General features: G+C 71.1%; 205 protein-coding genes, 2 tRNA genes, 3 pseudogenes and 1 riboswitch (2 of these 211 only partly in view). Of the genes and pseudogenes, 126 read left to right on the forward strand and 84 right to left on the reverse strand.

Annotated elements, in window-relative coordinates:
- Positions 1-1017, forward strand: the 3' portion of a protein-coding gene (locus ACIRJP_RS03555) for an aminotransferase class V-fold PLP-dependent enzyme (RefSeq protein WP_404167749.1). 360 nt of this gene lie to the left of the window's left edge; the window shows 1017 of its 1377 coding nt (coding positions 361-1377); its start codon lies beyond the left edge, outside the window; its stop codon occupies positions 1015-1017.
- Positions 1018-1098: 81 nt separating this feature from the next.
- Here ACIRJP_RS03555 and ACIRJP_RS03560 read toward each other — a convergent pair whose 3' ends face one another.
- Together ACIRJP_RS03560 and ACIRJP_RS03565 are read right to left on the reverse strand one after the other, a co-directional pair.
- Positions 1099-1380 carry an Lrp/AsnC family transcriptional regulator gene (locus ACIRJP_RS03560; protein ID WP_124718123.1) on the reverse strand — a complete coding sequence of 94 codons (282 nt, stop codon included), beginning with the start codon at positions 1378-1380 and terminating at the stop codon, positions 1099-1101.
- Positions 1377-2129, reverse strand: a complete 753-nt coding sequence (locus ACIRJP_RS03565) for a rhomboid family intramembrane serine protease (protein WP_404167751.1) — start codon at positions 2127-2129, stop codon at positions 1377-1379. Before ACIRJP_RS03565 ends, ACIRJP_RS03560 begins: the two co-directional genes overlap by 4 nt.
- A gap of 163 nt (positions 2130-2292) precedes the next feature.
- Between ACIRJP_RS03565 and ACIRJP_RS03570 the strand changes: the two genes are divergently transcribed.
- The 5 genes from ACIRJP_RS03570 to ACIRJP_RS03590 all read left to right on the forward strand — a co-directional run bounded on the left by ACIRJP_RS03570 (position 2293) and on the right by ACIRJP_RS03590 (position 7768).
- Entirely contained in the window at positions 2293-2535 is a 243-nt protein-coding gene (locus tag ACIRJP_RS03570) for a hypothetical protein (RefSeq protein WP_014156692.1), read from the forward strand.
- Between the two features lie 36 nt (positions 2536-2571).
- Positions 2572-3933: an NYN domain-containing protein gene (locus tag ACIRJP_RS03575; protein WP_404167753.1), complete on the forward strand. Its 1362-nt coding sequence runs from the start codon at positions 2572-2574 to the stop codon at positions 3931-3933.
- A gap of 283 nt (positions 3934-4216) precedes the next feature.
- Positions 4217-5245, forward strand: a complete 1029-nt coding sequence (locus ACIRJP_RS03580; RefSeq protein ID WP_351257454.1) for an NlpC/P60 family protein — start codon at positions 4217-4219, stop codon at positions 5243-5245.
- Positions 5246-5481: 236 nt separating this feature from the next.
- Complete coding sequence (locus ACIRJP_RS03585) at positions 5482-6513, forward strand: NlpC/P60 family protein (protein WP_404167756.1); 1032 nt, start codon at positions 5482-5484, stop codon at positions 6511-6513.
- Between the two features lie 19 nt (positions 6514-6532).
- The gene (locus ACIRJP_RS03590; protein WP_404168191.1) at positions 6533-7768 is read left to right on the forward strand and encodes a hypothetical protein; all 1236 of its coding nucleotides are present in this window, start codon (positions 6533-6535) and stop codon (positions 7766-7768) included.
- 14 nt (positions 7769-7782) lie between these two features.
- Here ACIRJP_RS03590 and ACIRJP_RS03595 read toward each other — a convergent pair whose 3' ends face one another.
- Positions 7783-9030, reverse strand: coding sequence for a glycosyltransferase 87 family protein (locus ACIRJP_RS03595; protein ID WP_404168193.1), 1248 nt, complete (start codon positions 9028-9030; stop codon positions 7783-7785).
- A 171-nt stretch (positions 9031-9201) separates the two neighbouring features.
- Here ACIRJP_RS03595 and ACIRJP_RS03600 point away from each other — a divergent pair, with 171 nt between their 5' ends.
- On the forward strand, positions 9202-10344 hold the full coding sequence (locus ACIRJP_RS03600; RefSeq protein WP_383709182.1) for a glycosyltransferase family 4 protein: 1143 nt from the start codon (positions 9202-9204) through the stop codon (positions 10342-10344).
- A 66-nt stretch (positions 10345-10410) separates the two neighbouring features.
- Here ACIRJP_RS03600 and ACIRJP_RS03605 read toward each other — a convergent pair whose 3' ends face one another.
- Positions 10411-12207: an AMP-dependent synthetase/ligase gene (locus tag ACIRJP_RS03605; protein WP_404167758.1), complete on the reverse strand. Its 1797-nt coding sequence runs from the start codon at positions 12205-12207 to the stop codon at positions 10411-10413.
- 280 nt (positions 12208-12487) lie between these two features.
- On the opposite strand from ACIRJP_RS03605, the gene ACIRJP_RS03610 reads away from it, so the two are divergent.
- From ACIRJP_RS03610 to ACIRJP_RS03635, 6 genes are all read left to right on the forward strand, one after another.
- Positions 12488-13282 (forward strand): metallophosphoesterase, encoded by a 795-nt coding sequence (locus ACIRJP_RS03610; RefSeq protein ID WP_404167760.1) that lies wholly within the window; start codon positions 12488-12490, stop codon positions 13280-13282.
- Between the two features lie 106 nt (positions 13283-13388).
- Complete coding sequence (locus ACIRJP_RS03615) at positions 13389-13838, forward strand: SRPBCC family protein (RefSeq protein WP_404167762.1); 450 nt, start codon at positions 13389-13391, stop codon at positions 13836-13838.
- 5 nt (positions 13839-13843) lie between these two features.
- Positions 13844-15130 (forward strand): ArsA family ATPase, encoded by a 1287-nt coding sequence (locus ACIRJP_RS03620; protein ID WP_404167764.1) that lies wholly within the window; start codon positions 13844-13846, stop codon positions 15128-15130.
- 83 nt (positions 15131-15213) lie between these two features.
- Complete coding sequence (locus ACIRJP_RS03625) at positions 15214-15672, forward strand: DUF5304 domain-containing protein (RefSeq protein ID WP_404167766.1); 459 nt, start codon at positions 15214-15216, stop codon at positions 15670-15672.
- 74 nt (positions 15673-15746) lie between these two features.
- Complete coding sequence (locus tag ACIRJP_RS03630) at positions 15747-16688, forward strand: ROK family glucokinase (RefSeq protein WP_266736788.1); 942 nt, start codon at positions 15747-15749, stop codon at positions 16686-16688.
- A gap of 80 nt (positions 16689-16768) precedes the next feature.
- Positions 16769-17527: an endonuclease/exonuclease/phosphatase family protein gene (locus ACIRJP_RS03635; RefSeq protein ID WP_404167768.1), complete on the forward strand. Its 759-nt coding sequence runs from the start codon at positions 16769-16771 to the stop codon at positions 17525-17527.
- 33 nt (positions 17528-17560) lie between these two features.
- Here ACIRJP_RS03635 and ACIRJP_RS03640 read toward each other — a convergent pair whose 3' ends face one another.
- Positions 17561-18247 (reverse strand): hypothetical protein, encoded by a 687-nt coding sequence (locus ACIRJP_RS03640; protein WP_404167770.1) that lies wholly within the window; start codon positions 18245-18247, stop codon positions 17561-17563.
- Positions 18240-19019: an alpha/beta hydrolase gene (locus ACIRJP_RS03645; protein ID WP_404167772.1), complete on the reverse strand. Its 780-nt coding sequence runs from the start codon at positions 19017-19019 to the stop codon at positions 18240-18242. Before ACIRJP_RS03645 ends, ACIRJP_RS03640 begins: the two co-directional genes overlap by 8 nt.
- A 375-nt stretch (positions 19020-19394) precedes the next feature.
- Here ACIRJP_RS03645 and ACIRJP_RS03650 point away from each other — a divergent pair, with 375 nt between their 5' ends.
- From ACIRJP_RS03650 to ACIRJP_RS03665, 4 genes and pseudogenes are all read left to right on the forward strand, one after another.
- Positions 19395-20123, forward strand: a complete 729-nt coding sequence (locus ACIRJP_RS03650) for a lysophospholipid acyltransferase family protein (RefSeq protein ID WP_404168195.1) — start codon at positions 19395-19397, stop codon at positions 20121-20123.
- 51 nt (positions 20124-20174) lie between these two features.
- Positions 20175-21398, forward strand: coding sequence for a MacS family sensor histidine kinase (gene macS, locus ACIRJP_RS03655; protein ID WP_404167774.1), 1224 nt, complete (start codon positions 20175-20177; stop codon positions 21396-21398).
- Positions 21395-22087 (forward strand): response regulator transcription factor, encoded by a 693-nt coding sequence (locus ACIRJP_RS03660; protein ID WP_266736780.1) that lies wholly within the window; start codon positions 21395-21397, stop codon positions 22085-22087. Before macS ends, ACIRJP_RS03660 begins: the two co-directional genes overlap by 4 nt.
- Positions 22088-22200: 113 nt before the next feature.
- Positions 22201-22401: pseudogene (locus ACIRJP_RS03665) on the forward strand (2-hydroxyacid dehydrogenase); the annotation flags it as partial.
- A gap of 36 nt (positions 22402-22437) precedes the next feature.
- Here ACIRJP_RS03665 and ACIRJP_RS03670 read toward each other — a convergent pair.
- Together ACIRJP_RS03670 and ACIRJP_RS03675 are read right to left on the reverse strand one after the other, a co-directional pair.
- Positions 22438-24324, reverse strand: a complete 1887-nt coding sequence (locus ACIRJP_RS03670; RefSeq protein ID WP_404167776.1) for an anthranilate synthase family protein — start codon at positions 24322-24324, stop codon at positions 22438-22440.
- Positions 24325-24418: 94 nt separating this feature from the next.
- Positions 24419-24487 carry a trp operon leader peptide gene (locus ACIRJP_RS03675; RefSeq protein WP_351257743.1) on the reverse strand — a complete coding sequence of 23 codons (69 nt, stop codon included), beginning with the start codon at positions 24485-24487 and terminating at the stop codon, positions 24419-24421.
- Positions 24488-24578: 91 nt separating this feature from the next.
- Between ACIRJP_RS03675 and ACIRJP_RS03680 the strand changes: the two genes are divergently transcribed.
- A complete protein-coding gene (locus ACIRJP_RS03680) occupies positions 24579-25925 on the forward strand; it encodes a class II 3-deoxy-7-phosphoheptulonate synthase (protein ID WP_404168197.1) in 1347 nt (448 codons plus the stop codon).
- A gap of 169 nt (positions 25926-26094) precedes the next feature.
- Positions 26095-26397, forward strand: a complete 303-nt coding sequence (locus tag ACIRJP_RS03685) for a bacterioferritin-associated ferredoxin (protein ID WP_404168199.1) — start codon at positions 26095-26097, stop codon at positions 26395-26397.
- Positions 26398-26420: 23 nt separating this feature from the next.
- On the opposite strand, the gene bfr is transcribed toward ACIRJP_RS03685, so the two are convergent.
- Positions 26421-26900: a bacterioferritin gene (bfr, locus tag ACIRJP_RS03690; RefSeq protein WP_404167778.1), complete on the reverse strand. Its 480-nt coding sequence runs from the start codon at positions 26898-26900 to the stop codon at positions 26421-26423.
- Positions 26901-27053: 153 nt separating this feature from the next.
- Here bfr and ACIRJP_RS03695 point away from each other — a divergent pair, with 153 nt between their 5' ends.
- Positions 27054-27686 carry a sulfite oxidase-like oxidoreductase gene (locus tag ACIRJP_RS03695; RefSeq protein WP_266736771.1) on the forward strand — a complete coding sequence of 211 codons (633 nt, stop codon included), beginning with the start codon at positions 27054-27056 and terminating at the stop codon, positions 27684-27686.
- Positions 27687-27730: 44 nt separating this feature from the next.
- Here the strand turns inward: ACIRJP_RS03695 and ACIRJP_RS03700 are convergent, their stop codons facing one another.
- The 6 genes from ACIRJP_RS03700 to thiO all read right to left on the reverse strand — a co-directional run bounded on the left by ACIRJP_RS03700 (position 27731) and on the right by thiO (position 33528).
- Positions 27731-28333 carry a DUF4396 domain-containing protein gene (locus ACIRJP_RS03700; protein ID WP_404167780.1) on the reverse strand — a complete coding sequence of 201 codons (603 nt, stop codon included), beginning with the start codon at positions 28331-28333 and terminating at the stop codon, positions 27731-27733.
- 93 nt (positions 28334-28426) lie between these two features.
- Entirely contained in the window at positions 28427-29278 is an 852-nt protein-coding gene (locus ACIRJP_RS03705) for a deoxyribonuclease IV (RefSeq protein ID WP_404167782.1), read from the reverse strand.
- A gap of 6 nt (positions 29279-29284) precedes the next feature.
- Positions 29285-31201: a Stk1 family PASTA domain-containing Ser/Thr kinase gene (gene pknB / locus ACIRJP_RS03710; protein ID WP_404167784.1), complete on the reverse strand. Its 1917-nt coding sequence runs from the start codon at positions 31199-31201 to the stop codon at positions 29285-29287.
- 112 nt (positions 31202-31313) lie between these two features.
- Positions 31314-32108: a thiazole synthase gene (locus ACIRJP_RS03715; protein WP_404167786.1), complete on the reverse strand. Its 795-nt coding sequence runs from the start codon at positions 32106-32108 to the stop codon at positions 31314-31316.
- Positions 32109-32110: 2 nt separating this feature from the next.
- Positions 32111-32347 carry a sulfur carrier protein ThiS gene (gene thiS, locus ACIRJP_RS03720; RefSeq protein ID WP_404167788.1) on the reverse strand — a complete coding sequence of 79 codons (237 nt, stop codon included), beginning with the start codon at positions 32345-32347 and terminating at the stop codon, positions 32111-32113.
- Positions 32344-33528, reverse strand: a complete 1185-nt coding sequence (thiO, locus tag ACIRJP_RS03725) for a glycine oxidase ThiO (protein ID WP_404167790.1) — start codon at positions 33526-33528, stop codon at positions 32344-32346. The genes thiS and thiO overlap by 4 nt, the downstream gene beginning before the upstream one ends.
- Positions 33526-33638, reverse strand: a riboswitch (TPP riboswitch). (Overlaps the previous gene by 3 nt.)
- A gap of 50 nt (positions 33639-33688) precedes the next feature.
- Here thiO and ACIRJP_RS03730 point away from each other — a divergent pair.
- The 7 genes from ACIRJP_RS03730 to ACIRJP_RS03760 all read left to right on the forward strand — a co-directional run bounded on the left by ACIRJP_RS03730 (position 33689) and on the right by ACIRJP_RS03760 (position 40442).
- Complete coding sequence (locus tag ACIRJP_RS03730) at positions 33689-34033, forward strand: hypothetical protein (protein ID WP_404167792.1); 345 nt, start codon at positions 33689-33691, stop codon at positions 34031-34033.
- A 28-nt stretch (positions 34034-34061) separates the two neighbouring features.
- Positions 34062-35318, forward strand: a complete 1257-nt coding sequence (locus ACIRJP_RS03735; RefSeq protein ID WP_404167794.1) for an NAD(P)/FAD-dependent oxidoreductase — start codon at positions 34062-34064, stop codon at positions 35316-35318.
- 158 nt (positions 35319-35476) lie between these two features.
- Positions 35477-37183 carry a peptide-N4-asparagine amidase gene (locus ACIRJP_RS03740; RefSeq protein ID WP_404167796.1) on the forward strand — a complete coding sequence of 569 codons (1707 nt, stop codon included), beginning with the start codon at positions 35477-35479 and terminating at the stop codon, positions 37181-37183.
- 43 nt (positions 37184-37226) lie between these two features.
- Positions 37227-37592: an Rv2175c family DNA-binding protein gene (locus ACIRJP_RS03745; RefSeq protein ID WP_266736757.1), complete on the forward strand. Its 366-nt coding sequence runs from the start codon at positions 37227-37229 to the stop codon at positions 37590-37592.
- Between the two features lie 105 nt (positions 37593-37697).
- Positions 37698-38351, forward strand: coding sequence for a thiamine phosphate synthase (gene thiE / locus ACIRJP_RS03750; protein WP_404167799.1), 654 nt, complete (start codon positions 37698-37700; stop codon positions 38349-38351).
- A gap of 125 nt (positions 38352-38476) precedes the next feature.
- On the forward strand, positions 38477-39394 hold the full coding sequence (gene metF / locus ACIRJP_RS03755) for a methylenetetrahydrofolate reductase [NAD(P)H] (protein ID WP_404167801.1): 918 nt from the start codon (positions 38477-38479) through the stop codon (positions 39392-39394).
- Between the two features lie 49 nt (positions 39395-39443).
- Positions 39444-40442, forward strand: a complete 999-nt coding sequence (locus ACIRJP_RS03760; protein WP_404167803.1) for a hypothetical protein — start codon at positions 39444-39446, stop codon at positions 40440-40442.
- Between the two features lie 60 nt (positions 40443-40502).
- Here the strand turns inward: ACIRJP_RS03760 and ACIRJP_RS03765 are convergent, their stop codons facing one another.
- The 5 genes from ACIRJP_RS03765 to ACIRJP_RS03785 all read right to left on the reverse strand — a co-directional run bounded on the left by ACIRJP_RS03765 (position 40503) and on the right by ACIRJP_RS03785 (position 46547).
- Positions 40503-42020 (reverse strand): phytoene desaturase family protein, encoded by a 1518-nt coding sequence (locus tag ACIRJP_RS03765; RefSeq protein WP_404167805.1) that lies wholly within the window; start codon positions 42018-42020, stop codon positions 40503-40505.
- 30 nt (positions 42021-42050) lie between these two features.
- Positions 42051-42668 carry a DUF4126 domain-containing protein gene (locus tag ACIRJP_RS03770; RefSeq protein WP_404167807.1) on the reverse strand — a complete coding sequence of 206 codons (618 nt, stop codon included), beginning with the start codon at positions 42666-42668 and terminating at the stop codon, positions 42051-42053.
- 360 nt (positions 42669-43028) lie between these two features.
- On the reverse strand, positions 43029-43640 hold the full coding sequence (locus tag ACIRJP_RS03775; RefSeq protein ID WP_404167809.1) for a TetR/AcrR family transcriptional regulator: 612 nt from the start codon (positions 43638-43640) through the stop codon (positions 43029-43031).
- Between the two features lie 29 nt (positions 43641-43669).
- Positions 43670-45757, reverse strand: coding sequence for a YhgE/Pip family protein (locus tag ACIRJP_RS03780; protein WP_404167811.1), 2088 nt, complete (start codon positions 45755-45757; stop codon positions 43670-43672).
- Positions 45729-46547, reverse strand: a complete 819-nt coding sequence (locus ACIRJP_RS03785) for an ATP-binding cassette domain-containing protein (protein WP_404167813.1) — start codon at positions 46545-46547, stop codon at positions 45729-45731. The genes ACIRJP_RS03780 and ACIRJP_RS03785 overlap by 29 nt, the downstream gene beginning before the upstream one ends.
- Positions 46548-46717: 170 nt before the next feature.
- Here ACIRJP_RS03785 and ACIRJP_RS03790 point away from each other — a divergent pair, with 170 nt between their 5' ends.
- From ACIRJP_RS03790 to ACIRJP_RS03800, 3 genes are all read left to right on the forward strand, one after another.
- Positions 46718-47245, forward strand: a complete 528-nt coding sequence (locus ACIRJP_RS03790) for an SAV_6107 family HEPN domain-containing protein (protein WP_404167815.1) — start codon at positions 46718-46720, stop codon at positions 47243-47245.
- A gap of 102 nt (positions 47246-47347) precedes the next feature.
- Positions 47348-48106 carry a class I SAM-dependent methyltransferase gene (locus ACIRJP_RS03795; protein ID WP_404167817.1) on the forward strand — a complete coding sequence of 253 codons (759 nt, stop codon included), beginning with the start codon at positions 47348-47350 and terminating at the stop codon, positions 48104-48106.
- 301 nt (positions 48107-48407) lie between these two features.
- Positions 48408-48806 carry a DUF3040 domain-containing protein gene (locus ACIRJP_RS03800; RefSeq protein WP_383709106.1) on the forward strand — a complete coding sequence of 133 codons (399 nt, stop codon included), beginning with the start codon at positions 48408-48410 and terminating at the stop codon, positions 48804-48806.
- A gap of 301 nt (positions 48807-49107) precedes the next feature.
- On the opposite strand, the gene ACIRJP_RS03805 is transcribed toward ACIRJP_RS03800, so the two are convergent.
- From ACIRJP_RS03805 to ACIRJP_RS03820, 4 genes are all read right to left on the reverse strand, one after another.
- A complete protein-coding gene (locus ACIRJP_RS03805) occupies positions 49108-51606 on the reverse strand; it encodes a transglutaminaseTgpA domain-containing protein (protein ID WP_404167819.1) in 2499 nt (832 codons plus the stop codon).
- Complete coding sequence (locus tag ACIRJP_RS03810; protein WP_404167821.1) at positions 51603-52979, reverse strand: DUF58 domain-containing protein; 1377 nt, start codon at positions 52977-52979, stop codon at positions 51603-51605. Before ACIRJP_RS03810 ends, ACIRJP_RS03805 begins: the two co-directional genes overlap by 4 nt.
- On the reverse strand, positions 52979-54025 hold the full coding sequence (locus ACIRJP_RS03815; RefSeq protein WP_351257549.1) for a MoxR family ATPase: 1047 nt from the start codon (positions 54023-54025) through the stop codon (positions 52979-52981). Before ACIRJP_RS03815 ends, ACIRJP_RS03810 begins: the two co-directional genes overlap by 1 nt.
- Positions 54026-54269: 244 nt before the next feature.
- Positions 54270-54833: a beta-class carbonic anhydrase gene (locus ACIRJP_RS03820; protein WP_404167823.1), complete on the reverse strand. Its 564-nt coding sequence runs from the start codon at positions 54831-54833 to the stop codon at positions 54270-54272.
- 378 nt (positions 54834-55211) lie between these two features.
- Between ACIRJP_RS03820 and rsmH the strand changes: the two genes are divergently transcribed.
- The 16 genes from rsmH to ACIRJP_RS03900 all read left to right on the forward strand — a co-directional run bounded on the left by rsmH (position 55212) and on the right by ACIRJP_RS03900 (position 73124).
- Complete coding sequence (rsmH, locus tag ACIRJP_RS03825) at positions 55212-56177, forward strand: 16S rRNA (cytosine(1402)-N(4))-methyltransferase RsmH (protein ID WP_404167825.1); 966 nt, start codon at positions 55212-55214, stop codon at positions 56175-56177.
- Between the two features lie 52 nt (positions 56178-56229).
- Positions 56230-56817 carry a septum formation initiator family protein gene (locus tag ACIRJP_RS03830; RefSeq protein ID WP_404168201.1) on the forward strand — a complete coding sequence of 196 codons (588 nt, stop codon included), beginning with the start codon at positions 56230-56232 and terminating at the stop codon, positions 56815-56817.
- A gap of 4 nt (positions 56818-56821) precedes the next feature.
- Positions 56822-58801 (forward strand): penicillin-binding transpeptidase domain-containing protein, encoded by a 1980-nt coding sequence (locus tag ACIRJP_RS03835; RefSeq protein WP_404167827.1) that lies wholly within the window; start codon positions 56822-56824, stop codon positions 58799-58801.
- A gap of 18 nt (positions 58802-58819) precedes the next feature.
- Positions 58820-60547: a UDP-N-acetylmuramoyl-L-alanyl-D-glutamate--2,6-diaminopimelate ligase gene (locus ACIRJP_RS03840; protein WP_404167829.1), complete on the forward strand. Its 1728-nt coding sequence runs from the start codon at positions 58820-58822 to the stop codon at positions 60545-60547.
- A gap of 4 nt (positions 60548-60551) precedes the next feature.
- Positions 60552-61958: a UDP-N-acetylmuramoyl-tripeptide--D-alanyl-D-alanine ligase gene (gene murF / locus ACIRJP_RS03845; protein WP_404167831.1), complete on the forward strand. Its 1407-nt coding sequence runs from the start codon at positions 60552-60554 to the stop codon at positions 61956-61958.
- Positions 61955-63025, forward strand: a complete 1071-nt coding sequence (gene mraY / locus ACIRJP_RS03850; protein ID WP_404167833.1) for a phospho-N-acetylmuramoyl-pentapeptide-transferase — start codon at positions 61955-61957, stop codon at positions 63023-63025. The genes murF and mraY overlap by 4 nt, the downstream gene beginning before the upstream one ends.
- Positions 63007-64440: a UDP-N-acetylmuramoyl-L-alanine--D-glutamate ligase gene (murD, locus tag ACIRJP_RS03855; RefSeq protein ID WP_404167835.1), complete on the forward strand. Its 1434-nt coding sequence runs from the start codon at positions 63007-63009 to the stop codon at positions 64438-64440. The genes mraY and murD overlap by 19 nt, the downstream gene beginning before the upstream one ends.
- Before the next feature lie 43 nt (positions 64441-64483).
- Complete coding sequence (gene ftsW / locus ACIRJP_RS03860; protein WP_404167837.1) at positions 64484-65941, forward strand: putative lipid II flippase FtsW; 1458 nt, start codon at positions 64484-64486, stop codon at positions 65939-65941.
- A 6-nt stretch (positions 65942-65947) separates the two neighbouring features.
- Positions 65948-67042, forward strand: coding sequence for an undecaprenyldiphospho-muramoylpentapeptide beta-N-acetylglucosaminyltransferase (murG, locus tag ACIRJP_RS03865; protein WP_404167839.1), 1095 nt, complete (start codon positions 65948-65950; stop codon positions 67040-67042).
- 50 nt (positions 67043-67092) lie between these two features.
- On the forward strand, positions 67093-67887 hold the full coding sequence (locus ACIRJP_RS03870) for a cell division protein FtsQ/DivIB (RefSeq protein ID WP_404167841.1): 795 nt from the start codon (positions 67093-67095) through the stop codon (positions 67885-67887).
- 277 nt (positions 67888-68164) lie between these two features.
- Positions 68165-69382, forward strand: coding sequence for a cell division protein FtsZ (gene ftsZ, locus ACIRJP_RS03875; RefSeq protein WP_266736724.1), 1218 nt, complete (start codon positions 68165-68167; stop codon positions 69380-69382).
- Complete coding sequence (pgeF, locus tag ACIRJP_RS03880; protein ID WP_404167843.1) at positions 69379-70119, forward strand: peptidoglycan editing factor PgeF; 741 nt, start codon at positions 69379-69381, stop codon at positions 70117-70119. The genes ftsZ and pgeF overlap by 4 nt, the downstream gene beginning before the upstream one ends.
- A 6-nt stretch (positions 70120-70125) precedes the next feature.
- Entirely contained in the window at positions 70126-70845 is a 720-nt protein-coding gene (locus ACIRJP_RS03885; protein ID WP_404167845.1) for a YggS family pyridoxal phosphate-dependent enzyme, read from the forward strand.
- 126 nt (positions 70846-70971) lie between these two features.
- The gene (locus tag ACIRJP_RS03890; RefSeq protein WP_404167847.1) at positions 70972-71589 is read left to right on the forward strand and encodes a cell division protein SepF; all 618 of its coding nucleotides are present in this window, start codon (positions 70972-70974) and stop codon (positions 71587-71589) included.
- Positions 71590-71659: 70 nt separating this feature from the next.
- Positions 71660-71944 (forward strand): YggT family protein, encoded by a 285-nt coding sequence (locus ACIRJP_RS03895; RefSeq protein ID WP_404167849.1) that lies wholly within the window; start codon positions 71660-71662, stop codon positions 71942-71944.
- Positions 71945-71993: 49 nt separating this feature from the next.
- Positions 71994-73124, forward strand: a complete 1131-nt coding sequence (locus tag ACIRJP_RS03900; RefSeq protein ID WP_266736717.1) for a DivIVA domain-containing protein — start codon at positions 71994-71996, stop codon at positions 73122-73124.
- Between the two features lie 334 nt (positions 73125-73458).
- Here ACIRJP_RS03900 and ileS read toward each other — a convergent pair whose 3' ends face one another.
- Entirely contained in the window at positions 73459-76608 is a 3150-nt protein-coding gene (gene ileS / locus ACIRJP_RS03905; RefSeq protein ID WP_404167851.1) for an isoleucine--tRNA ligase, read from the reverse strand.
- 541 nt (positions 76609-77149) lie between these two features.
- Between ileS and ACIRJP_RS03910 the strand changes: the two genes are divergently transcribed.
- The 5 genes from ACIRJP_RS03910 (at position 77150) to ACIRJP_RS03930 (ending at position 82150) form a co-directional block, all read left to right on the forward strand.
- Complete coding sequence (locus tag ACIRJP_RS03910) at positions 77150-77917, forward strand: TraR/DksA family transcriptional regulator (RefSeq protein WP_404167853.1); 768 nt, start codon at positions 77150-77152, stop codon at positions 77915-77917.
- Between the two features lie 58 nt (positions 77918-77975).
- Positions 77976-78578, forward strand: a complete 603-nt coding sequence (gene lspA / locus ACIRJP_RS03915; RefSeq protein WP_404167855.1) for a signal peptidase II — start codon at positions 77976-77978, stop codon at positions 78576-78578.
- A 23-nt stretch (positions 78579-78601) separates the two neighbouring features.
- Positions 78602-79543, forward strand: coding sequence for an RluA family pseudouridine synthase (locus ACIRJP_RS03920; RefSeq protein ID WP_266736710.1), 942 nt, complete (start codon positions 78602-78604; stop codon positions 79541-79543).
- Positions 79540-80022 carry a GNAT family N-acetyltransferase gene (locus tag ACIRJP_RS03925; RefSeq protein ID WP_404167857.1) on the forward strand — a complete coding sequence of 161 codons (483 nt, stop codon included), beginning with the start codon at positions 79540-79542 and terminating at the stop codon, positions 80020-80022. The genes ACIRJP_RS03920 and ACIRJP_RS03925 overlap by 4 nt, the downstream gene beginning before the upstream one ends.
- A gap of 541 nt (positions 80023-80563) precedes the next feature.
- Positions 80564-82150, forward strand: coding sequence for a Na+/H+ antiporter (locus ACIRJP_RS03930; RefSeq protein ID WP_404167859.1), 1587 nt, complete (start codon positions 80564-80566; stop codon positions 82148-82150).
- Between the two features lie 49 nt (positions 82151-82199).
- Here ACIRJP_RS03930 and ACIRJP_RS03935 read toward each other — a convergent pair whose 3' ends face one another.
- Positions 82200-83324 carry a mechanosensitive ion channel family protein gene (locus tag ACIRJP_RS03935; RefSeq protein WP_404167861.1) on the reverse strand — a complete coding sequence of 375 codons (1125 nt, stop codon included), beginning with the start codon at positions 83322-83324 and terminating at the stop codon, positions 82200-82202.
- Positions 83325-83346: 22 nt separating this feature from the next.
- On the opposite strand from ACIRJP_RS03935, the gene ACIRJP_RS03940 reads away from it, so the two are divergent.
- Positions 83347-83925 carry a dienelactone hydrolase family protein gene (locus ACIRJP_RS03940; RefSeq protein WP_383709050.1) on the forward strand — a complete coding sequence of 193 codons (579 nt, stop codon included), beginning with the start codon at positions 83347-83349 and terminating at the stop codon, positions 83923-83925.
- Between the two features lie 41 nt (positions 83926-83966).
- Here ACIRJP_RS03940 and ACIRJP_RS03945 read toward each other — a convergent pair whose 3' ends face one another.
- The 5 genes from ACIRJP_RS03945 to ACIRJP_RS03965 form a co-directional block, all read right to left on the reverse strand.
- Positions 83967-84944, reverse strand: coding sequence for a zinc metalloprotease (locus ACIRJP_RS03945; RefSeq protein WP_404167863.1), 978 nt, complete (start codon positions 84942-84944; stop codon positions 83967-83969).
- Positions 84945-85259: 315 nt separating this feature from the next.
- The gene (locus ACIRJP_RS03950) at positions 85260-86921 is read right to left on the reverse strand and encodes an alkaline phosphatase D family protein (protein WP_404167865.1); all 1662 of its coding nucleotides are present in this window, start codon (positions 86919-86921) and stop codon (positions 85260-85262) included.
- A gap of 97 nt (positions 86922-87018) precedes the next feature.
- Positions 87019-87834, reverse strand: a complete 816-nt coding sequence (locus ACIRJP_RS03955) for a thioredoxin domain-containing protein (protein ID WP_404167867.1) — start codon at positions 87832-87834, stop codon at positions 87019-87021.
- 48 nt (positions 87835-87882) lie between these two features.
- The gene (locus ACIRJP_RS03960) at positions 87883-88602 is read right to left on the reverse strand and encodes a hypothetical protein (RefSeq protein WP_404167869.1); all 720 of its coding nucleotides are present in this window, start codon (positions 88600-88602) and stop codon (positions 87883-87885) included.
- 60 nt (positions 88603-88662) lie between these two features.
- Entirely contained in the window at positions 88663-89988 is a 1326-nt protein-coding gene (locus ACIRJP_RS03965) for a DUF2252 domain-containing protein (protein ID WP_404167871.1), read from the reverse strand.
- A gap of 179 nt (positions 89989-90167) precedes the next feature.
- Between ACIRJP_RS03965 and dnaE the strand changes: the two genes are divergently transcribed.
- Positions 90168-93707 carry a DNA polymerase III subunit alpha gene (gene dnaE, locus ACIRJP_RS03970; RefSeq protein WP_404167873.1) on the forward strand — a complete coding sequence of 1180 codons (3540 nt, stop codon included), beginning with the start codon at positions 90168-90170 and terminating at the stop codon, positions 93705-93707.
- Between the two features lie 99 nt (positions 93708-93806).
- Here the strand turns inward: dnaE and ACIRJP_RS03975 are convergent, their stop codons facing one another.
- The gene (locus ACIRJP_RS03975) at positions 93807-93986 is read right to left on the reverse strand and encodes a hypothetical protein (protein ID WP_266736692.1); all 180 of its coding nucleotides are present in this window, start codon (positions 93984-93986) and stop codon (positions 93807-93809) included.
- A gap of 224 nt (positions 93987-94210) precedes the next feature.
- Here ACIRJP_RS03975 and ACIRJP_RS03980 point away from each other — a divergent pair, with 224 nt between their 5' ends.
- The 4 genes from ACIRJP_RS03980 (at position 94211) to ACIRJP_RS03995 (ending at position 98308) form a co-directional block, all read left to right on the forward strand.
- Positions 94211-95482, forward strand: coding sequence for an NYN domain-containing protein (locus ACIRJP_RS03980; RefSeq protein ID WP_404167875.1), 1272 nt, complete (start codon positions 94211-94213; stop codon positions 95480-95482).
- Between the two features lie 154 nt (positions 95483-95636).
- Positions 95637-96611, forward strand: a complete 975-nt coding sequence (locus ACIRJP_RS03985) for an ABC transporter ATP-binding protein (protein ID WP_404168203.1) — start codon at positions 95637-95639, stop codon at positions 96609-96611.
- Between the two features lie 97 nt (positions 96612-96708).
- Positions 96709-97557, forward strand: coding sequence for an ABC transporter permease (locus ACIRJP_RS03990; protein WP_404167877.1), 849 nt, complete (start codon positions 96709-96711; stop codon positions 97555-97557).
- Positions 97558-97591: 34 nt separating this feature from the next.
- Positions 97592-98308, forward strand: coding sequence for an ABC transporter permease (locus tag ACIRJP_RS03995; RefSeq protein ID WP_404167879.1), 717 nt, complete (start codon positions 97592-97594; stop codon positions 98306-98308).
- A 132-nt stretch (positions 98309-98440) separates the two neighbouring features.
- Here the strand turns inward: ACIRJP_RS03995 and ybaK are convergent, their stop codons facing one another.
- The 4 genes from ybaK to ACIRJP_RS04015 form a co-directional block, all read right to left on the reverse strand.
- Positions 98441-98947 (reverse strand): Cys-tRNA(Pro) deacylase, encoded by a 507-nt coding sequence (gene ybaK / locus ACIRJP_RS04000; protein ID WP_404167881.1) that lies wholly within the window; start codon positions 98945-98947, stop codon positions 98441-98443.
- 32 nt (positions 98948-98979) lie between these two features.
- The gene (locus ACIRJP_RS04005; RefSeq protein ID WP_404167883.1) at positions 98980-99723 is read right to left on the reverse strand and encodes an LON peptidase substrate-binding domain-containing protein; all 744 of its coding nucleotides are present in this window, start codon (positions 99721-99723) and stop codon (positions 98980-98982) included.
- A gap of 5 nt (positions 99724-99728) precedes the next feature.
- Positions 99729-100766 carry a hypothetical protein gene (locus tag ACIRJP_RS04010; RefSeq protein ID WP_404167885.1) on the reverse strand — a complete coding sequence of 346 codons (1038 nt, stop codon included), beginning with the start codon at positions 100764-100766 and terminating at the stop codon, positions 99729-99731.
- Between the two features lie 264 nt (positions 100767-101030).
- A complete protein-coding gene (locus tag ACIRJP_RS04015) occupies positions 101031-102632 on the reverse strand; it encodes an oxidoreductase (protein ID WP_404167887.1) in 1602 nt (533 codons plus the stop codon).
- 138 nt (positions 102633-102770) lie between these two features.
- Between ACIRJP_RS04015 and hisD the strand changes: the two genes are divergently transcribed.
- The 10 genes from hisD to ACIRJP_RS04065 all read left to right on the forward strand — a co-directional run bounded on the left by hisD (position 102771) and on the right by ACIRJP_RS04065 (position 110515).
- Complete coding sequence (gene hisD, locus ACIRJP_RS04020; protein ID WP_404167889.1) at positions 102771-104093, forward strand: histidinol dehydrogenase; 1323 nt, start codon at positions 102771-102773, stop codon at positions 104091-104093.
- Entirely contained in the window at positions 104090-105223 is a 1134-nt protein-coding gene (locus tag ACIRJP_RS04025; RefSeq protein WP_404167891.1) for a histidinol-phosphate transaminase, read from the forward strand. The genes hisD and ACIRJP_RS04025 overlap by 4 nt, the downstream gene beginning before the upstream one ends.
- On the forward strand, positions 105220-105822 hold the full coding sequence (hisB, locus tag ACIRJP_RS04030) for an imidazoleglycerol-phosphate dehydratase HisB (protein WP_389646108.1): 603 nt from the start codon (positions 105220-105222) through the stop codon (positions 105820-105822). Before ACIRJP_RS04025 ends, hisB begins: the two co-directional genes overlap by 4 nt.
- Positions 105819-105986 (forward strand): hypothetical protein, encoded by a 168-nt coding sequence (locus tag ACIRJP_RS04035; RefSeq protein ID WP_164493121.1) that lies wholly within the window; start codon positions 105819-105821, stop codon positions 105984-105986. The genes hisB and ACIRJP_RS04035 overlap by 4 nt, the downstream gene beginning before the upstream one ends.
- Before the next feature lie 11 nt (positions 105987-105997).
- Complete coding sequence (gene hisH, locus ACIRJP_RS04040) at positions 105998-106639, forward strand: imidazole glycerol phosphate synthase subunit HisH (protein WP_404167893.1); 642 nt, start codon at positions 105998-106000, stop codon at positions 106637-106639.
- Entirely contained in the window at positions 106639-107364 is a 726-nt protein-coding gene (gene priA / locus ACIRJP_RS04045) for a bifunctional 1-(5-phosphoribosyl)-5-((5-phosphoribosylamino)methylideneamino)imidazole-4-carboxamide isomerase/phosphoribosylanthranilate isomerase PriA (protein WP_404167895.1), read from the forward strand. Before hisH ends, priA begins: the two co-directional genes overlap by 1 nt.
- Positions 107361-107759, forward strand: a complete 399-nt coding sequence (locus ACIRJP_RS04050) for a RidA family protein (RefSeq protein WP_376632412.1) — start codon at positions 107361-107363, stop codon at positions 107757-107759. The genes priA and ACIRJP_RS04050 overlap by 4 nt, the downstream gene beginning before the upstream one ends.
- Positions 107756-108511, forward strand: a complete 756-nt coding sequence (gene hisF / locus ACIRJP_RS04055; protein ID WP_404167897.1) for an imidazole glycerol phosphate synthase subunit HisF — start codon at positions 107756-107758, stop codon at positions 108509-108511. The genes ACIRJP_RS04050 and hisF overlap by 4 nt, the downstream gene beginning before the upstream one ends.
- Before the next feature lie 146 nt (positions 108512-108657).
- Positions 108658-109245, forward strand: coding sequence for a winged helix-turn-helix domain-containing protein (locus tag ACIRJP_RS04060; RefSeq protein ID WP_404167899.1), 588 nt, complete (start codon positions 108658-108660; stop codon positions 109243-109245).
- A 25-nt stretch (positions 109246-109270) separates the two neighbouring features.
- Complete coding sequence (locus ACIRJP_RS04065; protein ID WP_404167901.1) at positions 109271-110515, forward strand: MFS transporter; 1245 nt, start codon at positions 109271-109273, stop codon at positions 110513-110515.
- A gap of 11 nt (positions 110516-110526) precedes the next feature.
- On the opposite strand, the gene ACIRJP_RS04070 is transcribed toward ACIRJP_RS04065, so the two are convergent.
- Positions 110527-111159: a TIGR03085 family metal-binding protein gene (locus ACIRJP_RS04070; RefSeq protein WP_404167903.1), complete on the reverse strand. Its 633-nt coding sequence runs from the start codon at positions 111157-111159 to the stop codon at positions 110527-110529.
- A gap of 84 nt (positions 111160-111243) precedes the next feature.
- Between ACIRJP_RS04070 and hisI the strand changes: the two genes are divergently transcribed.
- The 11 genes from hisI to lgt all read left to right on the forward strand — a co-directional run bounded on the left by hisI (position 111244) and on the right by lgt (position 120194).
- A complete protein-coding gene (hisI, locus tag ACIRJP_RS04075; protein ID WP_404167905.1) occupies positions 111244-111627 on the forward strand; it encodes a phosphoribosyl-AMP cyclohydrolase in 384 nt (127 codons plus the stop codon).
- Entirely contained in the window at positions 111563-113134 is a 1572-nt protein-coding gene (locus ACIRJP_RS04080; protein WP_404167907.1) for an anthranilate synthase component I, read from the forward strand. Before hisI ends, ACIRJP_RS04080 begins: the two co-directional genes overlap by 65 nt.
- Before the next feature lie 14 nt (positions 113135-113148).
- Entirely contained in the window at positions 113149-113808 is a 660-nt protein-coding gene (locus ACIRJP_RS04085) for a TIGR02234 family membrane protein (RefSeq protein ID WP_404167909.1), read from the forward strand.
- A gap of 118 nt (positions 113809-113926) precedes the next feature.
- On the forward strand, positions 113927-114175 hold the full coding sequence (locus ACIRJP_RS04090) for an HGxxPAAW family protein (RefSeq protein WP_404167911.1): 249 nt from the start codon (positions 113927-113929) through the stop codon (positions 114173-114175).
- Between the two features lie 79 nt (positions 114176-114254).
- A complete protein-coding gene (locus ACIRJP_RS04095) occupies positions 114255-114755 on the forward strand; it encodes a DUF2752 domain-containing protein (protein ID WP_404167913.1) in 501 nt (166 codons plus the stop codon).
- Positions 114756-114879: 124 nt separating this feature from the next.
- Positions 114880-115689, forward strand: a complete 810-nt coding sequence (gene trpC, locus ACIRJP_RS04100) for an indole-3-glycerol phosphate synthase TrpC (RefSeq protein WP_356080202.1) — start codon at positions 114880-114882, stop codon at positions 115687-115689.
- Between the two features lie 8 nt (positions 115690-115697).
- Positions 115698-115913, forward strand: a complete 216-nt coding sequence (gene trpM, locus ACIRJP_RS04105; RefSeq protein WP_373302390.1) for a tryptophan biosynthesis modulator TrpM — start codon at positions 115698-115700, stop codon at positions 115911-115913.
- Between the two features lie 137 nt (positions 115914-116050).
- On the forward strand, positions 116051-117331 hold the full coding sequence (trpB, locus tag ACIRJP_RS04110) for a tryptophan synthase subunit beta (RefSeq protein ID WP_404167916.1): 1281 nt from the start codon (positions 116051-116053) through the stop codon (positions 117329-117331).
- Complete coding sequence (trpA, locus tag ACIRJP_RS04115; RefSeq protein WP_404167918.1) at positions 117328-118140, forward strand: tryptophan synthase subunit alpha; 813 nt, start codon at positions 117328-117330, stop codon at positions 118138-118140. The genes trpB and trpA overlap by 4 nt, the downstream gene beginning before the upstream one ends.
- A gap of 74 nt (positions 118141-118214) precedes the next feature.
- Positions 118215-119036, forward strand: a complete 822-nt coding sequence (locus ACIRJP_RS04120; RefSeq protein WP_404167920.1) for a DsbA family protein — start codon at positions 118215-118217, stop codon at positions 119034-119036.
- A gap of 111 nt (positions 119037-119147) precedes the next feature.
- Entirely contained in the window at positions 119148-120194 is a 1047-nt protein-coding gene (gene lgt, locus ACIRJP_RS04125) for a prolipoprotein diacylglyceryl transferase (RefSeq protein WP_404167922.1), read from the forward strand.
- A 61-nt stretch (positions 120195-120255) separates the two neighbouring features.
- On the opposite strand, the gene ACIRJP_RS04130 is transcribed toward lgt, so the two are convergent.
- From ACIRJP_RS04130 to ACIRJP_RS04160, 7 genes and pseudogenes are all read right to left on the reverse strand, one after another.
- Positions 120256-121062, reverse strand: coding sequence for an HpcH/HpaI aldolase/citrate lyase family protein (locus ACIRJP_RS04130; protein ID WP_404167924.1), 807 nt, complete (start codon positions 121060-121062; stop codon positions 120256-120258).
- A complete protein-coding gene (locus ACIRJP_RS04135) occupies positions 121059-122258 on the reverse strand; it encodes a CaiB/BaiF CoA transferase family protein (RefSeq protein ID WP_404167926.1) in 1200 nt (399 codons plus the stop codon). The genes ACIRJP_RS04130 and ACIRJP_RS04135 overlap by 4 nt, the downstream gene beginning before the upstream one ends.
- A complete protein-coding gene (gene rbsK, locus ACIRJP_RS04140) occupies positions 122255-123139 on the reverse strand; it encodes a ribokinase (RefSeq protein WP_404167928.1) in 885 nt (294 codons plus the stop codon). The genes ACIRJP_RS04135 and rbsK overlap by 4 nt, the downstream gene beginning before the upstream one ends.
- Positions 123136-124509, reverse strand: coding sequence for an ADP-ribosylglycohydrolase family protein (locus ACIRJP_RS04145; protein WP_404167930.1), 1374 nt, complete (start codon positions 124507-124509; stop codon positions 123136-123138). The genes rbsK and ACIRJP_RS04145 overlap by 4 nt, the downstream gene beginning before the upstream one ends.
- Positions 124506-125693 (reverse strand): ADP-ribosylglycohydrolase family protein, encoded by a 1188-nt coding sequence (locus ACIRJP_RS04150; RefSeq protein WP_404167932.1) that lies wholly within the window; start codon positions 125691-125693, stop codon positions 124506-124508. Before ACIRJP_RS04150 ends, ACIRJP_RS04145 begins: the two co-directional genes overlap by 4 nt.
- Positions 125635-126912, reverse strand: a complete 1278-nt coding sequence (locus ACIRJP_RS04155; protein WP_404168205.1) for an ADP-ribosylglycohydrolase family protein — start codon at positions 126910-126912, stop codon at positions 125635-125637. The genes ACIRJP_RS04150 and ACIRJP_RS04155 overlap by 59 nt, the downstream gene beginning before the upstream one ends.
- A 138-nt stretch (positions 126913-127050) precedes the next feature.
- Positions 127051-128139, reverse strand: a pseudogene (locus ACIRJP_RS04160) (ADP-ribosylglycohydrolase family protein); the annotation flags it as partial.
- A gap of 263 nt (positions 128140-128402) precedes the next feature.
- Between ACIRJP_RS04160 and ACIRJP_RS04165 the strand changes: the two are divergent.
- The 3 genes from ACIRJP_RS04165 to ACIRJP_RS04175 all read left to right on the forward strand — a co-directional run bounded on the left by ACIRJP_RS04165 (position 128403) and on the right by ACIRJP_RS04175 (position 135607).
- Positions 128403-129137 (forward strand): VIT1/CCC1 transporter family protein, encoded by a 735-nt coding sequence (locus ACIRJP_RS04165; protein ID WP_404167934.1) that lies wholly within the window; start codon positions 128403-128405, stop codon positions 129135-129137.
- Between the two features lie 433 nt (positions 129138-129570).
- The gene (gene gltB / locus ACIRJP_RS04170; protein WP_404167936.1) at positions 129571-134154 is read left to right on the forward strand and encodes a glutamate synthase large subunit; all 4584 of its coding nucleotides are present in this window, start codon (positions 129571-129573) and stop codon (positions 134152-134154) included.
- The gene (locus ACIRJP_RS04175; RefSeq protein ID WP_404167938.1) at positions 134147-135607 is read left to right on the forward strand and encodes a glutamate synthase subunit beta; all 1461 of its coding nucleotides are present in this window, start codon (positions 134147-134149) and stop codon (positions 135605-135607) included. The genes gltB and ACIRJP_RS04175 overlap by 8 nt, the downstream gene beginning before the upstream one ends.
- 134 nt (positions 135608-135741) lie before the next feature.
- On the opposite strand, the gene ACIRJP_RS04180 is transcribed toward ACIRJP_RS04175, so the two are convergent.
- Positions 135742-136668, reverse strand: a complete 927-nt coding sequence (locus ACIRJP_RS04180) for a rhomboid family intramembrane serine protease (protein WP_404167940.1) — start codon at positions 136666-136668, stop codon at positions 135742-135744.
- Positions 136669-137007: 339 nt separating this feature from the next.
- On the opposite strand from ACIRJP_RS04180, the gene ACIRJP_RS04185 reads away from it, so the two are divergent.
- The 3 genes from ACIRJP_RS04185 to ACIRJP_RS04195 all read left to right on the forward strand — a co-directional run bounded on the left by ACIRJP_RS04185 (position 137008) and on the right by ACIRJP_RS04195 (position 138934).
- Entirely contained in the window at positions 137008-137754 is a 747-nt protein-coding gene (locus tag ACIRJP_RS04185) for a vWA domain-containing protein (protein ID WP_404167942.1), read from the forward strand.
- Positions 137751-138314 (forward strand): HutD family protein, encoded by a 564-nt coding sequence (locus ACIRJP_RS04190; RefSeq protein WP_404167944.1) that lies wholly within the window; start codon positions 137751-137753, stop codon positions 138312-138314. Before ACIRJP_RS04185 ends, ACIRJP_RS04190 begins: the two co-directional genes overlap by 4 nt.
- A gap of 113 nt (positions 138315-138427) precedes the next feature.
- Entirely contained in the window at positions 138428-138934 is a 507-nt protein-coding gene (locus ACIRJP_RS04195; RefSeq protein ID WP_404167946.1) for a pyridoxamine 5'-phosphate oxidase family protein, read from the forward strand.
- On the opposite strand, the gene ACIRJP_RS04200 is transcribed toward ACIRJP_RS04195, so the two are convergent.
- Genes ACIRJP_RS04200 through ACIRJP_RS04210 form a run of 3 tightly spaced genes read right to left on the reverse strand, consistent with a single transcriptional unit; the run spans position 138914 to position 141974 of the window.
- Entirely contained in the window at positions 138914-139954 is a 1041-nt protein-coding gene (locus ACIRJP_RS04200) for an acyl-CoA dehydrogenase family protein (RefSeq protein ID WP_404167948.1), read from the reverse strand. The two genes, ACIRJP_RS04195 and ACIRJP_RS04200, sit on opposite strands and share 21 nt — an antisense overlap.
- Positions 139954-141099, reverse strand: coding sequence for an acyl-CoA dehydrogenase family protein (locus ACIRJP_RS04205; RefSeq protein ID WP_383718236.1), 1146 nt, complete (start codon positions 141097-141099; stop codon positions 139954-139956). Before ACIRJP_RS04205 ends, ACIRJP_RS04200 begins: the two co-directional genes overlap by 1 nt.
- Positions 141099-141974: an enoyl-CoA hydratase gene (locus ACIRJP_RS04210; protein WP_404167950.1), complete on the reverse strand. Its 876-nt coding sequence runs from the start codon at positions 141972-141974 to the stop codon at positions 141099-141101. Before ACIRJP_RS04210 ends, ACIRJP_RS04205 begins: the two co-directional genes overlap by 1 nt.
- A 91-nt stretch (positions 141975-142065) precedes the next feature.
- Here ACIRJP_RS04210 and ACIRJP_RS04215 point away from each other — a divergent pair, with 91 nt between their 5' ends.
- The 5 genes from ACIRJP_RS04215 (at position 142066) to ACIRJP_RS04235 (ending at position 147128) form a co-directional block, all read left to right on the forward strand.
- Positions 142066-142848: an SDR family oxidoreductase gene (locus ACIRJP_RS04215; RefSeq protein ID WP_404167952.1), complete on the forward strand. Its 783-nt coding sequence runs from the start codon at positions 142066-142068 to the stop codon at positions 142846-142848.
- Positions 142849-142923: 75 nt separating this feature from the next.
- On the forward strand, positions 142924-143535 hold the full coding sequence (locus tag ACIRJP_RS04220; protein WP_404167954.1) for a TetR/AcrR family transcriptional regulator: 612 nt from the start codon (positions 142924-142926) through the stop codon (positions 143533-143535).
- 31 nt (positions 143536-143566) lie between these two features.
- Positions 143567-144724, forward strand: coding sequence for an acetyl-CoA C-acetyltransferase (locus ACIRJP_RS04225; protein WP_383708968.1), 1158 nt, complete (start codon positions 143567-143569; stop codon positions 144722-144724).
- Between the two features lie 336 nt (positions 144725-145060).
- A complete protein-coding gene (locus ACIRJP_RS04230) occupies positions 145061-145264 on the forward strand; it encodes a cold-shock protein (RefSeq protein WP_003969786.1) in 204 nt (67 codons plus the stop codon).
- Between the two features lie 199 nt (positions 145265-145463).
- A complete protein-coding gene (locus tag ACIRJP_RS04235; protein WP_404167956.1) occupies positions 145464-147128 on the forward strand; it encodes a DEAD/DEAH box helicase in 1665 nt (554 codons plus the stop codon).
- Between the two features lie 117 nt (positions 147129-147245).
- Here ACIRJP_RS04235 and ACIRJP_RS04240 read toward each other — a convergent pair whose 3' ends face one another.
- The 4 genes from ACIRJP_RS04240 to ACIRJP_RS04255 are packed head-to-tail and all read right to left on the reverse strand — an operon-like array spanning position 147246 to position 150695.
- Positions 147246-148316, reverse strand: a complete 1071-nt coding sequence (locus tag ACIRJP_RS04240; RefSeq protein ID WP_404167958.1) for an NAD(P)H-dependent flavin oxidoreductase — start codon at positions 148314-148316, stop codon at positions 147246-147248.
- Positions 148316-149077 (reverse strand): CoA-transferase subunit beta, encoded by a 762-nt coding sequence (locus ACIRJP_RS04245; RefSeq protein ID WP_404167960.1) that lies wholly within the window; start codon positions 149075-149077, stop codon positions 148316-148318. Before ACIRJP_RS04245 ends, ACIRJP_RS04240 begins: the two co-directional genes overlap by 1 nt.
- Positions 149074-149949 (reverse strand): CoA transferase subunit A, encoded by an 876-nt coding sequence (locus tag ACIRJP_RS04250; protein WP_404167962.1) that lies wholly within the window; start codon positions 149947-149949, stop codon positions 149074-149076. The genes ACIRJP_RS04245 and ACIRJP_RS04250 overlap by 4 nt, the downstream gene beginning before the upstream one ends.
- A gap of 2 nt (positions 149950-149951) precedes the next feature.
- Positions 149952-150695, reverse strand: a complete 744-nt coding sequence (locus ACIRJP_RS04255) for an enoyl-CoA hydratase family protein (protein WP_404167964.1) — start codon at positions 150693-150695, stop codon at positions 149952-149954.
- 86 nt (positions 150696-150781) lie between these two features.
- Here ACIRJP_RS04255 and ACIRJP_RS04260 point away from each other — a divergent pair, with 86 nt between their 5' ends.
- Positions 150782-151693 carry an SDR family oxidoreductase gene (locus ACIRJP_RS04260; RefSeq protein WP_404167966.1) on the forward strand — a complete coding sequence of 304 codons (912 nt, stop codon included), beginning with the start codon at positions 150782-150784 and terminating at the stop codon, positions 151691-151693.
- Between the two features lie 73 nt (positions 151694-151766).
- Here the strand turns inward: ACIRJP_RS04260 and ACIRJP_RS04265 are convergent, their stop codons facing one another.
- Positions 151767-152675: a hypothetical protein gene (locus tag ACIRJP_RS04265; RefSeq protein WP_404167968.1), complete on the reverse strand. Its 909-nt coding sequence runs from the start codon at positions 152673-152675 to the stop codon at positions 151767-151769.
- Between the two features lie 244 nt (positions 152676-152919).
- On the opposite strand from ACIRJP_RS04265, the gene ACIRJP_RS04270 reads away from it, so the two are divergent.
- Positions 152920-153696, forward strand: a complete 777-nt coding sequence (locus ACIRJP_RS04270) for a S1 family peptidase (protein ID WP_404167970.1) — start codon at positions 152920-152922, stop codon at positions 153694-153696.
- A gap of 78 nt (positions 153697-153774) precedes the next feature.
- On the opposite strand, the gene ACIRJP_RS04275 is transcribed toward ACIRJP_RS04270, so the two are convergent.
- Entirely contained in the window at positions 153775-155580 is a 1806-nt protein-coding gene (locus tag ACIRJP_RS04275; RefSeq protein ID WP_404167972.1) for a beta-galactosidase family protein, read from the reverse strand.
- Between the two features lie 241 nt (positions 155581-155821).
- Between ACIRJP_RS04275 and ACIRJP_RS04280 the strand changes: the two genes are divergently transcribed.
- Positions 155822-156715 carry a helix-turn-helix domain-containing protein gene (locus ACIRJP_RS04280; protein WP_404167974.1) on the forward strand — a complete coding sequence of 298 codons (894 nt, stop codon included), beginning with the start codon at positions 155822-155824 and terminating at the stop codon, positions 156713-156715.
- 24 nt (positions 156716-156739) lie between these two features.
- Positions 156740-157087, forward strand: coding sequence for a chorismate mutase (locus ACIRJP_RS04285; protein WP_404167976.1), 348 nt, complete (start codon positions 156740-156742; stop codon positions 157085-157087).
- On the opposite strand, the gene ACIRJP_RS04290 is transcribed toward ACIRJP_RS04285, so the two are convergent.
- Positions 157011-157736 (reverse strand): hypothetical protein, encoded by a 726-nt coding sequence (locus ACIRJP_RS04290; protein ID WP_404167978.1) that lies wholly within the window; start codon positions 157734-157736, stop codon positions 157011-157013. The two genes, ACIRJP_RS04285 and ACIRJP_RS04290, sit on opposite strands and share 77 nt — an antisense overlap.
- 94 nt (positions 157737-157830) lie before the next feature.
- Between ACIRJP_RS04290 and pepN the strand changes: the two genes are divergently transcribed.
- The 3 genes from pepN (at position 157831) to ACIRJP_RS04305 (ending at position 163481) form a co-directional block, all read left to right on the forward strand.
- Positions 157831-160335 carry an aminopeptidase N gene (gene pepN / locus ACIRJP_RS04295; RefSeq protein ID WP_404167980.1) on the forward strand — a complete coding sequence of 835 codons (2505 nt, stop codon included), beginning with the start codon at positions 157831-157833 and terminating at the stop codon, positions 160333-160335.
- Positions 160336-160653: 318 nt separating this feature from the next.
- Entirely contained in the window at positions 160654-162066 is a 1413-nt protein-coding gene (locus ACIRJP_RS04300) for a pyridoxal phosphate-dependent decarboxylase family protein (protein WP_404167982.1), read from the forward strand.
- A complete protein-coding gene (locus ACIRJP_RS04305) occupies positions 162063-163481 on the forward strand; it encodes a lysine N(6)-hydroxylase/L-ornithine N(5)-oxygenase family protein (RefSeq protein ID WP_404167984.1) in 1419 nt (472 codons plus the stop codon). Before ACIRJP_RS04300 ends, ACIRJP_RS04305 begins: the two co-directional genes overlap by 4 nt.
- Before the next feature lie 98 nt (positions 163482-163579).
- Here the strand turns inward: ACIRJP_RS04305 and ACIRJP_RS04310 are convergent, their stop codons facing one another.
- Positions 163580-165385, reverse strand: coding sequence for a bifunctional metallophosphatase/5'-nucleotidase (locus ACIRJP_RS04310; protein WP_404167986.1), 1806 nt, complete (start codon positions 165383-165385; stop codon positions 163580-163582).
- Between the two features lie 192 nt (positions 165386-165577).
- Between ACIRJP_RS04310 and ACIRJP_RS04315 the strand changes: the two genes are divergently transcribed.
- Both ACIRJP_RS04315 and pyk read left to right on the forward strand, forming a co-directional pair.
- Positions 165578-166276 carry an SIMPL domain-containing protein gene (locus ACIRJP_RS04315; RefSeq protein WP_404167988.1) on the forward strand — a complete coding sequence of 233 codons (699 nt, stop codon included), beginning with the start codon at positions 165578-165580 and terminating at the stop codon, positions 166274-166276.
- A 126-nt stretch (positions 166277-166402) separates the two neighbouring features.
- Positions 166403-167836: a pyruvate kinase gene (gene pyk / locus ACIRJP_RS04320; RefSeq protein WP_404167990.1), complete on the forward strand. Its 1434-nt coding sequence runs from the start codon at positions 166403-166405 to the stop codon at positions 167834-167836.
- Positions 167837-167844: 8 nt separating this feature from the next.
- Here the strand turns inward: pyk and ACIRJP_RS04325 are convergent, their stop codons facing one another.
- Entirely contained in the window at positions 167845-168609 is a 765-nt protein-coding gene (locus tag ACIRJP_RS04325; RefSeq protein WP_404168207.1) for a transcriptional regulator, read from the reverse strand.
- A gap of 110 nt (positions 168610-168719) precedes the next feature.
- Positions 168720-168794: transfer RNA gene (locus tag ACIRJP_RS04330), tRNA-Leu, on the reverse strand.
- A gap of 99 nt (positions 168795-168893) precedes the next feature.
- Between ACIRJP_RS04330 and ACIRJP_RS04335 the strand changes: the two genes are divergently transcribed.
- On the forward strand, positions 168894-169541 hold the full coding sequence (locus ACIRJP_RS04335) for an ANTAR domain-containing response regulator (RefSeq protein ID WP_072483131.1): 648 nt from the start codon (positions 168894-168896) through the stop codon (positions 169539-169541).
- A 70-nt stretch (positions 169542-169611) separates the two neighbouring features.
- Here ACIRJP_RS04335 and ACIRJP_RS04340 read toward each other — a convergent pair whose 3' ends face one another.
- From ACIRJP_RS04340 to ACIRJP_RS04370, 7 genes are all read right to left on the reverse strand, one after another.
- The gene (locus ACIRJP_RS04340; RefSeq protein ID WP_404167992.1) at positions 169612-170328 is read right to left on the reverse strand and encodes an ABC transporter ATP-binding protein; all 717 of its coding nucleotides are present in this window, start codon (positions 170326-170328) and stop codon (positions 169612-169614) included.
- A complete protein-coding gene (locus ACIRJP_RS04345; RefSeq protein WP_404167994.1) occupies positions 170325-171248 on the reverse strand; it encodes an ABC transporter ATP-binding protein in 924 nt (307 codons plus the stop codon). Before ACIRJP_RS04345 ends, ACIRJP_RS04340 begins: the two co-directional genes overlap by 4 nt.
- On the reverse strand, positions 171245-173038 hold the full coding sequence (locus tag ACIRJP_RS04350) for a branched-chain amino acid ABC transporter permease (RefSeq protein WP_404167996.1): 1794 nt from the start codon (positions 173036-173038) through the stop codon (positions 171245-171247). The genes ACIRJP_RS04345 and ACIRJP_RS04350 overlap by 4 nt, the downstream gene beginning before the upstream one ends.
- Before the next feature lie 5 nt (positions 173039-173043).
- Positions 173044-173973 carry a branched-chain amino acid ABC transporter permease gene (locus tag ACIRJP_RS04355; RefSeq protein ID WP_329838832.1) on the reverse strand — a complete coding sequence of 310 codons (930 nt, stop codon included), beginning with the start codon at positions 173971-173973 and terminating at the stop codon, positions 173044-173046.
- A 101-nt stretch (positions 173974-174074) separates the two neighbouring features.
- Positions 174075-175292: a branched-chain amino acid ABC transporter substrate-binding protein gene (locus ACIRJP_RS04360; protein ID WP_404168209.1), complete on the reverse strand. Its 1218-nt coding sequence runs from the start codon at positions 175290-175292 to the stop codon at positions 174075-174077.
- Between the two features lie 648 nt (positions 175293-175940).
- Positions 175941-176411 (reverse strand): PaaI family thioesterase, encoded by a 471-nt coding sequence (locus ACIRJP_RS04365; protein ID WP_404167998.1) that lies wholly within the window; start codon positions 176409-176411, stop codon positions 175941-175943.
- A 99-nt stretch (positions 176412-176510) separates the two neighbouring features.
- Positions 176511-178799 (reverse strand): FdhF/YdeP family oxidoreductase, encoded by a 2289-nt coding sequence (locus tag ACIRJP_RS04370; protein WP_404168000.1) that lies wholly within the window; start codon positions 178797-178799, stop codon positions 176511-176513.
- 131 nt (positions 178800-178930) lie between these two features.
- Here ACIRJP_RS04370 and polA point away from each other — a divergent pair, with 131 nt between their 5' ends.
- Positions 178931-181642, forward strand: a complete 2712-nt coding sequence (polA, locus tag ACIRJP_RS04375; protein ID WP_404168002.1) for a DNA polymerase I — start codon at positions 178931-178933, stop codon at positions 181640-181642.
- 59 nt (positions 181643-181701) lie between these two features.
- Here the strand turns inward: polA and ACIRJP_RS04380 are convergent, their stop codons facing one another.
- Positions 181702-182532, reverse strand: coding sequence for a DUF4184 family protein (locus ACIRJP_RS04380; protein WP_404168004.1), 831 nt, complete (start codon positions 182530-182532; stop codon positions 181702-181704).
- A gap of 195 nt (positions 182533-182727) precedes the next feature.
- Here ACIRJP_RS04380 and ACIRJP_RS04385 point away from each other — a divergent pair, with 195 nt between their 5' ends.
- The 3 genes from ACIRJP_RS04385 (at position 182728) to ACIRJP_RS04395 (ending at position 185749) form a co-directional block, all read left to right on the forward strand.
- A complete protein-coding gene (locus ACIRJP_RS04385; protein ID WP_404168006.1) occupies positions 182728-184422 on the forward strand; it encodes a lytic murein transglycosylase in 1695 nt (564 codons plus the stop codon).
- Between the two features lie 143 nt (positions 184423-184565).
- Positions 184566-184703, forward strand: a complete 138-nt coding sequence (locus ACIRJP_RS04390) for an SPW_0924 family protein (protein WP_404168008.1) — start codon at positions 184566-184568, stop codon at positions 184701-184703.
- A 56-nt stretch (positions 184704-184759) separates the two neighbouring features.
- Positions 184760-185749, forward strand: coding sequence for a DUF3068 domain-containing protein (locus ACIRJP_RS04395; protein ID WP_404168010.1), 990 nt, complete (start codon positions 184760-184762; stop codon positions 185747-185749).
- Here ACIRJP_RS04395 and hrpB read toward each other — a convergent pair.
- Complete coding sequence (hrpB, locus tag ACIRJP_RS04400; RefSeq protein ID WP_404168012.1) at positions 185730-188237, reverse strand: ATP-dependent helicase HrpB; 2508 nt, start codon at positions 188235-188237, stop codon at positions 185730-185732. The genes ACIRJP_RS04395 and hrpB overlap by 20 nt on opposite strands.
- Before the next feature lie 55 nt (positions 188238-188292).
- Complete coding sequence (locus ACIRJP_RS04405) at positions 188293-189105, reverse strand: class I SAM-dependent methyltransferase (protein WP_404168014.1); 813 nt, start codon at positions 189103-189105, stop codon at positions 188293-188295.
- 399 nt (positions 189106-189504) lie between these two features.
- Between ACIRJP_RS04405 and rpsA the strand changes: the two genes are divergently transcribed.
- Entirely contained in the window at positions 189505-191016 is a 1512-nt protein-coding gene (rpsA, locus tag ACIRJP_RS04410) for a 30S ribosomal protein S1 (RefSeq protein WP_072483117.1), read from the forward strand.
- A gap of 100 nt (positions 191017-191116) precedes the next feature.
- Here rpsA and ACIRJP_RS04415 read toward each other — a convergent pair whose 3' ends face one another.
- On the reverse strand, positions 191117-192079 hold the full coding sequence (locus tag ACIRJP_RS04415; protein ID WP_404168016.1) for a right-handed parallel beta-helix repeat-containing protein: 963 nt from the start codon (positions 192077-192079) through the stop codon (positions 191117-191119).
- Between the two features lie 451 nt (positions 192080-192530).
- On the opposite strand from ACIRJP_RS04415, the gene ACIRJP_RS04420 reads away from it, so the two are divergent.
- The 3 genes from ACIRJP_RS04420 to ACIRJP_RS04430 all read left to right on the forward strand — a co-directional run bounded on the left by ACIRJP_RS04420 (position 192531) and on the right by ACIRJP_RS04430 (position 194616).
- Positions 192531-193469, forward strand: a complete 939-nt coding sequence (locus tag ACIRJP_RS04420) for a PAC2 family protein (protein ID WP_351255448.1) — start codon at positions 192531-192533, stop codon at positions 193467-193469.
- Between the two features lie 42 nt (positions 193470-193511).
- On the forward strand, positions 193512-194117 hold the full coding sequence (gene coaE, locus ACIRJP_RS04425) for a dephospho-CoA kinase (RefSeq protein ID WP_404168018.1): 606 nt from the start codon (positions 193512-193514) through the stop codon (positions 194115-194117).
- Between the two features lie 130 nt (positions 194118-194247).
- Entirely contained in the window at positions 194248-194616 is a 369-nt protein-coding gene (locus ACIRJP_RS04430; RefSeq protein WP_404168020.1) for a tetratricopeptide repeat protein, read from the forward strand.
- A gap of 41 nt (positions 194617-194657) precedes the next feature.
- Here ACIRJP_RS04430 and ACIRJP_RS04435 read toward each other — a convergent pair whose 3' ends face one another.
- A complete protein-coding gene (locus ACIRJP_RS04435; protein ID WP_404168022.1) occupies positions 194658-194936 on the reverse strand; it encodes a DUF6343 family protein in 279 nt (92 codons plus the stop codon).
- Positions 194937-195013: 77 nt separating this feature from the next.
- On the opposite strand from ACIRJP_RS04435, the gene ACIRJP_RS04440 reads away from it, so the two are divergent.
- A complete protein-coding gene (locus ACIRJP_RS04440; protein WP_404168024.1) occupies positions 195014-196132 on the forward strand; it encodes an ADP-ribosylglycohydrolase family protein in 1119 nt (372 codons plus the stop codon).
- A gap of 33 nt (positions 196133-196165) precedes the next feature.
- Here the strand turns inward: ACIRJP_RS04440 and ACIRJP_RS04445 are convergent, their stop codons facing one another.
- Genes ACIRJP_RS04445 through ACIRJP_RS04455 form a run of 3 tightly spaced genes read right to left on the reverse strand, consistent with a single transcriptional unit; the run spans position 196166 to position 200204 of the window.
- Positions 196166-197263: a tyrosine-protein phosphatase gene (locus ACIRJP_RS04445; protein ID WP_404168026.1), complete on the reverse strand. Its 1098-nt coding sequence runs from the start codon at positions 197261-197263 to the stop codon at positions 196166-196168.
- A gap of 46 nt (positions 197264-197309) precedes the next feature.
- Positions 197310-199301 (reverse strand): hypothetical protein, encoded by a 1992-nt coding sequence (locus ACIRJP_RS04450; RefSeq protein ID WP_404168028.1) that lies wholly within the window; start codon positions 199299-199301, stop codon positions 197310-197312.
- 6 nt (positions 199302-199307) lie between these two features.
- Positions 199308-200204, reverse strand: coding sequence for an SGNH/GDSL hydrolase family protein (locus ACIRJP_RS04455; RefSeq protein ID WP_404168030.1), 897 nt, complete (start codon positions 200202-200204; stop codon positions 199308-199310).
- A gap of 193 nt (positions 200205-200397) precedes the next feature.
- On the opposite strand from ACIRJP_RS04455, the gene ACIRJP_RS04460 reads away from it, so the two are divergent.
- Both ACIRJP_RS04460 and ACIRJP_RS04465 read left to right on the forward strand, forming a co-directional pair.
- Entirely contained in the window at positions 200398-201609 is a 1212-nt protein-coding gene (locus ACIRJP_RS04460; RefSeq protein WP_404168211.1) for a PucR family transcriptional regulator, read from the forward strand.
- Positions 201610-201664: 55 nt separating this feature from the next.
- The gene (locus tag ACIRJP_RS04465; protein WP_404168032.1) at positions 201665-202372 is read left to right on the forward strand and encodes a class I SAM-dependent methyltransferase; all 708 of its coding nucleotides are present in this window, start codon (positions 201665-201667) and stop codon (positions 202370-202372) included.
- Between the two features lie 37 nt (positions 202373-202409).
- Here the strand turns inward: ACIRJP_RS04465 and ACIRJP_RS04470 are convergent, their stop codons facing one another.
- Positions 202410-202757, reverse strand: coding sequence for a hypothetical protein (locus ACIRJP_RS04470; protein WP_404168034.1), 348 nt, complete (start codon positions 202755-202757; stop codon positions 202410-202412).
- A gap of 243 nt (positions 202758-203000) precedes the next feature.
- Here ACIRJP_RS04470 and ACIRJP_RS04475 point away from each other — a divergent pair, with 243 nt between their 5' ends.
- The 3 genes from ACIRJP_RS04475 (at position 203001) to ACIRJP_RS04485 (ending at position 208360) form a co-directional block, all read left to right on the forward strand.
- On the forward strand, positions 203001-204005 hold the full coding sequence (locus ACIRJP_RS04475) for a slipin family protein (RefSeq protein ID WP_404168036.1): 1005 nt from the start codon (positions 203001-203003) through the stop codon (positions 204003-204005).
- Positions 204006-204095: 90 nt separating this feature from the next.
- Positions 204096-207044, forward strand: coding sequence for a DEAD/DEAH box helicase (locus tag ACIRJP_RS04480; RefSeq protein WP_404168038.1), 2949 nt, complete (start codon positions 204096-204098; stop codon positions 207042-207044).
- Between the two features lie 11 nt (positions 207045-207055).
- Entirely contained in the window at positions 207056-208360 is a 1305-nt protein-coding gene (locus ACIRJP_RS04485) for an SWIM zinc finger family protein (RefSeq protein WP_404168213.1), read from the forward strand.
- Between the two features lie 29 nt (positions 208361-208389).
- Here ACIRJP_RS04485 and ACIRJP_RS04490 read toward each other — a convergent pair whose 3' ends face one another.
- Both ACIRJP_RS04490 and ACIRJP_RS04495 read right to left on the reverse strand, forming a co-directional pair.
- Positions 208390-208701: a hypothetical protein gene (locus ACIRJP_RS04490; RefSeq protein WP_404168040.1), complete on the reverse strand. Its 312-nt coding sequence runs from the start codon at positions 208699-208701 to the stop codon at positions 208390-208392.
- Positions 208702-208784: 83 nt separating this feature from the next.
- Positions 208785-209297 (reverse strand): DUF3574 domain-containing protein, encoded by a 513-nt coding sequence (locus ACIRJP_RS04495; RefSeq protein ID WP_404168042.1) that lies wholly within the window; start codon positions 209295-209297, stop codon positions 208785-208787.
- Between the two features lie 290 nt (positions 209298-209587).
- Here ACIRJP_RS04495 and ACIRJP_RS04500 point away from each other — a divergent pair.
- From ACIRJP_RS04500 to ACIRJP_RS04510, 3 genes and pseudogenes are all read left to right on the forward strand, one after another.
- Positions 209588-209997: pseudogene (locus ACIRJP_RS04500) on the forward strand (RidA family protein).
- 70 nt (positions 209998-210067) lie between these two features.
- Positions 210068-210799 carry a hypothetical protein gene (locus ACIRJP_RS04505; RefSeq protein WP_404168043.1) on the forward strand — a complete coding sequence of 244 codons (732 nt, stop codon included), beginning with the start codon at positions 210068-210070 and terminating at the stop codon, positions 210797-210799.
- Positions 210800-210831: 32 nt separating this feature from the next.
- Positions 210832-210917: transfer RNA gene (locus ACIRJP_RS04510), tRNA-OTHER, on the forward strand.
- A gap of 317 nt (positions 210918-211234) precedes the next feature.
- Here the strand turns inward: ACIRJP_RS04510 and ACIRJP_RS04515 are convergent.
- Entirely contained in the window at positions 211235-211852 is a 618-nt protein-coding gene (locus ACIRJP_RS04515; RefSeq protein ID WP_404168045.1) for a peptidase, read from the reverse strand.
- Between the two features lie 13 nt (positions 211853-211865).
- Positions 211866-213077: a pyridoxal phosphate-dependent aminotransferase gene (locus tag ACIRJP_RS04520; RefSeq protein ID WP_404168047.1), complete on the reverse strand. Its 1212-nt coding sequence runs from the start codon at positions 213075-213077 to the stop codon at positions 211866-211868.
- A gap of 85 nt (positions 213078-213162) precedes the next feature.
- Between ACIRJP_RS04520 and ACIRJP_RS04525 the strand changes: the two genes are divergently transcribed.
- Together ACIRJP_RS04525 and ACIRJP_RS04530 are read left to right on the forward strand one after the other, a co-directional pair.
- Positions 213163-213831 carry a winged helix-turn-helix transcriptional regulator gene (locus ACIRJP_RS04525; protein ID WP_404168049.1) on the forward strand — a complete coding sequence of 223 codons (669 nt, stop codon included), beginning with the start codon at positions 213163-213165 and terminating at the stop codon, positions 213829-213831.
- Between the two features lie 114 nt (positions 213832-213945).
- Positions 213946-214458: a cupin domain-containing protein gene (locus ACIRJP_RS04530; protein WP_404168051.1), complete on the forward strand. Its 513-nt coding sequence runs from the start codon at positions 213946-213948 to the stop codon at positions 214456-214458.
- Between the two features lie 87 nt (positions 214459-214545).
- Here the strand turns inward: ACIRJP_RS04530 and ACIRJP_RS04535 are convergent, their stop codons facing one another.
- Positions 214546-214911: a nuclear transport factor 2 family protein gene (locus ACIRJP_RS04535; RefSeq protein WP_404168053.1), complete on the reverse strand. Its 366-nt coding sequence runs from the start codon at positions 214909-214911 to the stop codon at positions 214546-214548.
- 60 nt (positions 214912-214971) lie between these two features.
- Here ACIRJP_RS04535 and ACIRJP_RS04540 point away from each other — a divergent pair, with 60 nt between their 5' ends.
- Together ACIRJP_RS04540 and ACIRJP_RS04545 are read left to right on the forward strand one after the other, a co-directional pair.
- Complete coding sequence (locus tag ACIRJP_RS04540) at positions 214972-216135, forward strand: hypothetical protein (protein WP_404168055.1); 1164 nt, start codon at positions 214972-214974, stop codon at positions 216133-216135.
- Positions 216136-216142: 7 nt separating this feature from the next.
- Positions 216143-216793, forward strand: a complete 651-nt coding sequence (locus ACIRJP_RS04545) for a uridine kinase (protein WP_404168057.1) — start codon at positions 216143-216145, stop codon at positions 216791-216793.
- A 29-nt stretch (positions 216794-216822) separates the two neighbouring features.
- On the opposite strand, the gene ACIRJP_RS04550 is transcribed toward ACIRJP_RS04545, so the two are convergent.
- Both ACIRJP_RS04550 and ACIRJP_RS04555 read right to left on the reverse strand, forming a co-directional pair.
- On the reverse strand, positions 216823-217773 hold the full coding sequence (locus ACIRJP_RS04550; RefSeq protein WP_404168059.1) for a carbohydrate kinase family protein: 951 nt from the start codon (positions 217771-217773) through the stop codon (positions 216823-216825).
- Positions 217770-218735 carry a pseudouridine-5'-phosphate glycosidase gene (locus ACIRJP_RS04555; RefSeq protein ID WP_404168061.1) on the reverse strand — a complete coding sequence of 322 codons (966 nt, stop codon included), beginning with the start codon at positions 218733-218735 and terminating at the stop codon, positions 217770-217772. Before ACIRJP_RS04555 ends, ACIRJP_RS04550 begins: the two co-directional genes overlap by 4 nt.
- Before the next feature lie 175 nt (positions 218736-218910).
- Here ACIRJP_RS04555 and ACIRJP_RS04560 point away from each other — a divergent pair, with 175 nt between their 5' ends.
- Complete coding sequence (locus tag ACIRJP_RS04560; protein ID WP_404168062.1) at positions 218911-219273, forward strand: cupin domain-containing protein; 363 nt, start codon at positions 218911-218913, stop codon at positions 219271-219273.
- A 41-nt stretch (positions 219274-219314) separates the two neighbouring features.
- Here ACIRJP_RS04560 and ACIRJP_RS04565 read toward each other — a convergent pair whose 3' ends face one another.
- The 3 genes from ACIRJP_RS04565 to ACIRJP_RS04575 form a co-directional block, all read right to left on the reverse strand.
- Complete coding sequence (locus tag ACIRJP_RS04565; RefSeq protein ID WP_404168064.1) at positions 219315-220628, reverse strand: MFS transporter; 1314 nt, start codon at positions 220626-220628, stop codon at positions 219315-219317.
- A 117-nt stretch (positions 220629-220745) separates the two neighbouring features.
- The gene (locus ACIRJP_RS04570; protein ID WP_404168066.1) at positions 220746-221288 is read right to left on the reverse strand and encodes a methylated-DNA--[protein]-cysteine S-methyltransferase; all 543 of its coding nucleotides are present in this window, start codon (positions 221286-221288) and stop codon (positions 220746-220748) included.
- A gap of 72 nt (positions 221289-221360) precedes the next feature.
- Complete coding sequence (locus ACIRJP_RS04575) at positions 221361-222317, reverse strand: glycerophosphodiester phosphodiesterase (RefSeq protein WP_404168068.1); 957 nt, start codon at positions 222315-222317, stop codon at positions 221361-221363.
- Between the two features lie 215 nt (positions 222318-222532).
- On the opposite strand from ACIRJP_RS04575, the gene ACIRJP_RS04580 reads away from it, so the two are divergent.
- From ACIRJP_RS04580 to ACIRJP_RS04600, 5 genes are all read left to right on the forward strand, one after another.
- On the forward strand, positions 222533-223408 hold the full coding sequence (locus ACIRJP_RS04580; RefSeq protein WP_404168070.1) for an MHYT domain-containing protein: 876 nt from the start codon (positions 222533-222535) through the stop codon (positions 223406-223408).
- A 62-nt stretch (positions 223409-223470) separates the two neighbouring features.
- A complete protein-coding gene (gene uvrB / locus ACIRJP_RS04585; protein WP_404168072.1) occupies positions 223471-225591 on the forward strand; it encodes an excinuclease ABC subunit UvrB in 2121 nt (706 codons plus the stop codon).
- A gap of 131 nt (positions 225592-225722) precedes the next feature.
- Positions 225723-226301, forward strand: a complete 579-nt coding sequence (locus ACIRJP_RS04590; protein WP_073747806.1) for a TerD family protein — start codon at positions 225723-225725, stop codon at positions 226299-226301.
- Positions 226302-226439: 138 nt separating this feature from the next.
- Entirely contained in the window at positions 226440-228383 is a 1944-nt protein-coding gene (locus ACIRJP_RS04595) for a TerD family protein (protein ID WP_404168074.1), read from the forward strand.
- 296 nt (positions 228384-228679) lie between these two features.
- On the forward strand, positions 228680-229248 hold the 5' portion of the coding sequence (locus ACIRJP_RS04600; protein ID WP_404168076.1) for a TerC family protein. It continues 442 nt past the right edge of the window; 569 of the gene's 1011 nt are visible here — the first part of the coding sequence; it begins with the start codon at positions 228680-228682; the stop codon falls past the right edge of the window.

Here is a 229248-nt window from a genome sequence, read left to right on the forward strand (position 1 = left end):
GTCTTCGTCTACGAGACCGAGCACCACGCCTCGCTGCTGCCGTGGCGTGACGCCCGGGTGACGTACCTGAACGCCCCGCGCACCCCGGCCCAGGCGGTCGAGACGCTGGAGCGGGCGCTCGCCGACCGGGAGCCCTACGGCCCCGCGCTGGTCTGCGTCACCGGCGCCTCCAACGTCACCGGCGAGCTGTGGCCGGTGAAGGAGCTGGCCGCCGCCGCCCACGCGCACGGCGCCCGGATCGTCCTGGACGCCGCCCAGCTCGCCCCGCACCACCCCGTCGACATCGCCGAGCTGGACGTGGACTGGGTCGCCTTCTCCGGGCACAAGCTGTACGCCCCCTTCGGCTCGGGCGTCCTCGCCGGCCGGGCCGACTGGCTGCAGGAGGCCGAGCCCTACCTCGCAGGCGGCGGCGCCTCGCGCAAGGTCGCCCGTCGCACCGACGGCGGGGTGGACGTCGAGTGGCACTCCACCGCCGCCCGCCACGAGGCCGGTTCCCCCAACGTCATCGGCGTGTACTCCATCGCCTCCGCCTGCAAGGCGCTCACCGAGGCGGGCTTCGACAACCTGGTCGCCCGGGAGCAGTACCTCGTCGACGCGGTCCGCACCGGCCTCGCCGAGGTCCCCGAGGTCAAGGTGCTCTCGCTGTTCGGCGACGACGCCCCCCGGGTGGGCGTCATCTCCTTCGTGGTGGAGGGCTGGAACAGCTCGCACTTCGCCGCCGCGCTCTCCGCCGAGTACGGCATCGGTGTCCGCGACGGACTGTTCTGCGCCCACCCGCTGGTCCGCACCCTGCTGGGCAGCGACCCGCAGGAGGTCGGCGAGTGCGGTGCGCCGGAGGCCGAACCGGGCGAGCGCTCGTTGAACGCGATCCGGGTGAGCTTCGGCGCCGGTACGCCGGACGAGCACATCGAGCGGTTCGTCCGCGCGGTCAAGGAGCTGGTGCGCAAGGGCGCCCAGTGGAAGTACCGCACCGAGGACGGCCGCTGCGTCCCGGACCGGGGTGCGGCGCAGCTCTGAGGCACACAGCACTTCGGCGGGGGACGGGCAGCCTGTGGGCCCGTCCCCCGCCGAAGTGCTGCGGGGTGGTGAGGTGCGTGCCTACGCGTCGAGGCCGATGGCGAAGGCGGCCTCCAGGTCGTGCTGCGAGTAGGTACGGAACGCCACATGGGTGTCGGTGGCCTCGACGCCGGGGATCTTGCTGATCCGGCCGGGGATGACATCGGCGAGATCGTCGTGCTTGGGCACCCGGACCATGGCGATCAGGTCGTACGTACCGGTGACCGAGAAGACCTCGCTGACACTGTCCAGCGCGGCGATGGCCTCGGCGATCTCGGGAATCCGGTCCACGCTGGTTTTGATGAGCACGATCGCGGTGATCACGGCTGGCTTTCTCCCTCGGTGGCCGTGGCTGGTCCCTTCACTCTATCCGTACCCCGGTAACGCCCCCAGGCGTAGAGGAAGCCGAGGGCGAAGCCCACCACATGGGCCAGATAGGCCACGCCCGGCCCCCCGCTGCCGGCGCCCTGGACGGCCAGCCACTGGAGGGCGAACCAGAAGACCAGCACGATCCAGGCGGGGAAGCGCAGCGGCAGGAAGAAGAGGAACGGGAACAGGCTGGTGACCCGGGCCCTGGGGAACAGGTACAGGAACGCCCCGAGCACCGCCGAGATCGCCCCCGAGGCGCCCACCAGCGTCTGGTCGGACGTGGCGTGCGCGGCCGCGTAGGCGACCAGGGCGAGGTAGCCGGAGATCACGTAGAAGAAGGTGAACCCGAGCCGCCCCATGCGCTCCTCGGTCATCGCGCCGAACACGTACAGGAAGAGCACGTTGCCGAGCAGATGCAGCCAGCTGCCGTGCACGAAGAGGGCGGTGAGCGGGGTGAGCAGGGCGTGTGCGGAGCCGTCCCACAGCTCGCCGGGGATCACGCCCCAGCGTTCGAAGTACCCGGCCTGGGCGGCGAGCAGGGCGTCGGCGGTGCCGGGGACCGGGTTGAAGCCGGACAGTGGGCTGATCAAGAAGACCAGGACGCAGGCCGCGATCAGGGCATGGGTCACCACTGGCCCGCCCGAGGCGACCGTCCGTAGCAGCCCACCGGTCAGCCTGCCGGTAACAGCTCGCCGATCGATCATGAACAGAGCATGACGCAAGCGGAGGGAACGGGACAGACCGCCTCGCCGTGTCGGGGGGACACGACGAGGCCGTAGGGTTACGGCAGGACATCCGCAGTTCGACGGCGCACCGCGAGATCCTTGAAGCAAGGCAGCAAGAGACTCGACGAAAGAGGACGCAACGATGACGACGGTTCCCCAGCCGACCGACGGGACCCGCTGGCGCTGCACGCTCTGCGGAAATCTCACGCGCTTCGACGTGACGCGCTCCTCGAAGGTCGTCGAATATGTCCATCTCGACCTGGCCGGTGAGTCCAGCGTGGAGGAACGCGAGGTGGTCAGTGAGACCATCGAGTCGGTGCGCTGCCGTTGGTGCAACGCGGTGGACCAGATCGAACTGGTGGACAGGCCGGGTGCCGACTCCTGACGGAGCCGCGCCCACAGACATTTGGGGTGACGGATGGTGGAGCAGCCCGCTAGCGGCGCCGAGTCGGCCGAGGCGGCCGACGGTGCCGTCGAGGCGCTCGACCGCCCGCTGCCCGAAGGCGTTCGGCGGCGGGTCGTCGCGCTGGTCTCGGACGCGTTCGGCGGCCTGACGGTCAGCGAACTCCCGGCCCAGCTGCGGCAGTACGCCCGCTTCACCCCGACCCGGCGGGTCAAGTTCGCCGGGAACGCGATGGCGGCCGCCCTGGAGGGCGACGCGCTGTTCCGGCAGCGGATCGGTGACCGGCTCAAGGAGGGGCAGCCGGAGCTGACCGCTGCCCTGGAGGCCGGGGCGCCGCCGGCCGCCGCTGACCCGGTCGACGTGGCCGCGGCGGCCTATGTGCTGCGCCCGGCGGGCTGGGTCAAGCTGGTCGCCGCCGCCGGTGAGGAGGCCCAGCGCGCGGACGCCGAGCGCGTGGACGAGGAGAGCCGCCGCGAGCTGGAGCGGCTGCGCGAGGAGCTGGCCCAGGCCCGCTCCCAGACGAAGAGCGAGACGGAGCGGCTGCGCGTCGAGCTGGACGCGGCCCGCAAGGAGGCCGAATCCCTCCAGCGCAAGCTGCGCAGCGCCGTCAACGAGGTCAAGCGCGGCGAGGCCGCGCTGCGCCGCAGCCGGGCCGAGACCGACGCCGTAAGGTCCGAGGCGGCCGCCCAGGTCTCCGTGGCCGAGAGCGAGAGCCGGCGGCTCAAGGCGCGGCTCGGTGAGGCCGAGGCGTCCGTGGAGGCGGGGCGCCGGGCCGCCAGAGAGGGCCGCTCGGTCGAGGACATGCGGCTGCGGCTGCTGCTCGACACGGTGCTCGACGCGGCGAGCGGACTCCGCCGTGAACTGGCCCTGCCGCCCTCCTCGATGCGTCCCGCGGACAGCGTGGACGCGGTCGAGCCGGGCCGGCTGTCGCCCAAGGACATTGCCGCCAGGGCGCTTTCGGAGACCGACCCGGCCCTGCTCGACCAGCTGCTCGCGCTGCCGCAGGCGCATCTGATCGTCGACGGCTACAACGTCACCAAGACCGGCTATCCGCAACTGCCGCTGGAGAAGCAGCGGTTGCGGCTGCTGGGCGGGCTCTCGGTGCTCGCCGCGCAGACCGGCGCGGAGATGACCTGTGTCTTCGACGGGGCCGAGCTGGCGGCCCCGGTGCTGCTTGCGCCGCCGCGCGGGGTCAGGGTGCTCTTCAGCAAGCCCGGGGTGACCGCCGACGAGCTCATCCGCCAGCTGGCGCGCGCCGAACCTCCGGGCAGGCCGGTCGTGGTGGTCTCCACCGACCGCGAAGTCGCCGACGGAGTGGCGAAGGCGGGCGCCAGGCCCGTTGCGTCCGCCTTGCTCCTGAAGCGCCTTTCGCGCGTTTAGTGATACTCGCCGGTTCTCGGTGGAAATCGGGGAACGGACCGTCAGTTCCTCGCTACACCCCGTGCGTCGTGGGTAAAGAAGTGCGCTCCGTGACAGATTTTTCGGGTGAGGATTTGAACTGATCACAAGTTGGTCACTAGGGTCAGGCTTCGAACCTTCGCACGGTTGATCACCCATCCGGGGTGACAGCGAGGGCACCGCCGAGTCCGTGACATGCACGGAGCCGGGGATTCAGATCCCCCACAGCCCGGTAGGCGGCTCGAGGAAGAAGGAGCTCGCCTCCGTGGCGTCCCACCGTCGTCCCAAGCAGCCGAGCCGCGCCCGTGTGACCGTGCTCACCGCGACCGCCGCCGCGGCCGTGGCCCTGACCTCCCAGGCGGCCCACGCCGACCCTAAGCCCTCCAAGGGCGAAGTCCGGGAAGAGGTCGAGAAGCTCAGCCACGCGGCCGGCGACGCCAACGAGAAGTACTACGGCGCCAAGGAGAAGCAGCAGAAGCTGGAGAAGGAAGTCGCCGCGCTGCAGGACAAGGTGGCCCGCGGCCAGCAGGAGGTCAACAACCTGCGCAACGGCCTCGGTTCGCTCGCGGCGGCGCAGTACCGCTCCGGTGGCATCGACCCGTCGGTGCAGCTCTTCCTCTCGTCCAACCCGGACACCTTCCTCGACGAGGCCTCGGCCCTCGACCAGTTGACGGCCAAGCAGACCGAGACCCTGGGCAAGATCCAGGAGAAGCAGCGGGTCCTCGCGCAGCAGCGCAAGGAGGCCCAGGATAAGCTCGGTGACCTCGCGGACGTACGCAAGACGCTCGGCGAGAAGAAGAAGGACCTCCAGACCAAGCTGGCCAAGGCGCAGCAGCTGCTCAACTCCATGACCGCCGCCGAGCGCGCGAAGATGCGCGAGGACCAGCAGCGCGCCAGCCGCTCCGCGGGCGACCGGGTCGAACTGGGCAACGAGCTCCCCGCCTCCGCCTGGGGCGCCGCCGCTCTGAACGCCGCCAAGACCCAGGTAGGCAAGCCGTACGGCCGCGGCGGCACCGGCCCCGGCTCCTTCGACTGCTCCGGGCTGACCCAATGGGCCTACGCCCAGGCCAACGTCCAGATCTCCCGGGTCACTTACACCCAGGTCAACGACGGCGTCCACATCGGGCGCAGCGCGCTGAAGCCGGGCGACCTGGTCTTCTTCAACAACACCGCGCACGTGGGCCTCTACGCGGGCAACAACACCGTCCTGCACGCCCCTTATCCGGGCACGTTCGTCCGTTACGAGTCGATGGACACCATCGGCAGCTTCCAGTTCGGCGTGCGCGTCGGCTGACGACGCCCGAACGAGCGAATTCCCGCGCCCGCACGGACAGTCCGCCCCGCCGGAGACCACAGGTCACCGGCGGGGCGCCGTCGTTTCTGGCACTCTTCCTCACGGCGCGGCCGTTCGTCGCTCCGTGATCGTCCGACTACTGTCTGCCTGCTGTGCGGCTCCCGGTCGTCGGTCCGCCCGCCCCGGGCGGCAGGGGCTGCGCGCGTCTGCGTACAGCGGAAGGAGTGCGGCGTCCTGTGGTGTCCCATCGCCGTTCCACACAGTCCGGCCTCAACCTGAGCGTCCGGGCCACCGTTCTGTCCGCCGCGGCGGCGACCGCGGCCGCCACCCTCGGCGCGGCCACCGCGAACGCCGACCCGCAGGACTCCCCCCGGACCGCGAAGGCCCGCATCGACCGGCTGTACACCGAGGCGGAGCGGGCCACCGAGCAGTACAACGAGGCCGGTGAGAACGCCGGCCGGCTGCGCGGCGAGGTCGACCGGGCCCAGGACCGGGCAGCCCGTGGCCAGGAGCAGGTCAACCGGATGCGTACGGTGCTCGGTTCGGCGGCGAGCGCGCAGTACCGCTCCGGTGGCATCGACCCCTCGCTCGCCCTGCTGCTCTCCTCCGACCCGGACAGCTACCTGGACCGGGCGGCCGTGCTGGAGCGCCTGAACGGAGTCCAGGCCGCCGAGCTGCGGGAACTCCACAAGGTCCAGCAGGGGCTGGAGCAGACCCGGGCGGAGGCGGACCGTGCGCTGGCCGAGCTGGAGCTCAACCGGGCGGCCGCCACCCGTCACAAACGGACCGTCGAACGCAAGCTCGCCGAGGCCAGGAAGCTGCTGGCGGCGCTGCCCGGCGCCGACCGGGCGGAGTTCGAGCGGGCCTCGCGCTCCGGCCGCGACCGCCTGCTCCCGGCCATGGCCGGTCTGCCGGCCGGCTCCGCACGCGCGGCGGCCGCCGTCGCGGCGGTCCGGCAGGCGCTGGGCCACCCATACATCTGGGGGGCCAACGGACCGGCCGGATTCGACTGCTCCGGGCTGATGCAGTGGGCGTACGCCCGGGCCGGGGTCAGCCTGCCGCGCACCTCGCAGGCCCAGCGGTACGCGGGACACATGGTGCCGCTCTCCGAGGCCCGCCCCGGCGACCTGGTCGTCTACCGCGCGGACGCGAGCCACGTCGCGATGTACGTCGGCAACGGCCAGGTGATCCACGCCCCGTACCCCGGGGCCCCGGTACGCTACGACCCCGTCGGCATGATGCCCGTCTCGTCGGTCACGCGCGTCTGACCGTACCCTCGATCGGGTGATGACGCGGCGGGGACGGAACGGCGGGCCGAGCGCGGCGGGAGCGCTGCTCGCCGGGCTGCTGCTCGTCTCCGGCTGCGCGGTCCCCGACGACGGCGCCGCCCCCGAGTCCACCACCCGGGCCGTCCGCGCCACGCTGGACCGCCGGGCCGCTGCCGTGCTCGCCCACGACACGGACGCCTACTTGGCCACCACGGACCCCCGGGCCACCGGGCTGCGCGCGGCCCAGCGCCAAGAGCTCGGCAACCTCGCCGACGTACCGCTCGGCTCCTGGACGTACCGGCTGCGCGGCGTGACCGCTCAGGGCACCGACCGGGCCACCGCCGACGTGGAGCTGCGCTACCGGATCAAGGGCTACGACGCGGCGCCGGTCGCCGCGGACCGGGTGCTCGACCTGAGACGGGACCGGGCGGCCGGCCGCTGGTACGTCGTCGGGGACCGGGCCGGCGGGGACGGCGCCCGCCAGCTCTGGCAGCAGGGCGACGTGCGGGTGGTGAGCGGGAAGCACAGCATCGTCCTCGGGGTGGGCCGCACCGGTCAGGAGCTGCGTGCCATAGTCAGGACCGCCGACCGCGCGGTCCCCGCGGTGTCCGACGCCTGGCCGGAGCGCTGGGCGGGCCGTGTGGTGGTGCTCGTGCCGCGCACGGTGGACGACATGGCCGAGCTGCTGGGGTCGGCGGCGGACTACCGGGGGATCGCCGCCGTCACGACAGGGCGGACCGGCGGCGCGGGGCGGAAGCCCGCGGACCGGGTGATCGTCAACCCGCAGGCGTACGGCACGCTGGGCGCCTTCGGGCAGCGGGTCGTCCTCACCCACGAGACCACCCATGTCGCGACCCGCGCCCACACCTCCGCCGCGACCCCGACCTGGCTCTCCGAGGGCTTCGCGGACTGGGCGGCCTACCGCGGCGAGGACCGCACCGCCGCCCGGATCGCGCCCGAACTCGCGGACGCCGTCGCGCGCGGCGAACCGCCGACCGCCCTCCCCACCGACGAGGACTTCGGCTTCGCGGGCGACGCCGCGCGCCTGGCGAGGGCGTACGAGGGCGGCTGGGCGGCCTGCGAGCTGATCGCCGACCGCTGGGGCGAGCAGAAGCTGCTCGCCTTCTACCGGGCCGTCGGAGGGCACTCGGGACGCGACGGGGCGGTGGAGCAGGCCATGCACGAGGTGCTCGACACGACTCCGCAGGACTTCACCGCGCTCTGGCGGGATTACCTGCGCTCCGCACTCGGCTGAGCCCTGCGCACGGCTCAGGAGCCGACCGGCTCCGTCTCACGGCCGAGGCCGGACCGGACGGCGGACCCGCCGTCGCGCCCCGCCCCGGTGACCGTATGCCGCCACAGCCGGCCACAGGCGATCAGCGTCGCCGCGACGAGCAGGCCGTTGCGCACGAACATCAGCGTCACGCCCGTCGCGTCGCTGGTCACCACGTGCGTGAACCCGAGCGGGAACTCCCACTGGGTGACGCCCGTCGCCAGCAGCACCAGACCGGCCGGCAGCACCATCCGGCTGTCGCGGAACACCAGGCAGACCGCCGCCAGACCGACCAGCCAGAGCATGTACTGGGGGCTGATCACCCGGCTCGTCGTCGTGAACAGCAGCACCGCCACGAACGCCGCGTCCGCCGGGGTGCTCGCACCGAACTCACGGGCCCGCAGCCGCCACACCAGCAGCCAGCCGAACGCCAGGACGGACAGACCGAGGGCGAGCGTGCTCACCAGCGGCACGTGCGGCCCAAGGAACTCCATCGAGCCGTAGTGGTACTCCACCCGGCCCTCCCAGCCGAACTGCCGCGCCACATGGAAGACCAGCGCCCCCAGCGACTCGACCTCGGTGCCCCGGTCGCGCTGGAAGCCGAGGAAGGCCAGCGCACCGGGCATCGCCACGGTGCACACCACCAGCAGCCCGGCCGCCGTCACCGCCGCGGCCGTCCACGCCGACCGCGTGTACCGGCCGCGCGCCGTACCGGCCAGGATCAGCGCCGGCCACACCTTCAGCAGCGCACCGACGGCGGCCAGCACACCCATCACCCGCGGATGCCGCACCCCCGCGAGCAGCGCCGCCACCGCGACCGCCGTGACCATCACGTCGTAACGGGCGTACGCGGTCGTGCCGAGCAGCGGCACCCCCGCCACCCACACCCAGGCGCCCGCCACCGACCGTCCGCCGCCCCGGCCCGCGTACAGCAGCAGCCCCAGCACCAGCGCGTCGCACACGAACGCGAGGACGAAGAAGGCCGAGGCGTAGTCCAGGAACGGCAGCAGCGCGGGGGACAGGACGGCGAGCGCGGCCAGCGGCGGGTACTGCCAGGTGACGTCGGACTCCGGATACGTACCGGTCTTCAGGACCTCGGACCAACCGTGGTAGATCACCGAGACGTCGCTGGTCACATCCGGTCCGGGCAGCGTGATCACCTTGGTGACGAAGCACAGCAGCGCGACCCTGGTCAGGGCCCACACCGCCGCGGCGGCGAGCCGTGCGCCGGCCGATCCCCTCATGAACGCCTCATCCGTGTTCGTCATCCGTCATTCGTCGGTCGTCGCCCGGTGGTTGACCGGTGGTTGCCCGGTCGGTGCTCCGCGGGCATTCCGCGCGTACGAGGAGCCATGATGCCCGCCCGGCCGGTGCGGGAGCCATCGGGGCAGGACAGCCCGGTACTGTCGGCCGGGATGGACAAGACCCTGATCGTGACCAACGACTTCCCGCCCCGCCCCGGTGGCATCCAGGCATTCCTGCACAACATGGCGCTGCGCCTGGACCCCGAACAGGTCGTCGTGTACGCCTCCACCTGGAAGCGGACTCCCGAGGGCCGCGCGGCCACCGCCGCCTTCGACGCCGAGCAGCCGTTCACCGTCGTGCGCGACCCGACGACGATGCTGCTGCCGACCCCGCGGGTCACCCGGCGCGCGGTGCGGCTGCTGCGCGAGCACGGCTGCACCTCCGTCTGGTTCGGCGCCGCGGCCCCGCTCGGGCTGATGGCACCGGCGCTGCGCAGGGCGGGCGCCCGCCGCCTGGTCGCCACCACGCACGGGCACGAGGCCGGCTGGGCGCAGCTGCCCGCGGCCCGGCAGTTGCTGCGACGGATCGGCGAGGGCACGGACACGATCACGTACCTGGGGGAGTACACCCGCTCCCGGATCGCCCCCGCGCTCACCTCCCGGGCCGCGGCGCGGATGGTCCAACTGCCGCCCGGCGTCGACGAGAAGACCTTCCACCCCGACTCGGGCGGGGACCGGACGAGGGCCGGGCTCGGGCTCTCGGACCGGCCGGTCGTCGTCTGCGTGTCCCGGCTCGTGCCTCGCAAGGGCCAGGACACGCTGATCCTCGCGATGCCCGCGATCCTGGCGCAGGTCCCGGACGCGGTGCTCCTGATCGTCGGCGGCGGACCGTACGCCAAGGAGCTGGAGCGGCTGGCCGAGGAGACCGGGGTCGGCGACTCCGTGCGGTTCACCGGACCGGTGCCGTGGGAGGAGCTGCCCGCCCACTACGGCGCGGGCGACGTCTTCGCCATGCCGTGCCGCACCCGCCGCGGCGGCCTCGACGTGGAGGGCCTCGGCATCGTCTTCCTGGAGGCGTCCGCGACCGGTCTGCCGGTGGTGGCGGGCGACTCGGGCGGCGCGCCCGACGCGGTGCTCGACGGCGAGACCGGGTGGGTGGTGCGCGGTGGCTCCCCCGAGGAGGCGGCCGACCGGATCGTCACGCTGCTGCGCGACCCGGAGCTGCGGCGGCGGATGGGGGAGCGCGGCCGGGCCTGGGTCGAGGAGAAGTGGCGCTGGGACCTGCTCGCCGAACGGCTGCGGGCGCTGCTCTGAGCCGCGTACGCGCGAGAGGGGCCCGCACATGCCGTGCGGGCCCCTCTCGCGTACGTCCGCGGGGCGTCAGACGCGGTAGATCGACTCGATCTCGTCCGCGAAGTCCTTCGCCACCACGTTCCGCTTCAGCTTCAGCGACGGCGTGATGTGGCCCGCTTCCTCGGTGAACTGCGAGTCCAGGATGCGGAACTTGCGCACCGACTCCGCCTTGGACACGGCCGCGTTCCCGTCGTCCACCGCCCGCTGCACCTCGGCCAGCAGCTCCGGGTCCTCGCGCAGCGACACGGCCGTCGAGCCGGCCGGCCGGCCGTGCTCCTCGGCCCAGCGGCCCAGGAACTCCTCGTCCAGGGTGACCAGCGCGCCCACGAACGGCCGTCCGTCACCGACCACCATGCACTCGGCGACCAGCGCGTGCCCGCGGATCCGGTCCTCGATCACCGCGGGAGCGACGTTCTTGCCGCCCGCCGTGACGATGATCTCCTTCTTGCGGCCGGTGATCGCGAGATAGCCGTCCTCGTCCAGCGTGCCGATGTCGCCCGTGTGGAACCAGCCGTCGGCCAGCGCGTCGGCCGTCGCCGCCTCGTTGTTCCAGTAACCGGTGAACAGGTGCTCGCCGTGCAGCAGCACCTCGCCGTCGTCGGCGATCCGCACCACCGACCCGGGCAGCGGCTGGCCGACCGTACCGATCTTCTGCCGGTCCCACGGGTTGAAGGCGGTGGCCGCGCACGTCTCGGTCAGGCCGTAGCCCTCCAGGACGGTGAAGCCGATCCCGCGGTAGAAGTGGCCGAGCCGCTCGCCCAGCGGCGCGCCGCCGGAGATCGCGTACTCGCCGCGTCCGCCGAGCACCGCCCGCAGCTTGCTGTAGACCAGCCGGTCGAAGAGCTTGTGCTTCAGCTTCAGGCCCAGCGGCGGGCCCTGCGGGGTACCCAGCGCGCGGCTGTAGGCGATCGCCGTGTTCGCGGCCTTGTCGAAGATCTTTCCCTTGCCGTCGGCCTGCGCCTTGGCGCGTGCCCCGTTGTACACCTTCTCGAAGACCCGCGGCACCCCGAGGATCAACGTCGGCCGGAACGAGGCCAGTTCATCGGTGAGGTGCTTGATGTCCGGTACACAGCCGAGCTTGATCGGGGCCATCACCGCGGCCACCTCGACCAGCCGTCCGAAGACGTGCGCGGCGGGCAGGAAGAGCAGTACGGAGCAGTCGCCGGTACGGAAGAGGGGCTTGAGCCGCTCCACCACGTTGCCGCACTCGGCGAAGAAGCTGCGGTGCGTGAGCACACAGCCCTTGGGACGGCCGGTGGTGCCCGAGGTGTAGACGATGGTGGCCGGGTCGTCCGCCTTGGCGCTCGTCATCCGCAGGTCCAGCGTCTCGTCCGAGACGTCCTCGCCGATCGCCGTCAGCCCGCGGATCGCGTCCTCCTCGATCTGCCAGATGCCCTTCAGGGCAGGCAGGTCCGCCTGGACGGAGACCACGGAGGCCTGGTGCGCGGCGGACTCCACCAGGCACAGGGCGGCACCGGAGTCACCGAGGATCCACTGGATCTGCTCGGGCGAGCTGGTCTCGTACACCGGGACGGTGACCGCGCCCGCGCTCCAGATCGCGAAGTCGAGCAGGACCCACTCGTAGCGGGTGCGCGAGAGCAGGGCCACCCGGTCACCGGCCTCGATGCCCGCGGCGATCAGCCCCTTGGCGACGCCCCTGACCTCGGCCAGGAACCGGGCGGCGTCGACATCGGTCCACACGCCCCCCACCTTGCGGCTCATCACCGCGACATCGGGATGCTGAGCGGCATTGCGGCGGATGAGATCCGTCAGGTTGCCGTCCGAGGGGACCTCGTACAGGGCCGGAAGGCTGAACTCGCGCAAGACTGCTGCTCCTCATCGGGCTCCGGTGCCACGGCTCTGTGCGACGCACCGGCTGCGGTCCAAGATTGGCGGGCGCTCAGTGGGGTGAGCGCGACTGGACTGCCCGGACGTTACCCACCAGTACTCGGTTCCCGATAGGGGGTTCCGGCCAGATGTCTTATGCGTCACACATAACGTCGATCCTTGGCCGCACAGTAGTCCACCCGTGTGACCGGGCGACGGTATTCGCAGGTCCGGCGGCCTCTACCCAGGTGACCGGGAGAGACCTAGGGTGATCGTCATGCCAGCCGGACCGGACAGCACCCGACAGCGCACCCGTATCCACGTGGTCAGCGACGTGCACGGCAACGCCGAGGCGCTGGCCCGCGCCGGGGACGGCGCCGACGCGCTGGTCTGCCTCGGTGACCTGGTGCTCTTCCTCGACTACGCCGACCACTCGCGCGGCATCTTCCCCGATCTCTTCGGTGTGGAGAACGCCGACCGGATCGTCGCGCTGCGCACCGCGCGTCGCTTCGAGGAGGCCCGTGAGTTCGGCCGGGGCCTGTGGAAGGGCCGGGACCGCAACACCGCGATCGTCTCGGCGGTGCGCAAGCAGTACGCCGAGCTCTTCGCGGCCTTCCCCGCACCGACGTACGCCACCTACGGCAACGTCGACATCCCCGGCCTGTGGTCGGAGTACGCACACCCCGGCACCACCGTCCTCGACGGCGAGCGGGCCGAGATCGGCGGCCGGGTCTTCGGCTTCGTCGGCGGCGGGCTGAAGACCCCGATGAACACCCCGTACGAGATCGGCGACGAGGAGTACGCCGCGAAGATCGAGGCGATCGGCCCGGTCGACGTGCTCTGCACCCACATCCCGCCCGACGTGCCCGAGCTGACCTACGACACGGTGGCGCGCCGCTTCGAGCGCGGCAGCCGGGCCCTGCTGGACGCCATCCGCCGGACCCGCCCCCGGTACGCCCTGTTCGGCCACGTCCACCAGCCGCTGGTCCGCCGCATGCGGATCGGTGCCACCGAATGTGTGAACGTCGGCCACTTCGCGTCCACCGGCAGGCCCTGGGCCCTGGAGTGGTGACCACACCGGCACCGACCCTGGAACGAGGCGCCGCGCACACGCGATAGCCTTCTGACGGCAGGCATCTGCCGACGCACCGGTACACCGCACTGGAGGAGCCACGGCGATGGCTGAACACACCAGCTCGAGCATCACGATCGAGGCGGCACCGGCCGACGTCATGGGAGTGATCGCCGACTTCGCCCGCTATCCGGAGTGGACCGGAGAGGTCAAGGAGGCCGAGGTCCTCGGCGAGGACGACCGGGGCCGCGCCGAGAAGGTCCGGCTCGTCCTCGACGCCGGAGCGATCAAGGACGACCACACCCTCGCCTACACCTGGATCGGCGACTACGAGGTCAGATGGACCCTCGTCAAGTCCCAGATGCTGCGCGCCATCGACGGCTCCTACACACTGGCCCCGCTCGGTGACGGCGGCCGTACCGAGGTCACCTACCGGCTGACCGTCGACGTCAAGATCCCGATGCTCGGCATGATCAAGCGCAAGGCCGAGAAGGTCATCATTGACCGGGCCCTGGCCGGACTGAAGAAGCGCGTCGAGTCCGTCCCGAAGGCCTGACCCGGATGCGTACGGTCCTCGTCACCGGCCCCGGCGGCGCCGGCCGTACCACCGTCGCGGCGGCGACCGCACTGGCCGCCGCCCGCCGCGGCCGGCGCACCCTGCTGCTGACCGCCGACGGCATACCCGGCTTCCCCGAGGACACCGAACCCACCGAGGTCACCGACGGGCTGTGGTCCGCCCGCATCGACTCCGGCGAGCACTTCCGCGGCGAACTCCTCGCCCTCCAGGACCAGGCCTCCACCGTGCTCGACCTGCTCGGCGGGAACCGGCTGGACGGCGAGGAACTGACCGAACTCCCCGGCAGCAGCCAGCTCGCCCTCCTGCGCACGCTGCGCCGCGCCGCCCGGGGCGACTGGTCGCGAGCCGGCCACGACCTTCTCGTCGTCGACCTGCCACCGCTTCGCGAAGCACTCGCCCTGCTCGCCCTCCCCGAGCAGCTGCGCCGCTATCTGCGCCGGCTGCTCCCCACGGAACGCCAGGCCGCCCGCGCCCTGCGCCCGATGCTCGCCCAGCTCGCCGGGGTGCCCATGCCCGCCCAGTGGCTGTACGAGGCGGCCGCCCGCAGGGACGCCGAGCTGGCCGCCGTCCAGGCCCTGATCGAGGACCGCGACACCACGCTCCGGCTGGTCGCGGAGCCCGGTCCCGCCGCCGAGGACGCCCTGCGCACCGCCCGCACCGGCCTCGCCCTGCACGGACTGCGCGTCGACGCCCTCACGGTGAACCGGGTCCTGCCCCGGCACTCCGGCGACCCCTGGTTCGCCGGGCTCGCCGCGCAGCAGGAGAAGACCGTCGACCACTGGTACGAGGAGTGGGCGCCCGGCACCGCGCTCTGCCAGGTGCCCCACCTCGGCCGCGACCCGCGTGGCCTCGACGACCTCGCCCGCCTCGACACCGCGGCCGACGGTGCCGCCGGGGGCGGCGGACTCGCGGGAGGGCTGGACGGGCGGGGCCCCGGCCGGGCCGACGACCCCTGGTGGATCGAGAGCCCCGACACCCCGGACGGCCTCGAGGGGCTGCTGCCCGGTGCCCGGATCGTGACCACCGGCCCGTCGGCCGGCGACGGCGACCCGGTCCTCGTCTGGTGCCTGCCGCTGCCCGGCGCCGCCAAGAAGGACCTCCAGCTGGTCCGCCGCGGCGACGAACTGCTGCTCACCGTCGGCCCGTTCCACCGGATCGTCCCGCTGGAGTCCGCACTGCGCCGCTGCACCGTCTCCGGCGCCGCCCTCACCGACGGGGTGCTCCGGGTCCGGTTCACGCCGGACCCCGGGCTGTGGCCGAGGACGGGCTGAACGGCGCTTCACGCTTCGGGTAACGTCGGTAGTACGTGCCCCGTATGCCGGGCCGCCGGCACACCACGTCGCAGGAGTCCGCCATGAGCGATGCCACCGATCGTCCCGTCGACGACGACGCGTGGGCGAAGGCCTGCGCCGAGGACCTCGAAGCGGAGAAGGCCCGCCGCCGGGCCCAGCACGGCCCGCCGCCCGGCTCCGCCGCCGAGGAACTGCGCAAGCTGGTCGACGCCGTGGCCGACAAGTTCTCCTCCCTCCAGTCGCCGCTGTTCGGCGCGGCGGCCCAGGGCACGGTGCAGCAGATCATCAAGCAGGCGAAGTCCGCGGTCGAGCCCGTCATCGAGCGCAACCCGGACGTCTTCGACCACATCGCCGCAGCCGGCAGCGAGCTCCTCGCCGCCTACCGCTCCGCCGTCGAGGGCCAGGAACGCCGCTGGACCCAGGGCGCCGGCGATCCGGCCGGCACCGAGAAGAAGGCCGACGCCCCCTCCGACCCCCGCGACGAGGGCCCCGCCGCGGGCGAACACATCGACCTGGACTGACCGGCACCGAAGGGCCGGGCCCCCGGCTCGGGTACGGTTGGCCCCAGCGGGGCTCGACCGGAACTGAGGGATTCATGGGACTCACCATCGGCGTCGATATCGGCGGCACGAAGATCGCGGCTGGAGTGGTCGACGAAGAGGGCCGCATCCTCTCGACGCACAAGGTGCCGACCCCGCCGACGGCCGAAGGCATCGTGGACGCGATCGCCACGGCCGTATCCGGGGCGAGCGAGGGTCACCAGATCGAGGCCGTCGGCATCGGTGCAGCCGGATACGTCGACGACAAGCGCGCCACCGTGCTGTTCGCGCCGAACATCAACTGGCGGCACGAGCCGCTGAAGGACAAGGTCGAACAGCGCGTCGGCCTTCCCGTCGTGGTCGAGAACGACGCCAACGCCGCAGCCTGGGGCGAATACCGCTTCGGCGCCGGCCAGGGCCACGACGACGTCATCTGCATCACGCTCGGCACCGGCCTCGGCGGCGGCATCATCATCGGCAACAAGCTGCGCCGCGGACGCTTCGGCGTGGCCGCCGAGTTCGGCCACATCCGGGTCGTCCCGGACGGGCTGCTCTGCGGCTGCGGCAGCCAGGGCTGCTGGGAGCAGTACGCGTCCGGACGCGCACTCGTCCGGTACGCCAAGCAGCGCGCCAACGCCACCCCGGAGAACGCCACGGTCCTGCTGTCGCTCGGCGACGGCACGGTGGACGGCATCGAGGGCAAGCACATCAGCCAGGCCGCCCGGCAGGGCGACCCGGTGGCGATCGACTCGTTCCGTGAACTGGCCCGCTGGGCCGGCGCCGGACTCGCAGACCTCGCCTCGCTCTTCGACCCGTCCGCGTTCATCGTCGGCGGTGGCGTCTCGGACGAGGGCGAGCTGGTGCTCGACCCGATCCGCAAGTCGTTCCGGCGCTGGCTGATCGGCGGCGAATGGCGCCCCCACGCCCAGGTGCTCGCGGCCCAACTGGGCGGCGAGGCAGGGCTGGTGGGCGCGGCGGACCTCGCCCGCCAAGGCTGAGGCCCGTCCACAACCGGACCGACCCGGACGCCCGTCGCGCCCCTGTGGCAGCGGCGGGCGTCCGTCGTATCGTGAGGCGCATGGTTCTGACGCCACTGCCCGACTCCTGTACCGAGCCGGATGATTCGGCCGTCATCAGAGTGCTCAGCTACAACATCCGGTCGATGCGCGACGACTGCGAGGCACTGGCCCGCGTCATCACCGCCTGCGCCCCCGACCTGGTCCTCATCCAGGAGGCTCCGCGCTTCTTCCGCTGGCGCAAGCGCGCCGCCTGGCTCGCGGCCCGCACCGACCTGGTCGTCCTCAGCGGCGGCGCCACGGCGGCCGGGCCGCTGCTGCTCTGCTCGCTGCGGGCCACCGTGGAGCGGACGCAGGACGTGCTGCTGCCACGCACCCCCGGGCTGCACCGCAGAGGCTTCGCCACATCGGTGGTACGGATCGCGGGCACCCGGATCGGTCTGCTGAGCTTCCATCTCAGCCTGCAACGGGACGAACGCCTGGCCCAGACCGAGATGCTGCTGGAACGGCTGGACGAGATGGGCGTCGAGCACGCCATCGCGGCCGGCGACCTCAACGACGTACCGACCGGGAGCGCGTTCCAGCGGCTGGCCGGGCGGCTCCAGGACTGCTGGGCGGTCCGGCCGTGGGGCGGGGAGCACACCTACTCGCCGGACCACCCGCGACGGCGCATCGACGCGGTCTTCGCGACGGACGGGATCGAGGTGCTCGGCTGCGGCGTCCCCGCCGGGCTGCCCGGGATCACCGACGCGGACCTGCGGGCGGCCACCGACCACCTGCCGGTGCTGGCGGCGCTACGGGTGCCCGCGATGCTGCCCTGAGCACCTCCCGCGACGCCGCCCCGGCAGGCTCTCTCAGACCACCGCCCCGCGCCCGGGGTCGTCGCCGTCATCGTCGTCATCGTTCATCCGCGCCACCAGCGTGACGAAACCGCCCAGGAAACCGCCGACGCAGACCGTCGTCAGCCACCAGGTCATGTCCCACCGCAGCAGCACCGCGATCAGCATCAGCACCGGACCGCCGACGACCGCGAGCCAGGCGAACTTCGCCGTGACATCGGCCTCCGGCAGCGGCGGCGGCTCCGGGGGGACGAAGTGCCCCTCGTCGCTGTCGTCGAGGTCGTCGTCCTTGGGCTCCTCGACCTCGTAGTCGCGCGGGCCCACCACTCCGGGCGCGAACACGACCGAGCTGCCCAGCGGCTTCTGCGGCGGCTTCACGGACTTCTTGCCGAGCCCCTTGTCCGGATCCAGGACGCCGGGCCGGTCGTCGTCGTCCTCCGGCAGCGCGAGATCCTCGATCGACCTGAACGGCCTGGCGCCCGGCGGGTCCGGCGGCTCCTCGCCGTACCCCGCGACGATCGCCTTCCACACCGCGTCCTCGTCGACCGGCGGTTCGGGCCGGCTGCCATCGGCACCCGGTGCCGCCTGCTGGGCAGCGGTTTCCTGCGGGCTCGTGCCGTCGTCGGGCACGGCCGCTCCCTCCGCGGGAAGGGGCTCGCGCTCCTCCTCGCTGCCCGCGCGCTCCGCGTCGTGCTCAGCCACCTGACGTGCTCCCCTTCTTTCCGACGCTCGGGGCGAGGCGGCCGATGAACCGGTAGCTCTCGTCGAAGATCCGCTCCGCATCGTGGTCCAACGTCGCCACGTGGTAGCTCTGTTCCAGCAGGATCTCCTCGACGTCCGTCGACGACACCCGGCTGAGGATGCGGGCCGAGTCGGCGGGCGGCACCACATGGTCCTGCGGGCTGTGCAGCAGCACCATCGGCTGGGTGACCTGGGGCAGCTCGGCGTCGACCAGGCGGAAGAAAATCCGCAGCGAATGCGCCGCGTGCAGCGGCACCCGGTCGTACCCCAACTCGGCGGAGCCCGCCAGGGCGATGTCGCTCGCCAGCCCCTTCGTCGTCCGCACCAGATGGCGGGCGACCGGCAGCGCGTACGCCGACAGGCCGTGCACCTTGTTGGCCGGGTTGACCAGCACCAGACCGCTGATCGCGTCCCCGTGCTTCGCCGCCAGCCGCAGCGTCAGCGCGCCGCCCATGGAAAGCCCGAAGACGAAGACCTGGCTGCACCGCTCCAGCAGGGCGCGCAACTCCCGGTCCACCTCCGCGTACCAGTCCTGCCAGCCGGTGAGCTGCAGGTCCTCCCAGCGGGTGCCGTGCCCCGGCAGCAGGGGCAGCGAGACGGTGAGCCCGCGCTCCGCCAGATGGTCGGCCCAGGGGCGCATCGACTGCGGGGAACCGGTGAATCCGTGACAGAGGAGGACGCCGACCTCTCCGCCCTCGTGGCGGAACGGCTCGGCTCCAGGAAGGACCGGCACCAGGGTCTCCTGTTCGTGAGGCTCACAGGGGAGCGAAACGGGGGAGTGCAGAGGATTTGGAGCGTCCGGCAGCAGGCCTCGCGGCGTCGCGGGGCTGGGGCACGCACCTAGCGGCGTCGTCGTCAATCGCCATGGCTCCGCCATGCCTCAATCCTCCGCCTTGCGATGCACGCGCGCCCCAGCCCCGCTCCTTCACCCGCGCTGCCTGCTGCCGGACGCTCTTACTTCACCGTACGCGACCGGACTGACACCGACCAGGGTCGTCACCGGCTCCGGCCGCCGCGGCCGCTCCGTGCCGGGCGGGAGCGCGGGCGCCCCACGGGTTAAGGTCTCTCCGACAGCACACAGGAGGCACCCGAGTTGATCTACGGCGCAATGAAGTTCTCCATCGGCGGCTCATTGAAGCTCGCCTTCAGGCCATGGGTGGAGGGCCTGGAGAACATCCCCGCGCAGGGACCGGCGATCCTCGCGAGCAACCATCTGTCGTTCTCCGACTCCTTCTTCCTGCCCGCCGTCCTGGACCGCAAGGTCACCTTCATCGCCAAGTCCGAGTACTTCACCGCGCCCGGCGTGAAGGGCAAGCTGACCGCCGCCTTCTTCAAGGGCGTCGGCCAGCTCCCGGTGGACCGCTCGGGCGCCCGCGGCGCCGGTGAGGCGGCCATCAAGGCCGGCATCGAGGTCATCGAGAGCGGCGGCCTCTTCGGTATCTACCCGGAGGGCACCCGCTCGCCCGACGGCCGTCTCTACCGCGGCAAGCCCGGCGGGCTCGCCAGGGTGGCGCTGGCCACCGGGGCGCCCGTCATCCCCGTCGCAATGATCGACACGGAGAAGATCCAGCCGCCCGGCCAGGTGATCCCCAGGCTGATGCGCCCGGGGATCAGGATCGGCAAGCCGCTCGACTTCAGCCGCTACCACGGCATGGACGGCGACCGCTTCATCCTGCGCTCGGTCACCGACGAGGTGATGTACGAGATCATGAAACTCTCCGGCCAGGAGTACGTCGACATCTACGCGACGGCGGCCAAGCGGCAGATCGCGGACGAGGCGAAGCGCCGCGCCGAGGCCGAGAAGCACAAGGACACCGGGTCCGGAACCAAAGCGTGACGCGACGGAACGGCGCGTGAACGCGCCTGTTCTGTCCAGGGGGTGGGGGAAGTGGCCAGGCGCGAGCGCGTCGTACGGATGTCGGTCGAGCAGCCGCTGTGGAGCGCGCTGACGGCGTACCGCATCCTGACAATGCTGTACGCGGTGCTGCTCGCCGTCTTCGGCCGGGAGAAGTACGACCGGCCGTGGGTGGCCATCGCCTTCCTGGCGGTGATGGTGGTCTGGACGCTCGCCACCCTCCCGAAGGTCGCCGGCGCCACCGCCTGTACCAAACGGTTCCTCGGCGCCGATCTGACCATCGCGCTCACCGGCATACTCCTCACCCCGCTCGCCGACTTCGAGGCCCAGCGGGTCGACGGCCCGACGCTGCCGTCCATCTGGACGGCGGGCTCCGTACTGGCCTTCGCGATCAAGGGCGGCTGGCGGTGGGCGGCCTTCGCGTCCAGCTTCGTCGCCGTCGCCAACATCGTCGAGCGTGGCCATCCCAGCCGGGACACCTTCCACAACGTGCTGCTGGTCTGGGTCGCCTCCATCGCCATCGGGTACGTCATCGAGGTCGCCAGGGCCAGTGAGCGGACCCTGGCCCGCGCCCTGGAGATCGAGGCCGCCACCCGCGAGCGGGAACGGCTGGCCCGGGACATCCACGACAGCGTGCTCCAGGTCCTCGCGATGGTGCAGCGCCGTGGCACCGCGCTCGGCGGGGAGGCTGCCGAACTGGGCCGGATGGCCGGGGAACAGGAGGTCGCCCTGCGCACCCTGGTCTCCAGCGGTCTGGTGCCCACCACCCGGGTCTCCGAGGACGCCGCCGAGGGCGCCGTGGTCCGCAGCGTCGAGGTCGACGACGAACCGTCCGACCGGGCCGACTGCGATCTGCGCTCCCTGCTCGCCCCGCACGCCGGCTCCCGGGTCAGCTTCGCGGAGCCGGGGGCTCCGGTGCTGCTCGCCCCCGCGGCGGCGACGGAGCTGGCCGCCGCTGTCAGTGCCGCCCTGGACAATGTCAGGGTCCACGCGGGGGAGAATGCCCAGGCATGGATCCTCGTCGAGGACTGGCCGGACGAGGTGATCGTGACGGTTCGGGACGACGGCCCGGGAATCCCGGAGGGGCGGCTCGCCCAGGCCGAGGGGGAGGGGCGGATGGGGGTGGCCCTGTCGATCCGGGGGAGACTGCGCGACCTGGGCGGCACGGCCGAGCTGATCTCGGTGCCCGGCCAGGGCACCGAGGTCGAGTTGAAGGTTCCGAAGGTTTCACGGGGGAAGGCAGGTTCAGCGAGATGAGCACGGAGAACACCCAGGCAGCCGAGGAGCGTGCCATCAGGGTGATGGTGGTCGACGACCACCCGATGTGGCGCGACGCGGTCGCGCGCGACCTTTCCGAGTCGGGCTTCGACGTGGTGGCGACGGCGGGTGACGGACCGCAGGCCGTCCGCCGGGCGAAGGCCGCCACCCCCGACGTCCTGGTGCTCGACCTCAATCTGCCCGGCATGCCCGGCGTCCAGGTCTGCAAGGAACTCGTCGGTTCCCACCCGGGACTGCGGGTGCTGGTGCTCTCCGCGAGCGGAGAGCACGCCGACGTGCTGGAGGCGGTCAAGTCCGGCGCCACCGGTTATCTGCTCAAGTCGGCCAGTACGCAGGAGCTGACCGAGGCCGTGCGGTCCACCGCCGTCGGCGACCCCGTCTTCACCCCGGGCCTGGCCGGCCTGGTCCTCGGCGAGTACCGCAGGCTCGCCTCCGACCCCGCACCCGCCGCGTCCGACGAGCCCAAGGCCCCGCAGCTCACCGAGCGCGAGACCGAGGTGCTGCGGCTGGTCGCCAAGGGCCTCTCGTACAAGCAGATCGCCGAGCGGCTGGTCATCTCGCACCGCACCGTGCAGAACCACGTGCAGAACACCCTGGGCAAGCTCCAGCTGCACAACCGGGTGGAGCTGGTGCGGTACGCGATCGAGCGCGGTCTCGACGACGTCTGAGCCGACGGCCCCGGCCGGGCGGCGGGGCGGGGGCACGGGCCGGGTCTTCGCGAAGACCGGCCCATGCCGCTGATCTGCCCATGTCCCGGATCGGCAGATCCGCGCGATGAACCGACAAGTCGCCGGAGGGCATCGACGACGACACCCTGGCCCGGCTCGTCACCTTCCCGAACGTCATAGTCACCTCGCGCCAGGCGTACTGCACCGAGGACGCGGTGGGCCAGATCACCGACGCCACCGTGCAGAACGTCGCCGACTACCTGGCCGGCCGCCGCAGCTACAACATCCTCGTCCCCGCACTCCCGGCGAGCTGAGACCCCGGCCGGGCCGGCGTCCCGTCCGCCCCTTCTTCAGCCGGCCACCGGCAGCCCCGCCAGCAGCTCCGCCACGATCGCCGCACCGCGCAGCGTCAGCACCGACTCCGGGTGGAACTGCACCGACGCGAAGCCCGGACCGCGCAGCGCGTGCAGCTCACCGGTGGCCGCGTCCCCGCTCACCTCGACACCGTGCGCCGCGAGCTCGTCGGCCACCGGCCCGTCGCAGCGCGCGGTGAAGCTGTTGTAGAACCCGACCGTCTCCGGCCGCCCGAACAGCTCGATCCGGGTCTGCGCACCCTGGTACGGCACGGCCTTGCGGACGACGTCCAGCCCCAGCTCCGCCGCGATCAGCTCATGGCCGAGGCATACCCCCAACAGGCCGTACCGGTGATCCCGGACCAGCTCCGCGGCCAGCCCGCGCATCAGCCGCATCTTCGGATCGGTGGTGTCGCCCGGATTCCCCGGCCCGGGACCCAGCACGACCGGACCGGTGTGCGCCCGAACCAGCTCGCGCAGCCCCGGCTCGTCGTAGCGGTGCACCGACACATCGAGACCCGAGGAGCGCAGCAGATGCGCCAGCATCGCGGTGAAGGTGTCCTCCCCGTCGATCACCAGCGCCCGGCCCGAGAGCTCGTGGGTACGCTCCTGCATCCGCAGCCAGAACGGCGCGAGACCGTCCCGCCGGGCGTCCAGCGCCGCCCGCACCCGCGGGTCGCCCGCAAGCCGCGGCCGGGCCGCCTCGTCCACCGGCCGGCCGGGCCGCACCCCGAGCGCGGAGAGCACCCCGGCCGCCTTCGCATGGGTCTCGGCGACCTCGCCGTCCGGATCGGAGTGACGTACGAGCGTCGCCCCGACCGGTACCCGCAGCTCGCCGCCGGCCGAGATGTCGGCGGTACGGATCAGGATCGGCGAGTCCAGGGTCTGCGCCCCGCCCGGCTCCTGCCGCAGCAGCGCCAGGGCCCCCGCGTAGTAGCCGCGCCCGCCGGGCTCGTACCGCTCGATGACCCGGCAGGCGTTCTGCACCGGGGAGCCGGTGACCGTCGCCGCGAACATGGTCTCCTTCAGCACCTCCCGCACGTCCAGTGAGGAACGCCCGCGCAGCTCGTACTCCGTATGGGCGAGATGGGCCATCTCCTTGAGCCGCGGCCCGACCACCACCCCACCCATGTCGCCGACGGTGCACATCATCTTGAGCTCCTCGTCGACCACCATGGAGAGCTCCTCGGTCTCCTTGCGGTCGGCGAGGAAGTCCAGCAGGCTTTCGGCGGTCGGGCCCTCGGCGGGGTAGCGGTATGTACCGCTGATCGGGTTCATCACGACCGTCCCGCCCGACATCCGCACATGCACCTCCGGACTGGCGCCGACCAGCGTCCTGGTCCCGGTGTGCACGACGAAGGTCCAGTACGCGCCGCGCTCACCGGCCAGCAGCCGCCGGAAGAGGGCCAGCGCGTCGGCCCGCCCGAAGCCGGGGATCTCGCCCCGGAAGGTCCGCCGGATGACGAAGTTCGCGCCCTCGCCCTGCCCGATCTCGTCCTCGATGACCCGCCGGACGATCCCGGCGTACTCCTCGTCCCCGACGTCGAAGGCGCCGCCCTCGACCCGCACCTCCCGGACCGGCAGCCGGTCCAGCACCTCGGCGAGCGGCAGCTCGTACGACTCCTTTGCGACCAGCACGGACAGGGGGGTCCCGTCGTCGCGCACGTCGAAGCCGCGCTCGGCGATCTGCCGGAACGGCACCAGCGCCAGCGAGGGCAGCTCACCGACGGGGAGGTCGGCGAGCCGGTCCGCCTCGCCGACCCGGCCGATCAGCACCTCGACGGTGTCCTGGTCGCGGCCGGGGGTGCGCCTGCGCAGCAACGCGAACGGCGGACAGTCGTCACTCAGGAGTCTGTCGACGACGGCATCGGTGCGATGAGACATGGGGTTGTTCCTTCCGGACGGAGGAACGGCTCCCGAAAACGCGGAAAAGGCCGCCCCTCGGGCGGCCTTCGCGTGGTCTGTCGCGCGCGATTGTTCAGTGGGCCGCCGGATGAGCGGTCCACCACCAGTTCTGGTTTGTCAGCGCGAACATGTTCCGAACCATAGCGGACGCCGGTCTCGTCCGAGCGCGTGTCTCAACTATTGAGCTTGTGGCGGGGCGCACCGGCGAACCCCGTAATGTTGGGGTTGTGACCGTGAACGCCAATACCTCCGTCGCCGGTGGCAACACCTGGCGAGACCTTCCCGCGGCGCAGCAGCCCGAGTACCCCGATGCCGAGGCTCTGCGCGATGTACTCGCGGACCTCGAGTCGTATCCGCCCCTCGTTTTCGCGGGTGAGTGCGACCAGCTGCGCGCCCGCATGGGAGCCGTCGCCAAGGGCGAGGCGTTCCTGCTGCAGGGCGGTGACTGCGCCGAAGCCTTCGACGGCGTGTCGGCCGACCACATCCGGGCCAAGCTGAAGACGCTGCTCCAGATGAGTGCCGTCCTGACGTACGCGGCCTCCGTGCCCGTCGTCAAGGTGGGCCGGATCGCCGGGCAGTACTCCAAGCCGCGCTCCAAGCCGACCGAGACCCGCGACGGCGTCACCCTGCCGACCTACCGCGGCGACTCCGTCAACGGCTTCGCCTTCACCGAGAAGGACCGCGTCCCGGACCCCGAGCGGCTGAAGCAGATGTACCACGCATCCGCTTCCACGCTGAACCTGGTCCGCGCCTTCACCACCGGCGGTTACGCCGACCTGCGCCAGGTGCACGCCTGGAACCAGGACTTCGTGAAGTCGTCGCCGTCCGGCCAGCGCTACGAGGCGCTCGCCCGCGAGATCGACAACGCGCTGAACTTCATGAAGGCGTGCGGCACGGACCCGGCCGAGTTCAAGGCGGTCGAGTTCTACGCCTCGCACGAGGGCCTGCTGCTGGACTACGAGTCGGCGCTGACCCGCACCGACTCGCGCACCGGCGAGCTGTACGACACCTCCGGCCACATGGTCTGGATCGGTGAGCGCACCCGCCAGATGGACGGTGCGCATATCGAGTTCGCGTCGCGGATCCGTAACCCCATCGGCATCAAGCTAGGCCCGACCACCACGGTCGACGAGGCGCTCGGCTACATCGACCGGCTCGACCCCGAGCGTGAGCCCGGCCGGCTGACCTTCATCGTCCGCATGGGCGCCGACAAGGTCCGTGACAAGCTCCCGGCCCTGGTCGAGAAGGTCACTGCCTCCGGTGCCACCGTGGCGTGGGTGACCGACCCGATGCACGGCAACACCTTCGAGGCCGCCTCCGGTCACAAGACCCGTCGCTTCGACGACGTCCTGGACGAGGTCAAGGGCTTCTTCGAGGTGCACAAGGGCCTCGGTACGCACCCGGGCGGCATCCACGTCGAGCTCACCGGCGACGATGTCACCGAGTGCGTCGGCGGTGGACACGAGATCTTCGTGGACGATCTGCACCAGCGTTACGAGACGGCCTGCGACCCGAGGCTCAACCGCAGCCAGTCGCTGGACCTGGCCTTCCTGGTCGCCGAGATGTACCGGGACCAGTAGGCATCACCGCAGATGGCGCGCGTATGACTGTGGGGCACGGATCGATGTGATCCGTGCCCCACAGGGCGTCCGGAGGCTTTTAACGCCTCTGGGTGCGGGTAAGGTTAGGTTAGCCTCACCGATAAACGGGGTGGCAGTGAACGACCGATCCCGCCGGGAGGTGAACCGCGTGTACGTCTGCTCGTGCTTCGGCATCACGGAGAAGCAGGTCAAGGAGCATGCGGACGCCGGGGCGTGCACGCCGCGTCAGATAGCCTCCGCCTGCAAGGCGGGCACGGACTGCGGCGGTTGCGTCCGGGCCATCCAGGCGATGCTCGGCCGTGGTGCCTGCCCGCGCCGTGAACTGCTCGACCAGAAGCGGATGCCCGGCGCCGCCGACCAGACCGCCACGGGCGCCGGATCCGGACCTGCCGCCGAACCGGGAATCGCCCCCGGTAGCGCGCCAGGAATCCCGCTTCCCGACGCGGCCTGACCTGAGCCGGCCCGGGGCGGCCCTCAGCTGTCCGGCTGCTCGATCAGCTGGGCGATGTAGAGCGGCTCACCGAGCTTCTCGACCAGTTCCAGCTGGGTGTCGAGGTAGTCGATGTGGTGCTCCTCGTCCGCCAGGATCGACTCGAAGATGTTCGCCGACGTGATGTCGCCCTTGCCCCGCATCAGCTCGATCCCGCGCTTGAGGCGGTCGATCGCCTCCACCTCGACCTGGCGGTCCGCCTGGAACATCTCGGTGACGGTCTGGCCCACCCGCACATGGAACAGCCGCTGGTAGTTGGGCAGTCCGTCGAGGAAGAGGATGCGGTCCGTGAGGACCTCGGCGTGCTTCATCTCGTCGAACGACTCGGAGCGGGTGTACTTCGCGAGTTTCGTCCAGCCGAAGTTGTCCTGCATCTTCGCGTGCAGGAAGTACTGGTTGATGGCAGTCAACTCTGCGGTCAGCTGCTCGTTCAGGAACTCAAGGACCTCGGGGTCGCCCTGCATCGCAGAGGCTCCTTCCAACCGGTGAACTGGCAAGTTGGCCGCATCTTCGCATCGCACCCGATGGCCGTCCAGTAAGTGCAGGCTTACTGTGAGTTGTCCGAATCGCCCCTGTCCTGGTCAGGACCACCCCTGCCTGTCTGTCACCATGGAGGCATGGGTCAGCCGGAAAGCCGGGAACACCGCGCGTCAGAGCAGTCCGAGCTTCCGCCGGGCCAGCGACTCCAGCGCGGTTGGCCGGTTACCCACTATGGGCCTGTGCCCAAGTTCAAGCCGGACCGCTGGGAGTTCCGGGTCTTCGGGGCTACCGCGGACGGCGAGAAGCACTGCTGGAACCACCAGGAATTCTCGGTGCTGCCGTTCACCTCGGTCGTCGCCGACCTGCACTGCGTCACCAAATTCAGCATGATCGGTGCCGAATGGGGCGGAGTGCTCGCCCGCACGGTCCTGGAACTCGCGCCGCCCGCACCGAACGTCACGCACGTGATGGTCTGGGCCGAGTACGGATTCAGCTCGAATCTGAGGCTCTCCGACTTCGCCTCGGACCGAACACTTTTCGCCACCCACAAGGGCGGGGAACTGCTCACCGCCGAGCACGGTTTCCCGCTCCGCCTCGTCGTGCCGCATCTCTATGCCTGGAAGGGGCCCAAGTGGGTCCGGGGCGTCGAGTACATGACGGCCGACCGCCGCGGCTTCTGGGAGGAGCGCGGCTACCACAACATCGGTGACCCGTGGAGCGAGCAGCGGTACTCCTACCAGGAAGAGCCCGGGGACGGCCCCGAGCTCTGACCTGACGGCTCCCGGGCCGAGCCGGTGGCCCGCCGCCCGGTTCCTCAGTGGTGGTACCGGTGCACCACCGCGTGCCCCTTGCCCCGGCCGATCATCCACTTGTTGACCGGTGTGGTGGCGACGAAGGCGACGGCGAGCGAGATCGCGAGCGCGCCCCAGAACAGCGTGTCGGCGAGCGTGGCGTCCATGGCGCCCGGCCACAGCGCGATCACACCGTTGTCGATCAGCTCCATCACCGCGATGGACAGGGTGTCGGCGGCGAAGGCGACCCGCAGGGCGGTGCCGAAGTCGACGCCCGCCTTCAGGACGGAGCGCAGGGTCAGCGTGTAGCCGAAGAAGAAGGCCAGGACGATCGCGAGCGCCATCGTCGCCATGTTGCCCCAGCCGAGCGCCGTGCCGATCACCATGCCGAGGATCTCGCCGATGGCGCAGCCGGTGAGGCAGTGCAGCGTGGCCCGTGCGGCCATGGCCCAGCCGACCTTGCCGGCGCTGTGGGTGGAGTGGCGGTTGTGGCCTGCGTGATCTGCGTGATCTGCGTGGTCCGCGTGAGCCGAGTGGGGCGAGTGGTCCACGTGCGCCGCGTGCTCTGCGTGGTCCACGTCGTGGTCGTGCCGGCCGTGCTGGCCGTGGTGTGTGTCGTGCTCCATGGTGATCCCCCAAAGCCGAGTAGCGGTTCCTGCCGCCAGCAGGAACCGTATACCCCTGCGGGGTATTCCTCAATGGGGGAATCGCGTGGGGAATCAGCTGTCGCGCAGCCCCTTCAGCCGTGCCACGTCCGCAGCGTGGCCCTCCTTGCCGCCCGGGGTTTCGATGATCAGGGGTACGCCCTCGGTCGCCGGATGCGAGAAGAGTTCACGGAACGGCTCCTCGCCGATGTGCCCGGAGCCGATGTTCTCGTGCCGGTCCTTGTGGGCTCCGACCACGTCCTTGGAGTCATTGGCGTGGATCAGTTTCAGCCGGCCCTCGCCGACCGTCGCCACCAGCAGGTCCAGGGTCTGCCGCATGCCCTCCGGGCCGGTCAGGTCGTGGCCCGCCGCGTAGACGTGGCAGGTGTCCAGGCAGATGCCGAGCTTGGGGTGGGCGTCCAGCGCGTCGAAGTACGGGCCGAAGTCCCAGGTCCGCGAGCAGAGCGAGAAACCCTGCCCGGCGGTCGACTCCAGCAGTAGATACGGGTCGTCGTGGGTCAGCTCGTCCAGGAGCGGCCGCATGTGCGTGCGGACCTGCGCGAGGGCCTGCTCGCGCGGCCGGCCGCCGGTCGCCGATCCGGTGTGCACCACGACGCCCAGGGCGCCGATCTCACGGGCCCGGCGCAGCGAGTGGCGCAGCGACTCCACGGACTTCTCCACGGTCGCCTCGGTGTGCGACCCGAAGTTGATCAGATACGGGGCGTGGACGTACGCCGGTATGGACGCGTCGGCGCACTCGGCGCGGAACTGCTCGTCCTGGGCCGGGTTGCCGACGGGTGTCGCCCAGCCGCGCGGGTTGGCGACGAAGACCTGGACGGCCTCCGCCCCCATCTCACGGGCGTAGGGGAGGCCGACCTTGGCGAGGCCGCCGGCCACCGGGATGTGGCCGCCGACTGGGTTGCGCATACGGATCTAGAGTCCCTTGGTCTTGATGGTGATGGTGCTGCCCTCGGGGGCCTTCTCGCCGCCGTCGACGGACTGGCTCGCGATGGTGTCGCTGAAGGACAGGAACGGGCGGTCGACCTTCACCTCGAAGCCCGCGTCCTCCAGCTCGCTCGTGGCCTCGTCGACGTCCTTGCCGGTGACGTCCGGGACGTCGATCATCCGCGGCCCTTCGGAGACCGTGAGCGTGATGGTGTCGCCCTCGGCGGCCTCGGAGCCCGCACCCGGCGACTGCCGGGCGATGTCGCCCGCGACCTCGGGGGAATTGACCCGGTCGGGCAGCACCTTGGCCTTCAGCCCCTCGTCCGCCAGCGCGGCGGTGGCGTCCGCGACGGACAGCCCGCTGACGTCGGGGACGTCCACCGGAGCGCCCTTGCTGACCTGGAGGGCGACCGCCGTGTCCGGGTGGCGCTCGGTGCCCGCCACCGGGTCCGTGCGGATCACGTCGCCCCGGGCCGTCTCCTCGCTGAACTCCCTGGTGACCATGCCGGGCACCAGGCCGGCCTTCTTCAGCTCACGCCTGGCGTCGGCGATCGAGAGGTCCTTGACGTCGGGCACCTTCACGATCTCGGGGCCGCGCGAGACGACGAGCTTCACCGCGTCGTTGCCCCTGACGCGGTCGCCGGACCCCGGGTCGCTGCTGATGACCTCGCCGCGCTCCACGGTGTCGCTGTAGGCCCGGTCTACGCCCTTGAGCTCCAGACCGGCCTTCGCGAGCCGCTGCCGGGCGTCCTTCTCGGTCTGGCCGAGCAGAGAGGGGACCCGGGTGAACTGTCCGGAGTTGATGTACCAGACACCGGTACCGATCCCCAGCGCCAGCAGCACGGCGACAACCACGGCGATGACCGAGCGCCTCGGTCCGCGGCGGCGCCGGTCCTCCGGCGTGGCCCCAGGCGGCACCGGCGGGGGCATCTCCAGCCGGCTGGTGTGGTGCGAGACGCCCTGCCCGGCCGGGAGCAGCCGAGGGATCACGCTGGTGCGGTCCTCGGCGGCGTCGTGAACCTCGGCGGTGGCCTGAGGCGGTACGGCGTCCAGCTGGGCGTCGGTGAGGCCGGAGCGGGCCGCACGGGTCTCGGCGAGCAGCGTCACCGCGTCGAACGGGCGGGCCTCGGGGTCGCGGGCGGTGGCGCTCGCCACCAGGCCGTCGAGCTCGGCCGGGAGCCCCGGGACGGCGGCCGACGGCGACGGCATGGCCTCGTTGAGGTGTTGGTAGAGGACCTGGGCGGGGGTGTCGCCGCCGTGCGGCTTGGAGCCGGTCAGCATCTCGTACAGGACGACACCGCAGGCGTACACATCGGTGCGGGTGTCCGCGGTGCCGTTCTCTATCTGCTCGGGGGCGAGATAGGAGACCGTGCCCAGGACGGACCCGGTGGTGTTGGTGACGGCGCCCACCGCGCGTACGAGGCCGAAGTCGGCGACCTTGACCCGGCCGTCGTCCCCTATCAGGACGTTCTCCGGCTTCATGTCGCGGTGCACGAAGCCCGCCCGGTGCGCGGCGCCGAGCGCGGCGAGGACCGGCTCCAGGATGTCCAGGGCGGCCCTCGGCTGGAGCGCGCCGCGATCGCGCAGCACGTCGCGCAGGGTGCAGCCCGCGACGTACTCCATCGCGAGGTACACGTACTGCCCCTGGGCGCCCTGGTCGAAGACGGCGACCACATTGGGGTGCGCGAGCCGGGCCACCGACTTGGCCTCGCGGATGAAGCGCTCGACGAACGAGGCGTCGGTGGCCAGCGCCGGGTGCATCACCTTGAGGGCGAGCACCCGGTCGAGCCGGGTGTCCACGGCCCGGTAGACCGTGGCCATGCCGCCCACGGCGATGCGGGCATCGACGCGGTAGCGGCCGTCGAGCAGCTGCCCGACGAGAGGGTCCTGGAGGGTCGTATCCACGCAGGCGAGTCTACGAGCCGCCACGGACACGGCCCACCGGCCGGGGCGGACCCGGGGCCGTACTGCAGCCGAGCCGTGACAGGGACATGCGATCCGCCCGCGTGCCGGCGGCTCAGAAGGCCGGCCGCTCCGGGTCCAGCACCGCCCGCCCCTCGACCGGCGACGACGCCTCCGCGAAGTGACGGCGGGGAATCCGGCCGGCCCGGTACGCCAGCCGCCCGCCCTCCACCGCGTGACGCATCGCCGCGGCCATCAGCTCGGGCTCCTGGGCCCGGGTCACCGCGGACGCCAGCATCACCGCGGCGCACCCCAGCTCCATCGCGAGCGCCGCGTCGGAGGCGGTCCCGGCGCCCGCGTCGAGGATCACCGGGACCCGGGCCTGCTCGACGATCAGCCGGAAGTTGTGAGGGTTGCGGATGCCGAGCCCGGAGCCGATGGGGGAGCCGAGCGGCATCACCGCCGCGCATCCCACGTCCTGGAGCCGACGCGCCAGCACCGGGTCGTCATTGGTGTACGGCAGCACGGTGAAGCCGTCGTCCACAAGGATCTCCGCGGCGTCCAGCAGCTCGATCGGATCGGGCAGCAGGGTCCGCTCGTCGGCCACCACCTCCAGCTTGATCCAGTCGGTGCCGAGCGCCTCGCGGGCCAGCCGGGCGGTCAGCACGGCCTCGCCCGCGGTGAAGCAGCCCGCCGTGTTGGGCAGCACGCGGATGGAGAGCCGCTCCAGGACGGAGAGCACCGAACCCTGCACGGTCGGATCGAGGCGGCGCATCGCGACGGTGGTCAGCTCGGTGCCGGAGGCGGACAGGGAGCGCTCCAGCACGTCGAGGCTCGGCGCCCCGCCGGTCCCCATGATCAGCCGGGAGCCGAACGTGGTGTCGCCGAGGGTGAAGAGGTCGTCCGACATGATCAGCCTCCCTGGACCGCGGTCAGGACCTCGACGCGGTCACCGTTGAGGAGCGTGGTGGCGGCCCACTGGCCGCGCGGTACGACGGTCTCGTTGACGGCGGCCGCGACACCGGAGTGCGCGGTGGTGAGCATGGCGACGAGCGCCGCCAGGGTGGTGCCCCCGGCGAGGCGTCGGACCTCGCCGTTCACGGAGACGGAGAGGCGGGTCGCCCCGGAGAGCGGTGCGGGCTCGTTCATGCGGGCTGCTCCTGACGTACGGAGGCGGTGGCGCGGGAGAAACGGTGCGGGGTGAAGGGGCGGGCCGGCTCGGGCGGCTCGCCGCCGGTGAGGAACTCCGCCATGACGTCACCGGTGATGGGGGTGAGCAGCACGCCGTTGCGGTGGTGGCCGGTGGCGAGGTGGAGGCCGGGCAGGGCGGTGGGGCCGAGGAGCGGGGCGTTGTCGGGGGAGGCGGGACGAAGGCCGGCCAGGGTCTCGGTGAGCGGCAGCTCGGTGATGCCGGGGACCAGTTCGTGGGCGTCGCGCAGCAGCTCGTAGACGCCGCCCGCGGTGACGGTGGTGTCCCAGCCCATTTCCTCGCTGGTGGCGCCGACGACCAGCTCGCCGTTCTCGCGCGGTACGAGATAGAGGTGGCCGCCCCGGACCACGGCCCGGACCGTGCGGCTCAGGAACGGTGCGTACCCGGCGGGCACGGTCAACCGCACCACCTGGCCCTTCACCGGCCGGACCGGTGGCACCACCTCGTCCGGCAGCCCCGGCAGCCGCCCGCTGAGGCTGCCCGCGGCGAGCACTACCTGGTCGGCCACCGGCTCCGTACCGTCGGCGAGCACCGCCCCGGCGGCCCGGTCGCCCACCACGCTCAGGCGCTCCACCCAGCCGCGGTGGAAGACCACCCCGGCCCGTTCGCAGGCGGTCAGCAGGGCGGCGGCCAGCCGGCGGGGATCGATCTGGTGGTCGCCGTCGACCCGAAGGCCGCCCCGGACGCCCGGCGCGAGCATCGGCTCCAGCCGGCGGCACTCACGGCCGGTGAGCCACTCCGATTCGAGGCCGGAACGCTGCTGGAGGGCGTGCAGCTCCCGCAGATGGGCGCGGTCGTCGGAGTCCAGCGCGACGGCCAGGGTGCCGCAGGCGCGAAAGCCCGTCTCCCGCCCGCTCGCCGCCTCCAGCTCGGCCACGAAGGCCGGATAGCGGGCCGCCGAGGCGACGTTGAGGCCGAGCAGCAGCTGTTCGCCGTAGTGGAGTTCGGTGACGGCGGCCAGCATGCCGGCCGCCACCCGGGCGGCACCGCCACCCGGTTCGGGGTCGGCGAGCGCCGTGCGCAGTCCGCGCTGAGCGGCCCGCCAGGCCGTCACCAGGCCGATGATCCCGCCCCCGATGACCAGGACATCGGATCCGTTTCCGTTCCGAGCAGAACGCATGGGCTTCCAGCCCCTCCCTTCGCCGGCATGACCCGGATCAGGTTCGTACGGTCGGAGGCCGCCCAGCCTCCCTCTCAGCCCGGTGCGTCCGGGCTCCCGCGAGTGCTTTACGTTGGCCACCCTAAACCCAGTCCCATCGGACCAGTAAGGAGTGGTCACCGTGGCCCGTTCGCTCGACGGACTCGTCCTCGCCCCGGTCGCCGACCAGGCGCCCGGCCAGGTCGGCACCCGTACCCGCTTCACGTACCACGAGGACGACGGCCGGATCTGGGCCGAGTACGCGGGCGGCGACGTGGTGCGCGGCCATCTCGTCGGCACCCGGGACGGCGACACCCTGGACTTCCGCTACGTCCAGTTGAAGCAGGACGGAACGACGTCCAGCGGCCACTGCGTCTCCACCGTCGTCGACCTCCCGGACGGCCGGGTCCGGCTGGACGAGCGGTGGGCGTGGGAATCGCAGGAGGGCAGCGGGACGAGCACGGTCGAGGAACTCGCCCTTTCCTGACGATCCGTCAGGTGATTATGGTGTACGGGTGAGCGATCAGCAGCAGTCAGAGCAGCCGGACCGGCGGGCAGGACACCGCGTGGTCGTCGTCGGTGCGGGCATGGCCGGGGTGCAGACCGCGGTGGCCCTGCGGGAACAGGGCTTCACCGGCCCCGTCACCCTGATCGGTGCCGAACCGCACCAGCCCTACGACCGGCCCCCGCTGTCCAAGGCGGTGTTGCTCGGCAAGGCCGAGGACTCCGCCTTCGACATCGACTTCGAGGCGCTGGACATCGATCTGCAACTGGGCCGCGAAGTCACCGGCGTACGGCCGGGCGCGCACGAACTGGACACTCCGTCAGGGCCCGTTCCCTACGACAGCCTGGTCATCGCGACCGGTGCCGAACCCGTCGTCCTGCCCGGCACCGAGGGCGTTCCCGGCGTCCACCTGCTGCGCACCCTCGACGACGCGGCACGGCTGCGGCCGGTCCTCGACCAGCAGCACGGCGTCGTGGTCGTCGGCGCGGGCTGGATCGGCGCCGAGTTCGCCACCGCGGCCCGCGCCGCCGGCTGCGCCGTCACCGTCGTCGAGGCCGCCGACCGGCCCCTGGCGGGCGCGATGCCCGCGGAGGTCGCCGCCCCGATGGCCGCCTGGTACGCGGAGATCGGCGCCGAACTCCTCACCGGGGCCAGGGTCGAGAGCGTCGAGCCGGGCCGGGTGGTCCTTGCGGACGGCCGCACCGTCGCGGCCGGAGCGGTCGTCGTCGGAATCGGCGCCCGGCCCGCCACCGGCTGGCTGGCCGGCTCCGGCATCGCACTCGGCCCCGACGGATCGGTGACCGCCGACGGGGCGCTGCGCACCTCGGCGCCCGATGTGTACGCGGTCGGCGACTGCGCCTCGTTCCCCTCCGCCCGGTACGGCGAACGCCTGCTCGTCCATCACTGGGACAACGCGCTCCAGGGCCCGCGCACCGCCGCCGCCAACATCATCGGCGCGGCGGCCGGCGGCGCCCCGGAGCCGGTGGTGTACGACCCCGTGCCGTACTTCTGGTCCGAGCAGTTCGACCGGTTCGTGCAGTACGCGGGCCACCACGGGAGCGCCGACACCCTGCTGTGGCGCGGCGATCCGGCCGGGCCCGCGTGGTCGGTGTGCTGGCTGCGCGACGGCGTCCTGGTCGCGGTCCTGGCCGTCGGCCGGCCGCGCGATCTGGCACAGGGCCGCAAGCTCATCGAAGCGGGGGCGCGGCTCGATCCGGAGAAGGCCGGTGACCCGGCCGTACCGCTGAAGTCGGCGATCCGTCAGTAGGTGCACGGACAGCGTACGCTGGCGTCTTTTATGTGGACGACCTCTTGGAGGAAGGCAAAAATTAGTGCACTGTGCATCTTTTGGAGTGCTCATTTCATACTCTTCGAAGGACGCACATGTTCCGGCACAGATTGGCCCGCGCGCTGCGTGGAGTCTCCGTGGCTTCGGCGTTGACCGCCCTCGTCGGCGGCGCACTTGCCGCCCCGGCCTACGCGGGCGCCACGCCCAGGCCCGATTCCAACCCGGCCGTCGACTACCAGGACCCGATCGACGCGCTGCCACCGGTCTCCCGTCCGGACACCGAGAGCTGCTCGGTGACGGCTGTCGACCACGACTTCGGCTACACCCTCGGCGGACCGCCGTACACCACCACGCTCACCCCGCCCAAGCAGTGCGAGGGGCCGTGGAACAAGGTCGTCCTCGACTGGTCGGGCAGCGTGAAGGGGCGTCAGTACGACCGCCTCGCAGCGGTCTTCATCGGTGGCGCGGAGGTCTTCCGTACCAGCACCGCCGAGCCCGACGACGACGGCATCAGCTGGCACGTCGCCAAGGACATCACCGACTTCGCGCCGCTCCTCAAGGACCCGCAGAAGCTCCAGCTCGAACTGGGCAACGTTGTCAACGACACCTACACCGGGGTGTACAGGATCAAGCTGAAGATCACGTACTACCAGGCCGACAAGCGTCACCCGGCGGCCACCACGGCCGACCGCGTCGTCCCGCTCGGCGACACCGGCTCCGGCAGTGCCCCCTGGATGAGCGTCGGCAAGGGCGGCTCCACCCGCACCGAGGTCACCTTCCCGCGCAACCTGACCAAGGCGCGCCTGGAGGTCTACGCACGCGGTGGTGGCTGCGACGAGCAGTGGTTCGACGCGGTCCCCAGTGACCTGGCGGAAACAGCCCCCGACTACCTCTGCGGCGGCGGCCCCTACCGTGAGGTGCAGGTCGCGGTGGACGGACAGCCCGCCGGCCTCGCCCAGCCGTACCCCGTGGTGTATTCCGGCGGCATCGTGCCGACCCTGTGGCGCCCGATCCCGGCCATCGACCAGTTCAGGACCGAGGCGTACGACATCGACCTCACCCCCTTCGCGGGTCTGCTGGCCGACGGCAAGCCGCACGTCATCAGCATCACGCCGTACGGTGCGGCCGATGGCTGGATCGTCGACGGTTCGCTCTTCCTCGACACGGACGCGCACGCGTCCCGCACGCGCGGCAGGGTGACCACCAACACCCTCGGTCACACCCCGGTCGTGAAGACCGTCCAGACCCCGGGCGAGGACGGTTCCACGGACGTCTCCGTGTCGACCGGCCGCTCCTGGAAGATCTCGGGCTATGTCGAGACCTCGAAGGGCCGGGTCACCACCACCGTCGAGCAGGACTTCTCGTACAGCAACGAGGGCACGGTCTCCAGGACCGGCCGGCAGCAGACGGTGCACCAGCGCGACCACGGCGCCACCACGGTGACGACGAGGACCGGCGGACGCACCGAGGCCCGGCGGCACGCCTGGTCCTACCCCATCGACGTCGACATGGACATCCCGTTCTACGGCGACTACAACAACTACGACCTGAAGGCCGCCGTCACCCAGCGCCGGGTGCTCCTCGACACGTCCAGGAAGGGCTCCGCCCACGCGTGGCGCACGGACGCGGTCACGGACGACACGGTGGACTCGACCGGCAGTCTCGCCCGTGAGAACGGCGCGGTCCGGGCCGCCGACGGCGCCTCGTCCGAGACGTACCGGGGCACCACGGACACCGGAGCCTGCTACTCGCGCTCCCTGACGACCGCGCACGGCTGGGTCACCGGCGACCGGCAGAGCCACTGCCGCCTCGCCGACGTGGTCCGCGAGGCCCTGAAGGGCTGAGTCCGGGTATCGGCTGTCAGTGCGGGATGGCAGGCTTGTCCTCGTGACCGAGATTGACGCAAAGATCGATGCTCTCGTCCCCGACTGGCTGCACCTGCCCGACATCGCCGAAATGCTCGGTGTCGAGGTGACGCGCGTGCGGCAGCTGGTCAAGGAGGGCCAGCTGATCGCCGTACGACGTGGTGAGAACCGGACGCTCCAGGTGCCTGCCGCCTTCATCGACGGCGACAAGGTGGTCAAGGGCCTTTCCGGCACCCTGACGCTCCTGAAGGACGACGGCTACAACGACGAAGAGATGCTGGAGTGGCTCTTCACCCCCGACCCGACCCTGCCGGGCACCCCCGCCCAGGCACTGAGTGAGAATCGCGGCACGGAGGTGAAGCGCCGCGCCCAGGCGCTCGCCGTCTGACGACCGGCCGTATGCGAGGGGCGGGCCGCGCGACACCGCGCGGCCCGCGCCGCGCACCGTCCGGCAGCAGCCGCTCCACCACGCTCTCCCAGGGGGAACCGCACCATGTCCACGCCTCGCGCGCTGCTGTCCGACGCCCGGCTCTATCTGTGCACGGATGCCCGCAGGCGTCAGGGCGACCTCCCCGAGTTCCTCGACGCCGTCCTCGCCGCGGGAGTGGACATCGTCCAGCTCCGCGACAAGGGCATGGAGGCGGCCGAGGAGCTCGGCCATCTGGCCCTCCTCGCCGACGCGTGCCGGCGCCACGGCAAGCTCCTCGCGGTGAACGACCGGGCCGACGTCGCCCATGCCATCGGCACCGACGTGCTGCACCTCGGCCAGGGGGACCTGCCGGTGCCCGCCGCCCGCGCCATCATCGGCGAGGACGTGGTGATCGGCCGCTCCACACATGCCCGGTCCGAGGTCGACGCAGCCGTCGCCGAGCCCGGCGTGGACTACTTCTGCACCGGCCCGTGCTGGCCCACCCCGACCAAGCCCGGACGCCACGCCCCCGGCCTGGACCTGGTGCGGTACGCCGCCTCGCTCGACCAGCCGCGCCCCTGGTTCGCCATCGGCGGGATCGACGCCGGCAATCTCGACGAGGTGCTGGACGCCGGGGCCCGCCGGGTCGTCGTCGTCCGGGCGATCACCGAGGCCGCCGACCCGGCCGCCGCCACCGCCGACCTGGCCAGAAGGGTCCGGGCGCGCGTCGCGGAGTGATCCGGCGGACCGGGCCGGAGGTGATATCCGGCCGACTGTCCGAGGGATGGACAAACAACCAGTCAATTCGGGCAATTCGCACTGGTCCGGTCCATCGGTCGTCGCGCTCTGGTTAACCTGCCGGTATGGCCCTTGGCACACCATCCACCAGGACAGATCACGCGCGCACGGTGCGTGAGCTTCTCGCGACCGGCAGGACCTCGTACTCGTTCGAGTTCTGGGCGCCCAAGACCGAGAAGGGCGAGCGGAACCTCTGGAACGCGCTGCGCCGGGTCGAGGCGGTGCGGCCGAGCTTCGTCTCCGTGACCTACGGGGCCGGTGGCTCCACCCGGGCCGGGACGGTTAAGGCCACCGAGCAGATCGCGGCCGATTCCACCCTCACCCCGGTCGCCCACCTCACGGCGGTCAACCACTCCGTCGCCGAGCTGCGCAACATGATCGGGCAGTACGCGGACGCCGGGATCCGGAACATCCTAGCCGTGCGCGGAGACCCGCCGGGCGACCCGATGGGCGAATGGGTCGAGCACCCGCAGGGTGTGCGGTACGCGGCCGATCTCGTCCGGCTCATCAAGGAATCCGGCGATTTCTGCGTCGGCGTCGCGGCATTTCCCGAGATGCACCCGCGATCGACCGACTGGGACACCGACATCCGGCATTTCGTGGACAAGTGCCGCGCCGGTGCCGACTATGCGATCACCCAGATGTTCTTCAATCCGGAGGACTATTTGCGTATGCGTGACCGAGTGGTCGCTGCGGGTTGCGAAACCCCGATCATTCCCGAAGTCATGCCGCTGACCAGCGTCAAGCAGTTGGACAGATTCGCGCAGCTCAGCAACGCGTCTTTCCCCTCGTCCCTGAAAGAACGCATCCTCGCCGCCAAGGACGATCCCGCCGCTGTACGCTCCATTGGCATCGACTTCGCAACGCAGTTCTGCGCGAGGCTGCGATCCGAGGGTGTGCCCGGACTGCACTTCATCACGCTCAACAACTCGACTGCGACGCTCGAAATCTACGAGAATCTCGGACTGCACAAGCAGTCGTGACCGGCCGTACCCGCCGCGACCCGGGCGGTGGCCGTAGGAGGGGGCGGGCATGGGCTGGACGGTTCTCTACATCGCGTTCGGAATTGTGGCGCTGTGGCTGCTCGGTGAGGTGCTCCTGCAGTACAAGGCGCGCCTTCGATGGCGGCTGCTCGCCTTCGCGGGCTTCGGAATCGTGGTCGTCGGCGTGCTGATGCCGTCGGTGTTCGTCATCGTCCTCGGCACGATCGCCTTCGCGACCGGCCAGACGTACGTCACGCTCTCCTTCCGGCGCGGCTTCTCCACCGGCTGGGCCATAGGGGGCAGCCCCGGCGAGAGCCGGCGTCGCCGCGGCGGCGGCGACCGGGAGGGCCGCGGGCCCACCCTCCAGGTGTCGGACCTGGAGATGGCGTCCGACGAGGGGGCCCCGAAGCCTTCGGCCCCCGGAAATCCGCCCCCCGGGTCTCAGGCCGCCGCGGTCTACGAGCCCGAGCCGATGCCGGACGACACCGGTCAGTACGGCATCTACTCCGACCACCACCGGTCCCGGCAGGAGCAGGGCCGGCAGGAGCACCCCCAGCCCCAGTACGCCGCCTACGACCCGTACGCCGACTCCGCCGCTCACGGTGCGCCGGGCCAGGACACCTACGCCGGCCAGGACAGCTACGCCGGCCAGGACGCCTACGCCGGGCAGGACTCGCTCGCCGGTCAGTACGACTACGGCACCGACCGGCAGCAGTACGCCGCCTACTCCGACCCGTACATCGGGACCGGCACCACCGGCGGCTCCCCGCAGTACGACGCGTACGACAGCTACGGCAACGGCAGCGGCAACAACTACGACGGCAGCAGCAACAACTACGACAGCTTCGGTGGCCGGCAGGAGTACACCGCCGACCCGTACGCCCAGCAGTACGGTCCCGATACTCCGCCGGGCGGTGTCTGGGTGCCGCAGCAGCGAGAGGGCGAGCAGTACCCGGTCGCACCGCCGGAGCCGCCCGCGCCGCCTGCCCCGTACCCGAACGGCTACAACAACGGCAACGGCTACGACGAGCAGCAGTACCGCTACTGACGGCGGGCCGGGTGCCCGGGGCCGCCGGACCGCGGCGGGCCCGGCCGCCGGCTTTCCGGGTCACTGCGAGCCGCGGAAGCCGTCGCCCTCCACGATCAGCCCGGCGACCAGCGCTCCGGACATGCCCGCGTGCGCGAGCCCGCCACCCGGGTGCGACCAGCCGCCCGCGGCGTAGAGCCCCGGCAGCCGGGTCCGATTGCCCGGGTGCAGATACGCGCCACCCGCCCCGGCCAGCGCGGGCGCGGGCACCGAACCGCCCTCGGCGCCGGTGTCGGCAGCCGTCTCGGCCGGCGTCCGCGCCTCGGCCCGCAGCAGCCGCTCCCGTATCCCGGGCACAGCCGCGGCCGCCGCCTCGATCAGCGAGTCGGCGTACCGCTCGCGCATCGCCGGGTCCGTCCAGTCCACCGCGCCGTGCGGGGCGACCGTCGCCATCAGCGTCACCGCCTCGTGGCCCTCGTCCGGGCGGGTCGACGGGTCGTCAGGGCGCACCACCGTCACCGTGGGACGCTCGGCTAGCCGGCCGCCGAACACCGCCTCGCGCTCCACCGCGCTGTCCGCCGCGTGCACCACCGTCCGGTGCACGGCCTCCGGGGGCCGGGCGCCGCGCAACGAGAGCAGAACCATGAACCGGCCCGGCACCACCCCCTGCTCCGGCCCCGGCCGCACCGTCACGTCACCGTCCTGCCGAAGCTCCTGACCGGGCACCAGCCCCGCCCACGGCCGGGCCCCCAGCACCACATGAGCGGCCTCCGCGACCGTCCCGTCCACGAGTTCCACGCCAGCCGCCCGGCCGTCCTTCTCGACTACCCGGGCTACCTCGGAGCCGAAGGCGAACTCCACCTTCCGGGCCAGGCACCGCTCGTACACGGCCTGCGCCAGGGCCCGCATCCCGCCCGAGACGTACCAGCTGCCGAACGTCTCCTCCATGTACGGCAGCAGGGCGGCCGCCGCCGGTGCCCGCAGCGGGTCGAGCCCGTACGACAGGGCGTACCCGTCGAGGAGCGCGGCCAGCCGGGGGTCCGCCAGCTCCCACGCGCCGATCTCCGCGACCGTGCCCGCCTGCCGGGCGGAGCGCAGCAGGCGGCGCTGCCGGAGCGCCGGATACGGATCGCGGCCGAGCACCTGCCAGTCGGAGCGCAGGGGCTCCTCCAGGAGCGGACGCCGGGACCGGTCCCAGGCATTGCGCGCCCGGTCCAGGAACCCGCCCCAGGCCGCGCCCGCACCGCCGCCGAGCGCGCCGTCCAGCGCGGAGACGACCCCGGCCCGTGAGGCGTTCGGCAGCGAGACCGCGGTGCCGTCGGCGAACAGATGGCGGCTCGCCGGATCGACCTGGGTCATGGTGACGCACCGTTCCAGCGGCTCCTTGCCGGTCTTCACGAACAGGTCGCGGTAGACGGCGGGCAGATGCAGCAGCGCCGGACCGGTGTCGAAGACGAAGCCCTCATGGGCATACCGGCCGACCGAGCCGCCGAAGGTCTCCGACCGCTCGTACACCGTCACCCGGTGGCCTGCCACGGCGAGCCGGGCGGCCGCCGCCATCGCGCCCATCCCGGCGCCGATCACCGCAATACGTGCCATGTCAGTGACCTTAACGGCCACCACCGACAGTCACCCCGGTGGCCGGGGAGAACCCGTTCCGGCCAGGCGTTTCTCCCCCCGCCGCCGGGCCCTGCGGCGCATGAACCGGCGGATTCTGGAGGCCAGGAAGGCGACTACGACGATGCCCAGCAGCAACAGCGTCCCCGCGATGACCGCGGCCGCCACCGGATGGAATATCGCGAAGGTGATGATCCCGGCGACGCCCAGGTCCTCGGCGATGCTCACGGCGATATTGCTGAACGGCTCGGGGGAGGAGTTGACCGCCATCCTGGTGCCGGCCTTCACCAGATGGCTCATCAGCGCCGTGGAACCGCCGATCGCCGCCGCCGCGAGCTCCGGCAGCGAACCGCTCTCACCGGCCAGCAGCGCGGCCACGACGGCACCGGCGAGGGGCCTGACGACGGTGTGCACCGAGTCCCAGACCGAGTCCACGTACGGGATCTTGTCCGCGACCACCTCGCACAGGAAGAGAACACCGGCCACCACCAGGACATCGGTGCGTTGCAGCGACGCGGGCACCTCGTCGCTCAGACCGGTGACGCCGAACAGACCGAGCAGCAGGGCCACCGCATAGGCGTTGATCCCGCTCGCCCAGCCGCTTGTGAATACCAGAGGAAGTACGGACACGGACGCGATCGTAACCAGATGGCGTAACGCCGGGGGAGGGGTTCGGAGCGCAGCCCTGAGTATCCGTACTCAGACGAGGAGATGAGTAGGTGTGCGGATGGGCTCCCACCTGCGCGGACGGGAGAGTGGAGCCCACGGAGAGGGTGCGGCTCCGCACCGCCGGCACGGGGCGGCGGAACGGTCGCGGCGCTTCCTCCGGCACGGGGGAGTACCACGGAGAGCTCGGGGACCACGGGGGAGAACGAGGTCACGGGGGAAGGCTCTCCGGCAGCACGGAAGACGCCGGTCCGGCGCAGGCTCGGGGGGATCGAGCCTCGCCGGACCGGCGTCTTCCGTGCTGTGGACCCTGGCGCCGGACGGTCAGCGCCCGCTGACCCGCCCGTGCAGGAGCAGCGACAGCGCCGAGTGCACATCGTCGATCGAACGCTCCGGCTGGAACGCCTGCCAGTCCAGGGCCGCCACCAGCACCATGCCGACCAGCGCGGCAGCCGTCAGCGGGATGTCGATCTCCTCGCTCAGCTCACCGTTGCCCACACCCTCGCGCAGCACCTGCTCGACCACCGCGACGGCCTCCTGACGCACCACCAGGAGGGTGCCCTGCCAGGCCCGGTTGGTGCGCCACAGCTCCGCGACGTACAGCTGGGTGAAGGCGGGATAGCGGTCGATGAAGACCAGGCCGGCCCGGATCATCGCGTCCAGGGCCTCGACCCGGGTGCCGCCGCGCTCCCCGGTCTCCTCGGCCGCGGAGCGCAGCGAGACCGTCAGCAGCCCAACGCCGTGACGCAGCAGCTCCTCGAAGAGCTCGGTCTTGCTCTTGAAGTTGTAGTAGACCGTGCCCTTGGCGACCCCGGCGCGCTCGGCGATCTCGTCCACCGTGGTCGCCGAGAAGCCCTTCTCGGCGATGAGGGTCACGGCCGCTTCGTAGAGCTTCTGCCGGGTGGCCCGGCGCCGAGTGGTGCTGCTGCTTTCCATGGCCCCGATTCTCACAGGTTCCGGCGTGCTCACAGGCTCAGTTCCGGGTGGAGCCGGTCCAGGGTCCACACCTGCTTGCGGCGCGCGGCCACCGCGGTCAGGGCGAGCGCCCCCGCCGTGAAGGCCAGCAGCACCGCGCTGCCCTGCCAGACCGGGCCCAGGCCGCCACCCGTGATCAGCCGGCGCAGCCCCTCGACGATGTAGCTCATCGGCAGATAGGGGTGGATCGCGTTGAAGAACCCGGGGCTGGTCTGGACGGGATACGTTCCCCCGGCCGAGGTCAGCTGGAGCATCAGCACCGCCAGTACGAGGATCCGTCCCGCGGCTCCGAACCGGGCGTTCAGCCACTGAACGATGGCCGCGAAGCAGCAGGTCACCAGTGCCAGGAAGCCGACCGTTCCGGCGGCGCGGGCCATCTGCAGACCGAGCCCCCAGTGCAGTACCGACATCAGCGCCACCACCTGGAGCAGACCGATGGCGGCCACCGGCAGCCAGCCCGCGAACGCGATCCGCCAGGCGGAGGCCCCGGCGGCGAGCGCGCGCCGGTTGAGCGGCTGGATCAGCATGTAGGCCACCATCGCGCCGACCCAGAGGGAGAGCGGGATGAAGTACGGCGCGAAGCCGGTGCCGTAGTTGGGGGCCGCGTGCAGCGACTGGGAGGCCAGCTGCACCGGGTCGGCCATGACTCCGGTACGGGCGTCGCGGTCCTTCTTGTCGTAGTCGGGGATCCTGCCGACCCCGTCGTTGAGTCCCTCGGCCAGGGTGGTCGAGCCGTCGCCTAGCCGGATCAGCCCGCTGTCCAGGTTCGTCGCGCCCTTCTTGAGGTCGCTCACGCCGGAGTCCAGGTCGGCGGAGCCGGTCCTGGCCGTGGTCAGGCCGGTGTGCAGGTCGTCGGCGCCCTTGGCGACCTTGTGGGCGCCGGAGTTGAGCACGTTGATCTTCTTGACCGCGGACTCCAGGTCCTCGTCCAGGTGCGGCGCGTGCTCGGCCAGGTCGTCGGCCTGCTTCTGGAGCGTGGTCAGCTGGTTGCTCAGCTTCTTCAGGTCCCCGTTCTGGTTCGTGACCAGTACGTTCACGTCGTCGGCGATCTTCGCGACATCGGCCGCCGCGGTCGTGGCGCGCTTCAGCGGCGGGCAGATATCGGGGTCGGCGGGCTGCTGGTCCACGCAACTGGTGCGGTGGATCCCGGCCAGGTCGTCGGAGGCCGTGTGGGCGGCGGTGGCCGCGGTGGGCGCCGCCTCGACGAGCAGATCGAGGTTGTGCCGCACGGTCTTCGAGGTGTCGGAGACCAGCCGGGCGGTGTCGCCGATCGACTTGCCGTTGTCCTTCAGGAACGGGCGGACGTCGGCCGCCACTCCGTTCACCTTGTCGGCGAGCTGCTGGGTGCCGTCGGCCACCTGTCGGGAGCCGGTCTCCAGGTCGCCCGCTCCCTTGTTCAGCTTGACGATCCCGCCGGCCAGCCGGCCGCTGCCGGCCTTGGCGTCCTTCAGCCCGTCCGCGAGGTGCTGCGATCCCTTCTTGGCCTTGCCGATGCCGCCCTTGAGGTCGTCGGCCCCCTTGGCGGCCTTCGCCGTCGCGTCATGGAGGTCGGAGAAGTTGATGAAGATCCGGTCGTAGAAGCCGCGCGAGGCGTTGGTCGACGCGGCGGTGCGCACCTCGGAGAAGACCGTCCGGGAGATCTGCCCGACGATGTAGTTGTTGGCGTCGTTGGTCCGCACCTGGAGGGCACCGGTCTCGGGAGAATCACCCGAACTGGACGCGATCTGCTTGCTGAAGTCCGACGGCATGGTGAGCGAGAGGTAGTACGTCCCGTCCTCGACGCCCTTGCCGGCCTGGGCGGAGCTCACCTCGTGCCAGTCGAAGACCTTGGAGTCGAGGAGCTTGCCGGTGATCTCGTCGCCGGCCGCGATGCGCTTGCCGGCGACGGTGGCGCCCTTGTCGTTGTTGACCAGTGCGACGGGGATCTTGTCGAGGCGGCCGTACGGATCCCAGAAGGACCACAGGTACAGCGCGCCGTAGAGCAGCGGCAGGAGCAGCAGGGCGACGAGCGCGGCGCGCGGCAGCTTCCCCCTGCCGAAACGCCTGAGCTCAAGCGCGGCCAGTCTCGGCGAACGCATCGGCCGTTCCTTCCTCGATCGTGGTTTCCCCGGTGTTGTTCTCTCCGGCCGCGTCTTTCTCGGCCGCCCCTTGCCCGGTCGTCTTTCCTTCGGCAGCGGCGTCCGTGCGCAGGGTGATCGCGTCCTCGGGGGCCTGGCTGCAGACGGCGAGCACGGTCGTGCCGCTGTCCGCGACGGACCGCAGCAGCTCCCAGGCCTCGGTGCGTTCGGCGTCGGAGAGCTTGAGATCGGTGTCGTCCACCGCCAGCAGCCGGGGGCCGCCGATCAGCGCGAGGGCGATGGAGAGCCGCAGCGCCTCCAGCCGCTCCAGATCCCGTACGGAGGTCCGCTCGGCCTTGGGCAGGGTGGCCGGGTCGAGTCCGGCGGCGTCCAGCGCCGCGTCGATCCGTTGCTGGGCCGTGGCGACCCGCTCGGCACGCGGACGCAGCAGGGCGCGCAGCGAACCGTCGAAGCGGCGCTGCAGCAGGGCCCGTTCGCGCAGGTGCTCGGCGACGGTGAAGGCCGGGTCGAGCTCGCTGACCCCGGGGACGGGGCCCAGCGCGGCGATGCGGCGTACGGCGGCCATCTTGCGCGGCAGGCGCAGCCCGCCGATCTTCGCGTGGCCCTCGGTGGGGCGCATCCGGCCGGTGAGAGCGAGCAGCAGGCAGGTGCGGCCCGAGCCGGAGGGGCCCTCGATCGCCACCAGCGAGCCGGGCCCGGCGTCGATCCCGATGCCTCGGAAGGCCCAGCCGCGCGGCCCCCTGAGGCCGAAATCCTCGGCAGTGACGGATGCCCCGTGCGGGCTGTCCACAGACCCTCCCCGTGTTTTTTGAACTGACCAGTCAGTTCAAAAAAATAGCCCGAACTTGCGAACGAAGCAAAAGAGCAGGTCGGAGCGAGGTCGAGGTCGATTGTCAGTGGGGCCCCGCACGATGGATACATACGGCCACGGAGCCGTTACACGAGACAGGAGGTTTCGTCATGGCCCACTCGTCCGCAGCAGCCGCACCCCGGCGCCGCGCAGACGGCCCTGCCCCCTCACTGACCGGCCCGGCAAGCGATGTCCACGCCGTTCTGCGCCGCGCCACGGCGCCGCCCGCCGCCCTCGACCTGCTCGCCAAGGCCCGCACCGGCCTCGACGAGGCCGCCGTTCTCGATGTGCCGAACGAGCGGTATGCCACCGCCCACCTCGCAGCGCTGCGCACCGCGGCCGCGGTGCTCGCCGCGCGGGCCCGCCCGGAGACGTCCGGGCGGCGCCGGGAGCGCATCCGCAGCGCCTGGGAGCTCCTGCCCGAAATAGCCCCCGAGCTGACCGAGTGGAGCGCGCTGTTCGCCTCCGGTGCCCGCCGCCGGGCCCGCGCCGAAGCCGGTATACCCGGCGCCGCGACCCGGCGGGACGCGGACGACCTGCTCCGTGACGCGGCGATGTTCCTGCGTCTGGTCGAACGGCTGCTGGTGCTCCAGCCGGTGCTCCCGCAGGCCAGGAGGGAGCGGCCCGACGCGGGATGACGGCAGCGGCGGCGTGAGGCAATAGGGTGGGCATTGCTCGCACCACCTGCACTGTTCACGCTCCGCCGTCCCAGGCGGCACCGTGCCGAGGAGTCATCTGCCGTGTCGGACCAGCTGCGCCCCCGCGCCTCCCTCCGTACCGCCGTGGTCTGGGAGGTCCTCAAGGACGCCCTCGACCACCGGGTGAAGGCAACCGGCAGGGACGCCCTGGATGTCCTGGACACCGGCGGCGGCACCGGCAACTTCGCGGTGCCGGTCGCCCGGCTCGGCCACCGCGTCACGGTCGTCGACCCCAGCCCCAACGCGCTCTTCGCGCTGGAGCGCCGCGCGGCCGAGGCCGGGGTCGCCGACCGGGTCCGCGGGGTCCAGGGCGACATCCACGGCCTGTTCGAGGTGGTCGAGCGCGGTGGGTACGACGCGGTGCTGTGCCATGGCGTCCTGGAGTACGTGGACGACCCGGCCGAGGGTGTACGCAATGCCGTGGCGGCGCTCCGGCCGTCCGGTGCGCTCAGCCTGCTCGCCGCCGGGCTCGGCGGTGCCGTCCTGGCCCGGGCGCTCGGCGGCCACTTCACCGAGGCCCGGCAGGCGCTCGGCGACCCGGCGGGCCGCTGGGGCGAAGGCGACCCGGTGCCCCGGCGCTACACCGCGGAGCAGCTCACCGAGCTGATCTCCGGCGCCGACGTCGAGGTCGGCGCGGTCCACGGCGTACGGATCTTCGCGGACCTCGTGCCGGGCGTGCTGGTGGACACGGAGCCCGGTGCCGTGGAGGCCCTGCTCAAGCTGGAGTCCGCCGCGGCCGAGCTGCCCGCCTTCCACGCCGTAGCGACGCAGCTGCACGTTCTGGGCACGAAGCGCGCCTGAGCGCGGTCCGGTCCGGCCCGGTCCGGTGGGGGCTCGGCCGTAGCGCGGCTGATCAGCGACGCAGCGGCAGACGGAGTACGCACCGGGTCCCCCGATCGGGGGCTTCGCCCCGTATGATCGGGGGACACCATCCGGCATGACGGATCGGAGGTTGGGGAATCAACGCCTCAGCAGCTGAGCCGTCGTGGCGGCCCGGACTGGCTGATGGGCAAGAAGGCGGGTTTCACGGGGGCGATTCCCTGCCTATCCTGGAAGGGCCGCATACCGGCCGCCCCCCGCGGCCGACGACGAGGAGGACTCCGTGCCGCTCTCGGAGCACGAGCAGCGAATGCTCGAGCAAATGGAGCGAGCGCTGTACGCCGAAGATCCCAAGTTCGCGACAGCGCTCGAGGGAAGCGGGCTGCGTACGTACACCCGGCGACGGGTCTACCAGGCGGTCGCAGGCTTCCTGGTTGGTATCGCGCTCCTCATGGCCGGAATGGTCGCCCAGCTCATCTGGATCAGCGTGGTGGGTTTTCTCGTCATGCTGGGTTGCGCGGTCCTTGCGGTCACTGGTTGGCGCAAGGCACCCAAACCGGGTGAGCACCCGGCAGCCGGAGGCAGTGGCGGTGGCGAGCGCAGCCGGCCCAGGCAACGCCGGACCGTGATGAACCGCATCGAGCAGCGGTGGCAGCGCCGCCGCGACGAGCAGGGCCAGTAGGCCCTCGGACACACTTGGGTGAGGGGCGGCCGCGTCTTCGCGGCCGCCCCTCACGCGTGCCCGGGACCGTCATGTGCGCACCGGGCCGTCACGTATGTCCCGGGCCGGTGACTGCGGACGGACATCGGGCCGGCCGGTCCGCGGGAGGGCTTCGAGCGGGCGTAGCGGGAGCCCCGGGCGTGCCCGGAGCCGGGCGGAGGCCGCCGGACGGTCCGGGCACGGCTGATGGAGCCTTCCCGAGGCGGGGACCGGCGGCAGGCCGCAGACCGTCACGTCGCGGCCACGCCCCCGGTCGCCCCGGTCACCCCTGCTGGCGTGACGGTCGCCGCAGCCACCCGGCCCACCGGTCGCGGCCGAACAGTGCGGCGCACCTGCCGGTGAAAGCCGCCCAGCGCTCCGATGCCGCCCAGATCACCCGAACGGCCGAGCGTGGTGCCACGATTGCCCGGATCCGGGTGAAGCGGTCGGCAGCTGCCCGCAGACCGGCTCGTACCGTCTCCACGTCCTCGGCAAGACCGGTGCTCGCCCGGGGCTCCCGGGCGTACAGCACCTGCTCCACCGCCCCGGCCACCCGGTGCACCGCCTTCGCCGCGTCGGGTTCGAGCCGGCCCAGCCGTACCACCCGGTCCGCCGCCTTGCGCGGGGTCCGGGAGTCGTCCGGCTCGATGCCATGGTCCCAGGCGGTGTCGGTGATCTCCTGCCAGGCCGCGAGCGTTCCGGCCGTCGCGTGCGACGGCGGAGGCGGCTCGATGCCCCGGCCCGTGGCGCCCTGCCTCGTCGGTGACACCGCGGACCTTCCGCTCACCGGCGTACGCCCGGCGGAGAGACCCAGCCTCCGCCTGCGTGCCCGCAGCCGCCAGAACATCGGCAGCAGGGGCAGTGCGAGGATCACCAGGGCGAGCAGGACCACACCGGCGACGGTGCTCGCCGGTGTCCCGGAGTCGGTCGGAGGCTTCACGCCCTGTGCCGCCGGGCTTCCGCACTCGCCCTGCTTGCGCATCTGCGCCGGGCAGCTGTCCGGGACGGACGGCGCGATCGAGGGAGCCGCCGCGGGGCCCTTCTCGGGCTGGGCCGGGGTGTCCGTGTCGCCCGTCGGGGCATCCGCCCGGGTGTACTGCGGCGTGGTGCCCCGCGTCGGCGTCGGCTCGAAACGGGTCCACCCGACGCCCTGGAAGTACAGCTCGGGCCAGGCATGCGCGTCGCGCAGCCCCACCGTGACCGAACCGTCCGACTGCTCGGTGCCGGGGGTGAAACCCACCGCGACCCGGGCCGGAATGCCCAGCGTCCGGGCCATCGCGGCCATCGCGAAGGAGAAGTGGACGCAGAAACCCTGCCTGTCCTTCAGGAACCGGCTGATCGCCGCGCTTCCCGTGCCCGAGTTCACCGAGGTGTTGTAGCTGAAGCCGCCCTCCGAGGCGAAGTAGTTCTGCAGCTTCACCGCCCGCTCGTAGTCGTTGGCGGCGCCCTTGGTCACCCGGTCCGCGGTCTCCTCGACCACCTTCGGCAGCGAGTCGGGAACGCGGGTGTACTCGCGCCGCAGAGCGGCCGGCGCGGGGCCCGCCCCGGCGAGCTGCTCGGCGGTCGGTTCGACCATCAGACTGGAGACCTGGTACTGCGCACCGCGGGTCGTCTCACCGCGGTCGCCCACGAGCGTCCGCCCCACCGGTTCGTACCGCCAGCGCCCGCTGATCGTGACCTCGGTCGCCGGGTAGGGGAGCGGCAGATAGGTCTGCTGGTACGAACGGGACGCGGAGATGTTCGACGTGATCTCGGTGACCGCCACATCGGGGCCGAGGCCCTCCGGCTGCGGGAGCCGCTCGGGGACGTCCTTCAGCCGACGCGTGGAGGGCCGCCACTCGCTCCCGTTGAACTGGTCCAGGGCCAGAATCCGCAGGTAGAAGTCCTGCGGGGCACCGGAATTGGTGCGGTAGGACATCACCTGCCGGTCCTCCGGCTGGTTCAGGTTGTCCTGCAACGAGACCAGCGGGTTCACCGCGGAGATCGTGCCGCCGCCACCCTTGCCGCCCCCGCCGCCGCCCGTGCTGAACAGCATTCCGCCCTCGAGCGCGGGCAGTGCCGCCGGGACGATCAGCGAGACGCCCAGCGCCAGCGCGCCGATGCGCCGTCCGGTACGGACCGGGGCCGTCGGACGGCTGCCCGAGAGCGCCGCACCGACCGCCGGACCTCCCGGGGACCTGCTGGCCGCGCCGGTGAAGACCCGCCCCCACTGGGAGAGCCGGTCCCGGCCCTCGGCCAGCAGGAGCAGCAGATAGCCACCGGCCGCCAGCAGGAACCAGAGCCAGTCGGCCCCGCCCCCGGACAGCCCGGCGGCCACCGAGTACAGCGCGAGGAGCGGCAGGCCGGCCGGGGCAGCGCTGCGGAACGTCACCGCGAGGGCGTCCACCGCCAGGCCGACCAGCAGCACACCGCCGATCAGTATCAGCCGGATGCCGTCCGTCACGGGAGCGGGGGCGGCATACCTGCTGACGTCCTCGGCGCCCGACGTCAGCAGATGCGCGAGCCGCTGGACGGCCTCCGGGCCGGGCAGCAGACCGGCCATCGCCTGCTGCCTGGCGAACACCACCGTCAGCAGGACCAGCGTGACCAGCGCCTGTGCCCCGAGGACCAGCACGCGGGGCACGGGCGCCCGGCGGACCAGCGCCCCCATCCCGCTCTGGACCGCCAGCAGGAACGCCGCCTGCAGGATCCACCCGGCCGGCTCCACCAGCGGCAGCATCGAGGCCGCCACCATCAGCGTCGCCGCAAAGGCGCACAGCGCCAGCCGACCACGACCGCTCATGACCATCCCCCGGAGAAACCCGTCGTGCCGTCGACGGCGGACTGCACCGCCACACCCTGGTGCCCCGCCTGCTGCCAGTACCGGGCGAGCCCGGTCCCGGGCGAAACCGCCACGGCCGTCCACCCCGACTCCCGCAGCAGCCGCAGCCGCCGCTCGGACGCCGCTTCCGCCCCGGCGGGCGGGATGTCGCCCTGTACCCAGTCCGTGCTGTCCAGCACGAACGCGACGGCGCCGCCGCTGCGCTGCCGCATCCGCGCGGCCACCGCGGCCTGCTCCTCGTCCAGATCACCGAAGAACGCGATCAGCAGCCCCTCGTTGCCGCCGCGCATCACGTCGTAAGCGCGCGACAGACCGCTGCCGTCGGAGTGGTCGACCACCGCCAGGGTGTCCATCATCAGACCCGCCGAGTCGGCGGACTCCTGCGTCGATCCGGCGAAACCGCCCATGCCCTCGCCCGGCACCGCGTTCCCGTCGTCGGTCAGCAGCCGGACGGCGAAGCCGCGCTCCAGCATGTGCACCAGCGCGGACGCGGCCCCGGACACCGCCCACTCGAAGGCGGAGTCCGGCCCCGCCCCCTGGTAGGCGATCCGCCGGGTGTCCAGCAGCACCGTGCACCTGGCCCGCTGCGGCTGCTCCTCGCGGCGCACCATCAGCTCGCCGTAGCGCGCCGTCGAGCGCCAGTGGACCCGGCGCAGATCGTCGCCGTGCCGGTAGCCGCGCGGAATCACGTCGTCGTCACCGGCCAGCGCCAGCGACCGCTGCCGCCCCTCGCCGTACCCCGCGGCCTCGCCGGCCAGCCGCACCGGTGGCAGCGGCTCGGTCCGCGGGATGACGACGAGGGTGTCGTACGCGCTGAACGAACGGGTCAGCTCGCACATCCCGAAGGGGTCGCTCAGCCGCAGCTGCAGCGGCCCGAGCGGATAGCGCCCGCGCAGATCCGACCGCACCCGGTAGGACACCTCGCGGCGGCCGCCCGCCTCCACCCGGTCCAGCACGAACCGAGGCCGCGGCCCGAGCACGTAGGGCACCCGGTCCTGAAGCATCAGCAGCCCGGTGGGCATCCGCGACACGTTCTCCATCCGCAGGTGGACCCGAGCCTCCGAGCCCGCCGGGACCCGGGACGGCGAGAGCCGCCGGGTGCCCGCGACCCGGTAGCGGGTGCGGACGAGCACCGCCACACAGACCAGCGGCAGCGCGGCGAGCAGCAGCCCGACCCGCAGCAGATCCGCCTGCCCGAGCACATAGGCGCAGACCGCCGCGGCGATACCGGCCGCCAGGAAGGACCGCCCACGCGTGGTCAGCCCGCTCAGAGCCGCCCGCAGACCGCCCTTCTCGCCGCCGTCGTCCGTCGCGGCCGGCCCCCCGGCGGCCATCACACCCGCCGTGCGCCGGGCTGCTGCCGGCCGTACGCCGCCCGGCCCGGCTGATGCTGCGGCTGCACCTGGGTGGCGCCGCCCGCGGTCGGAACCGGTGTCTGCTGGAGGATCTCCAGCACGACCTGCTCGGCGGTACGGCGGTTGAGCTGGGCCTGTGCCGTCGGCAGCAGCCGGTGTGCGAGCACCGCGACCGCCAGCGCCTGCACGTCGTCCGGCAGGCAGTAGTCCCGGCCGCTCAGCGCCGCGGAGGCCTTCGCCGCGCGCAGCAGGTGCAGGGTGGCCCGCGGCGAGGCGCCGAGGCGGAGATCGGGATGGCTCCGGGTGGCCGCGACGAGCTCCACCGCGTACCGCCGCACGGCGTCGGCCACATGGACCGTCCGCACCGCGTCGATCAGCTTCACGATGTCGTGGGCGTGCGCCACCGGCTGAAGGTCGTCGAGCGGCGGGAGGCCGCCGTGCACGTCGAGCATCCGCAGCTCGGCGTCCGCACTCGGATAGCCGATCGAGACCCGCGCCATGAACCGGTCGCGCTGGGCCTCGGGCAGCGGATAGGTGCCTTCCATCTCCACCGGGTTCTGCGTGGCCACCACCATGAACGGGTCCGGCAGCTCGTAGCTGTGCCCGTCGATGGTGACCTGGCGCTCCTCCATGGATTCCAGCAGCGCCGACTGGGTCTTCGGCGATGCACGGTTGATCTCGTCGCCGATCACGATCTGGGCGAAGATCGCACCCGGCTTGAATTCGAAGTCACGCCGCTGCTGGTCGAAGATGGACACACCGGTGATGTCCGAGGGCAGCAGGTCCGGTGTGAACTGAATGCGCCGCACCGAGCAGTCGATGGACCGTGCCAGCGCCTTGGCCAGCATCGTCTTGCCGACCCCGGGGACATCCTCGATGAGCAGATGCCCCTCCGCCAGCAGTACGGTCAGCGAAAGCCGTACGACCTCAGGCTTGCCCTCGATCACACTCTCCACCGACCTGCGCACCCGCTCCGCGGTCGTGGTCAGATCTGTGAGGCTCGCTCGATCGTCATAGGTCGTCACCCGGCCCTCCTCGGCCCTGCCCCACGCTCACCTGGAGCGGTGGGGTACCCCATTCACGGGCCGAAGCGCACGCAGCGATCCGGCCCACCCCGAAACAGGGACACCCCCTCGGACACGTCCGTCGGGATGTCACACGCGCATTCTTGTTGCCGTTACCGCTTCGTGTCACTCGCCTGTGGACAACTGGGGGCGAAATGCCGGTTTCGGTCGGGTTTTCGGTTCCTGGGAGGTGGCGTCCGGGACGTCAGGAGGCGGGAAGGATCTCCCGCAGCAGGCCGGTGGTCACATCGAAGACGAAGCCGCGGACGTCGTCGGTGTGCAGCAGGAACGGCGAGGTGCGCACGCGCTGCATCGACTGCCGTACGTCCTGGTCGGCGTCCTTGTACGCCTCGACCGCCCAGACCGGACGCTGGCCGACCTCCACCTCCAGCTCCTGGCGGAATTCCTCGGTGATCGATTCCAGGCCGCAGTTGGTGTGGTGGATCAGTATGACGCTGCGCGTGCCGAGGGCCCGCTGGCTGATGGTCAGCGAACGGATCACGTCGTCTGTGACCACGCCGCCCGCGTTGCGGATGGTGTGGCAGTCGCCGAGCGCCAGGCCGAGTGCGTCGTGCAGGTCGAGCCGGGCGTCCATGCAGGCGACCACGGCGACGCGCAGCACCGGCTTGGCGTCCATGCCCGGGTCTTCGAAGCCGGCGGCGTACCGGACGTTCGCCTCGACGAGGCGATCGGTGACGGTGTCCCCGGAACGGGCCTGGTCGGCATCGGTCGCGGAGGACCGGGCGGGGGAGTGCGCGGAAGTCGACATGGCTATGACGTTAGCTCCCGCCCCTGCTCCCGTCGTGCTGTGGGAAGGGACAAAGAACGTCAACGAGGCTTGTTGTGAGGTAACCCACAAGCTTCACAGCCGCTGCGTCGAGCGGGTGAACAGGGGGCCCGGCGACGCGCTGCCGGGTTGATTGATCGGGAATCGATCGAATGGCAGGGTGGACTAAAGTGACGGGAAGTTACCGACACCCTGCACATTCCGTAGATTTCCCCTGTGTGCGGCGTACGTACGGGCCCGGCCCTCTCCCGCTCGCGGTCGGCCGACGCCCCTTCCCCGGCGCCGGCCCGCCTCCCCTTCTGAGCGGGCGGGGACCAGGCCGTACGTGCGGCCATACGGGACCTGAGCCTGAGAGGGCGCATGAGCCAGACCCGACACGTCCCGGTGATGCTCCAGCGATGCCTGGACCTGTTGGCCCCGGCTCTGGAGGCGCCGGGCCCGCAGGCGCCCGTGGTCGTCGACTGCACCCTCGGCCTCGGCGGACACAGCGAGGCGCTGCTCTCCTCCTTCCCCTCCGCACGGCTGATCGGGCTGGACCGGGACAAGGAGGCGCTGCGGCTCTCCGGCGAGCGGCTCGCTTCGTACGGAGACCGGGCCACCCTGGTGCACGCCGTGTACGACGAGCTGCCCGAGGTGCTCGACCGGCTCGGCATCCCCAAGGTCCAGGGCGTCCTGTTCGACCTCGGCGTCTCCTCCATGCAGCTGGACGAGGCCGACCGCGGATTCGCGTACGCCCAGGACGCCCCGCTCGACATGCGGATGGACCAGACGAGCGGCATCAGCGCGGCCGAGGTGCTCAACACCTACCCGCCGGGCGAGCTGGTACGGATCCTGCGGGCGTACGGCGAGGAGAAGCAGGCCAAGCGGATCGTCTCCGCGATCGTGCGCGAGCGCGAGAAGGAGCCGTTCAGCAACAGCGCCCGGCTCGTCGAGCTGATCCGCGACTCGCTGCCCCAGGCGGCCAAGCGCACCGGCGGCAACCCCGCCAAGCGGACCTTCCAGGCGCTGCGCATCGAGGTCAACGGCGAGCTCAGCGTCCTGGAGCGGGCCATTCCGGCGGCCGTCCGGAGCCTCGCCGTCGGCGGCCGGATCGCCGTCCTCTCGTACCACTCGCTGGAGGACCGGCTGGTCAAGCAGGTGTTCGCGGCGGGCGCCGCCACCACGGCGCCGCCCGGCCTGCCGGTCGTCCCCGAGCGCTACCAGCCCCGGCTGAAGCTGCTGACCCGCGGCGCGGAGCTGCCCACCGAGGAGGAGGTCGCCGAGAACCGGCGGGCCGCACCCGCCCGGCTGCGCGGCGCCCAGCGGATCCGCGAGGAGGAACGATGAGAGCCCGGCGTCCGGGAACCCGGAAACCGGTGACATGCGGGGCGGCGGCGCGGTGAGCGGACCGGCCGGGCAGTTGAAAGGGCGTGCCGCGCGGCTCGCCCGGCTGATGCCGTCCGGGCCCAGCAAAGCGGCCCGTACACCCTTCGTGCTGCTGGTCGTGGTGCTGCTCGGCGGTGGCCTGATCACGCTCCTGGTGCTCAACTCGGCCCTCAACGAAGGGTCGTTCCGGCTGAGCGAGCTGAAGAAGCGGACCACGGAGCTCACCGACGAGGAACAGGCCCTCCAGCACGACGTCGACAACTACTCCAAGCCGGACGCCCTGGAGCGGCGCGCCCGCGAGCTGGGCATGGTGCCCGGCGGCGGCCCCGCCTTCCTGAACCCGGACGGCACGGTCCGCGGCGTACCCGCCGAGACCACCGCCGAGCCCGCCCCGCCGCCGGCCCCGAAGAGCAGTGCGCCGGCGGCGCCCCCCGCGACCGCGCCCCCCGCCGCGGGCACCCGGCCCCGGTCCACCGCCCCGGCCCCGCCCGCTGCGTCGGCATCGGCCACGCCTTCGGGCGCCGCCGCACGGCCCAGCACGACCCCGCCCGCCGGGACGCGTACCCCGGCAGACCAGCCCCCGACGAGCCCCGGCAGGTGACGCAGTGCCGCCCAAGGAACCACCGCGCCGCCGGGTGCCCGGCCCCGCACGCCCGCGCAGCGCCGCGGGCGGCCAGGGGCGCTCCCGCCCCGCCGCCCGCCGCTCCTCCCCGGCACCACGCCCCCGCGCGCCCCGCAACCGGAGCACGACCCCGCTGCGGCTCGGCAGCCCGCGCCCCCGGCTGCGCCTGGTCAGCCTCGCGCTGACGCTCGTCATGCTGGCGTTCGTCGTCCGGCTGCTCCAGGTCCAGGCAGTCGACGCCGCCGCGTACTCGGCCAAGGCCAAGGAGAACCGCTACCTCAGCTACACGATCTCCGCCGAGCGCGGCGAGATCACCGACCGCAGCGGGATCGCCCTGGCCACCAGCGTCGACGCGTACAACATCACCGCCGACCCCTCGATGTTCACGCCCGGGTTCAGCAAGGCCCCCGACGCGCCCCAGCAGGCGGCGGCGCTTCTCGCCCCGATCCTCGGCACCGACGCCACCGAGCTGACCCGGAAGCTGTCCCAGAAGGGCCGCTACGTCGTCCTGGCCCGCAGGCAGACCCCGCAGGTCTGGAACCAGATCAAGGACCTCAAGTCCGTCTTCGCGGAGAAGGCGGGCAAGGACCGGGCGAACGGCGGCCCCGGAGCCAATGTGCTGGCCGGCGTCTTCCAGGAGGCGACCACCAAGCGGGTCTACCCCAACGGGGGTCTCGCCGCCGGGATACTGGGTTACGTCAACGCCGACGGCAAGGGCGCGGGCGGCCTCGAATCGCAGCTGGACAAGGAGCTCGCGGGCGAGGACGGAAAGATCAAGTACGCCCAGGCAGGCGGCCGCCGGGTGCCCACCGCGGGCACCGAGGAGGTCCCAGCCGTCCCCGGCGCCGACATCGAGCTGACCATCGACCGGGACATCCAGTGGGCCGCCCAGCAGGCCATCACCGACCAGGTGAAGAAGTCCAGGGCCGACCGCGGCTACGTGGTCGTCCAGAACACCAGGACCGGTGAGGTCCTCGCCATGGCCAACGCCCCCGGCTTCGATCCCAACGACCTCTCGCAGGCCGACGCGGCGACGCTGGGCAACGCGGCCCTCCAGGACGTCTACGAGCCCGGCTCCACCAGCAAGGTCATGTCCATGGCCGCCGTGCTGGAGGAGGGCGTCGCCACCCCTGGCACCCACGTAACCGTCCCCAACCGGCTGCACCGCGGCGACCGGCTCTTCAAGGACGACATCGACCACCCCACCTGGTACCTGACGCTCAACGGCGTACTCGCCAAGTCCAGCAACATCGGCACCATCCTGGCCACCGGCGAACTGGGGAAGACGCAGGCCGAGGCCAACAAGGTCCTCTACTCCTACCTGCGCAAGTTCGGGATCGGCTCACCGACCGGTCTCGACTACCCGGGCGAGACCCCCGGCATCCTCGCCAGGCCCAAGGACTGGTCGACCTCGCAGCAGTACACGATCCCGTTCGGCCAGGGCCTCTCGCTCAACGCCATGCAGGCCGCCTCCATCTACTCGACGATCGCCAACGACGGGGTCCGCGTCGCACCCACCCTGGTGCGCGGCACCAAGGACGCCGACGGCCGCTTCCAGGCCGCCGCCCCGCCCGAGCGGACCAGGGTGGTCAGCGCGAAGACCGCCAAGACGCTCGCCACCATGCTGGAATCGGTGGTCGGCGACGAGGAGGGCACCGGCACGAAGGCCAAGATCCCGGGTTACCGGGTGGCGGGCAAGACCGGTACGGCCAACCGGGTCGATCCGGTGCGCGGCGGCTACCACGGCTACACCGCCTCCTTCGCGGGCTTCGCACCCGCCGACAACCCGCAGATCACCGTCTACTGCGCGATCCAGAACCCGACCAGGGGCAGCTACTTCGGCGGCCAGATCTGCGGACCGATCTACAAGCAGGTCATGGAGTTCGCACTCAAGACCCTCCAGACCCCACCGTCCGGCAGCAAGCCAGCCCGGCTGCCGGTGTCCTTCGATCCCGGCGAGTGAACTCGGGGAAACCATCCAGTGACAACCATCACGCCCGATCCCGGGAACCGGAACGGGAACTACCAGAACCACGGCCCCTCACTTCGCGAGAGGCCGGGTGCGCCCGGTACGCTCACCGCCGTGCCCCACGCTGATCAGTCCCAAACCACCCAGAAGGCCGCCCCTGTGAACTACCCGGGAGCGCCCCGTCCGGACCGGATCGGGCCGACCCCGCTCGGCGAACTGGCAGCCCGCCTGGAAGTCGAGCCGCCGGGACCCGGCGAGGTCACCGGCATCACCCACGACTCCCGGGCGGTACGTCCCGGCGACGTCTACGCGGCTCTGCCGGGCGCCCGCTTCCACGGCGCGGACTTCGCCGCCCAGGCGGCCGGTCTCGGCGCGGCGGCGATCCTCACCGACCCGGCGGGCGCCGAGCGCGCCGCCGCCACCGGACTTCCGGTGTTGGTCACCGAGGACCCACGCGGCCGGATGGGCGAGCTCGCCGCGGAGATCTACGGACGGCCCGGCGCCGGTCTCCTCCAGATCGGCATCACCGGGACGTCCGGCAAGACCACCACCGCCTACCTCGTCGAAGGCGGCTTCCGCGGCGCCGGGCGGGCCACCGGGCTCATCGGCACGGTGGAGATGCGGATCGGCGACGAGCGCATCAAGTCCGAGCGCACCACCCCCGAAGCCACCGATCTGCAGGCCCTGTTCGCCGTCATGCGCGAGCGCGGCGTCGACTCGGTGACCATGGAGGTCTCCAGCCACGCCCTGGTGCTCGGCCGGGTCGACGGCTGCGTCTTCGACGTCGCGGTCTTCAACAACCTCAGCCCGGAACACATGGAGTTCCACTCCGGGATGGAGGACTACTTCCAGGCCAAGGCACAGCTCTTCACCCCCGGCCGCAGCCGGCAGGGCGTCGTCAACTTCGACGACGAGTACGGCCGCAGGCTGATCACCGAGGCGTCCGTCCCGGTCGTCACCTTCTCCGCCGAGGGCCACCCGGACGCCGACTGGCGCGCCGAGGACGTCGAACTCGGGCCGTTCGGCTCCACGTTCACCGTCGTCGGCCCCAAGGACGAGCGGATCGCCGCCCGCGCCCCGCTGCCCGGCCCGTTCAACGTCGCCAACACCCTGGCCGCGATCGTCACGCTCGCCGTCGCGGGCATCGACCCGCAGGCCGCGGCCGACGGTGTCGCGACGGTCCCGGGCGTCCCCGGCCGGCTGGAGCGCGTCGACGCCGGACAGCCGTACCTCGCGGTCGTCGACTACGCGCACAAGACCGACGCCGTCGAATCCGTGCTGCGTTCCCTGCGGACGGTCACCGAGGGCAGGCTGCACATCGTCCTCGGCTGCGGCGGCGACCGCGACACGACCAAACGCGGCCCGATGGGCGCGGCGGCCGCCCGCCTCGCCGACACCGCCGTACTGACCTCAGACAACCCCCGTTCCGAGGACCCCCTCGGAATCCTCGCCGCCATGCTCGCGGGCGCCGCCGAGGTGCCCGTCCACGAGCGGGGCGACGTCCTGGTCGACGCCGACCGGGCCGCCGCCATCGCCGCCGCGGTGGCCCGCGCCCAGCCCGGTGACACCGTGCTGATCGCCGGCAAGGGCCACGAGCAGGGCCAGGACATCCATGGCGTGGTACGCCCCTTCGACGACCGCGTGGTCCTGCGCGCGGCCATCGAACAGTCCCTGGGGCACGAGCGCACCGAGAGCGCCGGCCACCGCGCCCACACCCACGAGAACAACAGTCAGGGATGACCAAGTGATCACCCTTTCCCTCGCCGAGATCGCCGAAATCGTCGGCGGGCAGTCCCACGACATACCCGATCCGGCAGCAACCGTCAGCGGGCCGGTCGTCATCGACTCCCGAGAGGTGGAGCAAGGCAGCCTGTTCGCCGCCTTCGCCGGTGAGCGGGTCGACGGCCACGACTATGCGCAGCGCGCCGTCGAGGCGGGCGCGGCAGCCGTGCTGGCCGCCCGCCCCGTCGGTGTTCCGGCGATCGTCGTCGACGACGTCGTGGCCGCGCTCGGCGCGCTCGCCCGAGCCGTCGTGGGCCGCCTCGGCACCACCGTCGTCGCCCTCACCGGCTCGGCCGGCAAGACCTCCACCAAGGACCTCATCGCCCAGCTGCTCGAACGCAAGGGGCCCACCGTCTACCCGGCGGGCAATCTGAACAACGAGATCGGCCTGCCGCTCACCGCGCTGCGCGCCACCGAGGAAACCCGCCACCTCGTCCTAGAAATGGGCGCACGCTACATCGGCGACATCCGCTACCTCACCGGCCTCGTCCCGCCCCGCGTCGGCCTCGTCCTCAACGTGGGCACCGCCCACATCGGCGAGTTCGGCGGCCGCGAGCAGATCGCCCAGGCCAAGGGCGAGATGGTCGAGTCGCTGCCCGAGGACGGCACCGCCGTACTCAACGCCGACGACCCGCTCGTACGCGCCATGTCCTCCCGCACGAAGGCCCGGGTGCTGCTCTTCGGCGAAGCCGCGGATGCGGACGTACGGGGCGAGAACGTCCGTCTCACCGACGACGGACGCCCCGCTTTCCGGCTCCACACACCCACCGGGTGCAGCGACGTGACCATGCGCCTGTACGGTGAGCACCACGTGTCGAACGCGCTCGCCGCGGCCGCCGTCGCCCATGAGTTGGGCCTGTCCGCAGACGAGATCGCCGAAGGGCTCTCCGAGGCGGGCACCCTCTCCCGCTGGCGCATGGAGGTCACCGAGCGTCCGGACGGCGTGACGTTCGTCAATGACGCCTACAACGCGAACCCCGAATCCATGAAAGCCGCGCTGCGCGCGCTGGCCGCCATGGGGAAGGGCCGGCGTACGTGGGCGGTGCTCGGCCAGATGGCCGAGCTCGGCGACGCCTCGCTCGCCGAGCACGACGCGGTCGGACGGCTCGCCGTCCGGCTCAACGTCAGCAAGCTCGTCGCGGTCGGGGGCAGAGAAGCCTCCTGGCTGCAACTGGGCGCATACAACGAGGGTTCGTGGGGTGAGGAGTCGGTGCACGTGTCCGACGCACAGGCCGCGGTCGACCTGTTGCGCAGTGAACTGCGCCCGGGAGACGTCGTGCTGGTGAAGGCGTCCCGGTCGGTCGGCCTGGAGCAGGTCGCCATGGCACTGCTGGAGAACGCGTCCGAGGGCGAGGTCGCCGGCCGATGAGGCAGATCCTCTTCGCGGGGGCCATCGGGCTCTTCCTGACGCTGGTCGGGACTCCGCTGCTGATCAAGCTGCTCGCCCGCAAGGGATACGGGCAGTTCATCCGGGACGACGGCCCGCGTACCCACGGGTCCAAGAAGGGCACGCCCACCATGGGCGGCATTGCCTTCATCCTGGCGACGATCATCGCGTACATCGCGGCGAAGCTGATCACCGGCGAGGAGATGCGATTCTCCGGCGTGCTGGTGCTCTTCCTGATGACGGGCATGGGCCTCGTCGGCTTCCTCGACGACTACATCAAGATCGTCAAGCAGCGTTCGCTGGGGCTGCGGGCCAAGGCGAAGATGGCGGGCCAGCTGATCGTGGGCATCGCCTTCGCGGTGCTCTCGCTCCAGTTCGCCGACGCCCGCGGCAACACCCCGGCCTCCGACAGGCTGTCGTTCGTCGCGGACTTCGGCTGGTCGATCGGCCCGGTGCTGTTCGTCGTCTGGGCGCTGTTCATGATCCTGGCCATGTCCAACGGCGTGAACCTGACGGACGGTCTGGACGGCCTGGCCACCGGCGCGTCGGTGATGGTCTTCGGCGCGTACACCTTCATCGGGCTGTGGCAGTTCCAGGAGTCCTGCGCCAACGCGGACACCCTGACCAATCCCAACGCCTGTTTCCAGGTACGTGACCCACTGGACCTCGCGGTCGTCGCCTCGGCGTTGATGGGCGCCTGCTTCGGCTTCCTGTGGTGGAACACGTCGCCCGCCAAGATCTTCATGGGCGACACCGGTTCGCTCGCCCTCGGCGGTGCCCTCGCCGGTCTGGCGATCTGCTCCCGCACCGAGTTCCTGATGGCCATCCTCGGCGGCCTCTTCGTGATGATCACCATGTCCGTGGTCATCCAGGTCGGTTCCTTCAAGATGACCGGCAAGCGAGTCTTCCGAATGGCGCCGCTCCAGCACCACTTCGAACTCAAGGGGTGGTCCGAAGTCCTTGTCGTGGTCCGCTTCTGGATCATCCAGGGCATGTGCGTGATCGTCGGACTCGGACTCTTCTACGCGGGATGGGCAGCCGACAAGTGAGCAACCAGGACTGGCAGGGCAAGCACGTCACCGTCGCGGGACTCGGAGTCTCCGGAATCCCGGCGGCCAAGGTGCTGCACGGCCTCGGGGCCGTCGTCACCGTGGTCAACGACGGGGACGACGAGCGTTCCCGCGCGCAGGCCGCGGAGCTGGAGGCGAAGGGCATCACCGTGCGCCTCGGCGACGGGGCCACCCTGCCCGAGTCCACCGAGCTCATCGTCACCACCCCGGGCTGGAAGCCCGACAAGCCGCTCTTCACCGCAGCCGCCGAGGCGGGCGTCCCCGTCTGGGGCGACGTCGAACTCGCCTGGCGGCTGCGGGGCCCCGGCGCGGCCCCCTGGCTCGCGGTCACCGGCACCAACGGCAAGACCACGACCGTGCGGATGCTCGCCTCGATCCTGGAGGCGGCCGGTCTGCGCACCGCGGCCGTCGGCAACATCGGCGTCTCCCTCCTGGACGCCGTCCTCGGCGACGAGGAGTACGACGTACTCGCCGTCGAGCTGTCCAGCTACCAGCTGCACTGGTCGCCCTCGCTGCGCGCCCACTCCGCCGCCGTCCTCAACCTGGCCCCGGACCACCTCGACTGGCACGGCTCCATGGCCGCGTACGTCGCGGACAAGGGCCGGATCTACGAGGGCAACCGCGTCGCCTGCGTCTACAACGCGGCCGACCCGGCGACCGAGGCCCTGGTCCGCGAGGCCGACGTGGAGGAGGGCTGCCGGGCCATCGGCTTCACTCTGAACACCCCGGGCCCATCCCAACTGGGCGTCGTCGACGGCATCCTCGTCGACCGCGCCTTCGTGGCGAACCGGCAGAAGCAGGCCCAGGAGCTCGCCGAGGTCAAGGACATCGACCCGCCCGCCCCGCACAACATCGCCAACGCCCTCGCGGCCGCGGCCCTGGCCCGCGCCTTCGGCGTCGAGCCCGCGGCCGTACGCGACGGACTGCGGGCCTTCCGCTCCGACCCGCACCGCATCGAGCACGTCGCGAACGTCGCGCAGGTCGCGTACGTCGACGACTCCAAGGCCACCAACACCCATGCCGCCGAAGCGTCCCTGGCGGCCTACGACCCGATCGTCTGGATCGCCGGGGGCCTGGCCAAGGGGGCCACCTTCGACGAGCTGGTGACCGGTGCCGCCGGGCGGTTGCGGGGCGTCGTGCTGATCGGCCGGGACCGGGAACTGATCCGGGAAGCCCTCACGCGACACGCCCCCGAAGTCCCGGTGGTCGACCTCGGCCGGACCGACACTGGGGCGATGTCGGAGGCGGTCCGCGAGGCGGCACGGCTCGCCCGGCCGGGAGACACCGTACTGATGGCCCCGGCCTGCGCTTCGATGGACATGTTCGTCAATTACAACAAGCGGGGCGAGGCGTTCGCGGACGCGGTCCGCGCACTCGCTGCCGAGAGCGCCTGACGGGCCCGGCCTCCGCGCACGAGCAGTGGAGGGGACAGCGACGATGCCGGCCGAAGAGAGCTCCGCGCGGCCCCGTAAGGGCCGCTCACGGGCCACCGCGGCGATCAGCCGGGCAATCGCCCCACCACTGCTCGCGGGAGCGGGTGCGGGCGTCACGGCGCCGTTCGGCCCCGTCCTCAGGGTCCGGTCGGCAGTCGGCTCCAGGCGCCCCTCGGCGCCCCGCTCCAGGGGGCGCACCGGCGGTTCCCGTGCGCCGCGTTCCCCCCGCGGGAGCCTGCGGGGGATGTACGAGCGGGTGCGCAGGGCCTGGGACCGCCCGCTGACCGCGTACTACCTGATCCTGGGCGCCGGCCTGCTGATCACCGTGCTCGGTCTGGTGATGGTCTACTCCGCGTCGATGATCAAGGCGCTGGAACTCGAGAAACCGGGCACCTACTTCTTCCGCAAACAGTTCCTGGCCGCTGTCGTCGGCGCCGGACTGATGGCGCTCGCCGCCCGGATGCCCGCCAAACTGCACCGGGCGTTCGCCTACCCGCTGCTCATGGGCACCGTCTTCCTGATGGTGCTGGTCCAGGTACCGGGGATAGGGATGTCGGTCAACGGCAACCAGAACTGGCTCTACCTGGGCGGCCCCTTCCAGCTCCAGCCCAGTGAGTTCGGCAAGCTCGCCCTGGTCCTGTGGGGCGCGGACCTGCTCGCCCGCAAACAGGACAAAAGGCTGCTGACCCAGTGGAAGCACCTGCTCGTCCCGCTCGTCCCGGTCGCCTTCATGCTCCTCGGGCTGATCATGCTCGGCGGCGACATGGGAACTGCGATCATTCTCACCGCGATCCTGTTCGGACTGCTCTGGCTGGCCGGGGCGCCCACCCGGCTCTTCGGCGGGGTGCTCGGATTCGCCGCGCTGATCGCTTTCGTGCTGATCAAGACCAGTCCGAACCGGATGTCCAGGCTCGCCTGCATCGGCGCCAGCGAGCCGGGACCGGGGGACTCCTGCTGGCAGGCGGTGCACGGCATCTATGCTCTGGCGTCCGGCGGATGGTTCGGTTCCGGGCTCGGTGCGAGTGTGGAAAAATGGGGCCAACTACCTGAACCGCACACCGACTTCATCTTCGCCATCACCGGGGAGGAACTGGGGTTGGCGGGGACGCTGTCGGTACTCGCCCTCTTCGCGGCTCTAGGCTATGCGGGTATCCGCGTGGCCGGACGCACGGAGGACCCCTTCGTGAGGTACGCCGCGGGAGGTGTGACCACCTGGATCACGGTGCAGGCCGTGATCAACATCGGTGCGGTGCTCGGCCTGCTGCCGATCGCCGGAGTCCCGCTCCCGCTGTTCTCCTACGGAGGATCGGCCCTGCTGCCGACCATGTTCGCCGTCGGGCTGCTGATCGCGTTCGCGCGAGAGGATCCCGCTGCGAAGGCGGCCCTGGCCATGCGGAGGCCCGGGGTGAGATGGAAGACGATGAGACGGCGCGTCAAGAAGCGTCCGTCCGGAGAGCGGTGAATTTCGGTGCATGTCGTACTCGCCGGCGGGGGGACCGCCGGCCACATCGAGCCCGCGCTCGCCCTCGCGGACGCCCTGCGCAGGCAGGACCCGAACGTGGGAATCACTGCCCTCGGCACGGAGCGCGGACTCGAGACCAGGCTCGTACCCGAGCGGGGGTACGAACTCGCCCTGATCCCGGCCGTGCCGCTGCCGCGCAAGCCCACCCCGGAACTGATCACCGTCCCGGGACGGCTGCGCGGCACCATCAAGGCCGCCGAGCAGATCCTGGAACGCACCAAGGCGGACTGCGTCGTCGGCTTCGGCGGCTACGTCGCCCTGCCCGGCTACCTCGCCGCCAAGCGGGCCGGGGTGCCGATCGTCGTCCACGAGGCCAACGCCCGTCCCGGCCTGGCCAACAAGATCGGTTCGCGGTACGCCCACGGCGTCGCCGTCTCCACCCCCGACAGCAAGCTGCGCGGTGCCCGCTACATCGGCATCCCGCTGCGCCGCACCATCGCGACCCTGGACCGGGCCCGGGTCCGCCCCGAGGCGCGTGCCGCGTTCGGCCTCGACCCCAACCTGCCGACGCTGCTGGTCTCCGGCGGCTCGCAGGGCGCCCGCCACCTCAACGAGGTGGTACAGCGGGTCGCCCCGCTGCTGCAGCGCTCCGGAATCCAGATCCTCCATGTGGTGGGCCCGAAGAACGAATTGCCGCGCGTCGACAACATGCCCGGGATGCCGCCCTACATCCCGGTACCGTACGTGGACCGGATGGATCTCGCGTACGCCGCGGCCGACATGATGCTCTGCCGCGCCGGCGCGATGACCGTCGCCGAACTCTCCGCCGTCGGGCTCCCTGCCGCCTACGTCCCGTTGCCCATCGGCAACGGCGAACAGCGGCTCAACGCCCAGCCGGTGGTCAACGCCGGCGGCGGTCTGCTGGTGGACGACGCGGCGCTCACCCCCGAGTGGGTGCAGGGCCACGTCCTCCCGGTGCTCGCGGATCCGCACCGGCTGTACGAGATGTCCCGCGCCGCCGCCGAGTTCGGCCGCCGGGACGCCGACGACCTGCTCGTCGGCATGGTGTACGAGGCGATTGCCGCACGCCGTAGCGCGTGAGGCGGACGGGTCCGGGGGCGGCGCCCCCGGACCCGGCATAAGGAGCGAGCGTGGCCGGACCGACGACCGTCCAGCGCGGAGCAGCGCAGCAGGAGGACTCCCCGGCCCGCCCGCCGCGTCCGCGCTCCGAGAGGCGCCGACTGCCCAGCCGCAGAACGCTGATCTTGATCGGCGTCCTCGTGCTGCTGCTCGCCTCCGGCGCCGTCTGGGCGCTCTACGGCTCCTCCTGGTTCCGGGCCGAACAGGTCAGGACCACCGGTGTCGACGTACTGACGCCGGCCGAGGTGGAGGCCGTCGCGGCGGTCCCGATCGGCTCCCCGCTGATCTCCGTCGACACCGACGCCATCGCTGATCGGTTGCGCCAGAAGTTGCCTCGTATCGACTCCGTGGATGTCGTACGGTCATGGCCGCACGGAATCGGACTTAAGGTGACAGAACGACAGCCGGTCCTGTTGGTCAAAAAGGGCGCGAAGTTCATCGAAGTGGACGCGAAGGGTGTGCATTTCGCAACGGTGGACAAATCGCCCGGACGCGTACCTCTGCTGGAACTGAAACCTGATCAGTCCGCGAGTCTGCGCCGTTTCGGCAGTGACCGGTTGGTGCGGGAAGCGGTCCGGGTCGCGGGCGAACTCCCGGGCGGCGTCGCCAAGGACACCGAGGTCGTGCGGGTCACCTCGTACGACTCGATCTCCCTGCGGCTCACCCGGGGGCGAACGGTGATCTGGGGCAGCGGCGAAGCGGGTCCGGTGAAGGCAAGAGTTCTCACCGCTCTCATGAAAGTCGCTCCCAAAGCGGGACACTTCGACGTGAGTGCACCCACCGCCCCTTCCGTGTCGGGTGGTTGACGCACATTTGGCCTGGCCAGCACCCTGGTTGGTCAGCGCTACGGGTGATCACATAGGGTGAAAAGAAAAACGGGAGGTTCGGCGTGTTCGTTGAACGTGCGCCACTTGTCGACTTAGTGTCCTGTTCGGAAGAGTCCATGAAACAGACACACTGGTAACCCTAAACTTCAACGTTAGGGTTTGGGTCGGCGTTTCGGACCGCCCCAATCGGCATCCGTCGTCGCGGCGGGACTACCGCGAAGCGACGACACGTAACTCGAGGCGAGAGGCCTTCGACGTGGCAGCACCGCAGAACTACCTCGCAGTCATCAAGGTCATCGGTGTCGGCGGCGGTGGTGTCAATGCCATCAACCGAATGATCGAGGTCGGTCTCAAGGGCGTCGAGTTCATCGCGATCAACACTGATGCGCAAGCCCTGTTGATGAGCGACGCCGACGTCAAGCTCGACGTCGGTCGTGAACTCACCCGCGGCCTTGGCGCCGGCGCCAACCCGGCAGTCGGTCGCAAGGCGGCAGAGGACCACCGTGAGGAGATCGAGGAGGTCCTCAAGGGGGCCGACATGGTCTTCGTCACCGCCGGAGAAGGCGGCGGCACCGGCACCGGCGGCGCACCCGTCGTCGCCAACATCGCGCGCTCGCTCGGCGCCCTGACGATCGGCGTGGTCACCCGCCCGTTCACCTTCGAGGGCCGGCGACGCGCGAACCAGGCGGAGGACGGCATCGCCGAACTCCGCGAAGAGGTCGACACCCTCATCGTCATTCCCAACGACCGACTGCTGTCCATCTCGGACCGCCAGGTCAGTGTGCTCGACGCGTTCAAGTCGGCCGACCAGGTGCTGCTGTCGGGTGTCCAGGGCATCACCGACCTCATCACCACCCCAGGTCTGATCAACCTCGACTTCGCCGACGTCAAGTCGGTCATGTCCGAGGCCGGATCGGCACTCATGGGCATCGGATCGGCCCGTGGCGACGACCGTGCGGTGGCCGCCGCGGAGATGGCGATCTCCTCGCCGCTCCTGGAGGCGTCCATCGACGGCGCCCGCGGTGTCCTGCTCTCCATCTCCGGCGGCAGCGACCTCGGTCTCTTCGAGATCAACGAGGCCGCCCAGCTGGTGAGCGAGGCGGCGCACCCCGAGGCGAACATCATCTTCGGCGCGGTCATCGACGACGCGCTGGGCGACGAGGTGCGGGTCACCGTGATCGCCGCGGGCTTCGACGGCGGACAGCCGCCGGCCCGTCGCGAGAACGTGCTGGGTGCCAACTCGGCCAAGCGCGACGAGCCCGCCGCGCCGGTCCGGACTCCGGAGCCGGTGCGTCAGGCCGGTGGACTGGGCTCCGTGCCCATCCGGGAGGAGCCGCCGGTCCAGGCGGAGCCTGTTCCGGTGGTGAGTGAGAGCCACCTGCCGCCGGTCGCGCCGCCGCACGTCCCGCCGGCCCGTCCCGCGTACCAGGACTCGCAGGCCGAAGAGCTGGATGTCCCGGACTTCTTGAAGTGATAGCTCAGCACCACGCACTGTCCTCGACGGGCGGCGCGCACTTCGCCTTCACCGACAGGTGGGGCGGAGTGAGCGCCGCTCCGTACGAGGAGCTCAACCTCGGCGGCGCGGTCGGAGACGACCCCGCCGCCGTTCTGGCCAATCGCGAACGCGCCGCCCGGGGCCTCGGCCTGGACCCGGCGCGGGTCGTGTGGATGAACCAGGTGCACGGGCGGGACGTCGCGGTCGTCGAAGGGCCGTGGGGGGACGCTTCGCAGATCCCCGCGGTGGACGCGGTGGTGACCGCCCGGCGCGGGCTCCCCCTCGCCGTGCTCACCGCCGACTGCACCCCCGTACTGCTCGCCGACCCGGTCGCCGGGATCGCGGCCGCGGCGCACGCGGGCCGTCCCGGCCTGGTCGCCGGGGTCGTCCCCGCCGTGGTCGAGGCCATGACCGGGCTCGGCGCCGCCCCCTCCCGGATCGTCGCCCGCACCGGGCCCGCGGTCTGCGGCCGGTGCTACGAAGTCCCGGCCGAGATGCGCGCCGAGGTCGCGAAGAGCGTCCCGGCCGCCTGGTCCGAGACCAGCTGGGGCACTCCGGCCGTGGACGTCACCGCCGGGGTCCATGCCCAGCTCGAAGCACTCGGCATCGAGGACCTGCTGGCCTCGCCGGTCTGCACCCTTGAATCGGGCGATCACTTCTCGTACCGCCGCGACCGCACCACCGGGCGGCTCGCCGGATATGTCTGGTTGGACTGATAGGGCATGACAGACCGTAAGGCTCAACTCGCCGAAAACCTGGCGCGGGTGGAGGAACGCATCGTTTCCGCCTGTTCCGCCGCTGGTCGCGAGCGGGAAGAAGTGACCCTCATCGTGGTCACCAAGACCTATCCCGCGAGCGATGTGCGGATTCTGCACGAACTGGGTGTACGTCATGTCGCGGAGAATCGTGACCAGGACGCCGCACCCAAAGCGGCCGAATGTGCGGATCTGTCGCTCACATGGCACTTTGTCGGTCAATTGCAGACGAATAAGGTTCGTTCTGTGGCGAGTTATGCCGATGTCGTGCAGTCGGTGGACCGGGTCAGACTGGTCACGGCCCTCTCGGCAGCTGCTGAACGCGAAGGGCGCGAACTCGGCTGTCTCATCCAGGTGGCGCTCGACGCGGAGAGCGGCGAGCGGGGCGACCGGGGTGGCGTCGCACCGGACGGGATCGAGGAGTTGGCCGCCGCGGTCGAATCCGCGCCGGGGCTGCGGCTCGGCGGTCTGATGACCGTCGCGCCGCTCGCCGGACCGTACGCGGGACGCCAACGGGCCGCCTTCGACCGGATGATGGAATTCTCATCCCGCCTGCGCGGGAACCATCCGGCTGCGAACATGGTCTCCGCAGGGATGAGCGCGGACCTCGAGGACGCGGTTGCGGCCGGAGCGACACATGTGCGCGTCGGTACGGCGGTACTCGGAGTCCGACCGAGGCTCGGGTAACGTCGCCAAGCAGGTCGGACCACAGCAGAAAATATGGTCATTCCCGCCTGTGGCGGGCAGGCCTCAGTGGATCGCGGGGCACTTGGTGACAGATGCCGATCCACCACAGAGCGGAGGACTCAGAGCATGGCCGGCGCGATGCGCAAGATGGCGGTCTACCTCGGCCTCGTGGAGGACGATGGGTACGACGGTCCGGGGTTCGACCCCGACGACGAATTCGAACCCGAGCCGGAGCCCGAGCGCGACCGGCGGCGGCACCAGCCCGCGCATCAGGTGGAGCGGGACCGGGAACGGGGCGAACCGGTACGAGCGGTGCAGCCTCCCGCGCAGCGGGAGCCGGTTCAGATCCCGGCGGAGAGAGAGCGACCCGCCCGGATCGCGCCCGTGGCATCCATCACACCTGAACGCCCGAACATGGAGAAGAACGCACCGGTGATCATGCCCAAGGTCGTGTCCGAGCGGGAGCCCTACCGCATCACCACGCTGCACCCCCGGACCTACAACGAGGCCCGTACCATCGGGGAACACTTCCGTGAGGGCACTCCGGTGATCATGAATCTCACGGAGATGGACGATACGGATGCAAAGCGACTTGTCGACTTTGCCGCAGGACTCGTCTTCGGACTCCATGGCAGCATTGAGCGCGTGACGCAGAAGGTGTTCCTGTTGTCGCCTGCTAACGTCGATGTCACGGCGGAGGACAAGGCCCGTATCGCTGAGGGCGGATTCTTCAACCAGAGCTGAGAACACGACACCGGGAACAACCCGGCCGCGAGGCCGGAGCTACGAGAGCCAGGGGAGAGGGAAGCGCGAAATGGGCGTCGCACTGCAGGTTGTCTATATCGCGCTGATGTGTTTCCTCATCGTGCTGATCTTCCGGCTGGTCATGGACTACGTCTTCCAGTTCGCGCGTTCATGGCAGCCCGGCAAGCCGATGATGGTCATACTTGAGGCCACCTACACTGTCACCGATCCACCGCTCAAGCTTCTGCGGCGGTTCATCCCGCCGCTGCGTCTCGGGAGCGTGGCACTCGACCTGTCCTTCTTCGTTCTGATGATCATCGTCTACATCCTGATCAACGTTGTGATCATGCTGTGAGCGATACGGTCTTGCCGACTGCCGACGACTACGTAGAGGTGAAGAAGAGATGCCGCTGACTCCTGAGGACGTGCGGAACAAGCAGTTCACGACCGTCCGCCTCCGAGAAGGCTATGACGAGGACGAGGTCGATGCCTTCCTCGACGAGGTCGAGTCCGAGCTGACCCGCCTGCTCCGTGAGAACGAGGACCTTCGCGCGAAGCTGGCCGCTGCCACGCGTGCCGCCGCGCAGAACCAGCAGCAGGGCATGCGCAAGCCGGAGCCGCAGGACCGGCCCGGGGCGCCTGTGCCCGCCGCCATATCGGGTCCGCCGGTCCAGCAGCAGCCCCCGCAGATGGGTCCCCCCCAGCTGCCCGGTGGTGCTCCGCAGCTGCCCGCCGGTCCCAGTGGTCACGGTCCTGGTCCCCAGGGCCAGCACGGCCCCGGTCCGCAGGGCCCGCACGGCCCCGGCCCGATGCAGGGCGGTCCCATGGGTGGCCCGATGGGCGGCCCCATGGGCGGTCACGCCCCGCAGCAGCAGATGCAGCAGATGCAGCCGCCGCAGATGCAGCAGCCCGGTCAGGGCCCCGGTGGCGACAGCGCCGCCCGTGTCCTCTCGCTCGCGCAGCAGACCGCCGACCAGGCGATCGCGGAGGCCCGTTCCGAGGCCAACAAGATCGTCGGCGAGGCGCGCAGCCGCGCCGAGGGCCTGGAGCGGGACGCGCGTGCCAAGGCGGACGCCCTGGAGCGGGACGCTCAGGAGAAGCACCGCGTGGCGATGGGCTCGCTGGAGTCGGCCCGCGCGACGCTGGAGCGCAAGGTCGAGGATCTGCGTGGCTTCGAGCGTGAGTACCGGACCCGTCTGAAGTCCTACCTGGAGAGCCAGCTGCGGCAGCTGGAGACCCAGGCGGACGACTCGCTGGCTCCGCCGCGGACCCCGGCGACCGCTTCGCTGCCGCCGTCGCCCTCGCTGGCTCCGGCCGGTGCGGGTGCCATGGGCCACGCCATGGGCGGCAACCACGGCAACCAGCCGATGGGCGGCAACCCGTCCATGGGCGGTGGGCCCTCGTACGGCGGCCAGCAGCAGATGTCGCCGGCGATGACCCAGCCGATGGCGCCGGTGCGGCCGCAGGCGCCGCAGCCGATGCAGCAGGCTCCTTCGCCGATGCGTGGGTTCCTGATCGACGAGGACGACAACTGAGCCGGGTGCGCGCGGTGAGCGCGTAGCCGTCGGCAGGCTGAGGGCCGGGCCCCGGGGATTTCCCTGGGGCCCGGCCCTTTTGCTGTGCGGGTGCGGGTGGGGGCGCTGCGCGGGCCTGTTCCCCTGCCCGCCCCTTCCCGAACCTGGAGCTCAGCCCCAGACCCCGCTCCTCAATCGCAGGAGGGGCTGAAATGCGGCGCCGGGGCGGGTTGAAGAGTGACGCGGGGAGGCGCCGAAATGCGGCGCCGGGCGGGCTGAAGGGCGGGGCGGGAGGGAACAGCGGGAGGGCCCGGCCGGGACATCAGTCCGGCCGGGCCCTCCCGTTTCTCGTGGGTTACTGCTCCGTCTTGCGGAGGCGGAAGGTCAGGGACAGGCCCTCGTCCTCGAACGGTTCGCCGTACGTCGGGTCCGCCTCGCCCTGGGCGTAGTCCAGGGCGAGGACCTCGTCCGCGATCAGGGTCGCGTGTTCGGTCAGGGCCTCCACCGTGGCGCGGGCCGCCGAGGTCCAGCGGACGGCGATGCGGTCGGCGACGTCCAGGCCGCTGTTCTTGCGGGCCTCCTGGATGAGGCGGATCGCGTCACGGGCGAGGCCCGCGCGCCGCAGCTCCGGGGTGATCTCCAGGTCCAGGGCGACCGTCGCGCCCGAGTCGGACGCCACCGACCAGCCCTCGCGCGGGGTCTCGGTGATGATCACCTCGTCGGGGGAGAGGGTGAGCGTCTCGCCGTCCACCTCGACCGATGCCGTGCCCTCGCGCAGGGCCAGTGAGAGGGCCGCGGCGTCGGCGTTCGCGACGGCCTTGGCCACCGCCTGGACGCCCTTGCCGAATCGCTTGCCGAGCGCCCGGAAGTTGGCCTTCGCGGTCGTGTCGACCAGTGAGCCGCCGACCTCCGAGAGCGAGGCCAGCGAGGAGACGTTCAGCTCCTCGGTGATCTGGGCGTGCAGTTCGGGGGAGAGCGATTCGAAGCCGGCCGCCGCGACCAGGGCGCGCGACAGCGGCTGGCGGGTCTTGACGCCCGACTCGGCGCGGGTGGCCCGGCCCAGCTCGACCAGGCGGCGGACCAGCGCCATCTGCGTGGAGAGGGCGGGGTCGATCGCTGCCGGGTCCGCCTTCGGCCAGGTGGAGAGGTGGACCGACTCGGGGGCGTCCGGCGTGACCGGGACGACCAGGTCCTGCCAGACCCGCTCGGTGATGAACGGGGTGAGCGGGGCCATCAGCCGGGTCACCGTCTCGACGACCTCGTGCAGGGTGCGCAGCGCCGCCTTGTCGCCCTGCCAGAAGCGGCGGCGCGAGCGGCGTACGTACCAGTTGGACAGGTCGTCGACGAAAGAGGACAGCAGCTTGCCGGCGCGCTGGGTGTCGTAGCTCTCCAGGGCTTGCGTGACCTGGTCCACCAGCGCGTTCAGCTCGCTCAGCAGCCAGCGGTCCAGGACCGTGCGGTCCGCCGGGGCCGGGTCGGCCGCGGACGGCGCCCAGTTCGACGTACGGGCGTACAGGGCCTGGAAGGCGACCGTGTTCCAGTACGTGAGGAGCGTCTTGCGGACGACCTCCTGGATCGTGTTGTGGCCGACGCGGCGCGCCGCCCACGGGGAGCCGCCCGCCGCCATGAACCAGCGGACCGCGTCCGCGCCGTGCTGGTCCATGAGGGGGATGGGCTGAAGGATGTTGCCCAGGTGCTTGGACATCTTGCGGCCGTCCTCGGCGAGGATGTGGCCCAGGCAGACCACGTTCTCGTACGACGACTTGTCGAAGACCAGGGTGCCGACCGCCATCAGCGTGTAGAACCAGCCACGGGTCTGGTCGATGGCCTCGGAGATGAACTGCGCCGGGTAGCGGCTCTCGAAGAGCTCCTTGTTCTTGTACGGGTAGCCCCACTGCGCGAACGGCATCGAACCCGAGTCGTACCAGGCGTCGATGACCTCCGGGACGCGGTACGCCTCCAGTTGGCAGTTCTCGTGCGAGCAGGTGAACGTGATCTCGTCGATGAACGGGCGGTGCGGGTCGAGGCCCGAGAGGTCGGTGCCGGCGAGCTCGCCGAGCTCGGTGCGGGAGCCCACGCAGGTGAGGTGGCCGTCCTCGCAGCGCCAGATCGGCAGCGGGGTGCCCCAGTAGCGGTTGCGGGACAGCGCCCAGTCGACGTTGTTGTTCAACCAGTCGCCGAAGCGGCCGTTCTTGACGGAGTCCGGGAACCAGTTGGTCTTCTCGTTCTCCTGGAGCAGCCGGTCCTTGATGGCGGTCGTGCGGATGTACCAGGACGGCTGCGCGTAGTAGAGCAGCGCGGTGTGGCAGCGCCAGCAGTGCGGGTAGCTGTGCTCGTACGGGACGTGCCGGAAGAGCTTGCCGCGGGCGGCCAGGTCCTCGGTGAGCGTCTCGTCGGCCTTCTTGAAGAAGACCCCGCCGACCAGCGGCAGGTCCTCCTCGAAGGTGCCGTCGGGGCGGACCGGGTTCACGACCGGCAGGCCGTACGCCTTGCAGACCAGGAGGTCGTCGGCGCCGAAGGCGGGCGACTGGTGGACCAGACCCGTACCGTCCTCGGTCGTCACGTACTCGGCGTTGACGACGTAGTGCGCCTCGGCCGGGAAGTCGACGAGGGTGAACGGGCGCTCGTAGGTCCAGCGCTCCATCTCGCGGCCGGTGAAGCTCTCGCCGGTGGTCTCCCAGCCCTCGCCCAGCGCCTTCTCGACGAGCGGCTGCGCGACGACGAGCTTCTCCTCGCCATCGGTCGCGACGACGTAGGTGACGTCGGGGTGCGCGGCGACGGCGGTGTTGGAGACCAGGGTCCAGGGGGTGGTCGTCCAGACGAGGAGGGAGGCTTCGCCGGCCAGCGGGCCGGAGGTGAGGGGGAAGCGGACGAAGACCGAGGGGTCGACGACCGTCTCGTACCCCTGGGCCAGCTCGTGGTCGGAGAGGCCGGTGCCGCAGCGGGGGCACCAGGGGGCGACGCGGTGGTCCTGGACCAGGAGGCCCTTGTTGAAGATCTCCTTCAGCGACCACCACACCGACTCGACGTACTCGGGGTCCATCGTGCGGTACGCCTCGTCGAGGTCGACCCAGTAGCCCATGCGGGTCGTGAGCTCGGTGAAGGCGTCCGTGTGGCGGGTCACGGACTCACGGCACTTGGCGTTGAACTCGGCGATGCCGTACGCCTCGATGTCCTTCTTGCCGTTGAAGCCCAGCTCCTTCTCGACCGCGAGCTCGACCGGCAGTCCGTGGCAGTCCCAGCCGGCCTTGCGGCCGACGTGGTAGCCCTGCATGGTCCGGAAGCGGGGGAAGACGTCCTTGAAGACGCGGGCCTCGATGTGGTGGGCGCCGGGCATGCCGTTGGCGGTGGGCGGGCCCTCGTAGAAGACCCACTCGGGACGGCCCTCGGACTGTTCGAGGCTCTTGGCGAAGACCTTGCTGTCGCGCCAGAAATCGAGCACGGCGTGCTCCAGCGCGGGCAGGTCGACCTGGGCGGGTACCTGGTGGTACTGCGGCGATGTCATGGGCGGACTTCCTCCGGCGGACGTTTTCCACTTCCGTCGGAGGGACGAGGGCCTCATCGGCTCCCGCGGTACCACCCTCCTTGACCCCGGGCGTGCGCCCGTGGCCCCCTCATTGGGGCGCGATGCCGGTTCTACTTGCCCTGCGGGCGTTCTTCCGACGGCTCCGGGTGATCTTCACGACGCGCTCGCCCCCGGGCTTCCACCGTCCCCGGGTCGCTCCTGGCTGCGTACGACGCTACTCGTCCCATCCACGCCTCTCGCTGAGGCCAGTGTACGGGCCCGTACGGGGGACGGCCGACCGGTTTAACGCGGGGGGCGGGGCGTGACCCGAATGGCCAGACGGAGGCTTTCGGAGTCCGGGCGGGCGGCCCGGAGGCGGATTACCCGGCCGTGAGCTGGGCACAACGGATGCAGGCAGGTCCGGAACCGGACGTGGGGAGGAGCGATTCGGCGGCGTGCCCCGTTGCCGCGGCGCTGGGGTCGATTTATCGTCCCAGCACGATTCGCGTGCAAGATCACAATATGTGAAGGGGCCGCGGCCATGGTGGCGAAGAAGACCGCCGCAAAGAAGACGGCGTCAGCCGGATCCACGGGCGCGGCAGCCGGAGAGACGGGTGGCGACGCGGGAATGGAGACCGTCCCGGAGGCCGGTGCGGCCGGGACCGCGGTGAAGAAGGCCGCCGCGAAGAAGACCGCGGCGAAGAAGCCCGCCGCCGAGAAGGCACCTGCGAGGAAGAGCGCAGCCAAGAAGGCTTCGAAGAAGGCCGCCGACGCGGCCGAGGTGGCGGCCGAGGCCGCCGGGAAGACAGGAGCCCACACGGTGGTAGCCAAGAAGAGCGCGGCCCGGACCCGCACGGCCGGCACGGGCGCGGGGCCCCTGCCCCCGGCCCGCGGGGGCGTAACGACGGCCCCCGGCGAGCTGGCGGTCCGGCCGGGCGAGGACCCCTGGACGCCGGAGGAGGTCGCCGACGCGCGGGCCGAGCTGAGCAGCGAGACCATGCGGCTGCGCAGCGAGCTGGAGGCCGCGAGCGCCGCGCTCGCCGGGCTGATGCGCGACTCCGGCGACGGCGCGGGTGACGACGAGGCGGACACGGGCACCAAGAACATCACCCGTGAGCACGAGATGTCGCTCGCCGCCAACGCCCAGGAGATGCTGGACCAGACCGAGCGGGCGCTGGCCCGGCTCGACGCCGGGACGTACGGATTGTGCGAGATCTGCGGCAATCCGATCGGCAAGGCGCGCATGCAGGCGTTCCCGCGCGCCACGCTCTGTGTCGAGGACAAACAGAAGCAGGAGCGACGAGGCTGATCCCCGGCGGTGTGTCGTACCCTCGTCCTCAGTCAGGAACCTAGGTTGAGGGATTCACGTGGCAGAGGCGGAGCGCATCATCGGTACGCCGGACATCCCCGATGCTGAGGGGGCCGAAGGGGACGAGACCGCGGACCGGGCCGACGACCGGGGCGGGGAGACCGCCCCGAACAAGGGCAGGCGGAAGGTCGCGGTGCTCTTCGTCGTGGCCGTGTTCGCCTACCTCGTCGACCTGATCAGCAAGATGATCGTGGTCGCCAAGCTGGAGCACCACGAGCCGATCGAGCTCATCGGGGACTGGCTGCAGCTCAGCGCGATCCGTAACGCGGGTGCCGCGTTCGGTATCGGTGAGGCGTTCACCATCATCTTCACATTCATCGCGGCGACCGTCATCGTGGTGATCGCCCGGCTCGCGCGCAAGCTCTACAGCCTGCCGTGGGCCATCGCGCTCGGCCTGCTGCTCGGCGGTGCGCTCGGCAACCTCACCGACCGCATCTTCCGCGCCCCCGGCGTCTTCGAGGGCGCGGTGGTCGACTTCATCGCCCCCGCCCACTTCGCCGTTTTCAACCTCGCCGACTCCGCGATCGTCTGCGGCGGCATCCTGATCGTGATCCTTTCCTTCAAGGGCCTGGACCCCGACGGCACCGTGCACAAGGACTGACGGGCGCAAGGCATACTCGACAGGTGAGTACGTATCCCGAGGTCCGCACCCTGCCCGTACCCGACGGTCTGGAGGGCGAGCGTGTCGACGCCGCCATCTCCCGGATGTTCGGTTTCTCCCGCACCAAGGCCGCCGAGCTGGCAGCCGCCGGGAAGGTGCAGGTGGACGGCTCGGTGGTCGGGAAGTCCGAGCGGGTCCAGGGCGGTGCCTGGCTGGAAGTGGAGATGCCGCAGGCTCCCGCTCCGGTGCAGATCGTCGCCGAGCCCGTCGAGGGCATGGAGATCGTGCACGACGACGACGACATCGTCGTGATCGTGAAGCCGGTCGGCGTCGCCGCCCATCCCAGCCCCGGCTGGACCGGCACGACCGTCATCGGCGGTCTGGCCGCGGCCGGGTACCGGATCTCGACGTCCGGCGCGGCCGAGCGCCAGGGCATCGTCCACCGCCTCGACGTCGGCACCTCCGGCCTGATGGTCGTCGCCAAGTCCGAGCGGGCCTACACCCTGCTGAAGGCGCAGTTCCGCGACCGGGTCGTGGAGAAGAAGTACAACGCGCTGGTGCAGGGCCACCCGGACCCGATGAGCGGCACCATCGACGCCCCCATCGGGCGCCACCCCAACCACGACTACAAGTGGGCCGTCACCGCCGAGGGCAAGCCCTCCGTGACGCACTACGACCTCATCGAGGCCTACCGCTCCGCCAGCCTCCTGGACATCAAGCTGGAGACGGGCCGTACGCACCAGATCCGGGTGCACATGTCCGCCCACCGCCACCCCTGCGTCGGTGACCTCACCTACGGCGCCGACCCGACGATGGCCAAGCGCCTGGGCCTGACCCGGCAGTGGCTGCACGCCGTCCGGCTCGGCTTCGAGCACCCGTCCGACGGCAGCTGGGTGGAGTTCACCAGCAGCTACCCGGACGACCTCCAGCAGGCCCTGGACAAGATCGCGGCAGAGAGCGAATGACCGGCGCGCCCGCCCCGTACACCACGCGTACCGCCGTCGGTGAGCAGGACCTCGCGGCCTGCTTCCTGGTCCGCAAGGACGTCTTCGTCGGCGAGCAGGACGTGCCCGAGGAGATCGAGTACGACGAGTACGACGCGGTCGCCCTGCATGTGATCGCCCTCGCGGCGGACGGCTCGGCGCTCGGCACCGGACGGCTGCTGCACGGCCCGGCCGCCGCCGCGAAGACCGGCGGCGACCCGGCCGTCGGCTCGCTCGGCAGGCTCGCGGTGACCAGAGCGGCACGCGGCCTCGGGGTCGGCGCCGCACTGGTCCGGGCCATCGAGGACGCGGCCCGTGAGCTCGGTCTGGCCGCCGTCGACCTGCACGCCCAGACCCATGCGCTCGGCTTCTACGAACGCCTCGGCTATGAGGCGTACGGCCCCGAGTTCCCGGACGCGGGCATCCCCCACCGGGCGATGCGCCGCCCCCTGCGGGACTGAGGCGCCGGGGAAGCCGGCCTTGCTCCGGCATCCCCCACCGGGGCCACGCGCCGTTCGACGGCACATCGCGAGGGGCGGCGTGCGGGCGGGGAGCGCCCCGCGGAGTGATCACCGCCTTGGCGCCGCGCGGCGGGGCGGGCGTGATCCGGTCCGGTCTCCCGCCAGTGCAGCGGGCGCCCGTGCGCGCCCCGTACCTCGATCCGGCCCTTGACCGAGTGGTCCGGGGTCAGCGGCGCGCCCGCCTCGCCACCAGGAAGGCGCCCTGGTTCCGCAGGGACGCGATCGAGGCGTCCGCCCAGCGCTCCGAGACGGACGGGAACGCACGCCGCATGCTGCCCGCCCCGAGGAGGCAGCGGAAGGGGTTCGACCGGAGATACGCCACAGATACATCGGAGGAATGTTGGTCAGGGGGGGCGGGAATCAGGGGGTGTTGTCTGGATTGCGGGCCTTGCGTGACAGGCTTTGACCCCAGATCCGCCGATCACAGAGGCCGGATCCGCCGATCGTGGAGGTCGGCGCCCCGTGCTCCGGAAGGCATCCCGTGGACCAAATGGCACTGCTCCTCCTGCTGTTGCTCGGGGCTGTGGTCACGGTGCCGCTGGGCGAGCGTCTCGGGCTGCCCGCGCCGGTGCTGATGACGCTCGCCGGGGTCGGCATGGCCTTCCTCAGCTTCGTACCGAATGTGGACATCCCGCCCGAGATCATCCTTCCGGCACTGCTGCCGCCGCTGCTCTACGCCTCCGTGCAGCGAACCTCCTGGCGGCAGTTCGCCGCCAACAAACGACCGATCTTTCTGCTGGCCGTGGCGCTGGTCTTCGTCACGACGGCCGCCGTCGCCGCGGTCGCCAACGCGATCGTCCCCGGGCTGCCCCTCGCCGCGGCCGTGGCGCTCGGCGCGCTCGTCGCCCCGCCCGACCCGGTCGCGGCGACCGCCGTCGCCGGTTCGGTCGGGCTGCCGCGCAGGCTCGTCTCCATCCTGGAGGGCGAGGGGCTGTTCAACGATGTGACCGCGATCGTGCTCTACCACGTGGCGATCGCAGCCGCGGTGAGCGGGAGCTTCTCGCTGCCGGAGGCCTTCGGGCTGCTGATCCTTTCCGCGGTGGTGGCCGTGGTGGTGGGCCTGGTGCTCGGCTGGCTCACCATCAAGCTCATGGGCCTGCTCGGCGACGCCACGCTCCAGGTCGGCCTCACCCTGCTGGTGCCGTTCGTGAGTTACGTGCTCGCGGAGGAGCTGATGGGCTCGGGCGTCCTTGCCGTCCTCACCACCGCGCTCTTCCTCGCCGAGCACACCGCCGACGCCGACGACGTCCTCGGCCGGCTCACCGGCCGCAGCTTCTGGGAGATCGTCGACACGCTCGTCACCGGGGTCGCCTTCGGACTGATCGGGCTCGAACTGCACAACGTCTTCGGCACGGCGGACGGTCGCGAACTCCAGCTGCTGGGCTGGGGACTCGCCGTGGTCGTGGTGGTCGTCGGCGTACGGCTGCTGTATCTGCTGCCCGCCACCTGGCTGGCCAAGCGGCTGCACACCCGGCGCGACGTCAGCGAGGAGATCCCCACCAGCTGGCGGGAGACCGTCGTCATGTGGTGGGCGGGGATGCGTGGGGTGGCCTCGGTCGCGCTGGCGTTGGCGATCCCGCTGAAGACGGACGACGGGAAGCCGTTCCCGGGCCGCGACGAGATCGTCTTCATCGCCTTCGCGGTGATCATGGCCACGCTCGTTGTCCAGGGGCTCACCCTGCCGTGGCTGGTCCGCAAGCTCCGGGTCAAGGCGGACACGGACGCCGAGGAGGCGCTGGAGAAGGACCTCGCGATCCGCGCCGCCAAGGCCGCGAAGCAGCGCCTCAAGGAGATCCAGGAGGTCGAGGAGTTCCCGGACGAGGTCACCGAGCGGCTCCAGCGGCTGGCGTACGACGTGGGGGCGCGGATCAGTCCCGACATGGTGGACGACGAGCGCCGCGAGGCGTACGCGAAGCGGGCCGAGCGCTTCAAGGCGGTCAGCCGCGTCCAGCGCGAGATGATGTCGGCCGCCCGCCACGCGGTGCTGTCGGCCCGCAACGAGGCCGGGGCGGACCCGGAGATCGTCGACCGGGTGCTGCGGCAGCTGGACGTCCACAGCCTGCGGTGAGGCGGTGAGGCGGTGACCGGCCTGGCCCCGGCCCGTTCTCCGGGGCCGGTCAGCCGCGTCCCGTGCGCGGGGACCTGACCCGGTCCGACGGCTTCTCGTGCGCGGGGCGGGACGGATGCGGCCAGCCGCTGTCCGGTGGCGGCGCCGCGGCCGCCGTCGCGACCTTCGGCAGCGCGTACGGGTGGTGGTCGCGCAGCCAGCCGATGAGCTGTTCCCGTACGGCACAGCGCACCGTCCAGATGTCGCTCGCGTCCTTCGCCGTGACCACCGCGCGGACCAGGATCGTCGACGGCGTGGTGTCGGTGACGGCCAGGGACCAGTCACGGCCGTCCCACGCGGCGCACTCGCCCAGGATGTCCCGCAGTTGCTCGCGCATCGCCTCGACCGGGGCCGAGTGGTCCAGGTGGAGGAAGACCGAGCCCGTCATCTGCGCGCCGCCGCGCGACCAGTTCTCGAACGGCTTGCTGGTGAAGTACGAGACCGGCATCGTGATCCGCCGCTCGTCCCAGGTCCGTACCGCGAGGAAGGTCAGCGTGATCTCCTCGATCGTGCCCCACTCGCCGTCCACCACCACCGTGTCACCGATGCGCACCATGTCACCGAAGGCGATCTGCAGCCCCGCGAAGAGATTGCCGAGCGTCGACTGGGCGGCCACGCCCGCCACGATGCCGAGCACACCGGCCGAGGCCAGCATCGAGGTGCCGAACGTACGCATCCCCGGGAACGTCAGCAGCATCGCGCCGACGGCGACCGTCGCGACGATCGCGGTGACCACCCGCTGGGCCAGCGTCACCTGGGTGCGGACCCGCCGGACGCGCGCCGGATCGGGGGTGTTCGCGGCGTATCTCGCGTAGAGGGAGTCGACGACGGCCGTCGCGATCCGCACCACCAGCCAGGCAGAGGCACCGATCAGTACCAGCGACAGGGTCTGACCGATCCCGGTCCGGTGGGCGGTGACCGCTTCGAGCCGGCTGTGGGTGTACGAGCCCAGCAGCAGTGCCGTGCCCAGCGTCAGCTGGAGCGGTATCCGGCAGTGCCGCAACAGCCCCCACAAAGGGGTGTCGGGGTGCCGGCCGTCGGCCCGTCTGAGCAGCAGATCGACCAGCCAGCCGACCAGCAGTGTGATCACGACCGAGCTGCCGACGACGATCAGTGGGCGCAGCAGGTTCTCCATGCCCCCGACCGTAGCTGGCACCATGGGACGCATGAACATCATGCTTTTCCACTCGACGTACGGTCTGCGCCCCGCGGTGCACGCGGCGGCCGGCCGGCTTCGCGCCGCCGGGCACGAGGTGCAGGTGCCCGACCTCTTCGAGGGGCGCACGTTCGAAACCGTCGAGGAGGGCCTGGCCTTCAAGGAAGAGGTGGGCAAGGACGAACTGCTCAGGCGGGCCGTCCTGGCCGCCGCGCCCTACTCCGACCGCGGCCTGGTGTACGCGGGTTTCTCGTTCGGCGCCTCCACCGCGCAGACCCTGGCGCTCGGCGACGAGAAGGCCCGCGGTCTGCTGATGTTCCACGGCACGTCGGACATTGCCGAGAACGCGTCCGTGGACGAGCTTCCGGTACAGCTGCATGTCGCCGACCCGGACCCCTTCGAGACGCACGACTGGCTGAACTCCTGGTACCTGCAGATGCGGCGGACCGGCGCCGACGTGGAGGTCTACCGCTATCCGGGCGCGGGCCATCTCTTCACGGACGCCGAACTGCCCGACTTCGACCAGGCGTCGGCCGAGCTGGCCTGGAAGGTCTCGCTCGGCTTCCTCGCCACGCTGTGAGGCGGTGAGGGGCCCCGCACCGCGCGGGGCCCCTGGCCGGATCAGCCCCGGTACGCGATCCAGCTGTCGCTCATCCGCTGGACCTGGCCCGCGGTGAACTGGGTCATGCACGAGTCGTAGGTGTAGTCCATGAAGTTGTGGATCGGGTCGACCCCGGTCTTGCTGGTGCAGGAGTCACGCCCGGTCGGGCACTCGTACGCGGGAGTCTTCTCGGCCGGGGTGTCGGAGACATAGTCGCCGTTGCCGTTACAGCCGCCCTGGAAGGTGTGGTAAAGCCCCATCCAGTGGCCGACCTCGTGGGTGGCGGTGTCGCCCTCGTTGTAGTTGGTGGCGGAGCCGCCGGGCAGCGAGGCGTCGAGCATGACGACGCCGTCGTCCGAGGGGTTGGACTTGTACGAGCTGGGGAATGTGGCCCAGCCCAGCAGGCCGCCGCCGAGGTTGGCGGTGTAGATGTTGAGGGCGTTAGCGCCGCCCTTGCGCAGCGAGGACTTCATGGCCTTCTCGGCGGCGGAGCCGGGGGAGACGCCGTCGTACCAGGAGCTGTTGTCCGTGTAGTCCGTGCCGGCCAGCGTGAACTGGAAGCCCGTGTCCGTGTTGCCCGAACCCTGCCCGCCGTAGGCGGCGTTCAGGACGTTCATCTGGCTGCTGATCGCGGCGGCGCTGAGCTTGCCGGTCGTCCCGGAGTGCACGACGTGGAAGTACACCGGGATCGTCGCGCCCGCGGCGAGCGAGGAGCCGCTGACCCGGCGGTCCGCGAGTCTCTGCTTCAACTGCGCGTCCATGGCCTTGGCCTGGGCCGCGGAGAGTTCGTTGGGGTCCGCGGCGTGCGCGGTGCCCGAGGGGCGGGCCTCGCGCGCCGTGGCGTTGGTGCCGGCGTCGTCCGCGCACTTCTGGGCGGCGGAGGCGGAGATCCCGGAAGAAACTGCGGTGGCCGAGGCGGCGGAGCCGGAAGGAGCGGAGAGCGGTGCCAGGGCCAGGGTTCCGGCCAGGACGGCGGTGCCGATCGCACGGTTTCGCATACGCGGCGATATACGGACAAGAGCGCGCACGTGGACTCCTCGCGGATGTGTGGGAGAGGCATTTCCTCACCCGCCGCCGGGAGATTACGTGCGCATGTCAGGCCCTGAGGAGGAATGATCAAGCCCAATCGGATAAGCACCAAAGGGTGGAAAACGGAAGGAATCTTTCTCCGGGTTCCAGAGTTTGAGACGGTGGCGTAACCGTAAGCGTTACCCCGGCGGGTGGTGTGTCCCCATTCGATCCTCGGGACACACCACCCGCCGTAGCGACGCAATACGCCGTCAACATATGCGGAGGTGGCTGAAAATAGCCCCTCAGCGTACGGGGCCGTCCACCCGCTCGACCTTCTGCGTCCCGCTGAGCGTCCGGTAGGAACGCGTCCAGGCCGACGTGGCGTCCCGCTTCGTCCGGTCGGAGACGGCGTAGTAGTCCATCTGCGAGCGCTCGGCGGTCACGTCCAGGACGCCGTAGCCGTGCGAGTCCATGTCCACCCACTTCACATGGCGGTTGGCGGCCTTCACCGCGGCGGCCGCGACCAGCGAGACCGTCTGCGGTGCCACGTGCAGGATGTCGTCGATGTTGTCCGAGGTCACCGACGTCACCACGAACTCGGTGGCGGCCGAGTCGGAGAGCGGATACGTCGCCGCCTTCACCGGTACGTCGTTGGCCCAGGCCATGTGGATGTCACCGGTCAGGAAGACCGTGTTGGTGATCGACCGGTCCCGCAGGTGCGATATCAGCTCCTTGCGGTCGTCCGTGTAGCCGTCCCACTGGTCGACGTTGACGGCCAGACCCTCCTTGGGCAGCCCCAGCAACTCGGCCAGCGGCTCCAGCAGATGGGCCGGTAGGGAGCCGAACGCGACCGGCGAGATCATCACCGACGTGCCGACCAGCTTCCAGGTGGCGTCCGAGCCGGCCAGCCCCGACTTCAGCCAGTCCAGCTGCGCCCGCCCGGTGATGCTGCGCTCCGGGTCGTCGACCGCGCCGCTGCCGATCCCCGCCTGCTGGGAGCGGAAGCTGCGCAGGTCGAGGAGGTGGAGGTCGGCCAGGTTGCCGAAGCGCAGCCGGCGGTAGACGGTGCCCTCGGTGGAGGCGCGGACCGGCATCCACTCGAAGTACGCCTGCTTGGCGCCCGCGACCCGGTCCGCCCAGGCGCCCTCGGTGCCCGGCGTGTGGTTCTCTGCCCCGCCCGACCAGGTGTCGTTGGCGAACTCGTGGTCGTCCCAGATCGCGATCACCGGGTGCGTGGCGTGCAGCGTCTGGAGGTCGGGGTCCGTCTTGTACGTGGCGTGCCGGGTGCGGTAGTCGGCGAGGGTGAGGATCTCGTGGACCGGCTGGTGCTGCCGTACGACGTACTTCGCGGCCGGGTAACTTCCCGACGCGTACTCGTAGATGTAGTCGCCGAGGTGGAGCACCGCGTCGAGGTCGGCGCGGGCGGCGAGGTGGCGGTACGGGGAGAAGTACCCGGCCTCCCAGTTGGCGCACGACACCACGCCGAAGCGCACGCCGGGTGTGGCGGCACCGGCCGGGGGAGCCGTCCGGGTGCGGCCGGCCGGGGAGAGCGTCTGCGTGCCCTCGCCCGCCGAGAAGCGGAACCAGTACGCGGTGGCGGGAACCAGGCCCCGCACATCGGCCTTGACCGTGTGGTCGGACGCGGCCTTCGTGACGGTCGTGCCCCGGGCGACGACCCGGGCGAAGTCCTTGTCCTCGGCGACCTCCCAGCGCACCGCCGTGTCGGCGCCGCGGCCCGACCCGGGCACCGCGTCCGGGGACGGGGTGACACGGGTCCAGAGCAGGATGCCGTCGGGCAGGGGATCGCCGGAGGCGACGCCGTGCAGGAAGGCGGGGCCGTCGGCGGCGAGGGCGGCGGTGGCGGAGCCCAGCACGGGGGCCGCGACGGCGGTGGCGGCAGCGGCCTTGACGACCGTGCGGCGGCTGGGGGCGGAGAGTGGCGAGGAATCACGTCGACTGGTCACGGCGCAGAACCCTACTGACCGGTAAGCCGAACGGGCAGGCGAATTCAGGAAGTTCGCCTGCCCGTCGGGGAGCCGCTGCCAGGGTGTCGCCGGTCGGTCAGCCCTTCAGCGCGGCCGTGATCGCGGTGTTGAAGGCCTCCACCGTCATCGGGGCGTTCTCGCTCTGGCCGTCGGTGAGCGTCTTGCCGTCCATCTTCAACGTCGGGGTGCCCCGCACGCCGCTGTCGTCGAACGCCGCCGACATCTTCATCGCCCAGCTGTCGAACGTGCCGTCCTCGACGTCCTTCTGGAAGGCGGCGTTGCCCTTCAGGGCGTCCACCGAGTCGGCGACCTTGATCAGGTAGGAGTCGTCCTTGAACTTGTCGTCGGTCTCCTCCGGGTGGTATTTCGCGGAGTAGAGCGCGGCCTTGTAGTCGAGGAAGGCATCCGGGCTGACGTCGAGCGCCGCACCGAGCGCGCTCAGTGCGTTCTTCGAGCCCTCGCCGTCGGACATGTTGTCGATGAACGTGGCACCGACGTACTTGATCTTGTACTTTCCGGCGTCGACGTCCTTGCGCACCGTCTCGCCGATGGCCTGCTCGAACGTTCCGCAGATCGGGCAGCGCGAGTCCTCGTACAGCTCCAGGGTCTTCTTGGCGGTGGACTTGCCGATGACGACGGTGGTGCCGTCCTTGCCCGAGGTGTTCTTGGGCGCGGTCACGTTCTTCGCGTCCTTGGCCGCCTCCCAGTTGGACGGCTTGTTCAGCTGCATGACGCCCCAGGCGGCAGCACCCACGACGGCCAGCACGCCGACGATCGAGACGCCGACGATGATCTGCCGGCGGGTCTTGTCCTTCTTGGCCTGGCGCTCGCGCTCGGCGCGCAGACGCTCGCGGGCCGCCGCCTTGTTGGCCTGGGTGTTGCGCTTGCTCATGTCCGTATCTCCATGGTGTGAGTGGCGTGTCGTAGGGGATGTGCGTGCTCAGGCGATGGCGAAGGCCGAGCGCGGCGGTCCCCTCCGTCCCACGGAGTGCACGAGCAGGCGGGCGTGTACGAGCGGGTGCGGGCCATGTCCGGCAGGCCGCATCCGGCGGCGGGCCGGGCGGCGGGCCGTGCCGACCACGGCGACCGCGATCAGCAGCGGCCGGAACGCCAGGACGGCGGCCGCCTCCAGCAGACCGGCCAGCGCGGACTCGCCCCGCCGGAGCCAGGCCGCGGCGAGCAGGCCGACCGAGACATGGGCGGCGAGCAGCAGCCACGGCACCGCGGGGCCGGGCGAAGCCAGCAGCGCGGCCGTCGTGTGCCCGGCATCGGTCACCGAGGCGAACGGGTCGGCCTCGGCACCGGTCGGCGCCGCACCGGCGCCGACCATGCCGCCGCACAGCACGTCGACGCCGACCGAACGCAGCGGCCCCGCGATCGGGCCGCCGGCCGCGCCGTAACAGACATGCTGACCGGTGGTGAAGACGGTGTCGGCGGCCAGCTCCAGCGGGACCAGCAGCCCGGCGATCGCCCCGAAGCCGCGCTCCCGGCCGGCCAGGGCGTACGCCACGGCGAACACCACGCCGGCCAGCAGGGCGACGGCGGTCAGCGGCAGCGGGACCCGGGAGAGCAGCACATGGGAAGCAGCGGAGAGCGTCACGACAAGCGCTGTGAAAAGCGCCGCGCGAACGACTCTGAGCTGCTTCCCGGATATGTCCATCGCCGAGGAGTGTCGCATGCGAACCTGTAAGTGAGCCCTAAAGGGATGGGGCCGATGGGATCAGAGCCCCGGAATGCGGCCGTTGCGGAAGAGGTCCACGAAGATCTGGTGGTCGGCGCGGGCCCTGGCGCCGTAGCTGTGGGCGAAGTCCACCAGCAGTTCGGCGAAGCCCTCCTCGTCGGCCGCGATCGCCGCGTCGATCGCCCGCTCGGTGGAGAACGGCACCAGCGAGTGACCGCTCTCGTCATCGGCCGCGGAGTGCATCGTCGCCGTCGCCCGGCCGAGATCGGCTACTACCGCCGCGATCTCCTCTGGCTCGTCGATGTCGGACCAGTCCAGATCGACCGCGTACGGTGACACCTCGGCGACCAGCTGCCCCGCCCCGTCCAGCTCGGTCCAGCCGAGCCACGGGTCGGCGTGCGCCTGCAGGGCGCGCTGCGAGATCACGGTGCGGTGGCCCTCGTGCTGGAAGTACTCGCGCACCGCCGCGTCGGTGATGTGCCGGGAGACCGCGGGGGTCTGTGCCTGCTTGAGGTAGATCACCACATCGTTCTCCAGGGCGTCGCTGTTGCCCTCCAGAAGGATGTTGTACGAGGGGAGCCCGGCCGAACCGATCCCGATGCCGCGACGGCCGACGACATCCTTCACCCGGTACGAGTCGGGGCGGGTCAGGCTCGACTCCGGCAGCGTCTCCAGATAGCCGTCGAACGCCGCCAGTACCTTGTAGCGCGTCGCCGCGTCCAGGTCGATCGAGCCGCCGCCCGGCGCGAACCGGCGCTCGAAGTCCCGGATCTCCGTCATCGAGTCCAGCAGCGAGAACCGGGTCAGCGACCGGGCGTCGCGCAGCGCGCCCAGCAGCGGGCCCTCGGCCGTGTCCAGCGTGAAGGGCGGCACCTCTTCATTCTTGACGCCCGTGGCCAGCGCGTGGACCCGCTCGCGGTAGGCCGCCGCGTAGACCCGGACCAGCTCGCTGATCTGGTCGTCGCCCAGCGCCTTCGCGTACCCGATCAGGGCGACGGAGGCGGCGAACCGCTTGAGGTCCCAGGTGAACGGGCCGACGTACGCCTCGTCGAAGTCGTTCACGTTGAAGATCAGCCGGCCGTTGGCGTCCATGTACGTGCCGAAGTTCTCCGCGTGCAGATCGCCGTGGATCCACACCCGGCCGGTCCGCTCGTCCAGGTACGGGCCGCCGTGCCGCTCCCGCTCCAGGTCGTTGTAGAACAGGCACGCCGTGCCCCGGTAGAAGGCGAAGGCCGAGCCCGCCATCTTGCGGAACTTGACCCGGAAGGCAGCCGGATCGGCAGCCAGCAGCTCCCCGAAAGCGGTGTCGAAGACCTCAAGAATCTGCTCCCCGCGCTCTGCTGCGCCGGTCTGCGCTTCCGACATCTCTGGGTGCCTCCTGGTACCTGACGTGCATGACAGACGTGCATGACAAATGGGACGGGCGTCTCAGCCCTACAACGCGCGACCGTACCCGGGAGTGCCCGTCGTCCGTGACCTCGAAGACGTAGACTTCCACGCTGTCCCCCCAGCCCGCCAAAGCCGTTTCCCGGAGGCACAGCGCCGTGACCAAGCCGCCCTTCACGCACCTTCACGTCCACACCCAGTACTCGCTGCTGGACGGTGCCGCGCGGCTCAAGGACATGTTCGCTGCCTGCAATGAAATGGGCATGTCGCACATCGCGATGACCGACCACGGCAACCTGCACGGGGCCTACGACTTCTTCCACTCGGCGAAGAAGGCGGGCGTCACTCCGATCATCGGCATCGAGGCGTACGTCGCCCCGGAGTCGCGCAAGCACAAGCGGAAGATCCAGTGGGGCCAGCCGCACCAGAAGCGTGACGACGTCTCGGGTTCGGGCGGTTACACCCACAAGACGATCTGGGCGGCGAACAGCACCGGGCTGCACAACCTCTTCAAGCTGTCCTCGGACGCGTACGCCGAGGGCTGGCTGCAGAAGTGGCCACGCATGGACAAGGAGACCATCGCCCAGTGGTCCGAGGGCCTGATCGCGTCCACCGGCTGCCCCTCGGGCGAGGTGCAGACCCGGCTGCGGCTCGGCCAGTTCGACGAGGCGGTCCAGGCCGCCTCCGACTACAAGGACATCTTCGGCGAGGGCAAGTACTTCCTGGAGCTGATGGACCACGGCATCGAGATCGAGCGCCGGGTCCGTGACGGGCTCCTCGAAATCGGCAAGAAGCTGAACATCCCGCCGCTGGTGACCAACGACTCGCACTACACCTACGCGCACGAGGCCACCGCGCACGACGCCCTGCTCTGCATCCAGACCGGCAAGAACCTCTCCGACCCGGACCGCTTCCGCTTCGACGGCACCGGCTACTACCTCAAGACGACCGACGAGATGTACGGCGTCGACTCCTCCGACGCCTGGCAGCAGGGCTGCGCCAACACCCTGCTGGTCGCGGAGCAGATCGACACCACCGGCATGTTCGAGAAGCGCGACCTGATGCCGAAGTTCGACATCCCGGACGGCTACACGGAGATCACCTGGTTCCAGGAAGAGGTCCGCGTCGGGATGAACCGGCGCTTCCCGGGGGGTGTCCCCGAGGACCGGCAGAAGCAGGTCGAGTACGAGATGGACATCATCATCCAGATGGGGTTCCCGGGGTACTTCCTGGTCGTCGCCGACTTCATCATGTGGGCGAAGAACAACGGCATCGCGGTCGGCCCCGGCCGAGGCTCCGCCGCAGGTTCGATCGTGGCGTACGCGATGGGCATCACCGACCTCGACCCGATCGAGCACGGGCTGATCTTCGAGCGGTTCCTCAACCCCGAGCGCGTCTCCATGCCCGATGTCGACATCGACTTCGACGAGCGCCGGCGCGTCGAAGTGATCAGGTACGTGACGGAGAAGTACGGCGCCGACAAGGTCGCCATGATCGGCACGTACGGAAAGATCAAGGCGAAGAACGCCATCAAGGACTCCGCCCGGGTCCTCGGCTACCCCTACGCCATGGGCGACCGGCTCACCAAGGCCATGCCCGCCGACGTCCTCGGCAAGGGCATCGACCTCAACGGCATCACCGACCCCAAGCACCCGCGCTACAGCGAGGCGGGCGAGATCCGGGGGATGTACGAGAACGAGCCGGACGTCAAGAAGGTCATCGACACCGCGAAGGGCGTCGAGGGCCTGGTCCGGCAGATGGGCGTGCACGCCGCCGGCGTCATCATGTCCAGCGAGCCGATCGTCGACCACGCCCCGATCTGGGTGCGGCACACCGACGGTGTCACCATCACGCAGTGGGACTACCCGCAGTGCGAGTCGCTCGGCCTGCTGAAGATGGACTTCCTCGGCCTGCGAAACCTCACCATCATGGACGACGCCGTGAAGATGGTGGAGTCCAACAAGGGCGTCAAGCTGGACCTGCTGGGCCTCCCGCTGGACGACCCCAAGACGTACGAGATGCTCTGCCGCGGTGACACGCTCGGCGTGTTCCAGTTCGACGGCGGCCCGATGCGCTCCCTGCTGCGCCAGATGCAGCCCGACAACTTCGAGGACATTTCCGCCGTCTCGGCCCTGTACCGGCCGGGCCCGATGGGAATGAACTCGCACACGAACTACGCCGAGCGCAAGAACGGCCGCCAGGAGATCACCCCGATCCACCCGGAGCTGGAGGAGCCCCTCAAGGAGGTCCTCGGCCTCACCTACGGCCTGATCGTGTACCAGGAGCAGGTGCAGAAGGCCGCCCAGATCGTCGCCGGATACTCGCTCGGCGAGGCCGACATCCTGCGCCGCGTGATGGGCAAGAAGAAGCCTGAGGAGCTGGCGAAGAACTTCGTCCTCTTCGAGGCGGGGGCCAAGGAGAAGGGCTTCTCCGACGCCGCGATCAAGGCCCTGTGGGACGTTCTGGTCCCGTTCGCCGGATACGCGTTCAACAAGGCGCACTCCTCCGCGTACGGCCTGGTCACCTACTGGACCGCGTACCTCAAGGCGAACTACCCCGCCGAGTACATGGCGGCGCTGCTGACCTCGGTCAAGGACGACAAGGACAAGTCGGCCGTCTACCTCAACGAGTGCCGCCGCATGGGCATCAAGGTGCTGCCGCCCAATGTGAACGAGTCCCTGTCGAACTTCGCCGCCCAGGGCGACGACGTGATCCTCTTCGGCCTCACCGCCGTGCGCAACGTCGGCCAGAACGTCGTCGACTCGATCATCCGGTGCCGCAAGGCGAAGGGAAAGTACAGCTCGTTCCCCGACTTCCTCGACAAGGTCGAAGCGGTCGTCTGCAACAAGCGCACCGTCGAATCGCTGATCAAGGCCGGCGCCTTCGACGAGATGGGCCACACCCGCAAGGGTCTGGTCGCCCACCACGAACCGATGATCGACAACGTGGTGCAGGTCAAGCGCAAGGAGGCAGAGGGCCAGTTCGACCTCTTCGGCGGCATGGGCGAGGAGGAGAGCGACGAGCCGGGCTTCGGGCTCGACGTGGAGTTCTCCGACATCGAGTGGGAGAAGTCCTACCTGCTGGCCCAGGAGCGCGAAATGCTCGGCCTGTACGTCTCCGACCACCCGCTCTTCGGCCTGGAACACGTGCTGTCGGACAAGGCCGATTCCTCGATCTCCCAGCTGACCGGCGGCGAGCACGCCGACGGCGCCGTCGTCACCGTCGGCGGCATCATCTCCGGCCTCCAGCGCAAGATGACCAAGCAGGGCAACGCCTGGGCCATCGCCACCGTCGAGGACCTGGCCGGTTCCATCGAGTGCATGTTCTTCCCGGCCACCTACCAGCTGGTCTCCACCCAGCTCGTCGAGGACACCGTCGTCTTCGTCAAGGGACGCCTCGACAAGCGGGAGGACGTGCCCCGGCTGGTCGCCATGGAGATGCAGGTCCCCGACATCTCGTCGGCCGGCACCAACGCCCCCGTGGTCCTCACCATCCCCACCGTCAAGATCACCCCGCCCATGGTCAGCCGCCTCGGCGAGGTCCTCAGCAGCCACCGGGGGGACACCGAGGTACGGATCAAGCTTCAGGGCCCCCGCAAGACCACGGTGCTCCGGCTCGACCGGCACCGGGTCAAGCCCGACCCGGCGCTCTTCGGCGACCTGAAGGTGCTGCTCGGCCCGTCCTGCCTGGCCGGCTGAGCCGGCTCTCCCCGGCAGACGTACGAGAGGGGCGCCCCGCGAAAGCGGGAGCGCCCCTCTCGGTCATCGGGCCGCAGTCCGGACCGCAGACGGCTCCGGTCAGTTGTGGCCGAAGCGCCGCTGGTGCTTACGGGCAACATCAGAAGGGCTGCCCTGGGCCTGCGACTGAGGCTGTATCTGCGACTCGTACGCGGTCGTCTTCGCCTCTTCCGCGCCGCGCTCCGTGCCGGACGCGCGGTTCTGCTGGCTGCCCTGCTTGCGGTTCTTGTTCTTGGCCATGGTCTTCCTCCTATGGGGACTCTCGGGGCCAGGACCGCGTTCAGATTCACATGCCGGGGCAACCCGTGCATTTTGGATCATTACCGTGCGTAGTGGAGGTGCTGGGCGCGTAGTTTCCCGGTTCCGCCACGCCGATGATCGAGTTCCGGCCGTCAACCCCTGCGCGGTCGGGCAGACTCGAAGGAAACCCTTGGCAAAGACCGCACCCGAACTTCTGGAAGAGGGTGGATCGCGTGGACCGTTGCGTCGTCCTGGTGGACGCCGGCTACTTGCTGGGCGCAGCCGCGAGCCTGCTGGCAGGAGAACCGGCCCGTTCCCGCATCACGGTCGACCACGCGGCCCTCATCCGGGGCCTGCGCGAGCGGGCCGAGGCCGATACGGAGCAGCCGCTGCTGCGGATCTACTGGTTCGACGGCGCCCCCGACCGGGTGCCGCAGCCCGAGCACCGCAGGCTGCGCGTGATGCCCCGGGTCACCGTCCGGCTCGGGGCCCTGACCCGCAGCGACGGACGCTGGGCCCAGAAGGGCGTCGACGCCGCGATGCACGCCGAGCTCACCGAACTGGCCAGGAACCGGGCCTGCTCCGACGTGGTGCTGGTGACCGGCGACGGCGATCTGCTGCCCGGTCTGATGTCGGCCAAGGAACACGGCGTCGCCGTCCATCTGTGGGCCGTCCAGGCCGCCGACGGCGACTACAACCAGTCCGAGGACCTGGTCGCCGAGGCCGACGAGCGAAGGGTGCTCGACCGGGCCTGGATCACCCAGGCGGTACGGGCCAAGGAGACCGGCGGCGTCTGCGCCCCGCCCCCCGTGCCGCGCCCGGAGATCGCCGCGATCCTCTCCGCGCCGCTTCCCGAGGCAGCTCTCGCCGCCTCCGCCGAGCGTGCCTCGGAGGCCCAGGCGGCGGCCGCCGCGGCGCAGCCCGAGGAGAGCACCGTCACCGACCGCCCCGTGCCCGGCGGCCGGGGCGTTCCCACCCCCAAGGATCTGGCGGGCAGCCTGCGCGGCCCCGGTGTCCAGCCCGACCGGCACCTCCCGCAGCCGTCGCCCGCCGGCGCGACCCTGCGCTGGTCCTCCGACAAGAGCTGGGCGGAGCGCGGCGGACCGCTGGGCGAGCCCGCCGAGACCGCCTCGCTGCCGACACTGGCCCAGCTCACCAGCGCCGAGCAGCGCTGGGCGGACCGCGAGGAGGACATCACCACCGTCGGCGGTGACCCGTTCGAGGTGGGCCAGGTATTCGCCCGTCGCTGGATGGAGCGACTCCCGGAGACCGTCCATCTGCAGAAGCTGTCGACCATGTACCCGCGCATCCCGCACCGCATCGACGGCGAGCTGCTGCGCTACGCCGCCCGGTTCGGCCTGCTCGCCCACAAGGACGACCAGATCGACGAGCACGACCGCTACGCGATCCGGGCGGGATTCTGGCGGGAGATCGACGTACGGGCGGCGGCCGAGCACACCCCGGCGGCGGAGCGGACGAGCCCGTCCGCAGGCTGACGGCACAGCGGGGTCAGGGGCGGGCGACCCGGCCACCGGTCGCCGCGCCGGGGCCCGGCCCGCGTGGCCCCGGGCGAAATCCGGGGCATCCGACCCCGTACCCTCGTACCTCGTGAGTACGGGCACAGCACAGGCGCAGCCGGCGACCGGGACCGTGTGCGCGGTGCGTGATCTGGTCAAGACCTATCCCGCAGCCCGCGGCCGCCGCGGCACCCCCGCCACGCCCGAGGTGCGCGCCACCGACGGGATCAGCCTGGACGTGCGGCGCGGCGAGATCTTCGGCCTCCTCGGCCCCAACGGCGCCGGGAAGTCCACCCTGGTACGGCAGCTCACCGGGCTGATGCGCCCCGACTCCGGCAGCGTCACCGTGCTGGGCCACGACCTCGTACGCCACCCGGAGCGCGCCTCCCGGCTGATCGGCTACCTCGGGCAGGAGTCCACCGCCCTCGACGAGCTGACCGTCTCGCTCGCCGCCGAGACCACCGGACGGCTGCGCGGCCTCGCCGCGGCCGACGCCCGCGCCGAACGCGACGCCGTACTCGCCGAACTCGGCCTCACCGAGATCGCGGGACGCCCCCTGAAGAAGCTCTCCGGCGGACAGCGGCGGCTCGCCTGCTTCGCCGCCGCGCTGGTCGGCGAGCGGCCGGTGCTGCTGCTGGACGAGCCGACGACCGGCATGGACCCCGTCGCCCGGCGCGCCGTCTGGGCCGCCGTGGACCGGCGCCGGGCCGAGCGCGGTACGACGGTGCTGCTCGTCACCCACAACGTCATCGAGGCCGAGACCGTCCTCGACCGGGTCGCCGTGATCGAACACGGCAAGGTCATAGCCTGCGACACGCCCACCGGGCTCAAGGAACGCGTCGCGGGCGAGGTCCGGGTCGAGCTGGTGTGGCGCGAGCGGGCGCCCCTGGACGTTCCCGAGGTGGCCGCGCTGCGCGGCTCGGCCCAGGAGTCCGGGCGGCGCTGGGTGCTGCGGCTCGGTCCCGACGAGGCGCGGGCGGCGGTCGCCGCGGTGACCGGCGGCGCGGCCTTCGCCGCACTCGACGACTTCACGCTGGCGACACCCAGCCTGGAGGACGTCTATCTCGCGCTCGGCGGGGACGTGACCAAGGGGTTGGTGAAGTCATGACGGGGGTCGGCCAGGTGGCCGGGGGGACGGCCGGGGTCAGTGGGACGACCGGGTGCGGGTGCGTGGCCGGGCAGGGAACGAACAGGAGCAGCGCCAGGTGACGAGCATCGTTCCCGCGCACGCGGTGACCGGACCCGTCCCGGCCACGGAGGAAGGCCCCGGCGAAGGCTTCGACGGCGAGGGGGCGGCGCCCGCGCCGCTCGCCCCGAGGGCCCGGCTGTTCCCCTCGCTCGCGGCGGTCTACCGCGCCCAGCTGTCCAGGGCCAGGGTCGCCCGTATCCCGCTGCTCTTCGTCGCGACCTTCCAGTCGGTCGGGATCATGGTGCTGATGCGCGGGGTGGTCGACGGCGGCTCCGAGGCGCGGGCCGTCGTCGCCGGCTCCAGCGTCCTCGTCGTGGCCTTCGTCGCGCTCAATCTCCTCGCCCAGTACTTCGGGCAGCTGCGGGCAGGCGGCGGGCTCGACCACTACGCGACCCTGCCGGTGCCGCCCGCCTCGGTGGTGCTCGGTGCGGCCGGGGCGTACGCCTCCTTCACCGTGCCCGGCACGATCGTCACGGCGGTGGCCGGCAGCGTGATGTTCGGGCTGCCACTGACGCATCTGTGGGTGCTCGTCGCGGTCATCCCGCTCTCCGGGGCGGCGCTCTCCGGGCTGGGCGCGGCGCTGGGGCTGCTCGCGCCCCGGCAGGAGCTGGCCACGCTCCTCGGCCAGCTGGGCATGTCGGCGGCGCTGCTGCTCGGCGTGCTCCCCGGGGACCGGCTGCCGACGCCGGTCGGCTGGGCGCGCGATCTGCTGCCCTCGACCTACGGCGTCGAGGCGCTGGCCCGGTCCTTCGACGCACACCCGGACTGGGCGGTCGTCGTGCTGGACCTCGCCGTCTGTGCCGTGGTCGGCGTGCTCTCGCTGGCCGTGGCGACGTGGGCGTACCGCAGGGCAGCGGTCCGGTGAGGCGCGGCGCGGGGGCGCCTGGCACGATGGCACGGTGACCGCACCTCTGACGCCGCCTCACCGGCCCTCGTCCAACGATCCCTGGCAGACCCCGCCGAACTGGGGTGGCCCGGGGGGCTCCCACCTGATCGGTGCGCACCAGCAGGGAGGGCTGCCGGGAGCGCCCGAGGAGAAGGCCCTCGCGCCGGAACTGCGCAGGGCCGCGGTCGTCGCCGCTCTGGTGACCGTCTCGGGCGTCGCGCTCGGGCTCCTCTGGCTGTGGCTGGCGCCGAGGGTTCCGCTGATCTCCGACAGCACCGCCGTCTTCCTGAGCGACAGCGAGGGCGAGGAGGCGATGGGCGCCGACGGTACGTTCGTGCTGCTGGCCCTGGCCTTCGGGGCGGTCTCAGCGGCGCTGGTCTTCTGGTTCCAGCGGCGCGGCGGGATCGCTCTGGTGGTGGGGCTCGCGCTGGGCGGGCTGCTCGGTTCGCTGCTGGCCTGGCGGCTGGGGGTGTGGCTCGGGCCGACGCAGGACGTGGTCGCGCACGCGCGGGCGGTCGGCAAGGGCGTGGTCTTCGACGCGCCGCTCCAGCTGCGGGCGAAGGGGGCGCTGCTGGCGTGGCCGCTGGGGGCGATGGCGGTGCATCTCGCGTTGACCGCGATGTTCGGGCCGCGGGATCCGGAGCCGGAGTGGGGTGTCTTTCCAGGCGCTCCGGGTGCTCCGGGCGCTCCGGGGGCGTCGTCGCAGTCGCAGTCGCAGTCGCAGTCGTAGGGGTGCGGGTGCGGGTGGGCGGGCCGCTGCGCGGGGCGTGTCCCCTGCCCGCCCCTTCCCGGAACCGGGGCTCGCCGGACGGGCCGGAATGGGCGCGTGTGGGGCGAGCGGTGCCGGGCGGGCCGGAGCGGCTCAGCTTTCCCGGCCGATCTCCGCGAACACCGCCCCCGTCAGCGACGCCAGATCCATCGGGGAGAGTTCGACCTCCAGGCCCCGGCGCCCCGCCGAGACGCAGATCGTCTCGTGGGACCGTGCCGACGCGTCCAGTACCGTACGCAGCCGCTTCCGCTGGCCCAGCGGGGAGATGCCGCCCCTCACGTAACCGGTGGTGCGTTCGGCGGCCGACGGGTCGGCCATGGTGGCCCGCTTGCCGCCCACCGAGGCGGCCAGGGCCTTGAGGTCCAGTGAGCCGGCCACCGGGACGACCGCCACGGTCAGCGTGCCGTCGATGTCCGCGACCAGGGTCTTGAAGACCCGGTCGGGAGAGACGCCCAGTGCCTCGGCCGCCTCCTCGCCGTAGGAGGCCGAGGCCGGGTCGTGGTCGTAGGAGTGGACGGTGAACGCCGTGCCGGACGCGGTCAGGGCGACCGTTGCCGGGGTGCCGCCGGACTGTTGCTGCTTCTTGGGCTTCTTCGCCACGGGGAGCGGTCCTCGGTCGGTCGGTCTTCGGATCAGTTGGGGTGGGTCGGGGCGCGGGTCAGATCCACCGCGGGCAGGGACGGGAGATGGCGGATGACGGCGGCCTCGCGGCGCAGGAGCGTCAGTTCCTCGCGCAGCCGGGTCGCGGAGTCGGGCGCCTGGAGCAGCCGTTGCCTGGTCGGGACGTCCAGTACGGCCGCCGCCGCGACCAGGTACGAGACGACGGAGGGGTCGTCGGGCAGGTCCGCGCCGGTCGACAGTGACCGTTCGCTCGCCCCGGCCAGCCGCTTCTGGTAGCTGCGGAAGGCCCTCAGTACGCCCTCGGCGAGCGCCCCGGCCTCCTCGCCGGTCTCCTCGTCCAGCTCTTCGAGCTCGGCCGTCAGGAAGGGGCCGCTCGCCTCCACGGAGAGCAGCTTGACCCGGGTGGTGCCGGTGGCAAGGACCTCGAAGCTGCCGTCCGGCCGTTCCCGGATCTTCGCCGCGTCGGCGATGCAGCCGACCCGGTGGAAGGTCTGGGCCGGGTCGGGGCCGAAGCCGTCCGCGGGGCCGCGCTCTGCGGGGACGTTCACCGCGCCCGGCATTCCGGCGCCCGTCGGGGCGGTCTCGCGGCCGTCGCGGATCGCGACCACGGCGAACCGGCGGGGTTCGTCCTCGTCGGTCTTCAGGAGCTCGCGCATCATGGCGCGATAACGCTCCTCGAAGACGTTCAGCGGCAGCACGAGGCCGGGGAACAGCACCGCGTTCAGCGGGAACAGAGGCAGGCGAGCGGTGGTCACAACGGTCAAGCGTAATGGCCGCGGGCCCGGCCCCGGTCGGCCCGTCCCGGGATCGGTGCCGCGCAGGCCGTCCGGAGCCGTGTCTCGTCCCGCGCCTCCAGGAACCGGCCGAGCGGATCGTCGGAGACCGACGACCACGGGAACGACGCCGCATGGGGGCCGATCCGCCGGAACTGTTCCAGGGCCTCGTCCCAGCGCCCCCGGCCGACCAGCACGAACGCCAGCAGATTGCGGACCTCGCCGGGCCACGGGTCGCCCGGCTCGAACGAGGCGGACAGCTCGATGGCCAGATCGGCCGCCGCGTCGATCCGCTCCTCCTGCACCGAGGTGGTCCGGGCGCCGGGCCCCTCGATCAGCAGGGCGAAGGCGGCCCGCAGCGGCAGCGCCTGCACCAGCGAACTGGGCAGCGAGTCCTCGGCGGCCCGCTCGGCGAAGTCGAAGCACTCGCGGTGCGAGCCGTACCAGGCCGCGGAGAGGTACCGCAGCGCCGCGACATGGCAGCCGTAGTGGTGCGAGGAGCGCTGGATCGCCTGCTCCCACAACACCTCGAACATGGTGTGCGTGGCGTGGGTGCCGCGGGCGTGGTCGAGCGCCAGTCGCCAGGGCACCGGGTCGCGCGGATCGCTTTCGGCCGCCGCCGAGATCAGCGGCCCCACCTCGCGCAGCTGCTCGGCGCGGGCGGGTGACTCCCAGGCCCGGCGGACCGCCAGCTCGGCCTTGACGAGCAGCGCGTCCGGGTCGTGCGGGGAGGCGGCGAGCCAGTCGGTCAGCCAGCCGTCGCGGTTGCGGGCGAAGGTGACGAGCCGGCCGAGGTAGCGGTCGCGGTTCTCCCACTCGGCGCAGTCCCGGGTGGTGGCGAGGAGTTTCGCGGCCGGTCCGTACTCCCCGAGGGCGGCGGCGACGAGTGCCGGGGAGAGCCGCTCGTCGGGGGCGTCGAGCAGCACCTCGTCGTCCGCGGGCAGTCCGGCGGGCCCCTGTGAAGGGAGCCGGACCGCGCGCGCGGCGCGGAGCAGAGCACGAAGGATTGGCATGGTGCAGACCATTGAAAAGCCCTGGTGGGAGCAGCGCCAGAGGCTCGCTGTGAAGCTTTGGTGCCGAGTGAATGGGTTGTACCGGACCGAGTCAAGAAGAAGTAAAGGAAAGTCCGGAATCTGGCTTGTTCCTGCTGGTCCGGCCAATGGTGTGCGGCACTTCGGACGTAGCTCGGGCTCCCGTTCGACCGCGGTCCACGGGCGCCGGGCCGCTCGGCACGACGGGTCGCGAGTGGCCGGGCGGCCCGTCGTCCGGTCGGCGGTGGCCGGATCCTGTCAGCCCCGCCGCAGCAGCCGTGAGGCGCCCGCCGCCACGGTCGTGGCCAGTATCCAGCCCAGCAGTACGAGCACGGCCGCCGCCCACTGCCAGCCGTCCTCCATCCGCCAGTAGCCGTCCTGGCCCAGATTGATCACCGGGATCAGCAGATCCAGCGCGTACAGCGCCGCGTTCCACTGCGGATGCTCGTCCTGCTTGATCGCCGCCGGGACGTGCCGGGAGAAGGCCATCGCCCCCGCCGCCCACAGCAAGGCCATCCACAGCGCGGCCCGCCCCGGCCGGTAGCCGTACGCCACCGTCCAGTCCTGGAGGTAGCCCCAGAGCTTCCCGGCGAGCGGCAGCGTTTCGCGCCGCCGCCGCTGCTTGGCCAGCAGCACCTCCCGGGCGTCCGCGTCCTCCCCGCAGTTGCGCAGCACCGTCGCGAGCCGCTCGTACGGCTCGGGGACGTACTCCGGGGTCGCCGCCGCCACCCACTCCAGGCGCCGGGAGAGCGGGAAGTGCCCGTACGGGACGAGGTTCTCGTAAACGAAACCGCCCATCGCCAGCCCGCCGGGCCCCGGCCAGCTGCTCGACACGTCGATCAGCGTGACGACCTTCGCGCCGTTCAGCACGACCCGGCCCTCCTCCGACCGTTCCGCGTTGAACCGCAGCTCCGGGGTGACGATCCGGCGCAGCGACAGCTCCTCGTGACGGGCCAGCACGAACCGTGCCTTGTGCAGATCGACCGCGTCACCGAACCGCCCGTCGTCCAGGCGCACACCGCCGCGGCACTCGAAGCCCTGCGCACGGGTGCCGTTCGCCGGGGTCGACGCCATGACGATGCCGTACGGGGGAGTGGTGCCCTGGATCCCGGTGTCGACGCTCACCCACGCCTCGCTCATGTACAGCGTCCGCTCCACGGTCAGCTGAGGGGCGTTCAGCGCGCGCCGCCCCTCCCTGCCGCGCAGCCGGCACCCGCGCAGACTCAGCGAACCGCCGACCTTCGCCCCGCGCAGACTCAGCTCGCCGCGCGCCTCGATCAGCTCCGCCTGGAGGTCCTGGGCGACCGCCAGCCCGTCACCGGCCAGCGCCCGCCCGCCCCGGTCGGGGCCGATCTCGATCTGGTTGATCAGCAGATCGGTGCCGATCTGGGCGTCGGTGAGCCGGATCCCGCGCGGGATCCGACAGCGCGGCAGGTGCAGATCGCCCTCGGTGCGCAGCCGGGCCGCCTCCAGGCGCGGCATCGCGCAGCCGACGATCCGCAACGTCGTGAAGTGGCACTCCGGCAGCACCACCTCGTTCTCGAAGCGGCAGCCGGTCATCTCGACGTACGGCGCGACGCGCCCGCCCGCGAGATCGAGTGTGCCGGTGATCCGCACGCCCCGGAGCTTCAGCGCGGCCACCCGTCCCGGCCGCGGCGGCGGTCCGGACAGCAGCAGCCGGGCGACGACGCGCCCGTCCACACTGCGCTCCGGTCCCCAGACACGCGGTGCGAACGGATCGTCGCGCGCGGGATCGCGGGCGCGCAGATCGTAGGTGCTGCCGTTCCGGAAGGCCTGCCACATACCCAGCTCGGCCGCGCTCAGACCGTCCGGAAAATCGCCGTCGTGCGGTTCGGTCACGGGTGCCCCTTCCGCTCGGAGCTGTTCTTCCCTCTGGGTGACGACGTGAAAGCTATTGGTCAGCAGTGACGTCCGGGACATGTATCAGCCAGTGATACGGGCGACCGGACGCCGGAGCCGGTCTGCGAGAATTGCGGTGTGATCTCTCGAATCGATCTGCGCGGCGATGCCCTCCCCGAGGGTGGAGCCCTGCGCGACCTGCTGCCCCGTGCCGAGTTCGACGTGGAAGCCGCCCTGGAGACGGTGCGGCCCATCTGCGAGGACGTACGCCATCGTGGCTCCGCGGCAGTGATCGAGTGGGGGGAGAAATTCGACGGCGTACGGCTCGACTCGATCCGGGTCCCGGCCGAGGCGATCGCCTCGGCCGTCGAACGGCTCGACCCGGCCGTGCGGGCCGCCCTGGAGGAGTCGATCCGCCGCGCCCGCCTCGTCCACCGTGAGCAGCGCCGCACCACGCACACCACTCAGGTCGTGCCGGGCGGCACCGTCACCGAGAAGTGGGTGCCGGTCGAGCGCGTCGGGCTGTACGTGCCGGGCGGCCGCTCCGTCTACCCGTCGTCCGTGGTCATGAACGTCGTACCGGCCCAGGAGGCGGGTGTCGAGGGCATCGCCGTCGCCTCCCCGCCGCAGAAGGACTTCGACGGCCTGCCGCACCCCACGATCCTCGCCGCCTGCGCCCTGCTCGGCATCGACGAGGTGTACGCGGCGGGCGGCGCCCAGGCCATCGCGATGTTCGCGTACGGAACGGCCGAATGTCTTCCGGTGAACCTCGTCACCGGCCCCGGCAACATCTACGTCGCCGCCGCCAAGCGCCTCCTCAAGGGCCGCATCGGCATCGACGCGGAGGCGGGTCCCACCGAGATCGCGATCCTCGCCGACTCCACCGCCGACCCGGTGCACGTCGCCGCCGACCTGATCAGCCAGGCCGAGCACGACCCGATGGCCGCCGCCGTCCTGGTCACCGACTCCGAGGAGCTGGCCGCGGCCACCGAGGCCGAGCTGAAGCCCCAGATCGCCGCGACCAAGCACGTCACCGACCGGATCGAGCCCGCGCTGGCCGGCCGCCAGTCCGCGATCGTCCTGGTCAACGACCTGGAGGACGGCCTCAAGGTCGTCGACGCGTACGCCGCCGAGCACCTGGAGATCCAGACCGCCGACGCCGCCGCACTCGCCGACCGGGTCCGCAACGCAGGCGCGATCTTCGTCGGCCCCTGGGCCCCGGTCTCGCTCGGCGACTACTGCGCCGGCTCCAACCACGTCCTGCCCACCGGCGGCTGCGCCTGCCACTCCTCGGGCCTCTCCGTGCAGTCCTTCCTGCGCGGCATCCACATCGTCGACTACACGCGCGACGCGCTCGCCGAGGTCACCCACCACGTCGTGACCCTCGCCGAGGCGGAGGACCTCCCCGCCCACGGCGCCGCGCTCAAGGCCAGGTTCGGCTGGAAGGTCCCGCAGCAGTGACGAACGGCAACACCCCCCGCAAGACCACCCGCATCGACGACCTCCCGATCCGGGACGAACTGCGCGGCAAGTCCCCCTACGGGGCGCCGCAGCTCGACGTACCCGTGCGGCTGAACACCAACGAGAACCCCTACCCGCTGCCCGAGGCGCTCGTCGACCGGATCGCCGAGCGGGTCCGCGAGGCCGCCCGTGACCTCAACCGCTACCCCGACCGGGACGCCGTCGAGCTCCGTACCGAGCTGGCCCGCTACCTCACCCGCACCGCCGGGCACGAGGTCTCCCTCGCCAACGTCTGGGCTGCCAACGGCTCCAACGAGGTGCTCCAGCAGCTCCTCCAGACCTTCGGCGGCCCCGGCCGCACCGCGATCGGCTTCGAGCCCTCGTACTCCATGCACGCCCTCATCGCCCGTTCCACCGGCACCGGCTGGATCTCCGGACCGCGCAACGAGGACTTCACCATCGACGTCGAGGCCGCCCGCGAGGCCATCGCCGAGCACCGCCCCGACGTCGTCTTCATCACCTCGCCCAACAACCCCACCGGCACCGCCGTCGACGCGGAGACCGTGCTCGCGCTGTACGACGCCGCCCAGGCGGCCGGGCCGTCCATGGTCGTGGTCGACGAGGCGTACGGCGAGTTCAGCCACCACGCCTCGCTGCTCCCGCTGATCGAGGGCCGGCCCAACATGGTCCTCTCGCGCACCATGTCGAAGGCGTTCGGTGCCGCCGGGCTGCGTCTGGGCTACCTCGCCGCCGACCCGGCCGTGGTCGACGCGGTCCAGCTGGTGCGGCTGCCTTACCACCTGTCCTCCGTCACCCAGGCCACCGCGCTCGCCGCCCTGGAGCACACCGATACGCTGCTCGGATACGTCGCGCAGCTCAAGGACGAACGCGACCGGATCGTCACCGAGCTGCGCGCCCTCGGCTACGACGTCACCGACTCGGACGCCAACTTCGTCCAGTTCGGCCGCTTCGCCGACAGCCACACCGCCTGGCAGCGGATCCTCGACCGGGGCGTCCTGGTCCGGGACAACGGCGTACCGGGATGGCTGCGGGTCTCCGCGGGCACCCCGGCAGAGAACGACGCGTTCCTCGATGCGGTACGCGAACTGAAGAAGGAGCACGACGCATGACTCGCGCGGCCCGCGTAGGAAGAGTCGAACGCACCACCAAGGAGACCTCGGTACTCGTCGAGATCAACCTCGACGGCACGGGCAAGGTCGATGTGTCGACCGGGGTCGGTTTCTACGACCACATGCTCGACCAGCTCGGCAGGCACGGCCTCTTCGACCTCACGGTCAAGACCGACGGCGACCTGCACATCGACTCGCACCACACCATCGAGGACACCGCCCTCGCCCTCGGCGCCGCGTTCAAGCAGGCGCTCGGCGACAAGGTCGGCATCTACCGCTTCGGCAACTGCACCGTCCCGCTGGACGAGTCGCTCGCCCAGGTCACCGTCGACCTGTCCGGCCGCCCCTACCTGGTGCACACCGAGCCGGAGAACATGGCGCCGATGATCGGCGAGTACGACACGACGATGACCCGGCACATCCTGGAGTCCTTCGTCGCGCAGGCGCAGATCGCCCTGCACGTCCACGTGCCGTACGGGCGCAACGCCCACCACATCGTCGAGTGCCAGTTCAAGGCGCTCGCCCGCGCCCTGCGCTACGCCAGTGAACACGACCCGCGCGCCGCCGGGATACTCCCCTCCACGAAGGGCGCGCTGTGACCGGCCTCAACACCATCCTGATCGTCGTCGGCCTCTTCCTGGCCGGCGGCGTCTACTCCTTCGCGAAGCAGGGCATGCCCAAGGGCGTCATCGTCCTGCTCTCGCTCGCCTCCGTGATGTGCCTGGTGGCAGGCATTCTGCGGATCCAGGGACTCTGGGACTGAGGGAACGAGCTGTGAGCGACAACAAGAAGGTCGTCGTCTTCGACTACGGCTTCGGCAACGTCCGTTCCGCCGAGCGGGCCCTGGCCCACGTCGGCGCGGACGTCGAGATCACCCGCGACTTCGACAGGGCGATGAACGCCGACGGGCTGCTGGTGCCCGGCGTCGGCGCGTTCTCCGCCTGCATGGACGGGCTGAAGAAGGCCCGCGGCGAATGGATCATCGGCCGCAGGCTCTCCGGCGGCCGCCCCGTCATGGGCATCTGCGTCGGGATGCAGATCCTCTTCGAGCGCGGCATCGAGCACGGCGTGGAGACGGAGGGCCTGGACGAATGGCCCGGCACCGTCGCCCCGCTGAAGGCCCCCGTCGTCCCGCACATGGGCTGGAACACCGTGCGGGCCCCCGAGGACTCCCGGCTCTTCGCCGGTCTCGACGCCGAGACCCGGTTCTACTTCGTGCACTCCTACGCGGTGCACGACTGGAGCCTGGAGGTCACCAACCCCAAGATCCGCGCCCCCCGGGTCACCTGGGCCACCCACGGCGAGCCGTTCGTCGCCGCCGTGGAGAACGGCGCCCTGTGGGCCACCCAGTTCCACCCCGAGAAGTCCGGCGATGCCGGCGCCCAGCTGCTGACCAACTGGATCGAGACACTCTGATGCCGAAGCTTGAACTGCTCCCCGCCGTCGATGTCCGCGACGGCCAGGCCGTCCGCCTCGTCCATGGCGAGTCCGGCTCCGAGACCTCCTACGGTTCCCCGCTGGAGGCCGCGCTCGCCTGGCAGCGCGCCGGGGCCGAGTGGCTGCACCTGGTCGACCTGGACGCCGCGTTCGGCACCGGGGACAACCGGGCGCTGATCGCCGAGGTGGCCGGCGCCATGGACATCAAGGTCGAGCTCTCCGGCGGCATCCGCGACGACGCCTCGCTCGCCGCCGCCCTCGCCACCGGCTGCCGCCGGGTCAACCTCGGCACCGCCGCCCTGGAGACCCCGGAATGGGTCGCCGAGGTCATCGCCGAGCACGGCGACCAGATCGCTGTCGGCCTCGACGTCCGCGGCACCACGCTGCGCGGCCGCGGCTGGACCCGCGACGGCGGCGACCTCTACGAGACGCTCGCCCGCCTCGACTCCGAGGGCTGCGCCCGCTACGTCGTCACCGACATCGCCAAGGACGGCACGCTCCAAGGCCCCAACCTGGAGCTCCTGAAGAACGTCTGCGCCGCCACCGAAAGGCCCGTCGTCGCCTCCGGCGGCGTCTCCTCGCTGGACGACCTGCGGGCCATCGCCTCGCTCGTCCCGGACGGCGTCGAGGGCGCGATCGTCGGCAAGGCGCTGTACGCGAAGGCGTTCACCCTCGAAGAAGCGCTGCAGGTGGTCTCCGGATGAGCGACTCCGTCAACCGCGTCTCCTCCGGCGGCCCGTGGGAGGAGAAGTTCGGCTACTCCCGAGCCGTGGAGCTGCCGAACGGGCTCGTCCTGGTGGCCGGCTGCACCTCGGTGGAGAACGGCCAGATCTCCGCGGGCGGCCCGTACGAGCAGACCGTCACCTCCTTCAGGGTCGCCTTCGACGCGCTGAAGCAGTTCGGTCTGGGCCGCGAGGACGTCGTCCGTACCCGGATGTACATCACGCACGCCCGGGACGTGGACGAGGTCGGCCGCGCCCACAAGGAGCTCTTCGACGACGTGCGCCCCGCCGCCTCGATGGTCATCGTGTCCGGTTTCGTGGACCCGAGCCTGGTCGTCGAGGTCGAGGTCGAGGCCTACCGGGCAGGTGCGCGATGAGCCTCGCGGTACGCGTCATTCCCTGCCTGGACGTCGACAACGGCCGGGTCGTCAAGGGCGTCAACTTCCAGAACCTGCGCGACGCGGGCGACCCCGTCGAGATGGCGAAGCTGTACGACGCCGAGGGCGCCGACGAGCTGACCTTCCTGGACATCACCGCCTCCAGCGGCGACCGGGAGACCACCTACGACGTGGTGCGCCGCACCGCCGAGCAGGTCTTCATCCCGCTCACGGTCGGCGGTGGCGTCCGCACCGCCGACGACGTCGACAAGCTGCTGCGGGCCGGTGCGGACAAGGTCGGCGTCAACACCGCCGCCATCGCCCGCCCCGACCTCGTCCGGGAGATCGCCGAGCGCTTCGGCCGCCAGGTCCTGGTGCTCTCCGTGGACGCCCGGCGCACCCCCGCCGGCACCTTCGAGGTCACCACGCACGGCGGCCGCAAGGGCACCGGCATCGACGCCGTCGAATGGGCGCACCGCGCCGCCGAGCTGGGCGCGGGCGAGATCCTGCTCAACTCGATGGACGCGGACGGCACCAAGGACGGCTACGACACCGAGATGATCACGGCGGTACGCAAGCACGTGACCGTCCCCGTCATCGCCTCCGGCGGCGCCGGCCGGCTCGCGGACTTCGCACCCGCCATCGAGGCGGGCGCCGACGCGGTGCTCGCCGCCTCCGTCTTCCACTTCGGCGATCTGCGGATCTCCGAGGTCAAGGACGCGCTCAGGGAGGCCGGACACCCGGTCCGCTGAGCAGCCGTACGTACGAGCCCGACGCCGGGCGGAGCCGAGGAACCGGCCCCGCCCGGCGTCGGGCTTTTTCCATCCTTCCCGGATTCCGCAGCTTTTATTGCGCAACAAATATTGCGCAAGTTTTCTTTTCTATCTACGGTCGGGGCATGGCAAGCAAGGAATCACGCCGGGTCTCGGACCTGGAGACCCTGAAGGCGTTCGGGCACCCCCTGCGGATGCGGCTCTACCGGGCGCTCTACATCGCCCGCAAGGCCACCGCCTCCCAACTGGCCGACCAGGTCGACGAGGCGGTCTCGCTCGTCAGCTACCACCTGCGCAAGCTCGCCGACCACGGCCTGATCGAGGAGGCCGAGCAGCAGGGCGCGGACGCCCGTGAACGCTGGTGGCAGCCCGCCTCGGACGGGCTGAGCTTCCACGACGAGGACTTCAGCGACGCCCCCGAGCTGGTCGCCACGCACGCCGCCGTCGGCCGGCTCTCCTTCGACCAGCACATCGAGCTCTACCGCCGCTACCTCGACTCGGTCCAGTCCTGGGCCCCCGAGTGGCGCAGTGCCTCCTTCTCCTCCGAGTACCTGCCCCGCCTCACCGCCGAGGAGCTCGCCGCGTTCTCCCGCGAGATGCACGAGCTGATCGACCGCTACCAGGAGGCCGGCCGCGCTCGCGAGGAGGCCGGCGACGCGCAGGGGCGCGAACAGGTCGCCCTGCACGTGTACGGATTCCCGTTCCGGACCTGAACCGGCCACCCGAGGAGGACGAGCCATGACCGTCACCGTCACGCCCCCGCAAGGCGCCGAACGCCCCGCCCACCGCGACGCCAACGTCCTGCGCTGGCTCGGCGCCTACACCGCCTCGATGATCGGCGACAGCGTCTACTACATGGCGCTCGCCTGGGCCGCCACCCGCTCCGGCAGCCCCACCCAGACCGGGCTCGTCCTCGCCGTCGGCTCCATACCCCGGGCCGTGCTGATGCTCGGCGGGGGAGTGCTCGCCGACCGGATCGGACCGCGCCGCGTCGTCATCGGCAGCGACGCCGCCCGCTGCCTGGTCGTCCTCGGCCTGGCCGGCGCGCTGCTGCTCACCTCGCCCGCGCTGTGGATGCTGATCGCCGTCGCGCTCGTCTTCGGCGTGGTCGACGCCCTCTTCCTGCCCGCCGTCGGCGCGCTGCCGCCCCGGATCACCGCCGCCGGAGAGCTGGCCCGGGTCCAGGGCATGCGCGGACTGGCCACCCGTACCGCCAATGTCGTCGGCGCCCCGCTCGGCGGCGTCGCGGTGGCCCTCGGCGGGCCGACGCTCGCCTTCGCCGCGGCCGGAGTCCTCTTCGCCGTGTCGCTGCCCCTGCTGCTGTCGCTGCGGATGACCTCGCTGCCCGACCGGGAGGGCGCCGAACCCTCCGGCACCGCCTGGCACGACCTGGCCGACGGGCTGCGTCACATCCGCCGCCACCCGGTCCTCGGACCGCTGGTGCTGGTCGTCGCCGTCAGCGAGCTGGGCTTCGTCGGGCCGCTCAACCTCGGAATGATCCTGCTCGCCCAGGAGCGTGACTGGGGCGCCTCCGGCATGGGCTGGGTCATCGCCGCGTTCGGGGTCGGCGCGGGTGCGTCGGCACTGCTGCTCGCCGTGCGCGGCCGGGTGCCGCGCGCCGGGCTGGTGATGTGCCTGGCGGTACTGCTCGGCGCGGTCGCCATCGGCGCCCTGGCCTACATGCCCTCGGTGGCCCTCGCCGGGGCCGTGGCCTTCTGCGTCGGGCTCTTCGCCGGCCTCGGCGGCTCCCTGCTGGGCGCACTGATCCAGACCGTCACCGAACCCGCCTACCTCGGCCGGGTCACCTCGGTCTCGACCCTGTTCACCCACGCGATCGCCCCGCTCAGCTACCCGGTCACGGGAGCCGCCGTCGCGACGTGGGGGACCGGCCCGGTCTTCGTCGCCGGCGCCGTGGTGTGCGCCTTCGGAGCGGTGACGGGGCTGGCCATCGCCGGGCTGCGCCGCGGGGAACTCCCGCGCTGACCCCGGACGCCCTACATCCCGAGCTCCGCCGTGTGCAGCCGGTCCACCGCCTCCTTGTCGCCTTCCAGGCCCACCACGGCCGCGTCCTGCCGCCCGAACGCGAAGAGCAGCAGCTCGCCCGGCTCGCCGGTCACCGTCACCACCGGGGTCCCCTTGTGCGCCACCGCCGTCTGGCCGTCCGGGCGGCGCAGCACCAGACCCACCGGGGACCTGCGGCCCAGCAGCCGGGCCGTCCGCTCGGCACGCGACCACAGCACATCGGCGAACACCGGGTCCAGCTCCCGCCGCGACCAGTCCGGCTGGGCCCGGCGGACATCCTCCGCGTGGATGTAGAACTCGACGGTGTTGGCGGCCTCGTCCACCTGCTTGACGGCGTACGGGGAGAATCTCGGCGGTCCCGTACGGATCAGCTGGATCAGCTCCTCGTACGGCTTCGCGGCGAACTCGGCCTGCACCCGTTCGAGCCGGTTCCGCAACGCGCCCAGCAGGATCCCGCCCGCCGCGTCCGGCCTGCGCTCCCGGACCACCACATGGGCGGCCAGGTCCCGGGTCGTCCAGCCGTGGCACAGGGTCGGGGCCTCCGGTCCCGCCGCCTCCAACAGGTCGGCGAGCAGAAGTCGTTCACGCTTCGCATGGGTCGACATGGTCGCCAGCGTACGACCGACGCACCCGGTCCGCCCAGTGGACGCCGCACCAGAACGCCGCCGCGGCCACGGCACAATGGGCGCATGACCAGCGCGCCCACGCCCAGCACCCCGCCGCCGTCCAGCAACCTCGACCCGGCCATCGCGGCCCGGCTCAAGCGGGGTGCCGACGGACTCGTCCCGGCCATCGCCCAGCAGTACGACACCGGCGAGGTGCTGATGCTCGGCTGGATGGACGACGAGGCCCTGCACCGCACCCTCACCACCGGCCGCTGCACCTACTGGTCCCGCAGCCGCCAGGAGTACTGGGTCAAGGGCGACACCTCGGGCCACATCCAGCGGGTCAAGTCCGTCGCCCTCGACTGCGACGCCGACACCGTCCTCGTCCGGGTCGACCAGACGGGTGCCGCCTGCCACACCGGCGACCGCACCTGCTTCGACGCCGACGTCCTCCCGCTCGCGCAGTAAAGGGCCAGCCGCCATGGATCTCGACACCTTCCGCAAACTTGCCGTCGACCGGCGCGTCATCCCCGTCAGCCGCAGGCTCCTCGCGGACGGCGACACCCCGGTCGGGCTCTACCGCAAACTCGCGGGCGAGCGCACCGGCACCTTCCTCCTGGAGTCCGCGGAGAACGGCCGCACCTGGTCGCGCTACTCCTTCATCGGGGTACGCAGCGCCGCCACCCTCACCGCACGCGACGGACAGGCCCACTGGCTGGGCGTCCCGCCCGTCGGCGTCCCCGTCGACGGCGACCCGCTTCAGGCCCTGCGCGCCACCATCGAGACCCTGCACACCCCGCACGACGTGGTCGTCGACGACGCACTGCCCCCGTTCACCGGCGGCATGGTCGGCTACCTCGGCTACGACATCGTGCGCCGCCTGGAGAAGATCGGCGACAGCGCCGAGGACGACCTGCACGTCCCCGAACTGACGATGCTGCTCACCTCCGACCTGGCGGTGCTCGACCACTGGGACGGCAGCGTCCTGCTGATCGCCAACGCGATCAACCACAACGACCTCACGACCGGCGTCGACGAGGCGTACGCGGACGCCGTCGCGCGCCTGGACGCCATGGAAAGGGACCTCTCCCGCCCCGTCGAGAACATCCCCGCCGCCCTCCCGCCGTCCGAGCTGCCTCCGTACACCGCACTGTGGGGCGGCGAGGCGTACCAGGACGCCGTCGAGGACGTGAAGGAACGCATCAGAGCCGGCGAGGCCTTCCAGGTCGTCCCCTCCCAGCGCTTCGAAACCCCGTGCACGGCAAGCGCGCTGGACGTCTACCGGGTGCTGCGCGCCACCAACCCGTCGCCGTACATGTACCTCTTCCGGTTCGACGGCTTCGACGTCGCAGGATCCAGCCCGGAGGCCCTGGTCAAGGTCGAGGACGGCCGCGCGATGGTCCACCCGATCGCCGGCACCAGGCACCGCGGCGCCACCCCGCAGGAGGACCAGGCGCTCGCCGAGGAACTCCTCGCCGACCCGAAGGAACGCGCCGAGCACCTGATGCTGGTCGACCTCGGCCGCAACGACCTGGGGCGGGTCTGCGCACCCGGCACCGTCGAGGTCGTCGACTTCATGTCGATCGAGCGGTACTCGCACGTGATGCACATCGTCTCCACCGTCACCGGCCAGGTCGCCGAGGGCCGCACCGCCTTCGACGTCCTCACCGCCTGCTTCCCCGCCGGCACCCTCTCCGGCGCCCCCAAGCCCCGCGCGATGCAGATCATCGAGGAGCTCGAACCGACCCGCCGCGGACTGTACGGAGGCTGCGTCGGCTACCTCGACTTCGCCGGGGACTCCGACACCGCCATCGCCATCCGCACCGCCCTGCTCCGCGACGGCACCGCGTACGTCCAGGCCGGAGCGGGCGTCGTCGCCGACTCCGACCCGGTTGCCGAGGACACCGAATGCCGCAACAAGGCCGCGGCGGTGCTCCGCGCGGTGCATACGGCCAACCGGCTCCACACGCGCTGAGGCGGTAGGGGATAGTGGGGTATGTGAGTGCTGTTCCCGTACCCCAGCCCCGTGCCCGAGCCGCCACCGCGTCCGGCGGCGCGGGAAACCGCCGCAGCCTGGCCGCCGGCCTGCTCCTCGGGGCGGTGGGTGCCGCCGTCGTCCTGCTCGCCTCCGGCCAGACCTGGGCCGAGGGCGAGGCGTCCGTCGGCGGCGGCGCGCTGCCCCTGACCGCCGACGGCCAGGACGTCACCGGCCTCCCGGCGGCCCTCGCCATCGTCGGTCTGGCCGCCCTCGTGGCCGTCTTCGCGGTCCGCCGGACCGGCCGGCTGCTCGTCGCCGGGCTCCTCGCCCTCAGCGGCCTCGGCGCGGGGCTGAGCGCCTGCCTCGGCGCCTTCGACCGCGCGGCGCTCGACGAGAAGGCGGCGCAGACGACCGGCGACACCTCGGCGACCATCGACGCGCTCACCCACACCGCGTGGCCTTACGTCACCGCCGCCGGCGGCCTGCTGATCCTGCTCGCCGGGCTGCTCGCCCTGCGCTACGGAAAGCTCTGGCCCACCATGTCGGGACGGTACGAACGGGACGGCACCCCCCGCCCGCGCAAGGCCGCCCGCACCGCCCCCGACCCGGACCGGCCCGAGGACCTCTGGAAGGCCCTGGACCGCGGTGAGGACCCGACGCGCGAGACGTGACCCCCAGCTCACGTCCTACCCGCACGTACGGGACAATGAAGCCGAGCTTCCAGCACGGCGGCACCAACAGCTTTGCGTACAGCGATACCCACAGCGCATCACCAACAAGGAGCAACTCATGGCGGGCAGCAGCCACGGACACACCCCGGCCGCCTGGACCGGTGTCATCATCTCCTTCATCGGCTTCTGCGTCGCCGGCGTCTTCATGGTCGCGGCCAACGTCGTCGGCTTCTGGGCCGGAATCGCCGTCGTCCTCGTCGGCGGCATCGTCGGCCTCGCGATGAAGGCAGCGGGCCTCGGCATGCCGAAGGAGTCCGCGGAGATGGCCCAGGCACGGGCCCGCGCCGCACAGGCCCAGATCTCCTGACACCACGCGGCACCCGTCGCGCACGAGGCGCAGCCCGGTCCGGGCTGCGCCTTTCCGCGTCAACGGGGACAATCACCGGGTGGACGCATCGCCTACCCCCGCCGCCGCAGCGCCGGCCCCGGCCTCCGGGCCCGCTCCCGGCCACCCGCACCCGCCGGTCTTCCCCCCGGCCCCCGTACCCGCCTCGCGCGTGCGGCGGCTGGCCGTACCGGCGGGCGTGCTGGCCGTCGTCGTCGGGGCGTTCGGCTACGTCGGTGCCGTCGACCCCAACCAGCCCGGCCACTACCCGGTCTGCCCGCTGCTCCGTTTCACCGGGCTCTACTGTCCGGGCTGCGGCGGACTGCGCAGCGCCCACGCCGTCGCGCACGGCGACATCGCCGCCGCCCTCGGCTCCAACGCGCTCGCGGTGGCCGGCTACGCGGTCTTCGCCGTCCTCTGGGCCCTCTGGGCGGTCCGCGCCTGGAGAGGCCGGCCCATGAGCATCGCGGCGAAGCCCGTCGTCTGGTGGGGGATCGGGGCCGTACTGCTGGCCTTCTCGGTGGTACGGAACCTTCCGTTCGGTTCGGCCCTGGCGCCCTGAGCGCCCAGGTAGTGGGACATCCGCCGGCCGGATTCGGGCCGAAAGCCCACCTGCGGATAGCATTGATATGGCTGATCCTGATCTGCTGTTCACCTCATCACCGTTCCGGAAGGGGGCCGCTCGCGTGAGTGTGCTCGACGAGATCATCGACGGCGTACGCGCCGACCTCGCGGAGCGGCAGGCGCGTGTCAGCCTCGACGAGCTGAAGGAACGCGCCGCGCGCGCTCCGGGGGCCAAGGACGGGGTCGCCGCCCTGCGCGGCGAGGGCGTCACCGTCATCTGCGAGGTCAAGCGGTCCAGCCCCTCCAAGGGGGCCCTGGCCGCGATCGCCGACCCGGCCGCGCTCGCCGCGGACTACGAGGCGGGCGGCGCGTCCGTCATCTCGGTCCTCACCGAGGAGCGCCGCTTCGGCGGTTCGCTCGCCGACCTGGAGGCCGTCCGCGCCAAGGTCGACATCCCGGTCCTGCGCAAGGACTTCATCGTCACCTCGTACCAGCTCTGGGAGGCCCGCGCCTACGGCGCCGACCTCGCCCTGCTGATCGTCGCGGCCCTCGACCAGGAGGCCCTGGTCTCCCTGATCGAGCGCGCCGAGTCCATCGGCCTGACGCCGCTGGTCGAGGTGCACGACGAGGAGGAGGTGGAGCGTGCCGTGGACGCCGGGGCGAAGATCATCGGTGTCAACGCGCGAAACCTGAAGGACCTCAAGGTCGACCGCTCCACCTTCGAGCGCGTCGCCCCCGAGATCCCCAACCACATCGTCAAGGTCGCCGAGTCCGGCGTCCGGGGCCCGCACGACCTGATCGCGTACGCCAACGCGGGCGCCGACGCGGTGCTCGTGGGCGAGTCGCTGGTCACCGGCCGCGACCCGCGGGCCGCCGTCGCAGACCTGGTCGCCGCCGGCGCCCACCCCGCCCTTCGGCACGGACGGAGCTGACCCGACCCGTGTCCGCCGAACGTCCCGCGTCCCGTCGCCGACGGGGTCTGCGCCCCACCGGAGCCACGGCCCGGGTCCCGCACGCGCCGCTGGCGCGCGGCTGCCGCCCCCGCGGCTGCCGCGCCCCCGCGCGCCGCGTGCACGGCCGACGGGTGCGGTACGTGATCGGCGACGAGCCCGGCCAGGTCAACGGCATGCGATGGCGCACGGGGACCGCGCTGTAGCGAGCCCCGGCCGACGTACCCGCACCACTCCCGTCGTACGTACGACCGCACCGCCCGACCGCTCAACGGTCGCGGTGGCGCTCCGCTCATGGCGCATACGGTGAATCCACCCATTGCGATGTCGAGGAGCACGTCGGATGTCATCTGACTTCTTCATTCCGGACCCGGAGGGTCTGATCCCCAGCGCCGAGGGGTACTTCGGTGCGTTCGGCGGCAAGTTCATCCCGGAGGCGCTCGTCGCCGCCGTGGACGAGGTCGCCGTCGAGTACGACAAGGCCAAGCACGACCCGGCCTTCGCCGCCGAGCTCAACGAGCTCATGGTCAACTACACCGGTCGGCCCAGCGCGCTGACCGAGGTTCCGCGCTTCGCGGAGCACGCGGGCGGCGCCCGGATCTTCCTCAAGCGCGAGGACCTCAACCACACCGGCTCGCACAAGATCAACAACGTGCTGGGCCAGGCGCTGCTCACCAGGCGCATGGGCAAGACCCGGGTCATCGCCGAGACCGGCGCAGGCCAGCACGGCGTCGCCACCGCGACCGCCTGCGCGCTCTTCGGCCTCGAATGCACCATCTACATGGGCGAGATCGACACCGAGCGGCAGGCGCTGAACGTGGCGCGGATGCGGATGCTCGGCGCCGAGGTCATCGCCGTGAAGTCCGGCTCCAGGACCCTGAAGGACGCCATCAACGAGGCGTTCCGGGACTGGGTCGCCAACGTGGACCGCACGCACTACCTCTTCGGCACCGTCGCGGGACCGCACCCCTTCCCGGCCATGGTCCGTGACTTCCACCGGGTCATCGGCGTCGAGGCCCGCCGCCAGATCCTGGAGCGCACCGGCAGGCTGCCGGACGCCGCCATCGCCTGCGTCGGCGGCGGCTCCAACGCCATCGGGCTCTTCCACGCCTTCATCCCGGACGCGCACGTCCGGCTCATCGGCTGCGAGCCCGCCGGGCACGGTGTGGAGACCGGCGAGCACGCGGCGACCCTGACCGCGGGCGAGCCCGGCATCCTGCACGGCTCGCGCAGCTACGTCCTCCAGGACGACGAGGGCCAGATCACCGAGCCGTACTCCATCTCGGCCGGTCTGGACTACCCGGGCATCGGCCCGGAGCACTCGTACCTCAAGGACATCGGCCGCGGCGAGTACCGCGCGGTCACCGACGACGCGGCCATGCAGTCGCTGCGCCTGCTCTCCCGCACCGAAGGGATCATCCCGGCCATCGAGAGCGCCCACGCGCTGGCCGGGGCCCTGGAGGTCGGCAAGGAGCTCGGAAAGGACGGGCTGCTCGTGGTCAACCTGTCCGGCCGCGGCGACAAGGACATGGACACGGCAGCCCGCTACTTCGGGCTGTACGACGGAACCGACGGTGTCGTCGAGGCCGATGTGGCCGACGGGGAAGAGGAGATCACCAAGTGAGCGGCAACGTGGAGCTGCTGAGCTCCGCCCTCGCACAGGCGAAGGCGGAGAACCGGGCCGCCCTCATCGCGTACCTCCCGGCCGGGTTCCCGACCGTCGACGGCGGGATCGAGGCCGTGAAGGCGGTCATGGCGGGCGGCGCCGACATCGTCGAGGTGGGGCTGCCGCACAGCGACCCGGTGCTCGACGGACCGGTCATCCAGACCGCCGACGACATCGCCCTGCGCGGCGGGGTGAAGATCGCCGACGTGATGCGCACCGTCCGAGAGGCGCACGAGGCGACCGGTGTCCCGATCCTCGTCATGACGTACTGGAACCCGATCGACCGGTACGGCGTCGAGCGCTTCACCGCGGAGCTCGCCGAGGCGGGCGGCGCCGGGTGCATCCTGCCCGACCTGCCGGTCCAGGAGTCCGAGCTGTGGCGCGAGCACGCCGACAAGCACGGTCTGGCGACCGTCTTCGTCGTCGCGCCGAGCAGCAAGGACGAGCGCCTCGCCACCATCACCGCGGCCGGCTCCGGCTTCGTCTACGCGGCCTCGCTGATGGGCGTCACCGGAACCCGCGCCTCGGTCGGCGAGCAGGCCCAGGAGCTGGTCCTGCGCACCCGTGCCACCACTCGGCTGCCGGTCTGCGTCGGCCTGGGCGTCTCCAACGCCGAGCAGGCCGCCGAGGTCGCGGGCTTCGCCGACGGGGTGATCGTCGGCTCCGCCTTCGTCAAGGCCATCCTGGACGCCCCCGACGAGGCGGCCGGCCTGGCCGCAGTACGCTCCCTGGCGGGCGAACTCGCCGAAGGCGTTCGAAAGCGGTGAACCGGGTGTAACCCGAACGGGTGGACCTGGACCGGGGAGGCACGCACGTGCCTCCCCGGTTCGTTGCTGCGGGTGTGAGCGAGAAGAACGAACAAGGAAAAAGGGCCGCGCGAGACCGGCTCGTACAGCAGCGTGAGCGCCAGCGGGCGAGCGAGCGCCGCAGGCGCACGCTGATCGTCACCAGCGCGGTGGTGGGCGTGCTGGCGCTGGCCGCCGTCGTCGGGGTGATCGCCGCGAATTCGGGCGGCGGCAAGGGCGAGGCTTCGGGCCCCGCGGTCGCACCGTCCGGCGCGACCGGGAAGGACAGCCTGGTCATCCAGGTCGGTGCGGACGGCGCCCCGTCCACGCTCACCGTCTGGGAGGATTTCCGCTGCCCGGTCTGCGCCCAGTTCGAGGCCGCCTTCCGCGACCCGATCCACCAGCTGGAGAACAGCGGACAGTTCAAGGTCGAGTACCACCTCGCCACGATCATCGACGGCAATCTCGGCGGCAGCGGCTCGCTGCGGGCGGCCAACGCGGCGGCCTGCGCACAGGACGCGGGCGAGTTCTCCGCATACCACGACGTGCTCTACCGCAACCAGCCGCAGGAGACCGTCGATGCCTTCGGCGACAACGACAAGCTGATCGAGCTCTCGGGGAAGGTCCCCGGGCTCGACACGCCCGATTTCCGCAGCTGTGTGAATGACGGCACGCACGACGGCTGGGTCAAGAAGTCCAACACGGCGTTCCAGAACGGCGGATTCGAGGGCACACCGACCGTGCTGCTCAACGGGGAATCGATCTTCCCGAAGAAGGGGAACGAGCCGATCACCGTGGCGAACCTGAAGAAGTGGGTGGCCGAGGCCAACAAGGGCAAGAAGCCGGCCGCTGCCACCCCCGCCCCGTCGGGTTCCTGACCGCTCCCCGGGCGGGGTCCGGCAAGGGGGAATCGATGACTTGCCCGTTACCCAGAAGTTGTCGGGTGGGTTGCCGAACGCCCCACCCGGCAAGGTAGCGTCGACCTTGCCATGGACCTTGCCTATATTCCCAGCCCGTCGACCGGCGTGATCAATCTCGGCCCGATCCCGCTCCGCGGCTACGCGTTCTGCATCATCATCGGTGTCTTCGTCGCCGTCTGGTTCGGCAACAAGCGCTGGGTCGCCCGGGGAGGCAGATCCGGCACCGTTGCCGACATCGCCGTCTGGGCCGTGCCCTTCGGCCTGGTCGGCGGACGGCTCTACCACGTCATCACCGACTACCAGCTGTACTTCAGCGAGGGTGAGAACTGGGTAGACGCCTTCAAGATCTGGCAGGGCGGCCTCGGCATCTGGGGCGCTATCGCCCTCGGGGCCGTGGGCGCCTGGATCGGCTGCCGCCGCCGCGGGATCCCGCTGCCCGCCTGGGCCGACGCGCTGGCCCCCGGCATCGCCCTGGCCCAGGCCTGCGGCCGCTGGGGCAACTGGTTCAACCAGGAGCTGTACGGCAAGGAGACCGACCTGCCGTGGGCGCTGAAGATCAGCGAGGGCCCCAACCGGGTCGCCGGAACCTACCACCCGACGTTCCTCTACGAGTCGCTGTGGTGCATCGGCGTCGCCCTGCTGGTGATCTGGGCGGACCGCCGCTTCAAGCTCGGACACGGCCGGGTGTTCGCCCTGTACGTCGCCGCGTACTGCGCGGGGCGGGCCTGGATCGAGTACATGCGGGTCGACGAGGCGCACCACATCCTGGGCCTGCGCCTGAACGTGTGGACCGCACTGATCGTGTTCGTGCTGGCCGTGGCGTACATGGTGATCTCGGCGAAGCTGCGGCCGGGGCGCGAGGAGACCGTGGAGCCGGGCGCCGCGGAGGAAGCGGCCGAGGCGGCGAAGACCGGTGACGCCGAGGGCGTCGAGAGCGCCGAGGCCGACGCGGATTCCGAGAGCGCCGAGGATTCCAAGGACGACACAGCAGCCAAGGAGGACGTGGCAGCCAAGACCGACGCGGGTCCCAAGAGCGACGCGGACTCCGAGAGCGCCGAGGCCGCCGTCACGACTCTGGAGAAGAGCGACACCGCGGAAGCGGCCAAGAACGGCTGAGCCGTGTGAACCCCGTTCGTGGGGCCCCGGACCGCCGGTCCGGGGCCCCACGCATGTGGTCTCACTCGTCGGCCAGCGCCAGCGTCCGGCGGGCAGAGGCCACCACCGCCGCGTCGACGAACCGGCCGTCCGGCAGCGCCAGCGCACCCTCGTCCGCCACGGCCGCGGCCACGATCTCCGCCGCCGCCTCGATCTCCTGCGGCGTCGGGCGGAACGCCCGCTCGATCACCGGGAGCTGGCGGGGATGGATCGCCGCCCGTCCCAGGAAGCCCAGCGCCCGGCCGTGCGCGCAGGACGCCCACAGACCGTCCAGGTCCCGGACGTCCGGGAACACCGACTGGGCGGGCGGGGAGAGCCCGGCCGCGCGGGCGGCGACCACCACCCGGCTGCGCGACCAGTCGAGCCCGGCGTCGTCCCGTACCCCCAGATCGGCGCGCAGGTCCGCCTCGCCGAGGGCGATGGAACGCACCTGGGGGTGGGAGGCGGCCACCGAGTACGCGTGCTCGATGCCGAGCGCCGACTCCAGCAGCGGACAGAGCGCGACCCCCGGTGCCACGGCCGCGATGTGATGGACGGACGCCGCATGCGTGATCTTGGGCAGCCGCAGCTCGGCGAGCCCCGGCAGCCCGGCCAGGGCGAGCACGTCCCCCTCGGTGTGGACCCGGACGTGGACCGGCACGGCCGTGTCCCCGGCCGCTTCGGAGAGCAGCTCGGCGGTGGCCGACAGCGCGTACTCCTTGCGGTCCGGCGCGACCGCGTCCTCCAGATCCACGATCACCACGTCCGCGCCCGAATCCCGCGCCTTGCGCACCACCTCCGGCCGGTCTCCGGGGACGTACAGCCAGGTGAGCGGGACCGCCGTCGTCACAGGACGCGCTCCGCCCGCAGGGCCGCGATCTCCGGGCCCGACAGGCCCAGTGCGGTGAGGATCTCCTCGGTGTCCGCGCCGTGCGGCCGGCCCGCCCAGCGGATCGCGCCCGGTGTCGCGGAGAGCCGGAACAGCACGTTCTGCATGCGCAGCGGGCCCAGCTCCGGGTCGTCGACCTCGGTGACGGAGTCCAGCGCCCGGTACTGCGGGTCCTCCAGCACGTCCTGGACGTCGTGGATCGGCGCGATGGCCGCCTCCGCCTTCTCGAAGGCCGAGACCGCTTCCTCCCTGGTGTGCCGGGCGATCCAGTTGCCGACGGCCTCGTCGAGCTCGTCGGCGTGCTCGGCGCGGGTGATGCCGGTGGCGAACCAGGGCTCGTCGATCAGTTCGGCCCGGCCGACCAGGCGCATCACCCGTTCGGCGATCGACTGCGCGGAGGTGGAGACCGCGACCCAGTGCCCGTCCGAGGTGCGGTAGGTGTTGCGCGGGGCGTTGTTGCGGGAGCGGTTGCCGGTGCGCGGCTGTACGTAGCCGAGCTGGTCGTACCAGATGGGCTGCGGGCCGAGCACGGTCAGGATCGGCTCGATGATCGCCATGTCGACGATCTGCCCCAGGCCCGTGCGCTCCCGCCCGGCGAGCGCGGCCATCACGGCGTACGCGGTGGCCAGCGCCGCGATCGAGTCGGCGAGCCCGAACGGCGGCAGCGTGGGCGGCCCGTCCGGCTCCCCGGTGATCGCGGCGAATCCGCTCATCGCCTCGGCCAGGGTGCCGAAGCCGGGCCGGTGCGCGTACGGGCCGAACTGTCCGAACCCGGTGACCCTGACCAGGACCAGACGCGGGTTGACCGCGTGCAGCTCCGCCCAGCCCAGGCCCCAGCGCTCCAGTGTCCCCGGCCGGAAGTTCTCGATGATCACATCGGTCTCGGCGGCCAGCCTGAGCAGGATGTCCCGGCCGTCGGGGGTGGACAGGTCGAGGGTCAGATTGCGCTTGTTGCGGCCGAGCAGCTTCCACCACAGGCCGACGCCGTCCTTCGTGGGGCCGTGCCCGCGCGAGGGGTCGGGCCTGCGCGGATGCTCGACCTTGATCACCTCGGCGCCGAAGTCGCCGAGCATGGTGGCGGAGAGCGGACCGGCGAAGAGCGTGGCGAGGTCGACGACCCGCAGCCCGGTCAGGGGGGCCTGCGCCGGCGCGTTCACGCGGCGTCGATCTCGGTGCGGTACGGCATGGAGGTCGAGGCGCCCGGCCGCTGTACGCAGAGCGCGGCGGCCGCCGATGCCCAGGCCAGTGCCTGGGGTACGGGCCGCCGCTCGCCGAGCGCGACGGCGAGCGTGCCGACGAAGGTGTCGCCCGCCCCCGTGGTGTCGACGGCGGTGACCTCGGGCGCGGGGAGGACGACGGGTTCGCCGCCCCGGGCCGCGTACAGGCAGCCCTTCGAGCCCAGCGTGATGACGACCGCGGGCACCTGGCTGAGCAGGTACCGCGCCGCCGCATGGGGGTCGGTGAAGCCGGAGAGCTCGGCCGCCTCGTGCTCATTGGGGATCAACAGGTCGACGCAGTCGAGGAGTTCGGATGGAAGCGGCTGGACGGGGGAGGGGGTGAGGATGGTCCGGACGCCCTGGGCATGGGCCACCCGGGCGCCCTCGATCACCGCGGACAGCGGCAGCTCCAGCTGGAGCAGCAGCAGATCGGCTTCGGCGATGGCGGCCATCTCGCCGGGACCGATGGCGGTGACGGTGCCGTTGGCGCCGGGGATCACCACGATGGAGTTGGCGCCCGTGTCGTCCACGACGATGTGCGCGGTGCCGCTGGGGCCCTCGGCGGTGTGCAGCAGATCGGTGTCGATGCCCGCGTGCTCCAGGCCGGCCCGGAGCACAGCGCCGTACTCGTCGTCGCCCACCGCGCCGATCATCATCACCTCGCCGCCCGCGCGGGCGGCGGCGACGGCCTGGTTGGCGCCCTTGCCGCCCGGGACGGTGCGGAATTCCCGTCCGGTGACGGTCTCGCCGCGCTCCGGGGCCCGTTCGACGTATGCGACGAGGTCCATATTGGTGCTGCCTAGCACCGCGATGCCGGTCATGGGCACAGTGCCTCCTTGTGGGTGAGCCGGTGGGTCTGTTCGGCGAGTTCGTCGAAGCCGATGGCGTCGAAACCGGGGACGGACGAGGCGAGCCGGTTCTTCAGCGGGGTGGTCCAGCGGTCGGGCAGCATCGAAGGTGCCCCGGCCAGCAGCCCGGCGAGCGAACCGGCGGTCGCACCGTTGGAGTCGGTGTCCCAGCCGCCCGAAACGGCCCGGCAGATGGAGAGCGAGAAGTCGCCGTCGCCATGGGTGAGGGCGGCGGCGAGCAGCGCGGCGTTGGGCAGCACATGGACCCAGTGGTACCTGCCGTACTCGGCGTGCAGCCGGTCGGCCACCGCGTCGAAGCAGGCGCTGCCGCGGGCCGCCGCGACACCGAAGCGCACCGCCTGCGCGAGTCGCGAACGCGGCGGTACGACGCGCAGCCCGGCGGCCAGGCACCCGTGCACATCGCTGCTGCCCCCGGCCGCCTCGGCGAGCGCCGCGGCGGTGAACATCGCCCCGTACACCCCGTTGGCGGTGTGGCTGAGCACGGCGTCCCGATGGGCCTGTTCCGCCGCGGCCGCCGGGTCGCCCGGATGGGTCCAGCCGTGCACATCGGCCCGGATCTGCGCGCCGATCCACTCCCGGAACGGGTTGTGGTACCCGGCGGTGTGCGGGGGCTCGATGCCGTCCAGCAGATTGCGGTACGCGACCCGCTCGGCGGTGAAGGTCCGGCCGGCCGGGAGCTCGTCGAGCCAGAGCCTCGCGAGGTCCCCGGTGGTGAAGGACGGCCCGTATCGCTGGAGCAACAGCACCGTGAGCAAGGGATAGTTGAGATCGTCGTCCTCGGGCATGCCGTCGATGTTCTCGGCCAGCGAGTTGGGTGCGGAGCGACGGTTCCAGGGGTAGGTGGCGGCCAGCGGGGCGGGCAGGTTCCGCGCGGTGAACCAGGTGGTGAGCGGCCAGTTGCCGGTGGCGCGGGCCAGGGCGCGGATGCCGTTCAGCGGCAGCTTCTCGACCGGCTTGCCGAGCAGGCAGCCGGCCGCCCGGCCCAGCCAGGCGGCGTGCAGCCGGTCCAGGCCCACCGGCGGAGCGTCGGTGCGGGGCGTCGGCCAGTCGGGGCACGCGGCCCGGATCGCGGCCAGGTCCGTCGGCTCGTCGATCCCCGACGGCGGTTCCAGCAGGGCGAGTTCATCGAGCAGCCGCTCGGCGAGCACGCGCAGCTCCGGCGCAGGCTGGTTGGAGGCGCCCGCGCGCTCCGGGGCCGGGGCGCCGCCCGCCTCGTACCACCGGCGTGCGATGTCCCGCGCGTCCCGTCCGTCCTCGGCCGCCTGGCGCAGTTCGTGCCCGACGAGGTCCTCGGGCTGCACCCATGTCACCCGTACGGTCATGGCGTACCCACCAGCGCGGCGAACGCCGACTCGTGCGCGCGACGCCGGGCGGTGTCCCGTACGAACACCTCGCGGGCGACGTCCGCCAGGGTCCGGGCGGGGGCGTGCAGATCGAGGCGGCTGGCCCCGGCGACCGTATTCACCCAGTCGGCGGGGATCGCCCGCTCGCCATGGAGCGCCCCGGCGACGGCGCCGCCCATCGTGGCGATCGAGTCGCAGTCCCGGCCGTAGTTGACCGAGCCGAGGACCGTGTGCCGGTAGTCGCCGTCCGCGACGAGCAACATTCCGAGCGCGATCGGCAGCTCCTCGATGGCGTGCAGCCGGGACGGGCGGCGGGCGCCGAGGGACGGAGCGCGGTAGTCCGGGCCGACGGTGTCGAAGGGGGCGACGGCGGTGCGCAGCGGGGTCAGCGCCGATTCGAAGTCGCTGTGTCCGGAGGCCGCTTCGCACACCGCCTCGATCGCCGAGCGGGTGCCGTCCTTGGCGAGCGCAAGGCAGGTGTCGACGACGCTCGTGGGGGTCGCGCCCGGGGTGCAGGCGGCGGCGACGGCCGCGGCGAAGACCCCGGCCGCCTCCCTTCCGTAGCTCGACTGGTGGGCGCCGGCGACATCCAGCGCCTCGGCGTACGCGGCCTCGGGGTGGGCGGCGTTGACCAGGCCGACCGGGGCCATGTACATCGCCGCACCGCAGTTGACGATGTTGCCGTTGCCCGCCTCGCGCGGATCGACATGGGCGTAGTGCAGCCGGGCGACGATCCACTTCTCGGCGAGGAAGATCCGCTGGAGCGGCAGCGCCTCGGCCTCCAGCTCCGGGATCCAGCGAGGGCTTGAGATCAGCTCGGGCACGAGGTGACCGGCGACCGCGTAGGCATCGAGATGGTCGCGCACGGTGCCGTAGACCCGTACCAGCGCATGGGTCATCAAGGTGTCGTCGGTGACGTGCCCGTCGCCCTTGTGGTACGGGGCGATGGGGCGCGCGGTGCGCCAGTTCTCGCCGTCCCACGGGCCCACGACGCCGTCGATCCGCCCGCCGTGGCGGGCCGCGATCTGCTCGGGGGACCGGCCCTCCACCGGACCGCCGAGCGCGTCGCCGACGGCGGCGCCGACGAGAGCGCCGGCGATCCGTTCATCGAGTGTGAGTGTCGTGGGTCCGGCCTCGGACAGCGAGGGCATCGTGGATGTCATGTCCGAATTGTCCACCCGGGGGCTTCGGTTCCGTGTCTGCCAGCAGCCCGGCGAGTTCGATGAGATCGGTCCCCGCGAGACGGGGCAGCGCGCAGCCTGCGAGGGTGCGGCAGGCCTCCCGCCAGCCGTCCGGGACGGCGCCGATCCCGCCGAGCGCACCGGTCAGCGCGCCGGCCAGGGCGGGCGCCGAGTCGGCCACCCGGGACAGGCAGGCGGCGGCGGGAACGGCCTGGGCGATCTGGCCCCGGGCGGCGGTGGCCAGGGCGAGGGCGACCGGGACCGTCTCGGCGGCGGCGATCCCGTAGCTGTAGACGTGGTCGACGATCTGATGCTCCAGTACGGGTACGAGGGCGAAGGCGCCTGCCGCCTCCCCGACGAAGTCTCGGGCGATCCGGACGGCGTGGGCGGCGTTGCGGGCGATCTCGGTGCCTTCGGGGAGCTGGGCGAGCGCGGCGTTCACCGCGGTGTCCACGTCCGCCCCGCCCAGCGCCTCGGCGATCGCCGCGGCCATCGCGCGGGCACCGTGCACCCCGTCGCCGTCCTGGGTGTAGCGGGCGTCGAACTCGGCGAGGCCGGCGGCGGCCCCGGGGTCCGCGGGGTGGGCGACGGCGAGCACGGCGGCCCGTACGCAGGCCGCGTCGTCGAAGTAGTGCGGGTTGTCGTGGCCGGTGGCGGGCGGGCGCAGCCCGGCGGCGAGATTGCCGAGCCCGGCCCGTACCGAGATCCGGGCGCGCAGCGGGAGCACCGCGGATTCGACCTCGGGGGCACGGGCGGCGGCTGCGGCGACCTCGGCGGCCAGGGCGTTCCACGCGACATCGATGGCGGCCCGCATCCGGCGTTCGGGGGCGAGCCCGTGCAGTGGGCCGGCCGCCGATGTGAGCAGGGTCCCGGCGGCGAAGGCCGCCCATTCGGCGTCGTCGGAGGGCCCCAGCCGCAGCGGTTCGGGCGGCTGGTTGAGCGCGATGGGTACGGGCAGCGTGGTGGTGGCGTTCTGCTCGGCGAAGGTGTCGAGCTCCCGGGTGAGCCGCCGGGTCCACTCGGGCATCCTGGCGGCCCGGTGCCGGGCGGCGGGCCATCCGGCGGCGTCCCCGGAGGCCAGACCGAGCAACAGCCCCTCGATCCGGGCCCGGTGCGCGATCGCGGGACGGGTGCGGGTGCGGGTGCGGGTCGCTCGGGAGGCGGAGGAAGGAGTGGCGGGAGTGGCGGGAGCGGTGGAGATGCGGGAGATGTTGTGCGGGGGCGGTGCGCCGGCCGTCGTACGCGGATTCTCCCCGGGTTCGCCGGTGTCCGTACGCGCACGGGCATGGGCGCGGGCCGTGCCCTCGTCGTCGGTGCCGCCGTAGCTCGCCCCGCCCGTCCCGCTCCCCCCGCGAACCTCGTCCGCTTCGTCAGGAGTGAGCAACTCCGCGATCTCCAGGACGTGGTGACCCCGCATGGTCGGCAGGCAGCTGCCCCGGACCGGGCCGATCGCGTCCCCCCAGCGCCGCGGAATCGCGGACGCCCCGCTCAGGGCGCCGGCCAGGGCCCCCGCCAGTGCGGCCGTGGTGTCCGCGTCGCGGCCCATGTTGACCGCCGTCAGCACCGCCGTACGGAAGTCGCCGCGCGCCGCCGCGAACGCCCCGAAGGCCAGGCCCACCGCCTCCGGCGCCAGGTCCGTCCACGGGTAGCCGCCGACCACCACCGCGGAGCGCACCGCGCGTTCCATGGTGAGCCGGTCGGGGTAGCCGCGCTGCGCGGCCGCCACCGCGCGCCGCAGGGAACGCGCCGTCCAGGAGTCCATGGGGACGACCGACAGCGCGGCGGCGATCACCGAGGTGACCCCGGTACCCGTCATCGCGGCGGCCACCCCGGCCGCCACCGCCTGGCCGCCGTAGATGCCCTCCCCGTCATGGCTGACCCGCCCGTCCACCGCGACCAGCCGGGCCGCCTCGGCCGGCCGGCCGGCGGCGAAGACACCGAACGGTGCCGCTCTCATCGCCAGCCCGTCGCTCCAGGCGTGCCGGTGCTGGGCGGAGATCGGGGCGGCGAGCCCCCGGCGCAGATTCTCCAGCGTCCCGCGCTCGCTGAACCCGGCACCGCGGAACGGCCCCTCGTCGAGATCGGCGATCCACAGGTGCCAGGCCCGCTCCACATGAGTGACGGTCAGCGCGGAGCCGTGCCGGGCGAGCAGCAGCCCGGAGAAGATCGCGTACTCGGTGTCGTCGGTGCCCGCGGGGTCGTCGCTCACGAAGCCCTCGATCCGGCCCCAGCGGCGACGGATCTCCGAGGGCCGCAGGTTCTCCGCCGGTGCGCCCAGCGCGTCCCCGACCGCGAGACCGAGCAGCGAGCCGCGGGCCCGGTCGGCCAAGCCGCCCCGGGTCACCGCGCCCGGCCCCGCGCCGTCCGGCACAGCCGCTTGCGCACCGCCGGTCCGCGGCTCCGCCGGATTTCCTGCGATCAACTCCATCGCGTCGACCCTTCGCTCGCACCGAGCCAGTTCTCGTCCTGCTCGATATCTGCCACGCGGAGCCTGGACAGAGGCCGACAATCGCAACAAAAGGGCCAGTCGGATGAAGAGTCCGAACCACTAAGGCAGGCCGTACTTACCTGCTCACGGAGCGTGGTAAGTACGGCCTGCCTTGCTGGCGGGAGCCGTTTTTCGTGCGTACTTTCGATGGTGTTGAGCGGGGGCGGAGCGAGGAAAACCCGCTGCCGGAGAAGGGGAGAACTGTGTCCATCATCGAGACCGACGCCGTACTGCACGAGGCGCACCGGGACAATCACACCCACCGTGATGTGAACGGCGGCTGGCTGCGTCCGGCGGTGTTCGGTGCCATGGACGGGCTTGTCTCCAACCTCGCCCTGATGACCGGCGTCGCGGGTGGTGCCGTCTCCCAGCAGACGATCGTGATCACCGGCCTGGCGGGCCTGGCCGCCGGCGCGTTCTCCATGGCGGCCGGCGAGTACACCTCCGTGGCCTCGCAGCGCGAGCTCGTCGAGGCCGAACTCGACGTCGAGCGGCGGGAGTTGCGCAAGCACCCCAAGGACGAGGAGCGGGAGCTCGCCGAGCTCTACCAGTCCCGTGGCGTCGAACCCGCGCTCGCCCGCGAGGTCGCGCGGCAGCTGTCGCGAGACCCGGAGCAGGCCCTGGAGATACACGCCCGCGAGGAGCTGGGGATCGACCCGGGTGATCTGCCCTCGCCGCTCGTCGCCGCGGGGTCGTCGTTCGGCGCCTTCGCGCTCGGTGCCCTGCTGCCCGTGCTGCCGTACCTGCTCGGCGCGAGCGCGCTGTGGCCGGCCGTGCTGCTCGCGCTGGTCGGGCTGTTCGCCTGCGGCGCGGTGGTGGCCAGGGTGACGGCCCGCAGCTGGCTGTACAGCGGGCTGCGCCAGCTGGCGCTGGGCGGGGCCGCGGCGGCCATCACCTACGGTCTGGGCACGCTGTTCGGGGTGGCCGTCGGAGGCTGACCCCGTCCCAGGGGTCCACGGGTTCGATGGTCCGGGCATCCATCTCCGCAGGCGGGGGTGGGTGCCCGTGACGTGTCCGCCACCCGTGTGATGTACGTCTTGGTGACCGCCTCTGGGCGGAACCGCTACCACGGGCTTAAAGTGAGTCTCTATGCAGGGCTACACATAAGTAGCCGTTACTCGGCGGTTTCATTTCCATTGCCGCCGGGCATGACCCGTAGACACCGCAGGCAACGACGCCTGCTCTCTGCGGTCCCCCTGGGCGCCGATCTTCCACTGCGACCCACCCCACCGCCTCGGGCGGTGTCCGTATGTTGGAACGAAGTATCCGCTTCTTGAGAAGCGCCCCATCATGTAAACCTGTACGAAATTTCGCAGAGGGCCAACGTCGTCCCTCGGCACCGCATATGCCACGACGACGACGGGAGAGCCAATGCGCATCGACGCCTGGGCGCCCATGGACGGTCGCCCCGCCCAGCAGGGGATGTACGACCCCCGTAACGAGCACGACGCCTGCGGTGTCGGGTTCGTGGCCACTCTGACCGGTGTGGCCGGCCACGAGCTGGTCGAGCAGGCGCTGACCGTGCTGCGCAACCTCGAACACCGCGGCGCCACCGGATCCGAACCCGACTCCGGCGACGGCGCCGGGATCCTCCTCCAGGTGCCGGACGCCTTCCTGCGCGAGGAGACCGCCTTCGATCTCCCCGAGGCCGGTGCCTACGCCGTCGGAATCGCCTTCCTGCCCGCCGACGACTCCACCGAGGCCGTCCGCAAGCTGGAGAAGATCGCAGCCGAGGAGGGCCTCAAGGTCCTCGGCTGGCGCCAGGTGCCCGTCACCCCCGACATCCTCGGCAACGGCGCCCGCGCCACCATGCCCGAGTTCCGTCAGCTCTTCGTCGCGGACGGTGAGAGCACCGGCATCGCCCTCGACCGCAAGGCCTTCGTGCTGCGCAAGCGCGCCGAGCGGGAGGCCGGGGTCTACTTCCCCTCGCTCTCCGCCCGCACGATCGTCTACAAGGGCATGCTCACCACCGGGCAGCTGGAGCCGTTCTTCCCGGACCTCTCCGACCGCCGCTTCGCCACCGCGGTCGCCCTGGTCCACTCGCGGTTCTCCACCAACACCTTCCCGAGCTGGCCGCTCGCCCACCCGTACCGCTTCGTCGCGCACAACGGCGAGATCAACACGGTCAAGGGCAACCGCAACTGGATGAAGGCCCGCGAGTCCCAGCTCGCCTCCAGCCTGTTCGGCTCTGCCGACGACGGACACCGCGGTGAGGCACAGCTCGACCGGATCTTCCCCGTCTGCACCCCCGACGCCTCCGACTCCGCCTCCTTCGACGAGGTCCTGGAGCTGCTCCACCTCGGCGGCCGCTCGCTGCCGCACTCGGTGCTGATGATGGTTCCCGAGGCGTGGGAGAACCATGACTCGATGGACCCGGCCCGGCGCGCCTTCTACCAGTACCACTCCACGATGATGGAGCCCTGGGACGGCCCGGCCTGCGTCACCTTCACCGACGGCACCCAGGTCGGCGCGGTCCTGGACCGCAACGGTCTGCGCCCCGGCCGCTACTGGGTCACCGACGACGGCCTCGTCGTGCTCTCCTCCGAGGTCGGTGTCCTGGACATCGACCCCGCGAAGGTCGTCCGCAAGGGCCGCCTCCAGCCCGGGAAGATGTTCCTCGTCGACACGGCCGAGGGCCGGATCATCGAGGACGACGAGATCAAGGCCGCCCTCGCCGCCGAGCAGCCCTACGGCGACTGGCTGGAGACCGGCGAGATCGAGCTGGAGGACCTCCCCGAGCGGGAGCACATCGTGCACACGCACGCCTCAGTCACCCGCCGCCAGCAGACCTTCGGCTACACCGAGGAAGAGCTCCGCGTCATCCTCGCGCCGATGGCCCGCACCGGCGGCGAGCCGCTCGGCTCCATGGGCACGGACTCGCCGATCGCCGCGCTGTCCGAGCGCCCCCGGCTGCTCTTCGACTACTTCACCCAGCTGTTCGCGCAGGTCACCAACCCGCCGCTGGACGCCATCCGCGAGGAGCTCGTCACCTCGCTGCGCTCCACGCTGGGCCCCTCGGGCAACCTGCTGGAGCCGACCGCCGCGTCGTGCCGCAGCGTCACGCTGCCCTTCCCGGTGATCGACAACGACGAGCTGGCCAAGCTGATACACATCAACGCCGACGGCGACATGCCGGGCATGAAGGCCGCCACGCTCTCCGGGCTCTACCGGGTCGGCGGCGCCGGCGAGTCGCTGGCCGCGCGGATCGAGGAGATCTGCACCGAGGTCGACGCGGCCATCGAGGACGGCGCCCGCCTGGTCGTCCTCTCCGACCGGCACTCCGACGCCGAACACGCCCCGATCCCGTCGCTGCTGCTCACCTCGGCCGTCCACCACCACCTCATCCGCACCAAGCAGCGCACCCAGGTGGGGCTGCTGGTCGAGGCCGGGGACGTCCGCGAGGTCCACCACGTCGCCCTGCTCATCGGCTACGGCGCCGCCGCGGTCAACCCGTACCTGGCGATGGAGTCCGTCGAGGACCTGGTCCGCGCCGGTACGTTCATCGAGGGCATCGAGCCCGAGCAGGCCATCCGGAACCTGATCCACGCGCTCGGCAAGGGCGTCCTGAAGGTCATGTCCAAGATGGGCATCTCGACGGTCGCCTCCTACCGGGGCGCCCAGGTCTTCGAGGCCGTCGGCCTGGACGAGGACTTCGTCGCGAAGTACTTCAACGGCACCGCCACCAAGATCGGCGGCGCCGGCCTCGAAGTCATCGCCAAGGAGGTCGCCGCCCGGCACGCCAAGGGCTACCCCGCCTCCGGCATCTCCGCTTCGCACCGCGCGCTGGAGATCGGCGGCGAGTACCAGTGGCGCCGCGAGGGCGAGCCGCACCTGTTCGACCCGGAGACGGTCTTCCGCCTCCAGCACGCCACCCGCAACAAGCGCTACGACATCTTCAAGAAGTACACCGACCGGGTGAACGAGCAGTCCGAGCGGCTGATGACGCTCCGCGGCCTGTTCGGCTTCAGGAGCGACCGTGAGGCGATCTCCGTCGACGAGGTCGAGCCCGTCGCCGACATCGTCAAGCGCTTCTCCACCGGCGCCATGTCGTACGGCTCGATCTCCCGCGAGGCCCACGAGACCCTCGCCATCGCCATGAACCAGCTGGGCGGCAAGTCCAACACCGGTGAGGGCGGCGAGGACGCCGACCGGCTCCACGACCCGGCGCGCCGCTCGTCCATCAAGCAGGTCGCCTCCGGCCGCTTCGGTGTGACCAGCGAGTACCTGGTCAACGCGGACGACATCCAGATCAAGATGGCGCAGGGCGCCAAGCCCGGCGAGGGCGGTCAGCTGCCCGGCCACAAGGTCTACCCGTGGGTCGCCAGGACCCGGCACTCCACCCCGGGAGTCGGCCTCATCTCGCCGCCGCCGCACCACGACATCTACTCCATCGAGGATCTGGCCCAGCTGATCCACGACCTCAAGAACGCCAACCCGGCGGCTCGCATCCACGTGAAGCTGGTCTCCGAGGTCGGCGTCGGCACGGTCGCCGCCGGTGTCTCCAAGGCGCACGCGGACGTCGTCCTGATCTCCGGCCACGACGGCGGAACGGGCGCCTCCCCGCTCACGTCCCTGAAGCACGCGGGCGGCCCCTGGGAGCTCGGCCTCGCCGAGACCCAGCAGACGCTGCTGCTCAACGGCCTGCGCGACCGCATCGTCGTGCAGACCGACGGCCAGCTGAAGACCGGCCGCGACGTGGTCATCGCCGCGCTGCTGGGCGCCGAGGAGTTCGGTTTCGCGACCGCGCCGCTCGTCGTCTCCGGCTGCGTCATGATGCGCGTCTGCCACCTGGACACCTGCCCGGTCGGCATCGCCACCCAGAACCCCGTCCTGCGCGAGCGGTTCTCCGGCAAGGCCGAGTACGTCGTCAACTTCTTCGAGTTCATCGCCCAGGAGGTCCGCGAGATCCTCGCCGAGCTCGGCTTCCGCACGATCGAGGAGGCCGTCGGCCACGCCGAGCTGCTCGACACCGACCGTGCGATCACGCACTGGAAGGCGCAGGGCCTCGACCTGAAGCCGCTGTTCCACGTCCCCGAGCTGCCCGAGGACGCGGTCCGCCACGCGCGGATCGAGCAGGACCACGGCCTCGCCAAGGCGCTCGACAACGAGCTGATCAGGCTCGCCGCCGACGCCCTGAACGCGGACAGCGCCGAGAGTGCCCAGCCGGTCCGGGCCCAGATCGCGATCCGCAACATCAACCGGACCGTCGGCACCATGCTCGGCCACGAGGTGACGAAGAAGTTCGGCGGCGCCGGTCTGCCGCAGGACACCATCGACATCACCTTCACCGGCTCCGCGGGCCAGTCCTTCGGCGCGTTCGTACCGAGCGGGGTCACCCTGCGCCTGGAGGGCGACGCCAACGACTACGTCGGCAAGGGCCTCTCCGGCGGCCGGATCGTCGTCCGCCCCGACCGCGGCGCCGACCACCTCGCCGAGTACTCCACCATCGCGGGCAACACCATCGCCTACGGCGCCACCGGCGGCGAACTGTTCCTGCGCGGCCGCACCGGCGAGCGGTTCTGCGTCCGCAACTCCGGCGCCACCGTCGTCTCGGAGGGCGTGGGCGACCACGGCTGCGAGTACATGACCGGCGGCCACGCCGTCGTCCTCGGCGAGACCGGACGCAACTTCGCCGCGGGCATGTCGGGCGGTGTCGCCTACGTCATCGACCTGAACCGCGACAACGTCAACGTCGGCAACCTCGGTGCCATCGAGGTCCCCTCCGACGCCGACAAGCAGTGGCTGCACGACGTGGTGCGCCGCCACCAGGAGGAGACCGGATCCACGGTCGCCGAGAAGCTGCTTGCCGAGTGGGACACCGCCGTGACCCGCTTCAGCAAGATCATCCCGTCCACCTACAAGGCAGTGCTCGCCGCCAAGGACGCCGCTGAGCTCGCCGGTCTCTCCGAGCAGGAGACCACCGAGAAGATGATGGAGGCGGCGACCAATGGCTGACCCCAAGGGCTTCCTGACCACCGGGCGCGAGGTCGCCGAGACCCGCCCCGTGGGCGAGCGCGTCAAGGACTGGAACGAGGTCTATGTTCCGGGCTCGCTGCTCCCGATCATCAGCAAGCAGGCCGGCCGCTGCATGGACTGCGGCATCCCGTTCTGCCACAACGGCTGCCCGCTCGGAAACCTCATTCCCGAGTGGAACGACTACGCCTACCGCGAGGACTGGTCGGCCGCGTCCGAGCGCCTGCACGCCACGAACAACTTCCCGGAGTTCACCGGGCGGCTCTGCCCGGCCCCGTGCGAGTCGGCGTGCGTGCTCGGCATCAACCAGCCGGCCGTCACCATCAAGAACGTCGAGGTCTCCATCATCGACAAGGCGTGGGGCAACGGTGACGTCACCCCGCAGCCGCCCGAGCGGCTCTCCGGCAAGACCGTCGCGGTCATCGGCTCGGGCCCGGCGGGTCTCGCCGCCGCCCAGCAGCTGACCCGGGCCGGCCACACCGTCGCCGTCTACGAACGCGCGGACCGCATCGGAGGCCTTCTCCGGTACGGCATCCCCGAGTTCAAGATGGAGAAGTCGCACATCAACCGCCGCATCGAGCAGATGCGTGCGGAAGGCACCAAGTTCCGTACCGAGACCGAGATCGGGCGGGACATCGACGCCGCCAAGCTCCGCCGCCGGTACGACGCGGTCGTCATCGCCGCAGGTGCCACCGTCTCGCGCGACCTGCCCGTCCCGGGCCGTGAGCTGAACGGCGTGCACTTCGCCATGGAGTACCTGCCGCTGGCCAACAAGGTGCAGGAGGGCGACCTGACGGTCTCCCCGATCACCGCCGAGGGCAAGCACGTCGTCGTGATCGGCGGCGGCGACACCGGCGCCGACTGCGTCGGTACCGCCCACCGCCAGGGCGCGCTCTCCGTCACCCAGCTGGAGATCATGCCCCGGCCGGGCGAGGACCGGAACGCCAACCAGCCGTGGCCGACCTTCCCGATGCTCTACAAGGTCACCTCGGCGCACCAGGAGGGTGGCGAGCGGGTCTACTCAGTCTCCACCACCCACTTCGAGGGCGATGAGGACGGCAACGTCCAGTCGCTGCACCTGATCGAGGTGGAGTTCAAGGACGGCAAGCTCGAGCAGAAGCCCGGCACCGAGCGGTCCATCCCCGCGCAGCTGGTCACCCTCGCCATGGGCTTCACCGGCACCGACCAGGCCAACGGTCTGGTCCAGCAGTTCGGCCTGGAGCTCGACGAGCGCGGCAATGTCGCGCGCGACGGGGAGTACGCCACCAACATCGACGGAGTCTTCGTCGCCGGTGACGCCGGCCGCGGCCAGTCCCTCATCGTGTGGGCCATCGCCGAGGGCCGCTCCGCGGCCCGCGGGGTGGACCGCTTCCTGACCGGAGCCAGCGCCCTGCCGGCCCCGATCCGCCCGACGGACCGTGCACTGACGGTCTGATTCACGGCATCACGGCACACACCGACGTCCCGCACAACGGCGTGCGGAACTGAACGCGGCGCCTGCCCGTCCCCGACCGGACGATTCGGCAGGCGCCGCGGCGCGTCCGGGGGCCGGTCGCACCGGCCCCCGGCTCAGCCCGTCAGCGCGGAGGTCTTCAGCACCACCAGCAGCACCAGCACGGCGAACAGCACCACACCCGCGGCGGCCTGGACCACCGTACGGCGCTTCGCCGGAGCATAGGCGTACGCCACGGTGACGATGCCGCCCGTCAGGAGCCCGCCCAAGTGGCCCTGCCACGAGGCGAATCCGGCCGAGATCACCATCCAGATCAGGAATCCGGCCATGAACCGGTTCACCGCCCGCATGTCGCGGCCCAGCCGGCGGTTGATGACGTAGAACGCCGCCCCGAGCCCGAAGATCGCACCCGAGGCGCCCACCGTGCCGTCGAACGGCGCGATCAGATAGACCAGGACCGAACCGCCCAGCGCGGACAGCAGGTACAGCGCGAGGTAACGGGCCCGGCCCAGCTGCTCCTCCACCACCCGGCCCAGGTTCCACAGCGCGTACATGTTGAACAGGATGTGCAGCACCCCGAACGGCAGCGACCCGAAGGACGACCCGCCCGGCGGCAGATGCAGGAAGGCCCCGGTCATCAGCCGGTACCACTCACCGCCGGCCACCCCGACCACATCGAAGCCGGGGAAGCCCCCGCCGCCCTCGTAGACGTAATGCTCGCCGTCCGGGCCGTCCAGCCCCGCACCGAGCATCGCGAACCGGTCGACGATCCCCGGACTGACCAGCTCGCCCAGGTACGCCGCGATGTTGAGTCCGATCAGCACATACGTGACGATCGGCACCGCGCTTCTCGCCACCGCGCCGCCGAACACGGTGCGCGCCTGCCGGATCGAACGCTGCCCCTCCTTCACGCAGTCCACGCAGTGGTGGCCGACCGCGGCCTCACGCATGCAGTCGGGGCAGATGAACCGTTCGCAGCGGGTACAGCTGACATACGTCTCGTACGACGGATGGCGATAACAGGTGGTGACCGCGGCCTCCACGGCAGGCTCCTTCAGGGGTGAGCGGACACGAGCGGCCGGTGGGGACGGCGGCAGATCAACATAGCGAACACCGCCCGGCCGGGGCATGCCCGGGTGGCCCGGACCGACCGGCGATCGGGGGCGGCGCCGCGGGGCCGGGTGCGCGCATCTGCGGCGTTGTCGTCAATCAACAACGCTCCTTCCCCGAGCTCTCAGCTGCGTTCGAGCAGGGGAGGCCCCATCTGCCTCAGTCCTCCGCCTCGCAGCTGCACGCACTCAGCCCCGCTCCTTCTCCCACTCCCCAATTGCCGGTCGGTCTTACACTCGACCTCCCCGGACGTCGAGGATCGGAGAAACCGCATGGCCGGCTCACTTGCCGCCGAAACAGGCCCGGCCATCAGCCTCCGCAAGATCGAGGAGAGCGCCCCCGCACTGGTCAGCCTCTACAAGAGCGCCTCGGTGTCGCTGACCAGGCACCGCATGAGCGGCGAGCGCGCCGCGGTCTATCTGGTGCTCGACTACTCCGGCTCCATGCGGGAGTACTACAAGGACGGCAGCGTCCAGGCCCTGGCCGACCGGGTGCTGGGGCTCTCGGCCCATCTGGACGACGACGGCCGGGTCCCCCTCGTCCTGTTCTCCACCGAGGTCGACGCCGTCACCGACATCGCCCTGGACAACCACCGCGGCCGGGTCGACGCGATCGTGGCCGGTCTCGGGCACATGGGCAGGACCAGCTACCACCTGGCCATGGATGCCGTCATCGACCACTACCTCGACAGCGGCTCCACGGCGCCCGCCCTCGTCGTCTTCCAGACCGACGGCGGCCCGATCAGCAAGCACGCGGCGGAGCGCTATCTCTGCAAGGCGGCGAAACTGCCCCTGTTCTGGCAGTTCATCGGCTTCGGCGACAAGCGGAGCAATCAATTCGACTTCCTGCGCAAGCTCGACGAACTGGCCGTACCCGCCAAGCGCCCGATAGACAACGCGGGCTTCTTCCACGCCGGACCCGACCCGCGCAAGGTCCCGGACGCCGAGCTGTACGACCGGCTCGTCGCCGAATTTCCGCAGTGGCTCGCCACGGCCCGGACTCAGGGCATCGTCAAGTGACCGCCCGGGTCCTGCGGGCGGCCGACCGTACGGCCACCCCCTGGAAGAACGGCGGGGGAGTCACCCGGGAGATCGCGGCACACCCCGAGGGCGCGCCGATGGACGCCTTCGACTGGCGGGTCAGCCTCGCCGAGGTGACCGAGGACGGGCCGTTCTCCACGTTCCCCGGCGTCGACCGCACCCTGACCGTGGTCGAGGGCGCCGGCCTGGACCTCATGGTGGACGGTGAACACCACATCGTCGACGAGCCGTACTGGCCGCACGACTTCCCCGGTGACCTCGCGACCGACGGCGCACTGCTCGGCGGCCCGGTCGTCAACCTCAATGTGATGTGCCGCAGGGGGCGGACGAGCGCGGCGGTCGCGGTGGTGCGCGGCACGGTGAGGCTGGCGGTGCCCCCGGGCGGGTCGGTGCTCGCCATCGCGCTGGAGGACGGCGCGGTGCTCGACGGTACGGAGCTCGAACTCGACCGCTATGACGCGCTGTTGACGCGGGACGGAACGGCCGGTGTGCTGCGGACCCACGGGTGGGCGCTGCTGGTCACCCTTTCGGAGCGATGAGACGGGCCGGCACGGGTGAGGCGGGCGGTACGGATGGGCCGAAGGGCGGACCGGTCGGCGCGGGCCGGTAAATCAGGACGGAAGGTGTCGGGTATCCAGGATTCCATGGGCGCATGACATCGAGTTCCTGGGAAGACTTCCGCTCGGCCGAGCCGGACTTCGCCGAAACCGTCCGGGCCCGCTTCCAGCTCTACAAGCACCACGTCCTGGCGACCCTGCGCAAGGACGGATCGCCACGCGTGACCGGCCTGGAGGTGGACTTCCGCTTCGGCGAGGTGTGGCTAGGCATGATGCCGAACTCGCGCAAGGCGCAGGACCTGCTGCGCGATCCGCGGTTCGCGGTGCACGCCAACCCCGGCCCGGACGCCGAGATGGCCGACGGCGACGCCCGGATCTCCGGCCGCGCGGCGGAGGTGACCGACCCCGCGGTGCTGGCCCGCTACATCGAGGAGGCGAAGCCGCCGGAACCCTTCCACCTCTTCCGCGTGGAGCCGGCCGAGGTGGTGCACACCGGGCTCGAAGGCGGCGACACCGTGATCATCCGGACCTGGCGCCCCGGTCACCCGCTGCGCACCTTCCGAAGGGGCAACGACGAGGGCTCACTGAGCGAGACCACCTGAGAGCCCGGCGCGCCGGGCGGCGGGAGCGACCGGCCCGTCGGCGAGCACCCGCGCCCGGCACGCCCCCGGCGTCCCCCACGCGTCCCGCAGCGGCCGCGCCTTCCGCAGCCACAGCGCCAGATCCAGCTCCTGCGTGTACCCCACCGCACCGTGCAGCTGCAGCGCCGCCCCGGCCGCCGCGTACCCCGCCTCACCCGCCGTCACCTTGGCCGCCGCCACCTGCGCACCGGCGTCCGGCGCGTCCCCGGCGAGCGCGAGCGCCGCCCCGTACAGCAGCGGACGGGCGAACTCCAGCCCGATCAGGGTGTCCGCCAGCCGGTGCTTCACCGCCTGGAAGGTGCCGATGGCGGCACCGAACTGGGTGCGCTGCTTCACGTACTCGACCGTGGTCCGCAGCAGGGCCTCGCCCGTGCCGAGCGCCTGCGCCGCCGTCGCGAACGCCGCCCACCCGGCCGCCCGCGCCGCCGCCCCGGCCACCCGGGTCCCCGAGGCGAGCAGTTCCCCGCCCGGCGCGGGGCGCCACAGCCGCCGCGCGGGGTCGGACGACACGCTGAGCTCCCCGGGCCCCGGCGCCAGCCGTAACTCGTCACCGGTCACCGTGAACACCGCGTCAACCGCGTCCGCGTCCAGCGCGTACGGCCCGTACCCGTCCATCCGGAGCGTCGCCGACGCCGCGCCGGACGCCAGCCGGGGCAGCCACTCCTTGGCCGCAGGCCCGCCCACGTCCGCCAGCAGCACCGCCGCCGCGACCGTCTCCACCACCGGCCCCGGCACCGCGTGCCGACCCAACTCGGTGAAGGCGACCGCGAGTTCGACCGGCAGCGGGCCGACACCCTCGTACGCCTCCGGCACCGCGAGCGCGAAGACCCCCGCCCCCGCCAGCCGCACCCACAGCGCCTTGCCCGGTCCGTGATCCCCGGCGGCCCAGGCCCGTACCACCGAAGGGGCGTCCGCGGCGGTCAGCATCGCGTCCAGCGAGCGGGCGAACTCCCGCTGCTCGTCGTCCAGGAGGAAACGCATCAGCGCCGTCCCTTCGGCAGGCCGAGCAGCCGCTCGGCGATGATGTCGCGCTGGATCTCGTTCGTGCCGGCGTAGATGGGACCCGCGAGGGAGAAGACATACCCCTCGGACCACTCGGAATCGGCGAGTTCCGCGTCCGGGCCCAGCAGATCGAGTGCGCTCTCGTGCAGCGCGATGTCGTACTCGGACCAGAACACCTTGTTCAGGCTGGACTCCGCGCCGATGGTCGCCCCGGCGGCGAAGCGGGAAGCGTTGGCGGCGGTGAAGAGCTGATAAGCGCGCGCCCCGATCACCGCGTCCGCCACCCGGTCCCGCATCGCCGTGTCCGAGGGGTCGCCATGGGTGCGCCACAGCATGGCCAGCCGGTCGGCGGCGGCCAGGAAACGGCCGGGGGAGCGGAGCGTCAGTCCCCGCTCGTTGCCCGTTGTCGACATGGCGATACGCCAGCCCTGGCCGGGCTCCCCGATGACGTCCTCGTCCGGTACGAACACCTCGTCCAGGAACAGTTCGGCGAAGGCCGGCTTGCCGTCGAGCCGCCCGATCGGCCGGACCGAGACCCCTGGCGCCGACAGGTCGAACATCAGATACGTCAGCCCGTGGTGCGGTTTCGCCGCGCCCGGATCGCTGCGGAAGATGCCGAACGCCCGATCCGCGAACGCGGCCCGCGAGGACCAGGTCTTCTGCCCCGAGAGCAGCCAGCCGCCGTCGGTGCGCACCGCCCGCGAACGCAGCGACGCCAGGTCCGAGCCCGACTCCGGCTCGGACCAGGCCTGCGCCCAGATCACCTCGCCGCTCGCCATCGACGGCAGGACCCGCGCCCGCTGCTCGTGAGTGGCGTGGTCGAAGAGCGTCGGGGCGAGGAGATTGATGCCGTTCTGCGAGACCCGGCCAGGGCCGCCCGCCGCGTAGTACTCCTCCTCGAAGACCAGCCACCGGAAGATGTCGGCGCCCCGGCCGCCGTACTCGGCCGGCCAGGAGACCACCGACCAGCGGTCCGCGTAAAGCCGCGCCTCCCACTCCCGGTGCGCGGCGAAGCCCTCGGCGGTCTCCAGTGACGGCAGTGGTACGGCGGGCACGTTGGCCCGCAGCCATTGGCGCGCCTCGTCCCGGAACGCCGCCTCCTGCTCGGTGCCCGACAGATCCATCAGCCGTCCGCCTTCTTCTTCATCGAGGCGATGTCCATGCCGCCGAGCGAGTCGGCCGCCGTCTCCGCGTTGTGCGCGTGGGCGAGGTGGTGCAGCCCGAAGACGGAGTCCATCCCGGTGTGCATCCCCTGGAGGTCCTCGGCCTGGTTGACCGCGCGCTTGGTGAGTGCCAGCCCGAGCCGGGGCATCGAGGCGATCCGCAGTGCCAGCTCATCGGTGCGGACGGCGAGTTCCTCCCGCTCCACCACCTTGTTCACCATGCCGACCTCGTACGCCCGGCGGGCGCTCATCCGGTCGCCGGTGTAAAGGAACTCCTTCGCGATCCGGGGAGGCATCACCCATGGGTGGGCGAAGTACTCGACGCCGGGGATGCCCATCCGCACCACTGGATCGGCGAAGAAGGCGTCCTCGCTCGCCACGATCAGGTCGCAGATCCAGGCGAGCATCAGCCCGCCGGCCACGCAGGCGCCCTGGACGGAGGCGATGACCGGCTTCGGCAGCTCGCGCCAACGCCTGCACATGCCCAGATAGACCTCCGACTCGCGGGCGAAGCGGCTCTCCGCGCCGGCCTTGTCGGAGTGGTCCCACCACAGGCCCGCCCGGCGCTCGAAGGGCAGGTGCGCGTCGCGCTCCGGCGTGCCGATGTCATGGCCCGCGGAGAAGTGCTCCCCGGCGCCCGCCAGCACCGCCACCTTGACCTCGGAGTCCTCGGCGGCCCGGTAGAAAGCGTCGTCCAGGGCGTAGGTCATGGCCGAGTTCTGGGCGTTGCGGTAGCGCGGGCGGTTCAGCGTGACGTGCGCGACCGGGCCGCGGCGCTCGTAGAGCACCGGGCCGTCCCGGTGGCCGGCGGCGGAGGGGTCGTGGGCAGAGGGCATCGGCTCATCCTTCCCTAACAAGTGTTTGGTAGGTTAACGTACGGGCACGAGCACCGTCGAGGATCCGAAGGGGACCGAGGAGGTTACGGGCGTGAGCGCACCGCAGTACGTATCCGGGCACGGGCTGCTGGCAGGCCGCACCGCCGTCATCACCGCGGCGGCAGGCGCCGGCATCGGCGGCGCCACCGCCCGCAGATTCCTGGAGGAGGGCGCCCGCATCGTCATCGGCGACGCGCACGCCCGCCGGCTGAAGGAGACCGAGCAGGCGTTCGCCGAGGAGTTCGGCGCGGACCGCGTCGCCGCACTGCCCTGCGACGTCACCGACGAGACCCAGGTCCGGACCCTGTTCGAACTCGCCGAGCGGACCCACGGCGGACTGGACATCGTCGTCAACAACGCCGGCCTCGGCGGCACCGCCGAACTCACCGAGATGACCGACGAGCAGTGGACCAAGGTCCTCGACGTCACCCTGAACGGCACCTTCCGCTGCACCAGGGCCGCCCTGCGCTCCCTCCGGGCGGCGGGGCGCGGCGGCATCGTCGTCAACAACGCCTCCGTCGTCGGCTGGCGTGCCCAGAGCGGCCAGGCCCACTACGCCGCCGCCAAGGCCGGCGTCATGGCGCTCACCAGGTGCGCCGCGATCGAGGCCGCCGAGTACGGCGTACGCGTCAACGCCGTCGCGCCCAGCCTCGCCATGCACCCGCACCTGGTGAAGGTCACCTCCGCCGAACTCCTGGACGAACTGACCGCGAAGGAGGCCTTCGGCCGGTACGCCGAGCCGTGGGAGGTCGCCAATGTCATCGTCTTCCTCGCCAGCGACTACTCCTCGTACCTGACCGGCGAGGTCGTCTCCGTCAGCAGCCAGCGTGCCTGAGCGTGCCGCGGCCGGGTGTCGGGCGGCCGGGTGTGCGGCAGCCGTGCGTCCGGCGTACGGGCGGAGAATGGTCGGGTGCCTACCAAGAAGAAGCCCCAGGTGACCCCCTCGCCCGAGCGGCGCCGCGAACTGCTCGCCACCGCCGCCGAGGTCTTCGCCGCCCAGGGATACAACGCCACCACCGTCCGCAAGATCGCGGACGCGGCCGGGATGCTCGCGGGCAGCCTCTACTACCACTTCGATTCCAAGGAATCGATGCTCGACGAGATCCTCTCGACCTTCCTCGGTGAACTCTGGGAGGGGTACGACACGGTGCTCGCCGCCCAGCTGGCCCCCAGGCAGACCATCGAGGCGCTCGTCACCGAGTCCTTCCGGGAGATCGACCGGCACCGTGCCGCGGTCGCCATCTACCAGAAGGAAGCCAGGCATCTGGCCGCGCAGCCGCGCTTCCAGTACCTCGCCGACTCCCAGCAGAAGTTCGAGAAGGCCTGGCTCGGCACGCTGGAACGCGGCGTCGCCGACCACAGTTTCCGCGCCGACCTGGACATCCGCCTCACCTACCGCTTCGTCCGCGACACGGTCTGGGTCGCGGCGTCCTGGTACCGGCCGGGCGGACTGCACAGCCCCGAGGAGATCGCCCGCCAGTACCTCTCGATGGTCCTGGACGGCATCGCCCTCGACACCTGACCCCACCCGCGCTCACCAAGGAGCAGCAGTCATGGCCGAGGCATACATAGTCGAAGCGGTACGCACCCCGGTCGGCCGGCGCGGGGGCGGCCTCGGCGCCGTCCACCCCGCCGACCTCGGCGCCCATGTGCTGAAGGCCCTCGTCGAACGGACCGGGATCGACCCGGCGGCCGTGGAGGACGTGGTCTTCGGCTGCCTCGACACCGTCGGACCGCAGGCCGGCGACATCGCCCGCACCTGCTGGCTGGCGGCCGGACTGCCCGAGGAGGTCCCCGGCGTGACCATCGACCGCCAGTGCGGCTCCTCCCAGCAGGCCCTGCACTTCGCCGCCCAGGGCGTCCTCTCCGGCACCCAGGACCTGGTCGTCGCGGGCGGCACCCAGTCCATGACTCAGATCCCCATCGCCTTCGCCTCCCGCCAGGCCGCCGAACCCCTCGGGCTGACCGAAGGCCCGTACGCGGGCAGTGAGGGCTGGCGCGCCCGGTACGGCGACGCACCGGTCAACCAGTTCCACGGCGCCCAGCTGATCGCCGAGAAGTGGGACATCAGCCGCCAGGACATGGAGGAGTTCGCGCTCCGCTCCCACCGGCACGCGGTCCGCGCCATCGACGAGGGCCGCTTCGCCCGCGAGACCGTCGCCCTCGCGGGCGTCACCACCGACGAGGGGCCGCGCCGCGACACCACCCTGGAGAAGATGGCGGGGCTGAAGCCGGTCCTGGACGGCGGCACGATCACCGCCGCGTGCTCCTCCCAGATCTCCGACGGCGCCGCCGCCCTGCTCATCGCCTCCGAGCGGGCCGTGGCCGAGCACGGCCTCACCCCGCGCGCCCGCGTCCACCACCTCTCGGTACGCGGCGAGGACCCGATCCGCATGCTGTCAGCACCGATCCCGGCCACCGCGTACGCGCTCAAGAAGGCCGGAATGACCATCGACGACATCGACCTGGTCGAGATCAACGAGGCCTTCGCCCCCGTCGTCCTGGCCTGGCTGAAGGAGACCGGGGCCGACCCCGACCGGGTCAACGTCAACGGCGGCGGGATCGCCCTCGGTCACCCGCTCGGCGCAACCGGTGCGAAATTGATGACGACCCTGCTGCACGAACTGGAGCGCACCGGTGGCCGCTACGGGCTCCAGACCATGTGCGAGGGCGGCGGCCAGGCGAACGTGACGATCATCGAACGGCTCTGAGCGCCGACCCGCCCCGAACACGGCCGCCGGACCGCCCCGACGCCCGTCGCGACAAGGATTCCGGCGGCCTTTCGCACCCCTCCCGGCCAGATACCGCAAGGGCCCGGACCGGAACACGCCGACCGGCCGCGCGGCGTGTTTCCACCGCAGGCCGACGGAACGTGCTACGGTTGCCGAGTTGCAGTTTTGGTACCCATGAACTTTATGTGCGCCTGACGGGAATGCTTCCTCAGGCGCATTATTGTTTTCCGGCTTTCTCCGGATGGGGCTCAATGCGGCGACTTGAAATTCGTAAAGTGCGGATTTCCGGCACTGCACCTCTTTTAGGAGAATGACATGGCTACTGGAACCGTGAAGTGGTTCAACTCGGAAAAGGGCTTCGGCTTCATCGAGCAGGACGGCGGCGGCGCCGACGTCTTCGCCCACTACTCCAACATCGCCACCTCGGGCTTCCGTGAGCTCCAGGAGGGCCAGAAGGTCTCCTTCGACGTCACGCAGGGCCAGAAGGGCCCGCAGGCGGAGAACATCGTCCCGGCCTAATCGCCGGACGCGTACCTCGCAGCCGGGGCCCGCACCGTGAAGGTGCGGGTCCCGGTTTGTGCTGTCCCCGGGACATGCCGGAACAGGCGCGCCCGCCCACGGCGCCCGCCCCGGCGGCCCCATGCAGTTCCCCGCAGTCCCACGCAGTTCTCAGGAATCCCCAGGACTCCTCAGGAATCCCCCAGGAGGGCAATTCCGTATGACCCGCTCCGAACGCCAGGACCGACCCGCCCGCAACCGCCCGTCGAGGGGGCGTGGCACGGCCCCGGCACAGGCAACCGCTAAGGGTTCCGGCAAGGGATCCGGCAAGGCGTCGCCCCGTCGCAGGGCCACGCCGCCGCAGGGCGAATTCGCCCTGCCCGAAACCATGACCCCCGCACTGCCCGCCGTAGCGGCGTTCGCCGAGCTGGACATGCCCGCAGCCCTGCTGAAGACCCTTGCCGCGCAGGGCGTCACCGAACCGTTCCCGATCCAGGGCGCCACCCTGCCGAACTCGCTCGCCGGCCGGGACATCCTCGGCCGCGGCCGCACCGGCTCCGGCAAGACCCTCGCCTTCGGCCTGGCGCTGCTGGCCCGCACCGCCGGCCGGCGCGCCGAGCCGAAGGCCCCGCTGGCGCTCGTCCTGGTCCCGACCCGCGAGCTCGCCCAGCAGGTCACCGACGCGCTGACGCCGTACGCGACGTCCGTGAACCTGCGCCTGGCCACCGTCGTCGGTGGCATGTCGATCACCAAGCAGTCCGGCACGCTGCGCCGCGGCGCCGAGGTGCTCGTCGCCACGCCCGGACGGCTGAAGGACCTCATCGAGCGCGGCGACTGCCGCCTCGACCAGGTCGCCATCACCGTCCTCGACGAGGCCGACCAGATGGCCGACATGGGCTTCATGCCGCAGGTCGTCGCCCTGCTCAAGCAGGTCGAGCCGGACGGCCAGCGGATGCTGTTCTCCGCGACGCTCGACAAGAACATCGACCGGCTGGTCAAGATGTTCCTGACCGACCCGGTCGTGCACTCCGTCGACCCGTCCGCCGGCGCCGTCACCACCATGGAGCACCACGTGCTCCATGTGATCGACGAGACCGACAAGAAGGCCGTCGCCACGAAGATCGCCGCCCGTGAGGGCCGCGTGATCATGTTCGTGGACACCAAGCGCGCCGCCGACCGGTTCGCCAAGCGGCTGCTCGCCAGCGGCGTACGGGCCGCCGCCCTGCATGGCGGGCGCTCGCAGCCGCAGCGCAACCGGACCCTGGACCAGTTCAAGAACGGCCAGGTCACCGCGCTCGTCGCGACGAACGTGGCGGCCCGCGGCATCCACGTCGACGACCTCGACCTGGTCGTGAACGTGGACCCGCCGACCGACCACAAGGACTACCTCCACCGGGGCGGGCGCACGGCGCGCGCCGGGGAGTCCGGCAGCGTCGTCACCCTGGTGCTGCCCGAGGAGAAGCGGGACATGACCCGGCTGATGGCCGACGCGGGCATCGCCCCGCAGACCACCCGGATCAAGTCCAGCGACGAGGAGCTCACCCGGATCACCGGGGCCCGTGAGCCCTCGGGCATCGCGATCGTCATAGAGGCCCCGCAGCCGACCCCGCCGAAGCAGCGCACGCGCTCGGGCGGGACCTCGACGGGCGGCACCGGCTTCCGCTCGGGCAGCCGCGGCCGGGGCAGGCGCGGTGGTGCCGCACAGGGCGGCGGCGAGGCCCGCTCCACGGGCGGCGCCTCCCGCACCGCCGGCACAGGCGGCTCCGCGCGCGGCGCGGGCTCGGGCGGCGGCCGTGGCAACGGCGAGCCGCGCGGCACGGGTGCCGGGCGCTCCGGGGCCGGCCGCGGCGGCGCTACGGCGGGACGCGGCCGCAGGGCCGCGTAGCCGCAGGCCCACCCAGCGGACAGGGCGGCGCCCCGGATCTCTCGGGGTGCCGCCTGCGCGTTCGCGCTCTGGGAAGGTCCGAGCGGACTGCCGCGCCCGGATTCCTCGGGGTGCCGCCTACGCGTCCGCGCTCTGGGAACGTTCCGCGCGTACCACCGCGCCCAGCGCCTCATGGGCCTCGGCCATCACCCGTTCCACCAGTTCCGCGCAGCTGGGCAGATCCTCGATCAGGCCCGCGACCTGGCCAGAGGCCATCACCCCCAGGTCCGTCCGGCCGTCGACCATGGACGCCTTCAGCAGCATGGGTGTGTTGGCCGCCAGCAGGACCTGGCTCCACGACAGGTCCTTGCCGTGCTTCATCGCGAGACCGTCGCGCACCATACGGGACCAGCTCAGCCCGGAGATCCGCCGGAAGCCCGACGCCCGGCGCACCGCCTGGGCCAGGGCCCGGACCCGGCCCGCGTGTTCCAGCGCCGCGACCATCTCGGTACGCAGCATCCGGTGCGGGAGCCCGTCCACCGCCCTGGTGACCGTGATGTCCTTGACGCCCGCCGCCAGGTACCGGGCCTTCACCGCGTCCGGCACGGTCGAGTCCGAGGTCAGCAGGAACCGGGTGCCCATCGCGATGCCCGCCGCCCCGTACGCCAGCGCCGCGACCAGGCCCCGGCCGTCGTGGAAACCGCCAGCCGCGATCACCGGGATGTCCACCGCGTCCACGACCTGGGGCAGCAGCACCGTGGTCGCCACCTCACCGGTGTGCCCGCCGCCCTCGCCGCCCTGCACGATCACCGCGTCCGCGCCCCACGCCGCGACCTTCTCGGCATGACGCCGGGCACCGACCGACGGGATCACGACCACTCCCGCGTCCTTCAGCTCGGCGATCAGTTCCTTCGAGGGGGCCAGAGCGAAGGACGCCACCTTCACGCCCTCGTCGATGATGATCCGTACCCGCTCGCGCGCGTCGCCCGCGTCGGCGCGCAGATTGACGCCGAACGGCTCGTCGGTACGGGACTTGACCTCCCGCACCGCCGCCCGCAGCTGCTCGGCGGTCATCGTCGCGGAGGCCAGGATGCCGAGGGCGCCGGCGCGGGCCGTGGCGGAGACCAGGCGGGCGCCCGCGACCCAGCCCATGCCGGTCTGGACGATGGGGTGACGGATGCCGACGAGCTCCGTGAGCGCCGTCCGCATCAGCCCCTGACCTCGCGGTTCCGGGTGCTGTGCGGGTCGATGACCTCACGGATCAGGGACAGCTCCGCGGCGCTCGGCTCCCGGGTGTACGGGACGTCGTCCGCGATCGTGAGCGCGAAACCGGTGGCCTCGCGGACCTGGTCGATGGTGACGCCGGGGTGCAGCGAGGCCAGCCGCATCGAGCGGTCCGGGGTCGCGAAGTCGAAGACGCCGAGATCGCTCACCACACGCGGGATGCGGTGGTAGCGGCTCGCCGACGGACCGGCCGCGGCGGCACTGTCGTAGCCGACCCCGCAGATCATGTCGACGCGCTCGACGAAGACCCGGGTGGAGTGCTTGGGAATCCAGTAACTGACCGGGTTGTTCAGGGTGTTGACCGGTGCGCCGCGCACGCCGAGCAGCTGGCGGGAGGGCTGTTCCCAGTCGCCGATGCAGGAGATGTTCTGGTTGCCGAACCGGTCGATCTGGCTCGCTCCCATCATCACGTGGCGCCTGCCGCCGGTGACCATGGCCAGGTGCTGGCGGTAGGGCAGCCAGCCCTCCGTCGTACCGTCCGGGGCGAGGAGCAGCGCCTCGCCGTCGGTCAGCAGCAGATCGGGCGAGAAGGTGCGCCTGGCGAGCCGGGCGCCGACGGACGGGACGAGGCCCATCGGGCTGGCGAGCACCTCGCCGTTGTCGCGCCAGGCATCGGCGCAGGCGATCACGCAGTACTCGGCGCGGGTGGCCGCGGTCGGGTCGGCGGTCGCGTTCTTCGTGGTCATTTCTGCTCCTCGTGCCAGGTCCGGACGGCCGACTGGTAGCTCTTCTCGTCGCCTCCGGCGGGCAGGAAGCGCTCGCTGAAGGCCGCCCAGGCGTCGGGGTCGGCGGCGGCGGTCGCGTACGCCTTCTGGAACGCCTCGTCGCGCGGATGGTCGGGCACGCAGGAGGTGAAGTGCGCGCCGTTCGGGGTCTCGACGACGCCGGTGACGGAGTGCCGCTTGACGAGGAGGGTCTGCGGGGCGGCGTTCCCGGTCAGCTCGGCCGTGTCCACGAGGCGTTCGCAGGACATGTACGCGGCGTCCGCGGCCTCGCAGAACAGGTCGTCGAAGTACGGGTCGGGGCCGAGGTACTGGCCGTTGCCGAACCGGTCCGCGCGGTTCAGATGGACCAGCGCGGCGTCCATCCGCAGCGCGGGCATCGCGACGAATTCCTCACCGTCCCCGTACGGTGAAGTCACCGTGCGCAGGCCCGGGTTGACACGCATCACGTCGGAGCCGATACCGGCGCGCACGGGGAGGAACGGCAGCCGGTTGGCGGCGGCGTGCAGCCCCCACATGAACATGGCCTCGTCGATCTCCATCAGTTCGAACGCGCCGCGCTGGCGGGCCGCCCTGAAATGGGGTTCGAGCGGGACCGAGTCGAGTGTGACGAAGGCCGCGACCAGTTTCCGGATCCGGCCGGCGGCGGCGAGCAGCCCCACGTCGGGGCCCCCGTACGAGACCACGGTGAGGTCGGTGACGTCGGAGCGGAGCAGCGCCCGCACCAGCGCCATGGGTTTGCGGCGCGAGCCCCAGCCGCCGATGCCGATCGTCATCCCGCTGCTGAGCCGGGAGACCACGTCGTCGGCCGTCATGGTCTTGTCGGTCGTGGTCATGGTCATGCCTCCTTGCCGAACGATTCGCGGACGCGGTCGGCGACCCCGCTGAGATTGGCCTCGAAGGTGAAGCCCTGCTCGAAGCGGTAGCTGCGGCGTACGTCCACCGGGTCGATGCCGTTGATGGCGGCCTTGGCCAGCCGGATCAGATACCCGTCCTTGGCGGCTATCTCGCCCGCCAGTTCCATTGCCGCACCGAGGAGTTCCCCGCGAGGTACGACCTTCCAGACCGAGCCGTGGGTGTGCAGTTCGGCGGCGGTCGCGGTGCGCGAGGTGTAGTAGAGCGCGCGCATCAGGTGCTGGGGCACCAGCCGGGCCAGATGGGTCGCAGCGCCGAGCGCGCCCCGGTCCAGCTCGGGCAGGCCGAACGTGGCGTCGTCGCTCGCCACGATCGCGTCCGCGTTGCCGACGAGGCCGATGCCGCCGCCGAGGCAGAAGCCGTTCACCGCGGCGACGACCGGGACCTCGCACTCGTAGACGGCGGCGAACGCCTCGTAGCAGCCCCGGTTGGCGCCGATCAGGGCTTCGTGCCCGGTGTCGCGCTGCATCTCCTTGATGTCGACGCCCGCGTTGAATCCCCGTCCGGCGGCGGCCAGCACGACACAGCGCACCTCGGGGTCGCGGCCCGCCGCGCGCAGTGCGTCGGCGAGGTCGTACCAGCCCTGCACGGGCAGCGCGTTGACGGGTGGATGGTCGACGGTGACGAGCCGGATGCCCTTGCCGGGGCTTGTGGTGGAGACACCCATGAGCGAATCAGCTACCTTTCCACCAAACATTTGTTAGGTGTGGAAGGTAGCAGCCTGCCCCCGCATCGCCAACAAGGAGGCGAGTGATGACTGGTCTGTGCGACGGCCGCGTGGTGATCGTGACGGGTGCGGGACGCGGCCTCGGCCGGGCCCATGCGCTCGCCTTCGCCGCCGAGGGCGCGAAGGTGGTCGTCAACGATCTGGGCGTCGGCCCCGGCGGCGACGGCGGCTCCCCGGGCCCGGCGCAGCAGGTGGTCGACGAGATCGTCGCGGCGGGCGGCGAGGCGGTCGCCCACGGGGGCGACATCGCCACGACCGACGGGGCCGCCTCACTGGTCGCGGCCGCGCTGGAGGGCTTCGGGCGGCTGGACACCCTGGTCAACAACGCGGGGTTCCTGCGCGACCGGATGCTGGTGAATCTGGACGAGGACGACTGGGACGCCGTGGTGCGGGTCCATCTCAAGGGCCACTTCCTTCCGTTGAAGCATGCCTGCGCACACTGGCGGGCCGAGGCGAAGGCGGGCCGCACGCCGGTCGCCCGGGTGATCAACACCAGTTCCGGCGCGGGGCTGCTCGGCAGCGTCGGCCAGGGCAGCTACTCCGCCGCGAAGGCCGGGATCGTCGGCCTGACCCTGGTCGCCGCGCAGGAGACGGCCCGGTACGGGGTCCAGGTCAATGCGATCGCCCCGGCGGCCCGGACCCGGATGACCGAGCAGACCTTCGCGCAGGCGATGGCGGCGCCCAAGGAGGGCGGGTTCGACGCGATGGCCCCGGAGAACGTTTCCCCGCTGGTGGTGTGGCTCGGCTCGGCCGCGAGCGACGGGGTGAGCGGGCGGGTCTTCGAGGTGGAGGCCGGCCGGATCACGGTCATGGAGGGCTGGCGGCCCGGCCCCACCGCGGACCGGGGCGCGCGGTGGGAGCCGGCGGAGGCGGGGGAGACGGTACGGAAGCTGCTCGCCCGGGCGGAGCCGGCGCAGCCGGTGTACGGGGCGAAGTAGGGCCCGCGGCCGGCGCTGATCCGCCGGACGGGCCGCATGGGGGAGGGGCCGCTGGCCGCCGCCGCTCCGCGGTTCAGGTGCTGCAGTCCAGGACGGTCCGGCACAGCCCGCACCGGGCCCGCACCCGGCCCCGCACCGGAACGCGGATGCGCTGGTGGCAGGCCGGGCAGGGAAAGGAGACCCGCAGCCCGTCCGGGGCGCCCTCGAAGGTGTACGGAACGCCGGGGGCGGCGGGGGCGCCCGGATGGTCCTGCGCGCGCTGCCGGCCCTTCGCGTAGCGGCGGCGGCCCGCCCAGCCCGCCGCCGTGAGCGGTGGCTGCCGGATGTCCTGGAGGGCCTGTGCGCGCCCCTTGGTGTACGCCTCGTAGGCCTGCGGGCTGGTGAACCACGGTGACGGGTCCTCGTCGAAGGCCAGCGCCCGCTTGGCGAGGACGTACCCGAACTCCTCCGGGGTGAGGTAGCCGAGTTTCTGGCTGGAGACCCCGTCCTCGCGGAAGGCGTCGAGCAGCAGCCACCCCGCGCCCAGGTACGTGGTCACGGTGTCGGTGAGGATCTCGTTGTCGCGCGTGCCGGGAAACTCCAGGCCCAGGCGGTGCAGCAGCACATGGGTGACCTCGTGCGAGAGCGCGGCACCGATGTCCCTGCGGTGGGTGCGGAAGCGGTCGTTGAGTTCGACGAAGTACTCGGGCCCGGCGGTCAGTTCGACGCCGGCGGCGTGCTCCATCGCGCGGAAGCCGACGATCACGCGGGCGTCCGGCAGATGCAGGTGCTGGACCACCGCACGCGCCACCCGCTGGGTGCGGAGGAACAGGTCGTCCTGGTCGTCGAAGGCGGCATCGACAGGGGCGAGGCTCGTGGCGTAGCCGCGGACACCGTCGTACGACAGCCGCCGGTACAGCGCCGTGATCGCGGACCGGACCGTTTCGAGATGCGGGAAACCGTGGACCACCGGACCGCCGGTGTTCTGGCCGTCGTCCGCCACGTCCCACCCCCTCTCAGCGAGGCCGGATTTCACTGTAGCCGGAACGCTGTGGGCGATCTTGGCCGGAAAGTGATCCTTGTGGGCGTCGTGATCATTTCCTGATAATCCGAACCGTGCCTTTGTCGGGGTCATGACCATCAGTGCGGTGCGGTGCTGTGCCGCCCGCGTGGTCACCCCCGGCGCGGGCGCAGGCACTCCCCACAAGTACCCCCCACAAGCACCCCCCACGAAAGAAGGCAGTCTCTTGAAGCAGCTTCTGCGTGCCGTGAAGAGATGTTCCGTCATAGCCGCCGTCGTCCTCGCGGCCGTCAGCCTCCAGCCCGCCGGGGCCTCCGCGGCCCCCCAGCCGGTCGTCGGCGGAACCCGCGCCGCCCAGGGCGAATTCCCGTTCATGGTCCGGCTGTCGATGGGCTGCGGCGGCGCCCTCTACGCCAAGGACATCGTCCTCACCGCCGCACACTGCGTGGACGGCACGGGCAACAACACCTCCATCACCGCCACCGCGGGCGTCGTCGACCTGCAGTCCTCCAGCGCGATCAAGGTCAAGTCCACCAAGGTCCTCCAGGCCCCCGGCTACAACGGCGCGGGCAAGGACTGGGCGCTCATCAAGCTCGCCAAGCCCATCGACCTGCCGACCCTGAAGATCGCCACCACCACCGCGTACAACAACGGCACCTTCAGCATCGCCGGCTGGGGCGCGGCCACCGAGGGCGGCGCCCAGCAGCGCTACCTGCTCAAGGCCACCGTGCCGTTCGTCTCCGACGCCGACTGCCAGGACGCGTACGGCAGCGACCTCGTCCCCGGCGACGAGATCTGCGCCGGGCTGATCGACACCGGCGGCGTCGACACCTGCCAGGGCGACTCAGGCGGCCCCATGTTCCGCAAGGACAACGCCGGAGCCTGGATCCAGGTGGGCATCGTCAGCTGGGGCCAGGGCTGCGCCCGGCCCGGCTACCCCGGCGTGTACAGCGAGGTCTCGACGTTCGCCGCCGACATCGCGTCCGCGGCAGCCACGCTCTGACCCCGGCCCCGGCCGGTACCCGAAGCACAGCGACCACGCTCCGCCCGGCTCCGGCCGGTACCTGAATCACACCCGAAGTCACACCTGAACATCCCCGGGGGTGCCCGTCCGGACGGGCACCCCCGGACCCAGCTCCGCGTACGGCGCGCCCGCACCCTCCAGCTCCAGCACCCACACCTCGTTGACACCCTCACGCAGCAACGGCCCCGGCACATACAGCGTCCGCTGCGCGCCGAGTGACCAGTAACGCCCCAGGCAGAAGCCGTTCACCCAGACGAACCCACGCGTCCAGTCAGGCAGTTCGAGCCCCGCATGCCCGGTACCGGCCACCCCGGAGACCTCGAACGTCCCCCGGAACAGCCCGGTCGCCCCGGCCTCCTCCGCACCGCCGAACACCACCCCGGCCAACGCGTCCGGCTCCTCGAACGCCTCCAGCCGCAGCGCCCGCGCCCGCACCCCGTGCAGATACTGCCGCTCGTGCCGCACCCCGCCCGTGATCCCCTTGCACTCACCGAGCCGCGGCCCGTAATTGACCCGGCCCAGCGACTCCACCCACAGCTCGACCTCCGCCGGCCCGGCCACCGGCTCGTCCAGCGCGCAGTGCTCCTCGGTCAGCACACCCACCCGGACCCCGTCCACATACACCACGGCCCGGTCCCGGAGCCCCGCCGCACTCAGCTCGTACGGCTGACGCGGACCCGGCACACCCACCCGGTAGCGCACCAGCCCCCGGTCGACCCCCAGCTCCTCGAAGGTCGGCGGCACACCGGACGGCGCCGCCTCCTCGTCACCCAGCGCGTCCAGCACCGCATCCAGCGGCGCCCACTCCGTCAGCCCGGCCCGCACCGGAGCCGCAAGCCCGGCCGGCTCGGGCGGAAGCTCCGGAAGCGGCCCCTCCGCGTACTCGGCGAGCACCTCACGGAACAGCCAGAACTTCTCCGTGGGACGGCCGTACTCGTCGATCGGCGCGTCGTAGTCGTACGACGTCACCGTCGGCAGGAAGTCCTGGTCCTGGACCGGACCGGACCGGTTCGCCCCCGCCCACCCGCCGAAATTCGTCCCCCCGTGCGCCATGTAGATGTTCACCGACGCCCCGCACTCCAGGATCTCCCGCAGCGCCTCGGTCGCCTGCGCCGGCTTCCGCACGATCGGCTCCGCACCCCAGTGCTCGAACCACCCGCACCAGAACTCCATGCACATCAGCGGCCCCTTCGGCTGATGGCGGCGCAGCACCTCGAACGCCTTGCGCGCCCCCGAGCCGAAGTTCGCCGTGGCCAGCAGCCCCGGCACCGAGCCCCCCGTCAGCATGTGGTCCTCCGGCCCGTCGGACGTGAACAGCGGCACGGTCACCCCGCGCTCACGCAACATCCCGGCCACCCGCTGGAGGTAGACCTGATCGGAGCCGAAACTCCCGTACTCGTTCTCCGCCTGGACCATGATCACCGGCCCACCGCGCCCGATCTGCCGCTGCACCACCTGCGGCAGCAGCGCCGTGAACCACCGCTCCACGGCGCCCAGATACTCCTCGTCACGCGACCGCACCCGCCGGCCGAACCGCCCCGTCACCCACACCGGCAGCCCACCGTTCTCCCACTCGGCACAGATGTACGGCCCCGGCCGGACGATCGCCCACAGCCCCGCCCGCTGCGCCGCGTCCAGGAACCGGCCGAGCGCCGCCACGTCCCGGAACCGGCCGGGCTGCGGCTCGTGCAGATTCCACGGCACGTACGTCTCGACACAGTTGAGCCCCATGGCACGCAGCATCGACAGCCGGTGATCCCACTGCGCCTCGTGCACCCGAAAGTAGTGCAGGGCCCCCGACAGCAGCCGTACGGGCTTCCCGTCGAGCCGGAAGTGGTCGTCCCCCACGGTGAAGTCAGCCATCGTGCTCGTACTCTCTGTGCGTGCGGCCCCCGGAACCGCACGGTCCGGGCCCGTACGACAGCACGCACCACGGAGCGGGCGAACCCGGGAGGAATGTTGCCACCACCTTCACCCCCTGGCGTCCGGCCCGTCCATGGACAAAGATCACTGCTGTTTGGACACAATTGTTTGGACCAGCGAAAGAAATCGGACCAGCGCAATGAACAGGGTCGGCGCAATGAAAGGGGAGGAAGGAAAGCCGATGTACCACACCTGGATGCGTTTCTTCACCCCCAGCCCGCTCCACCACCGGCTGGGCCTGGTCTGCCTGGGCGTGGGACTCCAGCACGGCGCACTGCCGACCGTCGGCCCACGCACCCTCGACCACCACGTGGCCGTCGTCATCAACTCCGGCAGCGGCTGGTTCACCGGACCCGACGGCCGCCGGGTACCCGTCACCGCTCCCTGCCTGATCTGGCTGACCCCCGGCACCCCGCACCACTACGGCGCCGACCCGGCCACCGGCTGGGACGAGAGCTTCGTCGACTTCACCGGCCCAGCCACCACCACCTACACCGAACTCGGCTACATCGAGCCCGACCGCCCGCTCGTCCCGCTCGCCGACACGGCGGGCCCCCGCGCCGCGATCGGACGGATCGTACGCGCGGCCCGGCGCGGCAACCCGCTCCTGGAGGTCGAGACCGGCGCCGCCGTCCACGAACTCCTCGTCGCCCTGCGCCGGGCCCGCGCCGACGTCAGCCCCGACGGCGACCCCGTGCTCCAGGCCCTCGCCCGCGACGCCTTCCAGCCACTGTCCGTCGCCGAGCACGCGGCCCGGCACGGCATGACCCCAGCCGAACTGCGCACGGCGGTACGCCGGGGCGCCGGGTGCAGCCCCAAGGACTACCTCCTCGGCATCCGGCTCGGCCGCGCCAAGGAACTCCTCGCCGCCACCGACCTGCCGGTCGCCGCCGTCGCCCGACGCGTCGGCTACGACGACCCGGCGTACTTCTCCCGCCTCTTCGCCCGCCGGGTCGGCGCCGCCCCGGTCCGCTTCCGCGAGCAGCAGGGACTCAACGTGCCCGGCGGCTGGAGCGACCAGGTTCCGGACCCGGAGCACCCCCCGACGATCACCCCGCTGGGCCCGGCCGTCTAGGGGCCTGCCCTAAGCTCACTGACCATGACCACCAGGGACATCGACGAGTCCGTGAGCGCGGAACTGAACCGGCTGCGCGAGAGCATCGACAACATTGACGCCGCAGTTGTCCACATGCTTGCCGAGCGCTTCAAATGCACCCAGCAGGTCGGCCACCTCAAGGCCGCCCATCAGCTCCCCCCGGCCGACCCGGCCAGAGAGAGCAGGCAGATCGAACGGCTGAGGCAGCTCGCCGAGAGCGCACACCTGGATCCGGCCTTCGCCGAGAAGCTGCTGAACTTCATCGTGGCGGAGGTCATCCGCCATCACGAGCGGATCGCGGAGGAATCGGCGACGAACGCGGCGGAATCTGCGACGAACGCGGAGGCGTGAGCGCCGGGGACGAACGACCCACCGGCCGACGCGGCCCGCGCCACGACCGCACCACCCAGGCACTCACCAGCAGCCCGAGCCCCGTGGCCAGCACGACGAGCCCGGCCCCCGCCGACTCGTTGACATGATCACCGTTGCCCACGGGTTCGGGCGCCCCGGAAGCCGCCCAGTCGGGCAGGAACAGCAGACCCGCACCCACCAGGGCCACCGCCCAGCCGAACCGCTCACGGTACGAGCACCGGACCGACACCAGAGCACCCACGGCCAGCAGCACCGCACAACCGAGCGCCGGAAGCACCGTGTACGTCAGCCACTCGGAAAGCAACGGCCGCCAGTACCACTCCGACTCCGGCCTCGGACCGTCGAAGTAGTACATGGTCCGCGGCTGCGGCTCACCCAGGAAACCCCGGACGGTCCCGGGCACCAGACCGCCCAGCAGCCCTCCGGCAAAGACCAGCCCCGCGTACCGCGCCATCGCCCCGCCGCCGCCCGCCCGCCACCAGTCCACCGGGACGACCCGGAGCACCACCACGGCGCACCAACCGGCCAGCAACCCAAGGAACACCCCCTTGACCGCCCCGTATCCGACCGGGATCCAGACGTTCCAGGGATAGTTCTGCGTGTGCGGCCCGCCAGCTCCCCGCGACACACCACCACGGCTGACCACCACCCCAGGAGCAGCGCCGCTCAGCCGTGGGAGAACCCGCCTGCGGTCCGCCCACCACGTACGGCAGCATGGACACATGTCCGTACTGACGCGCGACGAAGCGCAGACCCGAGCCCAGTTCCTCGACGTACACCGGTACAAGATCGACCTCGATCTGACCGCGGGGGAGGAGACCTTCGACTCCCGCACCGTCATCCAGTTCACCGCAACCGCGGCCGGAGACACCTTCGTCGAAGTCAAGCCGGCCACCCTGCGCTCCATCAGCCTCGACGGACAGCCCCTCGACCCCGCCGACCTCGTCGAGAACCGCTTCCCCCTCACCGCCCTCACCCCCGGCACCCACGAACTGCACATCGACGCCGCCATGCGCTACTCCCGCACCGGCGAAGGCATGCACCGCTTCACCGACCCCACCGACGGCGAGACCTACGTCTACACCCAGCTCTTCATGGAAGACGTCCAGCGCGTCTTCGCCGCATTCGACCAGCCCGACCTCAAGTCCGTCTTCGAACTCACCGTCACCGCCCCCCAAGGCTGGACCGTCCTCGGCAACGCCGTCGCCGAACACCGCGGAGACGGCCACTGGGCCCTGGCCGCCACCCCACTGATCTCCACCTACCTCGTCGCCGTCGCCGCCGGCCCCTGGCACTCCGTGACCACCGAACACGCCGGACTGCCCTTCGGCATCCACTGCCGCCGCTCCCTGGCCCCGTACCTCGACGCGGACGCCGACGAGATCCTCGACATCACCCGGGCCTGCTTCGACCGCTTCCACGAGAAGTTCGACGAGCCCTACCCCTTCGACTCCTACGACCAGGCATTCGTCCCCGAATTCAACGCCGGCGCCATGGAGAACCCCGGACTCGTCACCTTCCGCGACGAATTCATCTACCGCTCCGCCGTCACCGACACCGAACGCCAGACCCGCGGCATGGTCATCGCCCACGAAATGGCCCACATGTGGTTCGGCGACCTCGTCACCCTCGCCTGGTGGGACGACATCTGGCTCAACGAGTCCTTCGCCGAGTACATGGGCTACCAGACCCTCGCCGAAGCCACCCGCTTCACCGACACCTGGGTCGACTTCGGCGTCGCCCGCAAGGGCTGGGGCTACGACGCCGACCAACGCCCCTCCACCCACCCCGTCGCCCCCGACCCGGCCGCCGTCCCCGACACCGCGTCCGCCATGCTCAACTTCGACGGCATCTCCTACGCCAAGGGCGCATCCGCCCTGCGCCAACTCGTCGCCTGGCTCGGCGAAAAGGACTTCCTGGCCGGCATCAACGCCCACTTCGCCCGCCACAAGTTCGCCAACGCCACCCTCGCCGACTTCATCGACAACCTCGCATCGGCCACCGACCGCGACGTCCACGCCTGGGCCGACACCTGGCTGCGCACCACCGGAGTCGACACCCTCACCCCCCGCGTCGCCGAGTCCGACGGCAACTGGACCCTCGGCATCGACCACAACGGCAGCCGCCCCCACCGCATCGCCGTCGGCGCCTACGACCACGCACCGGACACCCACACGGGCACCGAACGCCTCGTCCTGCGCGACCGGTTCGAGATAGACGTCCCCCTCGACGGCACACCCCACCCCCGCCCCGGCAACCGCCCCGCACTCCTCGTCCTCAACGACGGCGACCTCAGCTACGCCAAGGTCCGCCTCGACGACAGATCCTGGGAAACCGTCCTCGACGGCCTCTCCGGCGTCCCCGACGCCCTGACCCGCGCCGTCATCTGGAACACCGCCCGCGACATGGTCCGCGACGGCGAACTCGCCCCCACCACCTACCTCGAAGCGGCCCGCACCCACCTCCCCCACGAGACCGACCTGGCCCTCGCCGGGGGAGTCCTCGCCTTCGCCGCCACCCACGTCGCCGACCGCTACATCGCCCCCGAGAAGCGCCCCGCCGCCCTCGCCACCCTCACCTCCCTGTGCCGCGACCTCATCCGCCGCACCGAGGACGGCCACAACCCCGGCCTCCGCCTCATCGCCGTACGCCACCTCATCGACGCCGCCACCCAGCCCGACACCATCCACGACTGGCTCACCAACGGAACCGTCCCCGGCGGACCCGAACTCGACCCCGAACTGCGCTGGCGCATCCTCACCCGCCTCGCCGTCCTCGGCGCCATCGACGAAGCCACCATCGCCACCGAACTCGAACAGGACCCCAGCGCCACCGGACAGGAAGGCGCCGCCCGCTGCCGCGCAGCCCTCCCCACCCCCGAAGCCAAGGCCACCGCCTGGCACGCCCTGTTCAACGACGACAGCCTCTCCAACTACCTCTTCACCGCAGTCGCCCAGGGCTTCTGGCAGCCCGAACAGGCCGACCTCGTACGCGAATACGTGCCCCGCTACTACCCCGAGGCAACCGCCCTCGCCGCCCGCCGGGGCCCCGCCATCGCCGAAGCCGCAGGACGCTACGCCTTCCCCGCGCACGCCGCCGACGCCGAGAACCTCCACCTCGGCGAACAGGCCCTCACCGACCAGACCCTCATCCCCGCCCTGAACCGCAAGCTCACCGACCAGATCGACGACCTGCGCCGCGCCATCAACGTACGCAACGCCCACTGATGCACTGATCCACTTCCACCGGACCAATGGCCTACGGGCCTGCGGGGCTGCCGAACCAGAGGCCCCCAGGCCCGCAGACCCACGCACGCACCACCCGCACCACCCGTGCCCGGCGCCCCCACCCCAAGGGGACGCCGGGCACACCCGTATCCAGGGCCACACCCATACCACCGGTACACCCCGCAACACCCTCCACCCCGCCACCCATACCCCTTTCGAGTTCACATCCCCCCGCTCCACGGCCGCGCCACCGAAAACCCGGACAAGCTGGCATGTCCACCCATGCCTGCTCACGCGCGTCCGAAGGGCCCCACCACCATGCCCACCCCACCCCCACCCCTCGCCGGAACCACCACCGGCCCCGCCGCCCTGCGCCCCCTCATCGACACCGTCCTCACCGCACTCCACGACGGAGCCCACCGACGCGACGGCCCCCTCCCCGCAGGCGGCCCCGACGCCGTCACCCCACGGACGCGCACCGCCACCCACCCCCTCATCCCCGACCACGGCACCGGCCCCCACCACGCCCTGCGCACCCTCGTCACCGCCCTCACCGAAGGCGCCGCAGACCCCGCAGACCCCCTCTGCACCGCCCACCTCCACACCCCACCCCTAGCCCTCGCCGCCGCAGCAGACCTCGCCGCCTCCGCCCTCAACCCCTCCATGGACTCCTGGGACCAGGCCCCCGCAGCCTCCGCCCTCGAAGCCGACACCACCGCCGCCCTCGCCGCCGAGATCTACCCCCACCAACCCACCCCCGACGCCCTCATCACCACCGGCGGCACCGAATCCAACCAACTCGCACTCCTCCTCGCCCGCGAACGCAACGGCCCCGTACAGACCATCCGCGGAGCCAACGCCCACCACAGCATCACCCGCGCCGCCTGGCTCCTCGGCCTCCCCGAACCCATCGTCATCCCCGCCCCCACCGGCACCATGGACCTCACCGCACTGCAAGAAGCCCTCACCCGACACGACCGCCCCCGCCGCCCCCTTCTCGTAACCGCCACCGCAGGCACCACCGACACCGGCCGCATCGACCCACTCCCCGCCATCGCAGACCTCTGCACCACCCACGGCGCCGAACTCCACATCGACGCCGCCTACGGCGGCCCCCTCCTCTTCAGCCCCACCCACCGAGACAAGATCCACGGCCTCGACCGCGCCCACAGCGTCACCATCGACCTGCACAAACTCGGCTGGCAACCCGCACCCGCAGGCATCCTCGCCGTCCCCCACCGACACCACCTCGCCCCCCTCCGCCACCAAGCCCCCTACCTCAACGCCGACGACGACACCGAAGCCGGCCTCCCCGACCTCCTCGGCCGCTCCCTGCGCACCACCCGACGCCCCGACGCCCTCAAGATCGCCGTCACCCTCCAAGCCCTCGGCCGCACCGGACTCGCCGACCTCGTCGACCGCACACTCACCACCGCCCACCACCTCGCCGACCTCATCACCGAAAACCCCACCCTCGACCTCTACGACCGCCCCACCATCAGCACCGTCCTCTTCCGTCCCACCGGCACCGACGACAAAACCGTCGCCACCATCCGCCGCACCCTCCTCACCCGCGGCCAAGCCGTACTCGGCCGCGCCCACACCGACAACCACCTCTGGCTCAAAGCCACCCTCCTCAACCCCCACACCACCCCCCAACACCTGCGCACACTCCTCGACCTCGTCACCCAACTCACCCACGAACTCGCGGAAGGCAACACCCCCCGATGACCGACCACCCCACCCCCCACACCGACCAGCCACACGACCTCATCGGCATCGGCATCGGCCCCTTCAACCTCTCCCTCGCCGCCCTCGCCCACGGCGCACCCGCCAACCCCCACCCCCTCAACACCGCCTTCTACGAACAACGCCCCGCCTTCCACTGGCACCCTGGCCTCCTCATCGACGGAGCCAGCCTCCAAGTCCCCTTCCTCGCCGACCTCGTCACCCTCGCCGACCCCGCCAGCCCCTGGACCTTCCTCAACTACCTCCGCAGCCGCGACCGCCTCTTCCCCTTCTACTTCGCCGAGCGCTTCCACATCCAACGCGCCGAATACGACGCCTACTGCCGCTGGGTCACCGACCAACTCCCCGGCCTCCACTTCAGCCACCAGGTCGACGCCGTCCGCTGGAACAACCAACGCGAACTCTTCGAAATCGACTTCACCCAACTCGACAGCGACGGCGAAGCCGAAGCACTCGGCCGCGCCCACACCCGCAACATCGCCCTCGGCATCGGCACCGAACCCCACATCCCCGAATTCTTCAAACCCCTCACCGAAGCCGAGAACACCCCCGTCATCCACTCCGCCGACTACCTCCACCACCGCCAGGAACTCCTCCAAGCCCCCCACATCACCGTCATCGGCTCCGGACAGTCCGGCGCCGAAATCTTCCTCGACCTCCTCCGCGCCCGCCCCCAAGGCCACGAAAACCTCCACTGGCTCGCCCGAACCGAAGCATTCGCACCCATGGAGTACTCAAAACTCGGCCTCGAACACTTCACCCCCGACTACAGCCGCTACTTCCACGCCCTCCCCGAAGCCGTACGCGACGAACTCGTCCCCCACCAATGGCAACTCCACAAAGGCATCGACGCCGACACCATCGCCGCCATCCACGACGAGCTCTACCGCCGCACCCTCCACGGCGGCTGGCCCGACACCACCCTCACCCCCGGCGTCTCCGTACGCACCGCAGGACGCGTCGCCAACACCCGCATCGAACTCCACCTCGAACACACCCAGCAGAACACCCGCTCCCGCCTCACCACCGACGCCGTCGTCCTCGCCACCGGCTACCGCGAACGCTCCCTCGACCGCATCCTCACCGGACTCGACCCCTACATGCGCCGCGACGCCTCCGAACGCCCCCGCATCGACGACCGGTACCGCCTCGTCCTCGACCCCACCGTCACCGGAAACGTCTACGTACAGAACGCCGAACGACACACCCACGGCGTCGGCGCCCCCGACCTCGGACTCGCCGCCTGGCGCAGCGCCACCATCCTCAACGACCTCACCGGCACCAACCCCTACCCCCTCCCAGAACGCACCGCCTTCACCACCTTCGGCCTCACCCCCCAGGGCCCACACCTCCCCACCCGCACCCCCGACCTCATCCCCCTCGCCCGGAACACCTGACACACCCGCGCCCACACACACCGGCACCCACACACCCCCACACAGAAGGCGGCCGCCCTCCCGAAGGAGAAGACGGCCGCCCACCCACAACCAACCGGCTAGAACACCGGCGTACCCTCACGCGTCAGCCGCCAGTCCACCGAAGCGAACTGCGCACCATCCACCGAACCCTTCGCCTGCACCCAGGAAATGATCGTGTTACGGATCTCCTCCGAATTCGCCCACAACTGCTTGGCACCCGCAACATGCGGGAAGTTACCACCACCACTGGCCCGATAATTGTTCACCGCCAGCACGAACTCGGCCGCCGGATCGATCGGCTTCCCCCTGAACGAAAGATTCACGATCCGCGAACCATTCGGCTTCGCGATATCAATCTCGTACGTCAGACCCGACACCGCGTCATAGTTGTAATCCGGAGTGTTGTCCGCATTCGTCAACCTCGCCGTGTCCACCGGCGCACCCACCGCAGTCTGCACGTAATACCGCGCCGAGAACTCCAGATAGTCCTTCAGCTGAGCACCGGTCAGCAACCGCGCCTCAAGCGTGTTCTCGAACGGATACAGGCCCGCCGCATCCTTGATCGTCACATTCCCGGCCGGAATCTGCGCCGTACGCGAGAAACACGACGCCTGCGACAGCACCGGAAGCGCCGCATACGCACCACCCGCCAACGCCGCCTTCACCGTCTCCGCCTGAACCACATTGATCAGATCAATGATCGGCTCGTCCTTCCACGCCGCCTCCGCCGTCGTCATCGCCGCCGTCGACGTACCGATCACCTGATTGACGTACGCCACAACCTTCTTGTGCTCATCCGCCAACAGCCCCGTGATCTCCGGATCCTCCGCCACGGTGTTGGAGTTCAGCACCTGCGAACCCGCCTTCTCCACCACCCAACGACCCTTCTCCCACACCAGATCGAAGTCGAACAGCGTCAACCGCTGACCCCACTTCAACGGCTCCGAGAGCACCACCTTCTTGCCGGTCTGCTTGTTCTCCACGAAATACTCGGGAATCTCCTGGTGCGCATGCCCCACAAGAATCGCATCGATCCCCGGAACCTGCTCCGCCACCAGACCGGCAGCGTTCTCCACATACGGGATCTGATCACCGTACGACGACGTCCCACTGCTACCCGAATGCGCCGAAACAATCACCACATCCGCACCCATCGAACGAAGCCGCGGCACAAACTTCGCCGCCTGCTCCTCCAGCCCCGGGAACACCATCTTCCCGCTCACATTCGCCTTGTCCCAGATGGCGATCCCAGGATTCGTCAGACCCAGGATCGCAACCTTCACATCCGGCCCGTGCGGAGTACGCATCCGCTTGATGACATACGGGGCGAACGCCGGCCGCAACGTCTTCGCATCCAACGCGTTCGCACCCAGCAGCGGGAAATCACACTGCTCCTCGAACTTCCGCAGCACCGGAATGCCGTAGTTGAACTCGTGGTTGCCGAGCGCCGCGGCGTCATACCCGATCGCGTTCATCGCCTGAGCCATCGGATGCACCGGACCACGCTTCGCCGTGATCGGATCGATCTTCGCGTAGTAGTACGACAACTGGGTGCCCTGGATCGTGTCACCCGCATCGATCATCAACGTGTTGTGACGACCCCTCTCCCGGCGCACCTGATCCACCAGCGTCGAGATCTTCGCCAGACCCACATCGTTGTGCGCCTTGTCGTCGAACTCCTTGTCCGTGAAGTAGTCCCAGTTGAAGACGTTCCCGTGCAGATCGGTGGTGCCCATCACCGTGAACGAGTACCGCTTCGGCGGACGCCCGTGCCCATGACCACCACCGTGCGCCGACGCAGGCACCCCGGAGGCCCCCGCGATCGCCACACCCGCACCGGCAGCCGCCGATGTGCCCAGGAACGTCCTACGGTTCAGCGGCATTTCGTCTCCCACATCTCAGTTCTCACACAGCTCGGTTCACGCACGACACGGCTCCCCGACAACAAGGACCACCGCGCACAACGCGCGTAGATTCTGACCCAGGAGCCACACCACGCAACACCCCTCGCGGGTTTCGATCTGATGACCGCCTGCCGTCGGACCGTTGTCCGACCCGGATGCAACAGTGGACCCATGACCGATACCCCACCGTCCTACGGCACCCCCGAACACCCCCGCGTCGCCGTCCGAGGCGAAGCCCGCCTCCAGGTCGACCCCGAAACCGCCCGCCTCACCATCACCGTCACCGCCCGCGGCAAGGACCGCCGCAACGCCCTCGAAGACCTCACCCGCCGAAACAGCCGCGTACTCGAACTCGCACGCTCCTACGGACAAGCCATGGAGAAACTCGAAACCGGCGCATTCTCCATCACGCCCGAACTCACCCAGAAGGGCCGCAACGAACAAATCCACGCCTACCACGGCCGCGTCCACATCACCGCAGTCCTCAACGACTTCACCGCACTGGGCGAATTCACCACCAAAATCGCCGACCTCGACATGACCCGCGTCAACGGCCCCTGGTGGGGGCTGCGCCCCGACTCACCCGCCCACGCCACCGCCCGCCGCCAAGCCGTCCACGAAGCCGTCCAACGAGCCCGCGAATACGCCGACGCCCTCGGCGCCCACCTCACCGCACTCGTCGAAATCGCCGACCTCGGCGCGGAGAACACCGCCCCGACCGCCCTGCCCACGCCCGCCGCCCCGCGCGGCAGAGCCGGCTACGGCGGAGCAGCGCCCGAAACGGCCCCCGCCCTCGACCTGGAACCACAACGCCAGACGGTCTACGCCCAGGTCAACGCCCGCTTCATCATGTCACCGCCGAAACTGTGAAAAGAAATGCTCATCCGAGCACCCCGCCGCACAGTTCAACACTTGTCAAAAACCCTTCATCCAAAGGTCGTTGAGCGGTCACGACACACTGAATAACTACCCGTAGGTAAGGTCTAGGGTCGAACCATGCGCCGAGCAAAAATCGTCTGTACCCTGGGCCCCGCCGTCGACACATACGACCAGATCAAGGCATTGGTCGAAGCGGGAATGGACATCGCCCGCCTCAACCTCAGCCACGGCACCTACGCCGAACACGAAGAGCGCTACCACCACGTACGCAAGGCCTCCGACGAGACCGGACGCAGTGTCGGCATCCTCGCCGACCTTCAAGGCCCGAAGATCCGCCTGGGACGCTTCCTCGAAGGCCCCGTACTCCTTGAACGCGGCGACACCTTCACCATCACCGTCGAACCCGTCGAAGGCGACCGTCACACCTGCGGCACCACCTACGACGGCCTCGCCGCCGACGTCACCCCCGGCGAACGCATCCTCGTCGACGACGGCCGCGTCACCCTCGAAGTCACAGAAGTCGACGGCCCCCGCGTCCACACCACCGTCATCGAAGGCGGCATGGTCTCCGACCACAAGGGCCTCAACCTCCCCGGCGTCGCCGTCTCCGTCCCCGCACTCTCCGAGAAGGACATCGAAGACCTCCGCTGGGCACTGCGCACCGGCGCCGACATCATCGCCCTCTCCTTCGTCCGCAGCGGACGCGACATCGAGGACGTCCACCGCATCATGGACGAGGAGGGCCGCCGCCTCCCCGTCATCGCCAAGGTGGAGAAGCCCCAGGCCGTCGACAACATCGACGGCATCGTCGCCGCCTTCGACGGCATCATGGTCGCCCGCGGCGACCTCGGCGTCGAAATGCCGCTGGAGCAGGTGCCGATCGTCCAGAAGCGCGCGATCAAGCTCGCCAAGCGCAACGCCAAGCCGGTCATCGTCGCCACCCAGATGCTCGACTCGATGATCGACAACTCCCGCCCCACCCGCGCCGAGGCCTCCGACGTGGCCAACGCCGTCATCGACGGCACGGACGCGGTGATGCTCTCCGGCGAGACCAGTGTGGGCAAGTACCCCGTCGAGACGGTCCGCACGATGTCCCGCATCGTCGAGGCCGCCGAGGAAGACATCCTCACCAAGGGCCTTCCGCCCCTGACCGACCGCAACAAGCCCCGCACCCAGGGCGGCGCGGTGGCCCGCGCGGCGGCCGAGATGGGCGACTTCCTGGGCGCGAAGTTCCTGGTCGCCTTCACCCAGAGCGGCGACACGGTCCGCCGCCTCTCCCGCTACCGCTCACCCATCCCGCTCCTCGCCTTCACCCCGGACCCGGCCACCCGCTCCCAGCTGAACCTGACCTGGGGCGTCGAGACCTTCCTCGGCCCGGAGGTGGACTCGACGGACGCGATGGTCGCCCAGGTCGACGAGGAGCTGCTGAGGATCGGCCGCTGCGAGAAGGGCGACGTCGTGGTCATCACGGCCGGCTCCCCGCCGGGCGTCCCCGGCTCGACGAACCTGGTGCGGGTGCACCACATCGGCGAGGACGACAGCCCGACGTAGGCCGGTCGTCAGTACTTCGGCCCGACGTGGGCGTCCATCAGCGCGACGGACGCCCGTCGGGCGACGGAGATGTTCCGTTTGTTGGCCTGCCTCCACTGAACGCCTACGAGGTCGAGGGTGTCGGTGAAGAGTCCCAGGATGTCGGCTGACAAGTTGGTGAAGAAGTACCGGGGGTACTCGTAACGTTTTCGTTGGCCTCCGATGAGCCTCGTGGTCCAGTTGGTGACCCGGCATCCGTCGGAGTGGATCAGACCGCGGATGAAATCCCAGGGCTGGGCACGCACGATCTGCTGTTGCCAGGGCTCGAGAGAGATCGTGCGCTCGTGCTTCTTGCCGGGACCGTGCTGGGGGAAGAGGCACGGCCAGTGCTTGCTGTAGCAGGTCACGTTCTGGCAGCCCTGACGCTGAACTCGGAACACCTTGTTGCCGGGGCGCACGAGCTGCATGGCTTCGGCGCAAGAATCGATGAGACCCGGCCAGCTGTCGGCACAGGCGATGCGGAGGAAATACACGCCCCTCTTGCTGGAGCTGATGCAGCCGTCCCCGAGATAGAGGCCCAGCAAGTAGGCGTATGCAGCGGGGGCTTCAGGGTCACTCGGCATGTCGCTGCACCGCGGACAGTCCGCAGCGCACCCCCTGCCGTGGGGATCTGTTCGTGTCTGCCACGAACGGATTGCGGCGCGCGAGATGCCGGTCTGCTTGCTCACGGAGTTCTTGCTGAAACCCTGCGCGACGAGGGCCAGAGCGCGCTTGCGCGTATCAAGGTCGTACACCAGGCCGAGCCTGCCCGGCACCCAGGCAACCTGGAGACGGAACAAGCCGGCATTCACACGTTCCCGTGAAGCCCAGCCATTCTTCGGCGGCCTTGGAATCGAAGGAAAAGTACCCCGAGTCGGACTCGAACCGACACTGTATGGGTTTTGAATCCATTGTCTCTAACCAATTGGACTACCGGGGCTCGCTGAATCGTTGGTTTCCCTCGACCCGCTGCCCGACCACCTTACCGCAGCTGGGTAGGCTCTTGGCAGCAGTACCCCTGCCTTGATCAAGGAGCCCCGTGACCACGCCCGAGTCGCCCCAGCCCGCCGACGACGACAAGTCGCACGTTCCGCCGCTGACGACTCGCGTCGTCATCGCCGAGGACGAGGCGCTCATCCGTCTCGACCTCAAAGAGATGCTGGAGGAAGAGGGCTACGCGGTCGTCGGCGAGGCCGGGGACGGGCAGCGGGCCGTCGAGCTGGCTCGGGAGCACCGGCCGGATCTGGTGATCCTCGATGTGAAGATGCCGGTTCTCGACGGGATCTCCGCCGCGGAGAAGATCGCCGAGGAGTCCATCGCGCCGGTCCTGATGCTCACCGCGTTCTCGCAGCGTGATCTCGTCGAGCGGGCCCGGGACGCCGGGGCGATGGCGTATCTGGTGAAGCCGTTCAGCAAGAGCGACGTGGTGCCGGCCATCGAGATGGCGGTGTCGCGGTTCGCGGAGCTGAAGGCGCTGGAGAGCGAGGTCGCGGACCTCGCGCAACGGCTGGAGACGCGGAAGCTGGTGGACCGGGCGAAGAGCATTCTGCAGACGGATTACGGGCTCTCCGAGCCGGCCGCGTTCCGGTGGATCCAGAAGACGTCGATGGACCGGCGGCTGTCGATGCAGCAGCTGGCCGAGGCGTTGATCGAGGACGCCGAGGAGAAGAAGAAGGCGGCCGAGTAGGCCGTACGCGAGCGGGTACGAAGAAGGCCCGCGTCCCGGATGTCCGGGGCGCGGGCCTTTCTCGTGGGCGTCAGTCCTCGCCGAGGTAGGCCTTGCGGACGGACTCGTCGTGGAGCAGGTCCGCGCCGGTGCCGGAGAGGACGATCTTGCCGACCTCCATGACGTGGCCGTGGTCCGCGAGGGAGAGGGCCGCCTGGGCGTTCTGCTCGACGAGCAGGATGGTGGTGCCCTGGGCCTTGAGTTCGACGATGGTCTCCATGATCTTCTGCATCATGATCGGGGAGAGGCCCATGGAGGGTTCGTCGAGCATCAGGAGCTTGGGCTGGCACATGAGGGCCCTGCCCATGGCGAGCATCTGCTGTTCGCCGCCCGAGAGGGTCCCGGCGGCCTGCTTCCGGCGTTCCCCGAGGATGGGGAAGAGGTCGTAGGCGCGCTGGATGTCCTTCTCGATGCCCGCCTTGTCGTTGCGGAGGTAGGCGCCGAGCTGGAGGTTCTCGGTGATGGTGAGCCGGGGGAAGATGTGGCGTCCCTCGGGGGAGTGGGCCAGGCCCAGGGAGACGACCTTGTGCGCGGGTACGTCGTTGAGCGGTTTGCCGTCGAAGACGATGTGGCCGCCGGCCGGTTTGAGCAGGCCGGAGAGGGTGCGCAGGGTGGTGGTCTTGCCGGCGCCGTTGGTGCCGATGAGGGTGACGACCTGGCCGGCTTCGACGGTGAAGGAGATGCCCTTGACGGCTTCGATCTTGCCGTAGGCGACGCGGAGGTCCTCGACCTCCAGAAGTGCGGTCATCGGGTGTCCTCCTCCTCGGTGCTGGTGGTGGCTGTTTTCGCGGAGTCCTTCGCGGCGTCGGCTCCTGCGCCGGCTGAGGCTTCGGCTTCGGCGGCTTCGACCTCGGCGGCTTCTTCGGCGCCGGGGGCGCCTTCGAAGGGGGTGCCGAGGTAGGCGGCGACGACGCGTTCGTCGCTCTGGACTTCGGTCGGGGAGCCTTCGACGAGCTTTTCGCCCTGGACGAGGCAGGCGACGCGGTCGCAGAGGTTGAAGATGAACCGCATGTCGTGCTCGATGACGAGGACGGCGATGCCCTGGTCGCGGATGGCGAAGATGAGCTCTTCGGTGACGCGGGTTTCCTGCGGGTTCATGCCGGCGGTGGGCTCGTCGAGGAGGAGGAGTCCGGGGTCGCTGGCCAGCGCGCGGGCGATTTCCAGCTTGCGCTGGTCTCCGTAGGGGAGGTTGCGCGCGAGATGGTCGGCCTTGTCGGCGAGGCCGATGAACTCCAGGAGTTCCATGGCGCGTTCGCGGCTGGCGTTCTCGGCCTTGGTGAAGCCGGGGAGGCGCAGGAGGGCGGACCAGAGGCCTTCCTTGGTCCTGGTGTGGCGTCCGACGAGGACGTTTTCCAGGACGGTCATGTTGGCGAAGAGCCGGATGTTCTGGAAGGTGCGGGCGATGCCTGCCTGGGTGACGAGGTGGGGCTTGGGTGGCAGTACGGTGCCCTTGTAGCTGACCTTGCCCTCGGTGGGGACGTAGAGGCCGGTGAGGCAGTTGAAGAAGGTGGTTTTGCCGGCACCGTTGGGGCCGATGAGGCCGACGATCTCGCCGGCGTTGACGGTGAGGTCGACGTTGCGTACGGCGGTGAGGCCGCCGAAGCGCATGGTGACGCCGTTGGCGTCGAGGACGGTGGTGGCGGTCTTCGTGGTGGTCATGGTGGTCACGCCCCCGCCTTGGCGATGCCGGCGGCGGTCTCTTCGGACTGTCGCGGTTCGGGTACGTCGGGCTGGTCGTCGTTCTCGTGGAATTCGAGCTGCTTCCGGCGGTCGGCGACCAGTCCTTCGGGGCGCAGGCGCATCAGGAGGATGAGTGCGATGCCGAAGAGGAAGAGCTGGTAGTCCTGCATGAACTGGAGTTTGGCCGGGATGAGGTAGAGCAGTGCGGCGCCGATGAGGGGTCCGCTGAGGGTTCCCATGCCGCCGAGGATGACGGCGGCGAGGAGGAACGCGGAGTTGGGGGGTACGGAGCCGGCGAACTGGTACTGCTCGGGCGTCACGGTGTAGTTGACGTGGGCCTGGACGGTTCCGGCGAGTCCGGCGAGGGTGGCGCCGAGGGCGAAGGCGAGCAGTTTGAGCCGGAAGGCGTTGATGCCCATGGCGGTGGCTGCGGTTTCGTCTTCGCGGATGGCGACCCAGGCGCGGCCGATGCGGGATTCTCCGGAGCGGCGGAAGACGAGCACGACGACGGCGGTGAAGACGAGCATCAGCAGGTAGTAGTTGGCGGACCTGCCGAGGTCGAAGCCGAGGATGTTGTGCTTGAGGCCGAAGTCGAATCCGAAGAAGTTGAGGTCGGGGATGCTGGGGATGCCCTGGGAGCCGTTGGTGAGGTCGGGTCCGCTGTTGCCGTTGAGGTTGTTCACGGTGAGGCGGAAGATTTCACCGAAGCCGAGGGTGACGATGGCGAGGTAGTCGCCGCGTAGCCGCAGGGTGGGTGCGCCGATGAGTACGCCGAAGACGAGTGATGCTCCGGCGCCGGTGAGGACGGCGGCCCAGAAGGGGAATTCGACGCCGATGGCCGACATGGTGGAGCCGGAGACCAAAGCGGCGGCGTAGGCGCCGACGCCGAGGAAGGCGACGTATCCGAGGTCGAGGAGGCCGGCGAGGCCGACGACGACGTTGAGGCCGAGTGCGACGGTGCCGAAGATGAGGATGTTGGCGCCGACGAGCGCGTATTCCTCTTTCTGCTGGGTGAAGGGGAAGCAGACGGCTGCGACGAGGGCGGCGGCGAGTGTGATGTTGCGGTGCTTCGCGGTCAGTGCGGTGAGGCGGGAGACGAGTCCGGCCCGGTGGAGTGCGGTGAAGGCGAAGCCGACGGTGATGAGGAAGCCGATGAAGAGTTCGGTGTAGTCGGTGTCGATGCCGTAGGCGAAGACGTACAGGCCGATGCCGAACGCGGCGACGATGATGAGGATTTCGGCCCAGGAGGGGAGGGCCTTGGGGCGGGGGGCCTGGGGTGCGCCGAGGCTGTTGCGGAAGCGCTGCCAGGCGGTGGCCCCGGTGTCGGTGAGGGGCTGGTCGCCGGGGAGGCCGAGTGCGGTGATGGCGGCGATGAGTGCGCCGATGCCGCTGACCCAGGCGCCGGGTTCGAAGTTGACGACGCCGCCGAGGTCGTAGGCGATGGCGCCCATGGTGTAGCCGGTGGTGCCGAGGGTGCCGAGGGCGAGGAGGCGGACGGGGCTGTTGGTGCCGCCGGGGGTGAGCCAGCGCAGGCCTCGGATGCCGTACCCGGAGAGCGTGAGGAGCAGGGTGAGTGCGGCGGCGATGAGGGTGAGGACCTGGAGGCCGCCGGGGTAGCCGGTGACGGTGAGGTCGCCGGGGAATTCGTCGGTCCAGGTCCAGGCGAGGAAGGTGCCGGCGAGGGCGACGACGGAGCCGACAACGGTGCCGATGCGGGCCGCGGCGGCGGGGATCGGCAGGAAGGCGGGGCCGGGGGCGGTGGTGTGGTTGGTGGTCATCCGTATCACGCCCGATCCGCGACGCGTTCGCCGAGCAGGCCCTGTGGGCGGAGCAGCAGGACGATGATGAGGAGGACGAAGGCCCATACGTCCTTCCAGGCGCCGCCGCCGAAGAGTTCCATGCCGGGGACGTTGCTCATGTAGCCGGTGGCGAGGGATTCGGCGATGCCGAGTACGACGCCGCCGAGCATGGCTCCGTAGATGTTGCCGATGCCGCCGAGCACGGCTGCGGTGAAGGCCTTGAGGCCCATGATGAAGCCCATTCGGAAGCCGATCTGGCCGTTCTTGAGCCCGTAGGCGACGGCGGCGACGGCGGCGAACGCGGCACCGATGGCGAAGGCCATGACGATGATGCGGTCGGTGTTGATGCCCATGAGCTTGGCGGTGTCGGGGTCCTGGCTGGTGGCCTGCATGCCGCGGCCGGAGCGGGTCTTGGAGACGAAGAGTCCGAGGGCGAGCATGCAGATGGGTGCTGTGATGAGGACGAAGAGGTCACCGCGTTGGATGTGGGCGCCGAAGATGTCGATCGCTTCGCCCTTGAACTGGGGGAAGGGATGGTCCTTCTTGGCGTCGGGGTACCACTTCCAGATGGCCTGCTGGAGTGCGAGGGAGAGTCCGATCGCGGTGATGAGCGGGGCCAGTCGTGGGGCGGTGCGCAGGGGCCGGTAGGCGAAGCGTTCGGCGGCTGCGCTGACGGCGACGGAGCATATGACGCCGCCGATGATCATGAGGGGGATGATCGCGAGGAGGGAGACGCCGGCCGGCATCCAGAGGTACACGGTGAGAGCTCCGAAGCCTCCGATCATGAAGATCTCGCCGTGGGCGAAGTTGATGAGCTGGATGATTCCGTAGACCATCGTGTAGCCGATCGCGATGAGACCGTACATCGCGCCGAGGATGAGTCCATTGGCCAGCTGTTGCGGCAGTTCGTTCACCGCAGGGCCTCCGTGGAGTGGTTCGGATATGGCACCGCGCGGGGGCGCTGGTGGCGCTCCCGCGCGGTCTGGTGTGGGTCAGGCGTGGCCCGGGGAGCTTGTTACGGCTTGTAGGCCTCGCTGAGCTTGGAGGTCCACTTGCCGCCGTTGACCTGGTAGGCGGTCATCATGGTGTTGGTGGTGTCGCCGTACTCGTCGAAGGAGACGGGGCCGGTGACGCCGTCGAACTTGACCTTGGCCATGGCCGCGAGGACCTTGGTGCGGGCGTCGTCGCCGGTGGGGAGCTTGCCGCCGTTGTCGGCGACGGCGATCTTGACGGCTTCGATGATCGACCAGGTGGCGTCGTAGGTGCCGCCGCCGTAGGCCTCGTAGGCGTCCTTGTATCCGGCGGTCTTGTAGTCCGCGATGAACTTCTTGGCGGAGTCGAGCTCCTCGACGGGCTTGCCGACGGAGGTGGCGATGTCGCCCTGGGCCTTCTTGTTGAGCTTGATGAAGTCGGCGCTGTACATGCCGTCGCCGCCCATGAGGGGGATCTGGACGCTGTCCTTGAGCTGCTGGCTCAGGGGTGCGCCGGCGGGGTACTCGCCGCCGTAGTAGACGGCCTTGGCGCCGGACTTCTTGACCTTGGTGACGACGGCGTTGAAGTCGCGGTCGTCGGGGTTCACGTGGTCGGAGCCGACGATCTTGCCGCCGAGGGTGGTGAAGGTGTTCTTGAAGGATGCGGCGAGACCGGCGCCGTAGGGCTTCTGGTCGTCGATGAGGTAGACCTGCTTGATCTTCGCGTTGTTGTAGAGGTACTTCGCCGCGAAGGCGCCCTGGATCTGGTCCGTGGTGGCGGTGCGGAAGTAGGTCTTGTAGGGGCGCTTCTTGTCGCCGGTCTTCCAGTTCTCGCCCTGGGTGAGCTCGGTGCCGGTGTTGGCGGGGGAGACCTGGGTGAGGTTGGCGTCGTTGAGCGGCTTCTGCATCGACTGGGAGACGCCGGAGTTCAGCGGGCCGACGACGCCGACGACGGTGTCGTCGTCGATGAATTTCTGGGCGTTCTGCTGGCCCACGGAGGGCTGGGCCTGGTCGTCGAGCGGCTTGACCTCGAATTTGATGCCCGGGACGGTGTTTTCCTTGTTGGCCGTCTTGGCGGCGAGGTCGGCGGAGTTCTTGATGCCGAGGCCGAGGGCGGACAGGTCACCGGTGATCGGTGCGTCGACGCCGATGACGACGGTCTGGGTGCCGCCGCCGTCGCTGCTCTTCTTGCTGTCGTCGCGCGACCCGCAGGCGGTGAGGGTGAGTGCTCCGGTCGTGAGCACGGTGGTGAGTATGAGCAAAGAACGGTGTCGCACGAAAGGTCCTTTCCCTGGCGCGGCCTCCTCTGCTTGAGGTGCCGTGACGTTCGCCGGGCCGTACTGGGTGGTACAGGGGCGTGCTGCAGATGTGCCCGGCGGCGCGGTGACTGGCGGTGACTCTAGGCGCAGGTGTGGGGGTCCGGGATGGGTCCGCCGCAGGATGTGACTGTCTTGTTATGCCGTTGAGGAAGGCTTGAGGTGGCTGTGCGGACATGTACGGCTTTTTACCGGACGGTGAAGTGACCGCATGCTGAGAACGTGCAGCTCTGCTAAGGGGCTTGAGTCGATCATGCTGCTGTCGCGCGAGGTGGGGCGGGGTGTGGTGCGCGAGGGCGTGGTGAGGTGCCCGGCGGCTGTGCGGCCGGGTGGGTGGGGTCGCGTCGGGGTGTCCGCGGACCGGGCGGCGATTACGCACTGTCACATCGGCGGTGATGTGATCGACGCGGTGTGGTGTATGTGGGGTGCCGAGTGGGCCATGCAACGCGGTTGCTGGTCAAGGGCGTTGGCGCATTTGGTCGCCAACTGTGCTTGGTGTGGCGGTGGTTGTGGGTGGGTATGGCGCTGCCCGGCCGGATTGTGTTCTGGCCGGGCAGTGGTGTCGTGGTGTGCTGTGCGGTGTGTTCCGGTCCGTCAGGCGGCTTCGGGGCGGGGGGCGTCGCGGAGTAGGCAGGTCAGGCGTGCGGTGCAGACCCGCTTGTCCTGTTCGTCGGTGATGGTGATCTCGTAGGTGGCGGTGGAGCGGCCGCGGTGTACGGGGGTGGCGACGCCGGTGACGAGTCCGCTGCGCACGCCGCGGTGGTGGGTGCAGTTCAGGTCGACGCCGACGGCGAGCTTGCCGGCGCCGCCGTGGAGCATGGAGCCGACGGAGCCGAGTGTCTCGGCGAGTACGGCGGAGGCGCCGCCGTGCAGCAGTCCGTAGGGCTGGGTGTTGCCCTCGACGGGCATGGTGCCCACGACGCGGTCCGCGGAGGCTTCGACGATGGTGACGCCCATGCGTTCGCCGAGGTGGCCGGCGGAGAAGAGCGCGGGCAGGTCGACGCCGAGGGCGGCGTACTCGTCGATGATCTCCTGGGGGAACTTGGGTGCGGTGTGCTCGCCCATGGGTCCGGCTCCGATCGTCTGCGATGGTTCACTGCTTCATTGCTGTGTGCATCGTTCTTATCAGACGACTGAGCGGACGCTTAGGGGCTGTGGGGTCGGTCACTCGGTCCGGTCCGCGGTGGTGTTCTCGAAGCGGACGACGACGGACTTGCTGGCCGGGGTGTTGCTGGTGTCGGCGGTGGAGCCGAGGGGGACCAGCACGTTGGTCTCGGGGTAGTAGGCGGCGGCGCAGCCCCGGGCGGTGGGGTAGTGCACGACGCGGAAGCCGGGGGCCCGGCGCTCCACACCGTCCTTCCACTCGCTGACGAGGTCGGTGTACGCGCCGTCGGTCAGGCCGAGGGCGTGGGCGTCCTCGGGGTTGACCAGGACGACGCGGCGTCCGCCCTTGATGCCGCGATAGCGGTCGTCGAGGCCGTAGATGGTGGTGTTGTACTGGTCGTGGGAGCGCAGGGTCTGCAACAGCAGTCTGCCTTCGGGGAGTTCGGGGTATTCGACGGGGGCGGCGGTGAAGTTGGCCTTGCCGGTCGTGGTGGGGAAGCGGCGTTCGTCGCGGGGGGCGTGCGGGAGGGTGAAGCCGCCGGGGCGTGCGACGCGGGCGTTGAAGTCCTCGAAGCCGGGGACGACGCGGGAGATGCGGTCGCGGATCGTCGCGTAGTCCTTCTCGAACTCTTCCCAGGGGGTGCGTGATCCGGGGCCGAGGACGGCGCGTGCGAGGCGGGCGACGATGGCGGGTTCGGAGAGCAGGTGGGGGCCGACGGGGGCGAGGTTGCCGCGTGAGGCGTGGACCATGCTCATGGAGTCCTCGACGGTGACGAACTGCTTGCCGCTCGCCTGGACGTCCTTGTCGGTACGGCCCAGTGTCGGCAGGATCAGTGCGCGGGTGCCGGTGACGGCGTGCGAGCGGTTGAGTTTGGTGGAGACGTGGACGGTGAGGCGGGCACGGCGCATCGCGGCCTCGGTGACGTCGGTGTCGGGGGTGGCGGCGACGAAGTTGCCGCCCATGGCGAAGAAGACCTTGGCGTCGCCGTCGCGCAGGGCCTGGATGGAGCGGACGACGTCGTAGCCGTGGTGGCGCGGTGAGGTGATCCCGAATTCCGCGTCGAGGGCGTCGAGGAAGGCGGGTGCGGGGCGCTCGAAGATGCCCATGGTGCGGTCGCCCTGCACGTTGGAGTGGCCGCGGACCGGGCAGACCCCGGCGCCGGGGCGGCCGATGTTGCCCCTCAGGAGCAGGAAGTTGACGACCTCGCGGATGGTCGGCACGGAGTGCTTGTGCTGGGTGAGGCCCATGGCCCAGCAGACGATGGTGCGTTTCGAGGCGAGGACCATGGCCAGGGCCTCTTCGATGGTCCGGCGGTCGAGGCCGGTGGCGGTGAGGGTCTCTTCCCAGTCGGCCTCGCGGGCGGCGGCGGCGAACTCCTCGTAACCGTGGGTGTGCTCCCGTACGAAGGTTTCGTCGACGGCGTCGTCGGTCTCCAGGATCATTTTGTTGAGGAGCCGGAAGAGGGCCTGGTCGCCGCCGATGCGGATCTGGAGGAAGAGGTCGTTGAGCGCGGCGCCCTTGATCATGCCGAGCGGGGTCTGCGGGTTCTTGAACCGCTCCAGGCCGGCTTCGGGGAGCGGGTTCACCGAGATGATCTTCGCTCCGGCCGATTTGGCCTTCTCCAGGGCGGAGAGCATGCGGGGGTGGTTCGTGCCGGGGTTCTGCCCGGCGACGATGATCAGGTCCGCCTGGTGGAGGTCCTCCAGCGAGACGCTGCCCTTGCCGATGCCGATGGTCTGAGTCAGCGCGGAGCCGGAGGACTCGTGGCACATGTTGGAGCAGTCGGGGAGGTTGTTGGTGCCGAATTCGCGGGCGAACAGCTGAAGCAGGAACGCGGCCTCGTTGCTGGTTCGGCCCGAGGTGTAGAAGAGGGCCTCGTCGGGGGAGCCGAGGGCGCGCAGCTCCTCGGCGATGATGTCGAAGGCGCGCTCCCAGGTCACCGCCTCGTACCGGTCGGCACCCTCGGGGAGGTACATCGGCTGGGTGATCCGGCCCTGCTGGCCCAGCCAGTACCCGCTGCGGGTGGCGAGGTCGGCGACGGGGTGCGCGGTGAAGAAGTCGGGGGTGACCCGGCGCAGCGTCGCTTCCTCGGCGACGGCCTTGGCGCCGTTCTCGCAGAATTCGGCCGTGTGCCGCTTGTCGCCTTCGGGCCAGGCGCAGCCGGGGCAGTCGAAGCCGTTCTTCTGGTTGACCTTGAGGAGGGTCTGCGCGGTGCGCCGCATGCCCATCTGCTGCTGTGCGACGAGCAGGCTGTGGGCGACGGCGGGCAGCCCGGCGGCGGCGTGCTGGGCCGGCCCGATCCGCGGCGCGTCCTGGACCGGATCTCCTGTGGGCGGCTTGGTGGCCATTGCGTGCTCCCCTTTGAGCTGCCGGTGTTCCGCTTCAGATCCTGTCACGCGGCGCTGACACGTGGCACCGACGGGGAGAGGGTGTGCCGGGCCGGTCGGGAATGTCAGTGGTCCGTGGCAGGATCGGGGGCGTGGCTGAGACGGCATCGAAGAAGACGGCAGACAACCGACCGCGCCTGCTCCTGATGGACGGGCACTCCCTGGCGTACCGGGCGTTCTTTGCGCTGCCTGCGGAGAATTTCACGACAGGGTCGGGGCAGCCGACGAACGCGGTGTACGGCTTCGCGTCGATGCTCGCGAACACATTGCGTGACGAGGCGCCGACGCATTTCGCGGTGGCGTTCGACGTCTCCCGCAAGACCTGGCGCTCGCAGGAGTTCCCGGAGTACAAGGCGAACCGCTCGAAGACTCCGGACGAGTTCAGGGGGCAGGTCGAGCTGATCGGCGAGCTGCTGGACGCGATGCACGCGGACCGTTTCGCGGTCGACGGCTTCGAGGCGGACGACGTCATCGCCACGCTGGCCACGCAGGCCGAGGCGGCCGGCTTCGAGGTGCTGATCGTCACCGGTGACCGGGATTCGTTCCAGCTGATCACGGACGACATCACGGTGCTGTACCCGACGAAGGGCGTCTCGGAGCTGACGCGTTTCACCCCGGCGAAGGTCGAGGAGAAGTACGGGCTCACGCCGCAGCAGTATCCGGACTTCGCGGCGCTGCGCGGTGACCCGTCGGACAACCTGCCGGGCATCCCCGGTGTGGGTGAGAAGACCGCGGCGAAGTGGATCAACCAGTTCGGTTCGTTCGCCGAGCTGGTCGAGCGGGCCGAGGAGGTCAAGGGCAAGGCCGGGCAGAATTTCCGGGATCACCTGGACGCGGTGCGGCTGAACCGCAGGCTGACCGAGATGGTCCGTGACGTGGAGCTGCCGAAGACCCCGCAGGACCTGGAGCGTGCCCCGTACGACCGCACGGCGGTCACGGGCGTGCTGGACGTCCTGGAGATCCGTAACCCGAGCCTGCGCGAGCGGCTGCTGGCCGTCGACCCGGGCGCGGCCGAGGACGAGGCGCCGGTGCCCGCCGCGGGTGTCGAGCTGGACGGTGCGGTGCTGGGCGCCGGCGAGCTCGCGCCGTGGCTGGCCGAGCACGGCGGGCGGCCGCTCGGTGTGGCCACGGTCGACACCTGGGCGGTGGGCAGTGGCGCGGTCACCGAGGTCGCGCTGGCGGCGGCGGACGGGGCGGCGGCCTGGTTCGACCCGGCCGCGCTCGACGAGGCCGACGAGCAGGCGTTCGCCGCGTGGATCGGCGACGCGGACCGGCCCAAGGTCATGCACAACGCGAAGAGTGCGATGCGGGTCTTCCCGGAGCACGGCTGGCAGGTAGAAGGCGTCACGATGGACACCGCGCTGGCCGCTTATCTGGTCAAGCCCGGCCGTCGTTCCTTCGCGCTGGACGCGCTGGCGGTGGAGTACCTGGGCCGTGAGCTGGCTCCCGCCGCGGCGTCCGACGGGCAGCTGGCCTTCGGCGCGGACGATCAGGCCGAGGCCGAGTCCCTGATGGCGCAGGCCCGCGCGGTCCTCGACCTGGGCGACGCGTTCACCGCGCGGCTCGCGGAGGTCGGCGCGGCCGGGCTGCTGCACGACATGGAGCTGCCGACGTCCGCGCTGCTGGCCCGTCTGGAGCGGCACGGCATCGCCGCCGACCGGGCCCATCTGGAAGGCATGGAGCAGCAGTTCGCCGGTGCGGTCCAGCAGGCGGTGAAGGAGGCGCACGCCGCGGTCGGCCGTGAGTTCAACCTCGGCTCGCCCAAGCAGCTCCAGGAGGTCCTCTTCGGTGAGCTGGGCCTGCCGAAGACGAAGAAGACGAAGACCGGGTACACCACGGATGCCGACGCGTTGGCCTGGCTCGCCGCGCAGACCGAGCACGAGCTGCCGGTGATCATGCTGCGCCACCGTGAGCAGGCCAAGCTGCGGGTCACGGTCGAGGGCCTGATCAAGACGATCGCGGCGGACGGCCGTATCCACACCACGTTCAACCAGACCGTGGCGGCGACGGGCCGGCTCTCCTCCACCGACCCCAACCTGCAGAACATCCCGGTCCGTACGGACGAGGGCCGGGCCATCCGCCGCGGCTTCGTCGTCGGCGAGGGCTTCGAGACGCTGATGACGGCCGACTACAGCCAGATCGAACTGCGGGTGATGGCCCACCTCTCCGAGGACGCCGGCCTGATCGAGGCGTTCACCTCCGGCGAGGACCTGCACACCACGGTCGCCTCGCAGGTCTTCGGCGTCGACAAGTCGGCCGTCGACCCGGAGATGCGCCGCAAGATCAAGGCGATGAGCTACGGACTCGCGTACGGGCTCTCCGCGTTCGGCCTGTCCCAGCAGCTGAACATCGAGGCGGGCGAGGCGCGCGGCCTGATGGACACCTACTTCGAGCGGTTCGGCGGGGTGCGTGACTATCTGCACCGGGTGGTGGAGGAGGCCAGGACCACGGGATACACGGAGACGGTCTTCGGCCGCCGCCGCTACCTCCCCGACCTCAACAGCGACAACCGCCAGCGCCGCGAGATGGCCGAGCGGATGGCGCTCAACGCACCGATCCAGGGCACGGCCGCGGACATCGTCAAGGTGGCCATGCTCCAGGTCGACCGGGCGCTGACCGAGGCGAAGCTGAAGTCCCGGATGCTGCTCCAGGTCCATGACGAAATCGTGCTGGAGATCGCCGAGGGCGAGCGGGCGCGGGTGGAGGAGATCCTGCGCCACGAGATGTCGACGGCCGTGCAGTTGCGCGCCCCGCTGGATGTCTCGGTGGGCGTCGGCACGGACTGGGAGTCCGCGGCGCACTGACCGCGCGAGGGCGGCGGACGGGCGGGGGCATGCCGCCCCGGCCCGTCCCGGTATCCGGGTCAGGCGCGTTCGGCGACCGCGCGTTCGGCAGGGCGCGGTCGCCGCATCCGCAGCCGCATCCAGGCCCCGTACAGCACCAGACCCACCGCCAGCCCCGCCCCGGCCCCGAAGCAGGCGGTCGGGATGATGTCCAGCGGGGTGTCGATGTGCCCGAAGTACGCGTACCAGCGCGCGCACCGGTGGACGACGCCGAGCAGCAGGCAGACGCCCAGCAGCACCCCCGCCGCCCACCGGCCCCGCCGGTCCAGTACCGGCACCGACGGCGGGACCGGGCGAACGCCGGTCCCGCGCAGCCCCGACGCCGTGAACCAGGTGAGCACCGCCAGGGCCACCGCCGAACTGCCGTACTGCACCAGTTGGAACACCGGGAATCCGCCGACGCTCCCGTCGAGCACCGGCACCAGGCGCACACCCCACCGGTCGTGATGGGTGAAGGCGTCCCACAAGACATGGGTGGCGGCCCCGATCATCGCCGACACCACGAACCCCGCGGCCGCCCGGACACCCCGGGCCGCGGGCCGCCCCCGTACGAACGCGTGGACGCGCCCCTGCCAGCTGCCCGGCAGCAGCGCCACCAGCGGTTCGCGCAGCAGCAGCCACAACGCCACCACGGCCGCGGTGATCAGCACATCGACGGTGAACACACCCCACACCGAGTGGGTGACCTGCCCGAACTCCATGGCGCCGGGGATCGCGGTGTCCGCGTAGTACGTGATGTCGGGGGCGAACGAACCCGCGACGAGGGCCGAGGCGAACAGCGGCCCACGCGCCGTCCCGTCCCGCCGCATCCCGGGCAGCACGGCGGCGGCATGACTCAGTGTGAACGGCATGGCGGCAAGTATGCGTGAGCCGCCGAGGCCTGCCGTGCCCCGTCCGTAGGCCGCCGTACAACTTGCTGTCGGGAACGTGAAAAACAGGTAAGAACCGGTCAGTGCACAGTGTCCCGGCGGCACAAGTTGCCGTAGGGTCGCCTGAGTCCTGTCGCTGGGGAGCGGGGACTTTCTCGAAGGGGAGGGGCCTGAGTTATGGCAGCGCAATTCGGTCGCCGGCTTCGCAAGGGGGCGACCACCACCGCTGTGGCCGCCGTTGCCGTGGCGGCGCTCTCCGCCTCGGGGGCCCCGGGCGCCACGCTGGTCACCGGGAGCGACGACCCGCAGGCCACCGGGGCGGCACCTCCGCCCGACGACAGCGCGGCCACCGGCAACTCGCCGTACTACACGGATCTGCCCCCGCTGAACACCCCCAACAAGCCGGGCACGTCCACGAATCTGCCCGTCACGGGCAGCGCCGAATCCGGCATCCCGGCCTCGATCCTGGCCGCGTACAAGAAGGCCGAGCAGACCGTCGCCGGCAGCGACGCCGCCTGCCGGCTGCCCTGGCAGCTGCTCGCCGCGATCGGCAAGGTCGAGTCCGGTCAGGCCCGCGGCGGCCGGGTCGACGCGAACGGCACCACGTTCTCGCCGATCCTCGGCCCGGTCCTCGACGGCCGGGGCTTCGCCATGATCAAGGACACCGACAACGGGGCGTACGACGGGGACTCGACCCACGACCGCGCCGTCGGCCCGATGCAGTTCATCCCGTCCACCTGGGCGACCTGGGGCCAGGACGGCAACGGCGACGGCCGCAAGGACCCCAACAACATCTACGACGCGGCGCTCGCCGCCGGACGCTACCTCTGCGCCGGCTCCCGCGATCTGTCCCTCGCCGCGGACCTCGACCGGGCGGTCCTGAGCTACAACCACTCGGACGCCTATCTGCGTACCGTCCGCTCGTGGTTCGACTACTACAAGCGCGGCACCCACGAGATCCCCGACGGAACCGGCGCCGTGCCGCCCGGTCTTGGCTCAGGTGCGGACCGCGACACCGGCAGCCCGAGCCCGTCGCCCTCCCCGTCCGGCCCCGGAAAGCCGACGCCGAGCCCCGGCCCCTCGAAGCCCGGTGGCGGCGGATCGACCGACCCGACCCCGGAGCCGACCCCCACCCCCACGCCGTCCGAGACCCTCGCGGCCGTGGAGAACGCAGGTACGGGCACACTCGCGGCCACCGCGGGCGACGCCTTCGCCGAGCGGATCAAGGTGCGGGCCAAGAACAGCCTCGGCGGCCCGCTCGCCAAGGTGTCCGTGACCTTCACCGTCGCCGGTGACACCGACGCCGCCTTCGACGGCGGGAAGAAGGCGGTCACCCTCCGGACCGGCGCCGACGGAACGGTCACCGCCCCGGTGCTGAAGGCGGGCAAGAAGGCCGGAAAGTTCACGGTGCGGGCCACCGCCACCGGCCGCTCGCTGACCCCCGTCACCTACGACGCGACCGTCACCGCCCGCCAGGCCGACGCGATCGCCAGGACCGACGAAAAGGCGCTGACCGCGGCGCCCGGTGCCGAGTTCGCCGACACCGTCGAGGTCAAGGCCACCTACAAGGGCGAGATCGCGTCCGGGGTCGCCGTCACCGCCACCATGATCACCGACGCCGAGAAGCCGGCCGAGAACGACAAGGGCCCCTACTTCAAGGACGCCGACGGCAAGACGGTCCGTACCCTCACGGGGCTCAAGACCGGCGCCGACGGCACCCTGAAGCTGCCCGTGATCTACGCCGATGGCACCGCGGGCACCTACAAGCTGCGCCTCACCACCGAGGGCGGCGCCACGGTCGTCGTCGAGCTGAAGGTCGCGGCGTCCGATCCCTCCGGGACGCCCGAGCCGTCCGGGACGCCCGCCGCCTGACCCCGCTCCTGCGCACGTCGCAGCAGCCCCTCCGCCACCACCCGGCAGAGGGGCTGTTCTACGTGTTCTCATCTCGCGCCCGCGTTGCTACGGTGCCCCAATCCTGACGACCCATCAGATACATGCTCTCCGGGAGGACCGGCATGCGTGCTCTCGTCGCCGCCGCCATCGGGCTGGCCGCAGCCCTCGCGCTCGTCTTCACCATCACGGCGATCGGCGCCCCGCCCGGAGAGACCTCACCCGAACCCCTGCTGACCACCATCCCGGGCCCCAAGAACTAGTGCCCCTCACCGGCACTGACCACCGGAAGCAACCGAAGCCGAGGGAGGGCACCCACATGCGCCGCCGAGCCAGCCTCGTACTCCTGGCATTCGCCGTCTTCTTCGCCGCCATGTCGCCACTGATGCGCTGGTACGCCTTCCCCAGGCTGGCGAAGATCCCGCCCAGCCAGTACCAGGAGACGGTGCTGGAGGCGAAGCCCGCCACCCTCCTCGACTACAACGACAACATGAAGGTGAAGACGGTCCCCAAGGTCACCATCGTGCAGACCCTCAAGGGCAACGTCGAGGAGTCCGAGAAGATCGAGCGCAGCGCCGGACGCGACGTCGTCGTCTGGGACGCCCTCAGCTTCGTGGCCGGCCCGGACGGCAAGATGGTCTCCCAGATCCCCGAGCGCTACATCTTCGACGCCCACAGCCAGGCCCCCGTCCACGCCACCGGCGAATCCGTCGACGGCGACCCGGTCCGGCGCGAGGGCATCGAGTTCAAGTGGCCCTTCCTCACCGAGAAGCGCGACTACGAGTACTTCGACGCCCAGACCCGCACCAGCTCGCCCATCCACTACAAGGGCACCCGCACCTTCCACGGCATGGACGTCTACTACTTCGAGCAGACGATCCCGTGGACCAAGGTCCCGATGCCGAAGAAGATGCCGATCAAGGGCGTCACCACGGAACAGATCGCGAAGACGGGCATGACCCGCTGGTACACCACCAAGCGGATGTTCTGGATCGACCCGGTCACCGGAGCACCCGTCAACGGCGAGGAGATCCACAAGGAGGAACTGCGCAACGCCAAGAAGATGGGCATGCCGCAGGACACCATGACCGTGTTCGCCGGGCATGTGAAGATGCGCCCGGACTACGTCGAATCGATCGTCGACCTGGTCAAGTCCCAGCGCCTGCTGGTCCTGCTCCTCACCTCGTACCTGCCCTGGGGCTTCCTGGTCCTCGGTGCCGGACTGCTCGCCCTCGCCCTGTGGCTGGAGGCCCGATCCCGCCGCCCGGACCCGACACCGGGCCCCGCCCCTACTCCTGCTCCCGCTTGAGCCGCGCCTTCGTGAACCGGGTCGCCTCCACCGTGGTGGGGTCCTCCGGCCACGGGTGCTTCGGATAGCGGCCGCGCAGCTCCGCCCGTACGGCCCGGTAGCCGTCCTGCCAGAACGACGCCAGATCGGCGGTGACGGCGGCGGGCCGGCCGGCCGGGGAGAGGAGGTGGACCAGGACCGGCACCCCGGCCACCCGCGGGGTCTCCCGCAGACCGAACAGCTCCTGGAGCTTCACCGCGAGCACCGGCTGTGCCCCGCCGTACTCCACCCTGATACGGGAACCGCTCGGCACCTCGATCCGCTCCGGCGCCAGCTCGTCCAGCCGCACCGCCTCGCCGGTCGCCCACGGCAGCAGCCGCCGCAGCGCCTGCCCCGCGTCGATCCGCGCCAGATCGGAGCGCCGCCGGGCCCGGGACAGCTCGGGCTCCAGCCACTGCTCGGTACGTTCCAGCAGCGCGTCCCGCGCCACGTCCGGCCAGGGGTCGCCCAGCTCACGATGGAGGAACGCGAGCCGCTCCCGCAACTGCTCGCTCTCCCGCGTCCAGCGCAGCAGTACCGGTCCCTCGCGCCGCAGCCCCTCGAGCAGCGCCCCACGCACCAGCTCCGGTGCCGGCTGCTTCAGCGGGCGCACCGACAGCTCGACGGCGCCCAGCCGTTCCACCCGGCGGGCCACCACGTCGCCGCCGGCCCAGTGGACCTCCTCGCCCGCGAACCGCAGATGCCCGGCGGCCACCCGTGCCGTGTCCTCGTCGATGACGGCCGCGAGCCGCACCCGCGCGGACGCCGAGTGCGCGGGCCGGTCGGCGACCGCGACCGCCAGCCACGGCGCGCTGCGCAGCCCCGATCCGTCCCGCAGCTCCGCACCCGTCCCCGAAACCATCAGGAACGCGCCCTCATCCCGGGCCCGTGCCACCCGCTCCGGGAACGCCAGCGCGGCCACCAGGCCCACGGCCGCGTCGTCCGGCCCGGACCCCTCGCCCGCGTCCGCGACGAACGAGGACAGCCGCCGCACCTCCTGCCGCCAGCGCGCCGCGTACCCGTCCCCGCCCCGCCGGGCGGCACGCAGCGCGGCCGCCAGATCGTCCCCGTACTCCCTCGGCGGTTCCTCGCTCAGCAGCGCCACGACCTCGGCGGCCCGCCGCCCGCCCACCTCGTCGGCGCCGTCCAGCAGCGCCCGCGCCAGCCGAGGATGCAGGCCCAGACGGGACATCCGTACGCCCCGGTCGGTCACCCGGCCCTCCGCGTCCACCGCGCCGACCGCCGTCAGCACCTCGCGCGCCGCGCTCATCGCACCCGCGGGCGGCGGGTCGAGCAGCGCCAGAGCGGAGGCGTCCGGATCGCCCCAGCACGCCGCCTGCAACGCGAACGCCGCCAGGTCCGCGACCTTGATCTCCGGGGACGGGAACCGGGCGAGCCGCCCGTCCTCCGCCTGCGGCCAGCACCGGTACACCGCCCCGGGGGCCTCCCGCCCGGCCCGGCCCGCCCGCTGTTTTCCGGCCGCCTGCGAGGCCCGTACCGTCGTCAGCGCGCTCAGCCCCCGCGCGTGATCGGTGCGCGGTTCCCTGGCCAGCCCCGAGTCGACCACGATCCGCACCCCGGGCACCGTGAGGGACGATTCCGCCACCGAGGTCGCCAGCACCACCCGCCGCCCCTCGCCGGACGACCCGGCCAGCACCGCGTCCTGGACCGCCGCCGGAGCCCGCCCGTGCACCTGGAGCACCTCGGCGGCCACCCCGGCCAGCTGCCCCGCGACCCGGCCGATCTCGCCGACGCCCGGCAGGAAGCACAGCACGTCGCCGTCCCGCTCCGCGAGCGCCCGGCGCACCGTCGCGGCCACATGCGTCAGCAGCGCCGGATCGACCCTCATCCCGTGCGGCGGACGCACCGGAGCGGCGGGCGGCGCCCAGACCACCTCCACCGGATGCGAGACCCCCTGTGCCTCGACCACCGGGGCATGGCCCAGCAGCCGTGCCCAGCCCTGCGCGTCCGTCGTCGCGGACGCGGCGACCAGCCGCAGATCGGGCCGGATCGCCTCCCGCACGTCGAGCAGGAACGCGGCGACCGTGTCCGCGTCCAGATGGCGCTCATGGCACTCGTCGATGATCACCGCGTCGACCCCGGCCAGCTCCTGGTCGCGCTGGAGCCGCTGGAGCAGTACCCCGGTGGTCACCACCTCCACCACCGTGTCGCGCCCCACCACCCGCTCCCCGCGGACCGTGAACCCCACCCGGCCGCCGGCCCGCTCCCCGATGAGCCACGCCATCCGCCGCGCCGCCGCCCGTGCCGCGATCCGCCGCGGTTCCGCGACCACCACCCGGCGCACCGGACCGCCGCCGGCCAGACCGGCCAGGACCAGCGGGACGAGGGTCGTCTTGCCGGTGCCGGGCGGCGCGCACAGCACCGCGACACCGCGGTCGTCGAGCGCCCGCTCCAGGGCGGGCACAGCGGTGCGTACGGGCAACTGGTCCAGGGCGTCGGTACGGATCACGCCCCCAGTCTCGTACGGCCCGCCCCCGCTCCCGTACCCCGGTGCCGGTACCGGTTCAGTCCCGTTCGCAGACGAAGATCGCCGTGCCGGGGATGAGGTTTCCGCGCAGCGGGGACCAGCCGCCCCACTCCTGGCGGTTCCAGGCGGGCCACTCCGGTTCGACGAGGTCGACCAGCCGGAAGCCCCCGGCCACCACGTCCCGCACCCGGTCGCCCAGCGTCCGGTGGTGCTCGACGTACACGGCCTCGCCCCGCTCGTCCTGCTCCACGTAGGGGGTGCGGTCGAAGTAGGAGGCCGCGACCGAGAGGCCCTCGGGCCCCGGCTCGTCCGGGAACGCCCAGCGGAGCGGGTGCGTCACCGAGAAGACCCAGCGGCCCCCGGGGCGCAGCACCCGGCGCACCTCGCGGAAGACCTGCACGGGGTCGGCGACGAACGGCACCGCGCCGTAGGCGGAGCACGCCAGGTCGAAGGAGCCGTTCCGGAACGGCAGCACCCCGGCGTCCGCCTCCACCAGGGGCACCTCACCGCCGATCCGCAGCGCGTGCTGCAACTGCCGGTGCGAGAGGTCCAGCGCCACCGGGCGGGCGCCCTGAGCGGCGAGCCAGCGGGAGCACTGCGCGGCGCCCGCGCCGATCTCCAGGACGTCCAGGCCGATCAGCGAGCCGGCGGGGCCCAGCAGACCGGCCTCCGCCTCGTCGAGCCCCTCCGGCCCCCAGACGAACCGGTCGTCGCCGAGGAAGGCGCCGTGGTCGCTCTGGTACTCGTCGGCGTTCCGGTCCCACCAGCCGCGACTGGCCCGGCTGCTCTCGGCCTGTGACGCGTCGCGGCGCGTCGCCTCGGGTTCGGCCGGGTAGATCTCTTGGCTCATCGTGTCCGTCGTTGTAGTTTGCCTTCACCCCGCCGCACGCGGTAGGTACCTGGGGGTATCTGTGAGTACGGCTCCCGTGCCCATGGATTGTCTCCCGGGGCCGATCTGGCCTCGGGGAACACGAGTTGTGCCGGATATGAGCCGTTGCGCCCCCGGTGTGCGCCTTCGCGCATTGACCGTGCCCGGCTGCCCCCGTATGCTACAAGTTGCGCCGCGAGCCTGCGCGCCTCAGACCTAGCAGGCCGCGCTCGCATCTGTTGTATGTCCCCTCGGTTCACGAGGCGCCTCCCGTCCAGCGGGTTCGGTGCTTCCCGAGCTGTCCGGCTTCTGCAGAGGTGATACGGGCTCCCGGCGTAGCAGTACCTACGACTCACTGTCCGTACCGGAGCCCTTTCCCACATGACGAGCAGCACCGAGACCACCGCCACCACCCCGCAGGTAGCGGTCAACGACATCGGTAACGAGGAAGCCTTCCTCGCCGCGATCGACGAGACGATCAAGTACTTCAACGACGGCGACATCGTCGACGGCGTCATCGTGAAGGTCGACCGGGACGAGGTCCTGCTCGACATCGGTTACAAGACCGAAGGCGTCATCCCCTCCCGCGAGCTTTCGATCAAGCACGACGTCGACCCGAACGAGGTCGTCAAGGTCGGCGACGAGATCGAGGCCCTGGTTCTCCAGAAGGAGGACAAGGAAGGCCGCCTCATCCTGTCCAAGAAGCGCGCTCAGTACGAGCGTGCCTGGGGCACGATCGAGAAGATCAAGGAAGAGGACGGCATCGTCACCGGTACCGTCATCGAGGTCGTCAAGGGTGGTCTCATCCTCGACATCGGCCTCCGTGGCTTCCTGCCGGCCTCCCTCGTCGAGATGCGCCGTGTCCGCGACCTCCAGCCCTACGTGGGCAAGGAGCTCGAGGCCAAGATCATCGAGCTGGACAAGAACCGCAACAACGTGGTCCTGTCCCGCCGTGCCTGGCTGGAGCAGACCCAGTCCGAGGTTCGCCAGACGTTCCTCACGACCCTGCAGAAGGGCCAGGTCCGCTCCGGCGTCGTCTCCTCGATCGTCAACTTCGGTGCGTTCGTGGACCTCGGCGGCGTCGACGGTCTCGTGCACGTCTCCGAGCTGTCCTGGAAGCACATCGACCACCCCTCCGAGGTTGTCGAGGTCGGCCAGGAAGTCACCGTCGAGGTTCTCGACGTCGACATGGACCGCGAGCGCGTCTCCCTGTCGCTCAAGGCGACGCAGGAAGACCCGTGGCAGCAGTTCGCCCGCACGCACCAGATCGGGCAGGTCGTTCCCGGTAAGGTCACCAAGCTCGTTCCGTTCGGTGCGTTCGTGCGCGTCGACGAGGGCATCGAGGGTCTGGTCCACATCTCCGAGCTGGCCGAGCGCCACGTGGAGATCCCGGAGCAGGTCGTCCAGGTCAACGACGAGATCTTCGTCAAGGTCATCGACATCGACCTCGAGCGTCGTCGCATCAGCCTCTCGCTGAAGCAGGCCAACGAGTCCTTCGGTGCCGACCCGGCCTCGGTCGAGTTCGACCCGACCCTGTACGGCATGGCCGCGTCCTACGACGACCAGGGCAACTACATCTACCCCGAGGGCTTCGACCCCGAGACCAACGACTGGCTCGAGGGTTACGAGACCCAGCGCGAGGCGTGGGAGACGCAGTACGCCGAGGCGCAGCAGCGCTTCGAGCAGCACCAGGCCCAGGTCATCAAGTCCCGCGAGGCCGACGAGGCCGCTGCTGCCGAGGGCGCTGCCGCCCCGGCCGGTGGCGCCCCGGCTGCCTCCGGCGGCAGCGGTGGCGGCTCGTACTCCTCGGAGTCCGCGGACAACTCCGGCGCCCTGGCGTCGGACGAGGCCCTGGCTGCCCTGCGCGAGAAGCTGGCGGGCGGCCAGAGCTGACGCTCTGCACCCCCTCCGGTCGATGATCGACCGCAGTAGCTGAAAAGTGAGGCCCGCTCCCCTCGGGGAGCGGGCCTCACTCGTTTCCGCCGTGCGACGGTTACGGGGTGACGGTGATGTTGGTCAGGCCCTTGCCGCCGGTCACCGTATTGCTGCTGTGGACGGTGGTCGGGCAGCCCGTGCCGTAGTTGGTGACGTTGATCGCGAGCTGCTTGTCGCCCTCGGCGCCGGTCAGGTCCGAGATGTTGTCACGGAAGACGGTGCCGCAGCCCCAGCCGCTCTGCTGGGTGTGGGTCTCGTAGCCGTTGTTGGTCGTACGGGAGCCTTTGTTGCCCTCGACGAGTACGTCATTGCCCTTCACGTCGACCCAGGAGTCGTCGTAGTTGGCGCCGGTCAGCCCGCTGCCGTCGAAGGTGTTGCCGATGATCCTCGCGCCGGTGGTGCCCTCCTTGATGTCGACGTTCTCTCCGCCGACCCCCGGGCCGATCGTGTTCCGCAGGATCTGCACCCCGTCGCTCCGGTCGGAGAGATCGCCGGCCGTGCCGACGTAGACGCCCTCGCCCATGCCGCGGCCGTCGTGCCCGGTGTCGTAGATCCGCGAGTTCTTGACGACGCCGTTCTTGCTGGACTTGCGGAAATGGACGCCCTCCATGTCCAGGTCGTGCACGGTCACCGAATCGATGACGACCCCGGTGGCCGTGTCGGCCATGATGCCCTTCTGGCCGCCGGTGACCGTGATGCCCTCGACCGTCCAGTACGAGGCCCCGTCGAGGTGCAGTCCGTAGCCACCACCAGCCGTGAGGATCGCCTTGGCCGAGCCCGTGAGGGTGATCCGGGCGGAAACGGTGCCGGGGACGGTCGCCTTGAAGTTGCCGGTGTACGTGCCGTCGGCGAGCCGGATGGTGCCGCCGGGGGCGGCGGCGGTGAGGGCGGACTTGAGCTGGGCGGCGGTGCTCACGTCGATGACCGTTGCCGCACCCGCCGTGGTGGCGGAGGCGGGGGCGAGGCCGCCGGTGGCGAGCGCGGCGGCCAGCAGGGCGGGGAGGAGAGTGCGGGTGCGCATGGGGGGTGCCTTCCCGTCGAAGGAGTCCGAGGTTCTCGTACATGAATGTGGGGCGAGTCTCTGAACTTTCTGCCCAGTGACGGTAGGGACGGGGTGCGGCGGTGTCAATGTCTGGACCAATGGGCAGGGGTGGATCGGTGGTCCGGGTGAACGGAGGAACGCCTGTGTGGTGCACGGGAAACTGACGGCCCGTTGCCCGCCCGCGTGCGGACCCGGTGGCCCCGGACCGGTCGCGAACTCGGCTTTCTCGTCCAGGTGTTCATCGACATGAACTCCAACGCCTGTATCACCAGGGGGAGGGTGGGCGTCCGTCACGGGCGTCCGCCTCGGGAGCCGCGCCCGGGTTCTCACGTCGGATCGGGTATGAACCGGCCGGTGAAAGGGCACAGTCCGGGAATGCATGTGCCCTGCCGGACGTTCTTCTCCAGGAACACGAGGAGGAGCGGTAACCGTGCCTGATCCGCAGAGTTTGTACGAATGGGAGCCGAAAGGTCTGGCCGTCGTCGACATGGCGCTCGCGCAGGAGTCGGCCGGCCTGGTCATGCTCTACCACTTCGAGGGATACATCGACGCGGGCGAGACCGGCGAGCAGATCGTGGACGGCCTGCTCGAAACGCTGCCGCACCAGGTCGTGGCCAGATTCGACCACGACCGTCTCGTCGACTACCGCGCACGGCGCCCGCTTCTGACCTTCCGGCGTGACCGCTGGGCCGCCTACGAGACCCCGACGCTCGACGTCAGGGTCGTGCAGGACGCCACCGGAGCGCCCTTCCTGCTGCTGTCCGGGCCCGAGCCCGACGTGGAGTGGGAGCGCTTCGCCGCCGCCGTCGAGCAGATCGTCGAGCGCCTCGGCGTCCGCCTCGCGGTGAATTTCCACGGTATCCCGATGGGCGTTCCGCACACCCGCCCCGTCGGCATCACCCCGCACGGCAACCGCACGGACCTCATGCCCGGCCACCGCAGCCCCTTCGACGAGGCGCAGGTGCCCGGCTCCGCCGAGGCCCTGGTGGAGTACCGGCTGATGGAGGCCGGACACGACGTCCTCGGTGTCGCCGCCCATGTGCCGCACTACGTCGCCCGCTCCGCGTACCCGGACGCGGCGCTCACCGCCCTGGAGGCGATCACCGCCGCGACCGGCCTGGTCCTGCCGAGTGTCGCCCATGCGCTGCGCACGGAGGCGCACCGCACCCAGACCGAGATCGACCGCCAGATCGACCAGGGTGACGAGGAGCTCGTCTCGCTCGTCGAGGGCCTTGAGCACCAGTACGACGCGGTCGCCGGATCCGAGACCCGGGGCAACCTGGTCGCCGAGCCGGTGGACCTCCCGTCCGCCGACGAGATCGGCCTCGAATTCGAGCGGTTCCTCGCGGAGCGCGAGGGGGACGCCTGACCGGCCCCGCCGCCGGTCACCCCTCGTACTAGGCTGCCGGGCATGCTGAAAGTGGGCCTGACCGGTGGGATCGGCGCCGGCAAGAGTGAAGTGTCACGGCTGCTCGTCGGATACGGAGCCGTGCTGATCGACGCGGACCGGATCGCCCGCGAGGTGGTCGAGCCGGGGACGCCCGGGCTCGCGGCCGTCGTCGACGCGTTCGGCGCCGGCATCCTCACCCCGGACGGCACCCTGGACCGGCCGAAGCTCGGCTCGATCGTCTTCGCCGACGCGGACCGGCTCGCCACCCTCAATGCGATCGTCCACCCCCTGGTCGGCGCCCGCTCCGCCGAGCTGGAGCGGGCCGCGGGCCCCGACTCGGTCGTCGTCCACGACGTCCCGCTCCTCACCGAGAACGGCCTGGCGCCGCTCTACGACCTGGTCGTCGTCGTGGACGCGGGCCCCGACACCCAGCTCGACCGGCTCGTACGGCTGCGTGGCATGACCGAGCCCGAGGCCCGCGCCCGGATGGCCGCCCAGGCCACCCGGGAGCAGCGGCGGGCCGTAGCGGATCTGATCATCGACAACGACGGACCGCTGGAGAACCTGGAGCCGCAGGTCCGCAAGGTCTGGTCGGAGCTGACCGGGCGGGCCGCCGAGGCCCGCTGACCCCGGCACCGGCGGACCGGCCGGCCGGCCGCGGCCCGGCACCGGACAGGACCGGAATACCGGACCGCGCCCGGACGTTGAGGACCCGGTGACGAGTCGAGGACTCGGTGACGAAGGGAAGGACGAGACCGTGCCCGAGAGGACCCCGGAGACCGACGTCATCGACTTCCGCGCGGCCGAACGACTGCTGGTCGCGCGCGACCCCCGTGGCGCGGTGAAACTGCTCGATTCGGTGATCGCGGCCCATCCGGAGAACACCGCGGCCCGGCTGCTGCGCGCCCGCGCGTTCTTCGCCGCCGCCCAGCTGCGCCCCGCCGAGCTCGAATTCGAACTCGTCCTGGAGCGCGAACCGGACAACGCCTTCGCGCACTTCGCGCTGGCCCGCACCTTCGAGCGAGCAGGCCGCACCGACCGGGCCGCCCGCCACTTCCGGCTGGCCGCCGCGCTCGACCCGAACCCGGAGTACCTGAAGGCGGCCCGATTCCCGGCCCAGGACTGAGACGACGGTGCCGTGGCGGCTACGCGCCCGCCCGGCCCGGTTCAGTGCCCGTACCTGCCGCGGCCGCCGTGGTCGGGTTCGTACGGCGGGATGTCGCGGCCGGGCTGGTAGTGCGGGCCCTGGTGGATGTGGTGCACGATCACCGTCATATCCACCAGGACCAGCAGGAGCAGCAGGCCGCAGGCGGCGGCCCAACCCGGCCGGCCGGTCAGCGTGAAGGCTGTCAGGCCGAAGACGACCCAGGCCAGCCCCCATAGACTCAGCCAGAGCCGCAGCCGCAGTGGACTGCGGGCAGTCGTCGGTTCATTGCCGGTACGCATGGCGATCGCCTCTCCTACCAGGATGGACCCGCGGCGGCGTTTTGCGACATATCGACGTCGGACTGAGGAGATCGCGCGTGAACAGCACATCGTGGGAGGACCGCACCGGCCGCAGGTCGCGGGTGCGGGGCTGCCTGCTGGGCGGGGCGATCGGGGACGCGCTTGGAAACCCGGTGGAGTTCCTGTCCCTGGCCGGCATCCGGCGCGCGCACGGTGAGCACGGCGTACAGGGGCTCCTCCCGGACGAGGAAGGGGTCGTCGGACGGGTCACGGACGATACGCAGATGACCCTGTTCACGGCCGAGGCGCTGATCAGGGCCCATGCCAGGGCGGAGTCGAAGGGGAGCGGCGGTGCCGAGACCGCACTCGTACGCAACGCCTACCTGCGCTGGCTGGACACCCAGAACCACCCCGCGCCACCTGTCGCGGGCGGTGACAACCCGATCCGGACCGGCTGGCTCCGGCGGCAGCCCTGGCTGTACGCGCGCCGCGCCCCGGGCAACGCCTGCCTGACCGGGCTCGCCACCGGCCACGTCCCCGAGCCGACGCACCGGCTCGGTGAGCCCGGCCCCGTCAACACCGGGTCGAAGGGGTGCGGCACGGTGATGCGGTCCGCCCCCTTCGGGCTGGTGGGCCAGGACGCCGAGGAGAGCTTCCGGCTCGCGTACTGGTGCGCGCAGATCACCCACGGCCATCCGACCGGCGCGTACGCGGCCGGGGCCCTGGCCGCGATCGTGGCGCACCTTCTGGAGGGCGACTCGATGGCGGGCGCCGTGCTGAGGGCGATGGAGCTGTTGCGCCGCCACCCGGGGCACGAGGAGACGGCGAAGGCGCTGCGGGCCGCCGTCGACCTGGCCGCGGAGTCCGCGCCGACCTGCGAGAAGGTGGAGACGCTGGGGGCCGGCTGGGTCGCCGAGGAGGCCCTCGCCATCGCTGTGTACTGCGCTCTGGTGCTGCCCGGCGCCGATCAGGTGGCCGGGGCGCTGCTGCTCTCGGTCAACCACTCGGGCGACAGCGATTCCACGGGAGCGGTCTGCGGCAACCTGCTCGGCGCACGCCACGGGGACGTACACCTTCCGCCGTCCTGGCTGGTGGTGACCGAGGGCCGCGCGGTGATCACCGAGGTGGCCGACGACCTGTGCCTGGAGTCCGAGCACGCGGTCGCCTGGCCGGAGGGCCGGTACCCGGTGTGCTGACGGTCCCCCGTCAGCGCACCGGGGCGCGGTGCGTCAGTCGGTCAGCAGCTTGGAGCGCAGCGCGGCCACCGTCGCGTCGTCGATCTTCAGGCCCTCGCGTACGTAGGTGCCGAAGTCGCCGTACAGGTGGTCCACCTCGTCGAACGCCGCGCGCAGCCAGCTCGGTTCGACGGCCTTCGGGTTGCCCAGGTAGTCGTTGCTGGCGAGGAAGTCCGCCTCGACGGTCTCGCGCGGGACGCCGAGCAGGGTGAGCAGGACGGCGGTGCTCCAGCCGGTGCGGTCCTTGCCCGAGCTGCAGTGGTAGACCGTCGCACCGGAGTCGTTCGTGGCGACGGCAGTGAGCAGGTCGTGGAAGGCGTAGTCGGCGCCTACGAAGTTGACCATGAACGGGTAGCCGATGGACTGGCCGAGGTCGGACGAGCCGGAGAACAGCCCGGCCGCGATGGCCTCGGCCAGGGTCATCAGGGCCGAGTCGTGGAAGCGGATGCCATGGCTGAGCGACACCACATCGGCGACCTGGTACTTCACACCGGCGGGCAGCCGGTCCGGGTCGTCGTGCCGCTCCACCGCGTTGCGCAGGTCCACATCGAGGGTGAGGCGCTGGGAGAGCAGGCGCTGCTGCTCGGCGTCGGTGAGGCTGTTGATCTTGTTGGAGCGGTAGACCAGACCCGGGCGCACCCAGCGGCCGTCGGTGGTGCGGTAGCCGCCGATGTCCCGGAAGTTGCGGGCGGAGCCGATCCCGAGCGAACGGTCGGCGACGACGAGCGGGGAGCCGCTGTCCGGTACCAGCCGGAAGTACCAGCGTCCTGCCTCGGCGAGGGCTGCGGCGGGGAGGGTCAGTGAACCGGTGCCCGGTGCGGTGCCCACCGGGGTGCCGGTGGTGGCGTCGGGGGAGGTGACGGCGGTGACGGTCACCGATCGGGCGGCGGAGGACCAGGAGATGGTGTAGCCGCCGTCGGCGGCGCGCTTGGCGGTGGCCGCGGTGAAGGGCACCGCGGCGGCCCGCGCCCGGGCCTCGGCGTTCGTCGCGGGTGCGCCGGCCGGTGCGGCGGCGAGGGCGGGCGGTACGAGGACCGTGCCGGCGAGCAGGACGGCCGCGACGGCTGCCTGGGTGATGCGGTGCGTACGCATGGTGCTCCTTGTCTGCATCCCTGTCGGGGGTGGGAGGTGGGGGGTGTCAGGAGGCGGGGACGGCGGTGCACGGCGTGTTGCCGCAGACATTGATGACACGGCCGGTGGTCAGGAAGGTGGCCTTCTGCTGACGGGCGGCCGACGAGTTGCGGGGGTCGGAGTGCGGGTCGTGGCCGTAACCCGGCCCGGTCGGCGGCGTGTTGGAGAGCGGGGGGCTGGGCGTGCCGCTGTCCCAGACCGTCATCACGGAGCCCCGGTGAGGTAGTTGGTCGCGGGTGACGGTCCCGATGCCCCAGTACGGGACGGTGTCCGGGCTGCGGCCCGGTGCCAGCGCGGGGGCGATCAGCCGGGCGTCGACGGTGCGCGCCTCCACGTCGGCCGCCGCGTTGGCGACCTGGTGGTCCCCGTACGCGATGTGCATCAGCACCTGATGGCGGTCGGTGAGGTGGTTCGCGTACGCGTTCGTCTCGCCTCGGTCCCACACCATCTGGAACAGCTGGAGGACGATCTGCTGGCGGAGCTTGTCCGGGTAGGAGAGGTCCAGGACCTGCTGGAACGGGGCGAAGTCGGCGCTGCGGTTGAGGAGCAGGCCGTAGTTCATGCCGGTGACGCCGAGGACCCCGCGCCGGATGTCGGACGAGGCGGCCACCAGCGCGCCGCCGAGTATTCCGCCCTGGCTGTTCCCGTCGTACCCGATGCCGTGCCGGATGTCGACGAGCGGGCGGCCGTCGGCGTCGCGGAAGGCCGCGTCGGTGGTCAGGCCGTCGCTGTGGATCAGGGCGCGGGCGAGGAAGAGGGCGTTCAGCATGCCCTGTTCGCTGCGTTCGGGGACCGCGGGGAAGAGGTTCGGGTCGGCGAGCGCGCCGAGGACCACAGGTATGTCCTCCTCGGCCATCCCGATCCAGTCGGTCGCGCAGAACGTGAAATCGTGCTCCGCCGCCATTGCCTTGACGTTGCCCGCGCCGACCTCGGAGCGGCGGCCGAGGAGGCCGTGCCCGTAGAGGGCGGGGTGCGAGGGTGCACGGAAGGCGGCGCGTGGTATCTCGCAGCGGAACGTGGCGGCCTGGGTGTTCGACGGGAGCCGCCGCGGCAGGCCGTCGCGGCCGCGGTGCAGTACGGAGCCGGGCGGGCCGCCGGGCAGGTCCAGATAGCTGGGGACCTCGATCCGGCCGGTCACCTCGCGGGCGATCCGGGGGTCCTGCTCGGCCGTGAAGTCGGTGACCCCGGTGACGGTGAACGCGGGGGAGCGGCCGCCGAGCCGACGGAACGCGTCGTCACGGATGGTGAAGAGGTCGCCGGTGAGGCTCTGGGTGCTCGCGACGGTGAAGTCCCAGGCCAGATTAAGCCCTTCGGACCGGACCCCGGCCCTGCGCAGCGCCTTCAGGGCCGGGCGGAGCCGATGCTGCCGGGCGTGCAGCGGATGCCCGGCGGGCAGTGGCTTCCCGGCGACGGCGGCGAACGGCTCGGCGGCCGGGACGGTCCGCCCCGCCCCGTCCTTCAGGTTCCGCAGGGCTACGGCGTAGTGGTGACCGTCGCGGAAATTGCGCGCGGGATGGATCAGCAGAGCCCGGCGCGCGGGGTCGGTGGCGTTGGAGTCCGGCTCCGCCCAGTACGGCCACCGCTCGCCGGTCCGGGTGTCGAGCAGTACGACGGGTGCGTCCGGGGCCAGGGAGCGGCCGATGTCGGTGATGGGGGCCGCGCCGGTCGCCGCCAGGTCGAGGCCGGGGACGTGCGCGATCAGGGTCGAGCCGGGGGAGAAGCCGTCGGACCGGTTCCAGGCCGTCGGGTCGACGGTCCGGCCGGCCGTGGCGCGCGGCAGGGTGGTGGCGCCGAAGGACACGCGGCGGCCGGTGTCGGTGGCCGGGTCGGGCCGGGTGTACCAGTCGTTCGGGAACGGCAGCAGGCACTCGACGGGCGCCAGCGGGTCGCAGCCGGGCCCGGACACCTCGGCGGCCCGCGCCTCGGAGGCGTCCGGGACGAGCAGGGCGGCGGCGCCGAGCGCCGCCGCCAGCAGCCCGCGCAGCAGGCGATGGAGCAACTTCGGTCAGCTCCCCTGGAGGTGCGCGCCGATGATGGCGGCGTAGTTCGCCTCACCGTTGCGGTTGGGGTGCAGCGGGGCGGCGGCCGCGGTCGGCACGTAGCCCTCGACCCACTTGTCCGACGGGGCCTGGCAGGAGTCGTGGCCCTTGCTGGGCGTGGCCAGATCGATGTACTCGGCCCCGTGCGCGGCGCTCTGCTGGGCGATCACCGCGTTCATCCGGTCGACGCTGCCCTGGAGGAAGTCCGCGTCCACCGGGAGGACCGGCTGCAGTGGCCAGCAGCCGCCGGGCTTGATGTACAGGCCGTACCCCGTGACGACCACCCGGGCCTGCGGCGAACGCTGGTGGATCGAGTCCAGTACGGCGCCCAGTTTCGGCGCGAACTCCGCGATGCGCTGCCCCACCTGGTCCACACCGCCCTCGTTGTACTTCTCCTTGCACGGGGTGGCGTTCGGGTCGAGGGTGGTGCACTTCTGCGCGATGCCGACCAGACCGGCGTCGTTGCCGCCGATGGTCAGCGTCACCAGGTCGGTCTCCGCGCGCAGCGCATCGAACTGGGGCGGGGCCGAGCCCATCGGGATGTCCAGCAGCGACAGCGACTGCTTCTCGGTCATGTGCTTGGAGGAGGCGCCGCTGCACGTGACGTCGGTCAGCGACGCACCGAGGCGCGCGGCCAGTTCGTGCGGATAGTTGTGCGTGGAACGGCCGCAGGCCACCGGCCCCGTGATGTCCGGGATGAGCGGTCCCGAGGCCATGGAGTCACCGAGCGCGACATAGGACGTGGTGTCGTACGTACCGGCCGCGGAAGCCGGGACCGCACCGGTCCCCACGGCCAGGCCGGCCAGGGCCAGCGCACCCAGGATGGTTCTGACGGGACGACAGATGACCTTGTTCTGCGGCATGTTCACGGAATCCTCCGACGGTGGGGGGCGGAACGTGGCATGGCGTGTGACGCCGGTCATCATGCAGACTCGACTGCCGTCGTTTAACTGGTGGGTAACGCAGACTTCTGCGGGGGAACTTGTGACGCGTGACAAACGGCCGCTCGTGATCACGGGGGAGCACGGTGTCCCGGGCGGGCCACAGGGCCGGCCGCTGTCCATCGCCGGGCGCCCGGTGGCCGCGCAGCTGCGCGCCCGGGTCCCGGCCCTGACCGGCCGTGTCGTCGCCCGGCTGCTGGCCGATCTGCCGGTCTACGCCGATCTGCCGCACGAGGAGATCTCCGGCGACATCGCCGATATCGTCCAGCACAATCTGCGGCTCTTCGCCGACGTCGTCGAGCACCGCCGCCCCGCCACGGACGCCGAACTCGCCCAGCAGCGGGACTCGGCGGCCCAGCGCGCCGAGGAGGGCGTGCCGCTGGACGCGATCCTCACCGCCTACCAGGTCGGCACGGCGATGTGCTGGCAGGAGGCCGCGAACGGGGCGCTGCCCGGCGATCTGGCCACCGTTCTGGAGATCATGGACCGCATCATGGTCCTCCAGCAGCAGCTGACCTCCGCCGTCAGCAGCGCGTACCTGGAGGCCCGGCAGATCCTCGACAGCCAGGAACACGGGGGCCGGCACGCCCTGATGGCCGCCCTGCTGACCGGCGAACCCCTGGACCGCTTCGCCCACCGCACCGGGCTGCGCCCGGCCGCCCGCTACCTCACGATGACGCTCGCGCTCGGCCCGCACCCCGACGAGCTGAACCAGTCACCGGGGCCGGGGGCGGGTGTCGCGGCCCGGCGCAAGATCCGCCGGGTCCGCACGGCCCTCGACCACTTCGCCGGTACGCCGGCACTCACCGCCCTCGACGCCTCCGGCGGTACGGTGCTGCTGCCCGTCGCCGAGCCGCCGCCGTGGCACGGACCCGGCGGGCTGTGCGAGCTGATCGAGGAGGCGACCCGCGCCGCAGGGGTCCCCATCACCGCCGCCGCGGAGACCGCCGGACCGGAGGCGGTGCCGGCCGCCGTGGCGCGCAACACCGAGATCGTCGATCTGGTCGCCCGTACCGGCCGGCCGCCCGGCCTGTACCGGCTGGCCGATGTCCTGCTCGAATACCAGCTCAGCCGGCCCAGCGAGGCCCTGCGCGGGCTCGCGCAGCTGCTGCGGCCGCTGGAGGCGAAGCCGGAGCTGCTGCGCACGCTGGAGACGTATCTCGGACTGGGCCTGGACCGGCGGGCCACCGCGGCCGCCCTGCACATCCACCCCAACACCGTCGACTACCGCATCCGCCGCATCGACCGGCTGACCGGGCTCTCACCGGCCCGCTCGGCCGACCTCCAGCACATCAGCGCGGCCCTGGTCGCCCGTCGTTCGCTGTGAACGGGAAGGAGAACGGGAACGGAACCATCGTCAACGACCGTACGTTCGTCCATACATGAGCGGACAACTGGTGCGTGAGGGGTATTCAGGGACGGGACCCGGCGCGATCACCCCGGACGGGTGCGCGGTCGAGCTGTACAGACGTCTGCCCGTCCGCGACGAACCGGACGTGATCGCGGCGGCCGTGCCCGCCGGGGCGAGCATTCTGGAACTTGGCTGCGGCGTGGGCCGGGTGACCCATCCGCTGATCGAGCGCGGCTTCGAGGTCACCGCCGTGGACGAATCGGCTCAGATGCTGGAGCACGTCCGGGGCGCCCGCACCGTGCGGAGCCCCATCGAGTCGCTGGACCTCGGCGAGGAGAGGTTCGACGTGGTGATGCTGGCGTCGTTCCTGGTGCACGCGAGCGAGGACGGGGTGCGTGACGGGCTGCTGCGGACCTGCCGCAAGCACGTCAAGGACGGCGGCGTCGTGCTCTTCCAGCGCGAGGGCGCCGACTACCGCACGAACCTGCCGAGGGAGAGGACCTATCAGGACGGATACCCGGGCGGGTACACCGTACGGATCGTCTCCGCCCGGCCCGTGGGGGACGGGGTGGACTCGGTGCATGCCGAGTACATCTTCGACGACGCGCGATGGACCCAGACGTTCCGCTCGCGGGAGCTGTCGAAGGAACAGTTCGAACGGCATCTGGCGGCGGCGGGCCTGACCGTCGACCGGTATCTCACGGACGACGGAATATGGGTGCGCGCCGTGCCCGCGTAGCCGCCGGACCGTGGTCGACCGAACGCGGTTGTCCGGTTTAGTGGACCGTGCTGTAGCTGCGCCACGGCAGCGCGGAGAGCCCGTTGACATCGCTGAGCGTCGTCGCGAGGTACGTCGTCCCCGGGCCGGTGCAGTCGCGTGTGCGGTACAGGATGATGTCGACCAGGGTGTTGTTGTTCACCGCCTTGGCGCCCGAGGGGGCGAGGCGGTGGCAGCCCTTCACGGACGGGCTGTTGACCATGATCACGGCGCCCCGCTCGGTCGTGTAGGTGATCGGCCCGACCGCGGTCCGGCCGAGGCCGGAACAGCCCGCGACGGTGAGGGTCAGGAGCGCGGTCCCGGCTGCGATGCCGAGGCGGCGGCGTCGGTGAGCGATCACGGGCATGGGCGGGTCCTCGTCTACGGAGTACGTGCTGACGCCGGAAACCCTGCCTCCTCGCCGGTGCCCCGGCATCCGGTGCGCGGCCGGGCGGGGGAGTGTCGCGCAGGGCGGGGGCCCGTCCGTGTTCCTATTGATTGAGACTGGGCATACCGTGGTAACAACGGCTGATTCATATAATTCGCGACTCTCACGGAATTCGTTTGATTCAGTCGCATTCTGTCAGTTTTCGGCTTTCAGGGGGCCGACATGGTCCAGGATCTCGTGATCGCGATAGTGGCGGCGGCCTCGGTGGGCACGCTGTATCTGGCTGCGGCGGCCAAGGTCGTCAAGCAGTACGAGCGGGGCGTCGTGCTGAGGCTCGGCAGGCTCCGTGACGATGTACGAGGACCCGGGTTCACCATGGTGATCCCCGGCATCGAGCGGCTGCGCAAGGTCAACATGCAGATCGTGACGATGCCGGTGCCGGCGCAGGACGGGATCACCCGGGACAACGTGACGGTGCGGGTGGACGCGGTCATCTACTTCAAGGTCGTCGACGCGGCGAGCGCCGTGATCCAGGTCGAGGACTACCGGTTCGCGGTGTCGCAGATGGCACAGACCTCGCTGCGGTCGATCATCGGCAAGAGCGATCTGGACGATCTGCTGTCCAACCGCGAGAAGCTGAATCAGGGTCTGGAGCTGATGATCGACAGCCCTGCGGTCGGATGGGGCGTGCAGATCGACCGGGTGGAGATCAAGGACGTCTCGCTGCCGGAGACCATGAAGCGCTCCATGGCCCGCCAGGCCGAGGCCGACCGTGAGCGGCGGGCACGGGTCATCAACGCGGACGCCGAGCTTCAGGCATCGAAGAAGCTCGCGGAAGCGGCGGGGGAGATGTCCGCCCAGCCGGCCGCGCTCCAGCTGCGCCTGTTGCAGACAGTGGTGGCGGTCGCGGCGGAGAAGAACTCCACTCTGGTGCTGCCGTTCCCGGTGGAGCTGCTCCGCTTCCTGGAGCGGGCACAGCAGCAGCCGACGCCCGGCCGGCAGCAGCTTGCGCCCGCGCAGCAGCCGGCGCCGCCCCCGCCGAGCGCCGCCGCCAAACCGCAGCCGCAGCGCCATGCACAGGCTCCCCGCCCCGCCCCGCCGCAGCGCCCCGCCCAGCCGCGATCGCCGCAGCAGTCGGCCGCGGCGACCGCGCCCATGCCCGCGCCACCGCCTCCGGCCGCTGTTCCCGCCGGGCCCTCGCGTCCGAAGCCGCTGGCCAAGCACTGAGGACCGGTTGTCGGACCCCCCGCCTAGACTCGCAGGAGTCATGAGGATCAAGGCGATCAAGAGGACCGGCACGGGAGGGGAGGGGGACCGATGACCACGGCACAGCAGCAGCAGGACGCCTCCACCGTCCGTCTCCTGCGCTGTGCCGCCGTGTTCCTGCCCGCGCCGCTGCCGAGGGACGGAAGCGTCGCCTTCTGGGATCCCTTCGGCGGCCCCCTCCCGGAGCCGGGCGTCCTCTGCGCACACCCCGTGGACCCGGGGAGTCCGGCGCCCGGTGCGCGTACGGCGGGGATCACCGTCGTCCGCAGGCACGGGCAGGGCGACGGCGTCCGTCGGCACACGGTGCCCGCGGTGCTGCTGCCCGTCGCCGATGCGCTGCCGCTGCTGATGCGGGCCCGGTACCAGGAGTCCGCCCACCCCGCCACGCGCTGCTGGGGCGCCGCCGCGCTCCAGGCGCTCAATCTGGCGGCGCGCGGCAGACTTCTCCCCGGTCTGACGGGCGACGACCACGACGCCTGGCGAGCCGGCCCGCGCGACGCCGAGGACATCGCCCATCTCCGGGCGATCGCCGCCGCCATGCCGGCCGAGGGCCACGCGGTACCGCTGCCGGATCTCACCCCGCTCCGGCTCCCCGACCCCCGGTGGCTGCTCGGATCCTTCCTCGACGCGGTCGCCGACACCCTGCCCCGTACGCCCGCTGCGGCGTACGCGATGGGCGCGCCCTTCGCGGCCCGCGAGGCCCAGCACCTGCCCGGAGCCCGTGACTGGGCGGTCGAGGTCGCGTCCGGGCTCGACGCGGGTGTACGGGTGTCGCTGCGCCTGGACCTGTCGGCGTACGAACTCTTCGACACAGCCGATACGTACGACGCCTCCGATGCCACCGGTCCCCATGGGGCCGACGCCTCCGGCCCCGACAGCCCCGGCGCCGCGCGGCACGCCGCCGCGGCCGTCACCCAGGTGCACAGCCTCGCCGATCCGACCTACGTCACCGACGCCGCCGCGCTGTGGAACGGCGGGGCGGGCGAGCCGTTCGGCCCGCGCGCCAGGATCGACGCCGTCCTCGCCCTGCGCCGCGCCGCCCGCGTCTGGGCGCCGCTGGAGAGACTGCTCGACCAGCCGGTGCCCGATGTGCTCGCCCTCGCGGAGGACGAGCTGTACGAGCTGCTCGGCGATGCCGGAGCCCGGCTGGCGGCGGCCGGGGTGAGCGTGCACTGGCCCAGGGAGCTGGCCCGTTCGCTCACCGCCTCCGCCGTCGTGCGGCCCGCGCCCGGCTCGGCCACGGACGGCACCTCGTTCTTCGACGCCGAGCAGCTCTTCGCCTTCGACTGGCAGTTGTCGCTGGGCGACGAGCGGCTCACCGAGGCGGAGATGGACATCCTCGCGGAGGCCCACCGCCCGGTGGTGCGGCTGCGGGACCAATGGGTCGTCGTCGACCCCGCGCTCGTACGCAAGGCACGCAAGCGGGAGCTCGGCCTGCTCGATCCGGTCGACGCCCTCGCCGTCGCCCTGACCGGCACCGCCGAGGTGGACGGCGAACAGGTCGAAGCAGTGCCCGTAGGCGCGCTGGCCGCGCTCCGCGAGCGCATCACCGCCGACCACACCACCATCGCCCCGCCGCCCGGCCTCGACGCCACCCTCCGCGACTACCAGCTGCGCGGCCTGGCCTGGCTGGACCGGATGACCTCGCTCGGCCTCGGCGGCTGCCTCGCCGACGACATGGGCCTGGGCAAGACGATCACGCTCATCGCCCTCCACCTGCACCGCGCCCGCCCCGAGCCCACCCTCGTGATCTGCCCCGCCTCCCTGCTGGGCAACTGGCACCGGGAGATCAGCCGCTTCGCTCCCGGTGTCCCCGTGCGCCGCTTCCACGGCACCGACCGCACCCTGGCCGGGGCCGGCGGCGGCTTCGTCCTCACCACGTACGGCACGATGCGTTCCAGTGCCGCCCAACTGGCCGGCCACCGCTGGGGCCTGATAGTCGCCGACGAGGCCCAGCACGTGAAGAACCCCCAGTCCTCCACGGCGAAGGCGCTGCGCACCATCCCGGCCCCGGCCCGGGTCGCCCTCACCGGCACCCCGGTGGAGAACAACCTCTCCGAGCTGTGGGCCCTGCTCGACTGGACCACCCCGGGGCTGCTCGGCCCCCTCAAGGCGTTCCGGGCCCGGCACGCCCGCATCGTCGAGAACACCGGCACAGCCGCCGGGCTCGCCAACGACGAAGCGGTCGAACGGCTCTCGCGCCTCGTCCGGCCCTTCCTCCTGCGCCGCAAGAAGTCCGACCCGGGCATCGCCCCCGAGCTGCCGCCCAAGACGGAGACCGACCACCCCGTCTTCCTCACCCGCGAGCAGGTCACGCTCTACGAGGCAGCGGTCCGCGAGACGATGGCGTTCATCGAGGCATCGGAAGGCATCGCCCGGCGCGGCCTGATCATGAAGCTGCTGGCCTCGCTCAAGCAGATCTGCAACCACCCCGCGCAGTATCTGAAGGAGGAGCCGACCCGCCTCGTCGGCCGTTCCGGAAAGCTCGCCCTGCTCGACGAACTCCTCGACACGATCCTCGCCGAGGACGGCTCGGTCCTGATCTTCACCCAGTACGTGACCATGGCCAGGCTCCTCTCCGCCCACCTCGCCTCGCGCGGCGTCCCCTCCCAGCTCCTGCACGGCGGCACACCGGTCGCCGAACGGGAACGGATGGTGGACCGCTTCCAGTCCGGCGAGGTCCCGGTCTTCCTGCTCTCCCTCAAAGCGGCGGGCACCGGACTGAACCTCACCAGGGCCGCCCACGTCATCCACTACGACCGCTGGTGGAACCCGGCCGTCGAGGAACAGGCCACGGACCGGGCGTACCGCATCGGCCAGACACAGCCCGTGCAGGTGCACCGGCTGATCGCGGAAGGCACCGTCGAGGACCGGATCGGTGAGCTGCTGGAGGCCAAGCGGGCGCTGGCCGACACGGTCCTCGGGACCGGCGAGGCCGCGCTGACCGAGCTCAGCGACGGTGACCTGGCCGATCTCGTCTCGCTCCGGAGGCCGGCATGAGCCCCCGCCCCATGAGCCCCCGCCCGCACACCGGCCACGACCCCCGTCCCGTCGCCCGCCCGCGCCCCGGCCCCGACGACCTGCGGCGCACCTTCGAGGCCGTACCGCCCCGCACGGGGGACGGCGACGAACCCTTCGCGGACAGCTGGTGGGGCCGTGCCTGGGTGGCCGCCCTGGAATCCCTCTCGATGGACGAGGCCCGGCTCTCCCGCGGCCGCGCGTACGCCGACAGCGGCAAGGTAGCCGCGATCACCGTCACCCCCGGTCGCGTCGTCGCCTACGTCCACGGCAGCCGGCCCCGCCCCTACCGCTGCGAACTGCGGCTGCGGACCCTCGCCGATCCCGACTGGGACACCTTCCTCGACGCGGTCTCGGCCCGGCCCGGCCACCTCGCCGCGCTGCTCACCAAGGAGATGCCGCACTCGCTGGCCGACACGGCGGCCGAGGCCGGCATCGCACTGCTGCCTGCCGCGGGGGACCTCGACCCCGGCTGCTCCTGCCCCGACCACGGCTGGCCCTGCAAGCACGTGGCCGCGCTCTGCTACCAGATGGCGCGACTCCTGGACACCGACCCTTTCGTCCTCCTGCTGCTGCGCGGCCGGGGCGAACGGGAGCTCCTCGAAGAGCTGGGCCGCCGCAACGCCGCCCACTCCGCGCGGGAACGCCCCGCGGCCCCCGCCACCCCCTCGGTGCCGGCCCGCGAGGTCCTCGCCGACCGCTATCTCCCGCCGCTCCCCGCCCCGCTCCCGGTGCTGCCGCACCCCGCGCAGCCGCCCTCGTACCCGAGCCTGCCCGGTGCACGGGACCCGCTGGCCCTCGACCACCTCGCCACGGACGCGGCGGCCCGCGCGCACGCGCTCCTCACCACCGGCCTGGACCCGCTCGCCGGACTCACCCCCTGGGAGGACGCGGTACGGCTGGCAGCGTCCCGTCCCACCGCCGGGCTCACCGCCACCACCCGCGCCCTCTACCGCGAGCTGGCATACGCCACCGGCCGCACCACCACCGACCTGGCCCGTGCCGTCGCGGCCTGGCGCCAGGGCGGTGCCGGAGGGCTGGCCGTCCTCGAAACCCCCTGGGACCCCCCGGCGGGCCCCTTCGACCGGGCCCGCCCCGCGCTCGCGGCCGCCGGTTTCCCCCGCTTCCAGCCCCGGCGCAACCACCTCACCCATCCCGGCGGCACACTCCAGCTCCGCTTCGGTCACGACGGACGCTGGTACGGCTACGAATCCGAGCCGGGCGAGGACGACTGGTGGCCCCGCGCCACTCCGGACACCGATCCGGTGAGCGCGCTCATGGAGCTCAGCGGGGGTTGAATCCGGCCGGCACCGGTACCACCCCGCTCTCAGGAGTTCTGCAGATAGACGAAGAGAGCGATCAGCAGCACGGCGGTGATCGGCAGCATGATCAGCCTTGCTTTGCGGAACCCCTCGTTGTCCTGCTGGGACAGGCCCTGGTCGGCACCGTGCACCGATGCCAGATGCTCCCGGGCCATGTCGACGATCTTCTTCATGGTCAGCAGCGACGGCGACCAGTCGCAGTGGGTGCAGACAAGGAAGTCGCGGTACGGGTCGTACCGGAAGTCCCGCTCGATGTTGACCGTGAACACCTGACCGTCCGGTGTCGTGGCCGTGAAGTGGCGTACTGGCGTGCCCATGTGGATCGTCCCCCGTTCGGCGCGTGTGTACGGTCCCGTACCCGGCCGGGGCACAGTACCCCGGCCGGGCCGAGTCCGGGGGGTCAGAAGTCGGCGGTCGTTCGCTCTTCGAGACGGGCCACCGAGTCCTGGGCGTAGGCGTTCTCGTAGGCGTCACGGATCCGCTCGATCCGGGCATCGCGCACGCGGGCCTCGGACGCGGGGTAGAGCAGGATCAGTTCGTAGCTGCGCTCCCGTTCGATGACCCCGTTGGAGTCCCGCCACTGCCCCCGGCCGTCCTGGATGGTCAGCCCGTTCGGGAAGTGCGGCGTGACCTCCTCGTCGATGAATGCGAGGAACTGCTTATCCGTCACATCAGGGCCGCCGTCGGGGCGTTCGGTACCGAAGAAGAGCCGGGTCTCGATGTACGCACTCCCGTGCGCGGCAAGAGCCGGCGCCTCGGAGCGCGAGGCCGGGGCTTCGTCGTCGAGCGTGGCGGACGCGACGGGCGTGCCCACGGCCAGCACGGCCAGGGCGACGGCCGCCGTGGTCAGCGCGGCGCGCTTCTTCGGGCCGGTGCGGCCCTGGGCAACGGTGAGGCGGGGGATACGGGACAAGGCGGGGCCCTTCGTTCGGCGCCTGGTGGAGGCGGTGACGGGTGGTGTCCGGATACGGATGGCGTCCGTATACGAGTGGTGTCCGCACACGCGTGGTGTCCGTACGGGCGATGCCGGGGAGGAGCCCGCGGACCGCGCGGCGCGGACACGCGGGCCTCACTGTGACAAGCGGTCCCCGCCGGACAGCGGCAAGGACATGGGCGCCCGGCGGAAACCACCCGTACGGTCCGGTCCGGGGAGCCGGTGAAATCCCGCTGCGCCCCGAGGCACCGATCGCCAGAATCACCTTCATGCCTGTCGAGATCAGCCGGATCAACCCGGAGCAACTGCACCCCACACCCGGCTATCACCACATCTGGAAGCGGGCCGGACCGCGTATCTGGCCGGGCAGTGCCCGCTCGACCCCTCCGGCACGCTGGTGGGTCCGGGCGACCTCGATGCCCGGATCGACCAGGTCGCGGGCAACGCGCTTGTCGCACTCTACGCCGTGGGGGCCGGACCGGCGCAGGTCGTCCGGTCGGTGATCTACGTGGTCAGCGACGATGTCGCGGTCCTGGGCACCGCCTGGCACCGGCTCACCGGCTCACCGGCTCGGTCATCGGGCCCGCGTTCAGCACCGTCGGCACGCTCCTCGGCGTCGGGGCTCGGCTTCTCCGGCCAGCTCGTCGAGGTCGACCTCACCGTGGCGCTTTCCGCCTGAACCAGTCCGAAGAGCGGGCCATATGAAAAGTGTTTGGCCCGGGTCGGCCGGCGCTGCTAGCGTCCCCGACGTGGCGAAACTCAATCAGATCATCGCAGTGGAGAAGGGCGTCAAGTCCAAGGCCCACCAGGACCTGACGGCGGCCCATCACGGTCTCCAGAAGACCGGCCTGCTGGCCGGGATCTCCCGGACGTACCAGCCGAAGGACGAGGAGGGCGAGCAGTTGCCGCCCGAGTCGACGCTGGTGCAGATCAAGGCCGAGGACGTGCTGCGGGAGACCGCGGCGACCCTGACCCGGCTCTTCGATGTGACCGCCACGAAGGACTGGGCCAACTGCACGGCCCGCGCGGACGTGAAGGTCGACGGGCGGGTGCTCGTGAGCGACGTGCCGGTCTCGTATCTGCTCTTCCTGGAGAAGCAGCTGACGGACCTCAACACCTTCATCCGCAAGCTGCCCGTGCTCGACGCCGCGGAGGCCTGGACCCAGGACCCGTCGACGGACTCCTGGAAGACCGAGCCGGTGCGGACGCTCCGTACCAAGAAGGTGCCCCGCAACCACGTGAAGGCGGAGGCCACCGACAAGCACCCGGCGCAGGTCGAGGTGTACTACGAGGACATCCCGATCGGGTACTGGACGACGGTGAAGTTCTCCGGCGCCCTTCCGGCACGGCGCGTCAACGAATTGCTGGACCGGGTGGAGAAGCTCCAGCAGGCCGTGAAGTACGCCCGCGAGGAAGCCAACGGCGCGGACGTCACCGACCAGCGGGTGGGTGATGCGGTATTCGGTTACCTCTTCGGGTGACCGACCATTGATTCCCCGGCCGACCAATTTCGGCCGGGGTGCGCCAGGAGCGCAAGCTGAAACTGAAGCTTGTCGTGACGACGCGGTTCCAGTGGAGGTTCGAGTCCTCCCCCCGGCACTCCGTGCGCCCCGGCGCACGAACGGGCCGGGGTGGCCCAAATGGTAGAGGCAGACCGCGATCAATCTCAGACTCTTGCTCCAGACTCAGCATTCGTCACCCATCGCCGAATCAAACGGGCCCGTGCCCACGGGCGTCGAGATGCCGGTTCGACTCCGGCCCGCAGAGCTTCGATCTGCGGTCGTCTAAAGGCAGGACGCGGCGACATCAACCTGACACGGGTCCTTAAATGTGTCGGCGTGCCGTATGGGTGGCACACCAGGGCTCGGGGGCCGGCTACGCCCCCGGGCCCGCTCCTGTTCCGGGCGGCGCGCCGCTCACGCGTTCGCCGGCAGCGACACCCCACGCCCGGCGAAGAAACGCTCGAAGTCGGGCAGCGCGAGCTCCGCGGTCCGGGTCCGAGCCGTCGTCCCCGACGGGTTGTGGAAGTGGACGCCCCCGCCGTCGGACGTACGGGACGTCAGCAGCACCAGATGCCCGCCCCGCCCCGGAGCGGGCCGATCCGGGTACCGGATGCCGTAGTGCACCGAGGCCATGACCGTACGGCCGCCGTCCAGCAGGCCGAGGATCTCCTTCGGCGAGAGATGGCGGTGCACCGTGGCGTCCACGCCGTGCACCTCGCGTGCGTACTCGGCGAAGGGGGCGTAGATCAGCCCCCGGATCTCCCCCTGTGCGTCCTCGGTGTACGCGCCGTATCCGAGCGCACCGTCGCGCAGCGCGAACAAGGACGGGGCTCCGGCGCCGAGTGCCATGCGCAGGCAGGTCATACCGCACAGATGGCCTGACCAGCGCGCGTACTCGGCCGGTGACGCCGCGCCAGAATCCGCCCAGGCCGGGTCGGTGGCCGGATCGAGCCCGTCCTCCACGATCGGGCCGACCAGCCCGAACGAGGCGAACTGGGTGTGGACGGGAAAGCGGCAGGTGGAACAGGTCACCGAGGGCGTCCGATCACTGGCGGTATCCGGTCAGGAAGCGGCCGATGCGGCTGATCGCCGCGTCGAGATCGTCAGCGTACGGGAGCGTGAGGATCCGGAAGTGGTCGGGCCGCGGCCAGTTGAAGCCGGTTCCCTGCACGACCTGGATCTTCTCCCGCAGCAGCAGATCCAGCACGAACTTCTCGTCGTCGACGATGCGGTGCACCTTCGGGTCGAGGCGCGGGAACGCGTACAAAGCGCCCTTCGGCTTCACGCACGACACCCCGGGGATCTCGTTCAGCTTCTCCCAGGCCCGATTGCGCTGTTCGTACAGCCTGCCGCCCGGCGCGACCAGCTCCCGGATCGACTGCCGGCCGCCGAGCGCGGCCTGAATCGCGTACTGAGCGGGCGCGTTGGGGCACAGACGCATGGAGGCGAGCGTGGTCAGCCCCTCCAGATAGCTGCGGGCGTGCTGCTGCGGGCCGGAGACCACCATCCAGCCGGAGCGGAATCCCGCCACGCGGTACGTCTTCGACAGGCCGCTGAAGGTGAGGCAGACCAGGTCGGGGGCGAGGGCCGCCACGCCGTGGTGCTCGGCGTCGTCGTACAGGATCTGGTCGTAGATCTCGTCGGCGAACACCATCAGGCCGTGCCTGCGCGCCAGATCGAGGATGCCTTCGAGGATCTCGCGCGGGTAGACGGCACCGGTCGGATTGTTCGGGTTGATGATCACGACGGCCTTGGTGCGGTCCGTGATCTTCGAGGCCATGTCGGCGAGGTCGGGGTTCCAGTCCGACGCCTCGTCACAGGTGTAGTGCACGGACCTGCCGCCCGCGAGGGTCACCACCGCGGTCCACAACGGGTAGTCGGGGGAGGGGACGAGCACCTCGTCGCCGTCCTCCAGCAGCGCCTGTACGGCCATCGAGATCAGCTCGGAGACGCCGTTGCCGAGGAAGATGTCGTCGACCCCGACGTCCGCCAGCCCCATCGCCTGGTAGCGCTGCGCCACCGCCCGGCGGGCGGACAGGATGCCGCGCGAATCCGTGTAGCCATGGGCCTGCGGAAGCATCCGGATCATGTCCTGGACCACCTCCTCCGGCGCCTCGAAACCGAAGAGCGCGGGGTTGCCCGTGTTGAGCCGGAGCACGCTGTGGCCCGCCTCCTCCAGGGCGTTGGCCTGTTCGATGACCGGGCCCCGGATCTCGTAACAGACCTCGTTGAGCTTGCTGGACTGCCGGAATTCCATGCGGTGCCTCCCCGACCCGATTGCGATACTTGGTTTTACCAAGTTCGGGCTTGGAAAGTCCAACAACATGTCTAGACTGCGTCGCATGCCACGTCAGCAACAGCCCGCAACGCGCCCGGTCCGCCGCCGGAGTTACGACCAGTTCTGCGCCACCGCGCGCGCCCTCGACTCCGTGGGCGACCGGTGGACACTGCTGATCGTCCGTGAACTGCTGGCGGGCCCCCGCCGCTACACCGACCTCCACGCCGACCTTCCCGGCGTCAGCACGGACGTGCTCGCCTCCCGGCTCAGGGACATGGAGCAGAACGGCCTCGCCACCCGCCGCCGGCTCCCGCCGCCCGCCGCCGCCTCGGTCTACGAGCTGACCGAGCGCGGTCACGGCCTGATGCCGGTCCTCGCCGCGCTCGCCGAGTGGGGCGCGCCCGCGCTCGCCGAACGGCGGCCGACCGATGCGGTGCGGGCCCACTGGTTCGCTCTTCCGCTACTGCGTGCGCTGGACGGACCGGCCTACGAGGGGGTCGTCGAAGTGCAGCTGGACGAGGGCGAGTTCCATGTGCGCGCCGGTGCTGCGGAGGACGGAGCGGCGGTGTACGGGGACGGCCCCGCCGACCGCGCCGACGCCCGTATCGCACTCGACGTCGAGGTCTGCCTGGAGCTGGCACAGGGTGGGCTGACCCTCGCCGAGGCCGTCGGGGACGGACGCGTCGAGGTCTCGGGCGACGGACCGCTCGCCGCTGCGCTGCGCGGCGACTGACGGCGCGTCATGACGCGTGGTTCCCTGTTCCGACTCCCGCATGGACCATGGGGGTTGGCCGGTTCGGGGCGATCACCGGACACCGAGGCAGAGGCAGAGGCAGAGGAGTCGGGTGTGCGCAGCGGTGACGCACGGCGAAGGGGCGAGGAGAAGCGGTGGGCGGGCCGGGGGCTGTCCGGCAAGGCTCTGGCCCTGGCGGGCTGCGTGGCCGCGCTCGGCCTCGTGCCGTCGGCGGCCGTGGCCACGCCGGGCAGCGGGGTGAGCGGCACCGTGCTCGCGAAGGGCACATCGACGGGGAAGCTGAACGTGCGGACGCCGAACGGGCGCACCGATGTGACCTTCCGGACCATCACGATCGAGCCGGGCGGCTCCACCGGCTGGCACACCCACCGCGGTCAGCTGGTCGTCGTCGTCAAGTCCGGGACGCTGACGCGCACTTTCGGCGACTGCTCGGTCGAGGTGACACCCGCGGGCTCTACGCTCATCGAGCGGTCCGGGACCGACCACCGGCACATCGGACGCAACCTGGGGGCCGAACCTGTCGTGCTCCTGGTGACGTATCTGCTGCCCGACGGCAGCGAACTCTCCGACGATGCCGCGGCGGTGGACTGCGGCGCGAAGAAGTAGCGCGCGCCACTCGTCCACCCGAAGCGGCGACCACGGCGGGTCCGGGGCCTGCCTGTCGGTCGCCGCCGATGCCGCCGCCGTCGGTCGTCAGTTCGCGAGCGTCTCGCCGTACGCCCCGAAACCGGAGATCACCAGGCCGTCGCGGAAGGTCAGCACCTCGCTGACCCGGCCACCGATCTGGTTGCGGTAGTCGATCACCAGGGCATGGACGCTCACCCGGACGTCCACCAGCTCGAACTTCAGCTCGGGGATGCGCTCCAGGCCGGTCGCCCAGTAGGCGCGCAGGGCCTCCTTGCCGTGCACCGTGCCCGAGGCGTCGCCGGTCATCTGCGCGATGACCGGCGAACTGAACGTCACGTCGTCGTGATAATGCGTCAGGATGCGTTCGAGATCATGGGTGTTCCAGCCGTCCAGCCACTCGGCGGCGAACGTGCGGGCGAATTCGAGGTCCATGGGGAGATCGTAGGCGGCCAAGAAGAGGCGACAACGGCCAAGAAGAGGAGAGAACGGGCCATGAACGGGGAGAACCCGCGGGGCGGGGCGGGCGAGGTCGGACTCGACCCGTCGCGGCGCGCCGCATTCGCACAGGAGCTGCTGAGGGCGCTCACCGCGCACTGCCCCGGTTCGCGGGCGGAGCTGCGGGGCTCGCTCGCCCGCGGAACAGCGGACGCGTACAGCGACATCGACATCGTCCGGACCGCGTCCGGCGACCGGTTCGACCTCTGCTTCGCAGCTGTCCGCGACGTACTCGAATCGGTCGCGCCCCTGGACTCCCTGCGTACGGACCCCGATGCACGGAGCTCCTGCGAGCGGCGGCTGCTCTTCGCCGCCTTCCGCGGGTTTCCGCTCTTCTGGCGCGTGGGCCTGGAGGTCGTGTCGTCACCGATCGGACCCGGCGAGAACTGTCCCGCGTCGTGCGGTGACGACTGGTCGGACCCGGCGAGCGCGATGGCCGACGCGGTCGCCGCGACGAAGGCCGTACTGCGCGGGCAGACGCAGAACGCCCAGGGGCTGCTGGAGCGCGGATTCCGGCGCATCGACGCCCCGGACGGCACATCCGGACGGTGGTTCGCCGACATCCGCAGGCTCGCCGAAGCCGCGGCCGGCGGCGAACCGGACCTGCACCCGCTCGCCGACCGCGCACTGCGCCTCACCGACAGCCACCGGGCACAGCTCCTCTGGCGGACGCTCCCCGCCGACGTACGTGAGCGGGTCGACGGACTGGTCCTGGCGGGCCGGAACATCCAGGCCGTCCACGCGATGCGGGAGAGCGGCATCGACCCCCGTCCCGAGCTGCACGAATGCGTGGAGGTGCTCGACGGGCGCCAACGCGCACTCGCCGACCGCATGCCGCCCCCCGCCCCCCGGGACGTGGACACTCTGGCCGAGGCCGCCGGCGCCCTGCCCCGCGATCCCGTGGCCGTCGAGGCGGTCTGGGACGGCGACACCCAGGGCTGGATCGTGGTGCTGACCGCCGTCCTGGCCGAGCCGTGGGAGAGCGCTGTACTGGCCGGCTTCCGGATCGGCGCGGCGGGGACCGACGACGCGGCGCGGACGGGCCGGGAACTGGCGGAGCGGCTCGGCGTCCCGTTCCGCTTCGCGAGCCCCGACGAACCCGACGAGGACGTCCCTCGCTGCTGGGAGGCCCGGCACCGAGCACCGGACCCGGGGCGATGATGGGCGCGTGCGATTCGAAGCGATCACCTGGGAGCGGCTGGCCGAAGCGTTCGCCGTACACACCGACGCACTGGAGCCCGCCGACGACGGTCCCTGGCTGAAGATCGCCATCGACGGCGCTCCGGCGGCCCGTACCGGGGAGCTCGCCGAGCGCGTGGCACAGGCGTTGCGGGTCCGGGGCCGGGCAGTACTGGTCGTGTCCACCGAGGGGTTCCTGCGGCCGGCGAGCCTGCGGTACGAGTACGGCAAGGAGGACCCCGACTCGTACTACGACAGCTGGTTCGACACGGGCGCGCTGTGGCGCGAGGTCTTCGGGCCGCTGGAGGCCGGTGGGAGCGGGCGGGTGCTGCCCGATCTCTGGGATCCGGCGACCGACCGCGCCACGCGGAGCCCGTACCGGCCACTGCCCGAGGGCGGGGTGCTGGTGGTCCACGGGCCGTTGCTGCTGGGGCACTGGTTCCCGTTCGACCTGAGCGTCCATCTGCGGCTGTCGCCGGGCGCTCTCCGGCGGCGTACCGAGGCGGCGGAGCGCTGGACGCTGCCCGCTTTCGCGCGGTACGAGGACGAGGCGGCGCCGGGCGACCGCGCGGACGCGGTCGTGCGCGCCGACGACCCGCGCCATCCGGCCTGGACCGGATGGCGCGGGTCGTCGGCCTGATGTCACGGTGCGGTGGCCCCGGGCCGTGTTCATGGTCCCGGACGGCCGCCCACGGTGGTGACCGCCTCCGCGCCGGCCCGGCATCCCGCCGCCGCGGCCGAGGCGTCGTCCGCCCCCGCCAGCCGCGCCGCGAGGAAGCCGCCGGTGAACGCGTCGCCCGCCCCCGTCGAGTCCACCGCACCGCGCACCCGGACCGCCGGGACGCGCCCGGTCACCGCACCGGCGGCGGCGAGCAGCGCTCCGCGCTCGCCCAGCGTGACGACCACGCTGCCCACCTGGAGGCTCAATTTGGCCGCGGCATCGGCCGGTTCGGGCAGCCCGGTGAGCAGCCGGGCCTCGTCCGCGTTGGGCAGCAGCAGATCGGTGCCCTCCACGGCGGTCAGGAACCGGTCGGCGCCCAGCTCGGCGAGGAAACCGGCCGAGGCCGGATCCACGCTCACCGGGATCCGCCGCCGCCGTGCTTCCCGCAGGGCGAGCAGTGCCGTCGCGCGGCTCGTCGCTGCGAAGAGGAGGTAGCCGGAGAGATGGAGATGGGCGATGCCGTCCAGCATCGCCGGTGACCAGTCGTCGGGGGAGAGTCGGAGCACGGCGCCGCTGTCGGTGAGGAAGGTGCGCTCGGCGGCGGAATCGACGAGCGCGACGACGGTGGCGGTCGGCGCGTCCTCGTCCACGGCCAGCAGGCAGCGCACCCCCGCCCGCCGCAGTGCGTCGCGGTGCCAGTCCGCGCTGTCGGCGCCGACCCGGGCCAGCAGCCGCACGTCGGCACACCCTGAGCGGGCCGCCCAGCAGGCGACGTTGGCCCCCGCGCCGCCGGGGACGGTGCGGATCCGGGCCGGGGTGTCCGTGCCGTGGACCAGCGCCGTTCCGTGCCGGGCCACCACATCCGTGACCACGTCCCCGATGACCAGCAGGCCGCCGCCGGACGTTGCCCGGCTGTCGGCCGTCGCCCGGCCGTCGGTTGCCGTCCGGCCCTCGGTCATCGTCCGGCCGCCGAAGTCTGGGGCGTGACGGCCCAGGCTTCGGCGATCCGCGCGGCGAGCGACACGTTTCCGCGCACGGCCGCGAGATTGGCCTCCAGCGAGGCGCCGCCGGTTCCCCGCATCAGCCGGTCCAGCAGGAACGGCGTGACGGCCTGGCCCGCGATGCCCCGGTCCCGGCACTCCGCCAGGGCCTCGGTCAGCACACGGTCGTGGAGCGCGGGATCCAACTGGTCCGCCTCGGCCACGGGGTTGGCGACGACGAGCGCGGCCGCGGGGCCGCCGAGCATGTCCTGGGCCCGCATCACATCCGCGACCTCCTCGGGCGTGCGCACCGTCCAGTCGACCGGCTCGCCCGAACTGGTCAGATAGAAGCCGGGGAAGCGGTCGGTGCCGTAACCGAGCACCGTGACGCCCAGCGTCTCCAGGCGTTGCAGCGTCGCCGGGACGTCCAGGATCGACTTCACCCCCGCGCACACCACGGTGATGCCGGTCCGCGCCAGGAGCCGGAGATCGGCGGACTCGTCCTGGGTCCGTGTCCATTCCCGGTGTACGCCGCCGAGGCCGCCGGTCGCGAAGACGCGCAACCCGGCGTGGGCGGCGAGGAACGCAGTCGCGGACACGGTCGTCGCCCCGCTCGCGCCCCTCGCCAGGGCCGGTGCGAGGTCCCGGTGCCCCAGCTTCCGCATCGCGGGGTCCGCGGCGACCCGCTCCAGCTGGGCCTTGTCCAGGCCGATGCGGGCCCTTCCGTCGAGTACGGCGATCGTCGCGGGTACCGCGCCGGCGGACCGTACGAGCCCTTCGAGCTCCTCGGCGACCCGCAGATTGCGGGGGCGCGGCAGACCGTGGGCGATGATCGTCGACTCCAGGGCCACGACGGGGTGGTGCGCGGCGAGTGCCGCCCGTACCTCGTCGGAGAGGACGGGGGCGCAGGGGTGTGCGCGGTGCGACCTGTTGGATGACATGTCCACATCCCTGTCGCGGGCGCAGCCGCCTCAAACCTGCCGCAGGGGCGGCGGACCCGTGCGGCACGGACCGGACCGGCTGGTTTCAGCCTGCGGTTCCGCCCGTGGGTCCGCCTGCCGGTCCGGCGCATCCTGCTGTCGAGTCGCCTCGTGGCGGTCGCTAAGGTGACCGGCCATGACCACATTTGATCAAGCCCCTGCCTCGTTCACCGTGCACATTCCGGACGCCGATCTCGAACCGGAACCGCTGGATCCCACGCAGATCGTCTCGGGTGAGCCCGTGGTGACCGGCAAGGTGCTCTGGGAGTCGCCCGACGGCAAGCAGCTGCGCGGCATCTGGCAGATCACGCCCGGCGTGGTCACCGACACCGAGGCCAACGAACTCTTCGTGGTCGTCAGCGGGCGCGCGACCGTGGTGGTCGAGGGCGGTGCGACACTGGAGATCGGACCCGGGGACGCCTGTGTGCTGCGCGAGGGCGACCGTACGACGTGGACGGTGCACGAGACGCTGCGCAAGGCGTACCACATCAGCCTCTGAAACCCCTGCGAAGCTTCCTCAGGAACCTGCCGGAGCTTTCCTCAGGAAGCCGTGCCGGAAGCGCCGGGCCGGCCGAGTGCCCGGCGCAGTGCCAGCGCGGCCATCGGCAGCAGCAGACATGCTCCGACCACGTTCAGCCAGCCGTAGCTCGCCCGGGCGACGATGACCCCGGCGACCGCTCCGCCGATGCCCGCCGCCGTGTTCATGGTCAGATCCGAAAGACCCTGCACGGCGGCGCGGGCGGGCTGCGGCACGGAGTCGGTGAGCAGCGCCGAACCGGCCACCAGCCCCGCCGACCAGCCGAGACCGAGCATGAAGAGACCGGCCGCGGTCTGCCCGTGGTTGGGGCCCGCGGTTCCGGCCAGCAGTGCGGCGCAGGAGAGCAGCCCGACCGCCAGACCGATCACGGCGAGCCGGCCGAAACGGTCCGAGAGCCAGCCCATCACCGGGGAGAACGCGTACATCCCCGCGATGTGGCCGCTGATGACCAGACCGATCAGCTGGAGCCCGGCGCCGTGGTGGCCCAGGTCGACCGGGGTCATCACCATGATCGAGACCATCGCGGTGTGCGAAACGGCCACCGTCACCAGCGCCAGCCGTGCCATCGGCGAGGCCCGGACCGCCGCGATCCCGGCGCGCAGTGAACGGCCGGCCGGGGACCCGTCGCCCTGTGGTGCCAGCGCCCTCGCCGTGAGCAGCGGGTCCGGCCGCAGCAGCGCCCCGACCACCACGGCGGCCAGCAGGAAGATCCCGCCCGCGAAGACGAACGGGCCGGCCTGCTCGGATATCGCGGAGCCCCGGAAGAGACGGCCCACCGGGGCGGCGATGTTCGGCCCGAGCACGGAACCGATCGTGGTGGCCCAGATGACGGTCGAGATCGCCCGGCCGCGCCGGTCGGGCTCGGCCAGGTCCGCGGCGGCGAACCGGGCCTGCAGATTGGCCGATGAACCCGCACCGAACCCGGCCATGCCGAGCAGCAGCAAGGGGAAGCTGTCCACGAGGGTGGACAGGACCACGAGCCCCGCGCCGAGTACACCGATCAGATACGCCGCCACGAGACCGGGGCGCCGGCCGCGCGAGGTCATCAGTGCGGCCAGCGGCAGCGAGAGCAGAGCGGTTCCGGCCACCGAGGCGGTCGGGGCCAGACCGGACAGTGCCTCGGAGCCGCTCACCTCCGTGGCCAGCACGGGGGCCAGGGCGATGCCGATGGGCACGCCGAGGCCGCCGAGTATCTGGCTGACTATGAGCACCGCGGACGTTCGGCGCCGCAGCCCGGGCAGCTCGGCCGCCGAGAGCGGGGCGGCGGACCCGCCGGGTCCGGCAGGGGTGTCAGGTTCATCGAGGGCGTTGGTCACTGACGCAGTGTGCCAGCCCGTACACAGGTACGAAACAGGGCTCGGGCCGGGCGCGGGCAGCAAGGCCCCGGCGCGAGGGCGCACGGGACTGGGCGAGGGTGGGTCCCGGCGTCCGGCTCAGAACAGCGGTTGGGGCAGCACGCCCTCCAGAGCCAGCAGCTGCCGCTTGGTTTCGAGTCCGCCGCCGAACCCGCCGAGTCCGCCGTCGCTCTCCACCACCCGATGGCACGGCACCACCACCGGCAGCGGATTGGACCCCATGGCCGCCCCGACCGCCTGCGCGGCGCCCGGCTGCCCGACCCGTCCGGCGAGATCGCCGTACCCGACGACCGTCCCGTACGGCACACCCGTGGCCAGCTCGCGGAGCACCTGGCGGTTGAAGCCGGAGGTCAGTGACCAGTCGAGGTCGAGCGAGAACTCCCGCGACGAGCCCGCGAAATACGCCGCGAGCCGGCGTATCGGCTCGGCGAGCCGGGCGGAGCCGGGACTCTCCACCGGCTCCGCGCCCAGTCGCGTCCGCAGCTGCCCGACCGCCTTCTCCCGCACCTCGGGACGGGCGTGGAAGACCACGTTCACCAGCCCCGCGCCGGTCGCGGCGAGCAGCAGCGGGCCGATGTCGCTCTCGACGACGGCCCACTCGACAACCCCGTTGCTGTTCATGTGAACCACCGTACGGCGGGCCACTGACAACAGGTCCGTACGGCTGCACGGGACGGTGGGCCCGTCCGCCGGTCAGTGCGTGGCTTCGCGCACCACATCGGGGTTGTTGGTGATGATCCCGTCCACGCCGAGGCCCGCCACCTTCGCGGCGGTCGCCGCGTCGTTGACCGTCCAGGTGTTGACCCGGAGCTTCTTGCCATGCGCGCCCTTCAGCGCGTGCACCGCGTCCACGTAGTCGGCCGAAACCGATGTGTAGGAGGGGTTGATCTGGTCGGTGAAGGCCGCGTACGAGGGCAGGTCGGCCACTGCGGGAGTGCCGAGGAAGCCCGTCGTGACGTCCGGGCGCAGCTGGTGCACCTTCTTCACGCTGTCCGCGCCGAAGCTCTGGATGACGAGCCTGTTCTTCAGGTGCGAACGGTCGAGCCACCCCTTCTGGCGCAGCACCCGCAGCGTCTCCTTCTCGATGCCCGGGTAGATCTCGGGGCTCTTGATCTCCAGGAGCAGCTTCTGCCGGTTGCGTTCGACCCGGTCCAGGTACTGCTTGAGCGTGGGCACCCGGGTTCCGGCGAACTGCGGACCGAACCAGCTGCCCGCGTCCAGCCGGGCGATCTCCGCTGCCGTGAAGTCCTTGACCGCCCACGAGGTCCGGTCCGGGAAGACCTCCTCGACGTCGGTGGTCCGCTTCAGATCGGTGTCGTGCACGACCACCAGCACGCCGTCCTTGGTGAACTGGACGTCGTTCTCCACCCAGTCGAAGCCGAGGGCGTCGGCCTTGTCGACGGCGGCCAGGGTGTTCTCCGGCGCGTAGGCCGAAGCGCCCCGGTGGGCGAAGACGACGGGCGCGGTCCGCTTCGCGTTCCCGGTCCGGGCGCTCACGGTGCTGACGCCGGTGACGCCGGTGACCGCGGTCGTGTGCCCGGCCGCGGTGGTCCCGGCGGTGGTCTGCGTATCGGCGGTCGACATCAGATAGGCGCCGGCGCCCATCAGGGCGGTGGCGGCGAGGGCTGCGGTTGCGGTGCGTGCGTACACGTGTACTCCTTGCGTCAGAAGTTGCGGACGGGCCGAGAGTGACAGTCGCGCCCCAACAGGGAACAGGCGAAGGATGGCCACAACGTGAACGCGGCCGACGATGCCGGGTAACGGGCCGGATTCCCTCTCGATAAAATGCAGCTCTTCTGTTTGTTTGCCGGGACTCGCGCCTTAGGGTCACCCCGAACCCGGGCTTCCGCGAAGGGCGTACGAGCATGCAGGGCACGATCGACGGTTTCAGCTACGGAGCGGTGACCCCCCTCGCGGCCTTCCTCATGGCCTGCCTCGGCGCGGCCCTCGGCCTGCGCTGTACGAACCGTTCGCTGCGTACCGAGCGCACCTTCAAGGCCGGCTGGCTGGCCCTCGGCGCGACCTCCATCGGCTCCGGCATCTGGACGATGCACTTCATCGCGATGATGGGCTTCTCCGTGGAAGGGGTGGCCATCGGCTACGACATGCCGATCACCTTTGCCAGCCTCGCGGTCGCCGTCGGCATGGTCGGCGTCGGCATCTTCATCGTCGGCTACCGGGGCGCCACCAGAATGGCCCTGGTGACGGGCGGGACGATCACCGGGCTGGGCGTGGCAACCATGCACTACCTGGGCATGGCCGGAATGCGTCTCGACGGACAGTTCGAGTACGACACGGTCACCGTGGCCCTCTCCGTCGTCATCGCCGTGGTGGCCGCGACGACCGCGCTCTGGGCGGCCGTCTCCGTCCACGGATTCCTGCCCAGCCTCGGAGCCAGCGTCGTCATGGGCGTCGCGGTGAGCGGCATGCACTACACGGGCATGGCCGCGCTCAGCGTCCATCTGCACCCTGACGCCGTCGCGGGCGACGGGTCCAGCGCACCGCTCGTGCCGCTGCTGATCGGGCCCGCCTGCTTCCTGATCCTGGCCGCGGTGGTCGTGATGTTCGATCCGCTGATGGTGATGGGCACCCCGGACTGGAACGACCCCGGGGGCCCGGGCGGGGCCGCCCGGAAGCCCGGAATCCCGGCCCAGCGGCAGGTGCCGCGGTTCGGTACGCACGCCGACCCGGCGTCCTTCCACTCCCGGCCGCGCGATCCCGCGCCACCGGGAGAATGGTGAGACCGGCCCCGCGCATCGGCTGACCCGGCCCGGTTGTCAGTGGCGAGTCGTACGGTGGTTCCATGCGGCCCGTTTCGAAGATCGAACGTTCGGTGGCGCCTTTCGAGGTCGTCAGTCCCTACCAGCCCAGCGGCGACCAGCCCGCGGCCATCACCGAGCTGGAGCGGCGCATCCGCGCCGGCGAGAAGGACGTCGTCCTGCTCGGCGCGACCGGCACCGGTAAATCGGCGACCACCGCGTGGATGATCGAGAAGCTGCAGCGCCCCACGCTCGTGATGGCACCGAACAAGACGCTCGCCGCGCAGCTGGCGAACGAGTTCCGCGAGCTGCTGCCCAACAACGCCGTCGAGTACTTCGTCTCGTACTACGACTACTACCAGCCCGAGGCGTACGTACCGCAGTCGGACACCTACATCGAGAAGGACTCCTCGATCAACGAGGAGGTCGAGCGGCTGCGCCACTCCGCGACGAACTCGCTGCTCACCCGGCGCGATGTCGTCGTGGTCGCCTCCGTCTCCTGTATCTACGGCCTCGGTACGCCCCAGGAGTACGTGGACCGGATGGTCCAGCTCAAGGTCGGTGACGAGATCGACCGGGACCAGTTGCTGCGCCGATTCGTCGAGATCCAGTACACCCGCAACGACCTCGCCTTCACCCGGGGCACCTTCCGGGTCCGCGGCGACACCATCGAGATCTTCCCGGTCTACGAGGAGCTCGCCGTCCGCATCGAGATGTTCGGCGACGAGATCGAGGCGCTCTCCACCCTCCACCCGCTCACCGGCGAGGTGATCAGCGAGGACCAGTCCCTCCACGTCTTCCCCGCCAGTCACTACGTCGCGGGTCCCGAGCGCATGGAGAAGGCGGTCAACGGCATCGAGCAGGAGCTGGAGCAGCGCCTCGCCGAGCTGGAGAAGCAGGGCAAGATGCTGGAGGCCCAGCGGCTGCGGATGCGCACCACGTACGACATCGAGATGCTCCGGCAGATCGGCACCTGCTCCGGCGTCGAGAACTACTCGATGCACTTCGACGGCCGCTCGCCCGGCACCGCCCCCAACACCCTCCTCGACTACTTCCCCGATGACTTCCTCCTCGTCCTCGACGAGTCGCATGTCACCGTGCCGCAGATCGGCGCGATGTACGAGGGCGACGCCTCCCGCAAGCGCACCCTCGTCGACCACGGCTTCCGGCTCCCCTCCGCGCTCGACAACCGCCCGCTGAAGTGGGAGGAGTTCCTGAGCCGGATCGACCAGACCGTCTATCTCTCCGCCACCCCCGGGAAGTACGAGCTGTCCCGGGGCGACGGTTTCGTGGAGCAGATCATCCGCCCCACCGGCCTCGTCGACCCGGAAGTGGTCGTCAAGCCCACCGAGGGCCAGATCGACGACCTGGTGCACGAGATCCGCACGCGCGCCGAGAAGGACGAGCGGGTCCTGGTCACCACCCTCACCAAGAAGATGGCCGAGGACCTCACCGACTACTTCCTGGAGCTCGGCATCCAGGTCCGCTATCTGCACAGCGACGTCGACACGCTGCGCCGCATCGAGTTGCTGCGCGAGCTGCGCTCCGGCGAGTACGACGTACTGGTCGGCATCAACCTCCTGCGCGAGGGCCTCGACCTGCCCGAGGTGTCGCTCGTCGCCATCCTCGACGCGGACAAGCAGGGCTTCCTCCGCTCGGGGACGTCCCTGATCCAGACCATCGGGCGCGCCGCCCGAAACGTCTCGGGACAGGTCCATATGTACGCGGACAAGATCACCCCGGCGATGGCGCAGGCCATCGACGAGACCAACCGCCGCCGCGAGAAGCAGATCGCCTACAACACCGAGCGCGGTCTCGACCCGCAGCCGCTGCGGAAGAAGATCAACGACATCGTCGCGACGATCGCCCGCGAGGAGGTCGACACCGAGCAGCTGCTCGGCACCGGCTACCGCCAGGTGAAGGGCGCCAAGGCCCCCGTTCCCGCGCTGGGAATCAAGACGACCGGCTCCAAGAAGGCCAAGGGCGGCGGCGAAACGGTCACCGACCGGCCCGCCACCGAACTCGCCGGGATCATCGAGGAGATGACCGAACGGATGCGGGCGGCTGCCGCGGACCTCCAGTTCGAGGTGGCCGCGCGACTGCGTGACGAGGTCGGGGAGTTGAAGAAGGAGCTGCGCCAGATGCGGGAAGCGGGCCTCGCCTGAGCCCGCAGTACCCGGTGTGTTGCAGGACCGACACAAAACGGCCCTGAGCGGTCGCGCCACCGGCGTAACTGCGTAGGGTGCTGGGAAACCGCGCACGGATGGTTGCGGGGAAAGCGGAGAGGGGACAGCGCGTGACGGTCAATATGACCAAGGGTCAGGCCATCAGCCTGCAGAAGAGCGACGGGGGGACCCTGACCGCGGTGCGGATGGGGCTCGGCTGGCAGGCGGCGCCGCGCCGGGGTCTGTTCGGTTCACGTACACGGGAGATCGACCTCGACGCGTCGGCGGTGCTCTTCGCCGACAAGCAGCCGGTCGACGTGGTCTTCTTCCGTCATCTCGTCAGTGACGACGGCTCGGTCAAGCACACCGGGGACAACCTGGTCGGCGGCGCCGGTTCCGGCGGCGACGACGAGGCGATCCTCGTCGACCTGCAGCGGGTGCCGGTCCACATCGACCAGATCGTCTTCACGGTGAACTCCTTCACCGGCCAGACGTTCCAGGAGGTGCAGAACGCCTTCTGCCGCATCGTCGACGAGACCAACGGCCAGGAGCTCGCCCGCTACACGCTGGACGGCGGCGGGCAGTACACCGCCCAGATCATGGCGAAGGTGCACCGCTCGGGGAACGGGTGGCAGATGACCGCCCTCGGCAACCCCGCCAACGGCCGCACCTTCCAGGACCTGATGCCGGCGATCCTGCCGCACCTGTAGCCAGGGGGCCGATCCGGGAGGGCAACCCCGGATCGGTACGCATCGGTACCCGCAGCTCCCGGAGGCATCGGCCGCCGGGAGCTGCACCGCATCGCGCCGCACAACACACAGCAGCGAATTCGTCGAGGGGACAGGGCAATGACGGCCGAGCTGGTCCGGGGGCAGAACCACACCTTGCCCCAGACCCGTCTGGAGATCCGGGTATCGGCCGGCACGCCCGTCGTGGCCGGTGCCACGCTCGGCGACGAGAACGGCACGGTGCGCGGCACCGAATGGATCGCCCATCCGGGGTCGCCGCAGCTCCCCGGGCTCGAAGTGTCCAGGCAGGCCGCCGCCGACCACCGGCTGGCCGTGGACCTGGACGCTCTGCCCGCCCAGGTCCACCGGGTCACCGTGCTGCTGGCCCTGCCGACCGGCGTCAAAGGGCCGGTCCGGTTCGGCGCGGTCGCCTCCCCGTTCGTCGCCGTCACCGGGCTCGACGGCACCGAGATCGCCACCTTCACGCTCACCGGCCTGGACACCGAGTCCGCGGTCGCGGCCCTGGAGCTCTACCGCCGACAGGGTGCCTGGAAGGTACGTGCCGTCGGCCAGGGCTACGCGGGCGGCCTCGACGCCATGCTCGCCGACCAGGGCCTTCCCCGGGCCGCCGAGCTGGCCCGCTCCATCCAGGACGCGGTCACCCGGGCGATGGCCCGCTCGGTCGCCCCGCCCCCGCCGCGCACCCCGGACGCCGACCGGATCGCACCCGGCGCAGGCGCACCCGGCCCCGTGCCGCCCCCGGACGGCCGCCGCCCCGCCCCCCAGCCGCCCGAACCACTCGCGGAGCCCGCCGCCGCGCCGCCGACCGCCACGACCGGCGGGCCCATCAACTACGCGCACCCGCGCCGCCAGTCGACCGCACCCCCGCCGCCCCCTCCCACCGCGCCGCCCGCCGAGCCGGGCCGCCCCGCACAGCCCGTCGCCGGGGACGCGACCGGCTGGTCCATGGACGAGCGCCTCTACAACCAGATCTGGGGCATGTTCGAGGACCTGGCCCGCACCGCCGCCGCCTATCGCAGCGCCGTCGACTTCGCCGAGTCCCGCATGGACCAGGAGCTCGACCGCACCCTGTCCGACCCGCGCAGCCGGATCGGCGGCACGGGGGACCGGGCCCGCGAGCAGGCCCGTGCCAAGCGCGACGAGCTGACCGCGCGGGCCCGCGAGGCCCTCGACCGCGACCTCGCCCAGCTCGCCGCCGAGTCCGCCGTGGTGGAACCCGCGCTGCCCGCCGCGTTCGCGGGCTGGGACAACCCCGTCTGGCACGCCTACCGCGTCCCGATGGAGATCCCCATGGCGCTGCGCATCGGTGACCTCCACCTGCCCGAGAACCCCGGCCTGCACATCCCGCTGCTGGTCCGGCTGCCGCTGGAGCGCGGGATGTGGATCGACAGCGGCCGCACGACGTCCGATGCCGCGGCCCTGATGGACAGCGCCCGGCTGCGCACCCTCGCCATGGAGAGCGCGGTCGCGCACGCGGCCCGGCTGCTGGCCGTCTACCCGGCCGACGAGTTCTCGGTCCATGTCATCGACCCCGCGGGCTCGGCCGCCGGGGCGCTCGCGCCGCTCGTCCGGTCCGGGGCGCTCGCCGGGCCGCCCGCCCCTGGAGCCGGGGGAGTGTCCTCGGTCCTCGCCCGTCTCACCCGCCGCGTCGACCTGGTGCAGATGGCGATCCGGGCCGGCGCCGCCGACTCGCTCCCGCCGGACCTGGACACCGGAGAGCAGCTGCTGATCGTCAACGACTTCCCGCACGGCTTCGACGACCGTGCCGTCACCCAGCTGCGCTACCTCGCCGACGAGGGGCCCTCGGTCGGCGTCCATCTGATGATGGTCGCCGACCGGGAGGACGCCAGCGCGTACGGGCCGGTGCTCGACCCGCTGTGGCGCTCGCTGCTGCGCGTCACCCCGGTCGCCGACGACCACCTGGCCGACCCCTGGGTGGGGCACGCCTGGACGTACGAGCCGCCCCGGGTTCCGCCGGGCAGCCGGGTCCTGGAAGAGGTGCTCGCCAAGGTGGCGGCGGCCCGCCGCCCCCGGCGCCCCTGAGGGGCCGGGGGCGGCGGGCCGCCGCGCTCACCCGGCGCCGGGCGGACCAGCATCGAGCTCCCACCTCGCGACCAGCACTTTTGAAAGATCTTTAGACTCTCCTTTACCTTTCCTTGGCATTCCCTGTACTGTTCTTTGAGCGGAGGGGAGTACTCCCATACGCGGCGTACCCGTCAATACGGACCGTGACCGGTCCCGGGGCGCCGGCCCGTGCGCGCAGCCCGCGTGCCCGGGTGGAAGAGACCTCCGGCAGCGACGACGCTGATCAGTAGCCGTAGCGAACTGCCGGAGGCGCAGTGGACGTTTCATGGACCCTCTGGGTGCTGACCATTCTTGGTCTGTCAGCCCTTATCGCCGTCGACTTCTTCATCGGGCGCAAGCCCCATGACGTGACGACCAAGGAAGCCGGAATCTGGACGATCATCTGGATCGCGCTGGCCGCCCTCTTCGGGCTCGGCCTGCTGGTCTTCGGTGAGAGCCAGGCCTCGGGCGAGTTCTTCGCCGGCTTCATCACCGAGAAGTCGCTGAGTGTCGACAACCTCTTCGTCTTCGTCCTGATCATGGCGAAGTTCTCGGTGCCCTCGCACCTCCAGCAGCGGGTGCTGCTGGTCGGTGTGCTGATCGCGCTGGTGCTGCGGGCGATCTTCATCGCCGCCGGTGCCGCCGTGATCGCCAACTTCTCGTGGGTCTTCTACATCTTCGGCGCGTTCCTGATCTACACCGCCTGGAAGCTCATCCAGGAGGCGCGGGCCGGCGAGGAAGAGGAGGAGTTCGAGGAGAACCGCCTCCTCAAGACGATCGAGCGCCGCTTCGGGGTGGCCGACCGGTACCACGGCACCAAGCTCTTCATCCGGAACAACGGCAA

Origin of the sequence: Streptomyces sp. NPDC102437 (genome assembly GCF_044765565.1) — a bacterium.
Taxonomy (GTDB): Bacteria; Actinomycetota; Actinomycetes; order Streptomycetales; family Streptomycetaceae; genus Streptomyces.

What these genes read in the sequence shown, in the direction of transcription:
- ACIRJP_RS03565 (WP_404167751.1), bottom strand. Translation starts at nt 2,129, where the DNA reads ATGATCGATCGGCGAGCTGTTACCGGCAGGCTGACCGGTGGGCTGCTA.
- ACIRJP_RS03570 (WP_014156692.1), top strand. Translation starts at nt 2,293, where the DNA reads ATGACGACGGTTCCCCAGCCGACCGACGGGACCCGCTGGCGCTGCACG.
- ACIRJP_RS03590 (WP_404168191.1), top strand. Translation starts at nt 6,533, where the DNA reads ATGACGCGGCGGGGACGGAACGGCGGGCCGAGCGCGGCGGGAGCGCTG.
- ACIRJP_RS03595 (WP_404168193.1), bottom strand. Translation starts at nt 9,030, where the DNA reads ATGAGGGGATCGGCCGGCGCACGGCTCGCCGCCGCGGCGGTGTGGGCC.
- ACIRJP_RS03600 (WP_383709182.1), top strand. Translation starts at nt 9,202, where the DNA reads ATGGACAAGACCCTGATCGTGACCAACGACTTCCCGCCCCGCCCCGGT.
- ACIRJP_RS03610 (WP_404167760.1), top strand. Translation starts at nt 12,488, where the DNA reads ATGCCAGCCGGACCGGACAGCACCCGACAGCGCACCCGTATCCACGTG.
- ACIRJP_RS03615 (WP_404167762.1), top strand. Translation starts at nt 13,389, where the DNA reads ATGGCTGAACACACCAGCTCGAGCATCACGATCGAGGCGGCACCGGCC.
- ACIRJP_RS03620 (WP_404167764.1), top strand. Translation starts at nt 13,844, where the DNA reads ATGCGTACGGTCCTCGTCACCGGCCCCGGCGGCGCCGGCCGTACCACC.
- ACIRJP_RS03625 (WP_404167766.1), top strand. Translation starts at nt 15,214, where the DNA reads ATGAGCGATGCCACCGATCGTCCCGTCGACGACGACGCGTGGGCGAAG.
- ACIRJP_RS03630 (WP_266736788.1), top strand. Translation starts at nt 15,747, where the DNA reads ATGGGACTCACCATCGGCGTCGATATCGGCGGCACGAAGATCGCGGCT.
- ACIRJP_RS03635 (WP_404167768.1), top strand. Translation starts at nt 16,769, where the DNA reads ATGGTTCTGACGCCACTGCCCGACTCCTGTACCGAGCCGGATGATTCG.
- ACIRJP_RS03650 (WP_404168195.1), top strand. Translation starts at nt 19,395, where the DNA reads ATGAAGTTCTCCATCGGCGGCTCATTGAAGCTCGCCTTCAGGCCATGG.
- ACIRJP_RS03660 (WP_266736780.1), top strand. Translation starts at nt 21,395, where the DNA reads ATGAGCACGGAGAACACCCAGGCAGCCGAGGAGCGTGCCATCAGGGTG.
- ACIRJP_RS03670 (WP_404167776.1), bottom strand. Translation starts at nt 24,324, where the DNA reads ATGTCTCATCGCACCGATGCCGTCGTCGACAGACTCCTGAGTGACGAC.
- bfr (WP_404167778.1), bottom strand. Translation starts at nt 26,900, where the DNA reads ATGCAGGGCGACCCCGAGGTCCTTGAGTTCCTGAACGAGCAGCTGACC.
- ACIRJP_RS03695 (WP_266736771.1), top strand. Translation starts at nt 27,054, where the DNA reads ATGGGTCAGCCGGAAAGCCGGGAACACCGCGCGTCAGAGCAGTCCGAG.
- ACIRJP_RS03700 (WP_404167780.1), bottom strand. Translation starts at nt 28,333, where the DNA reads ATGGAGCACGACACACACCACGGCCAGCACGGCCGGCACGACCACGAC.
- ACIRJP_RS03705 (WP_404167782.1), bottom strand. Translation starts at nt 29,278, where the DNA reads ATGCGCAACCCAGTCGGCGGCCACATCCCGGTGGCCGGCGGCCTCGCC.
- ACIRJP_RS03715 (WP_404167786.1), bottom strand. Translation starts at nt 32,108, where the DNA reads ATGTCGGACGACCTCTTCACCCTCGGCGACACCACGTTCGGCTCCCGG.
- thiS (WP_404167788.1), bottom strand. Translation starts at nt 32,347, where the DNA reads ATGAACGAGCCCGCACCGCTCTCCGGGGCGACCCGCCTCTCCGTCTCC.
- thiO (WP_404167790.1), bottom strand. Translation starts at nt 33,528, where the DNA reads ATGCGTTCTGCTCGGAACGGAAACGGATCCGATGTCCTGGTCATCGGG.
- thiE (WP_404167799.1), top strand. Translation starts at nt 37,698, where the DNA reads ATGTCCACGCCTCGCGCGCTGCTGTCCGACGCCCGGCTCTATCTGTGC.
- metF (WP_404167801.1), top strand. Translation starts at nt 38,477, where the DNA reads ATGGCCCTTGGCACACCATCCACCAGGACAGATCACGCGCGCACGGTG.
- ACIRJP_RS03760 (WP_404167803.1), top strand. Translation starts at nt 39,444, where the DNA reads ATGGGCTGGACGGTTCTCTACATCGCGTTCGGAATTGTGGCGCTGTGG.
- ACIRJP_RS03765 (WP_404167805.1), bottom strand. Translation starts at nt 42,020, where the DNA reads ATGGCACGTATTGCGGTGATCGGCGCCGGGATGGGCGCGATGGCGGCG.
- ACIRJP_RS03775 (WP_404167809.1), bottom strand. Translation starts at nt 43,640, where the DNA reads ATGGAAAGCAGCAGCACCACTCGGCGCCGGGCCACCCGGCAGAAGCTC.
- ACIRJP_RS03780 (WP_404167811.1), bottom strand. Translation starts at nt 45,757, where the DNA reads ATGCGTTCGCCGAGACTGGCCGCGCTTGAGCTCAGGCGTTTCGGCAGG.
- ACIRJP_RS03790 (WP_404167815.1), top strand. Translation starts at nt 46,718, where the DNA reads ATGGCCCACTCGTCCGCAGCAGCCGCACCCCGGCGCCGCGCAGACGGC.
- ACIRJP_RS03805 (WP_404167819.1), bottom strand. Translation starts at nt 51,606, where the DNA reads ATGAGCGGTCGTGGTCGGCTGGCGCTGTGCGCCTTTGCGGCGACGCTG.
- ACIRJP_RS03810 (WP_404167821.1), bottom strand. Translation starts at nt 52,979, where the DNA reads ATGGCCGCCGGGGGGCCGGCCGCGACGGACGACGGCGGCGAGAAGGGC.
- ACIRJP_RS03820 (WP_404167823.1), bottom strand. Translation starts at nt 54,833, where the DNA reads ATGTCGACTTCCGCGCACTCCCCCGCCCGGTCCTCCGCGACCGATGCC.
- rsmH (WP_404167825.1), top strand. Translation starts at nt 55,212, where the DNA reads ATGAGCCAGACCCGACACGTCCCGGTGATGCTCCAGCGATGCCTGGAC.
- mraY (WP_404167833.1), top strand. Translation starts at nt 61,955, where the DNA reads ATGAGGCAGATCCTCTTCGCGGGGGCCATCGGGCTCTTCCTGACGCTG.
- murD (WP_404167835.1), top strand. Translation starts at nt 63,007, where the DNA reads ATGGGCAGCCGACAAGTGAGCAACCAGGACTGGCAGGGCAAGCACGTC.
- ftsW (WP_404167837.1), top strand. Translation starts at nt 64,484, where the DNA reads ATGCCGGCCGAAGAGAGCTCCGCGCGGCCCCGTAAGGGCCGCTCACGG.
- ACIRJP_RS03885 (WP_404167845.1), top strand. Translation starts at nt 70,126, where the DNA reads ATGACAGACCGTAAGGCTCAACTCGCCGAAAACCTGGCGCGGGTGGAG.
- ACIRJP_RS03890 (WP_404167847.1), top strand. Translation starts at nt 70,972, where the DNA reads ATGGCCGGCGCGATGCGCAAGATGGCGGTCTACCTCGGCCTCGTGGAG.
- ACIRJP_RS03895 (WP_404167849.1), top strand. Translation starts at nt 71,660, where the DNA reads ATGGGCGTCGCACTGCAGGTTGTCTATATCGCGCTGATGTGTTTCCTC.
- ACIRJP_RS03900 (WP_266736717.1), top strand. Translation starts at nt 71,994, where the DNA reads ATGCCGCTGACTCCTGAGGACGTGCGGAACAAGCAGTTCACGACCGTC.
- ileS (WP_404167851.1), bottom strand. Translation starts at nt 76,608, where the DNA reads ATGACATCGCCGCAGTACCACCAGGTACCCGCCCAGGTCGACCTGCCC.
- ACIRJP_RS03910 (WP_404167853.1), top strand. Translation starts at nt 77,150, where the DNA reads ATGGTGGCGAAGAAGACCGCCGCAAAGAAGACGGCGTCAGCCGGATCC.
- ACIRJP_RS03925 (WP_404167857.1), top strand. Translation starts at nt 79,540, where the DNA reads ATGACCGGCGCGCCCGCCCCGTACACCACGCGTACCGCCGTCGGTGAG.
- ACIRJP_RS03935 (WP_404167861.1), bottom strand. Translation starts at nt 83,324, where the DNA reads ATGGAGAACCTGCTGCGCCCACTGATCGTCGTCGGCAGCTCGGTCGTG.
- ACIRJP_RS03940 (WP_383709050.1), top strand. Translation starts at nt 83,347, where the DNA reads ATGGGACGCATGAACATCATGCTTTTCCACTCGACGTACGGTCTGCGC.
- ACIRJP_RS03945 (WP_404167863.1), bottom strand. Translation starts at nt 84,944, where the DNA reads ATGCGAAACCGTGCGATCGGCACCGCCGTCCTGGCCGGAACCCTGGCC.
- ACIRJP_RS03955 (WP_404167867.1), bottom strand. Translation starts at nt 87,834, where the DNA reads ATGAGCAAGCGCAACACCCAGGCCAACAAGGCGGCGGCCCGCGAGCGT.
- ACIRJP_RS03960 (WP_404167869.1), bottom strand. Translation starts at nt 88,602, where the DNA reads ATGGACATATCCGGGAAGCAGCTCAGAGTCGTTCGCGCGGCGCTTTTC.
- ACIRJP_RS03965 (WP_404167871.1), bottom strand. Translation starts at nt 89,988, where the DNA reads ATGTCGGAAGCGCAGACCGGCGCAGCAGAGCGCGGGGAGCAGATTCTT.
- ACIRJP_RS03975 (WP_266736692.1), bottom strand. Translation starts at nt 93,986, where the DNA reads ATGGCCAAGAACAAGAACCGCAAGCAGGGCAGCCAGCAGAACCGCGCG.
- ACIRJP_RS04010 (WP_404167885.1), bottom strand. Translation starts at nt 100,766, where the DNA reads ATGGTCTGCACCATGCCAATCCTTCGTGCTCTGCTCCGCGCCGCGCGC.
- hisB (WP_389646108.1), top strand. Translation starts at nt 105,220, where the DNA reads ATGACTCGCGCGGCCCGCGTAGGAAGAGTCGAACGCACCACCAAGGAG.
- priA (WP_404167895.1), top strand. Translation starts at nt 106,639, where the DNA reads ATGCCGAAGCTTGAACTGCTCCCCGCCGTCGATGTCCGCGACGGCCAG.
- ACIRJP_RS04050 (WP_376632412.1), top strand. Translation starts at nt 107,361, where the DNA reads ATGAGCGACTCCGTCAACCGCGTCTCCTCCGGCGGCCCGTGGGAGGAG.
- hisF (WP_404167897.1), top strand. Translation starts at nt 107,756, where the DNA reads ATGAGCCTCGCGGTACGCGTCATTCCCTGCCTGGACGTCGACAACGGC.
- ACIRJP_RS04060 (WP_404167899.1), top strand. Translation starts at nt 108,658, where the DNA reads ATGGCAAGCAAGGAATCACGCCGGGTCTCGGACCTGGAGACCCTGAAG.
- ACIRJP_RS04065 (WP_404167901.1), top strand. Translation starts at nt 109,271, where the DNA reads ATGACCGTCACCGTCACGCCCCCGCAAGGCGCCGAACGCCCCGCCCAC.
- ACIRJP_RS04070 (WP_404167903.1), bottom strand. Translation starts at nt 111,159, where the DNA reads ATGTCGACCCATGCGAAGCGTGAACGACTTCTGCTCGCCGACCTGTTG.
- hisI (WP_404167905.1), top strand. Translation starts at nt 111,244, where the DNA reads ATGACCAGCGCGCCCACGCCCAGCACCCCGCCGCCGTCCAGCAACCTC.
- ACIRJP_RS04090 (WP_404167911.1), top strand. Translation starts at nt 113,927, where the DNA reads ATGGCGGGCAGCAGCCACGGACACACCCCGGCCGCCTGGACCGGTGTC.
- trpB (WP_404167916.1), top strand. Translation starts at nt 116,051, where the DNA reads ATGTCATCTGACTTCTTCATTCCGGACCCGGAGGGTCTGATCCCCAGC.
- lgt (WP_404167922.1), top strand. Translation starts at nt 119,148, where the DNA reads ATGGACCTTGCCTATATTCCCAGCCCGTCGACCGGCGTGATCAATCTC.
- rbsK (WP_404167928.1), bottom strand. Translation starts at nt 123,139, where the DNA reads ATGACCGGCATCGCGGTGCTAGGCAGCACCAATATGGACCTCGTCGCA.
- ACIRJP_RS04145 (WP_404167930.1), bottom strand. Translation starts at nt 124,509, where the DNA reads ATGACCGTACGGGTGACATGGGTGCAGCCCGAGGACCTCGTCGGGCAC.
- ACIRJP_RS04150 (WP_404167932.1), bottom strand. Translation starts at nt 125,693, where the DNA reads ATGACATCCACGATGCCCTCGCTGTCCGAGGCCGGACCCACGACACTC.
- gltB (WP_404167936.1), top strand. Translation starts at nt 129,571, where the DNA reads ATGCGCATCGACGCCTGGGCGCCCATGGACGGTCGCCCCGCCCAGCAG.
- ACIRJP_RS04175 (WP_404167938.1), top strand. Translation starts at nt 134,147, where the DNA reads ATGGCTGACCCCAAGGGCTTCCTGACCACCGGGCGCGAGGTCGCCGAG.
- ACIRJP_RS04185 (WP_404167942.1), top strand. Translation starts at nt 137,008, where the DNA reads ATGGCCGGCTCACTTGCCGCCGAAACAGGCCCGGCCATCAGCCTCCGC.
- ACIRJP_RS04195 (WP_404167946.1), top strand. Translation starts at nt 138,428, where the DNA reads ATGACATCGAGTTCCTGGGAAGACTTCCGCTCGGCCGAGCCGGACTTC.
- ACIRJP_RS04200 (WP_404167948.1), bottom strand. Translation starts at nt 139,954, where the DNA reads ATGCGTTTCCTCCTGGACGACGAGCAGCGGGAGTTCGCCCGCTCGCTG.
- ACIRJP_RS04205 (WP_383718236.1), bottom strand. Translation starts at nt 141,099, where the DNA reads ATGGATCTGTCGGGCACCGAGCAGGAGGCGGCGTTCCGGGACGAGGCG.
- ACIRJP_RS04210 (WP_404167950.1), bottom strand. Translation starts at nt 141,974, where the DNA reads ATGCCCTCTGCCCACGACCCCTCCGCCGCCGGCCACCGGGACGGCCCG.
- ACIRJP_RS04225 (WP_383708968.1), top strand. Translation starts at nt 143,567, where the DNA reads ATGGCCGAGGCATACATAGTCGAAGCGGTACGCACCCCGGTCGGCCGG.
- ACIRJP_RS04230 (WP_003969786.1), top strand. Translation starts at nt 145,061, where the DNA reads ATGGCTACTGGAACCGTGAAGTGGTTCAACTCGGAAAAGGGCTTCGGC.
- ACIRJP_RS04235 (WP_404167956.1), top strand. Translation starts at nt 145,464, where the DNA reads ATGACCCGCTCCGAACGCCAGGACCGACCCGCCCGCAACCGCCCGTCG.
- ACIRJP_RS04240 (WP_404167958.1), bottom strand. Translation starts at nt 148,316, where the DNA reads ATGCGGACGGCGCTCACGGAGCTCGTCGGCATCCGTCACCCCATCGTC.
- ACIRJP_RS04245 (WP_404167960.1), bottom strand. Translation starts at nt 149,077, where the DNA reads ATGACCACGAAGAACGCGACCGCCGACCCGACCGCGGCCACCCGCGCC.
- ACIRJP_RS04250 (WP_404167962.1), bottom strand. Translation starts at nt 149,949, where the DNA reads ATGACCACGACCGACAAGACCATGACGGCCGACGACGTGGTCTCCCGG.
- ACIRJP_RS04255 (WP_404167964.1), bottom strand. Translation starts at nt 150,695, where the DNA reads ATGGGTGTCTCCACCACAAGCCCCGGCAAGGGCATCCGGCTCGTCACC.
- ACIRJP_RS04260 (WP_404167966.1), top strand. Translation starts at nt 150,782, where the DNA reads ATGACTGGTCTGTGCGACGGCCGCGTGGTGATCGTGACGGGTGCGGGA.
- ACIRJP_RS04275 (WP_404167972.1), bottom strand. Translation starts at nt 155,580, where the DNA reads ATGGCTGACTTCACCGTGGGGGACGACCACTTCCGGCTCGACGGGAAG.
- ACIRJP_RS04280 (WP_404167974.1), top strand. Translation starts at nt 155,822, where the DNA reads ATGTACCACACCTGGATGCGTTTCTTCACCCCCAGCCCGCTCCACCAC.
- ACIRJP_RS04285 (WP_404167976.1), top strand. Translation starts at nt 156,740, where the DNA reads ATGACCACCAGGGACATCGACGAGTCCGTGAGCGCGGAACTGAACCGG.
- pepN (WP_404167980.1), top strand. Translation starts at nt 157,831, where the DNA reads ATGTCCGTACTGACGCGCGACGAAGCGCAGACCCGAGCCCAGTTCCTC.
- ACIRJP_RS04300 (WP_404167982.1), top strand. Translation starts at nt 160,654, where the DNA reads ATGCCCACCCCACCCCCACCCCTCGCCGGAACCACCACCGGCCCCGCC.
- ACIRJP_RS04305 (WP_404167984.1), top strand. Translation starts at nt 162,063, where the DNA reads ATGACCGACCACCCCACCCCCCACACCGACCAGCCACACGACCTCATC.
- ACIRJP_RS04310 (WP_404167986.1), bottom strand. Translation starts at nt 165,385, where the DNA reads ATGCCGCTGAACCGTAGGACGTTCCTGGGCACATCGGCGGCTGCCGGT.
- ACIRJP_RS04315 (WP_404167988.1), top strand. Translation starts at nt 165,578, where the DNA reads ATGACCGATACCCCACCGTCCTACGGCACCCCCGAACACCCCCGCGTC.
- pyk (WP_404167990.1), top strand. Translation starts at nt 166,403, where the DNA reads ATGCGCCGAGCAAAAATCGTCTGTACCCTGGGCCCCGCCGTCGACACA.
- ACIRJP_RS04340 (WP_404167992.1), bottom strand. Translation starts at nt 170,328, where the DNA reads ATGACCGCACTTCTGGAGGTCGAGGACCTCCGCGTCGCCTACGGCAAG.
- ACIRJP_RS04350 (WP_404167996.1), bottom strand. Translation starts at nt 173,038, where the DNA reads ATGACCACCAACCACACCACCGCCCCCGGCCCCGCCTTCCTGCCGATC.
- ACIRJP_RS04365 (WP_404167998.1), bottom strand. Translation starts at nt 176,411, where the DNA reads ATGGGCGAGCACACCGCACCCAAGTTCCCCCAGGAGATCATCGACGAG.
- ACIRJP_RS04370 (WP_404168000.1), bottom strand. Translation starts at nt 178,799, where the DNA reads ATGGCCACCAAGCCGCCCACAGGAGATCCGGTCCAGGACGCGCCGCGG.
- ACIRJP_RS04380 (WP_404168004.1), bottom strand. Translation starts at nt 182,532, where the DNA reads ATGCCGTTCACACTGAGTCATGCCGCCGCCGTGCTGCCCGGGATGCGG.
- ACIRJP_RS04385 (WP_404168006.1), top strand. Translation starts at nt 182,728, where the DNA reads ATGGCAGCGCAATTCGGTCGCCGGCTTCGCAAGGGGGCGACCACCACC.
- ACIRJP_RS04390 (WP_404168008.1), top strand. Translation starts at nt 184,566, where the DNA reads ATGCGTGCTCTCGTCGCCGCCGCCATCGGGCTGGCCGCAGCCCTCGCG.
- ACIRJP_RS04395 (WP_404168010.1), top strand. Translation starts at nt 184,760, where the DNA reads ATGCGCCGCCGAGCCAGCCTCGTACTCCTGGCATTCGCCGTCTTCTTC.
- ACIRJP_RS04405 (WP_404168014.1), bottom strand. Translation starts at nt 189,105, where the DNA reads ATGAGCCAAGAGATCTACCCGGCCGAACCCGAGGCGACGCGCCGCGAC.
- rpsA (WP_072483117.1), top strand. Translation starts at nt 189,505, where the DNA reads ATGACGAGCAGCACCGAGACCACCGCCACCACCCCGCAGGTAGCGGTC.
- ACIRJP_RS04415 (WP_404168016.1), bottom strand. Translation starts at nt 192,079, where the DNA reads ATGCGCACCCGCACTCTCCTCCCCGCCCTGCTGGCCGCCGCGCTCGCC.
- coaE (WP_404168018.1), top strand. Translation starts at nt 193,512, where the DNA reads ATGCTGAAAGTGGGCCTGACCGGTGGGATCGGCGCCGGCAAGAGTGAA.
- ACIRJP_RS04435 (WP_404168022.1), bottom strand. Translation starts at nt 194,936, where the DNA reads ATGCGTACCGGCAATGAACCGACGACTGCCCGCAGTCCACTGCGGCTG.
- ACIRJP_RS04445 (WP_404168026.1), bottom strand. Translation starts at nt 197,263, where the DNA reads ATGCGTACGCACCGCATCACCCAGGCAGCCGTCGCGGCCGTCCTGCTC.
- ACIRJP_RS04455 (WP_404168030.1), bottom strand. Translation starts at nt 200,204, where the DNA reads ATGCCGCAGAACAAGGTCATCTGTCGTCCCGTCAGAACCATCCTGGGT.
- ACIRJP_RS04465 (WP_404168032.1), top strand. Translation starts at nt 201,665, where the DNA reads ATGAGCGGACAACTGGTGCGTGAGGGGTATTCAGGGACGGGACCCGGC.
- ACIRJP_RS04470 (WP_404168034.1), bottom strand. Translation starts at nt 202,757, where the DNA reads ATGCCCGTGATCGCTCACCGACGCCGCCGCCTCGGCATCGCAGCCGGG.
- ACIRJP_RS04475 (WP_404168036.1), top strand. Translation starts at nt 203,001, where the DNA reads ATGGTCCAGGATCTCGTGATCGCGATAGTGGCGGCGGCCTCGGTGGGC.
- ACIRJP_RS04480 (WP_404168038.1), top strand. Translation starts at nt 204,096, where the DNA reads ATGACCACGGCACAGCAGCAGCAGGACGCCTCCACCGTCCGTCTCCTG.
- ACIRJP_RS04485 (WP_404168213.1), top strand. Translation starts at nt 207,056, where the DNA reads ATGAGCCCCCGCCCGCACACCGGCCACGACCCCCGTCCCGTCGCCCGC.
- ACIRJP_RS04490 (WP_404168040.1), bottom strand. Translation starts at nt 208,701, where the DNA reads ATGGGCACGCCAGTACGCCACTTCACGGCCACGACACCGGACGGTCAG.
- ACIRJP_RS04520 (WP_404168047.1), bottom strand. Translation starts at nt 213,077, where the DNA reads ATGGAATTCCGGCAGTCCAGCAAGCTCAACGAGGTCTGTTACGAGATC.
- ACIRJP_RS04525 (WP_404168049.1), top strand. Translation starts at nt 213,163, where the DNA reads ATGCCACGTCAGCAACAGCCCGCAACGCGCCCGGTCCGCCGCCGGAGT.
- ACIRJP_RS04535 (WP_404168053.1), bottom strand. Translation starts at nt 214,911, where the DNA reads ATGGACCTCGAATTCGCCCGCACGTTCGCCGCCGAGTGGCTGGACGGC.
- ACIRJP_RS04540 (WP_404168055.1), top strand. Translation starts at nt 214,972, where the DNA reads ATGAACGGGGAGAACCCGCGGGGCGGGGCGGGCGAGGTCGGACTCGAC.
- ACIRJP_RS04550 (WP_404168059.1), bottom strand. Translation starts at nt 217,773, where the DNA reads ATGACCGAGGGCCGGACGGCAACCGACGGCCGGGCGACGGCCGACAGC.
- ACIRJP_RS04555 (WP_404168061.1), bottom strand. Translation starts at nt 218,735, where the DNA reads ATGTCATCCAACAGGTCGCACCGCGCACACCCCTGCGCCCCCGTCCTC.
- ACIRJP_RS04560 (WP_404168062.1), top strand. Translation starts at nt 218,911, where the DNA reads ATGACCACATTTGATCAAGCCCCTGCCTCGTTCACCGTGCACATTCCG.
- ACIRJP_RS04570 (WP_404168066.1), bottom strand. Translation starts at nt 221,288, where the DNA reads ATGAACAGCAACGGGGTTGTCGAGTGGGCCGTCGTCGAGAGCGACATC.
- ACIRJP_RS04580 (WP_404168070.1), top strand. Translation starts at nt 222,533, where the DNA reads ATGCAGGGCACGATCGACGGTTTCAGCTACGGAGCGGTGACCCCCCTC.
- uvrB (WP_404168072.1), top strand. Translation starts at nt 223,471, where the DNA reads ATGCGGCCCGTTTCGAAGATCGAACGTTCGGTGGCGCCTTTCGAGGTC.
- ACIRJP_RS04595 (WP_404168074.1), top strand. Translation starts at nt 226,440, where the DNA reads ATGACGGCCGAGCTGGTCCGGGGGCAGAACCACACCTTGCCCCAGACC.